Raw genomic sequence first — 221,713 nt, 5'->3', positions numbered from 1 at the left:
ACAGCTTGGCGCCCAGGATCGGGTTCACCGGTTGGCCCACCGCCGGGGAGCAGGACGACGGCTGATCGGCCATGCCTACCGCGGTGCTGCCGACGAACACGTTGGGCGAGCCGGTGACGATGTACTGGCCCGCCACCTCGTGACCGATATGCGAGACCGGAAGGCCGGCTGACTCTGCCATGAGTAAAGAATCCTTGTTCGAACGCGCTGAATAATGAGGCGCGCCATAGTAACGGCTAAGACGTAATCGATTTGTGTAGTGCGTCGAGAAAATGCCATCACTGTGACTTCGTCCGCGATTGTCCGGTAACGGCGAACGCTGTTTTCGCCGATCCGGCGTTTATCCGTCGGCGATGGGCTCGGAGGATAACGGCCTTCCAGGAACCGTTCGCCCCAGGCGAACCAAGGGAGGAAATCCGTAGATGTCTGCTTTCGAACACGAGGCGATCGCCCGCCGGGTATTGGACGAGTTGTTGCCCTATCGCCGTCGCTATCCCGAATCCCGCGCCGAACAGGCCGCCGACGAAGCGCGTCGGGTGGCCGAGGTGCAGTTGCCGCGAATCGCCGCCTTCGTCGCCGCGGGATCGCCCATCGAATTCGTGCTGCCGGCGTTCCCGGCCAAATCGCCGAACCCGGGCAAGGTGCTGCATCAGTTGCCGGACATGGCCGAGCGGTTGTCGCTGTCGTTCCTCAACCACCTCTGCCAGCGCATCCAGTTGTTCTATCCGCCGGGGGCGCATCTGAAGGTCTGTTCGGACGGGCGGGTGTTCGGCGATCTGGTAAGGATCGGCGACGGCGCCATCAGCGCCTATCAGGACGCGCTGGCGCGGCTGATCGACGAACTCGGCGCCACCCACATCGGCGTGTTCAACCTGGAGGACGTCGAGGCCTATGCCGGCCATGGCGACGACCACGACTGGCTGCGCGAGCGCTTGATCCAGGAGCACGCCGAGCCGCTGGAGCGGGTCCGCGAGACCCTGATGGCGAGCGACGAGGGCGTGGCGTTGTACCGGGCGATCACCCGCTTCCTGCTGGAAGACGGCCTGACCCCCGACTACGCCGGGTCGAAGACCGCACTCCAGCGCGATGCCAAGGAGCGCGCGGTGGGGGTGATCCAGCGCAGTTGGGCCTGGGGCGGGCTGCTGGCCGAGCGCTTCCCGCAGGCCATCCGGTTGTCGATCCATCCGCAGCCGGCCGACAGCCTGAAACTGGGCATCCACATGTTGCCGACCCGCGACGACTGGCTGACGCCCTGGCACGGGGTGGCGGTGAACACCGCCAATCGCTTCGTGCTGATGAAGCGCAGCGAGGCTCAGGCGCTGGATGCCGAACTGGTGGAGATCAACGGCCAGCCGAGCCACTACCGCCTGCGTGGCCAGGCTCAGGCGCCGCGCGTTGCCCTCGGGGAGGCGACGCTATGAGCGGGCTGTTCGAGCAGCGCCTGGTCGAGGCGAGCGCATTGCCCGGCGAGGCAGGGCAGGTACCGGAGTTCGGCGTGCTCCTGCGGCCCCGGTCCGCCGGCATGCACGTGGGCGAATTGCCTACGGAGTGGTTGAAGAGCCTGGCGCGCTTGCATCACCTGGTGCTGCTGCGTGGCTTCGAGGGGTTTTCCGACGCGCAGGGGCTGACCGACTACTGCGCCCACTTCGGCGAGATCATGCAGTGGCCGTTCGGCGCGGTGCTGGAGTTGCGCGAGCAGGCCGACGCGGAGGATCACATCTTCGCCAGCAGCTACGTGCCGCTGCACTGGGATGGCATGTACCTGGAGCGGGTGCCGGAATTCCAGGTGTTCCAGTGCGTCGCCGCGCCGGGCGGCGGGCAGGGCGGCCGCACCACCTTTTCCAGCACGCCGCTGGCGTTGCGCCTGGCCGATGCCGACAGCCGCGCGCTGTGGGCCCGTGCCTCCGGGCGCTACCGGCGTTCCGCGGCGCACTACAGCAGTGTGGCGCGGGCGCCCATCCTCGAGCGTCACCCGCAACGGGGATTTCCGCTGCTGCGTTTCTGCGAGCCGCCGATCGAGGGCGATGCCAGCTTCATCAATCCGTCGGAGTATCGCTTCGAGGGCATCACCGAGGAGGAGCGGGCGGCCTTACTCGCCAGCCTGCGCGGCGCGCTCTACGACCCGCGGGTCTTCTACGCCCATCGCTGGCAGACCGGGGACCTGGCGATCACCGATAACTTCAGCCTGCTGCATGGTCGCGAGGCCTTCACCTCGGGTTCCGAACGGCATCTGCGCCGCGTGCACATCCATGCGTCGCCGGCCTGGCTGAATCCCCATCGGCTGGCGCCCGACGCGGATGCCGAGGGAGGGGCGAGCGCATGAGCCTGATGAACGCAGCGGCCTACCTCGACAGCCTGCGCGACGGCCGCCAGGTCTACCTGGACGGCGAGCCGGTGGCCGACGTGACCGAGCACAAGGGGTTCCGCAACGCCGCGCGCAGCATCGCCGCGCTCTACGACGCCCTGCATGGCGAGGCGCGCGATACCTTGACCTGCGACGACGCGTTCGGCCAGCGCACCCACCGGTTCTTCACCCCGGCGCACTCGGCCGCCGACCTGCTGGCGTCGCGCGAGGCGATCCGCCTGTGGTCGCGGATGACCTACGGCTTCATGGGGCGGACGCCGGACTACAAGGCGGCCTTCATGTCCGGGCTGGCCATCGGCGCCGACTACTACGGCGAGTTCGCCGACAACGCGCGGCGTTGGCACCGCGCCTTCACCGGCCAGGGGCTGTTCCTCAACCACGCGATCATCAATCCGCCCCTGGACCGCAGCAAGGCCATCCACGAGATGCGCGACGTGTTCGTCCACGTGGTGCGGGAGACCGACGCCGGCATCCTGGTCAGCGGCAGCAAGATGCTCGCCACCGGCAGCGCCCTGACCAACGCCACCTTCGTCGCGCCGGTCGCCTCGGCCTTGCTGGAGGAAGGCAAGGCCGAGGATTTCGCCCTGGTGTTCTTCGCCCGCATGGACAACCCGGGACTGCGCCTGCTTTGCCGGCCGTCCTACGAGGCGCGGGCCAGCAGCCCCTTCGACTACCCGCTGTCCAGCCGCTTCGACGAGAACGACAGCGTACTGGTGTTCGAGAACGCGCTGATCCCCTGGGAGGACGTGCTGGTCTACCGCGACCGCGAGCGGGCCACCGGCTTCTACGCCGCCTCGGGGTTCGCCAACCTCTACAACTTCCAGTCGGGCATCCGCCTGAGCGTGAAGCTGGAACTGATGATCGGCCTGCTGTCCCTCGGCGTGCGCGCCAACGGCACCCAGGGTTTCCGCGGCATCCAGGCGGCCCTGGGCGAGCTGATCGGCCTGCAGCACCTGTTGCAGGCGCTGACCGCCGCCATGGCCTGCGACCCGGAGCGCACCGCCGCCGGCGCCTGGGTGCCCAAGCTGGAATACGCCTCGGCGCTGCGCATCCAGGTGCCGCAGATCTGGAAGCGGGTGCGCGAGCTGCTGGAAACCGCCCTGGGCGGCTCGCCGCTGGTCACGGTGTCCGCCGCGGCCGATCTGCTCGACCCGCAGGTGCGCGCCCTGGTGGACACCTATTACCGTGGCGCCAAGCTGCCGCCCGAGCAGCGCCTGAAGCTGTTCAAGCTGATCTGGGATGCCACCGGCAGCGAGTTCGGCGCCCGCCACGCGGTGTACGAAAGCCATTACTCGGGCAACGCCGACCAGATCCGCCTGGATGCGTTGAACTGGGCGCGGCGTCGCGGCCACCTGGGCGCGTGCGAGGACCTGGTGCAACGCTGCATGGCCGACTACGACCTCGAAGGCTGGACCGGAGGGCCCTGGCGATGAGGGTGCGCCAAGGCGTGAGGCATGCGCGCGGCACCGGGTTCGCGCTTCTCCTGCTGCTGACAGGCGCCCAGGGCGCGGAAAGCGACGGCCCCGACCCCGCGCGGATCGCCCTCGGCCAGGCGGTGAACCAGCGGGCCTGTGCCCGTTGCCATGCCGACGACGGCAATGGCGGCGCCACACCGGTCAAGGCCTATCCCAAGCTGGCCGGGCTCGACGAGGCCTACCTGTACAAGCAGATCCTCGACCTCAAGGCCCATCGCCGGCCGAACCCGGCCACCGATGGCCGTGGCGAGCGCCTGGAGGAACCGGAGGTGCGGGCGATCGCCGCCTTCTACGCCCGCCAGGCCATGACCCTCGGCGACCCCGACGGCCTCGACGAGGCCGCGCGCGCGCGCGTCGCCGCGCTGTTCCGCCAGGGCGACGCCGCACGCGGCCTGCCGCCCTGCGCCAGTTGCCACGGCGACGCCGGCGAGGGCCGGGTCGCCTTGCTGGCGCCGCGCCTGGCGGGACAGTGGAGCCCGTACCTGGCGACCCAACTGCGGCGCTTCCGCGACGGTTCGCGGCGCACCAGCGCGTTGATGGAGGGCGTCGCGCAGCGCCTGTCGGAGGCGGAGATCGAACCGCTGGCGGCCTATCTCGGCGGTTTGCACTGAATCAGGCGCTGCGCGCCAGGGGCTGGAAGGGTTCGCTGTCCAGGTGCTCGCGCAGCGAGTGGATGAACGCGCGGACCCGCGCCGGCATGTAGCGCGCCGAGGGGTAGAGGGCGTAGATGCCGCCCTGGGGCAGGTCCCAGTCCTCCAGCACCCGCACCAGCCGCCCGCTGGCCAGGTCGCCGGCGACCAGGAAGCTGGGCAGGATGCTCAGCCCGGCGCCGGCCAGCACCAGGCGGTAGACCGACAGGGTGGTGTTGGACAGCAGGCGCCCGCGGGTCTGGATCTCCAGGGCCTCGGCTCCGCGCCGGAAGGTCCAGTTCCAGGGGGTCGCCAGGCGGGTGTGGGCGATCCACTCGCACTCGGCGAGGTCCTGGGGCGAGCGTGGCCGGGGGTGGTCCCGGAAATACTCCGGCGCCGCCACCAGGGTCTGTTCGAAGCTCGCCAGCTTGTTCGCGTGCAGCCCCGAATCCTTCGGCCAGCCGACCCGCACCGCCAGGTCGATGCGCTGGCCGACCAGGTCGATCACCTGGTCGTCGCCGATCATTTCCACCTGGATCTTCGGGAAGCGCTTGATGAAGGCCGCGGCCACCTCGCTGATGTGCCACTTGGCGAAGTCCAGCGGGGCGGTGATGCGCAGGTGCCCGCTGGGCTCGTCGTGGCGGTTGCGCACGTCCACCAGGGCGCCGTCCAGCTCGCCGAGCAGGCGCCGGGCCACGTCGAAGAGCACGGCGCCGCTGTCGGTGAGCGCCATGCGCCGGGTGGTGCGGGTCAGCAATTGCGTGCCCAGGTTGGCCTCCAGACGGGCCAGTTGCTCGCTGAGCAGGGATTTCGACAGGCCCAGCGCCTCGGCGGCGGCGGTGAAGCTCTTGTACTCGACGACGGCGACGAACACGTACAGGTAATTGAGGTTGATGTGGCTGAGCCGTTCCATGGAGGCACTCATAGGGAAATCCTTGAACCGCCGGGGCGGCGGGCAGACGGTTGAAAAGACAGGGACGGCGCGGGCGCTCGCGCGGCCACGGCGAGCGCCCCACGGGCCGCCGGATGGCAAGGCGGCGACGGGCGCGCGCGTACCGCGCGAAGGCTCTGACCGGCACGGGGGCAAAGGTTCCGGCGAGCTGCCCCGGGCCGGCGGGAACTTCCGTGCGCGGCGAGGGTCAGCGTTGCCGCCGGAGCGCATCGCGCTCCGGCGTTGACGGCCCCGGCCGCGCGCTGTCCCGGCGTCCGGGCGGGTGTTATCGCAATGGTGGGAAGACCATGATCGAGATAAAGAACCTGACCAAGCGTTTCGCGCAGCACACCGTCGTGGACGACCTGTCGTTCCGCGTCGGGCAAGGAGAGGTGCTGGGCTTTCTCGGCCCGAACGGCGCCGGCAAGTCCACCACCATGAAGATGCTCACCGGCTTTCTCGCGCCGACGGCCGGTAGCGCCAGCGTCCTCGGTTTCGACGTCCAGCGGCAGACCCTGCAGGCCCAGCGGCGCATCGGCTACCTGCCGGAAGGCGCGCCCTGCTACGGCGACATGCGGGTGCGCGGCTTCCTCGAATTCATCGCCGAGGTGCGCGGGTTCCGCGGCGCGGAAAAACGCAGGCGGGTGGAATGGGCGGTGGCCCAGGTGGAGTTGGAGAGGGTCCTCGGGCAGACCATCGACACCCTGTCCAAGGGCTTCAAGCGGCGGGTCGGCCTGGCCCAGGCGATCCTTCACGAGCCGCCGGTGCTGATCCTCGACGAGCCCACCGACGGCCTCGATCCGAACCAGAAACACCAGGTCCGCGAGCTGATCAAGCGATTGGCGCGGGACAAGATCGTGATCATTTCCACCCATATCCTCGAAGAGGTCAGCGCGGTATGCACCCGCGCGGTGGTGATCGCCGCCGGCCGCCTGCTGGCCGACGGCACGCCGTTCGAGCTGGAGAGCCGTTCGCGCTACCACCAGGCGGTGACCCTGGTCGGCGACGCCGAGCTCGACCGTGCCGCCCTGGCGGCGTTGCCGGGGGTGGTCGGGGTGGAAGAGAACCCCCTCGAGCACAGCCTGACCCTGCTCGCCGCCCCGGGCGCGGTGATCTTCCCGCAGGTCAATCAATTGATCCACGCGCGCGGCTGGCATGTCCGCGAGCTGGACGTCGAGCGCGGCCGCCTCGACGAGGTGTTCCGCAGCCTCACCCGGGGGGAAGCCGCATGAGCCAGCTACCGGTGGTGTTCAAGCGCGAGCTGGCCAGCTACTTCGCCACGCCGCTCGCCTACGTGTTCATCCTGATCTTCCTGGTGCTGTCGGGCGTGTTCACCTTCTACCTGGGCGGCTTCTACGAGAGCAATCAGGCCAGCCTGACGCCCTTCTTCAACTTCCACCCCTGGCTCTACCTGTTCCTAGTGCCGGCGATCGCCATGCGCCTGTGGGCGGAGGAGCGCAAGTCGGGTTCCATCGAGCTGCTGATGACCCTGCCGATCACCCGCTTCGAGGCGGTCACCGGCAAGTTCCTGGCGGCCTGGGTATTCGCCGGGCTGGCGCTGTGCCTGACCTTTCCCATGGTGCTCACGGTGAATTATCTGGGGCAGCCGGACAACGGCGCGATCCTCACCGCCTACCTCGGCAGTTGGCTGCTGGCCGGCGGCTACCTGGCCATCGGTTCCTGCATGTCGGCGTTGGCGAAGAACCAGGTGATCGCCTTCATCCTCACGGTGAGCCTGTGTTTCCTGTTCATCGCCAGCGGCTTCCCGCTGGTGCTCGACGCCTTCAGCGCCTGGGCGCCCCAGGCGCTGCTGGACGCGGTGGCCTCGCTGAGTTTCCTGACCCGCTTCGAGGCGATCAGCAAGGGCGTGATCGACCTGCGCGACCTGCTGTATTTCCTTTCCCTGATCGCCGCCTGGCTGGCCGCCACCGCCGTGGTGGTCGACCTGAAGAAAGCCGACTGAGGACACGCCGATGAAGAAACTGATGCATTCCGGCGCCGGGCTGCTGCTCATCGCCCTGGCGTTCCTGGCATTCAACATGGTCTCCGGCCTGGCCCTCACCGGCGCGCGCCTGGACCTGACCGAGCAGAAGCTCTACACCATTTCCGACGGCACCCGGCAGATCCTCGGCCAGCTCGAGGAGCCGATCAACCTGTACTTCTTCTACTCCGACAAGTCCGCCAAGGACCTGGTGGCCCTGCGCACCTACGCGCGGCGGGTGGAGGAACTGCTCAAGGCCTACGAACGGACCGCCAAGGGCAAGATCAAGCTGCACATCATCGATCCCGAGCCGTTCTCCGAGGAAGAGGACCAGGCCGCGGAGTACGGCTTGCAGGGCGTGCCGCTGCAACAGGGCGGCGATCAGCTGTATTTCGGCCTGGCCGGGACCAACGGCGTCGACGACACCCAGGTGATCCCGTTCTTCCAGCCGGATCAGGAGGCCTTCCTCGAGTACGACCTCAGCCGCCTGGTGCAGACCCTGTCCAAGCCCCAGCGGCCGGTGGTCGGTGTGCTTTCCGGGCTGCCCCTCAACGGCGGCTTCGACATGGCCACCCAGCAGCCCGGCGGGCCCTGGATGGTGATGGAGGAAATCCGCCAGATGTTCCAGATCGAAAGCCTGAAGGCCGACGTCGACCGCATCCCCGACCAGGTGTCGGTGCTGTTGCTGGTGCATCCCAAGCACCTGCCGCAACAGACGCTCTACGCGATCGACCAGTTCGTGCTGCGCGGCGGCAAGCTGCTAGCCTTCGTCGACCCCCTCAGCGAGGCGGACCCTGGCATGGGCATGCCGGGCGCCGAGGCGGCGGACCGCGCGTCGGACCTGGAGCCGCTGTTCAAGGCCTGGGGCCTGCGCATGCAACCGGGCAAGGTGCTGCTCGACGGTTCCTACGCCATGTCCGTGGGCATGGGCCGGGAACAGCGACCGGTGCGGCATGCCGGCTGGTTGAGCCTGCCCAAGCGCGCCCTCGACCAAGACGACGTGAGCACCGCCGGCCTGGAGAACCTGAACGTCGCCAGCGCCGGCATTCTCGAGCCCCTGGAGGGCGCCAAGACTCGCTTCGTCCCGTTGCTGCGCAGCTCGGAATACGCCATGCCGGTGGACGCCCAGCGCCTGGTGCAACTGGACGATCCCGAGGGGCTGATCCGTGACTTGCAGCCCACCGGCGAGCGCTACGCCATCGCCGCGCGAATCGCCGGTCCGGCACAGAGCGCCTTTCCCGACGGCATCGAGGGGCAGAAGGACGGGCTCAAGTCGACGGACACCATCAACGTGATCGCGGTCGCCGACACCGATCTGCTCAGCGATCGCATGTGGGTCCACGTGCAGGATTTCTTCGGCCAGCGGGTGCCGCAGCCCTGGGCGGACAACGCGGGGTTCGCGATCAACGCGCTGGATAACCTGAGCGGCTCCGAGGCGCTGATCAGCGTGCGTTCCCGAGGCCGCTTCAGCCGCCCGTTCGAAGTCGTGGACGCCTTGCAGCGCGATGCCGAGACGCAGTTCCGCGAGAAGGAGGAGGCGCTCAAGGCGCGCCTGGCCGAGACCGAGCAGAAGCTCGCCGCGCTGCAACAGAACCAGGACCCGGCCAAGGCCCTGGAGCTCACCCCGGAGCAGCAGGGCACCCTGCAGCAGTTCCTCCAGGAGAAGGTGCGCATCCGCAAGGAGCTGCGCGAGGTGAGCTACCAGTTGAACGCCAACATCGAAGCCCTGGGACGCGTGCTGAAGTTCGTCAACATCGCCCTGGTGCCGCTGTTGTTGACGGTCGTGGTCCTGGGATGGTGGGCATGGCGCCGCCGGCGCGCCGGCTGAGCCTGGGCAAGGGGCATGCGCCCCGGATTCGCAAGCGACCGCCGCCGGCGGTCGCGGGTTTCCTGTGAAGAGGGTGTTCGATGGGACGCAAGAGTCTTTCAATCCTGGCGCTGCTGGCGATCCTGCTGGTGGCCTGCTACGTGGCGTTGCAGCGGGACGAAAAACCCGCGCGGGTCGAGCGCGAGGCGCTGTTCCCCGGCCTGGCCGGGCAGCTCGCCGGCGTGCGCGCCCTGGAGGTCCGGCGCCCGGGCCAGCCGGAGGTCCGGGTACAGCGCGATGGTTCCGGCTGGGTGATGCCGGCCAAGGCCGATTACCCGGTGCGCGCGCAACCGGTGGCGGAAGTGCTGCGGGCTTTGCACGAGGCGCGCAAGGTGGAGGCCAAGACCGACAACCCGGCGTTGTTCGGTCGTCTCGGCCTGTCCGAAGACGGCGCCGTGGAGATGCAGGCGACCCGCCTGAGCCTGGAACGCGACGACGCGGCGCCCCTGGTGCTGCTGGTGGGCAAGCCGGCCCGCCAGGGCAAGGGGCAACTGGTGCGGGTGCCGGGCGAGACCCAGGTGTGGCTGATCGACCGCGACATCGAGCTGCCGCAGACCGAATTGGCCTGGCTGGACCGGCGGGTGGCGGCGGTTCCCTTCGCCAGCATCCGCCGGCTGGACGTGCGCCAGGCCCAGGCCGGGCGCCTGACCCTGCTGCGGGAGACCAAGGAACAGGCGAACTTCCGCGTCGAACAACTCACCGCGGACAAGAAGCTGCCCTCCGAAAGTGCCGCCAACGCCATTCCGGCGCTGTTCGCCAACCTGGAGTTCGCCGATGCCGCGCCCTTGCAGCAGCTGACCTTCACCAAGCCGGCGGTGCTCAGCTTCAGCCTGGAAACCTTCTCCGGCGGCCAGCTCAGCGGGCGCGTGCATGCCCAGGGCGATCAGTACTGGCTGGTCGAAGACAGCCGCGCGAACCTGGCCGATGGCGAGTGGCCCGGCCATTCCGACTGGGCCTATCGCCTGGAGCCCTATCAGTACCAGACCCTCGCCACCACCTTGCAGGGGCTGCTCGGCAAGTCCTGATGGCGGCTCCGGCGGCGCTCGCCTGACGGGCTCCGGGGCCCGTCGCGGCGCCTTCGGCGGATGCCCCGTTTTGCACCGCAGGCGACCCATAAAAGTGCGTGCAGCCCTAGAGCGGCGGCCCTTCCAGGCCTGGGCAAAAAAAGCTTTTCAGCCCCTGCTTCTGCTTTCATACTCCGGTGGCGGTCGCGTCGGAGACCTCATTCGAAATTCCGCCCAGGCTCACTCCGGCCGAGGTTGGAGCCAATAAGAAGAAGGTTTGCAACCGACCGTCGAGGCCTCTGTCCCCGGGGGAGGGGCAATCAAAAATTGCGAGTTGGAGACTGTGGTAATGGCTGATCGTGAAGTCGGAACCGTCAAGTGGTTCAATGACGCCAAAGGTTATGGATTCATCCAGCGTGAGGGCGGGGCGGACGTGTTCGTGCATTACCGGGCTATCCGGGGTGAAGGTCACCGGTCCCTGGTCGAGGGACAGAAAGTGGAATTCTCGGTGATCCAGGGCCAGAAAGGCCTCCAGGCGGAAGACGTTTCACGCGTCTGACGCCCGGCAAAAGGCCCGTCGCGACGGGCCTTTCCTCACAGCGGCGGCGATCGGTGCCGCGTTGGTCGACCTCGCCGACGGCTCAGTCGGTCCGCCAGATGAATTCCTGTTCGCCCTCGGCATCGATCCTGATCCAGCGATCGGCTTCCTCGGTGCCTTCCTCTTCGCTCCAGCCGCCCGGCGCGCAGCGCACTTCCACGCCCAGCGCGGCGAACGCCGCCCGTGCGCAGGCGCGGTCGTCGGCCCAGGGCGTGGCATCGCTGTCGATGAACAGGCTGTGCCACTTGCCCACTGCCTTGGGCAGCCAGGTCAGGGGAATCTCGCCCCCTTCGGCCTGCGCCGAAGTCTTGTACACCTGGCCTTGCTGGCGCCAGTCCGCGCAGGGCCCGAGGGCCACGCTGAGCCAGTCGGTGACGGCCCGGTGGTCGGCGTCCTTCAGGTAGATTTCGATATCCGGTTGGCGCATGGCGTCCTCGTGGTCGGTGGCGTGGGGCATGATGCCATGAAAGCGCGCCCGGCTCAGGGCAGTCGCTCGATCCAGTCGTAGCGGATCGACACCGTGACTTCCAGCGGCGCGTCGATCACCGCGGCGCGGCGCTCCGCGCTGGCGCGCCAACCGTGGGGCGTCATGGCGAGCAGGTCGGCGCGGGCCTGGGCGTCGCCCAGCGTCAGGCGGAATTCCAGCTCCTCGCCGTGGACCGCCTGCATGCCCTCGGGGATCAGCGCCAGGTGCTTGCGGTCGTCGTAGTCGCGGATCTCGTCGTAGAGACGGCCGCGCAGTTCCAGCAGGTGCCGGCGGGTCGGCCCCATGCGCAACAGGCCGCCGCCGGGCGTCAGCAGGCGCCGGGCTTCCTGCCAGTCGAGCGGGCTGAAGACGCTGGCGAGCAACCCGCAACTGGCGTCGGCCAGCGGTACCCGCGCCATGCTCGCCACCAGCCATTCCACGTCCGGCGCGCGGCGGCAGGCGCGCTTCACCGCTTCCCGGGAGATGTCCAGGGCATAGCCCTCGGCGGCCGGCAGGGCCTGCGCCAGGCGCGTGGTGTAGTAGCCCTCGCCGCAGCCGATATCCAGCCAGCGGTCCGGTTGACGGCGCGCCGCCAGTTCGGCCAGGCGCGCCGCCAGAGGCGCATAGTGGCCGCCATCGAGGAAGCGTCGGCGCGCCTCGACCATGGCCTGGTTGTCGCCGGGGTCGCGGCTGTTCTTGTGCTGCACCGGCAGCAGGTTCAGGTAACCCTGGCGGGCGCGGTCGAAACGGTGCCCGAGCGGGCAGCCGACGCCGTTGTCGGCCGCCTGCAACGGCGCGGAGCAGAGTGGGCAGGTCAGCATCAGGCGAGCAGCCGCACCAGGGTCTGGTAATAGATTTCGGTCAGGACCTCGAGGTCGCTGGCCAGCACGCGCTCGTTGACCTGGTGGATGGTGGCGTTCACCGGCCCCAGTTCCACCACCTGGGTACCCAAGGTGGCGATGAAGCGGCCGTCCGAGGTGCCGCCGCTGGTGGAGGGGGTGGTTTCGCGGCCGGTGACGGCGTGGATGCTGGCGGACACCGCGTCGAGTAGCTCGCCGGGTTCGGTGAGGAAGGGCAGGCCCGACAGCGCCCAGTCCACGCCATAGTCCAGGCCGTGCTTGTCGAGGATGTCGCGAACCCGCCGCTGCAGGTCTTCCACCGTGGACTCGGTGGAGAAGCGGAAGTTGAACAGCGCCTGCAGTTCGCCCGGGATCACGTTGGTGGCGCCGGTGCCGGCGTTGAGGTTGGAAACCTGGAAGCTGGTGGGCGGGAAGAACGCGTTGCCGTCGTCCCAATGCTCGGCGGCCAGTTCGGCCAGGGCCGGCGCCACCAGGTGAATGGGGTTCTTCGCCAGGTGCGGATAGGCCACGTGGCCCTGTACGCCGCGGACCGTCAGGGTTCCGCCCAGGGAGCCGCGGCGGCCGTTCTTGACGATGTCACCGACCCGCGCGGTGCTCGAGGGTTCGCCGACGATGCACCAGTCCAGGCGCTCGCCGCGCGCGGCGAGGCGTTCGACCACGGCCTTGGTGCCATGGTGGGCCGGACCTTCCTCGTCGCTGGTGACCAGCCAGGCGATCACGCCCTTGTGCGCCGGGTATTCGCCGACGAAGCGCTCCACGGCGACGATCATCGCCGCCAGGCTGCCCTTCATGTCCGCCGCGCCGCGACCGCAGAGCATGCCCTGCTCATCGATATGCGCCTGGAACGGCGGCTGCTTCCAGGCGTTCAGCGGGCCGGTGGGCACCACGTCGGTGTGCCCGGCGAAGCACAGCACCGGGCCTTCGCTGCCATGGGTGGCCCAGAAATTGTCGACGTCTTCGAAGCGCATGCGCTCGATGGCGAAGCCCAGCGCCTCCAGGCGCGCGATCATCAGCTCCTGACAGCCTTCGTCGAGCGGCGTGACGGAGGGACGGTCGATCAGCCGGCAGGCCAGCTCCAGGGTCGGCGAAAGGGCGGGGGAAACGGCGGGCATGACGGCTCCAGCGTGCGGTCGGGGGCGGTCATTCTAGCAAGGCTTGGGTGCGCCGACGGAAGCCCGCGAGCGCTTTCGCCGGGCGAAAACGACGACGGCGGCCAAGGGGCCGCCGTCGGTCGATGCGCGGAGGATCAGGCCGCGGCCGGCTCCGGGGTCTCCAGCGGCTTCGGCAGCGACGAGAGCAGCGCCATGATCAGCGCGGCCAGGTAGGGCAGCGACTGCACCAGCAGCATGGCGACCCAGAACTTCACGTCGTTGCTCGGCAGGCCCTGGACGATGGCGATGCCCACCGCCGCGCCCCACAGCAGCAACATGATGAACACCTCTTCGCGGGCTTCCGCCAGGGCCACCAGGATGCCGTGGTTGGAGGCCATCTTCGGCGTGCGGAAGAACGGGATGCTCTTGGTGAAGAACCCGTAGAGCACCGCCTTGGCGATGGTGTGGGACAGCGCCAGGCCGGCCACTGCCGCGCAGAAGGCGTCCTTGAGGTTGACCCCCACCGCGCGCTGGTAGAGGAACACGATCTTGCCGACCTTGAAGAAGAACAGCGCCAGCGGCGGGATCGCGAAGATCAGCAGTGGCGGGTCGACCCGGGTCGGCACGATGATCATCGCCGCCGACCAGAGCAGCGCGCCTAGGGTGAAGAAAATGTTCATGCCGTCGGCGATCCAGGGCAGCCAGCCGGCGATAAAGTGATAGCGCTGGCCCTGCTTGAGCTCCGAGCCCTTGCCCATCAGCAGACTGCGCGCGTGGCCCTTCATGATCTGGATGGCGCCGTAGGCCCAGCGGAAGCGCTGTTTCTTGAAGTCGATGAAGGTGTCCGGCATCAGGCCCTTGCCGTAGCTGTCGTAGGCGTAGGCGGCGGAGTAGCCCTTCTCGAACACGCGCAGGCCGAGCTCGGCGTCCTCGCAGATGGTCCAGTCGGCCCACCTCAGCTCGTCCATCACGGTACGCCGGATCATGGTCATGGTGCCGTGCTGGATGATCGCGTCGCGGTCGTTGCGGGTGACCATGCCGATGTGGAAGAAACCCTTGTACTCCGAGTAGCAGAGCTTCTTGAACAGGCTTTCCTTGTCGTCGCGGTAGTCCTGCGGCGACTGCACCACGGCGATATTCGGGTCGGCGAAGTGCGGGACCATGTGCTTGAGCCAGTTTCGGTCGACGCAGTAGTCCGAGTCGATCACCGCGATGACCTCGGCGTCCGGCGCGGTGTGCGGCAGGATGTAGTTCAGCGCGCCGCCCTTGAAGCCGTGCAGCGGCGCGACGTGGAAGAAGCGGAAGCGCGGCCCGAGCTGTTCGCAGTAGTCGCGCACCGGCTCCCACACCGCCGGGTCCTTGGTGTTGTTGTCGATGATCAGGACTTCGAAGTCCGGGTAATCCAGGTGGGCCAGGGCGTCGAGGGTCTGCTTGACCATCTCCGGCGGCTCGTTGTAGCAGGGCACGTGCACCGAGACCTTGGGCCGATAGGTGCTGTCGCCCACTACCGGCAGGAAGGGGCGGCGTCGCTTGTGTACCCAGACCACCTCGGCCAGCTCATGGGCCTCGGTGAGCAGGACGATGAACACGCCCAGTGCGCCGATGCCCAGGAGGATGCCCACGGTCAGGCTGAACCAGGTGCTGTATTGCTGGCTGTAGTCGTAGCCGATCCACACCAGCACCGAGCCGCCGGCGAAGGCGACGAAGGTGAGGAAGGTCCGCCCGCGCTGGCGCAGGGCGCTGCCGTCGATCAGCAGCAGGGTCAGGGCGAGCAACGCCATGACCACCGAGGCGATGGCCAGCAGGCGCCACTGGGGGATCGCCACGATGGGTCCGCTGAAGGCGAACTTCGGCTGGCGGTCCAGGTTGTATACGCCCCAGTAGGCGCCCACCGAGCCTTCGTCGCCGCTTTTCCACGGCTGGTCGAAGGCTTCGATGACGAAGTAGTTGTAGCCCTGGGCGTTGAGCTTGTTCACCAGAGTACGCAGGTAGATCGCCTGGTCCGCCTGGGAGGCGTCGGCGCCGCCGCGCATGCGGCCGTTGCTCGGCCAGCCCACTTCGGACAGCAGCAACGGTTTCTTCGGGAAGAGCTTCTTCAGGTCGCGGGCGCGGTCGAGGACGAACTGGGTGGAGGCCTGCATCGGCACGAATTCCCAGTAGGGCAGCACGTGCGCGGCGATCAGGTCGACGTGATTGGCCAGCTCCGGGTATTCCTCCCAGATGTGCCACTGTTCCGAGGTGGTGACCGGCACCTTGACCGCGGCGCGTACCCGGTCCAGGTAGCCGATCAGCTGCTTGGTGTTCACTTCGCGGCGGAACAGCGCCTCGTTGCCGACCGCCACGCGCACCACGCTGCGGGAGTCGTTGGCGATCTCGATGGCCTTGGCGATCTCGCGCTCGTTGCGCGCCTCGTCGGTGCTGATCCAGATGCCCAGGGTCACTCGCAGGCCGAACTCCTCGGCGATCCGCGGGATATCGGCCTGGGTCCCGTCCACCGAGTAGATGCGGATGCTGTCGGTGTGCTTGCTGAGGAGCTCCAGGTCCTGGCGGATCTGCTGGTCGTCGGGGTAGATGTTCTGCTGCGGGTTCTGGCCCTGGCGGAACGGCGAATAGGAGAAGCCGGATATCTGTTCCGGCCAGGCAGGCGCGCTGACCGGACGGTTGTAGAGCGCCCAGATGCCGGTGAACAACGCGGCGATCGCCACGAACACCACCAGATTGAGTCCGAATTTATGCGTTGGCATAGACGTGTCAGGTTCCGATGCGTGGAACGGGGATAGGCCCAGCATGGCGCTGGTCGGCGCGCATGCTACTCCGCGGGTCTTGGACTGTATAGGTTCCACGGCCACCCGGATATGGGCGCTGCGGAGCCTTGCAGGATTTGTCCGCGACGCGCCCGGGAAGTTCGTCGGCGGCGGTGGTCGGCGCGGGGTGACCCTCGCGCCGGCATCCTTATAATGCCGGGCGTTTTCATCGGGAGTGCGGCGGATGGCCAGTGTGGACGAACAACGGTTTGGCGGCATCGCCCGGCTCTATGGGCGCGACGGCCTGCGGCGGCTGACGCAGGCGCGGGTGGCGGTGGTGGGGATCGGCGGCGTCGGTTCCTGGGCGGCCGAGGCCCTGGCGCGCTCCGGGGTCGGCGAGCTGGCGCTGTTCGACCTGGACGACGTCTGCGTCAGCAACACCAACCGCCAGGCCCATGCGCTACAGGGCAACGTGGGCCGCGCCAAGGTCGAGGTGATGGCCGAGCGCATCCGGGCGATCAACCCGGCCTGCCAGGTACGCGCGGTGGCGGACTTCGTGACCCGCGAAAGCATGGCGGAGCACATCACCGAGGACTTCGACTGCGTGCTCGACTGCATCGACAGCGTGGCCGCCAAGGCGGCGCTGATCGCCTGGTGCAAGCGGCGCAAGATCCAGATCGTCACCACCGGCGGCGCCGGTGGGCAGATCGATCCGACCCAGGTCCGGGTCGCCGACCTGAACAAGACCTTCAACGACCCGCTGGCGGCGAAAGTGCGCTCGACCCTGCGCCGCGATTACAACTTTTCGCGTACGCCGGGCCGCCACTACAGCGTGCCCTGCGTGTTCTCCACCGAGCAATTGCGCTATCCGACGCCCGAGGGTGGCGTCTGCCAGCAGAAGGCCTTCGTCGGCGAAGGGGTGAAACTGGACTGCGCCGGCGGTTTCGGCGCGGTGATGATGGTCACCGCCACCTTCGGCATGGCCGCCGCCGCCAAGGCGGTGGATAAACTGGTGGCCGGCGCGCGGCGGCCGTCGGAGCGCGCGGCGCAGTGAAGCGAACTCGATCGAGGCAGGCGACCCATGGCGGTCGGCGCCGGGCCGCTGTCGATAGGTCTCGCAGGGGGAGCGGGGCGATCGGCTGAGGTCGGCGGCGTAGTTCGTCCGGGTATGGACGGGCGCGAGCGCACCGTCCCGACGGGCCGGTGCCACCCGTCCTGAGGATGGGCCTTGCAGGTGCCGTGACAGCCTCCGTGGCCCGCGCGGCAGGCTTCCCCGGGGGTTACTGCTTGCTCTTCGGTTTCCTCGGTTTCGAGGGGTTGCGTTTCGGACCGCCGCGCGCGGCGATCAGGCGGTCGGCTTCGGCGGCGCGTTCGGCTAGCGGCGCCGGGGCCTCGGTCAGCCCCAGGCAGGCCGCCAGCTTGCCGGCGTCGAAGGGCGCCTTGACCTTCATGTCGTTATCGAAATAGCAGTAGAGGTCGCGGTGTTTGCGCGACGGCGGCTTGCGCTCGACGATCAGCCGGGCGTCGTCCACCTGGGTGCCCTCGCTCCAGGCCTTCATCCGCCGGGCCCAGTCGGCCAGGGCCGCATCGGTGTAGCCGCTGGCATAGAGCTCTTCTTCGCCGTGCAGGCGCATGTAGACGAAGTCGCTGGTGACGTCCTCCTTCAGGGGCCACTTGCCGGCGGTGTCGGCCACCACCAGGGCGACGTCGTGTTCGCGCAGCAGGTCGACGAAGGCGCGGTCCTCGAAACTGGCGTGCCGGATTTCCACCGCGTGGCGCAGGCGGCGTGGCTGGTCGATGGCCAGGTGGGTGCGCCCCTCCATCCGCGGCTCGTGTCCGCGGGCGATGGCCAGGGCCTTCTCCGTGTCGTGAGGGAGTTGGCGCAGGAAGGCCTCGAAACGTTGAGCATCGAACTGGAAGTTGGGCGGGAATTGCCAGAGGACCGGGCCGAGCTTCTGACGCAGGCGCAGCACACCCGAGGCGAGGAAGTTGGCGAGGGGCTTTTCGATCTCGTTCAGGCGGCGGATGTGGGTGATGTAGCGGGGCGCCTTGATGCTGAAGACGAAGTCGTCGGGCGTATCGTCGAACCAGCGGGCGTAGCTCTCGGGGCGTTGCAAGGAATAGAAGGAACCGTTGATCTCGATGCTGCCGACCGCGCGCGAGGCGTACTGCAGTTCATCGGCTTGGCGCAGCTTGTCCGGGTAGAACACCCCGCGCCAGGGGGCGTAGCGCCAACCGGAAATACCGATGCGGATATCTGCCATGGTGACCTCTGAAGCGGGGTTCTAGAGGTCCGACTGCGCATCCGTCTTCGCGGTTCCTGCGCTCGACCGGGCCGGCGCACGGGCCTGGGCCTCGACGCGCGCTTCAGGTGTCGGCGAGGACCCGCATGCGGGCGATCACCGCGTGCAGCCCATTGCTGCGGGACGGGCTCAGTTGGCGTTGCAGGCCCAGGCGCTCGAACCAGTCGCCGAGGTCCAGGGCCGCCAGCTCCGCCGGGCCTGCGCCTTCCACCCGCGCCAGCAGCACCGCGAGCAGGCCGCGCAGCAGGCGTGCGTCGCTGGCGGCGCGGAAATGCCAGCCCTGGTCGCGGCGCTCGGCCACCAGCCAGACCTGGCTCTCGCAACCCTGAACGCGGTTGCCTTCGCAGCGCTCGGCTTCGTCGAGCGGTTCCAGGCGTTCGCCCCATTGCAGCAGCAGGCGCGCCCGCTGTTCCCAGCCGCCGGCCATGGAGAATGCGGCGAGGGCGGCATCGGCCGCGGCGGGCAGGCTCATCGCAGCAACTCCAGGGCGGCGTCCAGCGCGGCGAAGAAGCGCTCGAGGTCGGCGCCGTCGTTGTAGGGCGCCAGCGAGACACGGAGGGCGCCGTCCCAGCCGACCCTCCGATAGAAGGGCGCGGCGCAGTGATGGCCGCCGCGCACGGCGACTCCCTGTTCGCCAAGCAACTGGGCGAGGTCGGCATGGTGCACGCCCTCGACGCGGAAGCTGGCCAGGGCGACCCGCGGTTCGCCGAGGATGCGCAGCCCCTCGCGTTGGCGCAGCCCGGCCATCAAGTGGGCGTGCAGCGCGTGTTCGTGGGCGACCAGCGCCGCCGGGTCCTGCCCGCCCAGGTAGTCCAAGGCGGCGCCCAGGCCGATCACCCCGGCGATGGGCGGCGTGCCGGCCTCGAAGCCCAGGGGCGCGGGGTGGAAGTCCGCGCTGTGATAGTCCGCCCGGCGCACCATTTCGCCGCCGAACTGCCAGTGTTGCAGGCGCTCCAGGGCTTCGGCGCGGCCGTAAAGCACGCCGACGCCGTCCGGGCCGAACAGCTTGTGGCTGGAGAACCCGTAGAAGTCGCACCCCAGGGCCGAGACGTCGGGTCGGCCGTGGACGATGCCCTGGGCGCCGTCCACCAGGGTCAGGGCGCCCTGGGCGCGAGCCAGGGCGAGCAATTCTTCCAGCGGCTGCCAGCGGCCGATGACGTTGGACAACTGCGCGACCGCCAGCAGGCGGGTGCGCGGGCCGATCAGTTCGCCCGCGGCCTGCAGGTCGATCAAGCCTTCGGCGGTCACCGGCAACACCACCAGGCGCAGGCCGCGGCGCAGCGCCAGGCGTTGCCAAGGGAGCAGGTTGGCGTGGTGTTCCAAGGCGCTGACGGCGATCTCGTCGCCCGCCTGGAACCAGGGCTCCAGGCCATAGGCGAGCAGGTTGAAGGCTTCGGTCGCGCCGCGGGTGAAGACAATCCGCGCCGGGTCGCCGGCGTTCAGCCAGTCCGCGGTACGCGCGCGCACCGCTTCGTAGGCGCGGGTGGCGCGTTCGCCGGGAACATGCTGGGCGCGGTGCACATTAGCGCTGCCGCCCCGGTAATAGCCGTCCAGCGCCTGCAGGACGGCCTCGGGTTTCTGCGCGGTGGCGGCGCTGTCCAGGTAGGTCTGGCCTTCCGCCTCGAGCGCGGCGAGCGCGGGAAAGTCGGCCCGCCAGGGGGCGTGCAGGGACATCGCGATCTCCAGAAGGCGGGCGCCGGGGCGCCCGTCCGGTCGGTCAGTTGTGCGCGTGCAGGGCTTCGTTCAGTTCGATGGCGGTCTTGTTGCTCTTGCACTCGACCGCGCCGTTCTGCGAGTTGCGGCGGAACAACAGGTCCGGCTGACCGGCCAAGTCCCGGGCCTTGAGCACCTTGACCAGCGCGTTCTGCTCGTCGAGCAGCGCGACCTTGGTACCGGCGGTGATGTACAGGCCGGCCTCGACGATGTTGCGGTCGCCCAGGGGAATGCCGATGCCGGCGTTGGCGCCGATCAGGCAGCCCTCACCGACCGAGATCACCAGGTTGCCGCCGCCGGACAGGGTGCCCATGGTGGAGCAGCCGCCGCCCAGGTCCGAGCCCTTGCCGACGAACACGCCCGCCGAGACCCGGCCTTCGATCATGCCCGGGCCTTCGGTGCCGGCGTTGAAGTTGACGAAGCCTTCGTGCATCACCGTGGTGCCTTCGCCGATGTAGGCGCCGAGGCGCACCCGCGCGGTGTCGGCGATGCGCACGCCGGACGGCACCACGTAGTCGGTCATTTTCGGGAACTTGTCCACCGAGAAGACTTCCAGCCATTCGCCCTTCAGGCGCGCCTCCAGCTGGCGCTCGGCCAGCTCGGCCAGGTCGATGGCGCCGTGGCTGGTCCAGGCGACGTTGGGCAGCAGCGGGAAGATCCCGCCGAGGTTGAGCTGGTGCGGCTTGACCAGGCGATGGGACAGCAGGTGCAGCTTGAGGTACGCCTCGGGGGTGGACGTCAGCGCGCCATCGGTCGCCAGCAGGGTCGCCACCAGCGGCTTGTGGCTCTCGGCGAGCCGGGTGAGCAGGGAGGCTTGTGCCGCGTCGATGTCGCGCAGGGCCGTGGCGAGCTCGGCGGCCTGGGTGGTGCTGAAGGGAATCGCCTGATTGCTGCCCTCGTGACCGAGTATCTCGGTGACGGCCGCGCAGAGGGCGGCGCTCGGGGCGACCAGGGGTTGCGCGTAGAACACTTCGAGCCATTGGCCTTGGCGGTTCTGGCTGCCGACACCGAAGGCCAGGCTGAACAGGGGGGTGGACATAGGGAATCCTCGTGCTGAAGTCGGGCAGTCGCGGAGGTCGTGCTTCGGACGACTCGTTACCGCGCGCCGGGTAGGGTCAGGAGTGGGCGATGGCCTCGGCGTAGCGCTCGGGCTTGAAGCCGACCAGAATCCGGTCGCCCAGTTCGAGCACCGGTCGCTTGATCATCGACGGCTGGGCGAGCATCAGGTCGATCGCGCGGTCTTGGTCGAGGTCGCGTTTCTGCGCCTCGTCCAGTTTGCGGAAGGTGGTTCCGGCGCGGTTCAGCAGGGTTTCCCAACCCTGCTCGGCGCACCATTTCTCCAGCCTGGGACGGTCGATACCGGCACTCTTGTAGTCATGGAACACGAATTCGACGCCCTGGGCATCCAGCCAGGTGCGGGCTTTCTTCATGGTGTCGCAGGCCTTGATGCCATAGAGAATGTAAGCCATTGATTTTAAAAGGGTGGCGATACGCCCCCAAAACTCCCTCAATAGTCCCGCGAAACGATTGCAGAATTATGCCACGTCGATTCCCGCGCCGCTGCCGGCCATCGTGACGGGCCGTTGCCCGTTCGGTGCCGTGTCGTCGTCGGCAGGCATGCCCGGCGTGGCGCCGCGGTGAGCCGGCACCGGACCGACGCGTATCCCGCCAGGGCCGGTAGCCGCGCGCGCCTCGGGTAAAGGCCGATCACTATTGCCGGTGGGCCGCGCGGTAGCGGGACAGGCGATCTTCCAGGTCGGCCCTGTCGTAGCCGCCGACCAGGTTCATGTACTTCATTCCGCCAAGGATATGGGCTTCGAAGATGCGCCCCGCGTTCTCCCGGGTGAACTCCACCGCCTCTCCCTGCTCGAGGGCATAGAGGACGGGGAAGATGTCCAGCAGGCGCTCGTGGAAATCCGGCAGGGCGATGCGCCGGAACACGTTCAGGCACCAGTGGTTCATCTCCAGCATGACCAGCGGCCGGCAACGTTCCAGCGTCGCGTGAGCACCGGCGAGGACCTCCAGCTCGAAGCCTTCGACATCGATCTTGACGAAGCCGACGTCGCGCTCGCCGAGGATCTCGTCCAGGGTCATCACCGGGATGGCATAGGCGCCGTCGGTTCCCACGTCGGCGATGAAGGACGTGGCCAGGTTGCGCTGGTCGACGTACATCGAGACCGAGCCGCGTTCACGGCCGGCCGCGACGTTGAGCAACTCCACGTTTTCCCTGGCCAGGTTGTGCTCCAGGCAGGCGTAGGCGGCGGGTACCGGCTCGATGGCGATGAGCGTTCGCAAGGGGGCGAGGCGGGCGATCAGCAGGCTGGTCAGGCCGATGTTGGCGCCCACGTCGACGTTCGGCCGGGCGGGGTCCACCAGCGCCTCGATGAGGCGCACGGTGTCGCTCTCGAAGTCCTCGGGCATGCGGCCGAGGTAGTCCTCATCGCCTTCCAGGAGATACCGGGTGTCGCCTATGGAGATTTCCCGCTTGATCATCGTGCTCGCTCGGTGAATGACGGATGGGCCGCCGGCAAGGGCGTAACCATAACCGGATTGCGGGCGAGGCGGCCATGGGCCGCCCGGAGATCGCCAGCGGGACGCTCGCCGAGCAGCCGTCGCGCCCCTGGCGACGCCTCGCCTGCGCAGCCAAGCGGTTCCGTGGACCGCGCCGGAAAGCCCGGCGCGGCATGGCCCGGGAAGAGCTCGCGCGTGGGGCCCGGTGATGAAAAAGACCGCGAGGGGAGCGCCGCGCCGGAGCATTTTGCCCGGTAGACTGTCAATCGCTCAGCGGTGTGACGCCGCCCTGGCCGTTCCGCTTTCGATGGATACTTCCGCATGCAACTCCTCTACACCATCCTGATCATGCTGCTGGTGGTCGGGGGTACTCGGCTCACCGCACAGTTCATTCCGGCGCCCTTGCCGATCATCCAGATCGTCGTCGGGGCGCTGCTGGCGCTGCCGGCGTTCGGCCTGCACGTGCGCCTGGACCCGGAGCTGTTCCTTCTGCTGTTCATTCCGCCGCTGCTGTTCGTCGACGGCTGGCGCATGCCGAAAGGCCAATTCTGGCGCTTTCGCACGCCGATTCTGACCCTGGCGTTCGGCCTGGTGCTGTTCACCGTGCTCGGCGCCGGCTGGTTCATCCACCTGCTGATCCCGAGCATCCCCTTGCCGGCGGCCTTCGCCCTCGCCGCGGTGCTGTCGCCCACCGACGCGGTGGCGGTCTCGGCCATCGTCCAGGGGCGCCTGCCGCGCAGCCTGATGCACGTGCTGCAAGGCGAGGCGCTGATGAACGATGCGTCGGGCCTGGTCACCTTCAAATTCGCCGTGGCCGCGGCGCTGACCGGGGTGTTCTCCCTCGGCGATGCCAGTTTCACCTTCGTCCTGGTGGCGTTGGGCGGACTGGTGGTCGGTTTGCTGCTGAGCGCGCTGGTCGGCCGTGTGCGGGCCTGGATGATCGGGCGCGGCTGGGACGATCCCGCGACCCACGTGGTGTTCATGCTGCTGCTGCCGTTCGCCGCCTACGTGGCGGCCGAGCACCTGGGCGTATCCGGCATCCTCTCGGCGGTGGCCGCCGGGATGATGCAGAGCCGCGTCGATCTGTTGCCCCGGCAGACCGCCACCCGGCTGCTCAACCACAGCGTCTGGGCCATGCTCGAATACGCCTTCAATGGGCTGATCTTCCTGCTCCTCGGCCTGCAACTGCCGGATATCGTCAAGGCCGCGACCCGCCACAGCGAACAGCTGTGGTCGACCGCGGCGCTGTTGTTCGTCGAGGTGCTGGCGATCTTCCTGGTGCTGATGCTGCTGCGCTTCCTGTGGATGTACGGCTACTGGCGCCTGTCGGCGCGGGTACGCGAGTGGCGCGGCCGGCCCAGCCGTTTTTCCGGGCAATCGTACATGCGCATCACCGTGGTGCTGTCGCTGAGCGGGGTGCGCGGCGCGGTGACCCTGGCCGGCGTGCTGTCGCTGCCGCTGTTGCTGGGCAATGGCGAGGCGTTTCCCGAGCGCGACCTGCTGATCTTCATCGCCGCCGGGGTGATCCTGCTGTCCCTGCTGGTCGCCAGCATCGGCCTGCCGCTGCTGTTGCGCGGCTTGCCGCCGGACGACGAGGAATGGCGCGAGCGTGAGCGGCGGATGATCTGGCGCAAGACCGCAGCCGCGGCGATCCGCGCGCTGGAAGCGCAGAACGAGGACCGCTCCGAGGACGTGGAGGCCGCCGCGCTGGCCGCCGAGGTGAAGGCGAACATCATGGCCGAATACCGCAAGCAACTGGACACCAGCGATTCCGGCGAGGGCCAGGCGAAGTTCCGCACCATCCAGGGGCTGGAGCAGCGCCTGCGGCTACAGGCCCTGCGCGCCCAGCGACTGGAACTCTATCGCCTGCGCCGCGAGCACCTGATCGACGACGACGTGGTGCGCGATATCCTGCGCGAACTGGACATCAGCGAGGCGATGCAGCAGCGCGGTTGAGCGCCGGCATCGCCCGTCGCTCACGCCCGCACGAAGGCCTTGATCCGCTCGGCCGCCTCGACGCACTCGGCCAGGGGCGCCACCAGCGCCATGCGCACGCGGCCGGCCCCGGGATTGACCCCGTCCACTTCACGGGACAGGTAGGAGCCGGGCACCAGGGTGACGTGCTCGCGGGCGAACAGGTCGCGGGCGAACGCGGTGTCGTCCCCGGGCGTCTTCGCCCACAGGTAGAAACCGCCATCCGGGCGCTGGACGTCCAGCACGCCGTCGAGGATGTCCAGCACCGCGGCGAATTTCTCCCGATACAGCGTCCGGTTGGCGCGCACGTGCGCCTCGTCGTTCCAGGCGGCGACGCTCGCCAACTGGGTCTGCACCGGCATCGCGCAGCCATGGTAGGTGCGATAGAGCAGGAAGGCCTTGAGGATCTCGGCGTCGCCGGCGACGAAGCCCGAGCGCAGCCCCGGCAGGTTGGAACGCTTGGACAGGCTGTGGAACACCACGCATCGCTTGAAATCGCGGCGGCCCAGTTGCGCGCAGGCACTGAGCAGGCCCGGTGGCGGCGCATCCTCGTCGAAATACAGCTCGCTGTAGCACTCGTCGGCGGCGATCACGAAATCGTATTCGTCGGCCAGGGCGATCAACGTGCGCAGCACGTCCAGGGGAATCAGCGCGCCGGTGGGGTTGCCCGGCGAGCAGAGGAACAGGATTTGGGTGCGCCGCCAGACGTCCGTCGGCACCGCGTCGAAATCCGGGTTGAAGCCCTTTTCCGCGAGGCACGGCAGGTAGTGCGGGGTGGCGCCGGCCAGCAGGGCGGCACCTTCGTAGATTTGGTAGAAGGGGTTCGGGCTGACCACCAGGCCGTCGGCGTCGCGTTGCACCACCGCCTGGGTGAAGGCGAACAGCGCCTCCCGCGTGCCATTCACCGGCAGCACGTGGCGCGCGGCGTCCAGCCAGCCGCTCGGCACGCCGAAGCGACGCTCGCACCAGGCGACGATGGCCTCGCGCAAGGCGGGCAGGCCGAGGGTGGTCGGGTAGACCGCCATCTGGTCCAGGTTCGCCGCCAGAGCCTCGGCGACGAAATCCGGCGAGGGGTGCTTGGGCTCGCCGATGGACAGGGCGATGGGGCGCTTGTCCGCCGGGGGGCGAACCTCGGCCAGCAACGCGCGGAGCTTCTCGAAGGGGTAGGGCTGCAACTGGTTCAGGATGCGGTTCATCGGGATTCCTCTCGTCCGCGGCTGCGGGCCTGGCGCCGGTGCGGCGCCGGCGTATTCAAATGCCGATCCGCGACAGCTCGACCGTCTGCCCGTTGGCCTGGGACAGATGCTCGATGATGGCGGCCTGCAGGCGGGTGCAGAGCTCGGGGTCGGACAGCGGCTGGTTGTGGGCGTCGGTGACGAAGAAAACGTCTTCCACCCGTTCGCCGAGGGTGGCGATCTTGGCGTTCTGCAGCGACAGGTCGAAGTCGAGGAAAATCCGCCCGATCCGCGCCAGCAGGCCGGGACGATCCGGGGCGATCACCTCGATGAGGGTCACCGGCCGCTGCGCGTCGTTGTAGATGGTCACCTGCGGCGCGAAGGCGAAGTGCTTGAGCTGGCGCGGCACCCGGCGCTGGATGATCGTCGGGTAGTCGTCCGGGTTCTTCAGCGCGTCGATCAGGCCCTGGCGGATTTCCTTGATGCGCGCGGGGTTGTCGCCGATCCGATCGCCGTCGGCGTCCAGCACGATGTAGGTGTCCAGGGTGAACTGGCTGGTGGAGGTGATGATCCGGGCGTCGTGGATGTTCAGGTTCAACTGGTCCATGGCGGCCACGGTCACGGCGAAGAAATCGTGCTGGTCGGGCGCATAGATGAAGATGTGGGTGGCGCCCTCGAATTCCCGCTGCGCGGTTTCTTTGATCAGCACCAGCGGGTCGTTGCCGGCCGGGTGCTGGAGGATCGCCTCGGTGTGCCAGGCGACGTCGTTGGCGGTGTGCCGGAGGAAATAGTCGTCGCCGAGTTGCGACCAGAGCTGCTCGGCGTCGTCCTGGTCGGTGCCGTTGCGCACCAGGATGTCCAGCGCCGAGGTCTGCGTCTGGCGGATCTGCTCCTCGCGATCGAGCGGGTTCTCCAACCCGCGGCGCAGGGCCCGCTTGGTCTCGGTATACAGCTGGCGCAGCAGGCTGGCGCGCCAGGAATTCCACAGGCTGGGGTTGGTGGCGTTGATGTCGGCGACGGTGAGCACGTAGAGGTAGTCCAGGCGCGTTTGGTCGCCTACCAGGCGGGCGAAGTCGAAGATCACCTGGGGGTCGGAGAGGTCCCTGCGCTGGGCGGTGGTGGACATCACCAGATGGTTCTGCACCAGCCAGACGATCAGCCGGCTGTCCCAGGCGGGCAACTGGTGGCGCGCGCAGAAGGCCTCGGCATCCACCGCGCCCAACTCGGAATGGTCGCCGCCACGGCCCTTGCCGATGTCGTGGTAGAGGCCGGCCAGGTAGATCAGCTCCGGCTTCGGCAGGCGATCGATCAGCTTGCTCGCCAGGGGGAATTTCTCCGCCAGTTCCGGCCACTTCAGTTTGCGCAGGTGCTTGATCAGATTCAGGGTGTGGGCGTCGACCGTATAGATGTGGAACAGGTCGTGCTGCATCTGCCCGACGATGTGGCCGAATTCCGGCAGGTAGCGGCCGAGGATGCCGTAGCGGTTCATGCGCCGCAGGTTGCGGTGGATGCCCTGGGTGCACTTGAACAGCTCGATGAACAGGCTGGTGTTGCGGATGTCGCGGCGGAAGTCGTCGTCGATCAGGTGCCGGCTGTCGCGCAGCAGGCGGATGGTGTCGGCGCGCACGCCCTTGACCTCCGGGTGCTGGGCGATCAGCACGAAGATCTCCATGATGGCGAAGGGCGTTCTCTTGAAGACGTTGGCGTGGGTGACTTCGAGGTAGTCGTCGCGGACTTGGAATCGACTGTTGAGCGGCTTCGCCGGGCCGGGCTCGCCGTCGCGCATGATGACTTCGTCGAAATTCTGGTTGATCAGCTCGCTCAGTTCGGAGATGGCCATCACCACCCGGTAGTACTTCTGCATGAAGCGCTCGATGGCCAGCTTGGCGTCGTTGTCCTCGTAGCCGAGCAGGCTGGCGATGCGGCTCTGGTGGTCGAACAAGAGGCGGTCCTCGGACCGCTTGGCGAGCATGTGCAGGGCATAGCGCACCTTCCAGAGGAACTCCTGGCTGGAGGCGAGCATGCTGAACTCGGTTTCCACCAGGAAGCCGCGCTGGACCAGGGCGTGCAGGTTGAGCGTGCCGAACTGCCGGCGGGCGATCCAGAGGATGGTCTGGATGTCCCGCAGTCCGCCGGGGGAACCCTTGACGTTGGGCTCCAGGTTGTACTCGGTGTCGTTGTACTTGGCGTGGCGGGCCTTCTGTTCCCTGCGCTTGGCCAGGAAGAACTCGCGCCCCGGCCACATGTGCTCGACGCCGGTGACCTCCTGCATGCGCAGGCGCAGGCGCTCCGGGCCGGCGATGGTGCGGCTTTCCATCAGGTTGGTGATCACCGTCAGGTCGGCGCGCGCCTCTTCGGCGCACTCGGCCACCGAGCGCACGCTCTGCCCGACCTCCAGGCCGATGTCCCAGAGCAGGGTGAGGAAGCCCTCGATGGCGCTGCGGAAGACTTCGTGGTCGCCGCCGTCCAGCAGGATCAGCAGGTCGATGTCGGAGTAGGGGTGCAGTTCGCCGCGGCCGTAGCCGCCGACCGCCAGCAGGGCGATCTCGGCGTCGGCGCTCCAGTCGAAACGGGCCCAGGCCGCGCGCAGGATCTGGTCGACGAACCAGGCACGGTCCTCCACCAGGCGGCGGATGTCGCGGCCTTCGGCGAAGCGCGCGTCGAGCACGTCGTGGGCCTGGCGGATGGCCTTCTTGAACGCGGCGATGGGGCTGGATTTCAGGGCCAGTTCCGCCTGGAACTGGCCGCGGTCGAACAACTCCGGATCCATCTGCGGCATGCTGCCTTCCTCGCTCGGGTATCGCTGCCGGGCTCGGTCGAGCCCGGGGAATGGCGCCGCCGCGACCTCAGGCCGAGGTGCGCGGCAACGTGTCGTCGCTCCGCAGGGTGAGGATCTCGTAGCCCGTGGCGGTGACCAGAATGGTGTGCTCCCATTGCGCCGACAGCTTGCGGTCCTTGGTGATGGCGGTCCAGCCGTCGCCGAGCAGGCGGGTTTCCGCGCGACCCTGGTTGATCATCGGCTCGATGGTGAAGATCATCCCCTCGCGCAGTTCCATGCCCGTGCCGGCGCGGCCGTAGTGGACCACCTGCGGCTCTTCGTGGAACACCCGGCCGATCCCGTGCCCGCAGTAGTCGCGCACCACGGAAAAGCCGTTCTTCTCGGCGTGCTTCTGGATCACCTCGCCGATATCGCCCAGGCGCGCGCCCGGCCGAACGACTTCGATGCCTTTATACAGGCACTCCTGGGTGACGTGGGACAGCCTTTCCGCCCATTCCGGCACCTTGCCGACCATGAACATCTTGCTGGTGTCGCCGTGGTAGCCGTCCTTGATGACGGTGACGTCGATGTTCATCACATCGCCGTCCTTCAGCGGCTTCTCGTTGGGGATGCCGTGGCACACCACGTGGTTGAGCGAGGTGCAGATGGATTTCGGGAACGGCATGCGCCCCGGCGCGCCACCGTAGTTGAGCGGCGCGGGAATGGCCTGCTGGACCTGGACGATGTGCTCGTGGCAGAGGCGGTCCAGCTCTTCGGTGGTGATCCCCGGCTTGACGTGCTCGCCGATCATTTCCAGCACTTCGGCGGCCAGACGGCCGGCGATGCGCATTTTTTCGATTTCCTCGGGCGTCTTGATGGTGACGGTCATGCGGACTCTCTGGAAGGCGCGCGCGGGCGCAAGGCAAAAAACGGTGAGGGCCGATTCTAGCAGAAGCTGCCGGGCGGCTGCAGGCGCTCCCCCACCGGCGTCGCGCCGACGCGTCGGGCGCCGAGCGACTCGCTCGGCCGCTAGCCTGGCCGGCGAGGTTGTGGTATAAAACGCGCCGCTTTCATGGGCTGTCGCCCGGAAGCCTTAACCCACACATGCATCGACACGATATCCTGGGTGCCCGGAAGGGTTGGATATTGGGATGCGTGGAGGCCTAACCCGACTTATTCGAGGAATTGAAATGTCTCAAGTCAACATGCGCGACATGCTGAAGGCCGGTGTGCACTTCGGCCACCAGACCCGTTACTGGAACCCGAAAATGGACAAGTACATTTTCGGCGCGCGCAACAAGATCCACATCATCAACCTGGAAAAAACCCTGCCGATGTTCAACGAGGCGCTGTCCTTCGTTGAGAAACTCGCCGCAGGCAAGAACAAGGTCCTGTTCGTCGGCACCAAGCGCTCCGCCGGCAAGATCGTCCGCGAAGAAGCGTCCCGTTGCGGCTCGCCGTACGTCGACCATCGCTGGTTGGGCGGCATGCTGACCAACTACAAGACCATTCGTGCTTCGATCAAACGCCTGCGCGACCTGGAGACTCAGTCCCAGGACGGTACCTTCGCCAAGCTGACCAAGAAAGAAGCCCTGATGCGCACCCGCGACCTGGAAAAACTGGATCGCAGCCTGGGCGGCATCAAGGACATGGGCGGTCTGCCGGACGCGCTGTTCGTCGTCGACGTCGACCACGAGCGCATCGCCATCACCGAAGCCAACAAGCTGGGCATCCCGGTCATCGGCATCGTCGATACCAACAGCAGCCCGGAAGGCGTGGACTACATCATCCCGGGTAACGACGACGCCATCCGCGCCGTCCAGCTGTACCTCAGCGCTATGGCCGATGCCGTGCTGCAAGGTCGCCAGAACGCCAACGGCGGCGCCGACGAGTTCGTCGAAGAAGCCGCTGCCGCGCCCGAGGCCGCCGAAGGCTGAGGCCGGGTCGCCACGGGTTAGCCGGTGAGCAAAAAGGGGGCTAAGCCCCCTTTTTGCCACCTTGGATATTGAAGCACCCGGCCCGCCGGGTGGAATGGTCGAGAACACCTTCAAGAGGATTGCGAACATGGCAGAAATCACTGCAGCCCTGGTTAAAGAACTGCGCGAGCGCACCGGTCAGGGCATGATGGATTGCAAGAAAGCCCTGGCGGCCGCCGGTGGCGACATCGAAAAAGCCATCGACGACATGCGTGCAGCCGGTGCGATCAAGGCCGCCAAGAAGGCTGGCAACATCGCCGCCGAAGGCGCCATCGCCGTAAAAGTGGCAGGCGACAACAAGGCTGCCGTCATCATCGAAGTCAACTCCCAGACCGACTTCCTGGCGCTGCAGGACGACTTCAAGTCCTTCGTCGCCGACAGCGTGGAAAAAGCCTTCGCCGACAAGCTGACCGATGCGGCTCCGCTGATCGCGGCGCAAGAGTCCGCCCGCGAAGCCCTGGTGGCCAAGTGCGGCGAGAACGTCAACATTCGCCGGCTGACCCGCGTGGAAGGTGACGTGGTGGGTTCCTACCTGCACGGCCACCGTATCGGCGTGCTGGTCACCCTGAAGGGCGGCAGCGTCGAACTGGCCCGCGACATCGCCATGCACGTGGCGGCGAGCAACCCGCAATTCCTCGACCCGTCGCAGGTTTCCGAGGAAGCGGTCGCCAAGGAAAAGGAAATCTTCCTGTCCCTGAACGCCGACAAGATCGCCGGCAAGCCGGAAAACATCGTCGAGAACATGGTCAAGGGCCGGATCAACAAGTTCCTCGCCGAAGCCAGCCTGGTCGAGCAGCCGTTCGTCAAGGACCCGGAAGTGAAGATCGGCGACCTGGCCAAGAAGGCCGGTGCCGAGATCGTTTCCTTCGTGCGCTACGAAGTGGGCGAAGGCATCGAGAAGGCCGAAGTCGACTTCGCCGCCGAAGTGGCTGCCCAAGTCGCCGCGACCAAGCAGTAAGTCAAGGCAGTCCCGCACTGTCGCCCGGAAGAGGCTGCCCGCTCACGCGCGCGGCCTCTTCGTCAAATTGGGGAGCCGATTCGGGCCGGCTTCCGTGGCGGCCGCCGCATTCGTCGCCATGCGCCCCGTGCGCCAACCGCCGGAGCTTCGGGCTCCGCTAATTTCACGCCGCAGGAGAGACACGCAATGGCTCAGCAGGTGAGTGGTCGCCAACCTCGCTACAAACGCATTCTGCTCAAACTCAGCGGCGAGGCCCTGATGGGGGCGGAAGAGTTCGGCATCGATCCCAAGGTCCTCGACCGCATGGCCCTGGAAATCGGCCAACTGGTCGGTATCGGCGTGCAGGTCGGGCTGGTGATCGGCGGCGGCAACCTGTTCCGCGGCGCCGCCCTGAGCGCCGCCGGCATGGACCGGGTCACCGGCGACCACATGGGCATGCTCGCCACCGTGATGAACGCGCTGGCCATGCGCGATGCGCTCGAACGCTCGAACATCCCGGCGTTGGTAATGTCTGCCATTTCGATGGTCGGCGTGACCGACCACTACGATCGACGCAAGGCGATGCGGCACCTGGGCAGTGGCGAAGTGGTGATCTTCTCCGCCGGCACCGGCAACCCGTTCTTCACGACGGACTCCGCCGCTTGCCTGCGGGCCATCGAAATCGACGCCGATGTGGTATTGAAGGCCACCAAGGTGGATGGTGTGTACACCGCGGACCCGTTCAAGGATCCCAACGCCGAGAAGTTCGAGCACCTGACCTACGACGAGGTACTGGACCGCAAGCTGGGCGTCATGGACCTGACGGCGATCTGCCTGTGCCGCGACCAGAAGATGCCGTTGCGGGTCTTCAACATGAACAAACCGGGCGCCCTGCTGAACATCGTGGTCGGCGGCGCGGAAGGAACTCTGATCGAGGAAGACGGACAATGATCAACGAGATCAAGCAAGACGCTCAGGAACGCATGAAGAAGACCCTCGAGTCGCTGGGTCACGCCTTCGCCAAGATCCGCACCGGCCGTGCCCACCCGGATATCCTCGGCGGCGTACGCGTTCCCGCCTACGGCGACCTGGTCCCGCTGAACCAGGTCGCGAGCGTTTCGGTCGAGGATTCCCGGACGCTCAAGCTCAGCGTGTTCGACAAGAACATGATCGCCGCCGTCGAGAAGGCCATCCTGACCTCCGACCTGGGGCTGAACCCCTCGAACGCCGGCACCGTCATCCGCGTGCCGATGCCCGCGCTGACCGAGGAAACCCGCAAGGGCTACACCAAGCAGGCGCGTGCCGAGGCGGAGCACGCCCGGGTCGCCGTGCGCAATATCCGTCGCGATGCCCTGGCCCAGCTCAAGGATCTGGTGAAGGAAAAGGAGATCAGCGAGGACGAGGAACGTCGCGCGGCCGACGAGGTGCAGAAACTCACCGACAAGTACGTCGCTGAGACCGACAAGGCTCTCGAAGCCAAGGAAGCGGACCTGATGGCCGTCTGACGGCCCGGATGCGTCATGGATAAGAGTCAACGGAAAAGCGCTCCGCCGGTCGTGCCGCGCCATGTGGCGATCATCATGGATGGCAACAACCGGTGGGCGAAGAAACGCCTGCTGCCTGGCGTGGCCGGGCACAAGGCCGGCGTCGACGCGGTGCGCGCGGTCATCGAGGTGTGCGCCGAGTCCGGTGTCGAAGTGCTCACCCTGTTCGCCTTTTCCAGCGAGAACTGGCAGCGCCCGGCGGACGAGGTCAGCGCGTTGATGGAGCTGTTCCTTTCCGCGCTGCGCCGAGAAGTGCGTCGTCTGAACGAGAACGGCATCCGTCTGCGCATCATCGGCGACCGTTCGCGCTTCCACCCGGAGTTGCAGGCCGCCATGGCCGATGCCGAGGCCATGACCGCGGCGCAGAACCGGTTCGTCCTGCAGGTCGCTGCCAATTATGGCGGGCAATGGGACATCACCCAGGCCGCCCAGCGCCTTGCCCGCGAAGTGCAGGAAGGCCGTCTGCAGCCCGAGGACATCAGCGCGGAGCGCTTGCAGCGCTGCCTGGTGACCGCCGAGGCGCCGCTTCCCGACCTGTGCATCCGCACCGGCGGCGAGCACCGCATCAGTAACTTCCTGCTCTGGCAGTTGGCGTATGCCGAGCTGTATTTCTCCGATCTGTTCTGGCCCGATTTCAAGCATGACGCCATGCGCAAGGCGCTTTCCGATTTCTCCATGCGCCAGCGCCGGTTCGGCAAGACCAGCGAACAAATCGATGCAGAGGCCCGCGTCTAATGTTGAAGCAACGTGTCATCACTGCGCTGGTGCTGTTACCCATCGCCCTGGCAGGGTTCTTCTGGCTCGACGGCATCGCCTTCGCCTTGTTCATCGGCCTGGTCGTCACGCTGGGGGCCTGGGAATGGGCGCGCCTCGCGGGCCTGGCGGCACAACCGGCGCGGGTGGCTTACGCGGTGCTGGTGGCGCTGCTGCTGGCGCTGATCCACGCCCAGCCGGCGCTGGCTCCCTGGCTGCTGGTCGCGGGCCTGTGCTGGTGGCTGGTGGCGATCCTGCTGGTGCTCGGCTATCCCGCCAGCAGCCGCTTCTGGGGTGGGCTTCCGGGTAAGGCCTTCATCGGTCTGTTGATCCTGCTGCCGGCCTGGCAGGGCCTGGTTCTGCTCAAGCAGTGGCCTTTGGCGAATGGCCTGATCCTGGCGGTGATGGTGCTGGTGTGGGCGGCCGACATCGGCGCCTACTTTTCCGGCAAGGCGTTCGGGCGGCGCAAGCTGGCCCCGGCGGTCAGCCCCGGCAAGAGCTGGGAAGGCATGATCGGTGGCCTGCTGACCAGTCTGTTGATCACGGCCGCGGTGGGGTTCTACCGCGACTGGAGCGTCGGGCAATTCGTGCTCGGCCTCGGGGGCGCCGCGGTGGTGGTGGCGATCTCCGTGGTCGGCGACCTCACCGAAAGCATGTTCAAGCGCAGTTCCGGGGTGAAGGACAGCAGCAACCTGCTGCCCGGCCACGGTGGGGTGCTCGATCGCATCGACAGCCTGACCGCGGCTATTCCGGTGTTCGCCATGCTGCTCTGGCTCGCGGGCTGGGGCCATCCGTGACCCGATCCCAACGGATTACCGTACTCGGCGCCACTGGCTCCATCGGCCTCAGTACCCTGGATGTGATCGCCCGCCATCCGGAACGCTATCAGGCCTTCGCCTTGACCGGCTTCAGCCGTCTGGACGAGTTGAAGGCGCTGTGCCTGAGCCATCGGCCGCATTTCGCCGTGGTGCCCGAGCCCGAGACCGCGCGTCGCCTGCAGGACGCGCTCGCCGGCGCCGGATTGTCGACCCGGGTGCTCTGGGGCGAATCCGGGTTGTGCGAGGTGGCGGCGCACCCCGAGGTGGACGCGGTGATGGCGGCCATCGTCGGCGCGGCCGGCCTCAAGCCGACCCTCGCGGCCGTGCAGGCCGGCAAGCGCATCCTGCTGGCCAACAAGGAAGCCCTGGTGATGTCCGGCGCGCTGTTCATGCAGGCCGTGCGTACCAGCGGTGCGCTGCTGTTGCCCATCGACAGTGAGCACAATGCGATTTTCCAGTGCCTGCCGGGCGACTACGCCCAAGGCCTGGGGCAGGTCGGCGTGCGCCGCATCCTGCTGACCGCCTCGGGCGGCCCCTTCCGCGAGACGCCGGCAGAGCGACTCGCCGCGGTGACGCCCGAACAGGCGTGCGCCCACCCCAACTGGTCCATGGGACGGAAGATCTCCGTGGACTCCGCCAGCATGATGAACAAGGGATTGGAACTGATCGAAGCCTGCTGGCTGTTCGACGCGCGGCCTTCCCAGGTGGAGGTGGTGATCCATCCGCAGAGCGTCATCCACTCCCTGGTGGATTACGTGGACGGTTCAGTGCTGGCGCAACTGGGCAACCCCGACATGCGCACGCCGATCAGCCACGCTCTGTCCTGGCCGCAGCGGATCGACTCCGGGGTGTCGCCGCTCGACTTGTTCGCCATCGGGCGCCTGGACTTTCAGGCCCCGGACGAACAGCGCTTTCCCTGTCTGCGTCTGGCCCGCCAGGCCGCCGAGTGTGGCGGCAGCGCGCCGGCCCTGCTGAACGCCGCCAACGAAGTGGCGGTCGCGGCTTTCCTGGAGCGGCGCATCCGCTTCACCGAAATCGCGAGTATCATCGACGACGTTCTCGCCCGCGAGCCGGTACAGCCGCTGGATAGCCTCGAGGCGGTGCTGGCCGTCGACGAGTGCGCCCGCGCCGCGGCGCGGACATGGCTGATGCGCCATGCCGGCTGATCGGTCGGGCCTTGGTTCCGGAGGATTACGATGACCACGCTTTACATGATTCTCGGCACCCTGATCGCGCTCGGCGTGCTGGTCACCTTCCATGAGTTCGGGCATTTCTGGGTCGCTCGCCGTTGCGGCGTGAAGGTGCTGCGGTTCTCCGTCGGCTTCGGGCGGCCGCTGTTGCGCTGGCACGACCGCCAGGGCACCGAATTCGTCCTCGCCGCGATTCCCCTGGGCGGCTACGTCAAGATGCTCGACGAGCGCGAGGCCGAAGTGCCTGCCGAATGGCTCGATCAGGCGTTCAATCGGAAAACCGTCGGCCAGCGCATTGCCATCGTCGCCGCCGGGCCCATCGCCAACTTCCTACTGGCGTTGCTCTTCTTCTGGGTCCTCGCGATGCTGGGCAGCCAGCAACTGCGCCCGCTGATCGGTTCGGTCCAGCCCGCCAGCCCCGCGGCGGAAGCCGGGCTCGCCGCCGATCAGGAAATCGTCGCGGTGAATGGCAAGCGGATCAGTGGCTGGTCGGCGGTGAATCTGCAACTGGTGCGTCGTCTCGGCGAAAGCGGCACCCTCGATTTCAGCGTGCTCGAAAAGGGCTCCACCGTGGAAACCCTGCACCGGGTCGAGGTCAAGGATTGGCTGCAGGGTGAAGAGGAGCCGGATCCGATCGGTTCGTTGGGGATACGCCCGTGGCGCCCGGCGATGCCCGCGGTGCTCGCCGAAATCGCCCCCGACAGCCCGGCCGAAGCGGTCGGACTGTCGCCTGGAGATCGCATCCTGACTCTGGACGGCCAGGCCGTTCAGGACTGGCAGCAGTTGGTCGAGTGGCTGCGCGCGCGGCCCGAATCCGCCGTTACGCTGGGCATCGAGCGGGCCGGCCAGCGCCTCGACGTACCGGTGACCCTGAGTGCCCGGGGCGAGGGCAAGGCTCGCAGCGGCTACCTGGGGGCGGGTCCCCAGATGGTCGAGTGGCCGCCGGAAATGATCCGCGAGGTACGCTTCGGCATTCTGGACGGGCTGGGGGAAGCCTTTTCCAGAACCTGGTCCATGAGTGTGCTAACCCTGGATTCCCTAAAGAAAATGCTGCTCGGCGAGCTCTCGGTAAAAAACTTGAGTGGGCCGATAACCATTGCTAAAGTGGCGGGCGCTTCAGCCCAGTCCGGGGTAGGGGAGTTTCTGAATTTCCTCGCCTACCTGAGCATAAGCCTTGGAGTGCTCAATCTTTTGCCGATCCCCGTACTCGATGGGGGGCATTTGCTGTTCTATCTGGTCGAGTGGGCGCGTGGACGTCCGGTGTCGGAGCGAGTGCAGGCCTGGGGTGTGCAGATCGGCATCAGTCTGGTCGTTGGGGTGATGTTGCTCGCCTTGGTCAACGATCTGAGTCGTCTGTAACGTGACGCCGAATTCCGAGTCCGCCGCGCTGTGTCGGCGGATTCCTTATAATCCGTTGGAAAAAAGGACCTCATGAAACGCCTGCTGCTACCTGCGGTGCTTGCCGCACTCATGATCTCTGAGGTTCACGCCGAGTCCTTCACCATCTCCGACATCCGTGTAAACGGCCTGCAGCGGGTTTCCGCCGGCAGCGTGTTCGGTGCCCTGCCACTCAACGTCGGCGAACAGGCTGACGACCGCCGCCTGGTGGACGCTACCCGTTCCCTGTTCAAGACAGGCTTTTTCCAGGACATCCAGCTCGGCCGCGATGGCAATGTCCTGGTCATCAGCGTGGTGGAAAGGCCGTCTATTTCCAGCATCGAAATCGAAGGCAACAAAGCGATTTCCAGCGAGGATCTGCTCAAGGGCCTCAACCAATCGGGCCTGGCCGAAGGCGAGATTTTCCAGCGCGCCACCCTCGAAGGGGTTCGTAACGAGCTGCAGCGCCAATACGTGGCGCAGGGTCGTTATTCCGCCGAGATCGATGCCGAGGTGATTCCTCAGCCCCGCAACCGCGTCGCGCTGAAGATCAACATCAACGAAGGCACGGTGGCGGCGATCCAGCACATCAACGTGGTGGGCAACACGGTCTTCTCCGACGAAGACCTGAATGGCCTGTTCGAGCTGAAGACCACCAACTGGCTGTCGTTCTTCAAGAACGACGACAAGTACGCTCGCGAAAAGCTGTCCGGCGATCTGGAGCGACTGCGCTCCTACTACCTCGACCGCGGCTACATCAATATGGATATTTCCTCGACCCAGGTATCCATCACCCCCGACAAGAAGCACGTCTACATCACCGTGAACATCGCCGAAGGCGAGAAGTACACGGTGCGCGACGTCAAGCTCTCCGGCGATCTCAAGGTCCCGGAAGACGAGGTCAAGGGGTTGTTGCTGGCCAAGCCGGGCCAAGTGTTCTCGCGCAAGGTGATGACCACCACCTCCGAGCTGATCACCCGCCGCCTGGGCAACGAGGGCTACACCTTCGCCAACGTCAACGGCGTACCCGAGCCCCACGACGAAGACAAGACCGTATCCCTGACCTTCGTCGTCGACCCGGGCAAGCGGGCGTACGTGAACCGCATCAACTTCCGCGGCAACACCAAGACCGAAGACGAAGTGCTGCGTCGCGAGATGCGCCAGATGGAGGGCGGCTGGGCCTCCACCTATCTGATCGACCAGTCCAAGACGCGCCTGGAGCGCCTGGGCTTCTTCAAGGAAGTCAACGTCGAGACGCCGCAGGTACCGGGCTCCGACGATCAGGTCGACGTCAACTACAGCGTCGAGGAACAACCGTCCGGTTCCATCACCGCGAGCGTGGGCTTCGCCCAGAGCGCAGGCCTGATCCTCGGCGGTTCGATCAGCCAGAACAACTTCCTCGGTACCGGCAACAAGGTGAGCATCGGCCTCACCCGCAGCGAATACCAGAGCCGCTACAACTTCAGCTTCGTCGATCCCTACTGGACCGTCGATGGCGTCAGCCTTGGCTACAACGCCTTCTACCGCAAAACCGACTATGACGATCTGGATGTCGATATCTCCAGCTACTCGGTCAACAGCCTGGGTGCGGGGGTCAACGTCGGTTATCCGATCAGCGAAACGTCGCGCCTGACCTTCGGCTTGAGTGCCCAGCAGGACAGCATCGACACCGGTCGCTACACCGTCAACGAAATCTACGACTTCATCGACAACGAAGGCGACAGCTACCTGAACTTCAAGGCCTCCGCCGGTTGGTCAGAGTCGACCCTGAACAAGGGCGTGATGGCCACGCGCGGCCATTCCCAGAGCCTGGTGTTCGAAACCACGGTTCCGGGCAGCGACCTGTCGTTCTACAAGCTCGATTATCGCGGTCAGATCTTCGCCCCTCTGACCCAGACCACCTCGCTGCGCTTCCACACTGAGCTCGGCTATGGCGATAGTTTCGGTTCCACTTCCGAGCTGCCGTTCTACGAGCACTACTACGCCGGCGGTTTCAACTCGGTGCGCGGGTTCAAGGACAGCACCCTCGGTCCCCGCAGCACGCCCAGCGTCGCCTATGGTCCGAATGGGAGACTGCCCTCGGGGCAGTGTGACTCCAAGGGGCGTTGCACCGACCCCGACCAGGACCCGTTGTCCTTCGGCGGCAACGTGCTGGTTCAAGGCGGCGTGGAATTGCTCTTCCCGCTGCCGTTCGTCAAAGATCAGCGCCAGTTGCGCACGGTGTTGTTTTGGGACGTCGGTAACGTCTTCGACACCAGTTGCCCGTCCGGTGCCAAGGATTGCAGTAGCTTGAACGCTGGCGATTTGGCCAGTTCCGTAGGCGTCGGCCTGACCTGGATCACCGCACTGGGGCCCTTGAGCTTCAGCCTGGGCATGCCGATCAAGAAACCGGACGACGGGGATACGCAGATATTCCAGTTCTCCCTGGGCCAAACCTTCTGATCCTTCGATCGTCGATACAGGCAACAGTATTTGTTGCAGGAGTGCCATTGTGCGTAAGTTGACCCAACTCGTCCTGTTCAGCGCCGTGTTGCTGGCGAATCCGGCCTTCGCCGAGATGAAGATCGCCGTGCTGAACTACCAGATGGCGCTGCTGGAATCCGATGCGGCGAAGAAATATGCCGTGGATGCGGAGAAGAAATTCGGCCCGCAGCTGAATAAGTTGAAAACCCTCGAAAGCGATGCCAAGCGCATCCAGGACCGCGTATCCAAGGAAGGCGAGAAGATGCAGCAGGCCGAGCGCGAACGCCTCGAGCTCGAGTTCAAGCAGAAGGCGCGTGACTTCCAGTTCCAGTCCAAGGAGCTCAACGAGGCCAAGGCCGCTTCCGATCGCGACATGCTCAAGCAGCTCAAGCCGAAGCTGGACAAGGCCGTCGAGGAAGTGTTGAAGAAAGGTTCCTATGACCTGGTGCTGGAGCGCGGTGCGGTGGTCGACGTGAAGCCGCAGTACGACATCACCCGCCAAGTCATCGAGCGCATGAACCAGCTGCGCTGATCATGAGCGCGATGGTTTTCACCCTCGGCCAACTGGCCGAACGCCTCGGCGGTCGCCTGCAGGGCGATGCCGAGGTGCGCATCGAAGGGCTCGCCACCTTGCAGGAGGCGGGCCCTGGCCATTTGTCTTTCCTGGCCAATCCCCAGTACCGCAAGTTTCTCGCCGATACCCGTGCCGCCGCGGTCCTGCTGACCGCTGCCGATGCCGAAGGCTTTCACGGCAGCGCGCTGGTGGTGGACAATCCTTATCTGGCCTACGCCGAGCTGTCCCATCTGTTCGATGCCAAGCCGCAGGCGCGGCCCGGAATTCATCCGACGGCGCTGATCGCGGCCGACGCCCAGGTGGATGCCAGCGCCAGTGTCGGTGCCTACGCGGTCATCGAGGCCGGTGCCCGCATCGGTGCCGGGGTGACCATCGGCGCCCATTGCGTCGTCGGCGCCCGCAGCCAAATAGGCGAGGGCGGCTGGTTGGCCCCGCGGGTCACCCTCTATCACGATGTGACCATCGGCGCGCGGGTGGTGATCCAGTCCGGCGCGGTGATCGGGGGCGAGGGCTTCGGGTTCGCCAACGAAAAAGGCGTCTGGCAGAAGATCGCCCAGATCGGTGGCGTCCTCATCGGCGACGATGTGGAAATCGGCGCCAATACCACCATCGACCGCGGCGCCCTGGCTGACACCGTCATCGGCAATGGGGTCAAGCTGGACAACCAGATCATGATCGCGCACAACGTGCAGATCGGCGACCACACGGCCATGGCCGCCTGCGTGGGCATCTCCGGCAGTGCCAAGATCGGCCGCCATTGCATGCTGGCTGGCGGGGTCGGGCTGGTGGGGCACATCGAATTGTGCGATCACGTCTTCGTGACCGGCATGACCATGGTCACCCGTTCGATCAGCGAGCCCGGCGCCTATTCCTCGGGAACCGCCATGCAGCCGGCGGCCGAGTGGCGGAAAAGCGCCGCGCGCATCCGCCAGCTGGATGACATGGCGAAGCGTCTGCAGCACTTGGAAAAGCGCTTGGCCGCAGTGACCTCGGAGGCGGATTCCTCATCTGATGCCTGATTCCCCGTATTGTGTCGGCCCCTGCCGGATTGCTCCGGCCGGTCTGTGCCGCCGCCCCGCTTCGTCTTGACGCGCAACGCCTCGTGCTGTCGCGCGTTTCTATCTTTCTATACAGGCTTCCCCGGACATGATGGACATCAACGAGATTCGCGAATACTTGCCGCACCGCTATCCTTTCCTGCTGGTGGATCGGGTGGTGGACCTCGACGTCGAAGGCAAGCGCATTCGCGCCTACAAGAATGTCAGCATCAACGAGCCGTTCTTCAACGGGCACTTTCCCGAGCACCCGATCATGCCGGGCGTGCTGATCATCGAGGCGATGGCCCAGGCGGCGGGTATTCTCGGCTTCAAGATGCTCGACGTGAAACCGGCGGACGGCACCCTGTACTACTTCGTGGGTTCGGACAAGCTGCGCTTTCGCCAGCCGGTCCTGCCCGGCGACCAACTGATCCTCGAGGCGTCCTTCATCAGCGTCAAGCGGAGCATCTGGAAGTTCGAGTGTCAGGCCAGCGTCGACGGCAAAGAGGTGTGCTCGGCGGAAATCATCTGTGCGGAACGCAAACTATGAGTTTGATTGACCCTCGCGCCATCATCGATCCGTCGGCAAAGCTGGCGGATGGCGTTCAGGTCGGCCCCTGGTCGATCATTGGACCCGATGTGGAAATCGGCGAGGGGACCGTGGTCGGCCCGCACGTGATCGTCAAGGGCCCCACTCGTATCGGCAAGCACAACCGCATCTTCCAGTTCTCCTCGGTGGGGGAGGACACCCCGGACCTCAAGTACAAGGGCGAATCCACCCGCCTGGTGATCGGCGACCACAACACCATCCGCGAAGGCGTGACCATTCACCGGGGCACCGTCCAGGACCGCGCCGAGACCACGATCGGCGACCATAACCTGTTCATGGCCTACGTCCACATCGGGCACGACAGCGTCATCGCCAACCACTGCATCCTGGTCAACAACACCGCCTTGGCCGGCCACGTGCACGTGGACGACTGGGCCATCCTGTCGGGCTTCACCCTTGTCCACCAGTTCTGCCGCATCGGCGCCCACAGCTTTTCCGGCATGGGGACGGCGATCGGCAAGGACGTTCCGGCCTACGTCACGGTCTTCGGCAACCCGGCCGAAGCCCGCAGCATGAATTTCGAAGGCATGCGCCGGCGCGGTTTCTCCGCCGAGGCGATCCACGCGTTGCGACGCGCCTACAAGGTGGTCTACCGCCAGGGGCTGATGGTCGAGCAGGCCCTGGCCGAATTGACCGAGGCAGCCCTGCAGTTCCCCGAAGTCGCGGTATTCCGCGACTCCATCCAGACGTCCACCCGCGGCATCACCCGCTGACCCCATGGGCAAGGCATTGCGCATCGCCCTGATCGCTGGCGAAGCTTCCGGCGACATCCTCGGCGCAGGCCTGATGCAGGCCCTGAAAGCCCGCCATCCGGACGTATCCTTCCTCGGCGTCGGCGGCCCGCTGATGCAGGCCGAAGGCCTTTCCTCCTATTTCCCCCTCGAGCGCCTGTCCGTCATGGGCCTGGTGGAGGTGCTCGGGCGTCTTCCGGAACTGCTGGTCAGGCGTCGCCGCCTGATCAACGCGCTGATCGCCGCGCGCCCGGACGCGGTCATCGGCATCGATGCGCCGGACTTCAACCTCGACCTCGAACTGTGCCTGCGCCGCGCCGGGCTTCGCACGCTGCACTATGTCAGTCCCTCGGTATGGGCCTGGCGGCAGAAGCGTGTGCTGAAGATCCGCGACGCCTGCGACATGATGCTGACCCTGTTCCCGTTCGAGGCGCGCTTCTACGACGAGCACCTGGTGCCGGTGCGCTTCGTCGGGCATCCCCTCGCCGACACCATCCCGCTGCAGGCCGATCGCCACGCGGCCCGCGAGCGCCTGGCGCTGCGCCTGGATTGCCCGGTGGTCGCCCTGTTGCCCGGCAGTCGCGGTGGCGAGGTGGCGAGGCTGGGGGCGTTGTTCCTGGACAGCGCCGAGCGGCTGTTGCGGGCGCGTCCGGACATGCGCTTCGTGCTGCCCTGCGCGAATGCCGCGCGGCGCGCCCAGATCGAGCAGATGCTCGTCGGTCGCGACCTGCCGCTGACCCTGCTCGACGGCCGTTCCCATGACGCGCTGGCGGCGTGCGACGCGGTCCTCATCGCCTCCGGCACCGCGACTCTCGAAGCCTTGCTGTACAAGCGGCCGATGGTGGTGGCCTACCGCGTCGCGCCGATGACCTACCGGATTCTCAAGCGTCTGGTGAAAAGCCCGTACGTCTCGCTGCCCAACCTGCTCGCCGGCCGGTTGCTGGTGCCCGAGCTGATCCAGGATGCCGCGACGCCGGAAGCCCTGGCACAAACCCTGTTACCCTTGCTCGACGAGCCTTCGCGGCAGACCGAGTCCTTCGACGCCATCCATCGCACCTTGCGCCGGGATGCGTCCGGACAGGCCGCGGAAGCGGTGTTGAGCCTGGTAGGAGAACGCTGATGCAGATGGGCCTGGATTTCGCCCTGGTGGAAGAACTGGTGGCAGGTGTCGACGAGGTCGGTCGCGGCCCCCTGTGCGGCCCCGTGGTCACGGCCGCGGTGATCCTCGATCCGGCGCGCCCGATCCGCGGGCTCAACGATTCGAAGATGCTCAGCGAGGCCCGGCGCGAAGCCCTGTTCGAGGAAATCCGCGAAAAGGCCCTGGCCTGGTTCGTGGGCCGTGCCGAGGTGCACGAAATCGATCGCCTGAACATCCTCCACGCCACCATGCTGGCGATGCAGCGGGCGGTCGAGGGGCTCAGCGTCCTGCCGCGTCTCGCGTTGATCGACGGCAACCGTTGCCCGAAGCTGGCGGTGCCCAGCGCGCCGGTGATCAAGGGCGACAGCCAGGTTCCGGCGATCGCCGCCGCCTCGATCCTGGCCAAGGTCAGCCGCGACCGGGAAATGGGCGAGATGCACCTGCTCTACCCGGACTACGGCATGGCCGCCCACAAGGGCTATCCCACGCCCCAGCACCTGGACGCCCTCAAGCGCCTGGGGCCGACCCCGATCCACCGGCATTCCTTCGCACCGGTGCGCGAGGCCTACCTGTCGTTCAACGGCATGGCGGTCACGCTGCCCTGAGGCCGGGCGGCTCGCCCTGAATCCTCTGTGCCCTTCCTCGCGACGGCCCCCGTTGCGACCGCCAGCCTGTAGCTTTCGAACCCGTCCCGGTACAATCGCGCCTCGCCGTTTCCGCTGCGCAAGGGTTCCGCATGACCGCTTCCTTCGTTCACCTCCGCCTGCATACCGAATATTCCCTGGTCGATGGACTGGTGCGGGTCAAGCCGCTGGTCAAGGCGGTGGCGGGAGCGAAGATGCCGGCAGTGGCGGTGACCGACCAGGGCAACATGTGTTCGCTGGTGAAGTTCTACAAGAACGCCATGGGCGCCGGGGTGAAGCCGATCTGCGGCGCCGACCTGTGGCTGGCGAGCCGTAACGAGGACGGCCCGCTGACCCGCATGACCCTGCTGGTGATGAACGCGGAGGGTTACCGCAACCTGACCGAGCTGATCTCCCGCGGCTTCATCGAAGGGCAGCGCAACGGCGAAGTGATCATCGAGCGCGACTGGGTGAAGTCCGCCGCAACGGGGCTGATCGCCTTGTCCGGGTCGAAGGAGGGGGAGATCGGGCACGCCTTGCTGGATGGCGAGATGGAACTGGCCGAAGCCTTGCTCGCCGAGTGGCAGGCCGTGTTTCCCGAGCGGTTCTACCTGGAAGTCCAGCGTACGGCACGGGTCAACGACGAAGAACACCTGCACGCTGCCGTGGCCTTGGCCGATCGCACCGGCGTGCCGCTGGTGGCCACCAACGATGTACGGTTCATCATGCAGGAGGATTTCGAGGCCCACGAGACCCGCGTATGCATCGGCGAGGGCCGCGCCCTCGACGACCCGCGTCGGCCGCGCACCTACTCCGACCAGCAATACCTGAAGAGCCCCGAGGAAATGCAGGCGCTGTTCAGCGACCTGCCCGAGGCGCTGGAAAACACCCTGGAGATCGCCAAGCGCTGCAACATCGACGTGCGCCTGGGCAAGCACTTCCTGCCGGATTTCCCGGTTCCGGCGGGCATGACCATGGACGAGTACTTCCGCAAGGTGTCCTTCGACGGCCTGGAGGAACGCCTGGCGGTGCTGTTGCCCAGGGACACCTCGGACTACGAGGCGAAGAAGCAGGTCTACATCGACCGGCTGAATTTCGAGCTGGATATCATCATCCAGATGGGGTTTCCCGGTTACTTCCTGATCGTGATGGACTTCATCCAGTGGGCGAAGAACAACGGCGTGCCGGTAGGCCCCGGCCGGGGATCGGGCGCCGGCTCGCTGGTGGCCTACGTGCAGAAGATCACCGACCTCGATCCGCTGGCCTATGACCTGCTGTTCGAGCGCTTCCTCAACCCCGAGCGGGTGTCCATGCCCGACTTCGACGTCGACTTCTGCATGGACGGCCGCGACCGGGTGATCGACTATGTGGCGGAGAAGTACGGGCGCAACGCGGTCAGCCAGATCATCACCTTCGGCACCATGGCGGCCAAGGCGGTGGTGCGCGACGTGGCGCGGGTGCAGGGCAAGTCCTATGGCCTCGCCGATCGCCTGTCGAAGATGATTCCCTTCGAAGTCGGCATGACCCTGGAGAAAGCCTACGCCCAGGAAGAAATGCTCCGGGATTTCCTGGCCGTCGACGAGGACGCCAAGGAAATCTGGGAGATGGCCCTCAAGCTGGAAGGCATCACCCGCGGCACCGGCAAGCACGCCGGCGGCGTGGTGATCGCGCCGACCAAGCTCACCGACTTCTCGCCGATCGCCTGCGACGACGAGGGCGGCGGGCTGGTGACCCAGTTCGACAAGGACGATGTGGAAGCCGCGGGCCTGGTGAAGTTCGACTTCCTCGGCCTGCGCACCCTGACCATCATCAAATGGGCCATGGAGACGATCAACCGCGAACAGGCGAAGAAAGGCCTGGAACCGCTGAACATCGACTTCATCCCGCTGGACGACAAGAAAACCTACGACCTGCTGCAGAAGGCCGAAACCACCGCGGTGTTCCAGCTGGAATCCCGCGGCATGAAGGAGCTGATCAAGAAGCTCAAGCCGGACTGCCTGGAAGACCTCATCGCCCTGGTGGCGCTGTTCCGCCCGGGCCCGCTGCAATCGGGCATGGTGGACGACTTTATCAACCGCAAGCACGGCCGCGCGCCGCTCGCCTACCCGCACCCGGACTACCAGTACGACGGCCTGAAGCCGGTGCTCGCGCCCACCTACGGCATCATCCTGTATCAGGAACAGGTGATGCAGATCGCCCAGGTGATGGCCGGCTACACCCTCGGCGGTGCGGACATGCTGCGGCGCGCGATGGGCAAGAAGAAGCCCGAGGAAATGGCCAAGCAGCGCGGCGGCTTCATCGAGGGCTGCGCGAACAACGGCATCGACGCGGACCTGGCGGGCAACATCTTCGACCTGGTGGAGAAGTTCGCCGGTTACGGCTTCAACAAGTCCCACTCCGCCGCCTATGGCCTGGTCTCCTACCAGACCGCCTGGTTGAAGGCCCACCATGCGTCGCCGTTCATGGCGGCGGTGCTTTCCGCGGATATGCACAACACCGACAAGGTGGTGATCCTCATCGAGGAATGCCGCAGCATGAAGCTGCGCATCGATGCCCCGGACGTGAACATTTCCGAGTTCAAGTTCACCGTCAACGACGGCGGCCGCATCGTCTACGGCCTGGGCGCGATCAAGGGCGTGGGCGAGGGGCCGGTTGAGGCGATCGCCGAGTGCCGCGAGCAGGGCGGGCCCTTCAAGGACCTGTTCGACTTCTGCAGCCGGGTTGATCTCAAACGCATCAACAAGCGCACCCTCGAGGCGCTGATCCGCTCGGGCGCCCTGGATCGCCTCGGCCCGCACTACCATGACGAGCCGAAGGCCTACCAGGCCAGCGTGGACCTCAACCGCGCGGTCCTGCTGGCGGCCATGGAAGAAGCCATCGCCGCTGCCGAGCAGACCGCGCGCAGCCACGACAGCGGCCACATGGACCTGTTCGGCGGCCTGTTCGCCGAGCCCGAGGCGGACGTCTACGCGAACCATCGCAAGGTCCGCGAGCTGACCCTCAAGGAGCGCCTCAAGGGCGAGAAGGACACCCTGGGCCTGTACCTCACCGGGCATCCCATCGACGAATACGAGGGGGAGGTGCGCCGCTTCGCCCGCCAGCGCATCGTCGAGCTGAAGCCGGCCCGCGACACCCAGACCGTCGCCGGGCTGATCGTCAACCTGCGGGTGATGAAGAACAAGAAGGGCGACAAGATGGGCTTCGTCACCCTCGACGACCGTTCCGGTCGCATCGAGGCCTCGCTGTTCTCGGAGGCCTTCCATGCCGCCCAGGCTCTGCTGCAGACCGATACCCTGGTGGTGGTCGAAGGCGAGGTCAGCCTGGACGATTTCTCCGGTGGCCTGCGCCTGCGCGCCAAGCGGGTGATGAGCCTGGAGGAGGCGCGCACCGGCCTCGCCGACAGCCTGCGGATGAAGCTGGACAACCGCGCGCTGCAAGGCGACCGCCTGCGCTGGATGGGCGAATTGCTCAGTCGCCACCGCGGCGCCTGCCCGATCACCCTGGAATACCGTGGCAGCGACGCCAGCGCCTTGCTGCAATTCGGCGAGCAATGGCGGGTCGAGCCGGCCGACAGCCTGATCCAGGCATTGCGTGACCAGTTCGGGCGCGACAACGTCTTCCTCCACTACCGCTGAAAGGGGCCGGCGCTCGCCTGCGAGTGCCCGGTCGCCGCGTAGCGAGAAAATCGCCGGCGCGCCGAATCGACGCGGCGCTCGCCGGTCGAAGACCCTGAGTCAGCTCGACCCTGGTCGCCCGATCCCGTAAGGTAGGGCGTCCAATGGAACCAGCCGCCTGGCCCCACGTGCACGACGGAAGCCTATGAACCCGAATTTCCTCGATTTCGAACAGCCGATCGCCGACCTGCAAGCCAAGATCGAAGAGTTGCGCCTGGTCGGCAACGACAATGCCCTGAACATCGGCGACGAGATCGCCCGCCTGCAGGACAAGAGCAAATCCCTCACCGAAAGCATCTTCGGCAGCCTCAGCAGCTGGCAGATCGCCCAGCTCGCGCGTCACCCCAAGCGCCCCTACACCCTCGACTACATCTCGCACCTCTTCACCGAGTTCGACGAGCTGCACGGCGACCGGCACTTCTCCGACGACGCCGCCATCGTCGGCGGCGTGGCGCGCCTGGATGATCAGCCGGTGATGGTGATCGGCCACCAGAAGGGCCGCGAAGTCCGCGAGAAGGTCCGGCGCAACTTCGGCATGCCGCGGCCGGAAGGCTACCGCAAGGCCTGCCGCCTGATGGAGATGGCCGAACGCTTCAAGCTGCCGATCCTGACCTTCATCGATACACCCGGCGCCTATCCCGGCATCGACGCCGAAGAACGCAACCAGAGCGAGGCCATCGCCTGGAACCTGCGGGTGATGGCGCGCCTGAAGACGCCGATCATCGCCACGGTGATCGGCGAGGGCGGTTCCGGCGGCGCCCTGGCGATCGGCGTATGCGACAGCCTGAACATGCTGCAGTACTCCACTTATTCGGTGATTTCCCCGGAAGGCTGCGCCTCGATCCTGTGGAAAACCGCGGAGAAGGCCGCCGACGCGGCGGAGGCCATGGGCATCACCGCCGAGCGCCTGAAAGGCCTGGGCATCGTCGACAAGGTGATCGGCGAACCCCTGGGTGGCGCGCACCGCGACCCGGCGGCGATGGCCGAATCCCTGCGCGAGGAACTCGGTGCGCAACTCGCCCACCTGCGCGAGCTGGACATCGACTCGCTGTTGGTTCGCCGCTACGACCGCCTGATGAGCTACGGCGCGCCTTGATCCGGTCTCGACGCCGGCCTCTCTCGATGCCGGCGTCGATTCGCCTCCGCCGGCCTTCGATGCATTCCTGCCCCTGCCGTTCTCCACGTCCATGAGTCTCGCGGCGCATCTGCTGGAGAAACTTGCGCCCTGGCGCGCGGCGCCTGCGTGGAAGGTCGCCTTCAGTGGGGGGCTGGACTCCACCGTGCTCCTGCACCTGTTGGCCAATCAATCCGGACGGGACTCTTACCCACCGCTGTCCGCCCTGCACGTCCAGCACGGCCTGCAAGCCGCCGCCGAGGCGTGGCCGGCGCATTGCGAGCGGGTGTGCGCGGCCCTGGGCGTACCCCTGGGGGTGATGCGCGTCGACGTAACCCCGGGCGCCAGCCTCGAACAGGCGGCGCGTGTCGCCCGCTATGGCGCGTTCGAGGCCGCGCTGGCACCCGGTGAGCTTCTGCTCACCGCCCAGCACCGCGACGATCAGGCGGAAACTCTGCTGTTCCGCTTGCTGCGCGGGGCCGGGGTGCGTGGACTGGCGGCGATGCCGACGTCACGGCCCCTGGGGCGGGGAGTCCTGATGCGGCCCCTGCTCGACGTCGACCGAGGCGAGCTGGAGCGCTATGCCCGTGCCCATCGGTTGGACTGGGTGGAGGATCCTTCCAACCAGGACGCGCAGCCGTCGCGGAATTACCTGCGCCTCCAGGTGTTGCCGCTGTTGCAGGCGCGCTGGCCGCGGGTCTCCGCCAGCCTGGCGCGCAGCGCGGCCCATTTGCGCGAAGCCGAAGCGCTGCTGGGCGAGCTGGCGCGACTGGATCTCGAGGCTGCCCGGCAGCCTTCCCGCTGGCCTTGGCTGGAGCTGCCGTCGTTGCCGCTCGCGCCCTTGGCGACGCTGACGCCGGCACGCCAGCGCAACGCGCTGCGCCATTGGCTGGCGGCCTTCACCCCTTTGCCCGACAGCGATCACTGGGCCGGTTGGGACGATTTGCGCGATGCCGCAGCGGATGCCGCGCCGGTTTGGCGTCTGGCTCGGGGCGCGCTGCACAGGTCCGACGGACGGTTATGGTGGTTGGCAGGCCCCTGGTCGAACGACCCGCCCGCGCCCCAGGCGTGGCCGGGCGAACAGGCGCGCCTGAGCCTGCCCGGCAACGGCGCGCTGAGCTGGCAGGGGGACGCGCCAGCCGGTCCCTGGGAGGTCCGCTATCGGCTCGGCGGCGAGCGCCTCGACTTGCCCGGACGGGGTCGCCGCGACCTCAAACGCCTGCTCAACGAAGCGGGGCTGCCGGCCTTCGTCCGTGGTCGTTTGCCGCTGCTCTACCGCGACGGCCGCCTGCTCGCGGTGGCCAATCTGCCTGGGCTGGACCGCGTGCCTGGCGAGGCAGCGCGCCTTCGCTGGACGCCTCCGCGCGGCGATGAAGTTTGAGCTGAGGGGGCATTGCGGGTAGACTACGCTCCCGTCTTACTACGCTTCTGCAGAATCCCACGGATTCGGCAGTGGCGTGCATTGCCGGCGACGTCCCAGGGCGTTGTCCGTAATCGAGGGCTCCGGCCCGACTTCAGTTTCCTGGCGGCGCTGACCGCCTAAACGCAGACTTCTAGGGTTTTTCATGACGCGCTACATCTTCGTCACGGGCGGTGTTGTTTCTTCATTGGGGAAAGGCATCGCCTCGGCTTCATTGGCGGCCATCCTGGAGGCGCGGGGCCTGAAGGTCACCATGCTCAAGCTGGACCCTTACATCAACGTCGATCCGGGCACCATGAGCCCGTTCCAGCACGGCGAGGTGTTCGTCACCCATGACGGCGCCGAGACCGACCTCGACCTGGGCCATTACGAGCGGTTCATCCGCACGACCATGACCCAGAACAACAACTTCACCACCGGCCGCGTCTACGAAGACGTGCTGCGCCGCGAGCGCCGGGGCGATTACCTGGGCGCCACCATCCAGGTGATCCCGCACATCACCGACGAGATCAAGCGGCGCATCATCAAGGGCGCCGGCGACGCCGACGTGGCCATGGTCGAGATCGGCGGCACGGTCGGCGACATCGAGTCGCAGCCGTTCCTCGAAGCCATCCGCCAATTGCGCGTGGAAGTCGGCGCCAAGCGCGCCATGCTGATGCACCTGACCCTGGTGCCCTACATCGCCACCGCTGGCGAGACCAAGACCAAGCCGACCCAGCACTCGGTGAAGGAGCTGCGCTCCATCGGCCTGCAGCCGGACGTGCTGATCTGCCGCTCCGACCACGAAATCGACCTGTCCTCGCGACGCAAGATCGCCCTGTTCACCAACGTCGAAGAGCGCGCGGTCATCGCCCTGGAAGACGTCGACACCATCTACAAGATCCCTTCCGTGCTGCACGCCCAAGGCCTCGACGATTTCGTCGTCGAGCGTTTCGGCCTGCAATGCGGCGGTGCCGACCTCTCCGAATGGGAACGCGTGGTGGATGCCAAGCTGAACCCGGAGAAGGAAGTCACCATCGCCATGGTCGGCAAGTACATGGAGCTGCTGGACGCCTACAAGTCGCTGATCGAGGCGATGAGCCACGCCGGCATCCAGAACCGCACCAAGGTCAACCTGCGCTACATCGACTCCGAGGACATCGAGAACCGCGGAACCGGCCTGCTGGAGGGCGTCGATGCCATCCTGGTACCCGGCGGCTTCGGCCTGCGCGGCGTGGAAGGCAAGATTTCCACCGTGCAGTACGCTCGCGAGAGCAAGATTCCCTACCTGGGCATCTGCCTGGGCATGCAGGTCGCGGTGATCGAGTTCGCCCGCAACGTGCTGGGCTGGAAGGACGCCAACTCCACCGAGTTCGACAAGGCCAGCGGCCATCCGGTGGTCGGCCTGATCGCCGAATGGCAGGACGCGGCCGGCACCACGGAGATTCGCAGCGAAGCCTCCGACCTGGGCGGCACCATGCGCCTGGGGGCCCAGGACTGCCAGCTCGAAAGCGGTTCGCGGGTGCATGACTGCTACGCCAAGGAAGTGATCGTCGAACGTCACCGCCACCGCTACGAAGTGAACAACAACCTGCTGCCGCAACTGATCGAGGCCGGCCTGAAGATCACCGGCCGTTCCGGCGATGGCGCCCTGGTGGAAGTGGTCGAGGCGCCCGAGCATCCCTGGTTCGTCGCCTGCCAGTTCCACCCGGAATTCACCTCCACGCCGCGCGATGGCCATCCATTGTTCAGCGGGTTCGTCAACGCCGCCCTGGCGCAAAAAGCGAAGAAGGCGTAACCCATGGCCCAGAAGATCATCCGCGTCGGCAGCCTCGAGATCGCCAACGATAAGCCTTTCGTACTGTTCGGCGGGATCAACGTCCTCGAGTCCCGCGACCTGGCGTTACGCGCCTGCGAAGAATACGTGCGGGTCACCGACAAGCTCGGCATCCCCTATGTGTTCAAGGCCAGCTTCGACAAGGCCAACCGTTCCTCGGTGACCTCCTTCCGTGGCCCTGGCCTGGAAGAGGGCATGAAGATCTTCGAAGAGGTGAAGAAGAGTTTCGGCGTGCCGGTGATCACCGACGTCCACGAGCCTCACCAGGCGCAGCCGGTGGCCGACGTGTGCGACATCATCCAACTGCCGGCCTTCCTTTCGCGGCAGACCGACCTGGTGGTGGCGATGGCCAAGACCGGCGCGGTGATCAACATCAAGAAAGCCCAGTTCCTCGCGCCCCAGGAAATGCAGCACATCCTGCGCAAGTGCGAGGAAGCGGGCAACGACCAACTGATTCTCTGCGAGCGCGGTTCGTCCTTCGGCTACAACAACCTGGTCGTGGACATGCTCGGCTTCGGCATCATGAAGCAGTTCGAATACCCGGTGTTCTTCGACGTCACCCATGCCCTGCAGATGCCGGGTGGGCGCGCCGATTCCGCCGGCGGGCGCCGTGCCCAGGTCACCGACCTGGCCAAGGCCGGCATGAGCCAGGGTCTGGCGGGACTGTTCCTCGAGGCCCATCCGGATCCGGAGCGGGCCAAGTGCGACGGCCCCTGCGCCCTGCGCCTGGACAAGCTGGAGCCCTTCCTCGAACAGCTCAAGCGCCTGGACGATCTGGTCAAGAGCTTTCCGCCGATCGAGACTGCCTGAACCGGGCTTTCTCCGGTACAGTGCCCCACGCATCCGACCCGGCCCTCGCGCCGGGCGGCCGTCGGTCCCGGTCTGCCGGTTCTTTCCTACCCGGCGCCGACGGTTTCCCATTCCGGACCGCAGCATTTTTCGTCAACCTTTGGAGTGCTAACAAGAATGGCAAAGATCGTCGACATCAAGGGGCGCGAGGTTCTCGACTCCCGCGGCAACCCTACCGTGGAAGCCGATGTGATCCTCGACAACGGTATCGTCGGCAGCGCCTGCGCGCCCTCCGGCGCCTCCACCGGTTCCCGTGAAGCGCTGGAACTGCGCGATGGCGACAAGAGCCGTTACCTGGGCAAGGGCGTGTTGAAGGCCGTGGCCAACATCAACGGCCCGATCCGCGACCTGCTGCTGGGCAAGGACCCGGTGGAACAGGCCGAACTGGATCGCGCGATGATCCAGCTGGATGGCACCGAGAACAAAGGCAAGTTGGGCGCCAACGCGATCCTCGCCGTATCCCTGGCCGCCGCCAAGGCCGCCGCCCAGGACCAGGACCTGCCGCTCTACGCGCATATCGCCAACCTCAACGGCACACCGGGCGTCTACTCCATGCCGGTGCCGATGATGAACATCATCAACGGCGGCGAGCACGCAGATAACAACGTCGACATCCAGGAATTCATGGTCCAGCCGGTAGGGGCCAAGACCTTCGCCGACGGGCTGCGCATGGGCGCGGAAATCTTCCATCACCTCAAGGCCGTGCTGAAGGCCCGAGGCCTGAGCACCGCGGTGGGCGACGAAGGCGGCTTCGCGCCGGACCTGAGTTCCAACGAGGATGCCCTGTCGGCGATCGCCGAAGCGGTGGCCAATGCCGGCTACAGCCTGGGCACCGACGTGACCCTGGCGCTGGATTGCGCGGCCAGCGAGTTCTACAAGGACGGCATCTACGACCTGGCCGGTGAAGGCCACAGCTTCGATGCCGCCGGTTTCGCCGACTACCTGGCGGGCCTGAGCAGCCGTTATCCGATCATCTCGATCGAAGACGGCCTGGACGAGTCCGACTGGGCCGGCTGGAAGGTGCTCACCGAGAAGCTGGGCGACAAGGTGCAACTGGTGGGCGACGACCTGTTCGTGACCAACACCAAGATCCTCAAGGAAGGCATCGACAAGAAGATCGCCAACTCGATCCTGATCAAGTTCAACCAGATCGGCTCCCTGACCGAAACCCTCGAGGCCATCCAGATGGCCAAGGCCGCCGGCTACACCGCGGTGATCTCCCACCGCTCCGGCGAAACCGAGGATTCGACCATCGCTGACCTGGCCGTCGGTACCGCTGCCGGGCAGATCAAGACCGGCTCGCTGTGCCGCTCCGATCGTGTGTCCAAGTACAACCAATTGCTGCGCATCGAAGAGCAATTGGGCGGAAAAGCGACTTACCGTGGCCGCGCCGAGTTCCGTGGCTGACAGGCACGTGCTAAAAGAGGGGCGGCGCGAGTCGCCCCTTTTCGTCGGTGCCGCCGGCCGAGGGCCGATGGCGCATCCGACGCGCGGCGTCCTTCCGTTCCACCCTTTCGTCGTGACCTTGCCTTGAACCATGCGTAGCCCTTACTGGTTGTTCGTCGTGCTGATCCTGCTCCTGGCGGGGTTGCAGTATCGCCTGTGGGTGGGCGCCGGCAGCCTTGCGCAGGTGTCCGACCTGAAGCAGCAGATTTCCGACCAGAAAGGCGAGAACGAGCGGCTGCTGGAACGCAACCGGATCCTCGAAGCCGAAGTGCTGGAATTGAAGAAGGGCATGGAGACCGTGGAAGAGCGCGCCCGTCACGAGCTGGGCATGGTGAAGGAGGGCGAGACCCTCTATCAGTTGGCCGAATGAACGCCAGCGACCGTTCCGGCCCCGCCTTCTGGGTGGTGATCCCCGCTGCCGGCATCGGTTCGCGGATGCACGCCGACCGCCCCAAGCAATACCTCGAACTGGCAGGACGGACCCTGCTCGAACACACCCTCGAATGTTTCCTCGGCCACCCCGGGTTGCGGGGCCTGGTGCTCTGCCTGGCGCCGGACGATCCCTATTGGCCGGGCCTCGCCTGCGCTCGCGACCCGCGCATCCAACGGGCAACCGGCGGTGCCGCGCGAGCGGATTCGGTGCTCGCCGGCCTGCTACGGCTGGCCGAACTGGGCGCCGGCGACGAGGACTGGGTGTTGGTGCACGATGCGGCGCGGCCGAACCTGTCGCGCTTCGACCTCGACCTGCTGCTCGGTGAACTGGCCGACGACCCGGTCGGGGGCCTGCTGGCGGTGCCGGCCCGGGACACCTTGAAACGCGCGGGCAAGGACGGCCGGGTCGAGGAAACCGTGGACCGCGCGGTGATCTGGCAGGCGTTCACCCCGCAGATGTTCCGCCACGGCGCCCTGCATCGCGCCCTGGCCGATGCCCTGGTGGCCGACGTGGCGATCACCGACGAAGCCTCGGCCCTCGAATGGGCCGGGCAGGCCCCCAGGCTGGTGGAGGGGCGCGCGGACAACCTCAAAGTCACGCGCCCGGAAGACCTCGACTGGCTGCGCCAGCGCTGGGCCGGCAAGCACTGAAGCCCGGTCACGGCCGGTATTCGGGACGTTCCGCCAACCCTGCCTTCAAGCTATCCACCAATTGCCGGACCTTCGGCGACAGGTGCCGCTGCTGCGGGTACAGCGCCCACACCGCGGTATGCGGCGGTCGGTGCTGTTCCAGCAGGGAGACCAGCGCGCCGCTGCGGAGGTGCTCCAGCACGTAATAGTCCGGCAACTGGCACAGGCCGAAGCCGCGCAAGGCGGCGTCCAGCACCGCCTGGCCGCTGTTGCAGCGCCAGTTGCCCTGGACGCGCAGGGCGATCTCCCGTTCGCCCTGGCGGAAGGCCCAGCTGTCGCTGCTGCCTACCAGGCAATTGTGCCGGGCCAGTTCCGACAGGCTGTGGGGCCGGCCATAGCCTTCCAGGTAGGCCGGCGAGGCGCACAGGTACATCTCCCGCGGCGCCAGCCGCGTGGCCACCAGCCGGGAGTCCGGCAGACGGCCGAGGCGGATCGCCAGGTCCAGCCCTTCGTGGAGCAGGTCCAGCGGTCGATTGCTCAATTCGATATCCACGCGCAGTTGCGGGTGCCGCGCCATGAAGGCGTTCACCAGCGGTACCACGAAGCGTTCGCCATAGGCCACCGCGCAGGTCATGCGCAACAGGCCCTTGGGTTCGGCGGCGAGGTCGCCGATGGCGCGCAGCGCTTCCTCGCGGGCGTCCTGCAGACGTTGGCAATGCTGCAGGAAGGTCTGGCCGGCCTCGGTGAGGGCGACGCGCCGCGTGCTGCGATAGAACAACCGGGTTTGCAGGCGTTCTTCCAGGCGGGCGATCTGTCGACTGACGTGGGATGAGGACAGCCCCAGGCGCTCGGCGGCGGTGCCGAAGCCTCCGCTTTCGGCGACCGCGACGAACTCGTCCAGACCTTCCCATCGGCTCATGTGGCGTTCTCCTCGTCAGCCAGTCAGTGGATTGTCCCTGAATGACATCAATGTTTTGCCTCGTGGCGGATTATTCGTCATTTGGCAATGAACTACACTTCGGCATCTTTCGAAAATGCCCCGGAGAACTCCATGATCAAGTCGCGCGCCGCCGTCGCCTTCGAAGCCAACCAGCCTTTGCAGATCGTCGAAATCGACGTGGAGCCGCCGAAGAAAGGCGAGGTGCTGGTGCGTATGGTCGCCACCGGGGTCTGCCACACCGACGCCTACACGCTGTCCGGGGCCGACTCCGAGGGCGTGTTTCCGGCGGTCCTCGGCCATGAGGGTGGGGGCATCGTCGAGGCGGTGGGCGAGGGCGTGACCTCCGTCGCCGTCGGCGACCACGTGATTCCGCTGTACACCGCCGAATGTCGCCAGTGCAAATTCTGCAAATCCGGCAAGACCAACCTGTGCAGTGCCGTGCGCGCCACCCAGGGCAAGGGCCTGATGCCGGACGGCACCACGCGGTTCTCCTATCGAGGCCAGCCGATCTATCACTACATGGGCTGCTCGACCTTCTCCGAATACACCGTGCTGCCGGAAGTATCGCTGGCGGTGATTCCCAAGGAGGCGCCACTGGAAAAGGTCTGCCTGCTCGGTTGCGGCGTGACCACCGGCATCGGTGCCGTGCTCAACACCGCCAAGGTGGAGGCGGGCGCCAGCGTGGCGATCTTCGGCCTGGGCGGCATCGGCCTAGCGGCGATCATCGGCGCGACGATGGCCAAGGCCTCGCGGATCATCGCCGTCGACATCAATCCGGCCAAGTTCGAAGTGGCGAAAGCGCTGGGCGCCACCGATTTCGTCAACCCGAAGGACTACGACAAGCCGATCCAGGAGGTCATCGTCGAACTCACCGACGGCGGGGTGGATTACTCGTTCGAGTGCGTCGGTAACGTGCAACTGATGCGCGCGGCGTTGGAGTGCGCGCACAAGGGCTGGGGCGAGAGCGTGATCATCGGCGTCGCCGGGGCCGGCCAGGAGATCAGCACCCGCCCGTTCCAGCTGGTCACCGGGCGCGTCTGGCGCGGGTCGGCCTTCGGCGGCGTGAAGGGCCGCACCGAACTGCCGAGCTACGTCGAGAAGGCCCAGCGCGGCGAAATCCCGCTGGACACCTTCATCACCCACACCATGGGCCTGGAGCGGATCAACGAAGCCTTCGACCTGATGCACGAAGGCAAGAGCATCCGCACCGTCATTCACTACTGATCCGTAGGGTGGACAACGCGGCCGACCGGCCGCTTGTCCACCTTGATTGGTGGAAAACGCTTCGCGGTTTTCCACCCTACGTAGGAGGCGTTTCACGTGACCCTGGAAATCGTTTCAAGCACCAAGAGCCACGGCGGCTGGCACAAGCGCTATCGCCATCGCTCCACCGCGCTCGATTGCGACATGGTGTTCGCCGTCTACCTGCCGCCCCAGGCCGAGCAGGACGCTACCTTGCCGGTGCTCTATTGGCTGTCGGGGCTGACCTGCACCGACGAGAACTTCATGCAGAAGGCCGGCGCGCACCGCCTGGCGGCCGAACTCGGTCTGATCATCGTGGCGCCGGACACCAGCCCGCGGGGCGAGGGCGTGGCGGACGATCCCGAGGGCGCCTACGACCTCGGCTTCGGTGCCGGCTTCTACCTCAACGCCACCCGGCAGCCTTGGGCCCGGCACTACCGGATGTACGACTACGTGGTCGACGAACTGCCGGCGTTGATCGAGGCCAACTTCCCCGTCTCCGACAGGCGCGGCATCAGCGGCCACTCCATGGGTGGACACGGCGCCTTGATCTGCGCGCTGAAGAATCCCGGTCGTTATCATTCGGTATCGGCGTTCGCGCCAATCGCCAATCCGATGAACTGCCCCTGGGGCGAGAAGGCCTTCGCTGCCTACTTGGGCGAAGACCGCTCGCGCTGGCGCGAGTGGGATGCCAGCGTGCTGATCGCCGATGCTGCGGAAAAGCTGCCGATCCTCATCGACCAGGGCGACCGCGACGATTTCCGGGTCGCTCAACTCAAGCCGGAAACCCTCCAGGCCGCCGCCTCCGCGGCGTCGCACCCGCTGCAACTGCGCCTGCAAGCGGGTTACGACCACAGCTATTACTTCATCGCCAGTTTCATCGACGACCACCTGCGCCACCACGCCAAGGCACTCAACGGCTGAGAGATTTTTTCCCAGCCCCTCAACTGCCACCCCCACCACTGCGGGGCGCATGTAGGGTGGATCACGCTCCACCGATCCACCGGTCGGGGCTCCAATCTGGCCGACGCTCCATCGGCCGGCACCCGACCTCACCGCCGAGGCGTGACGGTGGATGAGAAAGGCGTCATCCACCCTACGACGGTACGTTGTAGGTGCATGTAGGGTGGATCACGCTCCACCGATCCATCGGTCGGGGCTCCAATCTGGCCGACGTTCCATCGACCAGCACCCGACCTCACCGCCGAGGCGCGACGGTGGATGAGGAAGGCGTCATCCACCCTACGGTGAAACGCCTGGATCGAGTGGTTGCGCCGCCGCTCGCTGAATGGAAACACCCCTTGATCCCGCGACAGTGGCACCGCGCTTCCGTAGGGTGGATCGCGCCTCATCGATCCACCGGACGGGTTCCACCTTGCCGACACTCCATCGGCCGCCACCCGACCTTACCGCCGAGGCTGGCGATGGATGAGAACAGCGTCATCCACCCTACGGTGACTCACTTGGGGCGAGTGGCTGTGCCATCGCTCTCGAGGGCGGTCGGGAAGGGTCGGAATGCAAAGGTGGAAAACGCTTCGCAGCTTTTCCCCCTGCATGCTTCGGCGTCAGAAGTTCCAGTGAGTGCTCAGCATGACGTTGCGTGGGTCGCCCGAGTAGGCGGAGTTATAGAAGCCGATGTTGGTGTAGTACTTCTTGTCGAACAGGTTGTAGACGTTGAGCGTGGCCGACAGATATTCACTGATCTGGTAACGGGCCATTACATCCACCAGCCAGTACGGATCCTGGGAGAATTTCTCCCGGATACCCTTGCCTCGGTTGTTCAATACCTGCCAGCCCTCGCTTTGCCAGCGCGTGCCTCCCCCGACCGTGAAACGATCCAGCGGCCCTCTAAGTTTGTAGCGGGTATAGAGGGCGCAGCCAGCTCTGCAGCCAGCGGTGGTGCTGTCGATAGACGCCGTCGAGGTGCTCCCTGAGGCCGTTCAGTTCCGTCATGGCACGCTCGATGACCGACTAATGATAAGGATTACATTTTAGAGGGGGCCGACGACCGCTTTCGTAAGGCTGCCGCACTGGCATGCGCGCTTTCCTTTAGAATCGCGGGCTGACTTTTCCAGGGAGGTTCTCCATGCGTATTGGCCACGGCTACGATGTGCACCGATTTGGCGAGGGTGATTTCATCACCCTCGGCGGCGTGCGGATTCCCCATAAATTCGGGCTGATCGCCCATTCCGATGGCGACGTGCTGCTGCACGCGCTGAGCGACGCCCTGCTCGGGGCGGCTGCGCTGGGTGATATCGGCCGGCATTTCCCCGACACCGATCCGCGCTTCAAGGGCGCCGACAGCCGCGCACTGCTGCGTCAGGTGCTGCAACGAGTGGTCGACAAGGGCTGGAAAGTCGGCAACGTCGACGCCACCATCGTCGCCCAGGCGCCGAAGATGGCGCCGCATATCGGCGCGATGCGCTCGGCGATCGCCGCCGACCTGCAGGTCGAACTCGACCAGGTCAACGTCAAGGCGACCACCACCGAAACGCTCGGCTTCACCGGGCGCGAGGAAGGCATCGCGGTGCATGCCGTCGCCTTGCTGCTGCCGCAATGAACGAACTCGAATTGCTCGGCCCTTGCGCCCACGGCGGCCCGGTCGGGCGGGCGCGGTTGAAAGCCAGCGCCGAGGACTTCCAGGTCGACGAGGTGCTCGACATTCCCCTCTCCGGCAGCGGCGAACACCTCTGGCTGTGGGTGGAAAAGCGTGGCCTCAATACCGAGGAGGCGGCCCGCCGCCTGGCCCGCGCTGCCGGGGTGCCCTTGCGCGGCATCAGCTATGCCGGCCTGAAGGATCGCCAGGCGCTGACCCGACAGTGGTTCAGCCTGCACCTGCCGGGCAAGGCCGATCCCGATCTGGCCGCGGCGGAAAACGACAGCCTGCGTATCCTCCAGCGCACCCGGCATAGCCGCAAGTTGCAACGCGGCGCCCATGCCGCCAACGGATTCACCCTGCGCCTCACCGCGCTGAGCGGCGAGCGCGAAGCGCTGGACGCGCGCCTGCGAGGCCTTGCCAGCCAAGGTGTGCCGAATTACTACGGCTTGCAGCGGTTCGGCTTCGGCGGCGGCAACCTAATCGACGCCCTGGCCTTCGCCCAACGCGGCGAGTTGCCGGAATCGCGCAACCTGCGGTCCCGGCTGCTCTCCGCGGCGCGCAGCTACCTGTTCAACCGCGTCCTGGCGAAGCGCGTCGAGGCGGGCAACTGGAACCGCGCCGAACTCGGCGACCTGCTGGCCTTCACCGATAGCCGCAGCTTCTTCATGGCCGGCGAGGCGGAATGCCAGGACCCGCGCCTGGCGGTGCTCGACCTGCACCCGACCGGCCCGCTGTGGGGCGCCGGGCCGAGTCCTGCGGGCAGTTCCATCCAGGCCCTGGAACAGGCGCTCGCCGAGGAACAGGCCGGCCTCGCCGCCTGGCTGGCCAGCGCAGACATGAGCCAGGAACGACGCATTCTGCGCCTCCCCATCGGCAAGCTGACGTGGCATTATCCCGAGCTCGATGTTCTGCAACTGGAATTCGTCCTGCCGGCCGGTTGCTTCGCCACCGTGGTGGTGCGTGAGCTCGTGGACCTGCTGCCGGCGGAACCGATGGAAAACCCATGCGTATTCTGATCGCCAACGACGACGGGGTGAACGCCCCGGGCCTCGCCGCGCTTTACAACGCGCTGGCGGCCGATGACGAGTGCGTCGTGATCGCCCCGGATCAGGACCGGAGCGGCGCGAGCAGCGCGTTGACGCTCGATCGTCCGTTGTATCCGCACTACCTGGCCAACGGCTTCATCGCCCTCGATGGCACGCCGACCGATTGCGTGCATTTGGGTATCAACGGCCTGCTGGAAACGCCGCCCGACATTGTGGTGGCGGGGATCAACATGGGCGCCAACCTGGGCGACGACGTGCTCTATTCGGGCACCGTCGCCGCCGCGGTGGAAGGGCGCTTCCTCAGCCGCACGGCGTTCGCGTTCTCGCTGCTGTCGCGGCAGCCGGACAACCTGGCGACCGCCGCCCATTTCGCCCGCAAGCTGGTGGCGGCCCACGACCGGCTGGATCTGCCGCCGCGCACCGTGCTCAACGTCAACATTCCCAACCTACCCCTGGAGCGCATCCGGGGCGTTCAACTGACCCGTCTCGGGCACCGGGCGCGGGCCGCGCGCCCCGTCACCCTGGTCAACCCGCGTGGCAAGCTGGGCTATTGGATCGCCGCCGCCGGCGATGGCGACGACGCCGGTCCCGGCACGGATTTCCATGCGGTCCTGCAGGGCTATGTATCCATTACCCCGCTGAAACTCGATCGAACGTTCAACGAGGCTTTTTCGAGCCTCGATGGCTGGCTGGAGGGCCTGCTTTGATGGCGCGTGAAAAGGACCATTTGCTGCGTGGCGGGATCGGCATGACCTCGCAACGCACCCGCGAACGCTTGATCGAGCGCCTGTACGACGAAGGCTTGTCGAACGCCCGGGTGCTCGAAGTCATCCGGCGCACGCCGCGCCACCTGTTCGTCGACGAGGCGCTGGCCCATCGGGCCTATGAAGACACGGCACTGCCCATAGGTCATAACCAGACCATTTCCCAACCTTATATGGTCGGGCGCATGACCGAGTTGCTGCTGGCGGCCGGTCCGCTGGACAAGGTCCTGGAAATCGGTACCGGCTCCGGTTACCAGACCGCGGTGCTGGCACAGCTGGTGGAGCGGGTGTTCTCCGTCGAGCGCATCCAGAAACTGCAGGACCGCGCCAAGGAACGGCTGGTGGAGCTCAAGCTGCGGAATGTCGTGTTCCGTTGGGGCGACGGCTGGGAAGGCTGGCCCGCCCTGGCGCCGTACAACGGCATCATCGTCACCGCCGCCGCCGCGGACGTACCCCAGGCCCTGCTGGAGCAACTGGCGCCGGGCGGACGCATGGTGATACCGGTGGGCGCGGGCGACGTGCAGCAGTTGATGCTGATCGTTCGCGAAGCCGCAGGGTTTTCCCGGCACGTGCTGGACGCCGTACGTTTCGTCCCCCTGCTCAACGGCCCGGTGGCGTGACGATCATTTGCCCGCTTTGCGGTCTAGATCGCTACCGCCGCTGGCGACGCGCCAGTTTTCCGGCACAATAGGCCGCACTTTGATTAGAGAAAAGGGGAGTGGAGTGAGCCTGACGGCCCTTAGGCAGCGCTTTCACGTCGGTACACCCGGGCATTGCCTGCTGTTGGCCATCGCATTGAGCGGTCTGCTCGCCGGTTGCAGCAGCACGCCGCGCGAAGGCGTCCAGGTCGTCGACCGCAACGGCAACCCGGTGCAGAAGCGCGTCCCCATTACGAGCGGCCAGCACGTCGTGCAGCGCGGAGAGACCCTCTACTCGATCGCCTTCCGCTACGGCTGGGACTGGAAAGCATTGGCCTCGCGCAACCGCATCGCCCCTCCCTATGTCATCCGTCCAGGGCAGCGCATCCGGTTCGACGGCGGCACCGCGCAAGACGGCGCGCCGGTCACGGCGGGCGCACCCGTTTCGACCCCGGTGGTCATCAGTTCCTCGCCCAGCGGTTCCTCGACCCGAACCACGACCGTGGTTCCGCTGCCGCCCAAATCTTCACCCGGCCAGAACCCGGCTCCGGTGGTGACTCCGCCAACCCCGACGGCGGTTCCGGCAACGCCTGGCGTTCGCTCCTCGAGCGGCTGGGCATGGCCGTCGAGCGGCCTTTTGATCGGCCGATTTTCCTCAAACGGAAGTTTGAATAAAGGCATTGATATCGCCGGGGAATTAGGACAGCCTGTTTTAGCTGCGTCTGATGGGACAGTGGTGTACGCCGGCAGTGGATTGCGGGGCTACGGCGAGCTGATCATCATCAAGCACAGCGATACCTACGTGAGCGCCTACGGACACAACCGTAGATTGCTGGTGAGGGAGGGACAGCAGGTCAAGGCCGGGCAAAACATTGCCGAGATGGGATCGACGGGCACAGACCGGGTGAAACTTCACTTCGAGATTCGCCGTCAGGGTAAACCCGTAGACCCTCTGCAATATCTGCCGCGACGTTGACTGCGGCCCAGCCGTCACCCGGCGTGGGAGGAACTGGCTCAGGGGTACCAAGGAATGGGTCCCACCAGGGCTTGTTGTCGAACTCAGCACGGGACAATAACAATGGCACTCGACAAAGTAGCGCCGGAGTTTGACGTCGACGATGAGATGCTCCTCATGGAGCCCGATATCGTCATGGACGAGGTATTGAATGAGGAAGTCTTTCCTCCGGCAACCAAATCCAAGAGCGCCAACTCACTCAAGCAGCACAAGTACATCGATTACACGCGAGCGCTCGACGCCACGCAGCTTTACCTCAACGAAATCGGCTTTTCCCCCCTCCTGACCCCCCAAGAAGAAGTGCACTTCGCGCGGCTCGCGCAGAAGGGCGACCCTGCGGGTCGCAAACGCATGATCGAAAGCAACCTGCGCCTGGTGGTGAAGATCGCCCGACGCTACGTCAATCGCGGTCTGTCGCTGCTCGATCTGATCGAGGAAGGTAATCTGGGGCTGATCCGCGCAGTGGAGAAATTCGATCCGGAGCGCGGCTTCCGCTTCTCCACCTACGCCACTTGGTGGATCCGCCAGACCATCGAACGCGCGATCATGAATCAGACCCGGACCATCCGGTTGCCGATCCATGTGGTCAAGGAGCTCAACGTCTACCTTCGCGCAGCCCGCGAGTTGACCCAGAAACTCGACCACGAACCCTCCGCGGAAGAAATCGCCCATCTGCTGGAGAAACCAGTGGAGGAGGTCAAGCGCATGCTGGGCCTCAACGAGCGGGTGACTTCCGTGGATGTGTCCCTCGGGCCGGACTCCGACAAGACGCTGCTGGATACCCTGACCGACGACCGGCCGACCGATCCCTGCGAACTTTTGCAGGACGATGACCTGAGCCAGAGCATCGACCAGTGGCTGTCCGAGTTGACCGACAAGCAGCGTGAAGTGGTGGTGCGCCGTTTCGGTTTGCGCGGCCATGAAAGCTGCACTTTGGAAGAGGTTGGCCAGGAGATCGGACTGACCCGGGAGCGGGTACGGCAGATCCAGGTGGAAGCGCTCAAGCGCTTGCGGGAGATCTTGGAGAAAAACGGTCTTTCCAGCGACGCGCTGTTTCAATAGCGCGCACTGGATAGAAAAAGCCCGGCTTGATGCCGGGCTTTTTCGTTATCGGTCCACAGGTAATCAGAAAGTGCGGGTGTTTCGCTTGCCGCGCATGTTCCAATCCGGCCCATTGCTGTAGTCCTGCGTAAGTCATTGCTTACAGGTGCTGTAAGAGAAGCGGTCGATAAGGCTGGGAAAACAGGCATTTCGAGTGACGCTTTCGCTCAAGTAGTTGTTTCTTATATAAAAAAATGAAGGGCACTTTTCCTGGGGGCGCCCATCCCGTCCTTTGGACCCCGTTGCCGGGGTCTGGGGAATCGTTAATATCACTCCTGCGTACAGGGAATGACGCAACCGGAAAGGACTCTGGTAAGGAACGTCGCAGGATGCGACTCATCAGGACGATGATAGGGAAAATAAGGGAGTAGGGACAAAAGAGTGGGCGGGTAACACCGCCCCTTTTTTTTGCCCAAAGAAAAGCCCGCGTCAGCGGGCTTTCGACTTTCCGGAGCGGTTAACGCTCCAGATGTTTCAGTTTGTCCTTCACGCCATCCCACTCTTCCGCATCCGGCAGGGATTCTTTCTTTTCCGTGATGTTCGGCCAGATTTCCGCGAGATCGCGGTTCAGTTCGATGAACTCCTGCTGGTTATCCGGCACCTCGTCTTCCGAGAAGATCGCCTGGGCCGGGCATTCCGGCTCGCAAAGGGCGCAGTCGATGCACTCGTCGGGATGGATGACCAGGAAATTGGGGCCTTCGTAGAAGCAGTCCACCGGGCAGACTTCCACGCAATCGGTGTATTTGCACTTGATGCAGTTGTCGGTGACGACGAAGGTCATTTCTAATTTTCTCCTCAGGGCGGCTTGGAAAGGCTCGGTTCAAAGCCCTTTCCATGGCTCGGTGACCACATTCCGATGTCCGGTCGATGTCAGGCCTACCAAAGCGCGCGCGATTCTAGCAGCTTGCGGACGGCGTCGTTAGATTCGCAGCTTCCATGCATATAACAGCTCCAGTGCCTTTCGCGGTGTCAAGTCGTCGGGATTGATCCGGATCAACTCTTCCAGAACCGGGTGCGGCAGGCTCGCGAACAAATCGCTCTGCATCGGCAGCCTGGGCTGGCCCGGCTCGCTGCGCGGCGGTTCGTGGGGCAGGCTGGTGGTCTCGAGGCGCGCCAGATGTTCCCGGGCGCGGGCGATCACCGGATTGGGCACCCCGGCCAACTGGGCCACCGCCAGGCCATAGCTCTGGCTGGCCGGTCCCGGCAGCACATGGTGCAGGAAGACGATCCGTTCCTTGTGCTCGGTGGCGTTGAGGTGCACGTTGGCCACCCGCGGTTCGCTCTCCGGCAATACGGTCAGCTCGAAGTAATGGGTGGCGAACAGGGTGTAGGCCCGCAGCCGGGCCAATTGCTCCGCCGCCGCCCAGGCCAGGGAAAGCCCGTCGAAGGTACTGGTGCCACGACCCACTTCATCCATCAGCACCAGGCTGTGTTCGCTGGCGTTGTGCAGGATGTTGGCGGTCTCGCTCATCTCCACCATGAAGGTGGAGCGACCGCCGGCCAGGTCGTCGCTGGAGCCGATCCGGGTGAAGATCCGGTCGACCAGGGAGAGCTCGCAGGCTTTCGCCGGCACGAAGCTGCCGATGTGGGCCAGCAGGACGATCAGCGCGGTCTGGCGCATGAATGTCGACTTACCGCCCATGTTCGGGCCGGTGATGATCAACATCCGCGTGTCGTCGTCCAGGGACAGGTCGTTGGCCACGAAAGGCGTGTCCAGCACCTGCTCCACCACCGGGTGACGGCCTTGGTGAATGCGCATGCAGGGTTCGTCGACGAAGCGGGGTCGATTGAAGTCCAGGTTCAGCGCGCGCTCGGCCAGGTTGCTCAGCACATCCAGTTCCGCCAGCGCCGCCGCCGTGTCCTGCAGCGGTGCGAGGTGCCCGATGAGCCGTTCCAGCAGCGCTTCGTACAGCATCTTTTCCCGCGCCAGCGCCCGGCTCTTGGCCGACAGGGCCTTGTCTTCGAAGGCCTTGAGCTCCGGCGTGATGAAGCGCTCGGCACCCTTCAGGGTCTGGCGGCGGATATAGTCGGCCGGTGCCTGTTCGGCCTGTACCCGTGGCAGCTCGATGAAGTAGCCATGGATGCGGTTGTAGCCGACCTTGAGGTTGGGCAGGCCGGTGCGGGCTTTCTCGCGGGCCTCCAGGTCCATCAGGAACTGGCCGGCGTTCTCGCTCAGGGAAAGCAGTTCGTCCAGTTCGGCATCGTAGCCGGCTTTCAGCACGCCACCGTCGCGGATGACCGCGGGAGGGGTGTCGATGATCGCGCGCTGCAACAGATCCGCCAGTTCGGGATAGGTACGGATGCTCTCGGCGAGGCCCACCAAGTGCGGGGTCTCGAGGGGGCGCAGGGCTTCCTGCAAGTGCGGCAGCGCGACCAGGGCATCGCGCAGGCGCGCCAGGTCGCGTGGGCGCGCATTGCGCAAGCCGATCCGGGCGAGGATCCGCTCGACGTCGCCGATCTCCTTCAACTGCGGTTGCAGGGTTTCGAAGCGATAGCCTTCCAACAGGCAGGCGATGGAGTCCTGGCGGCTTTCCAGTATCGCGCGGTCGCGCAGCGGCCGGTTCAGCCAGCGTCCCAGCAGCCGGCTGCCCATGGCGGTTTGGCAGCGATCGACGACCGATTGCAGCGTGTTGTCGCGACCACCGGCGAGGTTGACGTCCAGCTCGAGATTGCGGCGGCTCGCGCCGTCGAGGATCACCGTGTCGTCGAGGCGTTCATGACGCAGGCTGCGCAAGTGTGGCAGCGCCGTGCGTTGGGTTTCCTTGGCGTAGCCGAGCAGGCAACCGGCGGCGCCGATCGCCAGGGTCAACTCGTGGCAACCGAACCCCTTGAGGTCCTGGGTGGCGAACTGCTGGCAGAGGCTCTTGTGCGCACTGTCCCGATCGAAATCCCAGGGTGCGCGCCGGCGCACGCCACGGCGTTTCTCCGCCGGCAGGCCCTGGGGCCAATCATCGGGGATCAGCAGTTCGGCGGGGTTCAGGCGTTCCAGCTCGGCCAGGAGGTTTTCCCAGCCCTTGATCTCCTGCACGCTGAATCGACCGCTGGTGATGTCCAGGACCGCCAGGCCGAATAGCCGTTCGTCGCCGAGTACCGCCGCCAGCAGGTTGTCGCGGCGCTCATCCAGCAGGGCCTCGTCGCTGATGGTGCCGGGCGTGATGATGCGCACTACCTGGCGATCCACTGGACCCTTGCTGGTCGCCGGGTCGCCGATCTGCTCGCAGATCACCACCGATTCGCCCAGCTTCACCAACTTCGCCAGGTAGCCTTCGGCGGAATGATGGGGGATGCCGCACATGGGAATCGACTTGCCAGCCGATTGGCCCCGCGCGGTCAGGGTGATGTCGAGCAGTTTGGCGGCCTTCTTCGCATCCTCGTAGAAGATTTCGTAGAAATCGCCCATGCGGTAGAACATCAACTGGTCCGGATGCTGGTTCTTCAGCTTCCAGTATTGCTGCATCATCGGGGTGTGATCAGAAAGGCTTTCCATTCAATAACTTAGCTTTATCGACTGAAGGGGAGGCTGGAAAGCGACCAATATTACCTCGCTTGCGCAGAGGACCCGCGAGGTTTTTGTCACTCAGTTCTGGCTGAATGGCGCTGCCTCGCCAGCCCGCGTCGGGCATCCGCGCGGTGTCACGGCCGGCGAGAGAAAATCGCGGGGATAAAAAAAGCTGCCGGAGTGCGGCAGCCAAAGGACTTCTTCAAGGGAGTACGTCGATTGTGAGCCTGGCGACGAAATAAAAGTTCGTGTGGAACGGAGGCCTCGCGACCGGCGGCTTCGCTCACTCGGCCGGGATGATCGAGACCTTCCCGTTGCGTTCCAGGATGGCGAATTTGATTTGTTGCACGCGCTCCAGGCCCTGGCTTTCCCGGGCGATTTCCATGATGTCTTCGAGGCGCAGGCGCGATTCGCGCATCCTGCCTTCCAGCACCCGCCCGTTCTCGATGAGCACCGTGGGCGAGCCTTCCAGCAAAGTGGCGAAGCGATAGGACCGGGTCTTGATCAGCGAGAAGCCCACGTCGATGGTGATGAGGGTACCGATCACCAGGACCGCGTTGATCACCGAGAAATCGTCCCCCAGCAGAGCCTGCTGGGTCGCTTCACCGATGATCATCAGCAACACCAGGTCGAAGGTGGTCAGGTCCGACAGCGAGCGACGCCCCGCCACCTTGAACAGAATCATCAGGGCCAGATAGATCGCTGCGGCGCGTAATACGGAGTCCATGGGGCGTTCCTAGGGGTAGATGAAAACCCAGAAAGGCGCGGTCTGGCCATTCGCGCCCAGGCGTGCTTTCAGGAGGCCGACGCCGTCGGGGCGCAGGCTCAGGTTGGCGCGCGTATGACCGTTGGCATCGGCCTTGAAGGTCAGCTCGAGGCCGTCGACCTCACTGCGCATGGATTCGGGCTGAGGCTGGATGCTATCCAACGCGAGTACGTCGAGCGCTTCGCCCGTCAGCGTCACCACGTTGTGGCTGGCGCCGAGTTGACGGACGTCCAGGGTAAAGGTGGTGTTCGCGCCGTTGCGCATGAATCTGTCGTACTCGAGGCGTGCGGCGCCACCCTTCACCTCCACCGCGGCCCAGCTCAGCGGCCCCCGGGAAAACAGGCCAGCCAGGGTCAGCAGCACCATCAGGCACAGGCCGTACCAGCCGATTCGTTCGAATGCCCAGATCTTCCGCTGGAACGGCATGTCTTCGTTTACCGGGTAATCCCGGCTTCTCAGCTCGTCGTGTTCATCCATAACCGTGTTCCATGTCCAGCGAGGGCTTGCAGGGCGATGCGAGCATTGGAGCCCGGGCCGAAGGGGCGGTTCCTGCGATAAAAACCGCTCGTTCGGGGCTGAATGAGTTCGTTGCCTACTATTTGATCAGCGTGGAAGAGCCCGAACGGCATGACATTGCAAACTGCATGGTCAAAATCCCCCCGTCCTGCAATCTGCATGTGTAAGGGAAATTTTTCGAAAGCGGAAAGCCGCGTATTTGCTGGGTTTGGCGATAAACACACGCTTGGCATGAACCCTGCTCTATGGGTAGCAGACGCTAAAAAAACGGAGCTCACCCAATGACTGTCGATATCCAAGAAATCCAAGCCGCCTTCCCTCAGCACACTGTCAGCGCCTCCAAGCGCCCGGATGGCTCGCAGCTCCTCACCCTGATGTGCGAAGGCGAAATGATCCAACGGGTTATTCCTTCTCCCAATTCCGGCTTGCAGATGCGTACCGAGTGGATCATCAGCGCGATTCGCCGCGACCTTCATCAGGAAGCCGGCGAAGTCCCGATGATCGATGGCCTGCAAAGCCAAGTCCGTACCCATCTGCCGACCTACGTACCGACCAACGCTGGCGCCTACGGCCATCGCCGTATCGACCGCCTGCAAACCCGCTTTCCTTCCTTGCATCAGCGTGCCTCGATGCAGTCGCGGAATCTGGCCCAAGACGCACGCTGATCGGGGCGACCCGTCAGACCCAAAACCCGGCGTATGCCGGGTTTTTTATGAAATGCACAGGGCAGTGCGAGGCCCATGACCGGTAATGTCATTCCGCCTATATAGAAACCTACTGGGTATTAATCCCCTATATGCACGTCCGTGAATGCGTTCTTATATCGCCGATTCGCATAATTAACTGGCATTGCGCTATCAGCCGTTCGTCGAGGCCCGAGAACTATCCCATTTTTTCTCTTTCATAACTTCCGTGAGGCAATCAAGCCTTGCATTCAGTCTAGGAGAGGAAACATGGCTAACAGCAACAGCAATAACCCAGGTAACTTCGCCAACGACCGTCAAAAAGCTTCCGAAGCTGGCCGCAAGGGTGGAAATGCCAGTGGCAGCCAAGGTAGCAACTTCGCCAATGATCGTGACAAGGCTTCCGAAGCCGGTCGCAAAGGCGGAAAACACTAAGGGTTGAACCCTCCCGAGGCAGGCATCGCCCACGCGATGCCGCCCCGCTGATTGAATTTCTCGCATATATCCCTCTTTATTCCCGACGAACTCTAAGCGAACGTCCCGGTTCATTATTGGCGTTCTTTTTTCGAACGCTAATACGCGTGCGCTTATTTCACTTCGCTGTGATTCTTGATCAGCCCTCTTATATTGGATACCGCCAGGCAAACTTGCAGAATGAGCAAGGCATAAGCCTGATCATGCCAACCCCAGGTTATCCAAAGTGCGTTGCTGAATAGAAAACACCAGAATCCGGTCGTGCGGCGCTGCTTGGACAGAGACCCTATGAGCCAGGCGGCCACGATGGTGACCAGCATGGCGGGCCATTGAAGCAGATCGATGAATTCCATGTGAGCTCGCCGTTCATGTGTATGAGCCTTCGAAATCGGGCGTCGGTATGCGTTCCCTCCGTCGATTACCCTGAACCCCCGTTTGATAAGGCCGTTCTATTGCTCAGGCATTCCTGTCGGAGTCTGTCATGGCCAAAGCACTGGACGAGTACAATCGCAAACGCGATTTTTCCGCGACGCCCGAACCTGGCGGCGCGACGACGCGTCGCGGCAAGGCCGGGACCGAACCCCATGCACTGCAGTTCTGCATCCAGAAACACGATGCCAGCCATCTGCATTACGATTTTCGCCTGGAGCTCGAAGGCACTCTAAAGAGCTGGGCGATTCCTAAAGGCCCGTGTCTGGATCCCCGCGTGCGGCGACTGGCAGTGCACGTCGAGGATCACCCCTTGGATTACGCCTCCTTCGAGGGCCATATCCCCGAGGGCCACTACGGCGCCGGCGACGTCATCGTCTGGGATCGCGGCATCTGGATCCCCCAGGAAGAGCCGGGCGCGGCCTATGCCAAGGGTCGTCTGAAGTTCGAGCTCAAGGGGGAAAAGCTTTCCGGCCTGTGGAACCTGGTGCGCACCCACTTGGCCGGCAAGAAGGAACAGTGGTTCCTGATCAAATCCAAGGACGACCAGGCGCGGCCGGAGAGCGAATACGACGTGCTGGTCGAGCGGCCGGACAGTGTGGTCAGCGATCGCACCCTGGTGCCGCGGCCGCGCGGCGGCAAGACCGCGGCGAAGTCCGCGCCGGCGTCCGCCAAGCGCAAGCCGAAGCAAGCCGATTCACAGCGGCTCGAAGGCGCCAGGGCGGCCGACTTGCCCGCGAGTCTTTCGCCGCAACTGGCGACCCTGGTGGAGTCGGTGCCGGAAGGCGAGTGGGTGTATGAAATCAAGTTCGATGGCTATCGGATCTTGGCGCGTATCGAGGAAGGCGAGGTTCGCCTGTTCACCCGCAACGGGCATGACTGGACGGCGAAGATGCCGCGCCAGGCCAAGGCCATCGCCGCATTGGGCCTGCGGTCGGGTTGGCTGGATGGCGAGGTGGTGGTGACGGACGAGGAGGGCGTGCCGGATTTCCAGGCCTTGCAGAATGCCTTCGAGGTGAATCACAGCGAGCGGATCGTCTATTACCTGTTCGACATGCCGTATCTGAACGGCATGGACCTCCGGGCACTGCCGGTGGAGCAGCGGCGCGCGGCGCTCGCTACGGTCCTCGAGCCGGTCGACAGCCCGTTTCTGCGTTACTCCGCCGACTTCACCGAGGACCCCGAGAGCGTGCTCACCAGCGCTTGCCAGATGAAGCTGGAGGGCCTGATCGGAAAACGCTTGGGCAGTCCCTACACGCCCAAACGCAATGCCGATTGGATCAAACTCAAGTGCAAGCAGCGCCAGGAGTTCGTCATCGTCGGCTACAGCGAGCCCAAGGGCAGCCGGACGTCGTTCGGTGCCCTGCTGCTTGGCCTGCACGACCGGGACAGCGGTGAATTGCGCTTCGCCGGCAAGGTCGGCACGGGCTTCAGCGCCACCTCCTTGCGCAGCCTGCACCAGAAACTCGAACCCCTGGAGACGGGAAAACCCGCGGTGGTCAATCCACCGACCGGTTTCGAGGCCAAGGGCGTGCATTGGCTGGAGCCCACCCTGATCTGCGAGGTGGCCTACGCGGAGATGACGCGCGAGGGCATCGTGCGCCAGGCGGTCTTCCATGGCCTGCGCACCGACAAGCCGGCGGATGCCATCACCCCTGAACGCGCTATCCAGCCGCCCCCCGCCGAGCCGGCGTCGAAGGCGCGCGAAGGCGCCAAGAAAAAGGCCAAACCCGTGGAAACGCCCGTCGCTCACAGCACGATCAAGATCACCCACCCCGAACGCATCATCGACCCGAGCTCGGGCATCACCAAACTGGAGCTCGCCGAATATTACGGGCGCATCGCACCCTGGGCCCTACCCTGGCTGGAGGATCGTCCGGTCGCGCTGGTGCGCGGGCCCGAAGGCGTCACCGGGGAGCTGTTCTTCCAGAAGCATGCGGCCAAGCTGAGCATTCCCTTCATCACCCAGCTCGATCCCGCCCTGGATCCCGAACATCCGCCGCTGATGGTCATCGAGTCCGCCGAGTCCCTGGTGGGGGCCGCGCAGATGGGCACCTTGGAGTTGCACACCTGGAATGCCACGGCGCCGAACCTGGAGAAGCCCGACCGCTTCGTCCTGGATCTCGACCCCGACTCGGCCCTGCCGTGGAAGCATATGGTGGAGGCCACGCAACTGACGCTGACGTTGCTGGGCGAGATCGGCCTCAAGGCTTTCATCAAGACCAGCGGGGGCAAGGGCATCCATATCGTCGTGCCCCTGACCCGGCGGGCGGGCTGGGAGCCGGTCAAGGCGTTCAGCCAGGCCATCGCCCAGTACATGGCCAAGCTGATGCCGGACCGTTTCACCGCGATCCTCGGGCCGAAGAACAGGGTCGGCAAGATATTCATCGATTACCTGCGCAACAGCCGGGGCGCCAGCACCGTGTCGCCTTATTCGGCCCGCGCCAGGGAGGGGCTGCCGGTCTCCGTGCCGCTCTATCTCGAGGAACTGGCGGAACTCAAGGGCGCCAACCTGTGGACGATCCGCAACCTGATGGAGCGGCTGGACGAACTGGGCGACGACGATCCCTGGGCGGACTTCAAGACCACTCGCCAGAGCATCACCGCCGATATGCGCAAGCGTTTGGGCATGAAATGAACGACCGACGAGGAAAAACGATGAACCCTAAAGGCGCGGTTTCTTTATTGATGGGGGTCCTGCTGGCATCGCCCGCGTTCGCCGGTGGCTCGGCGACCGGCCCGGCCTCCGGGCAGGGGGCAGGCACCAATACCGGCAGCGGCAATGTCACCAATGGCGCGGGAACCGGTACCAATCCCAGCTCGGGCGTCGAGTCCGGGGCTGCCTCCAGCGCTCAGGGCAGCACGGCGGTACCTGACTCGACCCGCAACAACGGCGGGCACGATGCCGACGCGGCCAAACCAGGCAAGACGAAGGATAAGGCCGGCGACGACGCGTCTGTCGCTCCCTCCCCGTAAGTCACGGAGCGGGCGAGAGGGTGCGACGGATTAGCTTTCGCCCGAATGTGCGCAAAATGCTAAAGTCGGCAGTCGAACCAGGGAGGGTGCATGGACTGCCTCGAACAGATGTACCGCGCGACCGCGGTCATTCGCTGTATCAACGTATGCGGTTTTCCACAGCTCGTCGGCGGGCCGAAGCGGAGTTCGGCGTCGTGAACGAGCCAGACGTCTTCGCGGAGCGCTATACCGCGTCCGAGCGCCTGCGGTTATTGCTGCTCTATGGTGGCCTGATCGCCGCCTTCGTCGTGGGCATCAAGGTCTGGGTAGCGCCCTGGCTGCATTTCTACTTCGATCACACCGATTGCCTGACGCCCGAGAGCTCCAGTGCCGCGATCTTCTGGGCGGGGTTTTTCGTGGGCATCCCGATTTTCGGCAGTCTGGTCGTTGCGGTGGTCACCGTGCGGCAGGGCCTGGCGGTGCTGGCTGAAGGACGTTATCCGCCGTCGGGTCGAAAGGCGCTCTGGCGAACCCGGGTCCTCTATGGCCCCGCTGCCTCCATCCGCGGCACCCTGCTGGTGCTGGCGCCCTATCTCTTCTTGCTGATCGCGGTGGCCGGGGCCCTGCAGTTTTCCCAGGAGGCCATATCGCCGCGCAGTTCCCAGGAAGCAGCCTGCCAGCAGGACCGCCAGGCCTTCTTCCTCATGCGCTGATGGGGACCAACCAAAGCTGAAGAGTTGCCTTATTTGATCGGCGGCGACTGTCTATTTGTTCAGCAGGCGCTCGGTTTCCCGTGCCTTCTGCCGCAACGCTTCGTTCTGCGCCTCCTGCTTGCGCAAGGATTCGGGGGTGATCACCTTGTCCACGGTTTCGGTGGCGGGATTGGGCCGGACTACGCTTTCGGTCACGGAAACGGCATCTTCCGAAGCTGAAGGATTCACGCGGCGTTCTTCGTGATTCATGGGTTCACTCCTGATAGGGACGTAACCGATAGAATCGCGGTCGGCGGGCAAAGTTCAGCCCGATGCCGTGCCCATCGGGCCGCCAGCCGGTCCATCCATTAATTTCAGGAGCAGCGATGCCGATCGATGAAATTACTTCTCTCGCAGGCAGGCTGGGCGAGGGCCTCGCGGGCCTGAGCGCCCAGGTGAGCACGGCCGAATCCTGCACCGGGGGCGGCATCGCCGAGGCGATCACCCGGATCGCGGGCAGCTCCGCCTGGTTCGAGGCCGGCTTCGTGACCTATTCCAACGGACAGAAGACCCGACAGTTGGGCGTGCCCGGCGAACTCTTCGAGACGGTCGGCGCGGTCAGTCGCGAGGTGGTCGAGGCCATGGTCCGTGGCGCACAGCGCGCGAGCGGCGCACGCTTCGCGGTAGCGGTCAGCGGTATCGCCGGACCCGCGGGCGGCTCCGCACAGAAGCCGGTTGGGACCGTATGGCTGGCCTGGGGCGACGGTGAGCGCGTTCACAGCCTGTGCCGACGCTTCCTGGGGGACCGCGACGAGGTACGGCACCAAACGGTGATCGCCGCGCTCATAGGGTTGGTCCGATTGACGGCGGGAGAAAATCCTTCGCAGGGGTAGGCGCGCGAGGGAGCCTGTGGAATAATACTGGCTACTTATACAGTTGTTGATGGCCGCCAGGCCCAATTGAACACGAGAGGACTTATATGGACGACAACAAGAAGCGCGCCTTGGCTGCGGCCTTGGGTCAGATCGAGCGTCAATTCGGCAAGGGCGCCGTCATGCGCATGGGCGATCACGATCGCCAGGCGATCCCTGCCATTTCCACCGGTTCCCTGGGGCTGGACATCGCCCTGGGCATCGGCGGTTTGCCGAAGGGCCGGATCGTCGAGATCTACGGTCCGGAATCCTCCGGCAAGACGACCCTAACCCTGTCGGTCATCGCCGAGGCCCAGAAGCAGGGGGCCACCTGCGCCTTCGTCGACGCCGAGCACGCGCTCGACCCGGATTATGCCGGCAAGCTCGGAGTCAACGTCGACGACCTGCTGGTCTCGCAGCCGGACACCGGCGAGCAGGCCCTGGAAATCACCGACATGCTGGTGCGCTCCAACGCGGTCGACGTGATCATCGTCGACTCGGTGGCGGCCCTGGTGCCCAAGGCGGAGATCGAGGGTGAGATGGGCGACATGCACGTCGGTCTCCAGGCCCGCTTGATGTCCCAGGCTCTGCGCAAGATCACCGGCAACATCAAGAACGCCAACTGCCTGGTCATCTTCATCAACCAGATCCGCATGAAGATCGGCGTGATGTTCGGCAGCCCGGAAACCACCACCGGTGGTAACGCATTGAAGTTCTACGCCTCGGTACGCCTCGACATCCGCCGGACCGGCGCGGTGAAGGAAGGCGAGGAAGTAGTGGGCAGCGAAACCCGCGTGAAGGTGGTGAAGAACAAGGTGGCGCCGCCGTTCCGCCAGGCCGAGTTCCAGATCCTCTATGGCAAGGGTATCTACCGCAACGGCGAGATCATCGACCTGGGCGTGCAACTGGGCCTGCTCGAGAAATCCGGCGCCTGGTACAGCTACCAGGGCAGCAAGATCGGCCAGGGCAAGGCCAACTCCGCCAAATACCTCGAGGACAACCCCGAAGTGGCCAACACCCTCGAGGCGAGCATCCGCGAAAAGTTGCTGGTGGTTTCCGGCGGTGCCAAGGCTTCGGCCGCGGCGCCCACGGCCGACGACCTGGCTGACGCCGATCTCTGAGCGGATCTTTCGTGCCCGTCGTGCTCGACAGCCCGGCCGCGGTGCGCCGGGCTGCCATGGATCTACTGGCCCGTCGCGAGCACGGTCGCGTCGAGCTCGCCCGCAAGCTGCGTAAGCGCGGTGCGCCGGCCGAGTTCATCGAGGCCGCGCTCGACCGGCTGGCGGAAGAAGGGCTGCTCAGCGAGGCTCGCTATCTGGAGAGTTTCGTCGGCAGCCGCGCCCGCAATGGATACGGCCCGATGCGTATCCGCGAGGAGTTGAGCCAGCGCGGCTTGGCTCGCGAGGCCGTGGAGCAGGCTCTGCGTGAGGTGAAGGTCGATTGGAGCGCGCAGTTGCGCGAGCTCTGGGAGCGGAGATTCGGCGGCCGCTTGCCGACCGATCCGAAGGCGCGCGCTCAGCAGGGGCGCTTTCTCGCGTACCGGGGTTACCCGATGGACATGATCGGGCGTCTCTTGCGCGGTGTTACCGACGATTGAGCTGAGAAACGGCTCGCGCTGACGCCATGCGCGTGGCGCATGGCGAAAGTCGCTCGGTGGAGAGTGCCGGTTTCAGGCGGGCTTCGCCCAATTCTCCGGCAGATTGATGAAGTCCATCAGCTCGCGCAGTCGACCGTGGTCCCGGCCATTGAAAGCGAAGATCAGCCGCGTCAGCTCGGCGAATTCCAGTTCGTCTTTATCCGCTTCGTTGTAGGCCTGTTGGGTGAAACCGGTGCTCATGCACAGATCCGCGAAATGTTCGTCCAGCTGGGCGATCGCGGCTTCGCTCAAGGCGTGATGCATCCGGACCACGAAGTTGTTCTTCAACCAGCGGCTGGAATGGAAGTTCCGATAGAACTGGCTGATTTCCTCCGCGGCCTCTTCCGCACTGTTCACCAGGCGCATGAGCTTCAGGTCGCTCGGCAGGATGTAGCGGTTGTCTTCGAGCTGGCGGCGCATGAAGCCCAGGGCGTCCTGCCAATAGCTGCCGTTGGGTTCGTCCAGCAGCACCACTGGCACCAGCGGGCTTTTCCCGGTCTGGATCAGGGTCAGCACCTCGAGGGCTTCGTCGAGGGTCCCGAAACCGCCGGGGCACAGCACGAGGGCGTCGGCTTCCTTGACGAAAAACAGCTTGCGCACGAAGAAGAAGTGAAACGAGAGCAGGTTCTCGGTGCCTTCGACCGTGGCATTCGCATGCTGCTCGAAGGGCAGGGTGATGTTCAGCCCGAGGCTGTTGTCGAGACCGGCGCCCTCATGGGCCGCCGCCATGATGCCGCCACCGGCACCGGTGATCACCATCAGCTCGCGTTTCGCCAGTTCGCTGCCCAGTTGGCAGGCGAGGGCATACAGCGGATGTTCGACGGGGGTTCGCGCCGAGCCGAACACCGTGACCTTGCGGCGGCGCTTGAATTGTTCCAGCGCGCTGAAGGCGCGTTCCATTTCCCGGAGGGTCTGCAACATGATCTTGGCGTCCCAGCGGTTACGGTCCGCCTGGGCCATCCGCACGATGGTAACCAGCATGTCGCGATAGAGGGTGTTGTTCAGGCTGCCGCCGGGGACTGTCAGCTTGAGCAGTTCGTCGACTTTCTGCGCGAGATCGATGCCGCTGCTTTTGAAGTGCCTTTCCAGATAATCGTCTGGCTGATGGGGCATGGTGTTCTCCTTTCTCGAATCACGCCCAGAGCGTACCCGATATGGCTCGATCCGGCATCGCGCCGGGTGAATCAAGCCCATCGCCTAAGCGCTGCGCGAAAAGTCACCGGGCGTGGGCAGTTTTCGGACAGCGCCTTGGGCGGACGCGGTGCCCAGCCTTCCGTGACGTGGGGAAGGCGAACCCTGGGGGAGAAAAAGGGCGCCGCGAAGGAGACGGCCGAGCCGGCGATCCACCCCGCTGTCGAGGGTGGGTCGGCGATTCCCTGGTGACTCAGGTTTTGTACGAAAAGCGTTGCGCGAAGCGCAGGCCAGGCAAAAAACGCTCAGAGGACGAGGTTTGCGAACGGCAAACAAGCCTTTCGAACCGGTTTGGCGAGCATCGCCGATACGCAGGCACGCCCTCGTACGGAACCCCGCGCGGATCATTTGAGTCCGCAGTCCGCCTTGGCAAAGCGTTCGCTGGTGACCGAGCGGTTGGTCTTGTATTCGGTGAAGTCATAGCGCAGGGTCGCGCCGCGGGCGAGCAATTGCCGATAGCCGTTGTTGTGGCAAACGCTGGCGGTAAGCTGCTTGCGTACGGCGTCCGGGTTGCTGCGCATCTGAGTGGCGTGGGCCTCGCGGACGCTGAGGTGATTGATCAGCTCGTTGCCGGAGACGGTGTAGCCCTGGTCGAGGATGTCCTCGTTGATCGCCCGCGGTGTGCCGACGCTGCTTTCCCGGGCCACTTTCTCCAGCATCTGGGTCAGTTCGTAATCCTTGAGCGAAGCGGCGTGGAGACTGAGTGGCAGGGCGGAACAGAGGAACAGGGCGATGAGGCGTGACATGGGCTTCTCCAGCGAGATGAGTCCGCTTTGACCGGCGAGGGCGTTTCGGGTTCGCCGGCCCGCGAAAAGCGCCATTCTCCCCGAAGCGTCATCGCCACGGCTACCCGTGGCCTGCCAAGGATGCGGTCTGGCGCTCTGATAGACTGCCGAATCAATTCGTTGCGAGTCCGCTTTATCGTGATCTCCGCTGTTTTCGCGTTTCTTCCCCGACACCGCCCGGCGTTCGCCCCATTCCCTTCAAGGGCCGCCCAGGTTTCCGCGCGCGTCAGGCGCTTCCCATGAGCCACGCCGTCGCACGCTTGCGGGCCACGCGCCTGGCCCGCAGCACCCGCCCGTTCGTCGCCCGTGGTTCCCGGGCGCCGCGCTGCCCGCAATGTCGTTTGCAGGCGGGTTACTGCTTGTGTGCCTGGCGGCCGAAAGTGGTCGCCGAGTCGGCCATGTGCCTGTTGATGTATGACGCCGAGCCGATGAAGCCGAGCAATACGGGATGGCTGATCGCGGACGTGGTAGCGGACACGGCGGCGTTCGGCTGGGCACGCACCGAGGTCGATCCCGCGCTGCTCGCGCTACTGGAGGATCCGCAGTGGCAGCCCTATGTGGTGTTCCCCGGGGAATACGTGGCGGCCGGGCGCGTGGTGAACCAGGTGGCGCCGATGCCCGCCGGCAAGCGACCGCTGTTCGTGTTGCTGGATGCCACCTGGAGCGAAGCCCGCAAGATGTTCCGCAAGAGTCCCTACCTGGAGCGTTTTCCGGTGCTCAGCCTGCTACCCGAGCAGGTGTCGCGCTATCGCTTGCGGCGTTCCACCCGCGATGATCACTTGTGCACCGCGGAAGTGGCGGCGCTGTGCCTGGAGCTGGCGGGGGACCGGGATGCGGCCGCGGCGCTCGGGCATTACCTGGATGCGTTCACCGAGCATTACCTGGGCGCCAAGCACGCCCTGCCATTGGACGAGGACAGTCCGTCGCACCGCGCCTTGCGCGACTTCCTCTGAGTTCAGGCCGGGAGCGGCAGCGCCTTCTTCGGCCAGAGCTGAGCCAGCAGCATGCCGCCGAACATCAGCGCGCAGCCGACATAGCCGCGCAGATGCAGCGATTCGCCCAGCACGAGCGCGCCGGCGATGGCCGCGAACACCGCCTCCAGCGACAGGATGATCGCCGCATGGGAGGCGATGGCGTGTTTCTGCGCGATGACCTGCAGGGTGAAACCGACCGCCACGCCGAGCAGCCCGCCATAGAGGATCGCCGGGGTCGCGGCCCGGATGGCGCTGGCCTGGATATCCTCGAAGCACACCGCCAGGAGCAGGCTGACCACCGCGCAGGTGGCGAATTGCAGCAGGGCCAGGCGCAGCGGATCGTGGCGTCGGGCGAAGAACCCCACCAGCAGCACGTGCACGCCCCAGACGAAAGCGCCGGCCAGTTGTATCCAGTCGCCCGACGCCACCTGGAAGTGTTCGCCCACGCTGAGCAGGAACATGCCGACCACCGCCAGGCTCGCCCCCAGCCAAGTACCCAGGCCGGTGCGCTGACCGATGAGCAGGCCCAGCAGAGGAACGACGATCACGTAGAGCCCGGTGATGAACCCGGAGTTGGTCACGCTGGTGAACAGCAGGCCGACCTGTTGCAGGTTGATCCCCAGGGACAGCGCCAGCCCCATCGCCAGCCCGCCCAGGAGGATGCCGCGGTGCAGCGGGGGCTTGGGGGCGTCGGCCGGACGCCGCAGCACGAAGGGCAACAGGACCAGGGTCGCCAGGGCGAAGCGCAGGCCGGTATAGAGGAAGGGGCCTATGGCATCCATGCCCTGTCGCTGGGCGACGAAGGCGCTTCCCCAGATCAGAGCGGTGACCAGCATCAGCAGATCGGCGCGCAGGGCTTGGCTTCCCATGGTGTCCTCGACGGCAAAAAGCCGAGACTTTGCCGTAAAGCGGCGAACTTGACCACCCCGCTCGCGCTCGGCATGCTGGGCGCCGTCTAGGCCTGCGCGAAGCGGCCGCGCCCGGCGACACGCCCGGGCCCGCTGCCGTCTCGCACAGCCTAAGGGCCCAGAAGAACAAGGATATGCTCATGGCCGCCTATGAAATTCTCATCGCCGACGATCACCCGTTGTTCCGCAGTGCGCTCCACCAGGCGCTCACCCTCGGGCTGGGCCAGGATGTGCGTCTGGTGGAAGCGGCGAGCATCGCCGAGCTGGAGCAGCGCCTCGGCGAGAACCCGGCCTGGGACCTGGTGCTGCTCGACCTGAACATGCCCGGTGCCTACGGGTTCTCCGGGCTGGTGCTGCTGCGCGGGCAGTATCCGCAGATCCCGGTGGTGATGGTCTCGGCCCAGGAGGACGTGGCGGTTTTCGCCCGTGCCCGGGAGTTCGGCGCCAGCGGCTTCATTCCCAAATCCAGCGCCCTGGAGGTCATCCAGGCGGCGGTGCGCGCGGTGCTCGACGGCGATACCTGGTGGCCGCCGCAGTTGCAGGCCAACGCCGAGGTGTCCGCCGAGGCGAAGGCCGCCAGCGCCGGCCTGTCGAGCCTGACGCCACAGCAGTTCCGCGTGCTGACCATGGTCTGCGACGGTTTGCTGAACAAGCAGATCGCCTACGAACTCGGGGTCTCCGAAGCCACCATCAAGGCCCACGTCACGGCGATCTTCCGCAAGCTCGGCGTACGCACCCGCACCCAGGCGGCACTGCTGCTCCAGCAACTGGAATCGATTCCCTCGTTGTCGGCCTGAGTTTTCACGGTCCTTTCAGCTTCGGCCGGGTAAGCTGGCCGCCATTTTTCTCAGCACAGTCCTCTTCCATGTCGCCATTCAAGGGCCAGACCGGCCTCAAACGCGTTCTCAACGCCACGGGTTATTCCTTCGACGGTCTCCAGGCCGCCTTCACCGGCGAGGCCGCTTTCCGCCAACTGGTCCTGCTCAACGTGGTCCTGATCCCCCTGGCGTTTTGCTTCGAGGTCAGCCGGGGCGAGCGGGCGCTGATGATCGCCGCCTGCCTGCTGGCGTTGATCGTCGAGCTGTTCAATTCCGCGGTGGAGGCGACCATCGATCGCATTTCCCTGGAGCGCCATCCACTGTCGAAGAATGCCAAGGACATGGGCAGCGCGGCGCAACTGGTGGCGTTGACCCTGATCGCCGCGGTCTGGGCGACCATCCTGCTGGGCTGATCAGGCGATGGGCGGCAGGACGATCTCGTCGCTGCGCCTGACGCCCACCGTCAGTTCCCGGCATTGCTCGAGGAATTCGCGCATCGCCGCGGTCTGGTATTTCTGCCGGTGCCAGATGAAGTAGAACTGCCGGCGCAGGTCCAGCCCCGGCGTTTCCAGGGGCACCAGGCTGCCGCGACGGAACGCGTCGCGCAGCGCCAGGCGCGAGATGCAACTGATCCCCAGGCCGGACTCCACCGCCCGCTTGATGGCTTCGGTGTGCTCCAGCTCCAGGCGGACGTTCAGCGCGTGGGGGTGGTGACGCATCGCCTGGTCGAAAGTCAGCCGCGTGCCCGAGCCCTTCTCGCGGAGGATCCAGGCCTCGCCCATCAACTCGTCGAGGGTCGCTTCGCCGCGGGCCGCCAGTGGATGCCGGGGGGCGCAGAAGACCACCAGTTCGTCCTCCACCCAGCGTTCCATTTCGATTTCCGGGTGCTGGCAATCGCCTTCGATCAGACCCAGATCAAGTTCGTAGTGGGCGACCTGCTGGACAATGTTGGCGGTGTTCTGCACGTGCAGGCTCACCTGGCTCTCCGGGTGCCGCTGCATGAAGGCGCCGATCAGCAGGGTCGCCAGGTAGTTGCCGATGGTCAGGGTCGCCCCCACCGCCAGGGAGCCGAAGCCGCTCTTGCCGCTGAGCAGGTCCTCGATCTCGCGGGCCTGGTCGAGCAGGGCCACGGCCTGGGGCAACACCTGCTGGCCCAGGGCGTTCAGGCTGAGCCGCTTGCCGGCGCGATCGAACAACTGGCAATTGGATTGCCGCTCCAGCTCGGTCAGCGAGGTGCTCGCTGCCGACTGAGAGAGAGAAAGCGATACCGCGGCGCGGGAAACGCTCTCTTGCTGGGCGACGGCGACGAACACCTGGAGTTGGCGAAGGGTGAAACGCATATCGATATAACCTATTACCTATATCTTGATAATTCACTTAACAGATATTTTCAGGGCCACTAAAATGCCGCGCACTTCTGCCGACGGCACAGACGATTCTTTTCAGGAGCATCCGCAACCATGAGCAAACTGGCGACCGAGCGCGTTCTCAGCGTCCATCACTGGAACGATACCCTGTTCAGTTTCAGGGTCACTCGCGATCCGGGGCTGCGCTTCGAGAACGGTCAGTTTGTCATGATCGGCCTGGAGGTGGAGGGGCGTCCGCTGTTGCGCGCCTATTCCATCGCCAGCCCGAACTATGAAGAGCACCTGGAGTTCTTCAGCATCAAGGTGCCGGACGGCCCGCTCACCTCGCGTCTGCAACACTTGCAGGTGGGCGACCCGCTGATCGTCAGCCGCAAGCCCACCGGCACCTTGGTCCTCGACGACCTGCTGCCGGGCAAGCATCTTTACCTGCTCAGCACCGGCACCGGTCTGGCGCCGTTCATGAGCGTGATCCAGGACCCGGAGACCTACGAGCGTTTCGAGAAGGTCATCCTGGTGCACGGCGTGCGCTACGTGAACGAAGTGGCGTACGAGCGCTTCATCACCGAGGCGCTGCCGCAGAACGAATTCTTCGGCGATGCGGTACGCGAGAAGCTGATCTATTACCCCACCGTCACCCGCGAGCCCTATCGCAACCAGGGTCGTCTCACCGACCTGATGCGCAATGGCAAGCTGTTCACCGACATCGGCCTGCCGCCGATCAACCCGCAGGACGACCGCGCGATGATCTGCGGCAGCCCGAGCATGCTCGACGAAACCAGCGAAGTGCTGGACAGCTTCGGGCTGAAAATCTCCCCGCGCATGGGCGAGCCGGGCGACTACCTGATCGAGCGTGCCTTCGTCGAGAAGTGACCGGCGGCAAGCCCGGCATGCCCGCGAAAACCCGCCCTCCAGGCGGGTTTCGTTTTCTGGGCTGGCGCTCGGGGCCTCAGGCGGGGCGCGTCACCTCCAGTACGCGGATCAGGTCGGGGCGAGGGTAGTGCCAGCGGACGTCCACGTCCCACAGGCGCGTGCCGTAGCGGCGCTCGGGCGAGGGCACCTGGTACGCCGGCCGCGGGTCCTGGGCCAGGCATTGCTCGATCAGTTCCACCAGCGGCTCGGCCAGGCGCTCGGCGTGGGCCCGAGCCTCGACCAGCGCCGGCCCGTGCCAGTCCACCGCGATCGGGCTCGGCGCCTGCTCGGCGATGCCGTTGCGGGCATCCGCCAGGCGATCCGCGTAGGGCACGTAGGGCTTGATGTCCAGCACCGGCGTTCCGTCGAGCAGGTCCAGCCCGGCCAGCCAGAGCTTGCCTGGCTCGATCCGTTCCAGACGCACCACCGACTGGCCGATGCCGTTCGGCCGGTGGGTCGAGCGGGTGGCGAACACCCCCAGGCTGCGGTTGCCGCCCAGGCGCGGCGGCCGCACCTTCAACCGCGGCTTGTCCTCCAGCGCCCGATGGAACAGGAACAGCAGCCAGATATGGCTGACCTGCTCCAGGCCGTCCAGCGCGTCCGCCTGGTCGAAGGGCGGCAGCAGTTCCAGCACGCCCCGTGCGGCCGGGGCCAGGTGCGGCTGGCGCGGGATGGCGAATTTTTCCTTGAAGCAGGAACGGACGAATCCGATGGGGGAAACCGTATGGGTCATGGCGGCGCGGTCGGGGGAGGGCGCCGCCATGTTACCCGATCAGAGGTGGAAACCGCCGTCCAGGGGAATGACGGCGCCGGTCATGTAGGCGCCCGCGGTACTGGCCAGGGCGACGGCGAGGGCGGACATCTCCGCCTCGCGGCCCCAGCGCTTCATCGGGATCAGCGCGGTGTCCTCGGCGAGGGCGGTTGGGTCGTCGGCGATGAAGCGGGTCATCTTGCTGGGGAAGCGGCCGGGGGCGATGACATTGACGTTGATGTGCTCGCCCACCAGTTCCCGCGCCAGCATCCGCGACAACTGGTGCAGGGCCGCCTTGCTCGGGCCGTAGGCGTAGGCCTGCTCGCCCATGGCGGTGATCCCGGCCACCGAACCGATGTTGATGACCCGCGCCGGATTCTCCGCGCCGCCGGCCTTGCGCAGCAGGGGAAGCAATTGCTGGATGCAACTGAACACCGAGGTCACGTTGAGCTGCATGACCTTCTCCCAGCCTTTCGCCGGATACTCCTCCAGCGGCGCGCCCCAGGTGGTGCCGGCGTTGTTGACCAGAATGTCGAGGCGCTCCAGGCGTTCTTGCAGGTCGCGGGCCAGGGCCTGCGCGCCCGCTTCGCTGGACAGGTCGGCGGCGATGCCGGTGCACTCGCCATGGGCCGACAGCTCCTGGGCCGCCTGTTCGCAGGCCTCGGCATGCCGGGCGCAGATGAAGACCCGGGCGCCGGCTTCCAGCAGCCCCTGGGCGATCATCCGTCCGACGCCACGGGTGCCGCCGGTGACCAGGGCGGTGCGGCCCTGCAAGCTGAAGTAAGGGTGCATGGTGACTCCTCGAAATGAGCGGAAGCTCAACCCTAGCCGCTCCCGCGCGGCGGGCAAATCGCTGCAGCGGCTTATCCAGGCCGGGAATGCCGGGTCATGCGGACCCGTTCCGGATTCCCGCTGGCGTTGGACGGTCGGCCGCGCGCGGGTTCGGCGACGAGCGATCCGACCCGGGCGAAAGCGTCCCGTAGCCTGCCACGCGTGCATGGATCGGCCGCCGCTCTGCGGTATGCGGAGGGCAAGACCGCAGGGGCGGCGGACTTTGCGGCACCGCGCCGCGTTCCCTCTGGAGGGGCTGGCGCCTGGCCGTCGCCGGACGGCCGCGCCGGTCGTTCTGCGGGCGCTTTCGCGCTAGACTTGCCGCCTCTTTCGTTCTGCCGGTGAGTCCAATGGCGCTGCAAGCCACCCCCTACAAAATCGAGTTGAACCTCACCGATCTCGACCGCGGGGTCTATGAAAACCTGCGTTTCACCGTCGCCAAGCATCCGTCGGAGACCGAGGAGCGCCTGGTCGTGCGCCTGCTGGCCTATGTCCTCTGGTACCACGAGCAACTGGCCTTCGGCCGCGGCCTGTCGGACGTCGACGAGCCGGCCTTGTGGGAAAAGAGCCTGGACGGCCGCGTGCTGCACTGGATCGAAGTGGGCCAGCCGGATGCCGAGCGCATCACCTGGTGCTCGCGCCGCGCCGAGCGGGTCAGCGTGGTCAGCTATGGCAACCTGCGGGTCTGGACCGGCAAGGTGGTCGACGCGGTGAAGACCCTGAAGAACGTCAACATCGCCGGGATGCCCTCCGAGGCGTTGCAGGAACTGGCCCGCGACCTGCCGCGCAGCCTGAACTGGAGCGTCATGGTCAGCGAAGGCACGCTGTTCGTCACCGACGAGCGCGGCCAGCACGAAGTCCCCGTGGAGTGGTTGCTCGGCGAACGCTGAGTCGCCTTCCCCCGCCTGCGCCGATCCGCGGAGGCACGCCGTACCCGAGTAGAGAGTCAATGCGAATCGAAAGCCGCCCCTTGCCCGCCACCTTGCCCGACCTGGGCGACCTGCCACCGCTGCTGACCCGCCTGTACGCCGCCCGCGGCGTGCGGTCCGCCGCCGAGCTGGACAAGGGGCTGGCGCGCTTGATCCCCTACGGGCAGTTGAAGGGCATCGACGCGGCGGTCGAGCTGCTGGTCGCCGCTTTGGAGCGCCGCGAGCGCATCCTCGTCGTCGGCGATTTCGACGCCGACGGCGCCACCGCGAGCAGCGTGGCGATGCTCGGGCTGCGCCAGTTGGGCGCGGCGGCGGTGGATTACCTGGTGCCGAACCGCTTCGAGTACGGCTACGGGCTGACCCCGGAGATCGTCGCGGTCGCCCTGCAGCGCGAGCCGCAGTTGCTGGTGACCGTGGACAACGGCATTTCCAGCCTCGACGGGGTAGCGGCCGCCAAGGCCGCCGGGCTGCGCGTACTGGTCACCGATCACCACCTGCCCGGGGCGGAGTTGCCGGCGGCGGACGCCATCGTCAACCCGAACCAACCGGGTTGCGGCTTTCCCAGCAAGGCGATGGCCGGTGTCGGGGTGATCTTCTACGTCTTGCTGGCCCTGCGCGCGCGCCTGCGCGACCTCGGCTGGTTCGCCCGCGCCGGCCTGGCGGAGCCCAATCTCGCCGAGCTGCTCGACCTGGTGGCGCTGGGCAGTGTCGCCGACGTGGTGCCGCTGGACGCCAACAACCGCATCCTGGTGCACCAGGGCCTCGCGCGAATCCGTGCCGGACGCGCCAGGCCCGGTCTGCGCGCATTGCTGGACGTCGCCGGGCGGGATTTCCGCAAGATCACCTCGACCGACCTGGGCTTCATCCTCGGCCCCCGGCTGAATGCGGCGGGGCGCTTGGACGACATGTCCCTGGGCATCGAATGCCTGCTGTGCGAGGACGAGGCCCTGGCCCGCGACATGGCGGTGCAACTGGACCAGCTCAACCAGGATCGCAAGGTGATCGAGCAGGGCATGCAGCGCGAAGCCCTCGCGCAACTCAAGGACCTGCCGCTGGAGAGCCTGCCCTTCGGCCTGTGCCTGTTCGAGGCGGACTGGCACCAGGGGGTGATCGGCATTCTCGCGTCGCGCCTGAAGGAGCGTTACCACCGGCCGACCATCGCCTTCGCCGATGCCGGCGACGGCATGCTCAAGGGCTCCGCGCGCTCGGTGGCGGGCTTCCATGTGCGCGATGCCCTGGACGCGGTCGCCGCGCGCCATCCCGGGTTGATCAGTAAGTTTGGTGGCCACGCGATGGCGGCGGGCCTGTCGCTACCGGTGGAGCATTTCGGCGCCTTCGCCGCGGCCTTCGATGCCGAAGCGCGGCGCCACTTGGCCGAGGAAGACCTGAGCGGCCGGCTGTTGTCCGATGGCCGCCTGAGCATTCAGGAGTTCCATCTGGAGCTGGCGCGCGCGCTGCGCCACGCGGGACCCTGGGGCCAGCACTTTCCGGAACCGATGTTCCACGGGGTTTTCCAACTGGTGCAGCAACGCCTGGTGGGTGAACGTCACCTGAAGCTGGTATTGAAGAGCGAGTGCGGCAGCCTGACCCTGGACGGGATCGCGTTCAACATAGACCGCGAGGTCTGGCCCAACCCCACCGTGCGCTGGGCCGAACTGGCGTTCAAGCTGGACGTCAACGAGTACCGGGGCCAGGAGAGCGTTCAACTGCTGGTGTCCCATCTGGCCGCGCGATAGTGCGACCATCTTCTGCGAAACGCCGCGATCAGCGGCATTCTCCGTTTTCGAACCCAGCTGCTGGCAGAATGCAGAGCAGTCCAAAGTGCCATCCCTAACTTTAGGTTGGTTTTGTTTCAGAGATGTGTCGAAGCCACCGATTTGCTTTGCGTGTCGAAAATCGTCTGTCTATACATTCCTCCCCATGAGGCCAGGGCTGCGCAAGGTAGCGAGCAAACAGTCCGGGCTAAGGAATTCCCGCCAGATGCTCAAAAGGCGGCGGGATGGAAGCCGAAGATATCCTCCGGCTCCGATAATCAGGAGAAGCATGTCGATGAAGAGGAATTTCGCCACAAAGGCCGTTTTTCTGGCCTCTCTCACCCTTCCGGCCGTCTCTTTCGCGGCCGATCTGATCGATGTCTCCCAGCTCAAGAGCAAGCGCACCGTCGTCGGTAAATCCGACCTGCGTGCCGAGCTCGGCGCGGGCGAAAGCGATCTGAAACCTCTGCGTACCGGCGCGGTGCCCGGGGGCAAGGTGGTCACCCGTTACCAGCAGTACTACAAGGGTGTACGCATCTGGGGTGAAAGCATCACCGAAGTCAGCGGTAGCGGTAACCAGAAATCCATCAGCGAACCGGTCCGCAGCGGCCGTTTCGTCGCCAACATCGGTGCCGACCTGGTGGCCAGCACCAAGCCGACCCTCACCGCCGAACAGGCGCTGAGCCAAGCCAAGAGCCTGAAAGCCCAGGGCCGTACCACCCTGAACGACAAGACCGAGCTGGTGGTTCGCCTGAACGACCAGAAGGTCGCGCAATTGGCCTACGTCGTTTCCTACTTCGTGCCCGGCGACGAGCCGACCCGTCCCTTCTTCATCATCAACGCCAACGACGGCACGGTGCTGGAGCAGTGGGAAGGCTTGAACCATGCCCAGGCCAGCGGTCCCGGCGGCAACGAGAAGACCGGTCGCTACGTCTATGGCACCGACTACGGCTCGCTGACCGTCACCAGCGATTGCAAGATGAACAGCGGCGATGTGATCACCGTCAACCTGAACGGCAGCGAGAACACCTCGCTGAACACCCCGTTCAAGTTCGCCTGCCCCTACAACGACTACAAACAGATCAATGGTGCCTACTCGCCGTTGAACGACGCCCACTATTTCGGCGGCGTGGTCTTCAACCTGTACAAGAACTGGTTCGGCGGGCTGCGCCCGATCAGCCAGAAGTTGTATATGCACGTGCACTACGGCAGCAACTACGAGAACGCGTTCTGGGACGGCAGCTCGATGAACTTCGGCGACGGCGGCTCGCGCTTCTATCCGCTGGTGGCACTGGACGTGACCGCGCACGAGATCAGCCACGGCTTCACCGAGCAGAACTCCGGCCTGGTCTACAGCGGGCAGTCGGGCGGCATGAACGAAGCCTTCTCCGACATGGCGGGCGAGGCGGCCGAGTACTACATGCGCAACGGTCGTAACGACTGGCTGGTAGGCGCGGACATCTTCAAGGGCCAAGGCGCCCTGCGTTACATGGATTCGCCGTCCCGCGACGGTCGCTCCATCGAGCACGCGTCCAAGTACCGCAGCGGCCTCGACGTGCACCTGTCCAGCGGCGTTTACAACAAAGCCTTCTACCTGCTGGCGAAGAAAACCGGTTGGAACACCCGCAAGGCGTTCGAAGTGTTCGTGGATGCCAACCGCTTCTACTGGACCGAGAACTCCACCTTCAACCAAGGCGCGTGTGGCGTGATCCAGTCCGCGCAGAACCGCAGCTACGGTTCCGCCGATGTGGTCAGCGCGTTCCAGCAAGTCGGCGTCACCTGCCCGAACTCTTCGCTGTAAGGGCGTGATCCATCGTTCCACCCGAGGAAACGGGCCCGCAGGGGCCCGTTTTTTTGCCTCGGAAAAAGCATCCGCGTTCGCCCATGGTTCGGAAACCCGGTCCGGCCAGGGCGAAAACGCGAGGCGTATTTCAGTGCTTGAACATGACGTGGCGCACCGCGGTGTAGTCCTCCAGGCCGTACATGGACATGTCCTTGCCATAGCCCGATTGCTTCACGCCGCCGTGGGGCATCTCGCTGACCAGCATGAAGTGGGTGTTGACCCAGGTGCAGCCGTATTGCAGGCGCGCGGCAAGGCGGTGGGCGCGGCCCAGGTCGTGAGTCCAGACGGACGAGGCCAGGCCATAGTCGGACGCGTTGGCCCAGGCCAGTACCTGGGCTTCGTCGTCGAAGCAGGTCACCGATACCACCGGGCCGAACACTTCGCGGCGCACGATCTCGTCGTCCTGGCGCGCGCCGGCCAGCACCGTGGGTTGGAAGAAGAACCCCGGACCGTCGACCGGCTTGCCGCCGGTGACCACGCGGATGTGCGGCAGCGCGCTGGCGCGCGCGACGAAGCCGGCGACGCGCTCGCGATGCTGTTCGGTGATCAGGGGGCCGAGTTCGGTGGCCGGGTCGTCCTGCAGGCCGATCTTCAGGCTGGCGACTGCGGCGCCCAGTTTGTCGACGAAGCGCTCGTAGATGCCTTTCTGCGCATAGATGCGGCAGGCCGCGGTGCAGTCCTGGCCGGCGTTGTAGAAGCCGAAGGTGCGGATGCCCTCGACGGCCGCGTCCAGGTCGGCGTCGTCGAAGACGATCACCGGCGCCTTGCCGCCCAGTTCCATGTGCAGGCGTTTCACGCTGTCGGCGGTGCTGGAAATGATGTGGGAGCCGGTGGCGATGGAGCCGGTGAGGGACACCATGCGCACCTGCGGATGGTTCACCAGCGGATTGCCGACGGTGGCGCCGCGGCCGAAGACCACGTTCAGCACGCCGGCGGGCAGTTGCGGGGCGGCCAGCTCGGCCAGTTTCAGCGCGGTCAGCGGGGTCTGCTCCGACGGTTTCAGTACCACCGTGTTGCCCGCCGCCAGCGCCGGCGCGAGTTTCCACGCGGCCATCATCAGCGGGTAGTTCCAGGGGGCGATGGAGGCGACCACGCCGATCGCGTCGCGACGGATCATCGAGGTGTGCCCCGGCAGGTACTCGCCGGCGGCGGAACCGCTCAGGCAGCGGCTGGCGCCGGCGAAGAAGCGGAACACGTCGGCGACCGCCGGGATCTCGTCGTTGAGCACGTTGGCGTAGGGCTTGCCGCAGTTGTCCGCTTCCAGACGGGCGAGGGTGTCGGCGTTCGCCTCGATCAGGTCGGCGAGCCCCAGCAGGCGTTGCGCGCGATCCTTCGGCGGGGTTTGCGACCAGCCGTCGAAGGCGGTTTCGGCGGCCTGCACCGCGGCATCCACCTGGGCGCCGCTGGCTTCGGCGATGTCCACCAGGGTCGTGCCCAGGGACGGGTTGAGGATGGCTTGGCGTGCGCCTTCGCCGGCGACCAGGCGGCCGTCGATCAGGAGTTTGGTTTGCATGGGGGCCTCGTCTGGGCGATGGGTGAAGGTCCGCCGGAGGCGGAGAGAATGCGGCGACCGCGATGCCGCCTCGCGCCCGCCGCGTCGGCGGGCGTGAGGCGGACGGCCTCAGGCCGCCACTTCCGGGGTCGGGCGTTGGAACAGGCGGGTCATGCAGCACAGGTAGACCAGGCCCGCCAGCAACCACAGGCTGCCGAGGATCAGGGCGTCCTTGTCCAGGCTGATCAGCATCCAGCCCGAGGTGATGGCACCCGCCAGCGGGCAGACGATGCCGCGCAGCACGCCCGGGCGGTCGCCAACGCTGCGGTCGAAGGTCAGTTTCAGCGCGCAGAGGTTCACCGAGGTGAAGGCCAGGAAGGCGCCGAAGTTGACCAGCGAGGTGGCGGTGGCGATGGTCAGGCCGAAGCCGACCAGGCCGAAGGCACCGGCCAGCATGATGTTGAACACCGGCGTCTTGTAGCGCGGGTGCAGGTAGCCGAAGACCCGTTGCGGCAGCAGGTGGTCGCGGCCGAGGGCGAACATCAGACGCCCGACGCTGGCCTGGAACGACAGCCCGGCGGCGAAGTGGGCGAGGATGATGCCGGCCAGCACCACGCTGAAGAACAGGTCGCCGCCGATCATCTTGGCGATCTCGAAGGCCGCGCCGTCGATGTTCTCGAATACCGCCTGCGGGTGGGCCAGGTGCATGAAGTAGGCCGAGGTCACGTAGAGGCCGCCGCCGATCAGCGCCACCAGCAGGATGGCTTTCGGGATGGTCTTCTTCGGCTCCAGGGTTTCCTCGCTGAGGGTCGACAATGCATCGAAGCCGAGGAACGAATAGGCGGCGATGGCGGCACCGGCCATGGTCGCCGCGAACGGCACCTCGGCGTTGAAGAACGGCTTGGCCGAGAGCAGGCCGCCCGGCCCGTTGGCCGCCGAGACGTAGTGCCAGCAGAGGGCGATGAAGACCGCGATGATCGACAGCTGCACCACCATCAGGATGATGTTGAAGCGGTTGGCGATCTGGATGCCGAGGATGTTGAGCACCGTCGTCGAGACGATGAACCCGGTGATCCAGCACCACTGCGGCACCTCGGGGAAGGCCACGTTGAGGTAGCTGGCGCCCAGCAGCCAGATCAGCATCGGGATGAAGAAGTAATCCAGCAGCGCCGCCCAGCCGACCATGAAGCCGAAGTTGGCATTGAGCATCTTGCGCGTATAGGTGTAGGCCGAACCGGCGGCGGGGAATACCCGGACCATCCGCCCATAGCTCAGGGCGGTGAAGATGATGCCCACCGAGGCCACCACGTAGGACAGCGCGACGGTGTTCTGGCTGGCCTGGGCGATGACCCCGTAGGTCCCGAAGACGATCAGCGGGGCGATGAACGCCAGGCCGAACAGGACCACGGAAACCGGCCCGAGGGTCCTCTTGAGGTGCTGTGTATCGACATGAATTGTCATTGTTGTCGTCTCTACGCGGTGTAGTGGTAGGCCTCGCGGATGATCGCGAGGTAGCTCTCGTGGGTCATCGGCTTGGCGTTGCTGGCATCGGAAATGTTGCTCTTGGATTTCTCCGCGATCAGCGCGAAGTCCTGCTCGCGCACCCCCGGTACCTGGCCGAAGCGTGGGATGCCCAGTTCGCGGCTCATCTCGAACAGCCGCTCGACGGCCTTCTCCGCGGCGGTCGCGGCGTCCAGGGTCGGGTCCACGCCGAGGGCGTAGGCCACGTCGGCATGGCGTTGCAGGTCGGCATCGCGGTTGTGGCTGAAGACGAACGGCAGGAAGATCGCGTTGCCGACACCGTGGGGCGTGTCGTAGAGGCCGCCGATGGCCTCGGAAATGCAATGCACGCTGGCGATGTCGGCGTTGCCGAAGGCCATGCCGGCAATCAGGCTGGCGATGAGCATCTGTTCGCGGGCCTCGCGGTTGTCGGCGTCCCTCACCGCCGGCAGCAGGTAGCGGCTGATCAGGCGGATCGCGTGCAGCGCCAGGCCGTCGCTGATCGGGTTGGCCGGCTTGCCGGTGTAGGCCTCGATGGCATGGGTGAGGGCGTCCATCCCGGTGCTGGCGGCGATGGGCGCCGGCAGGGTCGCGGTGATGTCGGAGTCGAGCAGGGCCATCACCGGTCCGATGCGATAGTCCAGCAGGCTCATCTTGAAGTGCCGCACGGTGTCGGTGATCACCGAGAAGAAGGTCACTTCGCTGCCGGTGCCGGCGGTGGTCGGCAGCGCGACGATCGGCAGCACATCGCGTTGCAGGGTGAACGCACCTTCGTAGTCCTCGACGCGGCCTTCGTGGGTCAGCAGCACGCTGATCGCCTTGGCGGCATCCATGGCGCTGCCGCCGCCGACGGCCAGCAGGCCCTCGATGCCTTTGCCGCGATAGAGGTCGGCCGCCAGGTTGCAGTCTTCGCTGCGCGGGTTCGGCTTGACGTCGCTGACCTCGGCGTAGGCGATGCCCGCCTGTTCCAGGCTGCGGTAGATGGCATCCAGCAGGCCGGCGCGCTTGACGCCGGGATCGGTGACGATCAGCACCTTCTTCAGGCCCAGCTGCTGCAGGTGTTCACCGGTGCGGGCGCGTAGCCCCGGCTGCATGATGATCCGGGTGGGGAGCAGGAATTGGAAATTCATCAGGACCTCCTCGGGTCGTCCAGGCAGGGAATGGGGGCGAGTCGCGTCGGTAACCGCGGGCAATCGGGCATGGTGTCGGCCGCTCCTTTGAAGTTGTTGTGGCGGGCAGTGAAGGGTTGGCGTGCTGCTTTTTCTTGTCGTGTCCGCGGGTTGCGCCCGCGGATGTCTCAGGGCAGGGAGCCGTGGCGCGCCATGATGTGGCGCACCACGCTGTAGTCCTGCAGCGAATCGCTGGACAGGTCCTTGCCGTAGCCGGAGCGCTTGAGGCCGCCATGGGGCATCTCGCTGGCCAGCATGAAATGGGTGTTGATCCAGGTGCAGCCGTATTGCAGGCGCGCGGCGACCTGCAGCGCCTTGTCCAGGTTCTGCGTCCACACCGAGGACGCCAGGCCGTATTCGGAATCGTTGGCCCATTCCACGGCCTGCTCCAGTTCGTCGAAGCGGGTGACGGTGACCACCGGGCCGAACACCTCGCGCTGGACGATCTCGTCGCTCTGCCGGCATCCGGCGAGCAGGGTCGGCTGGTAATAGAAGCCGGGGCCGGAGTGCACCGCGGCGCCGGTGATCCGCTCGATGTGCGGCTGGCTCAACGCCCGCTCGACGAAGCTGGCCACCCGGTCGCGCTGGCGCGCACTGATCAGCGGGCCGATTTCGTTGTCCTGGTCGCGTCGTTGCGCGAAGCGCAGGCTGGCCACCGCCTCGCCGAGGCGGCCGAGCAGGCGGTCGTGGATACCGGCCTGCACGTACAGGCGACAGGCCGCCGTGCAGTCCTGGCCGGCGTTGTAGTAACCGTGGGTGCGCACGCCTTCGATCACCGCGTCGAGGTCGGCGTCGTCGCAGACGATCACCGGCGCCTTGCCGCCCAGCTCCAGATGGGTGCGCTTCAGCGTGCGCGCAGCGCTTTGCAGGATCTTCTGGCCAGTGACGATATCGCCGGTGAGCGACACCAGGCGCACCTTGGGGTGGCCGACCAACTGGCTGCCGACGCCATCGCCGCCGCCGCAGAGGATGTTGATCACCCCGGGAGGAAGGATCTCCGCCAGCACCGGCGCCAGCGCCAGGATCGACAGCGGCGTATGTTCCGAGGGCTTGAACACCAGGGTATTGCCGGCCGCCAGCGCCGGCGCGATCTTCCAGGCGGCCATCATCAGCGGATAGTTCCAGGGGGCGATGGACGCCACCACGCCCACCGGGTCGCGGCGCACCATGCTGGTGTGGCCGGGCACGTATTCGCCAGCGAGCTGGCCCTGCTGGCAGCGCACCGCGCCGGCGAAGAAGCGGAACACGTCCGAGGCGGCGGGGAGGTCGTCCTGCAACGCCAAGTGGAAAGGCTTGCCGCAATTCAGGGCTTCCAGGCGGGCGAGGTCGTCGGCGCGGGCGTCGATGGCATCGGCGATGGCCAGCAGGGCGGTGGCCCGTTGCGCCGGGGTGGTCCGCGACCAACCGGCGAAGGCGCGCTGGGCGCCGAGCACGGCGGTTTCCACCTGGTCCAGGGAGGCCTCGGCCAAAGCGCTGAGCAACTCGCCGGTGGCGGGGTTGACGATGGCCTCGGTCGGGCCTTCGCCTAGCACCAGCCGGCCGCCTATCAACAGGTCGCGGGGCAGGGCGGGTATGGAGGCAGGGGCGGGCATCGTCGGGCGTCTCTCTGCGGGAATGTCATCGGGGCGGGTCATGGCGTCTCCTGGCGTTGAGCCGGACCGCTCCTCTTGAAGAGGCAGCCTAAGGTCCGGTGGGTGAGGGCGACAAATTCTAAATACCGAAAGCAGCCTTCGATTAAATCGAAAGCTTGCGGGCGTGGGGTTGTTCGCGTGCCACGGTGAGGAAGGGATCGACCAGCGCCGGTCGCGCGGTGCCGCGCCGCCAGGCCAGGCCGACGTCCAGGGTGTCGCCGAGGTCGACCAGGGTGCGCGCCTCGATGATGTCGCCTTCCAGGGACCAGGGCCGATAAGCCATGTCCGCCTGGATCGACAGGCCGAGCCCCGCCGCCACCAGGCTGCGCACCGCTTCCACCGACGCGGTACGCAGGGTGACGTGGGGCGCCAGGCCGGCGCGGCTCCACACGCGCTGGCTGTGCAGGCCCATTTCGTCGGCGTTCAGTTGGATCAGGGGCTCGCCGGCGACGTCGGCCAGGCCGATGCTGTCGCGCTCCAGCAAGGGGTGCTGCGCCGGTAGCCAGAGGCGCTGGGGCGAATGGGTGAGGACCTCGGTCTGCAGCGCATGGCGGTCCTCCAGGTTGGAGAGGATCAGCACGCCCACGTCGATTTCGCCGCTGACCAGCAGGTGCTCGATGTACGGGCGCTCGTCCTCCACCACACGCATCTCCACGTTGGGGTAGGCGCGCTGGAAGCGGGTGATCAGGTCGGCCAGGTAGTAGCCCGCCACCAGGCTGGTCACGCCGACGGTGAGGTGGCCGGCCACCTGGTCGGTGCTCTGCTGCAGGCTGCGCTTGGCGTTATCCACCGTGGCCAGGATCAGGTGCGCCTGGCGCAGGAACTGGTGGCCCTGGTGGGTCAGCGACATGCCCTTGGCGTGGCGGTTGAACAGGCTGACGCCGATCTCCTCCTCCAATTGCTGGATCGCCAGGGTCAGGGTCGATTGGGAAATGAAGACCGCCTGGGCGGCGGCGGAAATCGAGCCGGTTTCTGCGACGGCGATGAAGTGGCGGATTTGGCGCAGGGTCATCATAGGGGAGCGCGTCCGGGAGGCTGAATACCCGCCGATGATCCGCCAGCGGCGGCGCTTTGTCGAAAATGGCCGCATGCCTTCTATTTATTAGAGGGCAATGGGGTGGTGCGGGCGACGTGCGCAGCAATATGTCGAAGCACTCTCGGTGACCCGTGCGGGAAACGCCGGGCTACAGTCGGTCGACCTTTATTGCGACCCGTCAGGAGGTGCGCTGATGAATACCCGAGGATTGCTCGAACACCTGTTGAAGTCCGGTCAGGACATGATGCAACGCAAAGCGTCGGGGCAGGCCGGCGGCGGCCTGGGCGACGCCCTCGGCGATTTGCTCGGCGGCAAGCCGGGCGCCGCGGACGCGGGCGGCCTGTTGAAGGGCGCCGGCGGCAGCGCCCTCGCCGCCGGGGCGCTCGGCCTGTTGCTGGGCAACAAGCGGGTGCGTGCCCTGGGTGGCCAGGCGATCGCCTACGGCGGCCTGGCCGCGCTCGGCGTGCTGGCCTACAAGGCCTACGGCACCTGGCAGGCCCAGCAGGCGGACGCGCCGCAAGGCGCTCCGCAAACCCTCGACCGCGTTCCGCCGGCCGAGGCCGAGCGCCACAGTCAGGCGATCCTCAAGGCGCTGGTGGCGGCCGCCAAGGCGGACGGGCACGTGGACGCGCAGGAGCGCCGGTTGATCGAGGAGGAGCTCGGCAAACTGACCGCCGATCCCGAGCTGCGCGGCTGGCTGGAGCGGGAGCTGGACAAGCCCCTGGATCCCGCCGACGTCGCCCGCGCCGCGACCACCCCGGAAATGGCGGCGGAGGTCTACCTGGCCAGCCTGATGATGGTGGACGAGGAGCACTTCATGGAGCGCGCCTACCTGGACGAGCTGGCCCGCCAGTTGAAGCTCGATCCGTCGCTCAAGCAGCAACTGGAAACCCAGATGCGGGCCCAGCCCGAGGTGCGCTGAAGACGCTCTCCCGCACGGGCTCCGTCGGCGCCGGGCGCCGCCTGGGCGGGGTGCCCGCCGGCCTTCGCCGCGGGCTGCCAGGCGGCGGTGACTGGGGTATACTCGCCGGCTTTTCCGAACGTTTGCCCGCGAGTACCGCCCGCCATGGAAATCAACCCGATCCTCAACAGCATCAAGGACCTTTCCGAACGTACCCAGACCATTCGGGGGTATCTTTGACTACGATCAGAAGCGTGATCGCCTGACCGAAGTCAACCGCGAACTGGAAGACCCCAACGTCTGGAACGACCCCGAGTACGCCCAGAACCTGGGCCGCGAGCGCGCCCAACTGGCGCTGATCGTGGAGACCCTGGACGACCTGCACGGCGGCCTCGCCGACTCCCGCGACCTGCTGGACATGGCGGTCGAGGAGAACGACGAAGGCGCGGTGAACGACGTCGCCAGCGAAGTCGACCGCCTGCGCGGCATCCTCGAGAAACTCGAATTCCGCCGCATGTTCAGCGGCGAGATGGATGCCAACAACGCCTACCTGGACATCCAGGCCGGCTCCGGCGGCACCGAGGCCCAGGACTGGGCCAACATGCTCCTGCGCATGTACCTGCGCTGGGCCGACAAGCGCGGCTTCGACGCCCAGATCATGGAGCTGTCCGCCGGCGAGGTCGCCGGGATCAAAGGCGCCACCCTGCACATCAAGGGCGAGTACGCCTTCGGCTGGCTGCGCACCGAGATCGGCGTGCACCGGCTGGTGCGCAAGAGCCCGTTCGACTCCGGCAACCGCCGCCACACCTCGTTCACCGCGGTGTTCGTGTCGCCGGAAATCGACGACAACATCGAGATCGAGATCAACCCGGCCGACCTGCGCATCGACACCTATCGCTCGTCCGGCGCCGGCGGCCAGCACGTCAACACCACCGACTCCGCGGTGCGTATCACCCACGTGCCCACCAACACCGTGGTGAGCTGCCAGAACGAGCGCTCCCAGCACGCCAACAAGGACACCGCGATGAAGATGTTGCGGGCCAAGTTGTACGAGCAGGAGATCCAGAAGCGCAACGCCGCCTCCCAGGCCCTGGAGGACTCCAAGTCGGATATCGGCTGGGGCCACCAGATCCGCTCCTATGTGCTCGACCAGTCGCGGATCAAGGATCTGCGCACCGGGATCGAGAACAGCAACTGCGACGCCGTGCTCGATGGCGACCTCGACGAGTTCCTCGAGGCCAGCCTGAAACAAGGGCTCTGATACCCGCGCCCTCCGTCGCGCCTGGCGGCGGGGAGGGCGGTTCCACCGCTTGAAGACCGGTGCGCCCGAGCGCACCCATGACGGAAAACACACGACCATGAGCGAACAACCGCTGAACCCGCAAGCCCTGCACGAGGAAGAGAACAAGCTGATCGCCCAGCGCAAGGAGAAGCTGGCCGGCCTGCGCGAGGCCCAGGGCATCGTCTTCCCCAACGACTTCCGCCGCGACAGCTACTGCGAAGACTTGCAGAAGCGCTGCGAAGGCAAGACCAAGGAAGCGCTGGAGGAGGCGGGGATCAAGGTCAAGGTGGCCGGGCGCATCATGCTCAACCGCGGCGCGTTCATGGTCATCCAGGACATGAGCGGGCGCATCCAGGTCTACGTCGACCGCAAGAAACTGCCGGCCGAGACCCTCGAGGCCATCAAGCACTGGGACCTGGGCGACATCATCGCCACCGAGGGCACCCTGGCGCGCTCGGGCAAGGGCGACCTCTACGTGCACATGGAGTCGGTCCGCCTGCTGACCAAGTCGCTGCGGCCGCTGCCGGACAAGCACCACGGCCTGACCGACACCGAAACCCGCTATCGCCAGCGCTACGTCGACCTGATGGTCAACGACGAGGTGCGCCAGACCTTCCGCGTGCGGTCCCAGGTGATCGCGCACATCCGCCGCTTCCTCGCCGAGCGCGATTTCCTCGAAGTGGAAACGCCGATGCTGCAGACGATTCCCGGCGGCGCCGCGGCGAAACCCTTCGAGACCCACCACAACGCGCTGGACATGCCGATGTTCCTGCGCATCGCCCCGGAGCTGTACCTCAAGCGCCTGGTGGTCGGCGGGTTCGAGCGGGTGTTCGAGATCAACCGTAACTTCCGCAACGAAGGCGTCTCGACCCGGCACAACCCCGAATTCACCATGCTGGAGTTCTACCAGGCCTACGCCGACTACGAGGACAACATGGACCTCACCGAGGAGCTGTTCCGCGAACTGGCCCTCGCGGTGCTGGGCAGCACCGACGTGCCCTACCAGGGCAAGGTGTTCCACTTCGGCGAGCCCTTCGCGCGGCTGTCGGTATTCGATTCGATCCTCAAGTACAACCCGGAACTGACCGCGGCCGACCTCACCGACCTCGACAAGGCCCGCGAGATCGCCAAGAAGGCCGGCGCCAAGGTGCTGGGCTTCGAGGGCCTGGGCAAGCTGCAGGTGATGATTTTCGAGGAGCTGGTGGAGCACAAGCTGGAGCAGCCGCACTTCATCACCCAGTACCCCTTCGAGGTCTCGCCGTTGGCTCGGCGTAACGACCGCAACCCCAGCGTCACCGACCGCTTCGAGCTGTTCATCGGCGGCCGCGAGATCGCCAACGCCTATTCCGAGTTGAACGACGCGGAAGACCAGGCCGAGCGCTTCATGGCCCAGGTGGCGGACAAGGATGCCGGCGACGACGAAGCCATGCATTTCGACGCCGACTTCGTCCGCGCCCTGGAGTACGGCATGCCGCCCACCGCCGGCGAAGGCATCGGCATCGATCGCCTGGTGATGCTGTTGACCGACTCGCCATCGATCCGCGACGTCATCCTGTTCCCGCACATGCGTCCCGCCTAGCCCGGGCGCTGTTCGCGTCATCCCTGGAACCGCCCGCGTGGCGGTTCTTTTTTGCCCGGCGAAAGGCCACGGCACCGGCGCTCGCGGCCCTGCCGCGAATGCGCCAGGGGTTTCTAGGACTAAAGTTCAAGCACCAATGGTGGCCCTTTGGTGATTTAATGCTCGGGCAGCGTCCAGGCGGAGAGGCGCCTTCGTTGGCCTCCGTGCCCGAGGGTTCGCGAGGCAGGAAATCACCCTCCCGATTGGCGGTTTTTCCTTTCGCGTTCGCGCGGTGAACGGACGGTTGCGCTTCGTCGTAACGCAGGAGTGCGCGTTTTGAATGAAAAGCCCTATCACGAAAGCGCAGCCCGGGTGGCCGGGGCGGTTGCCGAGAGTGTGAAGTATCAGGGCCGCAAGGCCAGCCGGCTCGGCAGCGAGCAGCGCCGCCAGGCGATCCTCGACAGCACCATGCGCATCATCGTGCGCGATGGCGTGCGGGCCGTGCGGCACCGGGCGGTGGCCGCCGAGGCCAACGTACCGCTTTCGGCGACCACCTATTACTTCAAGGACATCAACGACCTGATCACCGACACCTTCGCCCAGTTCGTCGAGCGCAGCGCGGAGAACATGAGTGTCTTCTGGACGCACATCGAAGGTGACCTGCAGGTGTTCGCCCAGGCCCGCGGCACCGATCGGGCGACCCGCCAGTCGCTCACCGATCGGATCGTCGAAATGGCCATCGGCTACGTGCGCGGCCAGGTGGCGGAGAACCGGGCGATGCTGCTGGCCGAGCAGGCGTTTCGCCAGGAAGTGCTGATCAACCCGAACCTGCGGGAACTGGCCGACGCCTATCGCCGGATCCTCTATCGCGGCATCGAGCATTTCTTCCGGATTCTCGGCACCGACGAGCCCACGGCCGATGCCAAGGTCTTGACCGCCATCGTCTTGCAGATGGAATATCAGGCCCTGCTCGACGGCGAGGACAACCTGGACGCCGACGAAATGCGGGTTGTCCTGAGGCGCTATCTGTACTTGATGATGGGTCTCTGAACGCGGGCAGGTCATCCGGCGCACCATGCGTCCCGAGGAGCGCCTATGAATGTCCGGTTCCTGTGCATCGCTCTGCTATCCCTGGTACTGGGCGGCTGCCTGGTCACCTTCGACGAAACCCTTCCCCCCGTCACCGCCGCGCCCGCCGCCCTGCTCGGCGACTGGACGCTCGTCGATGACTGGGGCGACACCCGCCTGCTGCGCATCGAGCGGATCGGCGACAACCGCTACCGTGCGCACTTCACCCGCCAGGGGCCTGCCGCTTCCAAGGCGCCGGCCACCGACAACGGGCGCTTCGACTTCACTGTCGCCCGGCATGGCGAGCGCTGGTATTTTTCCGCGCGCTTACCGCAAGGCGACGCCGGCCGCTATCTGCTCGGCGGCTTCGAACTGAGCGCGGCCGGCGAATTGCTGATCTACAGTCTCGATGTGGCGCGCCTGCGCCAGGCCCTCTCGGAGGGGCGCCTGGGCGCCGTTCCCGGCGCCGACGCCCCGGGCGAGGGCCTGTGGTTCCGGGGGCCGCTGCAGCCGCTGTTCGCCTACCTCGACGACCCGGCCAATTCCGATGCATTCACCCTGGCCGCGCATTACTGGCGCGCCACCCCATGAGGCGCCGATGACGCGACGCACTGTCAGCAACGATTACCACCAGATCATTCGCGCCCTGTCCGACCGCATCGTCCTGGCGCAGACCCCGATCCGCATCCTGGACGCCGTGAAGTGGGACGACGGCGTCCGCAACGCCTTCCTCCAGGCCCAGGGTGCCCGCCTGCCGGCGGTGGACCGCGCCTATTACGAAAGCCGGCCGCTGGCCTTCGATTCCTCGGCGAAAAAGCTGGAATTCCAGAACATCGAGCGGGACATCACCCGGCAGCTCGGCCAGTTCAATCCGGTCGGGCAGATCATGCGCCGCATGTGCAAGGAATACCGCATGGTGATCCGCATGCTCGAAGCGCGCGGGACCGCCGATTTCGGGCTGATTTCCCAGGAGCTCTACGGCGCCGCCTCGGATGCCTTCCACGCCGGCGACCCGACCCTGGCGGACCTCGGCCTGATGCTCTCCGACTACCTGAACAACATCGACGGGCGCGGCGACCTCAAGGACGAACCCAAGACGCTGACCGCCAAGGACGCCGTGGCCATGCTGCAAAGCCGGCTGAGCCAGGTGTTCGGCGAGGGCGAGGGGACCATCCGGGTCTTCGAGTCCGACGGTATCGTCGCCGACGCGGCGGCCGGCGCCGACTACATCAAGGTGCGCGCCGATGCCTTGTTCAACGAGCGCGACGTGCGCGCCCTGGAGGTTCACGAGGGGCTGGTGCACGTCGGCACCACCCTGAACGGGCTGGCCCAGCCGATCTGCACCTTCCTCGCCAAGGGGCCGCCGTCCTCCACCGTGACCCAGGAGGGGCTGGCGATCCTGATGGAGGTCATCGCCTTCGCCTCCTACCCGACGCGCCTGCGCAAGCTGACCAACCGCACCCGCGCGATCCACATGGCAGAGGAGGGCGCCGATTTCCTCGAGGTTCACCGCTTCTTCCTCGACCAGGGCTACGGCCTGGAGGACGCCTACGGCAACGCCAGCCGGGTGTTCCGCGGCGCCGCGCCCGACGGCCTGCCGTTCACCAAGGACCTGTCGTACCTCAAGGGTTTCATCATGATCTACAACTACATCCAGCTCGCGGTGCGCAAGGGCAAGCTGGAGCAGATCCCGTTGCTGTTCTGCGGCAAGACCACCCTGGAGGACATGCGTACCTTGCGCCAGTTGGTGGACGAAGGCCTGGTGGTGCCGCCGAAGTACCTGCCGGCGCAATTCCGCGACCTCAACGCCCTGTCCGCCTGGATGTGTTTCTCCAACTTCCTCAATCACCTCAGCCTGGACCGCATCGAGGCGGACTACGCCAACATCCTCTAGCGGTGCACCGGCGGGCGGTGGACACTGTGCCGCCCCGTGTCCAGGGGCGTTTCCACACCGTACAGCGAGCCATGCATGGAACACTCGGTATTCGAACGACGAGCACGGCCGACGGAGCGCCTTCGCGATCCCCAGGCCCCCGATGATCGGCTTGGCGCTGCCGCCCATTGCCGGTCGACGGAAGGCCGGGCGAGCCTGCCGGCGGTGCCTGGGAGCGGCGCGCTGCCTGCGCATCCCGGGAACGGAGGAGGCGGCATGACTCGCCTGTTCCGCGCCATCCTGCCATTGATGCTCGGGCTCGCGCTGAGCGCATGCAGTTCGCTGCTGTTCTATCCCCAGCCCGGCCAGCCCTTCACCCCGCAACGGGCCGGGCTGCAATACCGCGACCTCTACCTGGTCGCCGCCGACGGTACCCGCTTGCACGCCTGGTGGCTGCCGGCCAAGGCCGGCGTCGCGGTGAAAGGCACCGTGCTGCACCTGCACGGCAACGGCGGCAACTTGGCCATGCACCTCGGCGGCAGCTGGTGGCTGCCGGAGCAGGGTTACCAGGTCCTGATGCTGGATTACCGTGGCTATGGGTTGTCCGCGGGGGAGCCGGGCCTGCCCGGTGTCTATCAGGATATCGATGCGGCCTTCGCCTGGCTGGACCAGGCGCCGGAGACCCGGAACAGGCCGAGGGTGGTGCTCGGCCAGAGCCTCGGCGGCGCGCTGGCGCTGCATTACCTGGCGGAGCATCCGCAGCGTCGCCAGGAGCTGAAGGCGTTGGTCCTCGACGGGGTGCCCGCCGGCTACCGTGACGTGGCGCAATACACCCTCGGCGGCAGCTGGCTAACCTGGCCGCTGCAAGTGCCGCTGTCCTGGCTGGTACCCGATGGCGACAGCGCCCTCGACGCCATTCCGCGGGTCGCCGGGCTGCCGATGCTGATCTACCACAGCCTCGACGACGCCGTGGTGCCCCTTTCCAACGGCGTGCGCTTGTATCAAGCTGCGCCGCCGCCACGGGTGTTCCAGCCGACCCGCGGCGGGCATGTGCAGACCTTCGCCGACCCGGTCTGGCGCGAAGTGATGCTGCGCTACCTCGAAGACCCACGCGGTTTCGTCGGCCTGCGCCGGCTGGCTGAAGTCCCGAACCCAGAGAATCCCCAATGAGCGAACGCAATCCCCTTCCGCTGATCGTCACCGGTATCTGCAGTATCCTCGGCACCGTGCTGGTGCTCTGGTACTACGGCTACCTGCATTTCGCCAAGGAGGAAGACGCCCTCCTGCTGGCGGAATTCACCATGCTGAAGACCCTGCCGGGGGAGGACTACAAGATCTCCCTGCAACCCGCCGCGCAGATGGCGCAGTGCATGGATGGCGTGCTGGTGCTGTTCGATACCCAGCAGAAAGGCCTGTCCGGCGTACTGGTGGACAACCGCAAGCAGGCGGTCCGTTGCGTCGGCCAGGACACCCCGCAAGTCGAACAATGAGGGCGTGATATGCAGGTCGAGGTCTGGCAGGGCGACATCACCCGGTTGCAGGTGGACGCGATCGTCAACGCGGCCAACGCCTCGCTGCTGGGCGGGGGAGGCGTGGATGGCGCGATCCACCGTGCTGCCGGCAAGGAGCTGTTGAACCACTGCCGGACCCTGGGCGGCTGCCCCACCGGCCAGGCGAAGCTCACCCCGGGGTTCGCGCTGCCGGCGGCCCATGTGATCCACACCGTAGGCCCGGTCTGGCAGGGCGGTACCCAGGGCGAGCCGGCCCTGCTCGCCGCCTGCTACGCGAACAGCCTGGCGCTGGCGGAATCCGCTGGTGTACGCAGCATCGCCTTTCCGGCCATCAGTTGCGGCGTCTACGGCTATCCGCTCGAACAGGCCGCGACCATCGCCGTGGCGGCGCTGACCCGCCGGCGGCCGGCGGGCAGCTCGCTGCAACGCGCCGTGCTGGTGGCCTTTTCCGCCGAGATGGCGACCCTCTACCGCCGCCTGCTGGACGCCCACTAGCCGAACGCCAGGCATGAAAAAGCCCGCACCAGGCGGGCTTTTTCATGAGGCGAGCAGCGTTATTGAAGAACGCGCGGGCCACGCGGGGCGACCGGGTCCGGACCGTTGGAGACGGTCACTTCCACGCGACGGTTGAGCGCCCGGTTGCTGGCGGTGTTGTTGTCCGCCACCGGGTAGTCCTTGCCGAAGCCTTGGGTGGTGATGCGTTGCGGCGAAACCCCCATCGAGACCAGCGCGCGACGCACGGAGTCGGCCCGGGCCTGGGACAGGCGCAGGTTGTGCTCGACGGTGCCGGTGCTGTCGGTGAAGCCTTCCACCACGACCATCCGCTCCGGATGCTGGCTGAGGAAGGTGGCGAGTTGCTGGACGTTGGCCAGGCCGCTGCGTTTCAGCTCGGCACGGTCGACTTCGAACAGCATGTCGCCCAGGGTGATCACCGCGCCACGATCGGTCTGCTGCGGCTTGAGGTTTTGCAGCTCGTTCTTCAGCACGTTCATTTGCTGGGTACGGGCATCCAGTTGCGCCTGGGTACGCTGGCTGGCGGCGTTCTTCAGGTCGTTCTCGGCGGTGCGCAGCTTGATGGTCTGCTGGGCGACCTGTACGCGCTGGTTGGTCAGGTAGGCCAACTGGTCGACCTGGGCTTCTTTCTGCTTGTCGCGGTAGGCCTGCTCGGCACGGGACAGCATGTCGCCGGCTTCCTTGGTCTCCAGAGCGGCCAGGCTGTTGGCCTGCGGCTGGCTCTGCAGGGCGGAATAGTTGCTGCGCGCCTGCTCCAGGTTGGGGTTGGGCTTGGAGGCACAAGCCACCAGGGCCAGGCTGAGAGCGGATAGAACGGGAATGGCGATGTATTTATGCATGACGAATCGTCCTTATTCTTTCGAAAAATGTCGTGACGGCGGTCGAACTCAATTGTTGATGATGATCGGCGCCCGCGAACCTTCCTCGCGCAGCTGCTGGACACCTTGCTGGGCGTCTTGCAGGGTCTTCTCGGCCTTGACCGCCTGCGCCTTGCGCTCCGCTACGCGGGCATCCCACTCGGCCTGTTCGGCGAGGCGACGCGCTTCGTCGTAGTGTTTGTCGTGGAGCTGCATTTCGGCTTGGTTGAACTTGTCCTGGGCCGTCTTCATTTCAACCGGGGCATATTCGGTGGCGCCGGCACTGACGGCGCTCTTCACCACGGTGTTGGTGACGGCGAATTGCTCGGTGGGGGGATTGCCGGCGCAACCTGCCAGAACCAGGCTGCTTCCCAGCGCGAGACCAGCCAGTTTGAAGCCACGAAGCGAGTGGGCGGGGGTAGAGAGGGATGTCTTCATGGGTATCGGCTCCATTAGGGATTTTTCCTGAAAAACATTGCTGCCCGAATCACGCAATATGCCGCGAGATCAAGGAAAATCAGCGGTAATAGGCACCTGATTCAAGTACATGGTTGGTGCCTCGACGTATTGGGTGTGACCGGTCGTCGTTTGCAAATGTTCAATACTTTTCCCCATGGATGGCGATTGGCCGCTGTGCCCCGGATGGCGTCGGGCTTTGTCTGGCCCCCGGGATGCCCCGCTGCACCCCTGTTTAAGGCCCACGAGAAAGGCGCGCGTGGGAGGGTTCGAGCCGCCTGGGCAGTGCCCCATCTGCTCGTCCGCTTTAATAGAGGGTGCGGCTGTCGGTCGCAGCCGCGACCCAAGGCGTCTCCCCGGTGACGCGCCTGTAACTTCCGGCCGCGACGACACTCTGAAAAGCACAGCCCGAACGGAGAGTCAGCCATGATGGAAATCGACGCGCGCCTGCGCGAGGACGTGCACTTGCTGGGCGAACTGCTCGGCGAAACCATCCGCAGCCAATACGGCGACGCCTTCCTCGACACCATCGAGCGCATACGCAAGGGCGCCAAGACCGCCCGCCAGGGGTCCGCGCAAGGCCAGCGCCAGCTCACCGAAAGCCTCGACGGACTCGGCGAGGACGAACTGTTGCCGGTGACCCGTGCGTTCAACCAGTTCCTCAACCTCGCGAACATCGCCGAGCAATACCACCACATCCGTCGGCGCCGGCCCGACGAGCCCGAACCCTTCGAGAACCGTGTGTTGAGCGAGTTGCTGGAGCGGCTGAAACAGGCCGGCCATGCCCCGCCCGAGCTGGCCGAGCAGGTCACCGGGCTGGATATTGAGCTGGTGCTCACGGCCCATCCGACCGAAGTCGCACGGCGCACGTTGATCCAGAAATACGATGCCATCGCCGCCGAACTGGGCAATCAGGACCACCTCGACCTGACCGAGGGCGAGCGGCTGGCGGTGCGCCAGCGCTTGCAACGGTTGATCGCCGAGGCCTGGCATACCGAAGAAATCCGTCGGCACCGGCCCACTGCGGTGGAAGAGGCCAAGTGGGGCTTCGCGGTCATCGAGCATTCGCTCTGGCACGCGCTGCCCAACGTCCTGCGGCATACCGACCAGGTGCTCCAGGCCGCCACCGGGCAGCGCTTGCCTCTGCAGGCGGCGCCAATCCGGATCGCCTCCTGGATGGGCGGCGACCGCGACGGCAATCCCAATGTCACCGCCGCCGCCACCCGCGAGGTCTTGCTGCTGGCGCGCTGGATGGCGGCCGACCTGTACCTGCGCGACATCGACCGGTTGGCGGGCGAGCTGTCGATGCACCAGGCCAGCGACGAGTTGCGTCTGTCCGTCGGCGTGCACCCGGAGCCCTACCGGACGCTGTTGAAACAACTGCGCATGCGCCTGCACGCCACCCGCGCCTGGGCCGAGGCGGCGTTGCGCGAAGAGAGCCTGCCCGACACCGCGGTGTTGCAGGACAACCGCGAACTGATCGAGCCGCTGGAGCTTTGCCACCGCTCGCTGCACGCCTGCGGCATGGGCGTGATCGCCGACGGCGAACTGCTCGACTGCCTGCGCCGCGCCACCACCTTCGGGCTGTTCCTGGCGCGCCTGGACGTTCGCCAGGATGCTGGGCGGCATGCCGCCGCCCTCAGCGAAATCACCGAATACCTGGGCCTCGGCCGCTACGCCGATTGGGACGAGGCGGCGCGGACGCGCTTCCTCCTGGCCGAACTGGATAGCCGGCGGCCGCTGCTGCCGACGCATTTCGAACCCGCGGCGGACACCGCCGAGGTCCTCGCCACCTGCCGGGTGATCGCCGAAGCGCCGGCGGCATCATTGGGCTCCTATGTGATCTCCATGGCCGCCGCGCCTTCGGATGTGCTCGCGGTGTTGCTGTTGTTGAAGGAGACCGGGTTGCAGCGGCCGATGCGCGTGGTGCCGCTGTTCGAGACCTTGGCCGACCTGGATAACGCCGGTCCGGCCATCGATGCCTTGCTCGGCCTGCCGGGCTACCGCTCCCGCCTGTACGGGCCGCAGGAAGTGATGATCGGCTACTCCGATTCGGCCAAGGACGCCGGCACCACCGCCGCGGCCTGGGCGCAGTACCGCGCCCAGGAAACCCTGGTGGAGGTGTGCGCGCGGCATGGCGTCGAGCTGCTGCTGTTCCATGGCCGTGGCGGCACGGTCGGCCGTGGTGGCGGCCCCGCCCACGCGGCGATCCTTTCGCAGCCGCCGGGGTCGGTGCGGGGACGTTTCCGCACCACCGAGCAGGGCGAGATGATCCGCTTCAAATTCGGCTTGCCGGCGATCGCCGAGCAGAACCTCGAGCTCTACCTGGCCGCCGTGCTGGAGGCCACCCTGCTGCCACCGCCGGCGCCCGAAGCGGCCTGGCGGGAGCAAATGGACCGCCTGGCCGCCGATGGCCTGGCCGGTTACCGGGACATCGTGCGCGAGCATCCGCGCTTCGTCGCTTATTTCCGCCAGGCCACCCCGGAGCAGGAGCTTGGGCGCTTGCCCCTGGGCAGCCGTCCGGCCAAGCGCCGCAGCGGCGGCGTGGAAAGCCTGCGGGCGATCCCGTGGATCTTCGCCTGGACCCAGACCCGCCTGATGCTGCCGGCCTGGCTCGGCTGGGAGCGTGCCCTGGCGCAGGCCGAGGCCCGCGACGAAGGCGAACTGCTGCGCCGCATGCGCGAGGGCTGGCCGTTCTTCCGCACGCGGATCGACATGTTGGAGATGGTCCTGGCCAAGGCCGACGGCAATATCGCCGCCCTCTACGACGCGCGCCTGGTGGAGCCCGAGCTGCTGCTCCTGGGCGAACAGTTACGCGACCTATTGTCGCAGGTGACTACCGCCATGCTGAGGCTGACCGATCAGTCGGAGCTGCTCGCCCACAATCCCGAGACCCGCGAGTCCATCGAAGTGCGCAACACCTACCTGGACCCGCTGCACCTGCTCCAGGCGGAGCTCCTGGCCCGTTCCAGACGGGTCGAGCAGGGGGCCGACAGCCCTCTGGAACAGGCGTTGCTGGTGAGCGTTGCGGGGATCGCGGCGGGCTTGCGCAACACCGGCTGAGGGCCGGTTCCCTCCAACTTTCGGCGGCTTGTGCGGGGTGGGTGCGCTGTGTATCTTGGTCAACCTTTTGGCCGTTCGACGCCGCCAGGACCCATAGCGAGATTGGCCCCACGAGGCGAATCCGACGGTTTCCAACCATTTTGAGGAGCACATCGATGCGCGTGATTCTGCTGGGGGCGCCCGGTGCCGGCAAAGGTACTCAGGCTCGCTTCATCACCGAGAAATTCGCGATTCCGCAAATCTCCACGGGCGACATGCTCCGCGCCGCCATCAAGGCCGGCAGCCCGCTGGGGCTCAAGGTCAAGGGCGTGATGGACAGCGGCGGCCTGGTGTCCGACGACATCATCATCGACCTGGTCAAGGAACGTATCCAGCAGGCGGATTGCGCCAACGGTTTCCTCTTCGACGGTTTCCCGCGCACCATTCCCCAGGCCGAAGCGCTGAAGAATGCCGGCGTTGACATCGATCACGTGGTGGAAATCGCCGTCGACGACGAGGAGATCGTCTCGCGCATCGCCGGTCGCCGCGTGCACCCGGCCTCCGGCCGCATCTATCACACCGAGCACAACCCGCCGAAGGTCGCCGGCAAGGACGACCTGACCGGCGAGGACCTGGTGCAGCGCGAAGACGACCTGGAAGCCACCGTGCGCCATCGGCTGTCGATCTACCACTCGCAGACCAAGCCGCTGGTGGATTTCTACCAGAAGCTCGCCGCCACCCAGGGCACGCCGAAGTACAGCGCCGTCGCCGGTGTCGGCTCCGTGGAACAGATCACCGCCAAGGTCTTCGCCGCGCTCGACTGAGCCGGCCGTCCGCCCAGCCAGCATCCAAGGCTGGGCGCCGCCGCCGCGCCTGTCGCGCGCGACGCCGGCCACCCGCCGAAATCCTTTTTCCCCGCTCCGACCTGCTACAATCGCCGGCCTTTTTTCGCCGCCGGACACGCCTCATGACCACCTTGCTGGCCCTGGATACCGCCACCGAAGCCTGCTCGGTCGCCCTGCTGCACGATGGCCGGGTGCTCAGCCATTACGAGGTGATCCCGCGCCTGCACGCCCAGCGACTGTTGCCGATGATCCAGACACTGTTGGCCGAGGCCGGCATAGGGCTGGCGGCGCTGGATGCCATCGCCTTCGGCCGCGGGCCCGGTGCCTTCACCGGCGTGCGCATCGCGGTCGGGGTGGTCCAGGGCCTGGCCTTCGCCTTGGAGCGGCCGGTGTTGCCGGTTTCCAACCTGGCGGCGCTGGCGCAGCGCGCTTGGCGCGAGCGGGGTGCCCGGCAGGTCGCGACGGCTATCGATGCGCGGATGGACGAGGTGTACTGGGGGTGCTATCGGCTGGAGGCCGAAGAGATGCGCCTGGCCGGTGAGGAAGCGGTCCTGCCGCCGGAACGGGCCCACTTGCCGGCGGACGCGACGGGCGACTGGTTCGGCGCCGGCACCGGCTGGGGCACCTTCGGCGAGCGCTTGCCGAGCACGGTGGCGGGCCGCGATGGCACGCTGTTGCCCCACGCTGAGGACCTGCTGAGTCTGGCCCGGCATGCCTGGACGCGAGGCGAGGCATTGCCCGCCGAGGAGGCCCAGCCGGTGTACCTGCGCGACAGCGTCGCGACCCCGAAAAAGGCGCCGTGACACCTTCTGTCAGTCCAGAGGGCGCTTCCGCCGTCGCGCAATTGCCAAGCGCCCCCTGCGCCGCTAAATTTGCCAACATTCCTGCCGAGCTCTGATCAATGCGTATCGACGGTCTGACCTCTTCCTATCCGCTGGACCGCGCTTCCCGACCGGGAACCGCGGTCACGCCCTATCGCGAAGTCCAGCGCGAGGAAGAAGCACGCCGCGAGCAGCCCGCTACCCCCTCCACCACCCAGGGCCTCGAAACCACTCCGCAATTGCGTCGCGTCCAGGCCAACAACGCCAGCAGCGACAGCCTGCCGGTGCGCGCCCAGGACTACGCCGGCAATTCCCGCTCCCTGAGCAATCGCGCCGCCCAGGCGCTGGCCAGCTACGGCTCCACCTCGCGCCTGCTCGACGAGGAAATGGATGCCCCACAGCTGATGGGGCTCGATCTCTACGCCTGATGCCGCCGTTGCCTTATTACCTCGGGTGTCCGTCGTGGAACGAGCCGGCCTGGCGCGGCAGTTTCTATCCGGGCGACCTGCGTCCCGCCGAGACCCTCGGCCATTACGTCCGCGCGTTCAACGCCGTCGAGGGTAATACCACCTTCTATGCCCGGCCTGCGCCCGCCACTCTGCAACGCTGGGCGGACGTCATGCCGGAGACGTTCCGCTTCTGCGCCAAGCTGCCCCGGGACATCAGTCACGAGGGCGACCTGCGCGAGCAATTCGACGCCACCCGCGCCTTCCTCGACCTGCTCGCCCCGCTGGGGCCCCGGGTCGCGCCGCTGTGGCTGCAGTTGCCGGCGTTCTTCGGCCCCGAGCGCCTGGCGGAGCTGGCGGCCTGGCTGGATGCGTTCTCCAGCCGGCGCATCGCGGTGGAAGTGCGGCATGCGGCGTTCTTCGCCAAGGGCGAGGAAGAGAGGCTGCTCAACCGTCTGTTGCGCGAGCGCGGCGTCGAGCGCATCTGCCTCGATTCCCGGGCATTGTTCGCCTGCACCGACGACACGCCGGCGGTGCGCCATGCCCAGTCCCGCAAGCCGCGTATCCCGGTACGTCCGGCCGCTCTCAGCGACAGCCCGCAGATCCGCTTCATCGGCGGTCCCGATCTGGAGGCCAACGCCGTCTACCTCGACCCCTGGCTGGACAAGGTGGCGGCCTGGATCGAGCGGGGGCTCACGCCCTATGTGTTCCTGCACACCCCGGACAACCACCTGGCGGCGGCCCAGGCGCAGCGTTTTCACGCGGCGCTCGGCCAGCGCTTGCCGGGCTTGCCACCCCTGGCGTATGCCAGCCTTCGTCACGACGCCGAGTCCGCGCCGGCGGAGCAACTCGACCTGCTCTGAGGTGCATGACTACCGCGGTCCGGTGATCTGGGCTAGTGTGCGCGGATCTATCACGGAGGTAAGCCATGGTTTCTCTGCAGGCGCGCGGCGCCGCTTTTCAAGCCCTGCACCAGCGTGAGGGTCTGTTCGTGTTGCCCAACCCCTGGGACGCCGGCTCGGCGAAGATGCTCGCCCATCTGGGCTTCGAGGGCCTTGCCACCACCAGTGCCGGGCTGGCCTTCTCCCTGGGCCGACGCGATGCGGAAGGCGCGGTCAGCCGCGAGGAAACCCTGGCCAACGCCCGTGCCATCGTCGAGGCCACTCCGCTGCCGGTCGCGGCCGACCTGGAGAACGGCTTCGGCGACGATCCCGAGGCCTGTGCGCAAACCCTGCGCCTGGCCGCTGAAGCCGGCCTGGTGGGCGGCTCCATCGAGGATGCCAGCGGCCGCGCCGATGCGCCTATCTATCCCCTGGAACTCGCGGTGGAACGCATCCGCGCGGCCGTCGCCGTGGTGCGCGAGCTGCCCTTTCCCTTCACCCTGGCGGCGCGCGCGGAAAACTACCTGCACGACCGCCCGGACCTGGACGATACCATCCGCCGCCTGGTGGCCTTCGCCGAGGCCGGCGCGGACGTGCTCTATGCGCCTGGGTTGACCCAGCGCGCCGAGATCGAGGCGGTGGTGCGCGCGGTGGCGCCGCGGCCGGTGAACGTACTGGTCGGCTCGCCGGCGCTGCGCTTGAGCCTCGACGAACTGGCCGAGCTGGGCGTGAAGCGCGTCAGCCTCGGCTCCAACCTGGCCCGGGTCGCCTACGGCGCGTTCTTCGAGGCGGCGCAGGGCCTCGCCCAGACCCGCCGGCTGGACGCGACCGCATCGGCCATGCCGTTCGACCGCATCAACGATCTGTTCGACTGAGCCCGATGGGCGTGCGCCTGGGCCGGAGTATGTTCGCCGGCACGCTGGGGCTGCTGCTCGGCGTGCCTCTGGCGGTGTACCAGGGCTGGCTGACGGTACCTGACCGCTGGAATCCCTGGGCCACCTTGGATATCCGCGAAACGCCCGGGCTGTTCACCGGTTTCAAGCTGTGGCGTCTGCAAGGCGATCCGCAGCGCTGCGCGCAGGCGCTGCGCACCTCGCCGCTGAGCTTCAGCCTGGTCGCCGACAGCGTTCCCAGCCCCGGTTGCCCGGTGCACGACGGCGTGCGGGTGAAAGGCTCGCAGGCGGCGTTCAGCAGCAGCTTTCTCGCCACCTGCCCGCTGGCCGCGGCCTATGCGCTGTTCGAGGTCCATGGTCTGCAACCGGCAGCCCAGGCGATCTATGGCCAGCCGGTGGTGCGCGTCGAGCATCTCGGCAGCTTCGCCTGCCGCAACATCGCCAACAGCCGCTGGCGCAGCCAGCACGCTTCGGCCAACGCCCTGGATATCGCCGCCTTCCGCCTGCGCGATGGCCGGCGCATCAGTGTGGCCCGCGACTGGAAGGGTTCCGGCGACGCGGCGCGGTTCCTGCGCCGGGTGCACGACGCGGCCTGCGGCCCGTTCAATCTCACCTTGGGCCCGGACTACAACGCCGCCCACCGCGACCATTTCCACGTCGACATGGGTACGCTGCGCATGTGTCGCTGAGCGCGATGCGGCGCCCGGCCCACGGCTCTGGCAGAATGCCGCGGATGAACCTGGCCGGCGCGCCGGTCGATCCCGAAAGAACGAGTGTCCTCCACCGATGAGCGATAGCCAGCAGCCCGCCCGCGTGCGTGCCGAACCCCTCGATCCCCTCTATGCCCGCGACCTCGCCGCCTGGGCCGAACGTCTCGGCCTGGCGCGCGCGCGGGAGGCGGATTTCGCCCTGCAACTGGGCGATGGCGGCTTGCAACTGACTGAGTTGGGGCCGGGCGCGCCGGGGCCGGTGCGGGTCGATTTCGTCGAAGGGGCCACCGCGCACCGGCGGCTCTATGGCGGCGGCAGCGGACAAATGATCGCCAAGGCGGTGGGCTTGCAGGCGGGCGTACGCCCGCGGGTACTGGATGCCACTGCGGGGCTGGGCAAGGATGCGTTCGTCCTCGCCAGCCTGGGCTGCGAGCTGACCCTGATCGAGCGCCAGCCATTGATCGCCGCGTTGCTGGAGGATGGTTTGGCCCGGGCCGCGCGCAACGCCGAGGTAGCGCCCATCGTCGCGCGCATGCGCCTGCGGGTGGGCGATGCCATCGCCCTGATGGGCGCCTGGCAAGACCTGCCGCCCCAGGTGATCTACCTCGATCCGATGTTTCCCCACCGCGACAAGAGTGCCTTGGTGAAGAAGGAAATGCGCCTGTTCCGTCCCTTGGTGGGCGACGACCAAGACGCGCCGGCGCTGCTCGAGGCGGCCCTGGCATTGGCCAGCCATCGCGTGGTGGTGAAGCGCCCGCGCAAGGCGCCCACGGTGGCCGGACGTCAGCCCGGCTATGCCCTGGAGGGCAAGTCCAGCCGTTACGACATCTACCCGAAGAAGGCCCTCGACAAGCCCTGAGCCGGCGCCTGGCTCATACGCGGTAGGCGCGCACGAACAGCTCGACGACTTCGTCCACATGGCGCTCCGCGTCGCCCTCCCGCATGGCTTGCGAGCACCCCACCAGCAGGCGGAAATTGTGCGCACCCTTGATCAGGCAGAGGAAGTGCTCCGCGGCCCGCGCCGGCTCGGCGATCCGTAGCACGCCCGCCTGGTCGGCCTTGCGCAGCAGGCCCTCCATCTCGTCGTGAACCGACTGCGGTCCGGCTTCGAAGAACAGTTGGGAGAGCTTGGGGTTCTGGCTGGCCAGGGTCATCATCAGCCGATACAGCTCGATCGACTCGGGGGTGTTGATCAGCGTATTGAAGCGCAGACCGATGTTGCGCAGCACCCGTTCCACCGAGGCATCCGGTGGCAATTCGAACAGCAGTTCGGGCAGTTGCGCCTGGCATTTGGCCGTAACGGCGGCAGAGAACAGGGTCTCCTTGTCGGTGAAATGGCTATACACGGTGAGCTTCGACACACCCGCCTCGGCGGCGATGGCGTCCATGCTGCTGCCATCGTAACCGTGGCGCAAAAACAGGCATTGCGCCGCATCGAGAATCGCGGCGCGCTTGGCCAGGTCCTTGGGACGGCCGGGGCCGTTATGGGGTGATTTTTTTTCTGTCATGTTCAGGCTGGATACGGGGCGGTTGATTGTTGTTTTTGGAAGGCCCGGCGGTACCGGAATCCTGATTCTACCCTGCGGAGCCCTTCGCCACGCCGCGGACCTCAGCCCTCGCTGCCGCCGAGCTCGGCCAGCGCGTCCGGCTGATTCTTGAAGGCGCGGGCGAAGATGTCGCGGTTCTTCGCCATGAAGATGCCCAGTTCTTCCACCTGCTGTTCGTTGAGGGACGGCACCGCCGTGTGCAGCACACCGGCCAGGCTTTCGGCCAACTCCAGCATCTTGTCGTAGCGATCGGCTTCGTTCTTATCCATGAACAAGCGCTCCGGATCGCGGCTGCTGCGGTACACCACTTCGACGGCCATTCATCACCTCATACCTTTGAAACGTTGGGTTACTGTATCCATGTACAGTATAGAGACGATGTTTCCGGTTTGGCTACCCCGCCGGCCCAGGGTCGCTGACCGACGGGGCGAGGGCCTTGGGGTCAAGGCTCCAGCGGCGCGTATTCCGCCGGTACCCAGGCGTAGCCGCTGCCTTCGCTGCGCACGTGGCCGATACCGGGGAAGGGCAGATGCGCACCGGCGACCCAAAGGCGTTCCTTGGCGGCCTCGCTCAGGATGCGTTTCCGGCTCTCGATGGCTTGGGCGCCGTCCGAATCGAACTCGATGGAAATTTCGGGGTGGGCGAACTGGGTGGCGTGGCTGTGCACCACGTCGCCCCACAGCAACAGTTTTTCCGGGCCCGAACCGATGAGATAGCCGGTGTGCCCCGGCGTATGGCCGGGCAAGGGCTTCACGCCGATGCCCGCCAGCACCTCGCCGGCCGCATCGAAGCGCTTGAGGCGCCCGGCTTTTTCATAGGGCGCCACCGCGTCCGCGACCATGCGGAACAGTTTTTGTTTTTCCGGCGCCGCCTGCGTACGGCTTTCCGGAGACAACCAGTAGGTGGCTTCTTCGGCGGACACGTACACCTCGGCGTTGGGAAAGGCCGCTGCGCCGGACGCATCCAGCAGACCGCAGGCGTGATCGGGGTGGAGATGGGTGAGCAGCACCCCGTCCACCTGCTCGGCAGCGTAGCCGGCGGCCTTCAAATTGGCCTGGATGTGCCCCAGGCTGGGGCCGAGGCACCGCGCCGCGCCGGTGTCCACCAGCAGCAGACGGCTGCCGGTGTTGATCAGGAACGCGTTGACCGCGGTCTGCACGCCGTTCTGGCTGTCGACGAACAGCTTCGCCAGCAGGCGCTGGATGTCTTCGCCGCTGGCACCCTTCAACAGTTGGGCGTTGAGGCGGGTATAGCCGTCATAGAGCGCGGTGACCTGCGATTCGCCCAGGGCCAGCCGGTAGTAGCCGGGCACCTGGGTCTTCTGCTGGGCGACCGGTGCGGCTTCGGCGCCGGGGCCGAACGCCAGGCTCACGCCGCTGGCGAGCGCCAGGGCGCTGACGAGGAAACGGCGGCGCACGCGGATGGCGGCGATCGGGGAACTGAGGGTGGTGGTCATGTCGGTTTCTCCGGAAAAGGGCGGGGCTCCGTCGCACGACAGCAGGCTTCCTTGCTTCGGCGGAGCGTTGCCGATTAAGACGGAAGCATGCGCTCCCTGTCCAGCCTTTCGACCCGCCGGGTTCGCCACCTGGACTGCAATCTGCATGACGCAGGGTATGATCGCGCCCACTGCGTGGCGCGCGCTGCGGAGTTTCACGCGAGGCGGTGGAACGGATGTGCCTTACCGACGTATCCGGGAGCAAGTATCGGCGCCGTCTTAGCGCCGGGTGCTGTATCGACGGGTGCCGGGTCTTGGCGCGCTGGAAGCGATTCGACGGGTGAAAGCGCCTGCTTGTGTTCGGCTATTTTCGTAAGGTAGTACGCGATGACGGAATTGAAATGGGCTGAGAAGCTGCGCAAGAACTTGCATGCGAATGCGGATGCCCTGGGCAATCTCGCGGTGGAGGCTTTCCACTACCTGGCACTGTTCGGTATCGGCGCGATAACCGCTTATGCAGCGGTGCTGACCTTCATCGGCATGCTTCAGAAAGGAAACGTAAGCGTCGACGACGTTTTGCTGCTTTTCATCTACCTGGAACTGGGGGCGATGGTCGGGATTTATTTCAAGACCAACCATATGCCGATCAGGTTCTTGCTGTATGTCGCCATCACGGCATTGACGAGGCTATTGATCGGCGATGTTTCCCACCATAACGCGCCGGACCTGGGCATCATCTACCTGTGTGGAGGAATACTCTTGCTGGCCTTCGCGATCCTGGTCGTTCGTTTCGCTTCGTCGAAATACCCTTCGGTGAAAGACAAATCGGAAGGATGACGCGAACATCGTCGCGGCGCACGTTCCATTGCTTTCGCAGTTGGAGAACAGGGGTATCCGGTTCTGCTGAAACAGCGGCCAGGTACTTTCCAGCCAATATGTCGTTGGCAACTGCGCATCGTCAGCGCGATATGAATCGAGTGCGGGAGTACGCCATGGCGTCCGCATTAATCCACGCGTGAGTAAGGGTTTGGCGGTGTGCCCATGGGGCAGGATGCGTCGAAGGCCCGATATGAACCGGGTCGTATCTAAAACGACGGCGTCAAACGCAGAGCACGAGCCCGCCGTGAGCAGCGGCGGGCGAAGTTTCAGGATCAGATACCGACGGACAGCGCCGCGACGCCACGGCCGCTGACGCGACCCGGTTGCCGGGCGCCGTGGGACGAGACCTGGCCGCCGCTGCTGATCGCCAGCAGGGTGCGGGTAGAGGGCGTGCGACCCTGGGCGATGCCATCGCGCAGGCTGTCGATGACCCGCCGCAGGCGCTGCGGGTTGTTGCGCTGTTCCGCGCTGATCAGGCGGCGGGCGACGACGCCCTGGTCGTCGGCGAGGGTGAGCATGATGTCGCCGGCCATGCTTTCCAGGCTGAAATTGACCCGGTAATCCGCCTGGAACGCTTCGCTGAGTAACTGGAAAGGGTTGTACATGACTGCGTCCTGCGAAATAAGGCTATGGGGGATGGACCGGCAGGCTTCGCGCAAGTTCGTCCGTCCAGGACGAACGGCTGCTGGCCACTGGCCGTTCTGTCAGCGTGTCGCTTCCTTGCTCGCCGGCGATCTTGCCACGGGCACTTTCGCGGATGGAAATGCCGTTTCGGAATGTCGATTGCCGGAATACCGCTAAGCGCCGGCCTGTTCGCCCTCGCGCAGGTTCGCACGCGCTTCCGGCGGGCGCGATGCATGACCGGTGTCGGTGCGTGCGACGCACCATCCTTGCCCGCCGGCGTCGCGCCACGACACGGGCCGTCCCAATGACGACATGGAGACGGGTGTGCGCAGAACCTGGCGTGGGCCTTGCTGGTCATCTGCAGCAGACAGCCCCATCCACCAGGTGCGATATGGACAATCCCTTCAAATTCGTCAGCGACTCGTTCAAGGATGAGCTGCAGGTGCGTTTCAGCATCGAGCGGCTGGACGGCAGTCTCACGCTCACCCTCTACGACGAGCACGGTGCGGTCGCCCGGCGTGCCCTCAGCGGCGAACAACTGAGCGACGAGCAGCAGTTGCAGCGCGTGGTGCAGAGCATTCGCTTCGGCCTGGCCATCGACCGCGGCCAGGGCATTTCCTGCCTCGACGAAATCAGCAAGCCGGCGGCCAACGAGCCCAACTGAGGGCGCTCCGGTCGCGGCCGTGCGGTCGAGGATCGGACGCCCCGAATCGCCGAGCGCAGGGCGCGCGCATGCCTCGCCCTGGCCCTGGCCGGATATCGCCTGCTCGCTGTCATCGACACTCCCTCCAAGTGACGCCAGGCTATGGCGAGTCACGGTTTCCGCTCACCGCTTTCCGTCGTCTTCTGAGTCTTTCCGAGCGATTCGATCCCACGCGTCAGCGGCCGGTACCGGCGAGCCCTCGGCAACGGACGGGCGGCCGGTGCGGCTGACCACCCGAGGTGCTGCATGTCCGATATCAAAGTCGTTCGACGTCGTGAGTTCACCGCGGAGCGGGCCTGGGACGCGCTGGACATTGCCCACCTGGAAAATGCCAGCGTGCGCCTGCACTGGACGGATCGGCCCTACGTCTGGCACGTCAACGACGGATGCGAGGTATTCGTCGTGCTGGATGGTGAGGTGGAGATGTTCTACCGCGAGCAGGGTCGGGAGCATCGGGTGCTGCTGCGCGGCGGCGACCTGTTCTATGCCGGTGCGGGCTGCGAGCACGTCGCCCATCCCCTGGGCGAGGCGCGCATCCTGGTCGTGGAAAAGGCCGGCAGCCCCTGAGCCGCCGTCGGCGCGCTGTTCAGTCCGGCCAGTGCCAGGGCGGCTCGTCCAGCAGGCCCTGGCCGCCCACGGCGGTCTGGCCGAGGGTCTTTTCCAGGTGGATGGCGTTGCAGCCGGGATGCCGCTCCAGGGTGGCGATCAGCCGGCTGGCGTGGGAGACCACCCAGACCTGGGTGTGCGCCGAGGCGGCGACGATCAGGCGGCCCAGCGCCGGCAACAGATCCGGATGCAAGGAGGTTTCCGGCTCGTTGAGCACCATCAGCGCCGGCGGCCGCGGGGTGAGCAGCGCCGCCACCAGCAGCAGGTAACGCAGCGTGCCGTCCGACAGTTCGGCGGCGGACAGCGGGCGCAGGAGGCCTTCCTGGTGCAACTCCACGGCGAAGCGCCCGCCGGCCTGCGCATCGATCCGCAGCCGCGCGCCGGGGAAGGCATCGGCAATGGCCTCGTCGAGGGCTTCGCCGTCGCCGATCTCGCGGATGGTCTGCAAGGCCGCGGCGAGGTCGCGTCCATCGTGGTGCAGCACCGGGGTGCGAGTGCCCAGTTGCGGTTGGCGCGCCGGTGCCTCGGCATCGCTGCGGAAGTGATCGTAGAAGCGCCAGCCGCGCAGGGTCTCGCGCAGGTGGAACACCTCGGGACAGCCCGGGTCCTTGCCGATCGGGTCGAACAGGCTGTCGAAGCTCGGCAGGTGCTGCGTCGCGACCTTCCAGCCACGGCCTTCGCGCCGGCGCACCAGGGCGCCGGCGCGATCCACCAGCAGCGACGCCGGGCGATAGCTCGGGCCGGCCCAGATGCTTTCACGCTTGATTTGCGGGTCCAGGGCGAAGGCCGAGCGGGACGGCTCGGGCAGGCCCAGGGAAATGGCGTAGCCGAAGTCCTCGCCGGCGAAGCCCAGGCGCAGGCGCATCGGCGCCTGGCGGGGACCGCCCTGCACCGGGACGTCGCCATTGCGCATGCGCCGCGACAGGCGCTCCGGGCCGGCCCAGAAGGTCGACTCCAGGCCACCCTCGCGGGCCAATGCGTTGACCACCCCGCCCTGGGCGGTTTCCGCCAACAGGCGCAGGGCGCGATACAGGTTCGACTTGCCGCTGCCGTTGGGGCCGGTGATCAGGTTGAGCCGTTCCAGCGGCAGCACCAGGCGGTTGATCGAGCGGTAATTGCCGACGGCGAGCGTCTTGAGCATCGGGATTATGTTCCGGTGGGAGAACGGGCCGGGGGACCGAAAGCCGCCAGGATACCGGGTTGACACAGGCGGCCACACCGGCGTGACGCCGGAGCGGGCTGCGCTCGCTCGCCCGGAACGCCTCGAGGGAATGACGACGCCGTCAGCGGCCGGCCTGGCTGAAGAACCGTTCGGCGAGGAACAGGTACGCCAGCAGCGGGTAGCAGAGGTAGTGCAGGAGGAACAGCAGGGTGCCCATGGGGCCTGGCGCTTCCTGCATAAACATCATGCCGAGCAGGATCAGGTACAGCACGCCGAGCAGCGCGCCGTACAGCAGGACGATGCGCCAGCGCTCGCCGGGCCGTGGCGGGCGTTTCGTGCGCAGGCGGAAGCACAGGGCCAGGCCGGCGGCCACCAGCGCGGCGATGCAGAAGGTCGCCAGCACCCCGCCGAGACGCACGAAGGCGCGTAGCAGCAGGTTCAACAGCACCACGGCGCCGACGGCGGCGAACGCGTAGCGGGCGAGGGCGGGGGAGGTCGGATCGGACATGGCGGCGGGCCTGGACACGTGATGCGGGCAGGATAGGGGCTTTGCGCCGACGACGCACGTTGCTTTCCGAGCCGGAGGCCACGCGCCGAGACGGTGGGGGCCTGCGCCAGGGTTCGCGCCGCGCCAGCAGCCTGGTTCGGGCGGCCGGCTCCGCGCCGGGATCAGTCGGCGAAGCGCGCCTGGACGTGTTCGACGCGGAACTCCAGGGAGCTGGCGCGATAACCCGGCCGCAACGGCGGCAGCGGCAGGCAGTCCTGCCAGGCGGCGCCGGGGCGCATTTCGCCGGGGCCGAGGTAGCGGGGCGCGTCGTAGGGCGTCTCCGCCAGGTTGAGCGTGTCGCCGGGGCGGTAGGCCCGCACCTGCCAGGCGAGTTCGAACAGGGTGGCGCCGCTGTCGTTGCGGATCGCCATGGCCAGCGGCCGGTCGGCGGGGCAGCGTTCGGGGGCGTAATCCAGGCGAAGGTCCAGGCGCGCCATTTGAACGGCCTCGCGATGCTCCTGCCAGAGCACCCAGGCGGCGATCAGGCCGATGCCCAGCACCGCGGCGAGGGAAACCGGCAGCGCCTTGGCCGGGTAGCGCAGCAGCAGGATCAGCCAGGTGATGGCGAGCACGCCGCCGATCAGCATGGGCCGGTACCGGTGAAAGGGGAGGCGAAAACCATGGAACACCCTCGTGGACAGAGGGCGTCATCCTACACAAAGTCGCGCGTGTCGGGATCGCGTCGAAGCCGCCAGGCCGCGCGCGATCCCGATGGAACGCAACCCCCGGTCGCCGCTGGTACGACGGCCAGGCAGCCCCTCGATGGGGGGAAGAAGGGCGATGGCCCGGCGCCACGCGGGTGCGTGGCCGCCGGGATCGGGGGCGTCGTCCGGATGCCCCCGCGTGGGCCTAGCGGGTGGCCGCGGGCGTGGGCACGCGGGTCGGCTGCGGCGTGTCGCGGCCGTAGACGTCTTCCAGGCGCTCGATATCGTCTTCGCCCAGGTAACTGCCGGACTGTACCTCGATGATCTCCAGCGGGATCTTGCCGGGGTTGCTCAGGCGGTGGACCGCGGTCATGGGGATGTAGGTGGATTGGTTCTCGGTGAGCAGGAAGGTGCGGTCGTCGCAGGTCACCTGCGCGGTCCCGGAGACGACGATCCAGTGCTCGGCGCGATGGTGGTGCATCTGCAGGGACAACTGCGCGCCCGGCTTCACGGTGATGTGCTTGACCTGGAAGCGGCCGCCCATGTCTACCGAGTCGTAGGAGCCCCAGGGGCGGTAAACCGCGCAATGGTTCTGGGTTTCCGGGCGATCCAGGGCATCCAGCTCGTTGACCAGCTTCTTGACGTCCTGCACGCGGTCCTTGTGGGCCACCATCATGGCGTCCTTGGTTTCCACCACGACGATGTCGTCGAGGCCGATCACCGAGACCAGCTTGCCGTTGCCGTGGACCAGGCAGTTGCGGCTGTCGTGGACGATGACGTCGCCCTGGGTGACGTTGCCATGCTCGTCCTTGTCGTGCACTTCCCAGATCGACGACCAGCTGCCGACGTCGTTCCAGCCGGCGCTGAGCGGCACCACGCAGGCGCGCTGGGTCTTTTCCATCACCGCGTAATCGATGGAGTTGTCCGGGCAGCAGGCGAAGGTGGCCGGGTCGATGTCGATCTGGGTGCCGTCGTGGCTGCTGCGCTCCAGCGCCAGCAGGCAGTTGTCGTAGATGTCGGCGTCGTGGCGCTTGAGTTCGTCGAGGAAGCGGCTAGCGCGGAACATGAACATGCCGCTGTTCCAAAAGTAATCGCCGGAGGCGACGTATTCGGCGGCGCGCTCGGCATCGGGTTTCTCGACGAAGCGGGCGACGCGGCTGACCCCCTGGGGCAGGTCGGCGTCTTCTTCCTGGCTGGCGCGGATGTAGCCGTAGCCGGTTTCCGGCTTGCTCGCGGGCACGCCGAACAGCACCAGCTCGCCTTTCTCGGCGGCGGTGGCGGCCACGGCCAGGGCCTCTTCGAAGGCGCGCTGGTCGGCCAGGACGTGGTCGGCGGGCAATACCAGCATCAGCTCGTCGCGACCTTCGGCGAGCAGTTGCATGGCGGCCATGGCCACCGCCGGCGCGGTGTTGCGGCCGAAGGGCTCGAGCAGCAGCATCTGGGCCTTCAGGTCCAACTGATCGAGTTGCTCCTGGACGATGAAGCGGTGTTCCTTGTTGGCCACCAGGACCGCCGGCTGCATGCCTTCGAAGTCCAGGCGTTGCAGGGTCTGCTGGAACAGGGTCTGGTCGCCGGTGAGGGCGAGGAACTGCTTGGGAAACTGTTTGCGCGAAAGGGGCCAGAGGCGCGAACCGCTACCGCCGGAAAGGATGACTGGAATCATGCTGGTTTCTCCCTGGAGACCGCCCGTCGAGCGAGCGGTGCTGGCGAATCAATGGATCGCCCGGCTGTCCCGATGGGGACGACCGGGCCTGTCGGCGCCGGATCAGCCTTCGGCGGCCGGACGTTTCACCCACACGGGCGAGAGCTTGCCGGCGCTACCGGTGATGTACAGGCAGACCACCTCGCCGCGTTGCAGGGTGACCGGCTTGAGGTCGCTGACCTTGCGGTCGCCGTCGAACAGGGCGAGACCGACCTTGACCGGGTTGATCTCGCGCTCGCCGCGGCCCTGGGGCGCCACGGCCTCGACCACCGGCGTCTTGCCGTCGGCGGTCTTCAGGGTCAGCTTGCTGTCGGTGAGGTTCTGCACCCGCACCAGGGCTTTCTGCTTGTTCTTGAACGGCGGGTCTTCCACCAGCTTGGGCGCGACGCCCGGCTGGTCGACCAGGGTGTAGTAGTGGTCGGCGTCCAGTTTGACCGGCAGGGTCTGGTTGCCGACCTTGGCGCTGTAGCTGCCCGCCGGGAGGAATTTGAAATCGCTGGAGCCGAGCGGTGCGACGTCGTTCAGCGCGGTGTTGCCGACGTTGACGCTCAGTTCGCCGTTGCCCGCGTTATAGGCGCGCACGAAGGCCGAGCCCTTGGGTGCCGTCGGACCGTAGAGGCCACCTTCGCCCGCCTGGGCATGCAGCGACATCAGGCCGATCAGCAATGCGCCGGCTGGGGCGATCCAGCGGGGAGTGGTGGTTCGAGTCTTCTGTGTCATCTGTGTATCTCCATGTTGTGGGCTTCAGCCCTTTGTCAGGGCATCACCGGGTGGGTGTGCCTGCAGCGTCGGTCGCACGGCTGACCAGACGTTGTTCGGTGGGGGAGGCTTTCAGCTGGGCGATCCAGGCCGGATCGAATTCGCTGAGGTCGTTGGCCATTGGCAGGTAGCGCTCGGGGAACTCCCAGATCACCAACTGCGGCGCGGCGTTCTTCAGTTCGTCGCTTTGCAGGTACTTGAGCATCGGCAGGATCGGCCCGTGTCCGTCCTCGGCGTGGTTGCTCAGGTCGCGTTGCAGGGCCTGGCGCAGGGCGCCGGCGAAATTCCACTTGGGGTTGGCGCTGTAGCTGGTGCCGACCAGGGTGACCGGCATGTCGGACTCGGCGAACAGCGCATCGCCGCCGTCCGAATCCTCCAGGGCGCGGGTCTCGCGCTGTTGCAACTGGTCCTGGGCGGGCATCAGCTCGGCGAACAGCGGGTCCAGGGGCAGGAAGCTGGTGAGGTCGCCCTTGTGCTGCTGGGTGGAGACCGCCTCGGTGACGAAGCGCTGCGGCGTGCCGCGCAGCGGTACCTTGCGCTGCACCGTCTCGCTCAGCTCGCGCGCCACCACCTCGGCGCCCAGCGGCGTCCAGTGGGTGTCGGTGCGCAGGAACACTTCGCCCTGCTTCTTGGCTTCCTCCAGCGGGCCGAGCAGGTCCGGCGCGAGGATGCCGGCCTGGCGCACGTTGTCGCGGAACTGCTGGTACAGGGTGAGGTAGGACGCGGTCGGGCGGTTGTCGCCGGCGTATTCCGGGTACAGCCGCGACTTCGCGGGGACGATGGCCAGCAGCAGACGCACGTCGTGCTTCGCCAGTTCGTCGCGGACGCCCTGGATCAGCGCCAGGTTGTCGCGCTGGTGCTGGGCGCCGTCGGCCACCGGCTTGAACTCCTCGTCGGAATACAGCCAGCCCTTCTCGCCGATCAGCACGCCGGGGCGGCCCTCGCCGAACAGGCCGTAGTCCACCGCGGCCCAGACGTTGGTGCCGAACTGCTTGATCGGGAATTCCGCGTCGTAGTGTTTCTCCAGGCTATGGGCCAGCTTGCCGTCGAGCAGCGTGGTCTCGGCGGCGGCGGAGAAACTGTAGAGGCCCTTCAGCGACCACAGGCTCAGCGCGAGGAGCATGCAGGCGAATGCGAGGACGTAAATCAGGTGCTGGGTTCTGCTCATCGTCGGCACCTCAGAACTGGAAGTAGAGGAAGGGGGAGAAGCTCTGCGCGGAGAGCTTCAGCACCGAGGCGGCGAACAGCGCCAGCAGGGCGACGCGGGTCGCGAGCATCGGCAACTGGGAGATCCAGGCCTGCTGGTAGACCAGCGTGCCGTTCGGCGAATAGGCGATCGCCGCCGGATCGGCCTGGACTTCCCGTGGCGTGCGCGGTTGCGCGCTGGCCGGGCCGTTGGCCTGGACTTCGTCGCTGGCCTTGGCCTTGGGCGCGCCGGTGAGCGGACGGGAATAGAACTGCAGTACGCCGCAGACCGCCATCACCACGTAGGCCAGGGCGAGGGTGGCGACTTGCAGGCTGGTCAACTGGCCGCGGTTCAGCTCGGACAACTGCCAGTCGCCGAAGCTGAACATGGCGGCGTACATGCGCCAGGCCACGTGCAGGTTTTCCGCGCGGAAGATCACCCAGCCGATCACCACCAGCAGGAAGGTGAAGGCCCAACGCAGCGGGCGCAGGGTCTTCGGCGCGGCGTTGACGCCCAGGGCGCGCTCGATCGCCAGCCAGACGCCGTGCCAGGCGCCCCAGATGATGTAGGTGAAGTTGGCGCCGTGCCACAGCCCGCCGAGGAGCATGGTGAGGAACAGGTTGCGATAGGTCTGGAAGGTGCTGCCGCGGTTGCCGCCGAGGCTGATGTAGAGGTAGTCGCGCAGCCAGGTGGACAAGCTGATGTGCCAGCGCCGCCAGAACTCGGTGATGGACTGGCTGATGTAGGGCTGGTTGAAGTTCTCCATGAAGCGGAAGCCCATCATCAGGCCCAGGCCGATGGCCATGTCGCTGTAGCCGGAGAAGTCGAAGTACAGCTGCGCGGTGTACGCCAGGGCGCCCAGCCAGGCATCGCCGGTGGTGGGGTCGGCGAGGGCGAAGCAGTGGTCGGCCACCGGCGCCAGGCTGTCGGCGATGAACACCTTCTTGATGAAGCCCTGCATGAAGCGGGTGCAGCCTTCGGAGAATTTGTCCAGGGTGTGGGTGCGATGGTTGAACTGGTCCACCAGGTCGCGGAAGCGCAGCACCGGGCCGGCGATCAGGTGCGGGAAGATCGCCACGAAGGCAGCGAAGTCGATCAGATTGCGCGTGGCCGGGGTGTCGCCGCGGTAGACGTCGATGATGTAGCTGATCGACTCGAAGATGTAGAAGGAGATGCCGATGGGCAGCAGGATGTGGGTGACGATGAAGGGTTCCAGCCCGAACGAGGTGATGATCGCGTTGAGGCTGTCCACGCCGAAGTTGGCGTACTTGAAGTAGCCGAGCACGCAGAGGTCGACCGTCACCCCGGCGATCAGCCAGCGTTGGCCGCTCTTGCTGCGCACGCCGGCGGCGCCGATGCGCAAGCCGATCCAGTAGTTGTACAGGGTGACCGCCGCGAACAGCGCGAGGAAGTCGATGCGCCACCAGGCGTAAAACACGTAGCTGGCGATCAGCAGCAGCAAGTTGCGATAGCGGGTTCCGCTCAAGTAGTACAGGCCGAGAAAGACCGGCAGGAACAAGAACAGGAACACGTTGGATGAAAAGACCATCCGCGTTTCTCCAATAAACGCTAAGTTTCAGGGCCTCTCGAGGCCCACCCTTTTCCCCTCCCGGGGCGTACTGCAAACCGGCTGTGGCGGTCGAGCGTCCGGTGCGCCGCTGGGCGACCGGCAGCGGTCAGCCGCCTTTCTTCTGTTCCTGCGGCGCGAAGACCTGGGTGACGGCGCCGCCGAGACGGAAGGAATTGAACGGTTCCATCGAACGCTTGCGCTCGCGGAAATCCTCGTTGCAGGCGTAGAGCGCGCAATAGGGCTCCAGCCAGGCGTATTTGTTCTTGATCTTCAGGTCTTCCATGTCCTGGTCCTTGCCGGCCTTCTTGTCGAAATCGTCCTGGTCCTCGACCCCTTCGATGACGCGCTCGGCCAGGCGCTTGAGGGCCTGGTGGTTCTCCTCGCGCAGGTCGACGCCGTTGGATTGGGCGAACGCGGCGATCATCACCAGGGGCGGCAGGGCGTAGTTGTGGTAGGCGAGGGCGCGCTGGCGGCGCTTGAGCTCGTTGGGCAGGTAGCCCTCCGCGTCCACTTGGGCGGCGGCGGTGCGGAACTGCTGCACCGACCAGTCGAACAGATCGCGGCGATCCAGGGCGATCGAGGTGGCCATCACCGACCAGGCCGCCCAGTAGCTGTGGTTGTTGACCTTCTTCAACGGCAGGTCGCCCCAGTCCTGCACCACCTGGTCGGCCAGCTTGCCGAACCAGACTTCGACCGCCTCGGCCTGCTGCCGATGGGCTTCCAGCGGACGGGATTCGGAGAACTTCAGCCGCAGGTAGGACGAGGACAGCGTGCCCAGGGCCCATTTGCGCATGGACATGCCGGTATGGTTGAACTCGGTGCTGAGCAGGGCGTTGGCCGCAGCCCAGTCGTTCATCCACTGCAGGGCGCAGTCGAGTTGCTGCGGATCGCCCTGGCGCATGTACTGGGTGACCATCTTGCTCACCCCGCGCTCCAGTTGGGTGATGTCCTGGGTCGCGTCGCGGAAGGCTTTTTCCGAAACCGGGTTGAGGGTCGCGCGCGCCTTGTCCGAACCTTCGTACTTGCTGCGGAACTCCAGCTTGGCGGTATAGGGCTTGGGCGCGGTGGGGCAGGTCTGGACGCCTTCCAACTGGGCGGAGGCCGCCTTGGCCTTGCCGCCCTCGGCCTTGGTTTCCACCTTGGCGTAATAGCCGGCCGGCGGCGCCAGGCCGGCCAGGGCCGGCGCGCTGCAAAGGGCGCCGAGCAGGCAGGGCAGTAACAGACGGGTGGCGTTATGCATCATCTTTTCCTCACTCGGCTCGTGCGGTCAGTGCCGCGCCGGCGGGAACCGGGCGCTTGCACAGGGTGGCCTGGACACTGAGGTTGGCGGGCATGTCCTCCGGCCCCTCGATTTCCAGGGCGAGCATGTTCAGGTCGGCCCAGTCCTCGTCGTTGCGCAGTTCGAAGACGTAGCGGCCGCCGGTGTCGACGCGGTCGCTCTGCTCGATCTTGAAGTTTTCCCGGCGGCCGTTGAGGTACCAGATGGTCGCCTTGGATTCGTGCACGGTGGGGTCGCTGAAGGTCAGGTCGACTTGGTAGTCGCCGCCGCGCAAAGTGCGCAGCTTGTCCTTGCCGTTGACCAGCACCTCGTTGGCGCCCTTGTGCAGGGTGACCTTGTTCTTCATCACCGCCTCGCGGCCGACGCAGCCGTTGTCCACCAGCGGCACCGCCTGCCGGTAGAAGCTTTTCTGCGCCATGTCGTAGTGGGTGGCGAACTCCCAGATGAGGATCTTCGGCGGGTGCTCGTGGAATTCCTTGCTGCTCATGTACTGCAGGATGGCGCTGTCGAAGCCGCCGCCGCTGACCGCCATGTTCAGCACCTGGGCGCCGGTGTGCTGTTCGAGGAAGCCGCCGAAGTTGTAGGCCGGGCCGCTGTTACTGGTGCCGACCAGGGTGATCAGCGGGTCGGCGTCATCGCCGAACAGGCTGTCGCCGCCGGCTTCGCCCACCGGCTCGGTCTCGTAGCGGTCGACGTACTGCACCGGGTAGCTGGTGCCGCAGAGCTGGGCGGCGGTCTTGTGCAGGGTGCCCGGCTTGGCCAGCAGCCCGACGCGTTTGCTGGCGAATTCCTTCTTCGGGATTTCGTCGTAGCCGGGAATCTGCTTGAGCGTTTCCGCCACCAGCTTGGCTGTGCGGTCGGCGCCCATGGGTGTCCAGTGGTGGTCGGCCTTGAAGTAGTAGTCGGTATCGACACCCTTCTCGTCGAACAGCGGCGAGAGGTCGGTGACCCAGATGCCGGTCTTGCGGAAGTCCTCAACGGTCTTCAGGTAGTTCTTGCGCGCCAGTTCGTAGTCGTATTTCTCGCGTTCGCCGGCGGGGAGCTTTTCCCGGTTGACCAGGCCGCGGGTGGGTTGATAGACCACCATCAGCTCGACGCCCTTGCGCTTGAGCGCATCGCGCAGGCGCTTGAATTCGCTGAAGCCGTAGGGCGTGGTGCCGAAGTCGGTGCGCAGGTCGTAGCGGCTACGGAACAGCCAGTCGCCCTGTGCCTGCACCAGACTGGCGAAGAAGCTCAGGTACTTGGTGTCGTAGGACTTCGGGTCCTGCGCGGCGGCGCACAACGGGCCGGTGCGCTGCACGTCGTACAGTGGCGCGGCCTGCACGCCGGCGCTCGCCGCCAGCAGCCCGGCGCCGAGGGTGGCGCCCAGTGCCGCGCCGGTCAGCGAAGCGGCGAGGCGTTTGATCGAAAATACGTGCATAGGGGAATCCTGCTCCTCAGTCCTGGAGTTGAACCTGGCTTTCCACCGGGTCGATGAGCACGGCCTGCTTGCGGCGCACCATCAAGTCGAGGATCTGTTCTTGTTTCTCGCCGAGTACGCCGGCGAAGCTGATGCCGGAGCTCTTGGTCGGCGCCAGCATTTCCACGCGGTACAGCTCCACGCTGAGGGGCGAGTCGATGGCCAGCGGCGACGAGCCGTTGGCGGCCAGCTTGCCGCCCACCACGATCATCGAGACTTCGGTGTCGAAGGGGTCGAGTTCGATGTCCCGGTCGGTGTCCGAGAGATCCTTGATGTGCCCGTAGATGCCTGTCAGGCCGTTGGCCGCGGCGATATTCTCGTACAGGCGGATGTTCACGCTGTTGCGCACGCGGATGCCATGGCGGCGGTTGTTGAAGATCTGGTTGCCCCAGAGCAGGTTGTTCGGGCTCTCGTAGAGGGTGATGCCGTCCGAGTGGTTGCGCGAAACCTCGTTGTAGGCGACCAGGTTGTTCACGCTGTTACGGTCGATGACGATGCCGGAGAGCTTGTTGTCGTAGGTGCGGTTGTTGATGATCCAACTGTCGTCCACCTCGCGGGACAGGATGATGCCGTGCTTCTTCTTGGTCCCGTAGACGGTGTTGTCGGCGATGATCAGGCGGCGCGAGCGGTCGTGGGGGTCGATGCCGTAGACGATGTTGTCGCGGTAGGTGTTGCCCTTGATCACCACGTCTTCGGCCTCGTAGCAGTAGAAGCCGTACCAGGTGTCGACGAACTCGGAGTTGAGCAGCCAGCCGGTGGGTGCCTTGCGCTTCAGGCGCTCGTGCATGCCGGGCGTGTACTGGGTGATGCTGATGCCGTAGGACTTGCTGTTGCTGTAGCCGAGGCTGGCGACCACGCTGTCGACGATGTACAGCTCGCTGCCGCCCCAGGACACCAGGAACGGACGGAACTCGTCGGGCTTCTGGAAGGTGGAGGGCGTGTTCTTGCTCTCGCTCCAGCCGGTCAGGCGGGTGCCGGTGATGAACAGCATGCCGTCGTTGACCAGGAACGTCCCGCGGTCCTGGGACAGGCGCAGTTCCTTGACGTTCTTGTTCACGTCCAGGGTCGCGCCCTGGGCCACCACGATGGGCAGGCGCGCCAGGTAGACGCCCGGCGCGGTCTCGCGGAACTGCTCCTTGGGCACCTGGCGGGCGAGGTCGGCGAGGGTCATGTAGCCGCCCTCGATGAAGATCGCCTGGGGCATGCCGCGCTGGCGGGTCACCCATTCGCGCAGGCGTTCGTCGCCGCCGATGAAGTCCTTCAGCGCGTCCTGCTGCAGCATGCGCCGCAGGCTGGCGTGGCCGGCCTGGCGGCGGTCGACCTTGGCGGCCACCGCCTCGCGGGTATAGCCGCTGAGGTCGGGCAGGGTGGGCGCGGGCAACTCCAGTTGGTCGGTCGGCGCGCTGGTCACCGTGTAGTTCTTGACCGGCTTGAGTTCCTTGGCCGGCTCGGCGGCCTGGCTGAGGGGCGCCACCAATTGCAGTGCGCCGAACAGCATGCCGCCGTACAACAGGCCGGTACCGATGCGAGGTTTCATCGCGAGTTCTCCTTGGGCGATGGACGCATCAGAAGCGCCAGATGAAGTCGACGAACGCGCGATGCATCAGCGAGTCCGCCTGTTTCCCGTAGGCGTCGCCGGGCTTGAACAGGCCGCCGCGGAAACGTACCAGCGCCGAGCGCTCGTCGAGGTGTTCGCTCATCGACGCCGGCAGCAGGCCCTGCTTGAAGTACTTGGTCACCACCAGGTCGACTTCCTGGCCGAGGTCTTTCTCGCCGTCCTCCAGGGTCGCGGTGATACCGCCGTCGCCAACGCCCTGGTCGGTGTCCAGGCGCCAGAAACGGTGGTAGACCAGGCTGGCGTCGTAGTCTTCGCGCAGGTTCCAGGAAGTGAAGGCGGTGGCCACCTGCAGGTTGCTCAACTCGCCGCGAAAGGCCTCGCCGAAGCGGTGCAGGCGGGACTCGACGCCGGTGAAGTTGGAGCGGTTGCTTTCCAGGCCGGTCTGCACGAATTGCTTCGAGTTGTCCTCGTCGCCGCCGCCGCTGCCGCGGGCATAGGCGCCGCCGACCTTCCACTGCTCGTCGAGGTTCCAGCGCAGGCCGAGGTCCAGGGCCCAGGCGTTGACGTCGCTGTCGTGGCGATCGGTGGCGACCCGCCGGTCGTCGATCACGCCCTGGCTGATGGCGTCGGTCTGGCCGGTCAGCCAGGTGAGGTTCGCCCAGTAGTTGAGCGGCTGCGGCGAACGCGGGTTGAAGGCGTCGCTGCTGGCTTCGAGGCCGAGCCAGGTGAGGTCGCCGGTGTAGGTCTTGCTGAGGTCGTCGATGCGCTCGCCGACCTTTGGCAGATGGCCGTCGTCGTGGCTGTAGTGACCTTTCAGGCCCACCCAGTGGCCGGGGGTCCATTGCGTGGAGACCGCGCCGAACAGGTGTTGGCGGTCCTTGTCCTGGGGCGCCAGCTCGTCGAGGTCGGTGCGGTATTCGCTGAAGCGCTGGGCGGCGCCGAGGTCGGCGCGCAGCAGGGTGGTGTCGAAGCTCCAGTGCAGCGCCTCGATGTTGGTGTCCCACCAGGTGCCGTCGTCGTTACGCACACGCTGCCGGCCGAAGCGCAGGTGCTCGCCCGGGTAGGGCGTGAGGCCGGCGTAGTCCACCCAGAACTCGCGCAGGGCGAGGTAGTTCTTTTCCGGCTGGCGGCCGCCGTTGTCCGAATCGGCGTCCAGGTCGTTGGATTCCAGGGTGTCGGTTTCGACGATGTCGGTGGAGGCCACCGCCTGGCCGAGGGCGAAGGCGCTCCACTGGCCGCGCTGGCCGTAGACCCAGGGCCGCAGGTCGATACCGAAGCCGTTGACGTCGCCGCCTTCGCGGGTGCCCAGGTCGCGGTCGTCCTCGGATTGCCCGGTGAGCTTGAGGTCGATGCCGAAGTTCTTCTCAGGGGCATCCGCCGCCAGCGGCGAAGTGCCCGCCATCAGCGAGAAACCGAGGCCGAGGCCGGTGCCGATCCACTGTTTCAGTTTCATCGTGCTTCCTATTGAGTCTGCATGGCTTGCAGCGGGGACTCGAGCTGCCAGGCGCTGCCGCGCGCCTGACGTTCCTCACGCAGCAGGCGCTCGGCCTGGGCGCGGTCCGCCGGTTGCAGTTGTTGATCGATGCCCTGCGCCAGCTCGGTGGCCTGGGGCGTGTTCTTCGGCAGGGCGAGCTGGCTGAAGACGTAGGCGTAGACCGGGTTGGGCACGAAGCCCTTGCCCTGGGAATACAGCTGCGCGAGGGCGTAGTCGGCGTTGATCTGGCCGCCGCGGGCGGCGATCAGCAGGTGCTCCAGGGCTTTCGGCGGGTCGATGTCGCCGAGGTAGCCGCGCATGTAGATGAGGCCGAGGAAGTAGTGCGCGCTGGGTTCGGTGGGCGCGGCCTTGAGCAGGTGCTCGACGGACTTCTGCGGGTCCAGCGGCAGCAGCTTGCCCTCGTAGTAGAGCTTGCCGAGCAAGAGGTCGGCGCGTGGCTGGTCGGCGGCGCGGCCGTGCTCCAGGTACTCCATCATCTTGTCGATGTCGCCCAGTTCCGGGTACTCGTAGAGCAGCCGCGCCAGGCTGATCCAGGAGGCCGGGTAGGCCGGGGCGATTTCCTCGAGGATTTTCTGCGCCGCGTTCTCGTCCGGCTTGCCCAGGCTCGCATCGGCCAGGACCATCGCCACCGAATCGACCCGTTGCGCCGGGACGCTGCCGCTGCGGTAGCCGGCCGTCATGCGTTCCAGCAGGGCGTTGCGTTTTTCCTCGACCTGGGGCGTATCGGCCGCGCGCTTCTGATACACCGTGGTCAATTCCACGTAGCAGACGTCGGCCTGGGCCAGGGCCCGCTCGCAGAGGCTTTCGATCTCGTCCAGGTGCTGGTCGTAGGTGCCCTGGGTGCGGTAGAAGAGCACCTGGGCCAGGTCGGCCTGGGGGTAGCCCGCGGCGCGCCAGGCGGCGATGCGCGCCTGCACGTCGACGCCGGGGAAGCTCTGCGGGTTCTGCATGTACAGCACCACCAGCGCCATCAGGCTGCTCTGCTCGCCGCTGCCGAAGGCGCCTTCCAGCAGTTGCGCGGCCTCGCGGCGCTCGGCATCGGTGGCATCCGGTTTGGCCGCCAGCAGCCGGCCGAGGCGGGCCTTGGCGCGCGGCGACTGGTCGGCCGCCTGGCGATAGGTGCGCTCGGCCTCGCGCAGTTGCTCGGGGTCGCCACTGGCCACCTGCAGGTCGGCGAGACCCACCTGGGCGTTGACGTACCCCAGCTCGGCGAGCTGGCGGTAGTTGCGCTCCGCGGTGGCGGTATCGCCGCGCTTGAGCGCTTCGTTGGCCAGGCGCTGGTCGGGCAGGCCGCTGCAGCCGGCCAGGCCGATGGCCAGGGCGAGCAGCAGCAGGGGGGGTCGGTTAGTCACGGCATTCCCCTCAGCGAGCCGCAGCCACAGCCTTGTCGAACAGGTGCCCCAAGGAAGGGCCGTGGTCGATCCGCACTTCCACCGGCTGCCCGGCGAGGCTGCCGTTCAGCGCGGTTTCCGGCTGAATGACCACGCGGATGTCGGAGGACAGGCCACCGTTCTGCAGGCTGCTGCTGAGGATCTTGCCGAAGCGCGGCTCGGCTTCGCCGGCGATCTGGAAGCTGACCCGGGTGCCCGGCGTGGTCTGGGAGAAGTCGCTGTAGGGGAAGCGCGCGTCGATGGTGGCCTGGACGTCCTGGGGCACCAGTTCGAAGATGGCCGCGCCCTTGCTGGCGAACTGTCCGTCGGCGACCAGTTGCTGGGTCACCTTGCAGGTGCAGGGGCTGGTCAGGGTGCCCTTCATCTGCCGGCCGAACAGTTGCTCGATGTTGTCCGGATCGAGCTGTTCCTCGGTCAGGTGGCCCTTGAGCATTTCCAGCATGGTCGCCGAGAAGGACGCGATGGGCGCGCCTTTCTCGACGATGCCGCCGAGCGGCACCAGGCTCTGCACAGTGCCCTCGCGGGGCATGGTGACCTGCAGGCCAGGCACACTGATCTGCGCCGATTCGGCGTGGGTCACGAAGTACAGGCCGTAGATGGACTTGAAGATGTAGCCGAAGGCGGCCACCCCGACCAGGAAGATGCCCAGGCTGAAACCTACCGCCTTGATCCGCCCGAAGGTATCCATGCCGCTGCCGCTGGAGTTCTTGCGCGGCTTGGTGAAGTTTTCCCGTTGCAGGGTGTTGAGCAGGTCGCCGACGCTGATCATCTCGCCGCTCAGGTGCGCGCTGATCAGATAGCGCAGGGTGGCGATCTCCCGCGGCCGCAGGTTGTGGAACTGGCACCCGGCGCGACCGTTGTCGAGGTCGACCGCGCGCACCTGGAATTCCACGTCGATGCCCAGGTCCATGCCATCCAGCTGGAATTGCAGGCGGCCCTGGTGGAAGTCGCCGACCTGGGCCTTGTTCTTGTCCAGGTCGAAGCTGAAGCCACCGGCGGACAGGTCGCGGATCGAGCGTTCGATCGGCTGTCGGTCGGGGCCGGGGTAGACCACCTTGGCCGGGATGCGTACCCGGGCGTGCTGGCGCTGGGCTTCGGCTTCGTGCACCACGTTGACGTTGACGGCTGTATTCATGGTTTCAATTTCCTGTTCGGGTTGTCGCTCACACCAACGCCATCAGCGTGGCGACGAATACGCTGGATGCGGAGAAAGTCATTGCACGGGAAGACCAGGTGTTGAACAGCTGGGTGAAGCTGGCCAGACCGCGGTCGAGCTTGGTGTTCTGGCGCGTCCAGGACTGCTGGTCGAGGCGGAAGAACACGTAGATCTTCACCATGGCGCCGACGATCTGGTTGTAATAAAGGATCACGGGATAGGCCGGGCCGATGCGGTGGCCGGTGACACTGAGCAGCAGCGTGAGGATCAGCCGGGTGAGGCCGATCCACAGCAGGTAGACCAGCAGGTAGGCGATGCTGTACTTGAAGCTGGCGATGACCGCCACGGCCAGGCCGAGCAGGCTGGTCCACATGGATACGCGCTGGTCGAACAGCACCACCGAAGTGAACAGGCCGAGGCGGCGCATACCGAGTCGCAGGGCGCGCGAGTTCTGCCGCAGGTTGTTGCCGTACCAGCGGAACATCAGCTTGCGGCTGGCCTTGATGAAGCTCTTCTCCGGCGGGTGCTCGACCGTGTTGATCGCCGCGTCCGGCACGTAGAAGGTGTCGTAGCCCAGGCGCATCAGGCTGTACCAGCTGGACTTGTCGTCGCCGGTGAGGAACTGGAAGCGCCCCAGGCGCCAGTGTTCCAGGTGGTCGCTCTCGACGTCGGCGATGAACTCGGGGTCGGTGACCACCGCGGCGCGGAACACCGACATGCGCCCGGTCATGGTCAGTACGCGCTTGGACAGGGCCATCGAGCACATGTTGAGGTGGCGCTGGGCGAACCGCAGCTTGTGCCACTCGCTCATGATGTAGCTGCCGCGCACTTCGCAGAACTCGTTGGTGGTCAGGCCACCCACGTTGGGGAACAGCTTGAACCAGGGCACGGTCTTGCGCACCACGCCTTCCGCCAGCACGGTGTCGCCGTCGACCACGGCCACCACCGCATCGGGGTTCGGCAACTGCCGGGAAATGGCGCGGAAGCCATAGGCCAGGCCGTCGCGTTTGCCGGTGCCGGGGATGCGCACGAAGTCCAGCTTCACCCGCTCCGGCGGATTCAGCTTGGCCCACTGGTTCTTGATCAGCAGCTCGTCCGACAGCTCGACGATGGAGCAGACCACCGTGGTGTCGTAGCCGCACTCGATGGCTTCCTGGATCACCGAGCGGTAGACCATCGCGGTGGTCAGGGCGTCGATGCGGAAGCTGGTCACCAGCAGGAAGACCTGCGACGGGTCGGTCGCCTTGCCCAGCTTGCGCAGCTTGCGGCGGTAGTAGGGGTAGACGACGTAGAGGAACAGGGTGCCGCGCAGGAAGTGCAGCGCGCCCATGGAATACCGCCAGATGCCGACGATGCCGATCAGGAAGATGAAGTTCTTCGAGTCGGGATCGAAGATCGTCCTCGGCAGCGCGAGCGCCAGGAGCATCAGCAATGTGAGGTAGAACAGCCACCCTGCAGCCTCGTTGAGGCCGGACTTTAGCGTGTGCATGACCATATCCATCTAATTTCCGGCCACACCCGGGTCGACGTGCTCGCATCGCGAGCGCGCACCCGGGGGACCTAACGGCTAAAGGCAGGAGCTAGGAATTACCAGCAAATACCTTCCGCGCCGGCTACGGCGGCGTGAGGCATGAAACCGACCAGATCGACGATTCGCTTGCCGTCCGGTGTCTTTTGGGCGAGCGAGGCGAATTGCTCGTCGCTGTTGCCCAGCACGATGATGTCGGCGTTGTCGATGACGTGCTTCAGGTCGCTGTTGAGCAGCGAGGACACATGGGGAATCTTCGACTCGATGTAGTCCTTGTTGGCGCCGTAGACCCGCGCATATTCGACGTTGCGGTCGTAGATGCTGAGGTCGAAGCCCTTGCCGATGAGCATTTCCGCCAGTTCCACCAGCGGGCTTTCGCGCAGGTCGTCGGTGCCGGCCTTGAAGCTCAGGCCGAGCAGGGCGACCTTGCGCTTGTCGTGGCTGGAGATGATGTCGAAGGCTTTCTGCACCTGCGCCGAGTTGCTGCGCATCAGCGAGCCGAGCAGGGGCGATTCCACGTCCAGTTGGCCGGCCCGGTAATTGAGGGCGCGGACGTCCTTGGGCAGGCACGAGCCGCCGAAGGCGAAGCCCGGACGCATGTAGTACTTGGACAGGTTGAGTTTGTGGTCCTGGCAGATCACGTCCATCACTTCGCGGCCGTCGACGCCGACCGCCTTGGCGATGTTGCCGATCTCGTTGGCGAAGGTGACCTTGGTGGCGTGCCAGACGTTGCAGGTGTACTTGATCATCTCGGCGACTTCGATCGGCTTGCGGATGATCGGCGCGTCGAGTTCGCTGTAGATCGCTGCCAGCACGTCGCCGGCCGCGGTGTCGGATTCGCCGATGACGGTCATCGGCGGGAAGTCGTAGTCGCTGATCGCGGTGCTCTCGCGGAGGAACTCCGGGTTCACCGCCACGCCGAAGTCGATGCCGGCGCGCTTACCGGAGCAGTCTTCGAGGATCGGGATGACCACGTTCCTGGCCGTGCCCGGCAGTACGGTGCTGCGCACCACTACGGTGTGGCGCTCCTGCTTGTCGCGCAGGACGAAGCCGATTTCACGGCAGACGGATTCGATGTATTCGAGGTCGAGATCGCCGTTCTTCTTGCTCGGCGTGCCCACGCAGATGAAGGAAACATCGGTCTCGCGAACGGCAGCGGCAACGTCGGTGGTACCGCGCAGACGACCGGTGCGCAAACCCTCTTGCAGCAGTTCTTCCAAGCCGGGTTCGACGATCGGCGATTTGCCCTGATTGATCAGGTCGATCTTGTTCGCGGAGATATCTACGCCCACGACATTGTGACCGCGTGCCGACAGGCAGCCGGCGCAGACTGCACCGACATAGCCCAAACCAAAGATGCTTATACGCATCGTGTTCACCTCTTCCATTGGTACTCTTAATTAAGTGGCGTTTTACGGCCACATCCGTTTAGCCAGCGAACTTATTTATACAAATAAGTTTGCAGGGCGCAGGCATAAGAAATAAGGGGCACTCAAATAAGTGTGCCTGAATGGGCTTTTAATTAACGCATGCCCTTGGGTTAAGGAGTTGAGCGCCGATGGCTCTAGCTCCTGGATTTGGATCGGTAGGTCAGGTTTTTTAAAACGTTCTCCCGAATGCCCGGTTACTGTCATGAAGTTGCAATCGCCCCTCGAACGTATTCGATGATAGAGGCAGTTTGGTATCACGCGGAATGCAGGCGCGAAGAAGTATTGTTTCCGGGCTGTAGGAGTGCCCTGAAAAATGATAGTTCAAACCGTTCGTCCTGTTTTTGCACGGGTCGACACTTTAAAACTTTAGTTAGGTAGTCGCAGTTTGATGGCACGGCGGGGCGAAACCCTGGATAAATCGGAAGTTGGGGGAGAGTAACTTCGCGAGTTAAGCGAGGGGGCGTTGGAATTGTCCGACAATAATAAAGCGGATTTTCGTGACGCGTTTCGCATCCTGGTCGGAGGCGAAACGCGTGCGGGCGCTGGGGCTCAGGCGGCCTGATCGCGGAGGAAAACCAGCTTGTCCGGTTTCGAATCCGCGGCCGAATAGCGATAGCCCTGGAGATCGAAGGTCTTCAGCTGGGCGGGGTCGGTGACGCGCTCCTTGATCACGAACCGCGCCATCAGCCCGCGGGCCTTCTTGGCATAGAAGCTGATGATCTTGTACTGGCCGTTCTTCAAATCCCTGAACTCGGTATCGATCACCCGGGCGGACAGCACCGGGCGACGAATCGCGGAGAAGTATTCGTTGGACGCCAGGTTGAGCAGGACGTCGTCACCTTGCTCGGCCAGCGCCTCATTCAGCCAGAGGCCGATGCGGTCGCCCCAGAAGGCGTAAAGGTCCTTGCCGTGGGGGTTGGCCAGCTTGGTGCCCATCTCCAGGCGATAGGGCTGCATCAGGTCCAGGGGGCGCAGGATGCCGTAGAGGCCGGAGAGCATGCGCAGGTGGCGCTGCGCGAAGGCGAAGTCCGCTTCGTCGAAATCCTCCGCCTGCATGCCGGTGTAGACGTCGCCCTTGAAGGCCAGCAGCGCCTGCTTGGCGTTCTGCGGGGTGAAGTCCGGGGTCCAACTGCCGTAGCGCGCCGCGTTGAGCCCGGCCAGCTTGTCGGACAGGTGCATCAGTTCGCCGATCTCCCGCGGGCTGAGCTGGCGAAGTTGCTCGATCAACTGGCTCGCCTGGTCGAGGTGTTGCGGCTGGGTGTAGCGGGAAATGCGCGGTGGGGTTTCGTAATCGAGGGTTTTGGCGGGGGAAATCACCATCAGCATGGCGGTCGGCTCCTGGAGGCGTTGGCGGCGATTGTAGGCGGTGGCGACGGAGGCCCTCCAGGGAAAATGCCGAGCGCTTGGCAGCTCGGCGAGTCCGCTGTTGCGCTTTAATGGCCTTTCGCTATAGTCGCCGCGCGTTTTTTGCGCACCCCATCGATTCCTCCCCCACTCGCATCCCCATTCAGGAAGGTTGCAATGCAAGCGCCTGTTTCCCGCTGGCTCGCCACACTGCTGTTCACCTCCACCGCGCTCTGCGCCCACGCCGATCCGCTGCCCCTCGAAGTGCTCAGCGCGGTGGTCAAGGATGAGAAGATCGCCGGCGCCGAAGTGCTGTTGCAGCGCAACGGCGCGCAGAGCCTGGTCGGCAAGACCGACGCCCAGGGCGCGGTCACTCTCGACGCGAACTTCGCCGACGACGCCTCGAACCTGCTCATCATCAAGAAGGACGGTTATTCCAACCTGGTGGTGAAATGCCCGTGCAAGGGCATGACCTATGCGCTCAGCCCGGTGATGCGCAACCTCGACGGGATGCGCATCGTGCTCACCTGGGGCGCGACGCCCAACGACCTGGACTCGCACGTCGCCTACCCGGGCAACCATGTGTACTTCGATCACAAGGAAGGGGCGGACGCCGACCTGGACGTGGACGACATCGACAGCTACGGCCCGGAGACCATCACCCTGCGCAAGAAACGCTTCGGCGAGTCCTACGTCTATGCGGTGCACGACTTCACCAACATGAACAACCCGGGCTCCCACGACCTGGCCAACAGCCAGGCGAAGGTGTTCGTCTACATCGGCCAGTCCCTGGTGCGCACCTACTACGTGCCCCGCGGCCGTGCCGGCAACCTGTGGACCGTGTTCCGGGTCACCGCCTCCGGCGACTTCCAGGACATCAACGGCTTCGAGGGCAGCGAGGTGAGCGACCCCAACGCGGTGCTCGGCGAGATCACCCCGATGCTCGACGACAGCCGTGCGGTCGCCGCCCAAGTGGTCGGCGCCGGTGCGCAGAGCGATGCCCGCACGCTCAACCAGAAAGGCGAGGCCGCCTACCACGCCGGCCAGCTCGACGAGGCCATCGCGCTGTACCTGCAGGCCATCGAATTGAACGATGGCTACGGGCAGTCCTACAGCAACCTCGGCCTGGCGTACCAGAAGGCCGGGCGCACCGCCGAGTCGATCTGGGCCAACCGCAAGGCCATCGCCCTGGCCAGCGGCGCCAGCGCCAACAGCGTACGCGCCAGCTCTTACTACAACATCGCGCGGATCTATGAAGCGGCCGGCCAATACGCGGATGCCTTGCAGCACTACCGCCTGGCCAAACAGGAAAAGGCCAATCCGGTCTACGACAAGGCCATCGAGCGGGTGCAGAACCGCTGATGCACGTGGCCGGCGCGGTTGGCCGGCCAGCTTCCTCGACGCGCCCACCTGGGCGCGTTTTTCGTTCTTTCAGGAGTGTCTTTTTCATGTCGATTCGTTCGTGCCTCGGCGCCTGGCCGCGAGCTTCCTGGTTCGCTGGTCTCGCGCTGGCGGCCGTCACGCTGGTGCCTGCGTCGCTCCAGGCGGCGGGCCCGATGGTCTTCGCCACCATCGATCGCAGCGGTTGGCCGGAGCGGCTGGATACGCCCGCCGGTTTCGATATGGCATCCCGTGCGGAAATCCTCATGTTCGGCAAGGCGTTGCTGGCCAGCGAAGCCCTGGACGACGCCGCGCTGAAACAGCGCCTCGGCGTGAAGCAGGTCGAGCGCTCCTCGGTGGAGGCGGTGAGCCAGCGGTTCTGGCGGCGCCTGCTGGAGAACTACCGGCTGGCGGCCCACGACTGCGCCGGCGCGGCCTTCTGCCCGGCAGTGGCGGACCTTGGCGCGCTGCGCCAGCAGGCGGCCGGTTTCACCGTCGCCGCCGATTCGCCCTATGCCCGCTGGGCCGAGGCGAGCCGCAGCTTCCATGAGACCTATCTCGACGAGCAGCTCCGGCTGGCGGCGCTGTTCCCTCGGATCAGCAGCGAGATCGAGCGCTTCCAGGCCGACGAGCACAATGGCGACGAACTGCCGGACCGGCGCTTCCTGCTGACCTTCGACGACGGTCCCACCGCCGTGGGCGGCCAGACCGATGCGGTAGCCGCCCTGATGCGCCGCGAGGGCCTCCACGGGATGTTCTTCGTGCTCGGCGGCAATCTGCAGGCCCGTGCGACCAAGACCTCGGCCCAGGCCCTCGGCCAGGTGTACGAAGGGCAGTGCGTGGCTTCCCACGGCTGGGAGCACAAGTCCCACGCCCAGTGGACCGATTGGCAGGGCTCGGTGACCCGTACCGCGGCGCTGATCCGCCAGACCCTGGGGGACGACGCCTACCGGCCGCTGTTCCGCCCGCCCTATGGCCAGCGCCGTGCCGATGCCGCGCCGTTCTTCGCCGCCCAGGGTATCCGCGTGTCCCTGTGGAACATCGACTCCCAGGATTGGAGCCGCGCCATGGGCGCGGAGGCCGCGGCGCAACGGGTGCAGACGCTGATGCTGCTCTGGCGGCGCGGCATCGTGCTGTTCCACGATATCCACGCCAAGGCGGCGGAGGCGGTGCCGCGCCTGCTGGCGGCCAACCGGGGCAACGGCGTGGAGTGGCTGGATTGTCACGCCTACCGGTAACGGCGGGCCGAGCAGGGAGATGAGGGCTCGGGGGCAGGACTCCTAACACTAGCCGTCGGCCGGGTCGCCGCCAAGGTGATTCGTCGTGCCGAGAAAAAAACCGGGACGATGACGAAAAGTACTTTTTTCCGTCATCTTTTTTACGGTATTTACCAAGCTAGACCGCCGAAACCTGCGGACAGGTGGCGGCCCCGGCCCGCTTCCCGTTTGCGCTGGTTCGAGTGTCGGTGTCGATGCGTCCCCTTGGAGCTCGCGCCGGCCCATGGTCCGTCAGGCGTTCCCCGCGCCTGCCGGTCCGGTGGTTCACCCCGTGGCGGAGCGCCGTACCGGCATTCCGTCGCCAGGCTCCGATAAGAAGGTGACCCTGTATGGATGATCAAGGACGCGCCAGGCCTACCCAGCCCACCCTCTACGTTCTCGACACCAACGTTCTGATCCACGATCCCAACGCCTTGCTGAATTTCCAGGAACACCACGTCGCCATCCCGATGACCGTGCTGGAGGAACTCGACAACCTGAAGTCCGGAAAACATAGCGTCGCCGCCGAGTGCCGCCAGGCGATCCGTCTGATCGATCACGTACTGGGCGCCGCGGAACCCGAGGAGGTGGAGCAGGGCGTCCCGATCCAGCGGGGCAAGAGCGGACCTTGCGGCAACCTGTCGATCCTCATGAGCAAGCGTGCCGAGCCGGTCACCTGGCTGCCGGAGCACCTGAACGACAACAGGATCATCAACCAGTTGGTCGAGCTGCGTAGCCGCTTCCCCGGCGAGCGCGTGGTGCTGGTGACCAAGGACATCAACATGCGCCTCAAGGCGCGCGCCTGCGGCATCGCCGCCGAGGATTACCACACCGATCAGCTGGTGGACGACATCAGCTTGCTGTCCCGTGGCTACCACGCCCTGAACGGCTCCTTCTGGGAGCGCGTGAGCAAGGTGGACACCCGCCAGGACCACGGGCGCACCTGGCACCGGGTGCAGCTCACCGACAACCTGCCGGCGGTCCACGTCAACGAGTTCATCCTCGACGAGCAGGGGTTCGTCGGCTGGGTCAAGGGCATCGAGCAGAGTGAGCTGATCATCCTCGACCTGCACCAGGAACCCCTGCTGCACCAGGAAGCCTGGGGCCTGCGCCCCCGCGACATCTACCAGGCCCTGGCGCTGTTCGCGCTGCTCGATCCGGACATTCACCTGGTCAACCTGACCGGTGCGGCCGGCTCCGGCAAGACCATCCTGGCGCTGGCGGCGGCGATCGAGCAGACCATGGTCAGCAAGCGCTACCGGCGGATCATCGCCACCCGCAGCGTGCAGGGGCTCGACCAGGACATCGGCTTCCTGCCGGGCACCGAGGCGGAGAAGATGGAGCCCTGGCTGGGGGCGATCACCGACAACCTCGAAGCCCTGCACATGGACGACGAGAACACCCACGGCAGCGTGGACTACATCCTGCAGAAGGTGCCGTTGCAGTTCAAATCGCTGAACTACATCCGCGGGCGCAGCTTCCAGCAGAGCCTGATCCTCATCGACGAATGCCAGAACCTCACCCCCCACCAGATGAAGACCATCATCACCCGCGCCGGCAGCGGCTCGAAGGTGATCTGCCTGGGCAACCTGGCGCAGATCGACACGCCCTACCTGTCCGCGACCAGCTCGGGCCTGACCTACCTGACCGAGCGCTTCAAGGACTTTCCCCACGGCGTGCACATCGCCCTGCAAGGCGTGCCGCGCTCGGTGCTGGCGGAATACGCCGAGGCGCACATGTAGGCCGCGCCGGACGCCCGTCGTCCGGCGGGCGTCGCGGCGGCTGGGCGGGGGCGCCGGACGCTGTATACAATCCGCTGGCGGGCGGCGATCGCCCGCCGTCGGAGGAGCTACGTTGTGCTGACCCATCTCGATTCCCAAGGCCGTGCCAACATGGTCGATGTCACCGATAAAGCGGTGACCTTCCGCGAGGCGGCGGCCGAGGCGCGGGTGCGCATGCGCCCGGAAACCCTGCGCATGATCCAGCAGGGCGGCCATCCCAAGGGCGACGTGTTCGCTGTCGCGCGCATCGCCGGCATCCAGGCGGCGAAGAAGACCCACGAACTGATCCCGCTGTGCCATCCGCTGCTGCTCACCAGCATCAAGCTGGAACTCCACGCCGAGGGCGAGGACAGCGTGCGCATCCTCGCCCGCTGCAAGCTGTCGGGGCAGACCGGCGTGGAGATGGAGGCCCTCACCGCTGCCAGCGTCGCGGCCCTGACCCTCTACGACATGTGCAAGGCAGTGGATCGCGGGATGATCATCGAGGGGGTGCGGGTGCTGGAGAAGCGGGGCGGCAAGAGCGGCGATTACCAGGCGGACGCGGAGGCGCCGCGATGATCCGGGTGCAGTATTTCGCCCGTTATCGGGAAGCGCTGGGGCTGGACGGCGAGCAGTTCGCCTGGGACGCCGGGCTGCAGCGCCTGGACGACGTGCGCCAGCGCTTGCTGGCGCGGGGTGGCATATGGGCGCTGCTCGGCGAGGCGGGGCTGATGTGCGCGCGCAACCAGGAACTCTGCGCCCTGGACGAGCCCTTGGAGGATGGCGACGAGATCGCGTTCTTCCCCACCGTGACCGGCGGCTGAGATGAGCATCCAGGTCCAGGAAGCGCCGTTCGATCCCGGCGTCGAGCTGAATGCCCTGCACGCCGCCCAGCTCGGGATTGGCGCGGTGGTGAGCTTCGTCGGCTACGTCCGCGATTTCAACCAGGGGCGCGAGGTGGCGGGCCTGTTCCTCGAACATTATCCAGGGATGACCGAAAAGGCCCTCGCGGCGATCGTCGAAGAGGCGGAAAGCCGCTGGCCTTTATTGGGTCTGCGGGTGTTGCACCGGGTCGGTCACTTGGCCCCGGGCGAGCCCATCGTGTTCGTCGGGGTGTCCAGCGCCCATCGCCAGGCGGCCTTCGAGGCCTGTGCGTTCGTCATGGATTATCTGAAAACCCGCGCACCCTTCTGGAAAAAGGAAGAGACCCCGGAGGGTTCCTGCTGGGTGGAGGGGCGTGGTAGCGACCAGCAGGCGGCGAAGCGCTGGGAGCGCTAAAGCCCGGACCCGAGAAACGGGAAGAGGGTGAGCGACCGGGCGAAGAGGCGCGGCGGCTTGGGTGCCTTCGCGTTGCGCTGAAAGGATCCCGGAAAGCAATCGGCCCCGACTGCCTGGGGCGGTCGGGGCCGATGACTACAACGTTGGTTGCGGGAGCCGGATTTGAACCGACGACCTTCGGGTTATGAGCCCGACGAGCTACCAGACTGCTCCATCCCGCGTCTGTGGGTCGGCATTCTAGCGAAAAACCAACCCCTGTCAACACTTTCCTGAGAAAAAGTGTTTTCTCTTCAACTATTTACAGCGCCGGCGAAGCGGCCGAATCGGCTCCAGCCCATAGCCGGCGGGGCATTCGGGCGCTTTTGCACGTGCAATTTCAATTGTCCGGGTCGTCGGTGATCACGTTGGAACGGTCGTCCTTGGCACCGGCGCCGATCAATTGCTGGGCGTCCTGTTCATTGAGAAAAACCCGGGTTTCCGGCAAATCGATCACCGACATGCGTTTTTCCGGATCGGTGGTGATCACCAGCGAGGAAATCGCTCGCGGATAGCGGTTGCCTTCTACGACGAAGGTGCAGGAGTCGTTGGGTGCGTCAATTTCCACGTTCATGGCGTTTCTCCCGAGCTGCTGCTCGTTGTTGTTGGACGCGTAGCGTCTTCTCTAGGTGAGAAACGGGAGATTCGAGGGAAGTTCCGAGTAGTTCATGGACCGCGGCCGCCTTGCGACGGACCCGGAGGTTTCACATGTTCCGGCGATGATCCGCTGGGCGGCCTGGCCCCGGCGCGGACGGCATGGCCGGGCGATGGGCCCGTGGAAGAGGGCGCCGCGGCGCCCGCGCCGGAGGATCCGGTTCAGCGGCGCAGCATGGTGCGGACTTTTTCTTCCAAGGCATCGATGCTGAAGGGCTTGAAGATGATCTCGGTGCCGTTGCCGAATTGCCGGTTGACGATATCGCCGTCGTGGGCGTGGCCGGTGATGAACAGCACCGGCAGCCCGGGGCGCAGTTGCCGGGCCGTTTCGGCGAGCACCATGCCGTTCATGCCGCGCATGCCGATGTCCGTCATCATCAGGTGGATCGGCTCCTCGCCCTCCAGTGCCTGCAAGGCCTCGAAGGCATTGGCGGTCTCGACGATCCGGTAGCCCAGGTCGGCCAGCATCTCCACCAGGAGCAGGCGGATGCTGTTGTCGTCCTCGACGATCAACAGCGTCTGCTCCGGTGCGTCGTAGGGCGAAAGGGCGTCCTGGGAACGAAGGTCGTCTGTGTTCAAAGCTGATGTCCTGAGTGGTGAAGGATGTGGCGCGGGGCTGGCGGGTTTCCGGGGTCAACGAGGTATTCCGGGGTAAAGCGACCACCCTGCGTGAGCGTTCGTTCACGGTCGAATGGAAGGCCGGATTGTCGGACAGAACCTAGGAGCGCGGGCGGCGATATTAGTTTCGCGGAGGAAGGGTTTTCATCGGGTTGCGGCGTTCAGTGGCGCTTCTTGTCCACTTCGCGAACCACGTCGTCGATCAAGGTCATGAGCAAGTCGTCGTTGGAGAGATGGCGGTCGTTGAGGGCGCGCCGGACGATGCTGTCGGCGAGACAGTCACGCACGGTGATCTCGGTGCGTGAGCCTTGCCTGAGAACCGTCAACTGACAGTGGCGCGGGAGGCCATGGGACAGGTGTCGTTCGAGTTCCAGCATGGCGCCGTCCTTTAGAAAACCGGATCGTTGATCGGGGGTTCGGTGATCTTGCTCAGGCTGGGTTGATAGTCGTCGTCGATATCTGGAGCCTGGCTCATCTTCAGAATGGCCTTGCGCAGTTCCACCGCATCGTTGAGCTTCATCTGCGGAACCAGGAAGCGGGTGGCCCTGCCTTTCTGGTACAGCACCATTTCCACCATGGTCCCGCCGGTGTGCTCGATACGGACATGAATATGCTCGGCCAGCGACAATCCGTTCGTCACGAAGCGAAAGGCGGCGAAGCGTTGATCATTCAGGTTCGGAAAGCTCATGCCTGTTTGACAGGAGGTCGCGGGTCAGTTTCATGTACCTGCGTGCCGCCTGTCGGAGGGTCTGGCGCCGGTAGACGAAAGGATGATAAGCACGCCCGCTATTCATCCATTCCGACGCAGCCGGGCGAGATGCAGGGCACCCGGGATCGCCCGGGGCGGCAGGCGCTCGCATACCGGTGGTATCCCTCGGAGGCTCCATGCCCTTGAGCGAAAAACAGCGCGGCGTCCTCGACGGTATGCTGCTGGGGTTGGCCATCAGCGTGATCGCGCTTGCCTCGGCCATCCTGGCGATGCCGGCCGGGGCGCCCTCGTCCCCGGACATCCCCGCTCGGCTGGCTGCCGCACTGCGCTGGGATTTCCTGGTGATCGCCTGCCTGGCGGGCGGTATCGCGCTGATCGCTCGCCATCGTTTCGTCACACCCGAGGATATCGAGGGCAGTGGGATGAGCGCGGGTTCGGATCGCGTCCGACATTACCAGGCCTGCCTGCAGAACACCCTCGAACAGGTCGTCCTGGCGGTGTGTACCCATGGCCTCTGGGCCGTGGCGATGCCGCCCCGCTGGCAGGGCGCGGTCGCCGTGGCGGCGGTGCTGTTCCTGCTCGGGCGGATTCTGTTCTGGCGCGGTTACGCCCGCGGCGCGCCGGCGCGCGCCCTGGGGTTCGCGCTCACCTTCTATCCCAGCCTGCTGATGCTGCTGGCGATCGGCCTGGGCCTGGCCCTGGGGTTGGGCCGGTAGGCGGCCGTCCCACGCCGCTCCGACCGTTCGGCGGCCGACCCGGAGCTCCCGCCTGCGACGGCGTTTCGCGAAGGGGCAAAAGACGGCGCAGCGGATATCATGGCCGAGGCTGCGCCGCGCCGGAGGCAAATGCACGCAGCACAGGCCGATTTCCATGCTCGGGGCGCCATGACGCAAAGAAAGATCATTCATATCGACTGCGACTGTTTCTACGCGGCCATCGAGATGCGCGACGACCCGCGCCTGGCGAATCGGCCGCTGGCGGTGGGCGGCTCGGCCGATCGGCGCGGGGTGATCGCGACCTGCAACTACGAGGCGCGCGCCTATGGCGTGCGCTCGGCGATGCCGTCCGGACATGCCTTGAAGCTCTGCCCCGACCTGCTGATCGTGCGGCCACGCATGGAGGTGTACAAGGCGGTTTCGCGGCAGGTCCAGGCGATCTTCCGCGACTACACCGAAGTCATCGAGCCCCTGTCGCTGGACGAGGCCTTCCTCGACGTGACCGCCACGCCGCATTTCGCCGGCAGCGCCACGCGCATCGCCCAGGACATTCGCCGGCGGGTCTGGCAGGACCTGAGCATTACGGTGTCGGCCGGGGTGGCGCCGAACAAGTTCCTGGCCAAGATCGCCAGCGACTGGCGCAAGCCCAACGGGCTGTTCGTGATCAAGCCGGACGAGATCGAGGCGTTCGTCGCCGCCTTGCCGGTGAGCAAGCTGCACGGGGTCGGCAAGGTCACCGCCGACAAGCTGGCGCGCCAGGGCATCCGCAGCTGCGCGGACCTGAGGGAGTGGGACAAGCTGGCGCTGTTGCGCGAGTTCGGCAGTTTCGGCGAGCGCCTGTGGAACCTGGCACGCGGGCTCGACGAGCGGCCGGTGCAGGTGGACAGCCGCCGCCAGTCGGTGAGCGTGGAGAACACCTACGACCAGGACCTGCCGGACCTGCCCGCCTGCCTGGCGCAACTGCCCGAGTTGTACGAGGCGCTGAGCACCCGGCGAGCGCGGCTGGACGACGGTTATCGGGCGGACAAGCCCTTCGTCAAACTCAAGTTCCACGACTTCACCCAGACCACCCTGGAGCAGGCCGGCGCGGGCCTCGACCTGGACAGCTACCGCTTGTTGCTCGGCGCCGCGTTCGCCCGCGGCAACAAGCCGGTCCGGCTGGTCGGCATCGGCATGCGCCTGCTCGACCTGCGCGGGCACTACCAGCAGTTGGAACTGTTCGACTGAGCGGGCGAGGGATCAGCCCTGTTCCGGCAGCAGCCGGATCGGCTTGCCGTGGGCCGGCCACAGGCGCAATTGGCCCAACGGCGAGACGTCCCAGCGCTGGATCTGGCCCAGGGCGTCGAGGAAACGCTGTTCCTGTTCCATGACCGCGGGCGAGCAGAGTTTCCGCGTGCTGCCGGTCTGGCCGAAGCGCAGGCTGTCGTTTTCCAGGGTATAGGGCGCGAACCAGTGGTTGCAGCCGGCGTTGCCATAGGCGCGTCCGTCTTCGCCCAGGTTCAGGGTCAGGTGGCTGCGTTCCACCAGCGGGCGCTCGCCGATCCATTCCACCTGGTAGGCGGTCTCGCGCTCCAGGACGTTTTCGGGCTCGCTGGCGCAGCCGCCGAGGGCGAGCAGCGAGGCGGTCAGGGGGAGCCAAGGTTTCATGCGGCGTGCTCCTGGCGGCAGCGTGGGCAGACGTGCCGTCCTTCGGCGGTGCGCCAGCCCAGTTCGGCGAGGCGTGCCTCGGCGGCCGGTGCCCGTGCGCGCTCGCCCAGGCTGGCGTCGACGGCGAATTCCAGCTCGAGCGTGCGGGCGCAGCCGTCGCACTCGACCTGCCAGCGATGGATCGCCAGCTCGCGGAAGACCGGCCCCTTGGCCACCGCCAGCCACTGGCCGGGCGGGTTGATCAGGTGGCGTACCTTCTCCACCTGCAAGCGCATGTGCAGGTCGCGGCTGCCCTTGAGGCTCACCAGCAGGGTGTCGCCGGCCTGGATCGAGCCGCCGGCGCCGGTCACCTGGTAGCGGCCCGGCGCCAGGGCGCGGCATTCGTTGAGGGTATGCGCGGGGTTGAGCAGGTTGTAGCGGAAATCGTGTTCGACCATGACGCTTCCTGGCCGCCTCGGAACGCGGCGTGTGGTACGGGGGCCGCGTCGAGGACGCGCGCGGCACCGGCGGATCGGAACGGCCGCCGCCGGAGCGGTCGGCCGGAAAAGAGCGGGCATGCTAACACGGCCTAGGCGACGACCTGGTTGCAGGGTTGCCCGGCGCTCCAGGCCGCCACGTTGTTCAGTGTGGTGGCCGCGATGGCCTCCAGCGCTTCCTGGGTCAGGAAGGCCTGGTGGGCGGTCACCACCACGTTGGGGAAGGTCAGCAGGCGGGCCAGCACATCGTCCTGCAAGGGCAGGTCGGAGCGGTCCTGGAAGAACAACTGGGCCTCTTCCTCGTAGACGTCGAGGCCCAGGTAGCCCAGGTGCCCGCTCTTCAGCGCCTCGATCAGCGCCGGCGCGTCCACCAGCGCGCCACGGCTGGTATTGATCAGCATGGCGCCGCGCTTCATCAGTTGCAGCCGTGCGGCGTCGATCAGGTGGCGGGTGGCCGGCAGCAAGGGGCAGTGCAGGCTGAGGATATCGGAGGCGGCGAGCATCTCGTCCAGCTCGACGTATTCGGCGCCGAGGGCGAGCAGGGCCGAGTTCGGCTGCGGGTCGAAGGCCAGCACGCGACACCCGAACCCGGCCATGATCTGCGCGAAGACCGTGCCGATCTGGCCGGTGCCGATGACGCCGACGGTCTTGCCGCGGAGGTCGAAGCCGATCAGCCCGTGCAGGCTGAAGTCGCCGTCGCGGGTGCGGTTGTAGGCCCGGTGCAGGCGCCGCGACAGCGCCAGGATCAGCGCCACGGCGTGTTCCGCCACCGCGTAGGGCGAATAGGCCGGCACCCGCACCACGTCCATATCCAGGCGGCGGGCGGCGATCAGGTCGATGTGGTTGTAGCCGGCCGAGCGCAGGGCGATCAGCCGGGTGCCGCCCACGGCCAGGCGCTCCAGCACCGGCGCGCTGAGATCATCGTTGATGAAGGCGCAGACCACCGGATAGCCCTCGGCGAGGGCGGCGGTGTCGAAGTCCAGGCGGGCGTTCTGGAAATTCAGCTCGAAGGCGTGGCCGACGTTGCCGGCAAGAAAACTCTCCTGGTCGTAGCGTTGGCTACTGAACAACATGATGCGCATGGCCGATCTCCTTTCGCTTGTCGGTAGCGACACAGCCTAGCCGAAGCGGCCGAGCGAAATCCGGTTCAGCCGACCGGTGCCTGCGCCTCGCTCGCCAGGCGCAGCATGGCGGCATCCAGTTCGTCCAGCGCCGGGGCGGCCGCCGGGTCTTCCTGCTTGAGCAGGGTTTCGCTGCGCTGGCAGGCGGCGCGCAGTTGCGGGACGCCGCAATACCGCGTGGCGCCGTGCAGCCGGTGAACCCGCTCGATCAACGCGACCCGGTCGCCGCTGTCGCGGGCGTCGCGGATCGCCTCGCGATCGGCCTCCAGCGAGGCGAGCAGCATGCTCAGCATGTCGGCCGCCAGATCGGCCTTGCCGGCGGCCAGGCGCAGGCCCTCGTCGGCGTCCAGCACGCTCAGGCCGGGGTTGATCGCCGGTTCACCGGCACGCTCCTGGCCGTGCTGGTGCAACGACAGCCCCGTCCACTTGAGCACCACCTGGGCCAATTGGCGTTCGCTGATGGGCTTGGTCAGGTAATCGTCCATCCCGCTTTGCAGCAGGGCGCGCTTCTCGTTGGCCAGGGCGTGGGCGGTCAGCGCGACGATCGGCACCGGGCCGCTCTCGTGGCTTTCCTCCCAGCGGCGGATCGCCTCAGTGGTCTGCCGGCCGTCCATGCCGGGCATCTGCACGTCCATCAGCACCAGGTCGAAATCCTCCCGTTCCACCGCTTCCAGGGCCGCCGCGCCGCTGTCCACCGCGCGCACCTGGGCGCCCATGTCGCTGAGCAGGGTCTGCACCAGCAGCAGGTTCGCCGGGTTGTCGTCGACGCAGAGCAGGCGGGGCGCGCGGCTGTTCTGCGGCATCGGGCTGGGCTCGAACTTCGGCTGGCGCGGGCTGATCAGTTCGGCGAGGGCGCGTTGCAGCTTGCGGGTACAGGCGGGTTTGGACTGCAGTTGGCTGTGGCCGTCCGGCAGGACGCCATGGAACAGCGACTGCTCGGTGGTGGGGCAGAGCACCAGGCATTTGCAGCCGAGCCGGTCGAGGTCCCAGATGCGCTCGCTGAGGCGCTCCGGCGGTTGCTCGTGGGCGGTCACGCCGAGCACCGCGAGGTCGATCGGACGGCCACTGTGGCGTGCGCCGGCCACCGCGTCGAGCAGGCTTTCCAGGTTCGCCGCCGGCAGCACTTCGAGTCCGCAGTCCTCCAATTGATGCTGCAGGGACTGGCGTGCCAGTTCGTGCTTTTCCAGCAAGGCGACGCGGCGCCCGGCCAGGGGCGCGCGGGGCAGGTCGTCGGCATCGTCGCGGGCACGTGGCAGGTTTACGCTGATCCAGAACTCCGAGCCCTCGCCCGGGGTGCTGGCCACGCCGATCTCGCCGCCCATCTGTTCGATCAGGCGCTTGGAGATGACCAGCCCGAGCCCGGTGCCGCCAGCCTGGCGCGACAGCGAATTGTCCGCCTGGCTGAAGGCCTGGAACAGCGCACGCAGGTCTTCGTCGCTCAGGCCGATGCCGCTGTCCTGCACGCTGATGCGCAACTGCGCGCGATCCTCGTCGCTGTCGCTTTCCAGCATGGCGCGTACGGCGATGGTGCCCTCGCGGGTGAACTTGATCGCGTTGCTCAGCAGGTTGGTCAGCACCTGGCGCAGGCGCAGCGGGTCGCCGACCAGTTGCAGCGGCGTGTCGCGGTACACCAGGCTGACCAGCTCCAGCTGTTTGTCGTGGGCCGCCGGGGCGAGGATGGTGAGGGTTTCCTGGATCAGGTCGCGCAGGTTGAACGGGATGCTTTCCAGCACCAGCTTGCCGGCCTCGATCTTCGAGAAGTCGAGGATTTCGTTGATGATCCCCAGCAGGCTGTCGGCGGACTTCTCGATGGTGGACAGGTAGTCCAGCTGGCGCGGGGTCAGCTCGCTCTTCTGCAACAGGTTGGTGAAGCCGAGTATGCCGTTCAGCGGCGTGCGGATCTCGTGGCTCATGTTGGCCAGGAACTCTGATTTCACCCGGCTGGCTTCCAGCGCTTCCTTGCGCGCGAAGTCCAGTTCGATGTTCTGGATCTCGATGGTTTCCAGGTTCTGCCGGACGTCCTCGGTGGCTTGGTCGATGTTGTGCTGGAGTTCTTCCTGGGCGCTTTGCAGGGCCTCGGCCATGCGATTGATGCCGCTGGCCAGCTCATCCAGCTCGTGGCTGCCCAGGGCCGGCAGCCGCGTTTCCAGGCGGCCTTCCTTGAGCTGGGCGACGCCGAGCTTGATCTGCCGCAGCGGTTCGTTGATCGCGCGGCCCATGCGCACCGCCAGCAGCGCGGTCACCGCGAGCCCGGTGGCGATCAGCAACAGGCTGGCGAACAGGCTGCGGTAGCCGCGCAGCAGGGTGCCGTGATGGGACAGTTCCAGCTCGACCCAGCCGAGCAACTGGTCGGCGTCCGCGTCGTCGTCGATGGACAGCGAGCGATGGCGGCCGAACACCGGCAGCAGGAAGCGCGTGGCGTCCGCGCCACTGATCAGCGCCACGTGGTTGCCGTCGCCGCTGGGCACCTGGTTGAGCATGCTCGGCCCGGCGTAGGAGAGGCGCTGGCGCTCGGGGTTGAGGAAGCTCACCGCGCGCACGTCCGGCTGGTCCAGGGCGCGGTCGGCGATACGTTCCAGCAGGCGCCGGTCCTGATGGGCCAGCGCCGGCGCGGCCAGGGGCGCCAGTTGCTCGGCGATCATCTCGCCACGCTGCAACAACTGCGTTTGCATGTCGTTCAATTGCATCCAGGTGAAATAGCCACCCAGCACCAGCGCCAACAGGCTGGTGGGCAAGAGGGTGAGCAGCAACACGCGGCCCTTGATGCCGAGATCCTGGAACACGGCGTTCCTCCGGAGGAAATGATCCCGGCAGTGTAGCGACTCGCCGGGGAGGCGTCCGCTGGCGTCGACGGCCTCGGCCGTAGTGGGCGAGCAGGGCGTCCTGGCTCGGATGGGCCCGGGAATCCGGACATGCGGCCGACGCGCCGGCCGTTCCGCCGGCGCGTTCCGGGCCGCGGAGGCCGCCGAACCCGCGGCCTATATAGCGCAATGAAATAAGCTGTTATCCCGACGCGATATGGGCTTTTCGGGTTTGCCGGTATCATGGGCGCCTTTTTCAATCGTCCGGATTGCGAATCTCGCCATGACCCAGCAGTACCCGACCATCGCCGACTGCATCGGCAACACGCCGCTGGTGCGCCTCCAGCGCCTGCCCGGTGCGACGTCCAACACCCTGCTGGTGAAGCTCGAGGGCAACAACCCGGCCGGGTCGGTGAAGGACCGTCCGGCGCTGTCGATGATCACCCGCGCGGAGCTGCGCGGCGAAATCCGTCCCGGCGACACCCTGATCGAGGCGACCTCCGGCAACACCGGGATCGCGCTGGCGATGGCCGCGGCGATCAAGGGATACAAGATGGTCCTGATCATGCCGGACAACATGAGCGCCGAGCGCAAGGCGGCGATGACCGCCTACGGTGCCGAACTCATCATCGTCAGCAAGGACGAGGGCATGGAGGGCGCGCGCGACCTGGCCCTGGCGATGCAGGCGCAAGGGCAGGGCAAGGTGCTCGACCAGTTCGCCAACGGCGACAACCCCCAGGCCCACTACACCGGGACCGGTCCGGAGATCTGGCGCCAGAGCCATGGCGGCATCACCCATTTCATCAGCTCCATGGGCACCACCGGCACCATCATGGGCGTGTCGCGCTACCTGAAGGAGCAGAATCCGCGCATCCAGATCGTCGGGCTGCAACCCCAGGAAGGCTCGGCGATCCCCGGTATCCGCCGTTGGCCCGAGGAGTACCTGCCGAAAATCTACGAGGCCGAGCGCGTCGACCGGGTGATCGACATGGCCCAGGGCGAGGCCGAGGCCACCATGCGTCGCCTGGCCCGTGAAGAAGGCATCTTCTGCGGCGTTTCGTCCGGCGGTTCGGTGGCGGGCATGCTGCGCCTGTCGCGGGAAGTGGAGAACGCCGTGATGGTGGCGATCATCTGCGACCGCGGCGACCGCTACCTGTCCACCGGGGTCTACGACGATCCCGCGGGCTGACCGCCGCGTTCGTGGGTTGTACGCGAGCGCGCCGCGCCGCCGATCCCTCGCGAGAGGGCCGCTTCACCAAGAGTTTCGCAACGATGGCCAAACGTAACGCCGGGCTGCGCTTCCAGCCCAGTGGCGGTGCCCGTTCCGCTCCGCTGCCAGTGGGCAAGAAACAGGTGTTGTCGATCGAACGCCTGGCCCACGACGGTCGCGGGATCGCCCATCTCGACGGGCGCACCTGGTTCGTCGCCGGCGCCCTGCCCGGCGAGCGGGTGGAGACCCGGGTGCTCGCCGCGCGCAGCCAAGTGGTGGAAGCACGGGTCGAGCGGGTGCTCGAGGGCAGCCCGTTGCGGCGCCCCGAACCTTGCCGGCATGCCCGGGTATGCGGTGGCTGCAGCCTCCAGCACCTTCCCCGCGCCGAACAACTGGCCCTGAAACAACGCAGCCTGGCCGAGCAACTGGCCCATGTCGGCCATCTGCAACCCGATGCCTGGGCCGCCCCGCTGACCGGCGACGAGTTCGCCTATCGGCGCCGCGCCCGCCTGGCGGTGCGCTGGGATGCCAAGGCGCAGCGGCTGGAGGTGGGGTTTCGCGCCGCCTCCAGCCAGGCGATCGTCGCCATCGAGGAATGCCCGGTGCTGGTGCCCGGCTTGCAGGCCATCGTCGAGGCCTTGCCAGCCTGCCTGCGCGGCCTGGACGGGCCGCAGGCGGTGGGACACGTCGAATTCTTCGAAGGCGACGCCGTGGCCCTGCTGGTGCGCCACACGGCGCCCCTCGGCGAGGCCGACCTGGCGCGTCTGCGCGGGTTCTGCGCGACGCACCGGGCGCAGCTCTGGTTGCACGGCGTCGGCGAGCCGCGGGCGGACCAGCCCGGCACGCGCCTCGGCTACCGGCTGGAACCCTGGGGATTGACCTTGCAGTACCGTCCGGGGGATTTCGTCCAGGTGAACGCCCAGGTCAACCAAGCGATGATCGAACAGGCACTAGACTGGTTGGCAGGGCAGGCTTCCGAGCGGGTGCTGGATCTGTTCTGCGGCCTCGGCAACTTCGCCTTGCCGCTGGCCCGGCAGGTGCGCGAAGTGGTGGCGGTGGAAGGCGTCGAGGCCATGGTCGAGCGGGCCCGGCGCAATGCCGAGGACAATGCCCTGGGCAACCTGCACTTTCATTGCGCCGACCTGTCGAAGCCGCTTGCCGAAATGCCCTGGGCGTCGCCGGGCTTCGACGCGGTGCTGCTGGACCCGCCCCGCGACGGCGCGTTCGAGGTGGTACGACAGATCGGCCGGCTGGGCGCGGGGCGCGTGGTTTACGTTTCCTGCAACCCGGCGACCTTGGCGCGCGATGCGGGCGAACTGGTCCGCCAGGGCTACCGGCTCACGCGCGCCGGAATTCTCGACATGTTCCCGCAGACGGCGCATGTCGAAGCGATGGCTTTGTTTGAGCGGCGGATGCCTTGAACGCGTCCTCCGGGTGACACAATCCTGTGTCACAAGGGTGCCCGGGATGGCGCCCTTCGATGTCAATCGGACCGGCTCGAAGAAGGCCGGCGATCGTTCGACGTGTCAGGCGCATGTCGTAGGGAAGGTACTCAGATGGTACAGGTGAGAGCGAACCAGCCGGTCAATACCGACGGCAGCATCAACCTAGACGCGTGGCTCGACCACGTGTGCAGCCTCGACCCGGTCCTCGACCGGGCGGCCCTCAAGGACGCGTGCGATTTCGCCCGCGATGCCGAACAGCCGGAAAACCCGGCCCAGAACCTGTGGGTGGAAGGCGCGAGCAGCTTCCGCACCGGTTTGGAAATCGCCGAAATCCTCGCTGACCTCAAGCTCGACCAGGACTCCCTGGTGGCCGCGGTGGTCTATCGCGGCGTGCGCGAAGGCAAGATTCCGCTGGCGGTGGTGCAGCAGCGCTTCGGCGCGGTGGTAGCCAAGCTGGTCGAGGGCGTGCTGCGCATGGCCGCCATCAGCGCCAGCCTGATCCCGCGCCAATCGCTGGTGCTGGGCACCCAGGCACAGGTGGAAAACCTGCGCAAGATGCTGGTGGCGATGGTCGACGACGTGCGCGTCGCCCTGATCAAGCTGGCGGAGCGCACCTGCGCCATCCGCGCGGTGAAGAACGCCGACGACGAAAAACGCCACCGCGTGGCCCGCGAGGTCTTCGACATCTACGCGCCGCTGGCCCACCGGCTGGGTATCGGTCACATCAAGTGGGAGCTGGAGGACCTGTCGTTCCGCTACCTGGAGCCCGAGCAGTACAAGCAGATCGCCACGCTGCTGCACGAGCGCCGCCTGGATCGCGAGCAGTACATCGCCACGGTGATGCAGCAGTTGCGCGACGAACTCACCGCCACCGGCGTCAAGGCGGACATCAGCGGCCGCGCCAAGCACATCTATTCCATCTGGCGGAAGATGCAGCGCAAGGGGTTGGAGTTCAGCCAAATCTACGACGTCCGCGCGGTCCGCGTGCTGGTGCCGGAAGTGCGCGACTGCTACACCGCCCTGGGCATCGTGCATACGCTGTGGCGGCACATTCCCAAGGAGTTCGACGACTACATCGCCAACCCCAAGGAAAACGGCTACCGCTCCCTGCACACCGCGGTGATCGGCCCCGACGGCAAGGTACTGGAAGTGCAGATCCGCACCCACGCCATGCACGAGGAAGCCGAGCTGGGGGTCTGCGCCCACTGGCGCTACAAGGGCACTGACGTCAAGGCCAGCTCGAACCACTACGAGGAAAAGATCTCCTGGCTGCGCCAGGTGCTCGAGTGGCACGAGGAACTGGGCGACATCGGCGGCCTCGCCGACCAGTTGCGCGTGGACATCGAGCCGGACCGGGTTTACATCTTCACCCCCGACGGCCATGCCATCGACCTGCCCAAGGGCGCCACGCCGCTGGACTTCGCTTATCGCGTGCACACCGAGATCGGCCACAACTGCCGCGGGGCGAAGATCAACGGGCGCATCGTCCCGCTGAACTACAGCCTGCAGACCGGCGAGCAGGTGGAGATCATCACCGGCAAGCATGGCGCGCCGAGCCGCGACTGGCTCAACCCCAACCTCGGCTATATCACCACCTCGCGGGCGCGGGCGAAGATCGTCCATTGGTTCAAGCTGCAGGCCCGCGACCAGAACGTCGCCGCCGGCAAGGCCATGCTCGAGCGCGAGCTGGTGCGCCTGGCGCTGCCGCCGGTGGACTTCGAGCGCCTGGCGGAAAAATGCAACCTGCGCACCGCCGAGGACATGCACGCCGCCCTGGGCGCCGGCGACCTGCGCCTGGCTCAGGTGGTCAACGCCGCCCAGCAACTGGTGGAGCCGGAGCGCGGCAACGAACAACTGGAGCTGATCCCGCGCAAGGCCACCGGCTACAAGCCTGGCAAGCGGGGCGACATCCAGATCCAGGGCGTCGGCAACCTGATGACCCAGATGGCCGGCTGCTGCCAGCCGTTGCCGGGCGACGCGATCGTCGGCTACATCACCCAGGGCCGCGGCGTGAGCATCCACCGCCAGGACTGCGGTTCGGTGTTGCAACTGGCGGCCCGCGAGCCGGAGCGGATCATCCAGGTGAACTGGGGACCGGTGCCGGTGCAGACCTACCCGGTGGATATCGTGATCCGCGCCTTCGACCGTTCCGGCCTGCTGCGCGACGTCTCCCAGGTGCTGCTCAACGAGCGGATCAACGTGCTGGCGGTGAACACCCGCTCGAACAAGGACGACAACACCGCGTCGATGCTGCTGACCATCGAGATCCCCGGGCTGGACGCCCTGGGTCGCCTGCTGGCGCGCATCGCCCAGTTGCCGAACATCATCGAGGCGCGTCGCAACCGGGCCTCCTGACCCGCGCCCGGCGCCGCGCGCTCCGGCCCCCGGAGGCGCGGCGTTTTCCGTCCCGCCCGCCTGGAGCCTGCCATGACCCCACGCCATTCCCTCGACGACCTGCTCCACCTAATGGCCCGGCTGCGCGACCCGCGGCACGGCTGCCCCTGGGACCTCAAGCAGGATTACGCCAGCATCGTCCCGCATACCCTGGAGGAGGCCTATGAAGTGGCCGACGCCATCGAGCGCGGCGACTTCGCCCACCTGCCGGGCGAGCTGGGCGACCTGCTGTTCCAGGTGGTGTACTACAGCCAGCTGGCCCGCGAGGAGCGGCGTTTCGACTTCGCCGACGTGGTGGACGGCATCACCCGCAAGCTGATCCGCCGTCATCCCCATGTGTTCCCCGATGGCGACCTGTATGGCCGTCCCGACCTGCCTCGCCTCGACGAAGTCGCGGTCAAGCGGCGCTGGGAAGAGATCAAGGCGGAGGAACGGGCGGAAAAGGCCACGGCACCGGAGCAGTTGTCGCTGCTGGACGACGTGCCCGCCGCGCTGCCTGCATTGAACCGCGCGGCAAAGTTGCAAAAGCGTGCGGCCCTGGCCGGCTTCGACTGGCCCGAGGCGGCGCCGGTATTCGAGGTGGTGCGCGGCGAACTGGAGGAAGTCCGCGAGGCCGTGCAGCAGAAAGATCAGGCGGCGATCGCCGACGAGGTCGGCGACCTGCTGTTTGCGGCGGTCAACCTGGCGCGGCACCTGGCGGTCGATCCAGAAACCGCCCTGCGTGCCGCCAACGGCAAGTTCGAGCGGCGTTTCCGTTTCATCGAGGCGCGCCTGCGCGAGGCGGGACGCGCCGTCGAAGGCACCGGGCTGGATGAGCTGGAAGCGCTGTGGAACGCCGCCAAGCGGCAGGAACGTGGCGAGCCGGAGCGCTGATCCGCGTCAGTTGACGATCCACAGGCCCAGCAAGGTCAGGACGGCGACCGCCAGGATCGGCTTGAGCACTTTGTAGCCACGGGGAAAGCGCCGCTTGAAGCGTTTCACCTGGGCACCGATGGCGTTGCCGAAGCGCTTGAAGGCGCCGTAGGCGCGATTGATCGCACCGACTCGCTCGCCTTCGACGTTCTGCGGCGCGGTGGCGCGACCGAGGATGCCGCTCATCCAGCGGTTGAAGGTGCGCATCGGCTCCGGCAACGGCCGTTCGATGTCGCAGAACAGGATCACCCGGGTGACCTCGGTTTCGTTCTTCACCCAATGCACGTAGGTTTCGTCGAACATCACGTCCTCGCCGTCGCGCCAGGCGTAGGGCTGGCCGTCGACGTAAATGCGGCAGGCATCCGAGTTCGGCGTCGACAACCCGAGGTGATAGCGCAGCGAACCGGCGAAGGGGTCGCGGTGCGGGTTGAGATGCCCGGGCCCCGGCAGCAGGGTGAACATCGCGCCCTTGATGCAGGGAATCTGGCTGACCAGCGCGACGCTTTTCGGGCAGAGCTGCTGGGCGGAGGGCAACGGGCCGTCGTACCAGGTCAGGTAGAAGCGTTTCCAGCCCTTCTTGAAGAAGGAGCCGAAGCCGGCCTCGTTGTCGTGCAGCGCGGCGCGGATGTAGCCCTCGTCGAACAACTGCAGGGCTTCGTCGCGGATGGTCTGCCAGTTGTCCCGCAGCAGGTCCAGCTCGGGGAAGTCGCGACGCTCCAGGTAAGGCTTGGAAGGCGTGGCGGACAGCAGGTACATCAGCGAGTTGTAGGGGGCGAACAGCGCCGAGTAGTTCACCAGCTGGCGCAGGAACGGCAGGCGCGCGCGTCCGCGCAGATGGACGAACAGCACGCTGGCGACGAATAGCCCGATGATGGAAAGCTTGGCGACGAACGAAACGGTCATATGGCCTACCGTGGCGGTTGGGATATGGGAAGGCGTGGAAGGGGCGAAGTTTCGCCGCGCGGTACCCGGTATGTCCACCGGGTCTTGCACATCGGCGGCGCAAACCGGAGGATGGGCATCCTCGCGGCGAACCCCGCTTCGACGAACCCCCACCCTGGATGTCGGATTCGTAACGATGAGTATGTCATTGCGTGACCAGTTGCTGAAAGCCGGCCTGGTCAATGAAAAGCAGGCCAAGCAGGCCGTCAAGCAGAAACAGAAACAGCATCGCCTGGAGAAGAAGAACCAAGTCGAGAAAGACGATTCGCAGCGGCAGGCCGCGCTCCAGGCGCAGGCGGAGAAAGCCGCGCGGGATCAGGAGCTGAATCGCCAGCAGCAGGAAAAGGCCGAGCAGAAGGCGCGCGTCGCGCAGGTCAAGCAATTGATCGAGACCTCGCGCCTGCCCAAGCTGACCACCGAGGATTACTACAACTTCGTCGACGACAAGAAGGTCAAGCGCCTCTCGGTGAACGACCTGATGCGCGACAAGCTCAGCCGTGGCTCGCTGGCCATCGTCCGCCACGGCGGCGGCTACGAGGTAATCCCGAGGGATGCCGCGCTGAAGATCCAGGAGCGCGATCCGCGCCGGATCGTGCTGCTCAACACCTCGACCGAGGCGCCGGACGATGACGACCCCTATGCCGCCTACAAGGTGCCCGACGACCTGATGTGGTGAGGCCCTTGGCGCCGAGGCGCCGCGCCCTTGGCGCGACCTGGATCGCAGACATGAAAAAGCCGGGCACTGGGCCCGGCTTTTTCATGTCCCGCCGAAGGGTTTACTGAGCCGCACCGACGACCTTCTTGCCGTCGACCGTGCCGTCCTTGAGCATGATCTGGTACTCCTTGCCGTCCTTCTCTATCTGGTGTAGGCGCACCAGCAGATAGTCCCAGTCCTTGGCGAACCAGAGCACGGTCTTGCGCGCGCTCTGCGTCGGGTCGCGGACCCGTTCCACCTTGATCGCGTCCACTTGGCCGGCCTGGGTGGCCACGCGCTCTTCGCCGAGCACGCGGAAGTCATAGGTCTCGATGTCCTCGCCGTCGACCACTTGGTAGCTCATGCTTTTCTTGCCGGTCGCCACGTCGTGCTGCAGCGCCAGTTGGTAGGTGGACTTGTCCAGCAGGCCACGATTGAGCAACAGCCGCACCGGTTCGCCGCGGTCGTTACCGATCACCTGTTTCTGGCTCCAATCGAAATCCAGTTCGACCTGTTTGCCTTTGCCCAGCCCGTTGCGGTTGAAGCGGTAGCTCTGTGGCAGGAAGGTGTCCTTCTCGACCCGGAAGGTGCTTACCTCGCTGAGGCTGGCCACCAGCATGGCCGCCTCGAAATCCAGTTGCCAGCGTCCGTCGTCGAGCTTCTTCAGGCTGCGCCCGGCGGTGCCACTGAACGGCAACTGTTTCCAGTCCGCGGTGTAGCTCGCAACGAAAGGCTTCGGCTCGGCGGCCGCGAGCGGCAGGGCGACGAAGGCGAGGAGCAGTAGCAAAGCGCGACGCATTGGCGAATCTCCTAATGACGAATCGACTGACCGCTGGCGGGCAAGGGTTGGCCGTCCAATTCGGCGCCGAGGGCACCGAGGCGCAAGCGGCCTTCGGCGAACCAGCGTACGGCCAGCGGGTAGATGAAGTGTTCCTGCACGTGAACGCGTTGGGCGAGGCTTTCCGGCGTGTCGTCCGGGTGCACCGGGATCACCGCCTGTACGACCGAGGGGCCCCCATCGAGTTCCTCGGTCACGAAGTGCACGCTGCATCCGTGCTCGCGGTCGCCGGCGTCCAGGGCGCGTTGGTGCGTGTGCAGGCCCTTGTGCTTGGGCAGCAGCGAGGGATGGATGTTCAGTAGACGGCCGCTGAAGTGGCGGACGAAGGCCGGCGTGAGGATGCGCATGAAGCCGGCCAGCACCACCAAATCGGCTTCCCGCTCGTCGATGGCGCGGATCAGCGCCGCATCGAAGGCCTCGCGCCCGTCGAAGGCCTTGTGGTCCAGCACCAGGGTGTCGATGCCCGCCTGCTGCGCGCGCTTCAGGCCGTAGGCTTCGGCGCGGTTGGAAATCACCGCGCCGATTCGCGCGGGAATCGCGTCGTCGGCGATGCGGTCGATCAACGCCTGCAGGTTGCTGCCGGAACCGGAAATCAGCACCACGACATTGCAGGGTGTCGCCATCAGTGGGCTTTCAGGTTGTTCAATACCACGCGCGGAGCGTCCGCGGCGGCATCGGCGATCCGCCCGATCACCCAGGGCTGCTCACCGGTTTCGCGCAGCACTTGCAGCACGGCGTCCACGTCCTGCTGGGCGACGCAGACGACCATGCCCACGCCGCAGTTGAGCACACGGTGCATTTCGACTTCGTCGACGTTGCCCTGCCGTTGCAGCCAGTCGAACACCGCCGGGCGGGTCCAGCTGGCCACGTCGAGCACTGCCTGGGCGCCGGCCGGCAGCACGCGCGGAATGTTCTCGATCAGGCCGCCACCGGTGATGTGGGCCATGGCTTTCACCGCGCCGGTCTCGGCGATCAGCTTGAGCAGGGGTTTCACGTAGATCCGGGTCGGCGCCATCAGCAGTTCGGTCAGCGGCTTGCCGTCGAGCTGGATGCTTTCGATGTCGGCACCGGCGACTTCGATGATCTTGCGGATCAGCGAATAGCCGTTGGAATGCGGGCCGGAGGAGGGCAGGGCGATCAGCGCGTCGCCGCTGGCGACCTTGCTGCCGTCGATGATCTCGGCCTTCTCCACCACGCCGACGCAGAAACCGGCGAGGTCGTAGTCCTCGCCTTCGTACATGCCGGGCATTTCCGCGGTTTCGCCGCCGACCAGGGCGCAACCGGCCAGCTCGCAGCCGGCGCCGATGCCGGTGACCACGGTGGCCGCGACCTCGACGTTGAGCTTGCCGGTGGCGTAGTAGTCGAGGAAGAACAACGGCTCGGCGCCGCACACCACCAGGTCGTTGACGCACATGGCGACCAGGTCCTGGCCGATGCTGTCGTGCTTGTTCAGGTTCAGCGCCAGGCGCAGCTTGGTGCCGACCCCGTCGGTGCCGGACACCAGCACCGGTTGCTTGTAGCCGGCGGGAATCTCGCAGAGGGCGCCGAAGCCACCCAGCCCGCCCATCACCTCAGGGCGCGCGGTGCGCTTGGCCACGCCTTTGATGCGTTCGACCAGCGCTTCACCGGCGTCGATGTCTACACCGGCGTCCTTGTAGCTCAGGGAGGGTTGCTTGCTCATGATCCAGGCCTTTGAAGGGGGTATCGGGATTCGGCACGCCGCGGCTGCCGGTCTGCGAAGGCGCGCGATTTTATCAGGCTTGCCGGATAGCGGCCATCGGCGCCTGCCGGGCGCGCGGCGAAATCGGGAAATCCCGCCGGTCCCGCGTCGGAGACGCGCGGGTGGCTGCGGCGGTTGCCGGGTATCGGGCGGCTGTTTAAGGTATAAGCCCTTTTCGCCCGAGCCTTGCGAGAGTCCCATGCGCGCCATTGCCCGCCTGCTAGTCCTGTGTCTGTCGCTGCCTTGCCTGCCGGCTTTCGCGGAAAACCTCGCCACCCTCTACCAGGTCCGCGAGGCCGTCGCCAGCCAGCAGCCCGAGGCGCGCGATCAGGGTATCCAGCGTGCCCTGGATACCCTGCTGATGCGCCTCACCGGTAACCGCAACGCCGCGCAGAACCCCGCCCTCGCCGCGTTGCGCAAGGACCCGCAGCAGGTCATCGGCCAGTACGGCTACGAAGGCGACGTGCTGGTGGTGGACTTCGACCCGGTGAGCACCGATCGCAGCCTGCGCCAGGCCGGGCTTCCTTTGTGGGGGACGAACCGCCCGAGCGTGCTGGTCTGGTGGCTCAACGAAACTGCCGAGGGTGCCAATCTGCTGGGTGACGGCCAGGACGCCGCCAAGCCCGTCCGCGACGCCGGCGAGCACCGCGGCTTGCCGCTGCGCCTGCCGCTGGCCGACCTCAGCGAGCAACTGGTGGCCACGCCGGCTGCCCTGGAAGCGGCGCAGCCCGACGCGCTGCGACCGGTTTCGGAGCGCTACGCCGCCGATGCGCTGCTGGCCGTGCATGCCCGCGAGGAAAACGGTGCCTGGCGTGCACAGTGGCGCCTGTGGCTGGGCGAGCAGCCCGAACAGGGCATCGCCGAAGCGGCCAACGGCGTGGCCCTGGCCGACGCGGTGATGCTGGCGGTGAGCGAGCGCCTGGCGCCGCGTTTCGTCGTCGCGCCCGGCGCCGCCAGCAGCCTGACCCTGGAGGTGCAGGGTGCCGACCTGGGCCGCTATGCCGAACTGGACCGAGTGCTCGAACCCTTCGGCGCGCGGCTGACCCGGGTCGAGGGGGATCGGCTGACCTACCAGGTCAACGCCAGTGCCGAGCAACTGCGCGCGCAACTGGCGCTGGTGCACCTGCAGGAAGTCGGCGCCGACAGCCCGCCCGCCGAAGGCGCACCGCAGCCTGCCGCGCAACCCGCGCCGACCGGGGTTTTGCGCTTTCGCTGGTAATGTTCCCGGGCGGCTACCGGGCCGCCCGCCTTCCCATTCATTTCTCACACGAGCTCGCTATGAACGATTCACGTCGCTGGTTCTGGCTGGTCGGCTTGCTGCTCGTCGGCTGGTTGATCTACCTGATTTCGCCGATTCTTTCGCCGTTCCTGGTGGCGATGCTGTTGGCCTACATGGGCGATCCCCTGGTGGATCGCCTGGAACGGGCCGGGCTGTCGCGGACGTGGGGGGTGATCACGGTGTTCGCGCTGTTCACCCTGATCTGGCTGGTCTTGCTGGTGGTCCTGGTGCCGATGCTGGGCAAGCAGTTGCTGAAGCTCTATGAGATGGTGCCGCAGATGCTCGACTGGCTGCAGCACGTCGCCTTGCCCTGGTTGCAGGCGAAGTTCGGCCTGGCGGAGGGCTTCTGGCGTTTCGACCGGGTGAAGGCCGCGCTGTCCGGCCACCTGGACACCACCACCGACGTCGTCGGCGTGGTGCTCAGCCAGGCCACCGCGTCCGGCCTGGCCCTGCTGGCCTGGCTCGGCAACCTGCTGCTGATCCCGGTGGTGTGCTTCTATCTGTTGCGCGACTGGGACGTGATGGTGGCCAAGCTGCGCGGCCTGCTGCCGCGCAGCCGCGAAGGGGTGGTGGTGCAACTGGTGGGCGAATGCCACGAGGTACTGGGCGCTTTCATCCGCGGGCAACTGCTGGTGATGCTCGCCCTCGGCGCCATTTATGCCGTCGGCCTGATGGTCGTCGGCCTCGACCTGGGCCTGTTGATCGGCCTGCTCGCCGGCCTCGCCAGCATCGTGCCCTACATGGGCTTCGTGGTGGGCATCGGCGCCGCGGTGACGGCAGCGTTGTTCCAGCACGGCGGGTTCGAGCTGTATCCGCTGCTGGGCGTGGCGGCGGTGTTCGGCATCGGGCAGATGCTCGAAGGCATGGTGCTGACGCCCTTGCTGGTGGGCGATCGCATCGGCCTGCATCCGGTGGCGGTGATCTTCGCCATCCTCGCCGGGGGCCAGTTGTTCGGCTTCACCGGGATACTGCTGGCGCTGCCGGCCGCGGCGGTGATCATGGTACTGCTGCGCCATGCCCATGCGCTGTACAAGCGCTCGGACGCCTACGTCGGCGCCGATCCCGCGCCCTGAGCAGGGGCGCGGTCCGCGCGCGGCTCAGGCCGCGTCCCACCAGGCGACGCTGGCGTCCAGCATCCGGTTGGAAAAGCCCCATTCGTTGTCGTACCAGGCCATCACCTTCACCAGCCGACCGCTGACCTTGGTGTGGTTGGCGTCGAAGATCGACGACCGCGGGTCATGGTTGAAGTCGTGGGAGACCAGCGGCTCCTCGTTGTAGCCGAAGGTGGAGGAGCCCTGGGTCGCCGCCTTGAACAGGCCATTCACCTCGTCGACGCGGGTGTCGCGCTGCACCAGCACCGTCAGGTCCACCAGCGACACGTTGATCAGCGGCACCCGCACCGCCAGCCCGGTCAACTTGCCGGCCAGTTCCGGCAGCACCAGCCCCACCGCCTCGGCGGCGCCGGTCTTGGTCGGGATCATCGACTGGGTGGCGGAGCGGGCGCGGTAGATGTCCTTGTGGTAGACGTCGGAAAGGTTCTGGTCGTTGGTGTAGGCGTGGATGGTGGTCATCAGCCCGCTCTCGATGCCCAGCTCCCGTTGCAGCACCTGGACCACCGGCGCCAGGCAGTTGGTGGTGCAGGAGGCACAGGAGACGATCTGCTGCGACCGGCGCAGGACCTCCTCGTTGACGCCGCACACCACCGTGGCGTCCGCGCCCTTGCCGGGCGCCGAGATCAGCACTTTGTGCGCGCCGGCCTGGAGGTGGGCGGCGGCCTTGTCGCGCTGGGTGAAGCGGCCGGTGCATTCGAGCACGATATCCACGTCTAGACTTTTCCAGGGCAATTGCGTCGGGTCGGCGATGGCACTGACCGCGATGCGTTTGTCGTCGACCCAGAGCGATTGTTCGTCGTGACGAACGTCACCGGCGAAAATCCCGTGAACGCTGTCGTACTTCAGAAGGTGGGCATTGATCCGCGCGTCGCCGAGGTCGTTGATGGCGACGATTTCCAGGCGGTCGCGTTGGGGATGATCGCGCAGGGCGCGCAGTACGTTGCGACCGATCCGGCCGAAGCCGTTGATGGCGAGTCGTATAGTCATGAGGCCTTCCTTTATTGATTACTCATAAATATTTGACGTTAATGATGGGCCAGGTCCGGGAAGTCCGCCTGATTTTTTTGTTATAAAAACTACATTCACTTCATTCCGTGAGAAGAGCCATGAACCCGCGAGTCCTCGAAGTCACCCGACGCCTCCAGCTCCGCAGCGAGGCGACCCGCCAGCGCTACCTGGAGATGACCCGCGCCGCCGCCAGCAAGGGCCCGCACCGTGGCGCGCTGCCCTGTGGCAATTTCGCCCATGGCGTGGCGGGTTGCGGCGAATCCGACAAGCAGCGCCTGCGCCTGATGAACCAGGCCAACCTGGCGATCGTTTCGGCCTACAACGACATGTTGTCGGCCCACCAGCCCTTCGAGCGGTTCCCCGGCCTGATCAAGGAAGCGGTGCGCGAAATCGGCTCCATCGCCCAGTTCGCCGGCGGCGTCCCGGCCATGTGCGACGGCGTGACCCAGGGCGAGCCGGGCATGGAGCTGTCCCTGGCCAGCCGCGACGTGATCGCCATGGGCACGGCCATCGCGCTGTCCCACAACATGTTCGATGCCGCCCTGTGCCTCGGCATCTGCGACAAGATCGTGCCGGGGCTGTTGATCGGCGCGCTGCGCTTCGGCCATCTGCCGGTGGTCTTCGTCCCGGCGGGCCCGATGCCCTCGGGCCTGCCGAACAAGGAAAAGGCCGCGGTGCGCCAGCGCTACGCCGAAGGCAAGGTCAGCCGGGAAGAGCTGCTGCAAGCGGAGATGCAGTCCTACCACAGCCCGGGCACCTGCACCTTCTACGGAACGGCGAACACCAACCAGTTGCTGGTGGAGGTGATGGGCCTGCATCTGCCGGGCGCTTCCTTCGTCAACCCGAACACTCCCCTGCGCGACGAGCTGACCCGCGAGGCGGCGCGCCAGGCCTGTCGCCTGACCCCGGAGAATGGCAGCTACCTGCCGATGGCCGAGATCGTCGACGAGCGGGCGCTGGTCAATGCGGTGGTGGCGCTGCTGGCCACCGGCGGCTCCACCAATCACACCCTGCACCTGGTGGCGGTGGCCCAGGCTGCCGGCATCCAACTGACCTGGCAGGACATGGCCGACCTGTCCCACGTGGTGCCGACCCTGGCGCGCATCTACCCCAACGGCCAGGCCGACATCAATCATTTCCAGGCGGCCGGCGGCATGGCCTTCCTGATCCGCCAGTTGCTCGACGGCGGCCTGCTCCACGAGGACGTGAATACCGTGATGGGCCCTGGCCTGCGCCGCTATACCGAGGAGCCCTTCCTCGACGACGGCCGCCTGGTCTGGCGCGCAGGTCCGGCGGCCAGCCTCGACGACGCCATCCTGCGCCCCCTGGAACGGCCGTTTTCCGCCGAGGGCGGCCTGCGCCTGATGCAGGGCAACCTGGGCCGCGGCGTGATGAAGGTGTCGGCGGTGGCGGCCGAGCACCAAGTGGTGGAGGCGCCGGCCCGGGTGTTCCACGACCAAGCGGCACTGGCCACGGCTTTCAAGGCCGGCGAGCTGGAGCACGACTTCGTCGCCGTGGTGCGTTTCCAGGGCCCGGCGGCCAACGGCATGCCGGAGCTGCACAAGTTGACGCCGTACCTCGGGGTGCTGCAGGACCGTGGCTTCAAGGTGGCGCTGGTCACCGACGGGCGCATGTCCGGCGCGTCCGGCAAGGTGCCCTCGGCCATCCACGTCAGCCCGGAGGCCCTGAATGGCGGTTTCCTGGCCAAGGTCCGCGACGGCGACCTGATCCGCGTCGATGGGGTCAAGGGCGAGCTCCAAGCCCTGGTGGACCCGCTGGAGTGGGAGGCCCGCACACTGGCGCAGGCGCCGGAAGGCGGCGGGGTTGGATGTGGCCGCGAGTTGTTCGCCTTCATGCGCCAGTCCATGAGCAGCGCCGAGGAAGGCGCTTGCAGCTTCAGTGCGGCGCTGAGCGCGCTGCGCTGAATACCGTCCTTTCCGAGGCATCGCGGCGTGGCCGCGCTGCGAAGGTGACCTGCCATGCCCGATCACACGCGGATTCCCTTGCCCCAGGCCATGCCGGACGGCTTCACCCTGGTGGGCGACATCGGTGGCACCAACGCCCGTTTCGCGCTGTGGCGGAGTGGGCACCTGAACGCCGTGCAGGTGCTTGCCTGCGCCGATTACCCTCGGCCGGAGCTGGCGGTGCGCGACTACCTGGAGCGTCAGGGTATCCCCCTGGCGGCCGTGGATTCGGTCTGCCTGGCCTGTGCCGGGCCGGTGAGCGCGGCCGATTTCCGCTTCACCAACAACCACTGGACGATCAATCGCGCGGCTTTCTGCGCCGAGCTGGGGCTGCGCCACCTGCTGCTGGTCAACGACTTCTCCACCATGGCCTGGGCGGCTTCCCGGCTCGGCCCGGAGCACTTGGTGCTGGTGCGCGAGGGCGTCGCCCAGGCGGATCGCGCACGGCTGATCATCGGCCCCGGCACCGGGCTGGGCGTCGGCGGCCTGCTGCCCTTGGGAGACGGGCGTTGGACGGTGCTGCCCTGCGAGGGCGGCCACGTGGACCTGCCGGTGACGTCCGAGCGGGATTTCCAGCTCTGGCTGCGCCTGCGCGAGCGCTACGGCCATGTCTCGGCCGAACGGGTGCTTTGCGGCAATGGTCTGCAGGCCCTGTATGAATTGAGCTGCGGCCTGGAGGGCGTGGAGCCGCGGGCGCGCAACGCGGCGGAAGTCGGCGCCCTGGCTTTGGCGGGGGATGCCCAGGCGGACGCCGCCCTGGAGCACTTCTTCCTGTGGTTGGCGCGGGTGGCCGGCAACGCGGCGCTGACCCTGGGCGCGCTGGGCGGGGTCTACGTCACCGGCGGCATCGTGCCGCGCTTTCTCGAGCGCTTCCGCGCCAGCGGGTTCGCCGATGCCTTCGCCGCCCGCGGCAAGACCAGCGGCGCCTACCTGGCCGAGGTGCCGGTGTGGGTGATGACGGCCGAGCATCCGGGTTTGTTCGGTGCCGGCGTGGCGTTGCAGCAGGCCCTAGCGCCGGCCGCCTGAGCGGGGCCGGTACCCGTCGCTGGGCCCGGTCGACGCAGCGATTCTGCGTCCGGAACGGGCCGGGCGTTGCGCGCCAGCCTCGCCGTGGTGGCTTGTACACGGGCTTTCGGTGAAAATCGCCGGTTATCGGTAACCGGGCGCCTTCGCGCGCACCGCCAGGGAACAAGCAGGGCCTATGATCGACGACTCGTCCGGGCGGACACGGGGACGACCAAGCGTTGGCCGGACCAGCGTGCTGGAGCATCCGCTGCAACGGTTTTTCCATTCCATGCGCGCCAAGCGTCCTTTCGATTGGGTGCGTTTCCAGCGCCGCGACCTGCTGCTGATCGATCACCCGCTGTGCCAGGCGGTGTTCAGCCGCCAGGGCGCCCAACTGCTGCATTTCCAGCCCCAGGGCGAGCGCCCGCTGCTGTGGTGTTCGGCGCAGTGGCCGAGCCTCGCGCCGATCCGCGGCGGGGTGGTGATCTGCTGGCCCTGGTTCGACGCCCATCCCCAGGATGCGCAGGCGCCGCGGCATGGCTGGGCGCGGTTGCGCGAGTGGCAGTTGCTCGACGCCTACGCCGACGAAACCAAGGTGGTGTTGAGTTGGCGGTTGGACCTGGAGGATTGGCACCTGCGCCTCGACGTCCGTCTCGGTCGCACCTTGGAGCTCGAGCTGTGCAGTCATCATGAGGACGAGGGCGACTGTCTGTTCAGCTTCGCGCTGCAACCCTATTGGCGGGTGGGCGCCCTCAGCCGCATAGCCCTGCAGGGCATCGGCCTGCCGGATGGCGCGCCCCTCGGTGGCGGTCATCCGTTGGCCACGCCCTGGCGGCCCGGCGGCGCCAGCAAGCAGGTGATCCACCAGCCGGGCTCGCTGTTGCTGGAGGACAGCGGGTGGCAGCGGCGCCTGCGGATCGACAAGAGCCTGAGTGCCAGCACGCTGATCTGGCATCCCGGCAGCCGCGCCTTGGATCAATTGGAGCCCGGCGACGCCGAGCGGTTTCTCTGCGTCGGCGCCGCCAACTACCGCCCCGGCGGCCTCTGCGTGGCACCCGGCGAGCGGGTTCGCCTGAGCCTGCGCGCGGCGCTGCTGTAGCCCTGACCGCGAAGTCGCGTCGGACTAGGCATCGTCCGTCAGGTAGCGGGTCGGCAGCAGGCTTTCCTTGATCTTGCGCAGGTGCGGCTGGTAGTCGACGCCGCGGCGCAGGGTGACCCCGGTGGCGAGCACGTCGAGCAGGGCGAGCTGGACGATCCGCGAACTCATCGGCATGTAGACGTCGGTGTCCTCCCGCAGCGGCAGGTCCAGGCACAGGGTGCTGGCCTCGGCCAGGGGCGAGCCGGCCGCGCACATCGATAGCACCGAGGCACCGCTGTCCCGCGCCAGGCGCGCGATCTCCACCAGTTCCCGGGTGCGTCCGGTGTAGGAAATCATCACGAACAGGTCGCCGGTATGGGCCGCCGCGGCGAGCATGCGCTGCATCAGCACGTCGCTCTGCGCGCTCACCGCCAGGTTGAAGCGGAAGAACTTGTGCTGCGCGTCCAGGGCCACCGCCGCCGACGCGCCGAGACCGAAGAAATGGATCTGACGCGCCTGGATCAGCAGGTCCACCGCGCGCTCGATGAGTGCCGGCGACACCAATCGCCGCGCGGCGTCGAGGGCGGCGATGGTGTTGCTGAGGATCTTCCGCGTGTAGGCCTCGGCGCCGTCGTCGGCTTCCACCGCCTGGCTGACGAAGGCGGCGCCGCTGGCCAGGCTCTGCGCCAACTGGATTTTCAATTCCGGGTAGCCGCTCATGCCGAAGGCGCGGCAGAACCGGTTGACCGTCGGCTCGCTGACCTTGGCCGCCTGGGCCAGCGCGGCGATGCTCAGGCGGGTGGCCTGCTGGGGGTGTCCGAGGATCACCTCGGCGACCTTGCGCTCGGCCTTGTTCATTCCTTCCAGGCGGCCCTGGATCTGCTCCAGCAGGTTTTTCATCGATTTCCTCGGCAGGTGCGACGGCTCGCCCTGGACGCGTGTGACGAGCGGCTATTCTCTGTGGGTGGCCCCGATCCGCACCATGGCTCTCGCGCTCAGGGAATGAATGTTGTTTTTTTACTACATTTTTGCCTTAATCGAGGCGGTCGAGAGCGGAATTTCTCCTTAGATTTGTTGGTAACTATATGCTGAATCTTTCCATAGCGCCCTGCACCTTGGCCATCTTCGGCGCCTCCGGCGACCTGGCCCTGCGCAAGCTGATGCCCGCGCTGTACCGCCTGGAGCTCGACAGCCTGCTACACGCCGATACCCGCATCCTGGCCCTGGCGCGGGAGGACGTCGGCAGCGCGTCGGTGCACCTGGCGCTGATCGAGGAACGCTTGCGCCAGCAGGTCTCGGCCCAGGAATGGAAGCCCGACGTATGGGAGGGATTCTGCCGGCGGCTGGAGTTCCTCAGCTTCGATTTCACCCGGGCCGAGGGCTATCGCACCCTCGCCGAGCGGGCGGCCGGCGACCACCCCCTGGTGGCCTACTTCGCCACGCCCGCCTCGGTGTACGGCGCCATCTGCCAGCACCTGGTGGACGCCGGTGTCGGCGAACGGACCCGCGTGGTGCTGGAGAAGCCCATCGGCCGCGACCTGGAGTCTTCGCGGGCGATCAACGACGAGGTGGCGCGCCACTTCCCGGAGAACCGCATCTACCGGATCGATCACTACCTGGGCAAGGAAACCGTGCAGAACCTGATCGCCCTGCGGTTCGCCAACAGCCTGTTCGAGACCCAGTGGAACCAGAACCACATTAGCCACGTGGAAATCACCGTGGCGGAGAAGGTCGGCATCGAAGGCCGCTGGGGCTATTTCGACCAGGCCGGGCAACTGCGCGACATGGTGCAGAACCACCTGCTGCAACTGCTCTGCCTGATCGCCATGGACCCGCCCAGCGACCTGGTGGCGGACAGCATCCGCGACGAGAAGGTGAAGGTGCTCAAGGCCCTCGAACCCATCGCCATGGAGCACCTGGCCACGCGGGTGGTCCGCGGCCAGTACGGCGCCGGCTACAGCGAGGGCAAGGCGGTGCCCGGGTACCTGGAAGAGCTCAATGCCAACGAAGGCAGCGGTACCGAGACCTTCGTCGCCCTGCGTGTGGACATCCGCAACTGGCGCTGGGCCGGCGTGCCCTTCTACCTGCGCACCGGCAAGCGCATGCCGCAGAAGCTCTCGCAGATCATCATCCACTTCAAGGAACCGCCCCATTACATCTTCGCCCCTGAGCAGCGGCCCTTCCTGAGCAACCGGCTGATCATCCGCCTGCAACCGGACGAAGGCATCTCCTTGCAGGTGATGACCAAGGACCAGGGGCTGGGCAAGGGCATGCAATTGCGCACGGTGCCGCTGAAGCTGAATTTCTCCGAGACCTTCCACACCGAGCGCGTGCCGGATGCCTACGAGCGGCTGCTGCTGGAGGTGATGCAGGGCAACCAGAACCTGTTCGTGCGCCGCGACGAGGTGGAGCACGCCTGGAAGTGGTGTGACCAACTGAGCGCCGGTTGGGAGCGCTTCGGCGAGCGCCCGCGGCCCTACGCGGCGGGAAGCTGGGGACCGGGCGCAGCCGTCGCCTTGATCGCCCGTGACGGAAGGAGCTGGTATGACGACCTCTGAACTGAACCTGCCCGAGGGCGTGGCCTGGGAGGAAAGCGTCGATGCCGGCGCGCAGGCGACCTTGCTCGCCGGGCAGGTGGCCGATGTCCTGCGCGACGCGCTCGCCGTCCGTGGCCAAGCGTCGCTGCTGGTTTCCGGCGGGCGCAGCCCGGCGCTTTTCCTGGAGGCCCTGTCGGAGCAGCCGCTGGAATGGTCGCGGGTGCACGTCGGTCTGGTGGACGAACGTTGGGTCGCGGAAGGCCACGCCGACAGCAATGCCACCCTGGTGCGCCGCCATCTGCTGCGGGGCGCCGCGTCCGCGGCCCGCTTCCATCCGCTCCATCATGACGCGGAGAGCCTGGAACAGGCCGCCGAACGGGCCGACCGGGCCCTTGGCGACTGGCCGCAACCCACGGACGTGGTGGTGCTCGGCATGGGCAACGATGGCCATACCGCCTCGCTGTTCCCGCAGAGCCCCGGCCTGGAGGAAGCCCTGGACCCCGAGGGACGCCGCCGCTGCCTGCCGATGTGGGCACCCCAGGTGCCCCACCAGCGCCTGACCCTGACCCTGTCGTTCCTGGCGCCTGCCCGGCGGGTCTTCCTGCTGTTGGAGGGCGAGGCCAAGCGCGCCACCCTGGCACGCGCGCTGTCGACGGATGCCACGTCGATGCCGATCCGGGCCTTCCTGCACGCGCCCCTTTCGATCCATTGGTGCCCATCGGCACAGGAGTCCCGAGCATGAATCCGGAACAGACGATCGCCCGGCTCGACGTCATTTGCCGGCGGGCGCGCATCCTGCCGGTGATCACCATCCCCCGCGCCGAGGACATCCTGCCATTGGCCGACGCCCTGGCCGCCGGCGGCCTGGATACCCTGGAAATCACCCTGCGCAGCGAACACGGTCTGACCGCCATCCGCCGGTTGCGTGAACAGCGCCCGCAGTTGTGCATCGGCGTCGGCACGGTGTTGGACCCGCAGACCTGGGCCCGTGCGGTGGAGGCGGGCGCGCAGTTCATCGTCACCCCCGGGTGCACCGAGGAGTTGTTGCGCACCGGGCTCGACAGCCCGGTGCCGCTCTTGCCCGGAGTCGCCAGCGCGTCGGACATCATGCTCGCGTATCGGCTGGGCTATCGACGCTTCAAGCTGTTCCCGGCGATGGTGTGCGGCGGCGTGGAGGCCCTGAAAGCCTTCGCCGGACCTTTCGGCGAGGCGCGCTTCTGCCCCACCGGCGGGGTCGGCCCGGCCAACCTCAGTGAGTACGCGGCGTTGCGGAACGTGATGTGCGTGGGCGGGAGCTGGATGCTGCCCGCCGACGCCCTGCACAGCGGTGACTGGGCGCGCGTGGAGCAACTGAGTCGCGAGGCGCTGCGCCTCTTGGATGCCGGCGCCGGTGACACCCCGCGCCCGGCCTCAGGCCAGTAGCGCCACGGCCTTCACCTGGGCCCAGAGCCGTTGTCCCTCGCGCAGATCCAGACGGTCCCGCGAGTAGCGGGTGATCCGGGCCAGCAGGGGCGTTCCGGCGGCGTCCAGGCGCACCAGCACGTGGGCGGGTTGATCGGCGGGCATCTGCTCGACCACCCGTACCGGCAGCAGGTTGAGGATGCTGGTGTCCTGCTGGCGTTCCAGGCTGAGGCTGACGTCGCGGGCGCGGATCCGGCAGCGCATGCTGTGCCCGGCCTGTGCCGGTGCATGGGCCACCAGCAGGTGCAACGCCCCCGGCAATTCCAGGCGCAGCAGCGAATAGCTCACGTCGTAAGCCCCGACGCGACCTTCGATCACCACCCCGGCATCCTCTTCCAGCGCCAGGGGCAGGTCGAGCCGCGCGAGGGTTTCGCCCAGCGGCCCGCTGGCGCGCACCCGGCCCTGTTCCAGCAACACCAGGTGATCGGCCAGGCGCGCCACCTCGTCGGGCGCGTGGCTGACATAGAGGATCGGGATATCCAGCTCGGCGTGCAGGCGTTCCAGGTACGGCAGGATTTCCTGCTTGCGCCTCAGGTCGAGCGCCGCCAGCGGTTCGTCCATCAGCAGCAGGCGCGGTCCGGCGAGCAGGGCGCGGGCCATGCCCACCCGTTGCCGCTCGCCCCCGGACAGGTGCGCCGGCCGCCGCGCCCACAAGTGGTCGAGGCCGAGCAGTTCGCTGGCCTGCTCCAGCGCCACGCGGCGCTGCGAGGCCGGCACCCGCTTGAGCCCATAGCGCAGGTTGTCGCGGACATCCAGGTGCTCGAACAGCCGGGCATCCTGGAATACATAGCCGAGGGGGCGGCGATGGGTGGGCAGAAAGAGCCCGCGCGCGCTGTCCTGCCAGGTTTCCCCGCCGACCTTCAGTTGGCCGCGACTGCGTTCCAGTCCGGCGACGCAGCGCAGGCAGGTGGTCTTGCCCGAGCCGGAATGGCCGAACAGCGCGGTGATGCCGCGCCCCGGAAGGCACAGGTCGACATCCAGGGAAAAGCCTGGGTAGTCCACCCGCAGGCGCGCTTCGATCTCGCCGGTCATGGTCAATTCCAACCTGGCCGGCTGCGCCGGCTGGAGTAAAGCGCCAGCAGGATCAGGAAGGAGAACACCAGCATGCCCCCGGCCAGCCAGTGGGCCTGGGCGTATTCCATGGCTTCCACGTGATCGAAGATCTGCACCGACACCACCCGGGTCTTGCCGGGGATGTTGCCGCCGATCATCAGCACCACGCCGAACTCGCCGACGGTGTGGGCGAAGCCGAGGATCGCCGCGGTGATGATGCCCGGCCGGGCCAGCGGCAGTACGACGCTGAAGAAACAGTCCAGGGGGCTGGCGCGCAGGGTAGCCGCCGCTTCCAGGGGCGCATCGCCGATGGCCTCGAAGGCGTTCTGCAACGGCTGGACCACGAAAGGCAGCGAGTACAGCAACGATCCCACCACCAGGCCGGCGAAGGTGAAGGGCAGGTGGCCGAGCCCCAGGCCCTCGGTGAGATGGCCGACGAAGCCCGCCGGCCCCATGCTCACCAGCAGGTAGAAACCGATCACCGTCGGCGGCAGCACCAGGGGCAAGGCCACCAGTGCGCCTATCACACCCTTGAGGCGCGAGCGGGTGCGCGCCAGCCACCAGGCGAGCGGCATGCCCAGTATCAGCAACAGCAGCGTGGTCAGCGCGGCCAGCCGCAGGGTCAGCCAGATGGCGGTGAAGTCGGCGCCGGTCAACGGCATGCGCAGTGGCCTCCGTCAGCCGAGGCGGTTAGCGGGCGTAGCCGTAGCGCTCGATCAGCGCACCGGCCTTGTCGCTCTTCAGGTAGTCGACGAAGGCCTTGGCCGCCGGGTTGTCCTTGCCCTTGGCGAGGATCACCGCGTTCTGGCGGATCGGTTCGTGGAGGTTGGCCGGCACGATCCAGGCGGAGCCGCCGGTAACCTTGCCGTCCTTGTAGATCTGCGAAAGGGCGACGAAGCCCAGCTCGGCGTTGCCGGTGGAGACGAACTGATAGGCCTGGGTGATGTTCTGGCCTTCCACCAGCTTGCCGGCCAGCTTCTCGGTCAGCCCCAGCTTGGCCATGACCTGGGTGGCCGCGAGGCCGTAGGGTGCGGTCTTCGGGTTGGCGATGGACAGGTGCTGGAAGCCCTCGCCCTTGAGCACCGCGCCCTGGCCGTCGACGAAGCCGTCCTTCGCCGACCATAGGGCGAGGGTGCCGATGGAGTAGGTGAAGCGCGAGCCGGCGAGGGTCTTGCCTTCCTGCTCCAGCTTGGCCGGGGTGCTGTCGTCCGCCGAGAGGAACACTTCGAAAGGCGCGCCGTTCTGGATTTGCGCATAGAACTGTCCGGTGGCGCCATAAGCCGCCACCACGCTGTGGCCGGTGGCCTTCTCGAAATCGGCGGCGATGGCCTGCATGGGGGCGGTGAAGTTGGCGGCGACCGCCACCTGGACCTCATCGGCGTAGGCGGCCTGGACGCCGGCGATGGCGCAGAGCAGAAGGAACAGGCGGGACGTTCGACGATTCATGGGTGGCTCCTGGCAGGGCGAGTGTGTCGGTGGGATTCCGGACGCGTGATGCGCCGGACGGGCGGGCGTTATGTCGGGGACTATATAGCGGGGGCGAGGAGACCGCCAAGGGTGGTGGCCGCGGAAGGCGCTGCCGAGGTAGGCGGGGCGCGGTGGCGTGGCGCCTGGGCACCTTGCCGGGTAGCGTCGTCAGGGGTCCGTTCGGTGGCTTCGTTCGTGGCAACTCGTTGATTTTTATCGGGTAGCCCTCGGTTTTACGGGCCGTGCCGGGAGGTATAGACTGGCGCTCTTCAGTCCGAGCCCGCGAGGGCTCCACCGGCCTTGACCATGAAACCGATCCAACTCCCCCTCGGTGTGCGCCTGCGCGACGACGCCACCTTCGCCAATTACTACCCAGGCGCCAATGCGGCCGCGCTCGGCTACGTCGAGCGGCTGTGCGAGGACGAGGCGGGCTGGGCGGAGAGCCTGATCTACCTCTGGGGCGGTGAGGGTGTCGGGCGCAGCCATCTGCTGCAGGCGGCCTGTCTGCGCTTCGAACAACGTGGCGAACAGGCGGTTTACCTGCCCCTGGCCGAGGTCGTCGAGCACGGCCCGGCACTGCTGGACGATCTGGAACAGTGCGAACTGGTCTGCCTCGACGATCTGGACGCCGTCGCCGGGCGCGCCGAATGGGAGGAGGCGCTGTTCCACCTGTTCAACCGCTTGCGCGATGCCGGAAGGCGCCTGTTGCTCGCGGCGTCGAGCGCGCCACGAGAACTGGCGGTGGCTCTGCCCGACTTGCAGTCGCGGCTGACCCTGGCGCTGGTGTTCCAGCTGCAGGAGCTGGCCGACGAGGACAAGTTGCGCGCCCTGCAACTGCGCGCTTCCCGCCGCGGCCTGCACCTCACCGACGAAGTCGGCCGCTTCATCCTCACCCGTGGCGCGCGCAGCATGAGCGCGCTGTTCGATCTCCTGGAACGGCTCGACCAGGCATCGTTGCAGGCCCAGCGCAAGCTGACCATTCCCTTCCTCAAGGAAACCCTGGGCTGGTGACCGCCGGGAACCCGCCTGCGCGCGTCCCCCTGCGCTAGCGATCAGTTTTCGCCGGCCCGCCTGCGGTCGTACTGGAAGCGCCAACGGGTATACAGCAGCGCGGCGGCGAACAGCAGCAGGCTGAGCCCGGCCTCCAGCCAGCCGAACAGCGCGCGGGCCGGGTCTATCGCCGCGAGCACGCCCTGGATGAAATAGATGTTGATCACGAAGCAGGCCCAGGCGTGGGCACGGGCGTTGCCCAGGAGCAGACCCGGCGCCAGCAGCGCCAGCGGCAGCAACTGGATGACCAGCACCACCCAGGGACGCGCGCCGTGCAGGTCGGCGTAGGCCAGGTTCCAGATCAGCAGCAGCGCGACCAGGGCGAAGAACGCCAGCAGGCTGAGGGCGCGGCTCACCTTCAGGCGCGGTGCCAGCCATTCCAGGCTCGGCAGGGGTTTCGGCGTTCTAGCCATGGTGGCCGCTCTCCAGACGCTGGGCGGTGCGCGCCAGGCGCAGGCCGAGCGCGCGGCACAAGGCGATTTCATGGGCATCCAGGGCCCGCTTGCCATCGGCGCCGGCATGGTGGCTGGGGCCATAAGGGGTGCCGCCACCCTGGGTTTCCAGGAGCGCCGATTCGCTGTAGGGCAGGCCGGTGACCAGCATGCCGTGGTGCAGCAGCGGCAGCAGCATCGACAGCAGGGTGGTTTCCTGGCCGCCATGGAGGCTGGCGGTAGAGGTGAAGACGCCGGCCGGTTTGCCCACCAACTCGCCGGTCAGCCAGAGGCTGCTGGTGCCATCGAGGAAATACTTGAGCGGCGCCGCCATGTTGCCGAAGCGCGTCGGGCTGCCGAGGGCGAGCCCGGCGCAGCGCTTGAGATCGTCCAGGCTGGCATAGGTCGCGCCTTCCTCGGGTATGGCGGGCGCCACTGCCTCGCATTCGGCAGAGATGGCGGGCACCGTGCGCAGGCGCGCTTCGAGGCCGGCCTGCTCAATGCCGCGGGCGATATGGCGGGCCATTTCCGCCGTGGCGCCATGGCGGCTGTAGTACAGCACCAGGATATAGGCGGCACTCACGGCAGGATCTCCAGCACTTTTTCCGGCGGCCGGCCGATCACCGCGCGTGGGCCCGCCACCAGGATCGGCCGTTCGATCAGCTTCGGATGGGCGGCCATGGCGGCGATCAGCGCTTCCTCGTCCAGCCCGGAATCGTCCAGGCCGAGGGCCTTGTATTCGTCCTCGCCGGTGCGCAGCAGGTCCCGCGCCTTCAGGCCCAGCCTGGCCAGCAGATCGCGCAGGTGCGCCGCGTCCGGCGGTGTCTCCAGGTAGCGCAGGATTCGCGGAGCGAGGCCGCGTGCCTCGAGCAATTCGAGGGCGGCCCTGGATTTGGAACAGCGCGGGTTGTGGTAAAGGGTCAGTTCGGTCATGTCGGGGTCGCACCGGCGGAGGGGAGGCGGCTATTCTAACCGCGTCCGGGTGGCGGCCTGAACCGTAACGGTGGACCGGACCGGCGGATATTCCATGCGCCGCCCCAGCGATCAAGGACCCGGCATGCTCCGACGCTTCAGTGACATCCTCGAATTCTGGCGCTTTCTGCTGCAGCGCTTCATCGCCGACCGGGGCACCCATAGCGCCGCGGCCTTGACCTACACCACCCTGTTCGCGGTGGTGCCGACCATGACCGTGACCTTCGCCATGCTTTCGGCGGTGCCGGCCTTCCAGGGTGTGGGCCTGGAAATCCAGCATTTCATCTTCCGCAATTTCGTCCCTTCCACCGGCGAGACGGTGCAGGAGTACCTGTCCGCGTTCATCGTCCAGGCGCGTCAACTGACCTGGGTGGGCGTGGTGCTGCTGGCGGCCACCGCCTTCATGATGCTGGTGACCATCGAAAAGGCCTTCAATACGATCTGGCGGGTGCGCCAGCTCAGGCGCGGGGTGTCCAGCTTCCTGCTCTACTGGGCGATCCTCAGCCTGGGTCCCCTGCTGCTGGGGGCGGGGTTCGTCGCCAGCACCTACATCACCTCGCTGTCGCTGCTCTCCGGGCCGAACGCGCTGATCGGCGCGCAGACCCTGCTGGGCATCACCCCGTTGTTGTCCAGCGTGGCCGCCTTCACCCTGATCTACGCCTCGGTACCGAACGCCCGGGTGCCGCTCAAGCATGCCTTTCTGGGTGGCCTGTTCACCGCCGTGCTGTTCGAGGCGGCCAAGGCCGCGTTCGGCTTCTACGTCAGGCTGTTTCCCGGTTACCAACTGATCTACGGCGCTTTCGCCACGGTGCCGCTGTTCCTCCTGTGGATCTACCTGTCCTGGCTCATCGTGTTGTTCGGCGCGGAGTTGGTCTGCAACCTCGGCACCTCGCACCATTGGCGGCGCCAGGCGATGCCCCGGCTGGTCGTGGCGCTGGGCATCCTGCGGCTGTTCCACGGCCGCCAGCAGAAAGGCTTGCCGGTGCGTCACCTGGATGTGCAGCGGGCCGGCTGGTTGCTGCCGGAAGACGAATGGCGCGAAGTGGTGGATTTTCTCGAGACGCAGCGACTGGTCTGCCGTACCGGCAGCGATGCCTGGGTGCTGTGCCGCGACCTGAATCACTACAGCCTGCACCAATTGTTCAACCACAGCCCCTGGCCCTTGCCGAAGCCGCAGCAACTGCCGCAGGACCTCTTTCCTCTCAACGACGAGCAATGGTACGGGGCATTGCGCAGCGCACTGGAATTGCTGCAGGCCGAGCAGGCCAGTCTCTTCGGCGGCAGCCTGGCGCAGTGGCTGCGGGCGGGAGAGGAGTGACGAAAAACGGCATTTTGCGCGAACTGCCGTCGCTCCGTTGCGACACCCTGCCGGGCCCTCGATCCACGCGGGCGGCGCTCCTCGGCTGGCACGCTTCTGGCAAAGGCCGGAATGGGCTTGCTGTCACACTGCTATCAGGCAGGGTTTGGCTGAAGGGGTTGAATGCCATGAGTAGCGTCACGCAGAAGGTGATCCACCTGTATCAACGCGATCCGCAGGAGGCACTCGCTCGTCTCAATCGGATCACCGGGCTGGCGTTCGCCCATTGGCCGGAGTCGCTGGTGCCGGACGAGGCCATCGAGGCGCCCGTGGCGGACTTGCCGTGCACCGGCACCGAGCCGGGCGCCACGCGCTGAGACTGCGTCCGCTTCTGGTAAAGCCCGCCGAGCGCGGGCTTCTTCGTAGAGGACGGGGTTCAGGCCAGGGCGTGACGGCTGTCGCCACGGGCCGGTTCCACGGCCTGCACGAACAACTCCTCGACGATCAGGCCGTGCACGGGCACCGCGCATTTCAGCCGCACCTGCATCTCTTCGATTTTCACTCTGACCGGCAGGCGGGCGACGCCGGTCAGCAGGATCTTGCCCTGGGCGTTGAGTTTCCCGTGGTCCACCGTCGACACGCGGCGTTGCTCGCCATCGCGATAGGTGACCACCAGGGACACCGGCAGGGTGGCCAGTCCCGGCAGTTGCAGCCAGGCGGCGACATTGAATTCCGCGATCTTTCCTTCATGGGGTGTCAGCGTCAGGCTGGCCGTGTTGACGATGCGCGAGGGAACGGGGCCGACCAGTTTGTCTTGCTCGTTGGCCATAGGAGGCCCTCCAGGCGTGAACGGGACGAGGGAAGAGCGCGGATTATAAACACGCAGGCCTTGCCCGGCCTGTGTTCTGGGCCCGGGCGGGTGTGACTCGTCTCGCAAATCCGGGGATCAGGCCAGGCGCAGGGGATGCCGTGTCACCAGCGGCGTATCGAGATTGGCGCCGGGCAGCAGGAACCGTCCCTGGTTGTTGACGCTGGCGAGCTGAAGCCAGAGATTCTCGTCTTCGGCGAACTGCCCCCGCGGCAGCCATAGGCCATGGTGCCAGCCGACGCCGGGGGCGGGCGTGCTCTGCAGGATCGCCGGATGGGGTTGGGTGGTCGGCGTGCGGCGCAGCCAGGCCGGCCGCGGCAGGCCTTTCAGGTAACGCAGCCCGAGGTGCAGGCCTTCGCCGTTCAGGTGGCGCCAACGCACCAGGGCCAGGGTCGGCGTACCGCTGCTGGAAAGCAGCAGGACCAGTTGCCCCACCGGCACCTCGGCCCCGGGCCCGGCATCGCAGAGCAGGCGCGCGCCGCCGGAGCTGGCGTCGAGCATGCGGGCGTTCCCGCCGAGCGGCAGCGGCCCGAGCAGGTGGGTATGGATGGCGGCCAGCCCGACGATCAGGTGGCAGCGTGCACCATGGTCGGCGCGCGGGTGGCGTCGTTGCGGGCGGCCGCTCCAGTGGGGGCGCACGCGCTCCAGCAGATCGTGTTCGGCTTCGCTTTGCAGCGGCGCCGGCTCGTCCAGGGCGATCGACAACGCGCCGAGCTCCAGGCGCCGCAGGGTTGGATGAGGCGACGCGACGAGGGGCTGCTGCGGTGGCCAGTAGGGGCGGCCTTCGCCGAGGTCGACCAGGGCTCCCTCGCTGTCATCCTCCTCGTCCCAGGGAAGCAATCGTGCGAGCCCGGCCAGCGGCGCCAGGGCGCCGAACAGCCGCGGGCCTTCGTCCTCGGTGAGGTGAAAGGGGTTGCTCAGGGCGAACAGCAGGATCTGCTGGTGAAGGCCCCGCAGGCTGTCGGCCGGGGTCGGCTGGAAGGCGGCGGCGATGGGTTCGTCCAGGCAGTCCCGTTGCTCGCCGAGCCAGTACAGCAGGTGCGCGTCGCGCCAGAGGCCCGGCGGCGGTTCCTGATAGCGTTGGTAATGGCGCAGCAGGGCCTGCGTCAGGAAATGCGCGGCCATGTACAGGCACCAGGTCAGGTGCGGAGGGGAGGGGTGGCGGCTCTGCAGGAGCTGCAGCAAGAGGCGCTTGAAGCCCAGGGCGAGCTCTTCGCAAAGCTGCAGGAAGGCGGCCGGGGGAGCGCCGGTGCCGGGGTAGCCGTTGCTGTAGAAGCGGTACTCTTCGCTGAAGCTTTGCAGCGCCCGCTGCCTTTCAAGTAAGGTCAGGGCGCTGCGATTGAGGCGACAGAGCAGGCCCAGGGTACGTTGCAACGCGGTTTCCCAGGGCAGATGCCGGGCCTCGGCGAGCACTTCCGCGAGCCGGAGCAGACCGCTCTTGTCCTCGTCGAGGATCGCCGGCACCTCCAGGTGCAGCGCATCCAGCATCACATCCACTCCGCGTGCACGAGGAACGAAGGCATGGGAATGCGGCTCCAGTCTGTCTTGGCGGCTTTCATGGCGATGGGAACGGTAGTGCTCCTGGGGGGCTGCGCGGACGATGCCGGCGTCGATCAGCATGGGCGAAAGGTACCGGCTGCACGCCTCGAAGGCCAGTGGCTGGTCATCAATTACTGGGCGGAGTGGTGTGCGCCCTGTCGCACCGAAATCCCCGAGCTGAACGCCTTCGCCGAACGGCAGGCGGGCCAGAGCGTGGAGGTCTTCGGGGTCAATTTCGACGGGTTGCAGGCGCAGGAACTGGCGCGCGCGAGCGAGCAACTGGGTATCCGCTTCACCGTGTTGGCCCAGGACCCGGCCTCGCGCTTTGGCCTGCCGCGCAGCGAAGCGCTGCCGGTGACTTACGTGATCGACGACAAGGGGAAGCTGCGCGAGCGGCTGATGGGCGAGCAGAACGCCGAGGGCCTGACGGCCAAGCTGGCCGAACTGCGCAAGGAGTGAAGCGATGACCCGGATATGCCTTCAGGGGTTCGTGAGCGGCAAGGTGCAAGGCGTGGGATTCCGCCAGGGGACCCAGGTGGAGGCCGAGCGCCTCGGGCTGGACGGCTGGGTGCGTAACCTCGACGACGGCCGGGTCGAGGTGCGCGTGGAGGGAGATCAATCGTCGGTGAAGCGCCTGGTGGCCTGGCTCGAGCGGGGACCGCCGCACGCCCGCGTGGACGATCTGCAACTGGTCGAACGGACCCCTGACGGGGCCCGTGGCTTCTTCATCGCCTATTGAGTCGGCGCTACCGCCGGCGTGGGTGTCAGTCGCCCTGGCCGGGGTCCACGGCCAGGCGCCCCGCATCCTTGCGCAGGGACTGGAGAAACTGCTGTTGCAGCTCCGGGTCGTTGCGCGTCAGTTCGATCAGGCTCTGCTCCAGCTCGCTGGCTTCTTCTTCCAGGCCGAGTTCGGACAGGCGCTTGACCCGATGCACCCACTGCGCCACCTCGTCGTCTTCGAGGTCGTCGAAGATCAAGGCGTGGGCTTCGAGCAGCTTGCCGCGCAATGAATGGCTGACCGCCAGGGAGGCCTCGGCATGGGTGCCGTCCTGGGTGTCTTCCACGCTCAGCATGAGAGTGCCGATGCGGCTGACGTCCTGTTCGGCGAAGGGGCCGTCGAGCAGGTTCAGGCGCAGTATCCCCTGGCGATCGGTGAGCAACTCATGGGTTTGCGCGCCCGCCTTGACCATCACCGGGCGCTCCGCCCACGGCAGGCTGGAGTATTCCATGCGCTTGTCCAGCTGCTTTTCCTGGAGCTCGGCGAGGTTCTGCTGCGAGCGTCCGTTGGACTCGACGTTCATGAAGGGATTGAGCCCGGCGAAACCGTAGTTGATCCAGTCCTTGGTCACGCTGTCCGGCAGGCTGCCGAGCAGTACCACGTTGAGCACGTTGGCACCGACGCCGGCGACCACCGCCACGGCGCCGAGCGGCACCTCGTAGAGCTCGCGCCAGGGCTGGTACGGGGTGTAGCGGTCATAGCGGCGGGTGACTTCGAAGTCGGTGACTTCGAAGGTCTTCTGCTCGTTGATCCGCACCCGCCGCTGCGGCAGCTCGAGCGTGCGCGGCTCGCCCACGTCGATCTGCACGCTGTGGTCGAGCAGCTTGCGCTCGGTACGTTCTTCATGTTCGCTGCGCTGCGGCAAGTGGTTGGCACAGCCACAGAGCAGCAGGGCGCCGCCGAGGGCGGCCCCGGCGAGGCGGAGGGAGCGTCGCGTGTACATGTCCGTTCGATCAGCGACCTGTGCGTGCCGCGAGGTAGGCGAGAATCTCGGCTACCGGCACGGCCTGGGTTTCGGTTTCGCGGCGGTGCTTGTATTCGAGTTGGCCCTCGGCCAATCCGCGATCGCTCACCACGATGCGATGGGGGATGCCGATCAGTTCCATGTCGGCGAACTTGATCCCGGGGCTGGTCTTCTTGTCGCGGTCGTCGAGCAGAACGTCGTAGCCGGCGGCGTTGAGTTCGGCGTACAGCTTGTCGGTCGCCTCGCGGACCGCTTCGGTTTCGTAGCGCAACGGCACCAGCGCCACCTGGAAGGGCGCCAGGGCGTCCGGCCAAATGATGCCGCGCTCGTCGTGATTCTGCTCGATGGCCGCGGCCACCACGCGCGATACGCCGATGCCGTAGCACCCCATGGTCAAGGTGACCGGCTTGCCCTGCTCGCCGAGCACGTTGAGGTCCATCGCGTCGCTGTACTTGGTGCCGAGCTGGAAGATGTGCCCGACTTCGATGCCGCGCTTGACTTCCAGGGTCCCCTGGCCGTCGGGGCTGGGATCGCCCGCGACCACGTTGCGCAGGTCGGCGATCTCGGGCAGCGGCAGATCGCGCTCCCAGTTCACGCCGAAGTAATGCTTGTCGTCGACGTTCGCGCCGACCACGAAATCGCTCATCAGCGCGACCGAACGATCGATCACGCAGGGCAGCGGCATGTTCAGCGGGCCCAGGGAGCCGGCGCCGGCGCCGATGACCGCGCGCAATTCGGCTTCCGAGGCGAATGCCAGCGGACTGGCGACCGAGGGCAGGTTGGCGGCCTTGATCTCGTTCAGTTCGTGATCGCCGCGCACCACCAGGGCCACCAACTGGCCTTCCTCGGCACCCTGAACGATCAGGGTCTTCACGGTCCTTTCGATCGGCACGCCGAAGCCTTCCACCAGGGCGGCGATGGTCTTGGTGTCCGGTGTATCGACCAGGCGCAATTCTTCGCTCGGCGCGCCCCGCTCGGTTTCGCGGGGCACCGCTTCGGCTTTCTCGATATTGGCGGCGTAGCCCGAACCGTTGCTGAAGACAATATCGTCCTCGCCGGAGTTGGCCAGCACATGGAACTCATGGGAACCATTGCCGCCGATGGAGCCGTTGTCGGCCTGCACCGGGCGGAACTCCAGGCCGAGGCGGCTGAACACCTTGCTGTAGGCGCCGTACATGTCGTCGTAGGTCTTCTGCAGCGACTCCTGGCTCAGGTGGAAGGAGTAGGCATCCTTCATGATGAATTCGCGGCCGCGCATCAAGCCGAAGCGCGGGCGGATCTCATCGCGGAACTTGGTCTGGACCTGATACAGGGTGAGCGGGAGCTGCTTGTAGCTGCTCAGCTCGTTGCGCGCCAGGTCGGTGATCACTTCCTCGTGGGTCGGGCCCACGCAGAAGTCGCGGCCGTGGCGATCCTTGAGGCGCAGCAATTCGGGTCCGTACTGCTCCCAGCGCCCCGATTCCTGCCAGAGTTCGGCGGGCTGGATAGCGGGCATCAGCACCTCCAGGGCACCGATAGCGTTCATCTCCTCGCGCACGATCGCTTCCACCTTGCGCAGCGAGCGCAGTCCCATCGGCAGCCAGGTATACAGGCCGGAGGCGAGCTTGCGGATCATCCCGGCGCGCAGCAGCAACTGATGACTGATGACCACGGCGTCGGAGGGCGTTTCTTTGAGGGTGGAAAGCAGGTATTGGCTGGTGCGCATGGTGGGCCGTTATGTCGATTGCGAGGAGGGGAGTGGCCCGGCATTGTACGGCGCCCATACAGTTGCGTACAGGATGGCGGCGGACGGAAGCCAGGATGACTCGGGACGGGTTCGTGGGGCGGGAGCCGGGGCAGCGGTTGCTTGGTGGCTGGATGTCGCGGCCTTCATCCGCAGATGGCGGCTGGACGGCCTGTGTAGAAAGAAGCTTGCCGATGCGCACCTGATGCGCTGAATGATCGGGTGACGCGATGCGCGTGTAGCTGTTCGCGTTGGAACATGCCGGGCGGTCCCATCGTCAAGCGCTATGCCGCGTCCTGCGAGGCATTTCAGCGCAGGCTGGCGTTGTCGGGCGTGTCGGAAGCGCTCCAGGAACGGGTAGGCCATGCCCTTGGCTTCGATCCGGCGCGGAAAAGAAAAAGCCCAGCTTTCGCTGGGCTTTTTTCATGCGCTTGGAGCAGTCGTTATCGCTGGAATTACAGGATTTCCAGCGGGTATTCGACGATCACGCGCAGGTCGTTCACATCGCCGCCGTAGGAGCTGTCGGCGCGATAGATCGAGTTACGTACGCGGAATGACAGGTCTTTGGCCGGGCCATCCTGCAGCACGTATTTCGCTTCGATGTTCAGTTCGTGCTCTTTGGCATCCGAGCTCGAACCGGTGTCGATGTTGTCGCCGGTCACGTAACGGGTCATGAAGCTCAGTCCCGGTACGCCGTAGGACGCCATGTTGATGTCGTAGCGAGCCTGCCAGGAGCGCTCGTCCTTGCCGTTGAAGTCGGAGTATTGAACCGAGTTCGCCAGGTAAACGGTGCCGCCGCCATCCACGCCGTAGAGGTAGCCGCTGTCACCGGTGGAGCGCTGGTGAGCCAGGGTGAACTTGTGCGCGCCCAGGGTATAGGCAGCTGCCAGGCTCCAGATGCGGTTGTCGACTTCGCCGGCGAGTTTCTTGCCGTCGTCGTCGCTGTTGTACATGTTGAAGTCGAAGTTCAGCGCCTGTTCGTCGGACAGCGGCTGGTTGTAGTTCAGGTTGACGTATTGCTTCTTCCAATAGTCCTCGACGTCGGACGCATGGACGGCCGCGCTGAGATTCTCGCTGAAGGCATAGGTCGCGCCGACGATGTTGGCGGACTTGATGCGGAAATCGTCATGGGCGGTCTGCACTTGGCTGCTCATGCCGGTGAAGTGACCCGCGATGATTTCCAGCCCTTCGATCTCGTTGCTGGTGATCAGGGTGCCGGTGGCGACTTCAGGCAGGATACGGCTGTCGTCGGTCGCGAAGACCGGGGACGCGACGAATTGGTTGCCGTATTTCAGCACGGTGTTGGAGAAGCGGAGCTTGACCGCGCCGCCCAGCTCGCTCTGGGTGTCCTGGCCGGAACCGTCGCTGTCCTGGGCGAACAGGCCGTTGCCGTAGCGGCCTTTGCCGCTGTCCAGCTTGACGCTGGTCAGGCTGTGGGCGTCGAGGCCGAAACCGACGATGCCCTGGGTGAAGCCGGACGAGTAGAGCGCACGGATGCCCAGACCGGTTTCTTCGCGATAACCATTGGTCTTGCCGGTAACGGCGTTGGTGTTGCTGCCGCCATTCCGGAAATCACGATTCATGTACAGGATGCGGTTCAGAACGGTGAAGCTGCTGTCTTCGACAAAGCCTTTGGAATCGGCTTGACCTGCGGCGACTGCCATTTGAGTGGTGCCCGCAGCAACAGCGAGGGCAATAACGCTCCACTTCATCACTTGCATTGTGATTGCTCCTTTGGTTTTTTGAAGATTCGCGCCGTCATTTTTATGAGTGAGACGGCTCTTTCTTTTTGTGTCGGCGCTAACTTATAGCACGCGCACAAAGTAGGCGATAGTTAAAAGCTATTCCATACGAATTCTTCACAGAGGTGTCGCGAAGGTAGAAGACACATGTCGCATATTCGAAGGTTCGTTTTGCATCCCTTCAGTTATGGATTCCAGGCGTGGGACAGTATTCTCCAGCCGTTTGACGCAGCGCATTAAACGTATTCCCCGGCTCTTGTCAATACATCGAAAAAGCCGTTCATACGCCGAAAACACTGGCCGATGGCAGTTCCTCCCAGCATGAGTTACCTAAAGCAACAACCGTGCACAAATTCATCAAGAAGAACAAAAAAGAGCCGGATGGATGGCTTTAGAGATTTAGACGACGAATGTCCTGTGCCTAAGGCTCCTTATAGGGGCGTTGCGGAGGCGTGAGTAAATGTTAGGTGCCTAATTATAAAAGTTGGTATCAATACGCCCCGGTCATGTTGTTACGGTTCAAGTTGCAAGGCGGCTCCCGGGTAGCGGTTTTGTAACCTTATTGTGCCCGGCGGTAACGAGTGAGCTAAGTTGGTGCGCGATCGGGTAAAAGCCTTCTTCTATATGTCGCCACGGGTTCTTGAGTGTGATTCTCATTTTCCGTACGGTGTTTTCGCGGGTCGAGAAGTGCCTTGGCCATCCTTCAGGGCGCGCTGCCGCGTTATCCTTCGTTCCTGCCCTGCTGCTCTGGCATCAGGACCGCTTAATCAGTGTTGTTGGAGAAGCGAAATGTTCGTGCTCGATCCCCGTCTGCAGCAGGACACCCTGCCCATGGGCGATTTCCCCCTGTCCCGTCTTTTGCTCATGAACGATGCACGCTTTCCCTGGTTCATCCTGGTTCCGCGTCGAGAGAATGCCAGCGAGGTGTTCGAACTGAGTCAGGACGATCGACGGGCGCTGTGGCTGGAAACCACCTTGCTGAGCGAACGACTCAGCACCGTATTCGAGGCGGACAAGATGAACGTCGCGACCCTGGGTAACGTAGTCGCGCAATTGCACATGCACGTCATCGTTCGGCGCCAGGGCGACGCGGCCTGGCCCGCGCCGGTATGGGGGCGTCCGGGGGCACAGCCTTACGAGCAGCAAGCGGTCGGGGTGGTTCGCGAAAAACTGCGGAGCGTACTGACCTCCGAATTCACCTTTGTCGAGGGCTGACGACATGGAATTGGAAGAGCGGATCGCCGATCTGGAGAGCCGCCTGGCTTTCCAGGACGATACCCTTCAGGCGTTGAACGACGTGCTGGTGGCGCAGCAGCGGCTGGTCGATCGTTTGCAGTTGCAGTTGGCGGCCCTGGCCAAGCGCCAAGAGGACTTGTCGGGGCAGATCGGGCAACCGGACGACGAGGCGCCGCCGCCTCATTATTGAGCGCCCATGAAAAAGCCCGCCATTCGGCGGGCTTTTTTCGAGGTCGGTTCAGCGGCGGCTGGGGGGGGCGGCGATGACGTCTTCCGCTTGCAGGCCCTTGTCGCGCTGCATCACGGAAAACTCCACGCGCTGGCCTTCCACCAGAACGCGATGACCTTCTCCGCGGATGGCGCGGAAATGCACGAAGATGTCATCACCACTGTCGCGGGAGATGAAGCCGAAGCCCTTGGACGTATTGAACCACTTGACCGTGCCGGTCTCGCGGTTGGTCATGTCCTGCGGCATCGGGTGCGCCATGGTGACCTTGCGCAGGTTGAGCAGCAGATGCAGCGCCACCGCCAGGAAGACCACGACCAGGCTCGGCACGACGCCCAGGTTCGGCAGCGGCGCGAGCAGGATCAGGGTCTGCAGGATGACGGCGAGCACCAGCAGGGCGGATACCACGGTTTGCAATTGACGATGGGTGCCTCTGGCCCAGACCGGAACGATCGGCGCCAGCAGCAGGTTGAGCATCCCGCAGAAGGCCAGGTACAGCGCGTCGGGCTGCTGCAGGTAAGGCACCGCTTCGGTACGCAGGCTGGGTATAAAGGACAGCAGCAGGGCGGCGGCGCCCGTCAAGAGATGGACGATCTTTAACATGTTCAATGGACTCACCTTGAGAAGAATCGCAACGGTAAGCCGGTGATTCCGGCCTATGCGCAGGCCGAGGGAAAGAAGCGGCCGAATGCACGGGGCGTATTTAACAGCAAAGCATGGGTGTACTCAAATCAAGCGCTTAGCGAAACCTCCGACGCTTCGGTAACGCGCGCGTTCGGCGCGCGAGGGAATGCCGCCGGTGATGCGAGGGGAGTGAAAAAGGCCCGTCGCCGGGCCTTTCGAGATCAGGATGCCAGCAGGCTGCGCAGCATCCAGGCGGTTTTCTCGTGGACCTGCATGCGTTGGGTCAGCAGGTCGGCGGTCGGCTCGTCGCTGACCTTGTCCAGCAGCGGGAAGATCCCGCGGGCGGTGCGGACCACCGCTTCCTGGCCCTGCACCAGTTTGGTGATCATGTCCTGGGCATCCGGCACGCCTTCCTCCTCCTTGATCGAGGACAGGCGCGCGTAGGCCGCATAGGTGCCCGGAGCCGGGAAGCCGAGGGCGCGAATGCGCTCGGCGATGTCGTCGACCGCCACCGCGAGCTCGGTGTACTGGCCTTCGAACATCAGGTGCAGGGTGTTGAACATCGGCCCGGTCACGTTCCAATGGAAGTTGTGGGTCTTCAGGTAGAGGGTGTAGGTGTCGGCGAGCAGGCGCGACAGCCCTTCGGCGATGGCCGCGCGGTCCTGTTCGGCGATTCCAATGTTGATTTCCATACCGTATCTCCTCTGAGGGTTCTAAGTGGTCGCTTCGGGAAATGGTTGAAAAGCCTAGCATAGGGCGGGTGTCCCTCGAGCCGCGCCATGTCAATGAATGCGATACCCGAAAACGATTGGACGTTCGCGTGCCCTTGGAGGCGAATGCCTATCCGGACGGCAGGCGCAGGGTTTGGCCGGCCGGCGGGCGGGGCGTCGGCTGATTCTTGGCGAGTAACCATATATAATCCCGCGCTTTGTCGCGTGAGACGGACAGGGCGCCGCGAGCAGTGACGAGCGATCGAAACCGATCCCGTCCGCGCTGGCAGGCGCCGGTCGACGTCGGTGGGCGATGGATCCATGCACGGCTGTCCGGCACCGGGCTCCGCCGCTTCGTCGTCCAGCGGGACGAGCGGAACGAATTCAAGACTTGAGAGAAGTGAAGACCATCATGATGCGCAGCCATTATTGCGGCCAGTTGAACGAGAGCCTGGAAGGCCAGGAAGTCACCCTGTGCGGTTGGGTGCACCGCCGTCGCGACCATGGCGGGGTGATTTTCCTCGATATCCGTGACCGCGAAGGTCTGGCCCAGGTCGTCTTCGATCCGGACCGCGCGGACACCTTCGTCGCCGCCGATCGGGTGCGCAGCGAGTACGTGGTCAAGGTCACCGGCAAAGTCCGTCCGCGTCCGGCGGGCGCGGTGAACGCCAACATGGCGTCCGGCGCCATCGAAGTGCTCGGCTACGAGCTGGAAGTCCTGAACCAGGCGGAGACCCCGCCGTTCCCGCTGGACGAGTACTCAGACGTCGGCGAGGAAACCCGCCTGCGCTACCGCTTCATCGACCTGCGTCGTCCGGAGATGGCCGCCAAGCTGCGCCTGCGCTCGAGCATCACTTCCAGCGTGCGTCGTTACCTGGACGAGAACGGCTTCCTCGACGTCGAGACGCCGATCCTCACCCGTGCCACGCCGGAAGGCGCGCGGGACTACCTGGTGCCCAGCCGTACCCATGCCGGCAGTTTCTTCGCCCTGCCGCAGTCCCCGCAGTTGTTCAAGCAGTTGCTGATGGTCGCCGGCTTCGATCGCTACTACCAGATCGCCAAATGCTTCCGCGACGAGGATCTGCGCGCCGACCGCCAGCCGGAATTCACCCAGATCGACATCGAGACCAGCTTTCTCGACGAGCAGGACATCATGGCCATCACCGAGAAGATGGTGCGCAACCTGTTCAAGGAAGTCCTCGACCTGGAGTTCGGCGAATTCCCCCACATGACGTTCGAAGAAGCCATGCGCCGCTACGGCTCGGACAAGCCTGACCTGCGCATCCCGCTGGAACTGGTGGACGTCGCCGATCAGCTCAAGGACGTCGAGTTCAAGGTGTTCAGCGGCCCGGCCAACGATCCCAAGGCCCGCGTCGCCGCTCTGCGGGTGCCGGGCGGGGCGAGCATGCCGCGCAGCCGCATCGACGAGTACACCAAGTTCGTCGGCATCTACGGCGCCAAGGGCCTCGCCTACATCAAGGTCAACGAGCGCGCCAAGGGCGTCGAGGGCTTGCAGTCGCCGATCGTCAAGAACATTCCCGAAGCCAACCTCACCACCATCCTGGACCGGGTCGGCGCGATGGATGGCGACATCGTTTTCTTCGGCGCGGACAAGGCCAAGGTCGTCAGCGAGGCCCTGGGCGCGCTGCGCATCAAGCTGGGCCACGACCTGAACCTGCTCACTTGCGAGTGGGCACCGATGTGGGTGGTCGACTTCCCGATGTTCGAGGAAAACGACGACGGCAGCTTCACCGCGCTGCACCACCCCTTCACCGCGCCCAAGTGCTCGGCCGAGGATCTCGAGGCCAACCCCGGCGTCGCGCTTTCCCGCGCCTACGACATGGTGCTCAACGGCACCGAGCTGGGTGGCGGTTCGATCCGTATCCATCGCAAGGACATGCAGCAGACGGTATTCCGCGTGCTGGGTATCGACGAGCACGAGCAGCAGGAGAAATTCGGCTTCCTGCTCGATGCGCTGAAATACGGCGCTCCGCCCCATGGCGGCCTGGCGTTCGGCCTGGACCGTCTGGTGATGCTGATGACCGGCGCACAGTCGATCCGCGAAGTCATCGCGTTCCCGAAAACCCAGAGCGCCGCCTGCGTGATGACCCAGGCGCCGGGCGAAGTGGATGCCAAGGCCCTGCGCGAGCTGCACATTCGCCTGCGCGAGCAGCCGAAGGCCGAGTGATCAAACCAGGCGGTGCCCGGGCGGCGCCGCCGATTCAAAGCGAATACGGAGTGAGTTATGGCTGGTCATTCCAAGTGGGCCAATATCAAGCACCGCAAAGAACGTCAGGACGCCAAGAAAGGCAAGATCTTCACCAAGTTGATCCGCGAGCTGACCATCGCCGCGCGGCAGGGCGGGGGCGTACCCGCGGATAACCCGCGGCTCCGGCTGGCCGTGGACAAGGCGCTGGGCGCCAACATGACCCGGGATACCATCGACCGGGCGATCGCCCGGGGCGCCGGCGCCAGCGACGGCGACAACGTCGAGGAATTGACTTACGAAGGCTACGCGCCGAGCGGCGTGGCGATCATCGTCGAGGCGATGACCGACAACCGTAACCGGACCGCCGCCGAAGTGCGGCATGCCTTCAGCAAGTGCGGCGGCAACCTCGGGACCGACGGCTCGGTGGCCTACCTGTTCGAGCGCAAGGGGCAGATCAGCTTCGCGCCGGGCGTGAACGAGGATGCCTTGATGGAGGCCGCGCTCGAGGCCGGCGCCGACGACGTTGTGACCAACGACGACGGTTCCATCGATGTGTTCACCAGCTTCGTCGACTTCATCGCCGTGAACGAGGCGCTGGTCGCCGCCGGCTTCAAGGGCGACGAAGCGGAAATCACCATGATCCCCTCCACCCTGGCGACCCTGGATCTGGAGACCGCGCAGAAGGTGCTCAAGCTGATCGACATGCTCGAGGACCTGGATGATGTGCAGAACGTATATTCCAACGCGGAAATCCCCGACGAGGTGATGGCGCAGTTGGGCTGACGAACGCCGGAGCTTGCTCCGGCGTTTTCTTTCGGCGGCAGCGAACGAGTGGCGGGCGACGTGAAAGTATCGATGAGCGTAACGGACCCGCAGCCAATGGCCTTCGGCCGGGAGACAGGCGCATGACCCTGGTGCTGGGTATCGACCCCGGTTCGCGCATCACCGGCTACGGCGTGGTGCGTGATACCGGGCGTGGCTGCGAGTACGTGGCGTCCGGCTGCATCCGCACCGGTACCGGTGCCTTGCATGAGCGGCTGCAGATCGTCTACCGCAGCGTGCGCGAGGTGATCCAGTCCTACGGGCCGGTGACCATGGGGATCGAGCAGGTGTTTATGGCGCGTAACGCCGATTCCGCGCTCAAGCTCGGGCAGGCACGCGGCGCCGCGCTTCTGGCGGGTGCCGAAGAAGGCCTGGAAATAGCCGAATACACCGCGACCCAGGTCAAGCAGGCGATCGCCGGAACCGGCGGCGCCGACAAGCAGCAGGTGCTGATGATGGTCATGCACTTGCTCAAACTGACCCAGAAGCCCCAGATCGACGCGTCCGATGCGTTGGCCATCGCGATGTGCCACGCGCACCATCGGCAGAGTCTCATCCCCCATGGCCTCGCGGCCGCCAAGCGGCGCGGCGGTCGCCTGCGCCTTTAACCTGATGGAGAAACCGTGATCGGACGCTTGCGTGGCACTCTGGCGGAAAAGCAACCGCCGCATCTGATCCTCGACGTCAATGGTGTCGGCTACGAGCTCGAAGTGCCCATGACCACCCTGTACCGGTTGCCCTCTCTGGGCGAGCCGGTGACGCTGCACACCCACCTGGTGGTGCGCGAGGATGCCCATCTGCTCTATGGCTTTTTCGAGAAGCGCGAGCGCGAGCTGTTCCGTGAACTGATCCGTCTCAATGGCGTCGGGCCCAAGCTGGCATTGGCTCTGATGTCCGGTCTGGAAGTGGACGAACTGGTGCGTTGCGTGCAGGCCCAGGACACGTCGGTGCTGGTGAGAATCCCCGGGGTCGGCAAGAAAACCGCGGAGCGATTGCTGGTCGAGTTGAAGGATCGCTTCAAGGCCTGGGAAACCATGCCCTCCATCTCCACGCTGGTGGTTGAACCCCGCGCGGGCGCGGCAGTCTCAACCGCGGAGCAAGATGCGGTAAGCGCATTGATTTCCCTGGGCTTCAAGCCCCAGGAAGCCAGCCGGGCCGTGTCGGCCGTGCTGGATGACGACCTGGGTAGCGAAGAGCTGATTCGTCGCGCGCTTAAAGGCATGGTGTGAATTGCCCACTGAAGGTATCTGGATGGACGCTGACTTGATGGACGGGATCCCATGATCGAAGCCGATCGCTTGATCACCGCCGTCACCCGTGACCGCGACGAACAGTTGGACCGTGCCATTCGTCCACTGAGCCTGGCCGACTACATCGGCCAGCCGAGCGTGCGGGAGCAGATGGACCTGTTCATCCAGGCGGCCAAGCGTCGCAAGGAAGCCCTCGACCATACGTTGATCTTCGGTCCGCCCGGCCTCGGCAAGACCACCCTGGCCAACATCATCGCCCAGGAAATGGGCGTGTCGATCAAGAGCACCTCCGGGCCCGTCCTCGAGCGTCCAGGCGATCTCGCCGCGTTGCTCACCAACCTGGAAGCCGGCGATGTGCTGTTCGTCGACGAAATCCACCGCCTTTCGCCCATCGTCGAGGAAGTGCTGTACCCGGCGATGGAAGATTTCCAACTGGACATCATGATCGGCGAGGGCCCCGCGGCCCGCTCGATCAAATTGGACCTGCCGCCCTTCACCCTGGTGGGGGCGACCACCCGCGCCGGCATGCTGACCAATCCCTTGCGCGATCGTTTCGGAATCGTCCAGCGCCTGGAGTTCTACAACGTCGCCGACCTGGCGACCATCGTCAGCCGCTCCGCGGGGATACTCGGGCTGCCGATCGAGCCGGAGGGCGCATTCGAGATCGCCCGCCGGGCCCGTGGCACGCCGCGTATCGCCAACCGCCTGCTGCGCCGCGTGCGCGACTTCGCCGAGATCCGCGCCGAGGGCCACATCACCCGTCCGATCGCCGATCTGGCGCTCAACCTGCTGGATGTCGACGAGCGCGGCTTCGATCACCAGGACCGTCGCCTGCTGCTGACCCTGATCGAGAAGTTCGATGGCGGGCCGGTCGGCGTCGACAGCCTGGCGGCGGCGATCAGCGAAGAACGCCATACCATCGAAGATGTGTTGGAACCTTATCTGATTCAGCAGGGCTATATCATGCGCACCCCGCGAGGGCGCGTGGTGACGCGCCATGCCTATCTGCACTTCGGCTTGAACATACCCAAGCGCATGGGCGAAGCCCCGGTCGCCGACCTGTTTTCCGAAGGTGACGAATAGTGGAAAAGCGTTGCATGGCGATTGGCAAGTATGGGAGTAGGCACTAGAGTATGCGCGCGCAAAACGAGGCTCCGCCGTTCGCCCACAGGTGCCGTGTTTACTACGAAGACACCGATGCCGGCGGCATCGTCTACTACGTCAATTACCTCAAGTTCATGGAGCGGGCTCGTACCGAGCGACTGCGTGAATTGGGCTTCGCCCAGTCGCAGTTGGCGGGAGAGAACCTGCTGTTCGTCGTGCATTCGAGCGAGGCCCGCTATCACGCGCCGGCTCGCCTGGACGACGAATTGAAGGTCTCCGCCGACGTAATCGAATTGAACCGTGCCAGCCTGCGTTTCCGTCAGCGGATACGCCGGGTGGCGGATGATGCGCTGCTCTGCGAAGGGCAGTTCCTGGTGGCCTGTGTGCGCGCCGACAGTTTGAAACCCCGGGCCATCCCCGAAGCGCTGCGTTCAGCCTTCGCCGGTTCGGGTCTATCCCCTGCAGGAGATTAAGCGTGGAAGCCAACGTCGTCGACCATACCTCCATGTGGAGCCTGATCAGTAACGCCAGTGTCGTGGTGCAACTGGTCATGCTCGCTCTGGTGGCCGCCTCGGTCACCTCGTGGATCATGATTTTCCAACGCAGCAATATGCTGCGCGCCGCGAAAAAAGCGCTCGATAACTTCGAGGAGCGTTTCTGGTCGGGCATCGACCTGTCCAAACTCTATCGGCAGGCGGGTAGCAGCCCGGATCCCGATTCGGGCGTCGAGCAGATCTTTCGCGCCGGATTCAAGGAGTTTTCCCGCCTGCGCCAACAGGCCGGGGTAGACCCGGATGCGGTCATGGACGGGGTCGCCCGCGCCATGCGCGTCGCGATTTCCCGCGAGGAAGAAAAGCTCGAGCAGGGTTTGCCCTATCTCGCCACCGTGGGCTCGACCAGCCCTTATGTCGGCCTGTTCGGCACCGTATGGGGGATCATGAACTCCTTCCGGGGCCTGGCGCAGGCGCAGCAAGCGACCCTCGCCACCGTGGCGCCCGGTATCGCCGAAGCCCTGATCGCTACCGCGATCGGCCTGTTCGCGGCGATCCCGGCGGTCATTGCTTACAACCGTTTCGCCGCCCGTAGCGAGACCCTGATCAGCCGCTATTACACCTTCGCCGACGAATTCCAGGCGATCCTGCATCGCAAGGTTCACACCAGCGAAGAGTGAAGGCTTCGACAGGCGTACGAGCCGCGGTTGCGGGAAGCAGAACTCTTTCGATAGGTTTTAAGTGATGGCCAGAATTCGCCAAAAACGCAAGCCGGTCGCCGAAATGAACGTGGTGCCCTACATCGACGTGATGTTGGTACTGCTGGTGATTTTCATGGTGACCGCGCCGATGCTCAACCAGGGTGTGAAGGTCGATCTGCCGAAAGTGAGCAGCGAAGCCTTGCCCCAGGACAACGACAAGCAAGTGCTGACCATTTCCATCAAGGCCGACAAGACCTACTACTGGAATCTCGGCAGCGAAGTGGATACCGAGAAGCAGACCGACAAAGCGCTGACGTTGCCGGAAATGACCAAGGCGATCACCGCCATCATGAACGAGAGCCGTCGCCAGGGTAAGCAGACCCAGGTCTTCATCCGCGGCGACAAGGCAGTCGACTATGGCGCCGTGATGGCGGCCATGGGCGGGTTGCAGCAGGCCGGCGTGGGTAACGTCGGACTGATCACCGAGGCGCCCTGATGCTACAGCGCGAGCGCTCCCCTTCGGAAGGCTATTTCTGGCCATCGCTCCTGGCGGTGGCGTTGCATGCGCTGTTGTTCGGCCTGTTGTTCGCCAGCTTCGCCATGACGCCCGAACTGCCGCCCGCCCGTCCCATCGTGCAGGCCACTCTGTATCAGTTGAAATCCCAGAGTCAGGCAACGACCGCCACCAACAAGAAAATCGCCGGCGAAGCGAAAAAGACCTCGGCTCCCCAGTACGAGACCGATCAGGTCGAGCAGAAGAAAGCCGAAGAGCTGAAAATCGCTGCAGCCAAAGCGGCGGAACAAAAGAAAGCCGAGGAAGCTCGAAAGTCCGAGGAAGCCGCCCAGGCCGCCGAGGCCAAGAAAGCCGAGGAGGCCGCTAAGGCTGCCACCGAGGCGAAAAAGGCTGAAGAGCAGAAGGCCAACGAACAGAAGAAGGCCGAGGAACAGAAGCAGCAGGCCGATATCGCCAAGAAGCGCGCAGAAGAGGAAGCCAAGAAAAAGGCCGCCGACGACGCGCAGAAAGCCGAAGAGGCCAAGAAGGCGGAAGCCAAAAAAGCCGAGGATGCCAAGAAGGCTGCGGAAGAGGCCAAGAAGAAAGCGGCAGCCGAGGCGGCCAAGAAAAAGGCGGTTGAGGACGCACGGAAGAAAACAGCGGCCGAACTTGCCAAGAAGAAAGCGGCCGAAGACTCCAAGCGCAAGGCCACCGAGGACAAGAAAGCCGCGGCTTTGGCGGAGCTGCTGTCCAACGACGTGCAGAACGAGCAGACGGTGGCTGACGAAGTCGGCGACAAGGTCGCCGGCAGCCTCGACGATTTGATCGTCAGTCTGGTCAGTCAGGAATGGCGGCGTCCGCCGTCGGCCCGAAACGGAATGAGCGTAGAGGTCATGATTCAGATGCTGCCGGACGGCACCATCACCAATGCCAGCGTCACCCGCTCGAGCGGCGATGCGCCGTTCGACAGTTCCGCCGTAGCAGCGGTACGCAACGTGGGACGTGTTCCTGAGATGCAACAATTGACTCGTGCGCAGTTCGACTCCCTTTACCGGCAGCGACGCATGGTCTTCAAACCGGAGGATTTAGGTCTGTGAATACCCTGATTCGTATCATTCTGCTGGGCATGGTCATGCTGGCGGGGGCCGTTCAAGCGGCCGACCCCCTGGTCATCACCAAGGGTACCGACCGCGCCACACCCATCGCCGTAGTGCCTTTCGCCTGGCAAGGCGGAACCGTGTTGCCGGACGACATGGCTGACATCATCGGCAAGGACCTGCGCAATTCAGGCGTCTTCGAGCCGATTCCACGGCAGAACATGATCAGCCAGCCCTCCCAGGCCAGCGAAGTGATCTACCGCGACTGGAAAGCCCTGGGCGCGCAATACGTGCTCGTCGGGAGCGTGGTGCCGGCCGGCGGCCGCCTGCAGGTCCAGTTCGCGCTGTTCAACGTGGCCACCGAGCAACAGGTCATGGCGGGTTCGGTCAGCGGCGGGACGGACCAGTTGCGCGACATGGCGCACCATATCTCCGACCAGTCCTTCGAAAAACTCACCGGCATCAAGGGCGCTTTCTCCACCAAGCTGCTGTACGTCACCGCCGAGCGTTTTGGCGTGAACAACACCCGCTATACCCTACAGCGCTCCGATTACGATGGCGCGCGCGCGGTGACCTTGCTGCAATCCCGCGAGCCCATCCTGTCGCCTCGCTACGCTCCGGATGGCCGTCGCATCGCCTACGTATCTTTCGAACAGAAACGCCCACGCATTTTCGTACAGCACATCGATACCGGTCGCCGCGAGCAGATCACCAACTTCGAAGGCCTCAACGGCGCGCCGGCCTGGTCGCCGGATGGCAATCGCCTGGCGTTCGTGCTGTCCAAGGATGGCAATCCGGAAATCTACGTGATGGACATGGGTTCGCGTCAGTTGCAACGGGTGACCAACCATTACGCCATCGACACCGAGCCGTTCTGGGGTAAAGACGGCCAAACCATCTATTTCACCTCCGATCGGGCCGGCAAGCCGCAGATCTACAAGATGAACATCGCCAGCGGTTCGGTAGAGCGCGTGACCTTCAAGGGTAACTACAACGCCAACCCGAAATTGTCCGCTGACGAAAAGACCCTCGTGATGATTCACCGTCAGGATGGGTTCACCAACTTCAAGGTGGCTGCGCAGGATTTGCAACGCGGCGACTTGAAGATCCTGTCCGACACCAGTCTGGACGAGTCGCCCACTGTTGCGCCCAACGGCACCATGCTAATCTACGCCACCCGCCAGCAGGGCATGGGGGTCCTGATGCTAGCGTCCACCAACGGACGCGTGAGACTTCCTCTGCCCGCCGCCCAAGGTGAGGTCCGTGAGCCTTCATGGTCGCCTTACTTGAACTGATGCGGTCGCCAACTTTCAATACTTAAACACACACCTGGGGTTCATTAGGAGTTACATCATGGAAATGCTGAAATTCGGCAAGTTTGCTGCACTGGCTCTGGCGATGGCTGTCGCTGTAGGTTGCTCCTCCAAAGGCGGCGATGACAGCGGCGCTGGCGCTGGCATGGATCCGAACGCGGGTTCCTCTTCGGGCATGAACAGCGGTTCCGTAGACGGTAGCCTGAGCGAAGAGGCTTCCCTCCGCGCCATCACCACCTTCTACTTCGAATACGACAGCTCCGACCTGAAGCCGGAAGCCATGCGCGCGCTCGACGTACACGCCAAGGACCTGAAAGGCAACGGCGCTCGCGTCGTGCTGGAAGGCCACACCGACGAGCGTGGTACCCGCGAGTACAACATGGCTTTGGGCGAGCGTCGTGCTAACGCCGTTCAACGTTACCTGGTTCTGCAGGGTGTGTCCCCGGCTCAACTGGAACTAGTTTCCTATGGCGAAGAGCGTCCGGTTGCCACTGGCAACGACGAGCAGTCCTGGGCCCAGAACCGTCGCGTCGAACTGCGTAAGTAATTCGTCATGCGCAAGTGCCGTCGTGCTTTGACTGTTTTGGCTCTCGGCCTGCCGCTCGCGGCGATGGCCGAGGTTCCGGTCGTGGATGGCAACACCGGTAACGGTAGCTATCCGCCTTCGGGTTATGGCACGACTGGCGCCTATGCAGGGGGCGGGGCTTCGGCCCCGGCCTCGGCACAGGGTGAGCTGTTCATGCAGTTGCAGCAAATTCAGCAAGAGGTCGCGCGACTGCGCGGCATGGTCGAAGAACAGCAATACGAAGTTCAACGCCTCAAGCAAGAGGGGTTGGAGCGCTACCAAGACCTCGACAAGCGGTTGGCCAGTGGTGCCGCGGCACCGGATGCCAATGCTTCAGCGGGCGCGCCGATCGATGCCAACGGGACCCTCACTCCACCTGCCGGCCAGCAACCTGCCAGCAGCGCCGAGCCCGGGGATCCGGCAAAGGAAAAACTGTATTACGAGGCCGCCTTCGATCTGATCAAGGCCAAGGATTTCGAGAAGGCCAGCCAGGCTTTCAATGCTTTTCTACGCAAGTATCCCAATAGTCAGTACGCCGGCAATGCGCAGTATTGGTTGGGCGAAGTGAACCTGACCAAGGGTGATCTGCAGGGCGCCGCACAGGCGTTCGCCAAGGTGGGCCAGGCCTATCCCAAGCATCCCAAGGTTCCGGACTCGCTGTATAAGCTTGCCGACGTGGAGCAGCGTCTCGGTGATACCAACAAGGCGAAGGGGATTTTGCGGCAAGTCATCGCCCAATATCCGGGCAGTTCCGCCGCCCAGTTGGCGCAGCGCGATATACAGCGCCTGCCCTGACCCTCGTCGAAGAGGTCGATCAAAGCCCGCCCAGTGCGGGCTTTTTCATTTAGAATCCCGCTGCTTTTCAAACCCTGTCTTCCCGCAACGGAGGCGGATGGCCTGTTTCGCCGTCACGCCCGTGGCCCCTATGTATCAAACCCTGCGAATCACCGAGATCTTTTTCTCGTTGCAGGGGGAAACACGAACGGCCGGCTTGCCGACCGTTTTCGTGCGCCTAACCGGCTGCCCCCTGCGTTGTCAGTACTGCGACACCGCTTACGCTTTTAGTGGCGGCACCTCCATGCCGCTGGAGGTCATTCTCCAACAGGTCGCCGGCTACCGGCCGCGCCATGTGTGCGTCACCGGCGGTGAGCCGCTGGCGCAACCCAACTGCATCCCGCTCCTGCGGGCGCTATGCGATTCGGGCTATCAGGTATCGCTGGAAACCAGCGGTGCGCTCGATGTGTCCGCCGTGGATTCTCGGGTCAGCAAGGTCGTCGATCTGAAAACACCCGGCTCGCAAGAAGTCGCGCGCAATCGCTACGAAAATATCGCTCATCTCGGCCCCCACGATCAGGTGAAGTTCGTCATCTGCTCCCGGGAGGACTACGACTGGGCCGTTTCCAAGCTGATTCAGTACCGGCTCGACGAGCGCGTGGGCGAGGTGTTGTTCTCGCCCAGCCACGCCCAAGTAGAGGCCCGGGCACTGGCGGACTGGGTCCTGACGGACAACTTGCCAGTACGCATGCAACTGCAGTTGCACAAGATTCTATGGAACGATGAACCCGGACATTGAAGGCGTGAACATGAACCAGAAGAAAGCGGTAATCCTCCTGTCCGGTGGCCTCGATTCAGCGACCGTGGTAGCCCTGGCTCGCGCCGAGGGGTATGCCTGCTACACCATGAGCTTCGACTACGGGCAACGCCATCGCGCCGAGCTGATGGCCGCCGAGCACGTGGCCCGGTATTTCGAGGTGGTGGAGCATAAGGTGATCGGCCTGAGCCTCGACGGCATCGGCGGCTCGGCACTGACCGATGCGTCCCTGGCCGTGCCGGAAAGCCCTACCGAGGGCATCCCGATCACCTATGTGCCGGCGCGCAACACGGTATTCCTTTCCCTGGCCCTGGGTTGGGCGGAAGTGCTGGGTGCCCAGGACATTTTCATTGGGGTGAACGCGGTGGATTACTCGGGCTATCCGGATTGCCGCCCGGCGTTCATCGAGGCGTTCGAGCGGCTGGCCAACCTGGCGACGAGAACGGGTGTGGAAGGGGAGGGTTTCCGCATCCGTGCACCCTTGCAGGATATGAGCAAGGCCGAGATCGTTGCCGCCGGTTTGCGTCATGGGGTCGACTACGCGCTGACGGTGTCCTGCTATCAGGCTGATGAACGGGGCCGCGCCTGCGCCAAATGCGACAGTTGCCGGCTGCGTGCCGAGGGCTTCGCGGCGGCCGGTGTCGAGGACCCGACGCGTTATCGATAATTTTTTTCCGCGACGTGTTGATTTTATGAAATAAATCAGTATCATGCGCCGCGTTGGGTCGTTAGCTCAGTTGGTAGAGCAGTTGGCTTTTAACCAATTGGTCGTAGGTTCGAATCCTACACGACCCACCACTCCTTCCCCGCACTACCCCTCTCGCTTCTCTTCGCCACCCTCCGACCTCGGGTTTCCAGGGTGTTACACTCGGCTCTCGCGCATGCAGGTCCAGCGAATATGACGCAGATTTCCGAACGCCTCCTCGTCCAGGCCCATCTCGCCGCCAAACAGCCGATGCCGCTGTCTGCCGACGAAGAGTTGTCCTATCGCCGCGAGATCGCCGCCGAACTCAAGGCGCGCAACGCCGTTCTGGTCGCGCATTACTACTGCGATCCGGTCATCCAGGCGTTGGCCGAGGACACCGGTGGATGCGTATCCGATTCGCTGGAGATGGCCCGCTTCGGCAACCAGCATCCGGCTACCACCGTTGTGGTGGCGGGGGTGCGCTTCATGGGCGAGACCGCGAAGATCCTCAATCCGGAAAAACGCGTGCTGATGCCGACGCTGGAAGCCACCTGTTCGCTCGACCTGGGTTGCCCGGTGGAGGCGTTCTCGGCCTTCTGCGACCAGCACCCGGAGCGCACGGTGGTGGTCTATGCGAACACCTCGGCAGCGGTGAAGGCGCGGGCGGACTGGGTGGTGACCTCCAGCTGCGCGTTGGAGATCGTCGAGAGCCTGATGGATAACGGCGAGACCATCCTCTGGGGGCCGGACCAGCACCTGGGGCGCTACATCCAGCGCGAGACCGGGGCGGATATGCTCCTATGGGATGGTGCCTGCATCGTCCATGAAGAGTTCAAGGCGAAGCAGCTGGAAGACATGAAGGCGCTGTACCCCGACGCGGCGGTGCTGGTGCACCCGGAGTCTCCGGAAGCGGTGATCGACCTGGCCGACGCCGTGGGTTCCACCAGTCAGCTGATCAAGGCGGCACAGACGCTGCCGAACAAGACCTTCATCGTCGCCACCGATCGCGGCATCTTCTACAAGATGCAGCAGTTGTGTCCGGACAAGTCGTTCGTCGAGGCACCCACCGCCGGAAATGGCGCGGCCTGCCGCAGTTGCGCGCACTGCCCGTGGATGGCGATGAACACCCTGGCGCGCACGCTTCGATGCTTGCGCGAAGGCCGCGACGAAATCTTCGTCGATCCGGCGCTCATCCCCCGCGCCGTGCGGCCGCTGAAGCGCATGCTCGACTTCACCCAGGCCGCGCGCCTCAAGCTCGCCGGCAACGCCTGACCGCCACGCCGGCTATCGGCGGGCGACGAATTCCCCTCTCAACGCAGCATGCCCTTGATCGCCCGTTGTTCGTCGAGCAATTCCTTTTGCCGGGCGTCGATGCGTGATGCCAGGGGGAAATTGTTGTTGGCGCGGCGCTTGGCGAAGTCCAGCTGTTCGATGGCTTGGTCGTAGTCTCCCACCAGCGCGAAATATTCCGCACGGGCCTGGTGCAGGCCGATGGTATTGCCGGCCAGTCCGCGCACCTCGGCGACCTGGTACCAGACATCGGGGTCGTGGGGGCGACTCTGCAGGAGCTCGTTCAGGTTCTTCTCCGCCTGCTGCGGCTGGCCCTGCTTGATCAACAGATCGGTGCGCATCTGTTTCAGCGGGTAGTTGTTGGGGTACATCGCCAGCAGGCGGTCGCTGCGCTTCTGGGCATCCGGCAGGCGATTGGCCGTGATGTCCAGATCCACCTGGGCGAGGTTGTAGGCGATCTCGTCGGGGGCCTTTTCCAATAACGCCTGCAGGGCTTCACGGGCTTCGTTGAGCTGTCCCGCTTTGATCTTCGCCAGCGCCAGCCCGTAACGGGCCGCGTCCAGCTTAGGGTTTTCGTCGAGCATGGCGCGGAAGCGCTTGGCGGCAATGCCCGGGGTCTCCTCGTAGAAGAGTTGTACGCGCGCGCGCATCAGTTGGTAGCGCAGGCTGTCTTCCTTGCCGCCGGGTTTCTGCTGCTCCGCGCGGTTACGGGTATCGGCGATGCGCGACTCGGTGACCGGGTGAGTGAGGAGGAACTCCGGGGGCTTGGCGTCGTAGCGGTACTGGCGCATCAGGCGCTCGAACATGCTCGGCATGGCGCGCGGATCGTAGCCGGCCTTCTCCAGGTTGAGCAGGCCGATGCGATCGGCTTCCTGCTCGTTCTGCCGGGAAAATCGCCGTTGCTCCTGGATCGCCGCGGCCTGGCTGGAGGCGATGGCGGCGATCCCGGCATCCCCGGCGCCCGCGGCGGCGGCGACGATACCCGCGAGCATCGCGGCCATCAGCGGAATCTGCATGCGTTGCTGAGCCTCGACGCCCCGGGCGAAGTGACGTTGCGACACGTGCGCCAGTTCGTGGGCGAGTACCGCCGCATATTCGGCTTCGGTCTGGGCATAGAGGAACAGGCCGCCATTCACCCCGACGATGCCGCCGGGCGCGGCGAAGGCGTTGATCTGCGAGCTGTTGAGCAGGATGAATTCGAGGCGGCGGTCCTGCAATTGACTGGTTTCCGCCAAGGCATAGACGCTGCTTTCGACGTAGTCCTTCAACTGGGGGTCGGAGAGCTGGTCGACTTCGCCGCGCAGGATGCTCAGCCAGGCCCGCCCGAGTTGGTGCTCCTGCTCCGGGGATACGATCGACGAGCTGGCATCGCCGAGCGAGGGCAGGTCATCGGCCATGGAGGGGGAAGCGAGGAGGCAGGCGAGCGTCAGCAGCGTGGGGCGCAGGAGGTTCATGCAGAAAGCTCTTGGCGGCAAAGGCGATACTGTAGCCGGCCCGCCGTATAACTGGCCAGGGCCGCGCCGGCTTGGGTATCCTAGCCGGCTTCACTGGAGGTTTGACCATGACTGACGCGGCCCTTGTCCCTGACGCCGAATTGGATGCCAGCGGCTTGAATTGCCCGATGCCGCTGCTCAAGGCGAAACTCGAACTGAATCGCTTGCCCAGCGGCGCGCTGCTCAAGGTGACCGCCACCGACGCCGCCTCGCGGCGCGACTTCCAGGCCTTCGCCCGCCTGGCCGGGCACGTCCTGGAACGTGAGGAGGCCGAAGACGGCGTCTACCGCTATTGGTTGCGCAAGGGGTAAGAACGGTCGCCGACGGCGGCCCGCTCCGTCGCTCCCGACGGTTTTCGCAGATGAACCGCCAGGCCTCCGGCCGGCCGCTCTAAGGAATATCGATGTTCAAGGTGCTTAGAGATTGGGTACAGCGCTATTTCTCGGACGAGGAAGCGGTGGTGCTGGCGGTCATCCTGATCCTCGGTTTCGCGGCGATCCTCACCCTGGGCGGCATGCTCGCACCGGTGCTGGCCGGGCTGGTGCTGGCGTTCCTGATGCAGGGGCTGGTGAACCTCCTGGAGCGCCTGCGCCTGCCCGAGGCCGCTGCGGTCTGGCTGGTCTATGCGCTGTTCATCGGCCTGCTGGCCATGATCCTGCTGGTGTTGGTGCCGCTGCTCTGGCAGCAGGTGATCACGCTGTTCAACGAGCTGCCGAGGATGCTGGGCGAATGGCAGTCGCTGCTGTTGGTACTGCCGGAGCGCTATCCGCACCTGGTGACCGACGAGCAGGTCCTGCAGGCCATCGAGGCGGCGCGCGGCGAGATCGGCAAATTCGGCCAATGGGCGCTGACTTTCTCGCTGTCCAGCCTGCCATTGTTGCTCAGCGTCATGATCTATCTGGTGCTGGTGCCGATCCTGGTGTTCTTCTTCCTCAAGGATCGACGCCTGATCGGCGGCTGGTTGAGCGGCTACCTGCCGCGCAGGCGCGTCCTGATGACCCAGGTATGGGACGAGATGAACCAGCAGATCGCCAACTACATCCGTGGCAAGGTGATCGAGATCGTCATCTGCGGCGGAGTGACCTACGTGGCCTTCGTGTCCCTCGGGCTCAACTACGCGGCGCTGCTGGCCTTGCTGGTCGGCCTGTCGGTGGTGGTGCCCTACATAGGCGCGGTGGTGGTGACGGTGCCGGTGGCTCTGATCGCGCTGTTCCAGTGGGGCTGGAGCGACCAGTTCGTCTACCTGATGGTGGTGTATGGCGTGATCCAGGCACTGGATGGCAACGTGCTGGTGCCGCTGCTGTTTTCCGAGGCGGTCAGCCTGCATCCGGTGGCGATCATCTGCGCCGTGCTGCTGTTCGGCGGGCTCTGGGGATTCTGGGGCGTGTTCTTCGCCATTCCGCTGGCGACGCTGTGCAAGGCGTTGCTGGATGCCTGGCCGCGGCCCACGCCGCCTTCGGTGTCGCCGTTCTACTGATCGGCGGCGGGCTCAGGCGCGATTCAGCGCCTGGGCGGCGGCCAGCACCGTCTCCACGTGCCCCGGGACTTTCACCCCGCGCCATTCCTGGCGCAACACCCCGTCCTTGTCGATGAGAAAGGTGCTGCGGTCGATCCCCAGGTATTCCTTGCCGTAGAGCTTCTTCAGCTTGATCACCTCGAACTGCCGGCAGAGCGCTTCCTCCTTATCGGAGAGCAGCTCGAACGGGAAGCCCTGCTTGCCCTTGAAGTTCTCGTGGGACTTCAAGCCATCCCGCGAGACCCCGAACACCAGGGTGTTGGCTGCCAGGAAATCCCCGTGGGCGTCGCGAAAGCCCTGGCCCTGGGTGGTGCAACCGGGCGTGCTGTCCTTCGGGTAGAAATACAGCACGACCTGCTGGCCCTTCAGGGCGGAGAGGCTGACCGAAGTGCCGCCGGTGGCTGACAGGGTGAAGTCGGCGACCGGTTGGTCGAGAGTCACGGGCATGTCGGGCTCCTGTGGGTTCGGCTCATTGGTGCTGCGGGCGCCAGGGCTCGATCAGGGCATCCAGGTTGAGGGCGTCGGCGAAATCCAGGAACTGGTCGCGCAGCCAACTGATCTGGGTCCCGGCCGGCAGCACCACGGTGATGGTGGCGTTGAGCATGGTGCTGCCGGTCTGCGGGGCCTGGTAAGTGTCATAGGTCAGGTTTTCCAGCTCGACGTGATGGTCGACGAAGAACTGGCACAGTTCGTTGAGGATGTCCGGGCGATAGGCCGCGCTGATGTAGGCCACGTAGGGCAGGGACTGGGGGCGTGGCTCGAGTGCAGCGCTGCGGGTCACGTTGACCGTGAAGTTCTGCCGCTTGGCCAGGCTCGGCAAGCCGGCTTCCAGGCGGGCCAGGCCGTCCCAGCTGCCGCTGACCTGCAGGGTCAGCGCGCTGAACTCGCCATGGCGGGTCAGGCGACTGCTGACCAGGGCGCAACGGTTTTCCTGGCTGGCGCGGCAGAGCGTACTGGTCAACTCCATGGGATCGGTGCCGAGCGCGCTGATGACGAGGAATTGTTCACGAACGGGAGGGGTGGACATGCAGCATTCCTAAAGCGAAGGGGTCGACCGGGTGACTGTCGAGAGAAGCGGAAGGTTAGCGAAAAGCGCCGCCCAGGGGAATGCTTGAAGGCCAGCGCTCAGCTTGTGCTGGACAGGTGGCGCCAGTACCATTACCGCTCTTTTTCCCGGCGGGAGCGGTTGCATGATTGCGGGCAGTATGGTGGCACTGGTAACGCCCCTGGATGCACAGGGTAGTCTCGACTGGGACAGCCTGGGCAAGCTGGTGGACTTCCATCTGCAAGAGGGCACCAACGCTATCGTCGCGGTCGGCACCACCGGTGAGTCCGCCACGCTGGAAGTCTCCGAGCACATCGAGGTGATTCGCCGGGTCGTGGCCCAGGTGGCCGGCCGTATCCCGGTGATCGCCGGTACCGGCGGCAACTCCACCCGCGAGTCGGTGGAACTGACCGCCGAGGCGAAGCGCGTTGGCGCCGACGCCTGTCTGCTGGTGACACCCTACTACAACAAGCCGACCCAGGAAGGCCTGTACCAGCATTTCCGCCATATCGCCGAGGCCGTGGCGATACCGCAGATTCTCTATAACGTGCCGGGCCGTACCGCCTGCGACATGTTGCCGGAAACCGTCGAGCGCCTGGCGAAAGTGGCCAATATCGTCGGGATCAAGGAAGCCACCGGCGACCTGCAGCGTGGCCAGGAAGTCCTCGATCGAGTGGGCCGGGATTTCCTGGTGTACTCCGGCGACGACGCCACCGCGGTCGAGCTGATGCTGATGGGTGGCAAGGGCAATATTTCCGTCACCGCCAACGTCGCGCCCCGCGCCATGAGCGAGTTGTGCGCCGCCGCCATGCGTGGAGACGCGGCCACCGCCCGGGCGATCAACGAACGCCTGCTGCCCTTGCACAAATCACTGTTCATCGAATCCAACCCGATCCCGGTGAAATGGGCCCTTCACGAGATGGGCCTGATCCCGGACGGTATCCGCCTTCCCCTGACCTGGCTCAGCCCGCGCTGTCATGAACCGCTGCGGCAGGCCATGCGCCAGTCCGGCATCCTGGCTTAATCGAGGAAACACACTGCATGAAGCGACTGGCCGGACTCTCCGCGCTTGCCCTGACCCTTTCCAGCACCGGCGGCTGCGCCTGGTTGTGGGGCGACGAAGGCTATTTCCGTGATCGCAGCAACGATTACCTGGAGTCGCGGCAGACCGCGCCGATGCAGGTTCCGGCCGATGTCGATGCGAAGCGCCTCGATCAGCTGCTGCCGATCCCGGTGAACGTCGCGTCGGCTCCGGCCGACCGTGATTACGACGTGCCGCGCCCGCAGGCGCTGCCGGTTGGCGGCGAAGCCAGCGATTTCAGCCTGCAGAAGAGCGGCGATTCGCGCTGGGTAGTGGCCCAGCGCATTCCGGCCGAGGTCTGGCCGGGCACCCGCCAGTTCTTCGAGGACGGCGGATTCCGTATCGTCGACGAGCGCCCGCAGACCGGTGAATTCAGCACCGACTGGCAACGTATCGATCGTCTGTCGGCCCCCCTGGCGCGCCGCCTCGGCGGACGGGTATCGGGCCTGGCGGAAGATGCCGAGGTTCGGGTGCATGTCCGCATCGAGCCTGGCGTACAGCGCAACACCAGCGAAATCTACCTGCTCACCGCCGATCGTCCGGCCGATAGCACGGCCGAGGGGTCCTGGCCGAGCCGTTCCACCAGCCCCAGCCTCGAGGCCGCGCTGCTCGACGAAATGATCGCCACCATGGCCCGCGGCGCGGAGCAGGGCGGGTCGGTCTCGTTGCTGGCCGCCCGCGACTTCGACGCCCCGAGCCGGGTCTCGCTGTCCGAGGACGGCAACGGCAACCCGGTGCTCAACCTGGGCGCGGATTTCGACCGGGCCTGGTCGAGCGTGGCGCGAGCCCTGGAGCAAGGTGACGTGCGTGTCGACGACCTTAACCGCAGCCTTGGCGTCTACTACATCAACCTTGCCGAGCGCGCCGAGAAAAAAGCCGACGAACCGGGTTTCTTCGGGCGTCTCTGGGGCAGCAAGCCCAGCCAGGAAGAGCTGGACGCACGCGCCGAGCGTTACCAGGTCCGCCTGACGAAGGTGGGCGACAGCGTTCAGGTCAGCGTCGAGAAAGACATCAACACCGTCGCGCCGGACGACGTCGCACGGCGCGTGCTCAGCCTCATCCAGGAAAACATCGGTTAAGTGCGCTTCGCCGTTCTGGGCAGTGGCAGCCGTGGCAATGGCACCTTGGTCGAGAAGGGTTCGACCCGGGTGTTGGTGGATTGCGGTTTCACCCTGCGCGAGACCGAGCGCCGGCTGGCGCGGCTGAACCGCAGCCCGTGCCAGCTTACCGCTATCCTGGTGACCCACGAGCATTCCGACCACTGCAACGGCGTCGAGCTGCTGGCGCGTCGCTACAGCATCCCCGTCTACATGAGCGACGGAACGGCCCGCGGACTGCGCAAACCCTTCGCCCCGGCCGGACTGGCCAGCCCGGAACGCCCGCTGGAGATCCGCGACTTGCAGATCCGTGTAGTGTCGGTGGCCCACGATGCCCGCGAGCCGACCCAGTTCGTGTTCTCCGACGGACGCCGGCGCCTCGGCCTGCTGACCGATCTGGGCTCCAGCACGCCTTCGGTGGTCGAGCACTACAGCGATCTGGATGCGTTGGTCATGGAGGCGAACCATGACAGCGACATGCTCGCCCGTGGCCCCTATCCTTATTTCCTCAAGAACAGGGTGGGCGGTGCCTGGGGCCATATGAACAACCACCAGGCCGCGGCACTAGTACAAGAAGTGGGCTGGAAGCAGTTGCAGCACCTGGTGCTGGCTCACCTCAGCGAGAAGAACAACCTGCCGCACCTGGCCCGGCAAACGTTCGCCGACACCCTCGGCTGCGATCCGGGCTGGTTGCAAGTGGCCGATCAAGATTCGGGGCTGGACTGGCGCGAAATCGCCTGAGCCCCACCTTTCAGCAAGCGGAGACCCTCATGGAAAAACGTGCAGAACTCTACCGTGGCAAAGCCAAGTCGGTGTATGCCACCGACGATGCCGACCGTCTGGTCCTCCTGTTCCGCAATGACACCTCCGCGTTCGACGGCAAGAAGGTCGAACAGCTGGAGCGCAAGGGGATGGTGAACAACAAGTTCAACGCCTTCATTATGGAAAAGCTCGAAGCGGCCGGTATCCCGACCCAGTTCGACGCGCTGCTGTCCGACACCGAATGCCTGGTCAAGAAACTCGACATGATCCCCGTGGAATGTGTCGTGCGTAACTACGCCGCCGGCAGCCTGGTACGGCGCCTGGGCATCGAGGAGGGCCGCGAGCTGACCCCTTCCACCTTCGAGCTGTTCCTGAAGAACGACGCCCTTGGCGACCCCTTCATCAACGAATCCCATGTCGTGTCCTTCGGTTGGGGCACCCCCGAGCAACTGGCGCGGATGAAGGAACTGTCCCTGAAGGTCAACGAGATCCTGACGGCCCTCTTCAGCGACGCCGGCCTGTTGCTGGTGGATTTCAAGCTGGAGTTCGGCCTGTTCCATGGCGAGATCGTGCTCGGCGACGAATTCAGCCCCGACGGTTGCCGCCTATGGGACAAGGAAACCCGCAAGAAGATGGACAAGGACCGTTTCCGCCAAGGCCTGGGGGACGTCATCGAAGCCTACGAAGAAGTCGCCTTGCGTCTGGGCGTACCGCTGTAACCGCAGCGTTCCCGCAAGCGCCTGATAGCACGCGAAAAATCCTTCGCGATGGGTTTCACCCGGAGGCTTTCAGCTGTTATCATGCGCGCCGCCGGGGAGATGCCGGAGTGGCCGAACGGGACGGATTCGAAATCCGTTGTACCCTCGCGGGTACCTAGGGTTCAAATCCCTATCTCCCCGCCATATCTCAAGCCTAAGCCCCTGAAATTCCTAGAGTTTCGGGGGCTTTTGCTTTTCAGGGTCTACCGACTGTCGAAAAACACTCTGGCTTGCTGCTCAACCTTGGAGCGGAGGCCACATTCTGGCGACATGTACCAAGGCAAGAATCCAGACCGCATCATTTTCGGTCTGATAGACGAGCCGGTAGTTTTCGTGGGGAATCAGTTCACGGGTGCCTACGACTAGTCCTAATTTCCCCTTGTCGGGAAAGTCTTTTAGGGATGCTGCAGCAGCACTGAATAGCTCATCCATGCGTACGGCTGCTGGAAGGTTATCTGCCGCGATGTAATCCCATATATCCAAACGGTCCTGCTCAGCTTCGGGCGTCCAGATGACCCTCATTCTTGTCCCAGTGCCTTAGCACGGCGTGCAGCGAAGGTGGCTTCTACATCTTCATTGGATCGGCCACGGCCAGCCTCGACAGAAGCTCTAGCAACAGTCACTTTGCGTTGAACGAATTCATCATGCGCTTTGGCTTGCTGCTGCTGGCGAATGTAATCACGCATAAGGTCACGCATTACCTGGGAGGCCGGGAGGTGAGCAGCTTGGGCCGCGGCCATGAATCCGTCACGCAGTTCAGGCTCCAGTTTCAGGTTGAATACCGCTTCTTTAGCCATGAGAGATACCCTTTTTCGTGTGTGCGACGTATATACGTTTCTAGGCATGTTAAGCCAAGATTCAGAGGCTGTCAGTAAAGAGAGGATCTGGTGTAATCAGATCAATGAAATGGCGGTAGTCATCAACAGGCCAGAGTTTAACGGCGTCCTGCAGGTGATCCGGTGCAAGCCAGTGCCAGAGCATGGCGCTGTTGACCATGCGGCGTTTGCCGAGCTTCACGGTAGGCAGCACACCACGCATGGCCCAGGAGCGAGCCGTGTCGTAGGTGATGCCGTTGCGATCCGCCCAGGTTTCAATGGTTTCAACGTCCTGTTGCGGGCCTATCAGCTTGTTGGTGTCCAGCTGTTCCAGCCCCATGTCGTTCCGTGCCTATTCGTGTCAATATTCGAGGCAGTGAATTTGCCTCATGGATATAGTCCATATGGGTATTATCCATAGAGGTGCATTATGGCAATATTCCATAATTGGTACTTGTTAATGGCACAACGCATGGCCGATAGAGCGCATCAATTGCTAAACGCAACCAGCCTCAAAGAGCTGGCAGAGGTGAACAGCAAGGACTATGTGCGTTGGCAGAGCATCAAGCGGGGTAGGGCTCGCATTGGTGCCGAAGAAGTGGAGCATCTGGGGAGGATGTATCCGCAGTACCGCTGGTGGCTCATGACTGGGGAGGTCATGCCGGACAAAGGACAAGTCAGCCCCGAATACGAAGAGGCCGACCGAAATTTGCCCAATCAAAACGCGGGATAGCGATTACAACGGAAGTAGCTAGGCGCTGGTACGCCCCAAAAGGATAAAGGCATTATGGACAGGGCAATTGATCCATGTGTTTCCACGGCGGCTATATGCAAGAAACTATAAAAATCCTAATAGCTGCAGTTATTACGTTCTTCATAACTTTTGCCCTTAATAAATTCTTTTCATTGTTTAGATATAGGCAGTTATATGCCACGATCTATGATGATATAGAGGATGTATATAGTGGTGGTCGGCGCGCGAAAAGCTCCACGATCGTTATAGGTAATAAGGGGAAGGATAAAGAGTGTGACATAGAACTTTTTTTCAAAAACACCTGCTACATAGAAATAATAAGCTGTGACTCTTTAGGGGCCGTGGTCGACGGCAATTGCTTAAAGATAGATAGAATTTTGTCTGGAGAAAGAGTCAGGGTCAGTGTAATTATTGAGGGTGATGAAGAGAGTAATTCAAGAAAGAACGTAAGGCTACGTTCAGCTGACGCCAAAGGTTCGTTGTTTTTTAAGTATGGTCGAGAGCCGGTGGGTCTAGGGCCGATAATTTTAGTTCTCTCTTTCTTAGCAGTGTTTGTTGGGTGGATGGGGTACGGAATTGTTACAGGCGTTGCGCCGGATCATTTTTATAATAAAGCTCGGTACTGGAGCTTGTATGAGAAAGGTTTTGAGCTTGACGGAATGACTGCTGGGCGCCTCATGACGGGAATATCCCCGACAGCCCAAAAGCATCCAATAGAGTTTATAGAAGCAAGAAAGGAAAATAGCTATATCATACTAGTTTTCGAGGTTGAAAATACAACGCTGGTTGCAATGAAGGCCTCGGCCGAGGTTGATATACAAGGCGATGAATATGAAGGGAGGCGGTCTGCAGCTCACAGGGTTCTTGATAATAAAAAACGCGATGATGCAATAGGTGAGTTGTGGGCAGATTATGGAGAGCCGATTTTCAGATATGAGGGTAGTGAAGCTGTCGTGGAACCTGGCTCTAAGTCCAAGATTGTAGCTATAAGAAAGCATGGAAAAATATCCAGCGGGATCGATTTTGTAGTCAGGATTAACGTGGAATTTGAAGATGGTGGCTCTTACGGCGATATGGATAGATATCTATTTATACCAAAGCTTGCGGGCATTAATGAAGACAATATTAAGCCGCTATCTGAATAATTTTCACTAGAAGCAGACAGATTTATTTATGAGCACAAGGAGTAGTGATGAAAGCTGACAAGGACGATGTTCCTGATTACTTAAAGCCACGCAAGAAACAAGGCCCATGGCGAACGCTGGCGATTCTGGGTGTTGGCTCAGCCATTTTTTGCGGACTGGTAGCAGTATTCGCAAAACCCATCGTGATCGACGTGGTGCAGCTCAAGCAGGCCATCCGCTTTGGCGGTGAGCCCATATTCAGCCAGCAGCCTGCACAGCCTCAGCAGCCACCAGCCGAAGCACTACAAGGCAATGATCAAGACTGGATCAGATCTAGCCAAGCCCAACAGACCATCCAAGCCAACCGCGAACTTGAAGAATGGTCACGCCAACGCGCCCAGGAAACCCACGAACGGCAAACGGTGTTCAACGATAACAACTATACGCCAAAGCAGCCTGTAAACACCTACAAGCCGGCACCCGCACCTGTTCAACAGATTGCATCGGTTGAGCAACCAAGACAGCAACAACGCTCCGTGCAGCGTGAGCGTACTTCCAGATGGATCAAAAGCTGGAATGGCGGCACCAACTATCTGGCCGAATGGATATCGATTAACAACCACATTGACGGCACAACAGTCTGTGCAAACCACAAGCGGGGATCAATCGACTACCGCGAATGCCGAAAAGCTGCCAAACAGCATTATCATGAGGAATGCCGCACTTGGCGCGCTCGCTATGATAGTGATCGGAAGGAAAGTAGCGATAGATTGAGAGATCGTTACTGTGTTGCGGCTAGCAGCTTCAGCCCAATGGGATGACTTATGACAGCGGTTGAAGCTTTCAAACTTGGGTATGCGAAGCTAAATGAATACAAACTCCTTTGGTTATGCTTAAGGGGTGTGTTCATATTTCTAGCTTTTGTCATTACCCACTATGCAGGATTTGTAACCGGCTTTCCCATATGGGTGATTTCTGCTGCTGCCGTTGATATGTTTCCTACCTTCAGCGCTTTGTTTATATTTTACGTGACGTTTTGCTATTCAGTCGCAAGGGTCATGGGGTTTGTGATATCTCAGTTCATTGTTTCTATGTCCATATTCTTCACCGGTGCTGATAGGAGGGGACATAAATTTAAATGGCTCAGAAAATATGTAGTTAATTACAAAGGGCGATCTGATGAAGAGAGTGCCTACTACTGGGGGATGACTGTTTTTGCTGGCGTAGGATTGTTATTTTTAACCTACGTTACTCCCTCTGGTTTCACTCTTAGCGCAATTCCGGTGTTGGCAGTGGCGGTACTCACTTTTGCAGCAATACTGAAAACAGATATTTTAGTAGCTAAGCCCAGTAAATTGGTCCGTAAACTAAAGAAACGACCTAAATATAGAGGGAATTTGATATCTGGAATGGGCTTTGTTTTCTTCGGTGTTGTGCTTTCTCTTTCATACTATGCGGGCGTGCTTAGATTTGAGAGGTTGATAAAAGAGAAGCCGATTGACTACGCATCTAGCAGTTTGAAAGCAAACCTTGTTGTTCTGATTAGCAATAAAGATTCTGTTCTAGGTATCGAAGAGACGGAAAGCGCAATTTCTTGGATTTACTCTTCAGGCGATGTGGTGATGCGCACCTATGAGAGGAAGTCAGAGTCAAAGCAGAGTGATGACATTGAGACCGAGCAAGGAGCAAAAGCGGGATAGAGCCTAATAGTGTCGAAAAAGTGTCGAAAACACTGTGCCGCATAGCCACGAATCGACACGCTGAGCCCCAGCAAAATCACACACTGGCACGCATTGTGACGCACTGAAACCGCTCAAAAACGGGTTCAAATCCCTATCTCCCCACCATATACAAAAGCTCCAGAGGGTCACGCTTCTGGAGCTTTTTCTTTTCTGGAGATTTCTTGGCTTTCTATTGATCCAGTCTCGCTGTCGTCCCTCCAATCCCTTATTGAGGCACGCACTCAGGAGAGGTGAACCAGGGCTTAGCTTTCCACGACGATTCGATCAAGAAGAGAATTCGCTGGTGCCTAAGCGATTTCTTTGAGGACTGAACCCATGGGCGTGAAGCGTTGCTTTTGGCTGATGGCCGGGGCAGGAGAGAGCACCGGTTCTAGTGAGAGGTGTGTGGGAAAGGGGTCGCGTCCTTGCGACTTACGAGTCAAATGCAACGGAGGCTGCATTTGGCTCGATCGATGCTGTCGGGCGAAGGCGTCGAGTCTCGCCTGACAGGTTGGCTGAGGATCACTTGACCCAGTGGTCGCCCCAGTGGGTGATGTCGTAAGCGGCAGGTGCCAGCTTGGCATTGGTTTTCGATGCGGCGATTTCGTCGTCGATCACCTTGGTGGACAGGGACAGCCAGCTGGTCACGAACGCGATGGCATCGCCGTTGATTTCCAGGGCTTCGTTGTTGATGTTGGTCATGTTGTCGCAGGCTTGGTGATAGCATTCGTCGAATGCCTTGTTCGCTTCACCACCGTACTTGGCTGCCTGCTCCTCGGTTTTCACTACCTCGGCGCCGCTGAACAGGCCGCCGAACGAAATGCCTTTGTTGAAGAACTCGGCATAGTCGGATCGGAAGGTAATGGCGTCGCCTTCGGATTCCAAGCCGCGCAGCCGGTAGTACTTCTCGAACAGCTTCTCGACCGCGGCGGAACCCGGCGGGCCCTTCAGGTCATAGACCGAGCCGTCGCCGTCATAGATGAAGTAGGCGAAGTTGGGCGAGCCGATCATGTCGAAGTTCAGGTAAGTCTTGATCTTCGCGCGCTCGCTATCCGATAGCTGATCGACGTAGTAAGTGGAACCCACCAGACCGGACTCCTCGGCCCCCCACCAGGCGAAACGCACCTTGTTCAGGGGATAGGCTTTGCGCATTTGCAACGCCAGTTCGAGGATGGCTGCGCTGCCCGAGCCGTTGTCGTTGATACCCGGACCTTCCGGCACCGAGTCCAGGTGGCCGCCGACCATCACGATGTTGTTCGGGTTGCCGGTACGGGTCTCGGCGATGACGTTGTAGGTCTGGGTTTTCTTCCGGACCACGTCGACCACCAAGTTGAGCTTCAAGCCGGCGGTTTCCGCCCAGGCCGCGCCCTTGTCGTAGGTGGCGAACACCACCGGGATGCCGCCTTTGTAGCTGTCGCCCAGGGTCGCGTTGAGCAACCCTTTACGGTCATCGGCGTCGCCCTGGTTGAAAACCACGACACCCACCGCACCGGCGGCGGCCGCGTTCTCGGCTTTTTGTTGGTAGGTGCAGGTGCCCCGCTGGATCAGCGCGATGGAGCCCGCCGGGAAGCCGGCGAAATCTTCCGCCTCGCAGCCGCTGGTGGACTTGTTGCCGGCGCCGAGGGTGACATCCACGGGTACCACGGTGGCGGTCACGTTACCTGGCTCGGTCTGGGACAGGTAGTTGAAGTCCTCCTCCCATACATAGGAGACCGGCGTGGGTGCCGTGGCGGAGAGCGAGCCGGGGCCCTGGGGATAAAAGGCGGTGAAGGGGAAAGGCTGCACGGTGACGGCATAGCCGGCGCGCTTCAGGGTGTCCTTCACATAGTCGACCGAGGATTGGTAGCCGGGCAGTCCGGCGGCGCGGTTGCCGGAGTGGGCTTTCGCGATGTCCTGAAGGTTTTGCAGGTGCTGGCTGATGCGGCTGGCTTGCATGCAACGCGGCAGTCCCATGGGCGTGCTGTTGAGGATACCCAGACTGCATTCGAACGGATTGGGCCTGGAAGGGCTCCAGAATTCGTTCAACAGGTCGTTTTCCTTGATGGGCGCGGCGAGTGCCGCGGTGCTGAGAGCCAAGGCCAGGGAGCCGACGGCGGCACGCACGTGTTTTACGTTCTTGGGCATTTGTCTCCAATCCTTATATGGAGTGTCTT

218 protein-coding genes, 3 tRNA genes and 3 pseudogenes are annotated in these 221,713 nt (G+C 65.5%); 132 read left to right on the top strand and 92 right to left on the bottom strand.

The annotated features are described in order from the left end of the window. Nucleotides 1-181: hypothetical protein (locus OGL92_RS05735; protein WP_263141514.1), on the bottom strand; the 181-nt coding region annotated here is incomplete at its 3' end. 241 nt (nt 182-422) lie between these two features. Here OGL92_RS05735 and OGL92_RS05730 point away from each other — a divergent pair. Genes OGL92_RS05730 through OGL92_RS05715 form a run of 4 tightly spaced genes read left to right on the top strand, consistent with a single transcriptional unit; the run spans nt 423 to nt 4,451 of the window. Next, on the top strand, nt 423-1,421 hold the full coding sequence (locus tag OGL92_RS05730; protein ID WP_263141513.1) for an L-tyrosine/L-tryptophan isonitrile synthase family protein: 999 nt from the start codon (nt 423-425) through the stop codon (nt 1,419-1,421). After that, nucleotides 1,418-2,323 carry a TauD/TfdA family dioxygenase gene (locus OGL92_RS05725; RefSeq protein WP_276583767.1) on the top strand — a complete coding sequence of 302 codons (906 nt, stop codon included), beginning with the start codon at nt 1,418-1,420 and terminating at the stop codon, nt 2,321-2,323. The genes OGL92_RS05730 and OGL92_RS05725 overlap by 4 nt, the downstream gene beginning before the upstream one ends. Beyond that, nucleotides 2,320-3,798 (top strand): 4-hydroxyphenylacetate 3-hydroxylase family protein, encoded by a 1,479-nt coding sequence (locus OGL92_RS05720; RefSeq protein ID WP_263141512.1) that lies wholly within the window; start codon nt 2,320-2,322, stop codon nt 3,796-3,798. The genes OGL92_RS05725 and OGL92_RS05720 overlap by 4 nt, the downstream gene beginning before the upstream one ends. Continuing rightward, nucleotides 3,795-4,451 (top strand): cytochrome c4, encoded by a 657-nt coding sequence (locus OGL92_RS05715; protein ID WP_263141511.1) that lies wholly within the window; start codon nt 3,795-3,797, stop codon nt 4,449-4,451. The genes OGL92_RS05720 and OGL92_RS05715 overlap by 4 nt, the downstream gene beginning before the upstream one ends. A gap of 1 nt (nt 4,452) precedes the next feature. On the opposite strand, the gene OGL92_RS05710 is transcribed toward OGL92_RS05715, so the two are convergent. Then, the gene (locus tag OGL92_RS05710; RefSeq protein WP_263141509.1) at nt 4,453-5,394 is read right to left on the bottom strand and encodes a LysR family transcriptional regulator; all 942 of its coding nucleotides are present in this window, start codon (nt 5,392-5,394) and stop codon (nt 4,453-4,455) included. A gap of 314 nt (nt 5,395-5,708) precedes the next feature. On the opposite strand from OGL92_RS05710, the gene OGL92_RS05705 reads away from it, so the two are divergent. The 5 genes from OGL92_RS05705 to OGL92_RS05685 all read left to right on the top strand — a co-directional run bounded on the left by OGL92_RS05705 (nt 5,709) and on the right by OGL92_RS05685 (nt 10,811). Next, the gene (locus tag OGL92_RS05705; RefSeq protein ID WP_263141507.1) at nt 5,709-6,632 is read left to right on the top strand and encodes an ABC transporter ATP-binding protein; all 924 of its coding nucleotides are present in this window, start codon (nt 5,709-5,711) and stop codon (nt 6,630-6,632) included. After that, nucleotides 6,629-7,363 (top strand): ABC transporter permease subunit, encoded by a 735-nt coding sequence (locus tag OGL92_RS05700; RefSeq protein ID WP_263141505.1) that lies wholly within the window; start codon nt 6,629-6,631, stop codon nt 7,361-7,363. The genes OGL92_RS05705 and OGL92_RS05700 overlap by 4 nt, the downstream gene beginning before the upstream one ends. 10 nt (nt 7,364-7,373) lie before the next feature. Continuing rightward, nucleotides 7,374-9,209: a Gldg family protein gene (locus OGL92_RS05695; protein WP_263141504.1), complete on the top strand. Its 1,836-nt coding sequence runs from the start codon at nt 7,374-7,376 to the stop codon at nt 9,207-9,209. 80 nt (nt 9,210-9,289) lie between these two features. Continuing rightward, nucleotides 9,290-10,273: a DUF4340 domain-containing protein gene (locus OGL92_RS05690; RefSeq protein ID WP_263141502.1), complete on the top strand. Its 984-nt coding sequence runs from the start codon at nt 9,290-9,292 to the stop codon at nt 10,271-10,273. A 328-nt stretch (nt 10,274-10,601) separates the two neighbouring features. Continuing rightward, nucleotides 10,602-10,811, top strand: a complete 210-nt coding sequence (locus OGL92_RS05685; RefSeq protein ID WP_263141499.1) for a cold-shock protein — start codon at nt 10,602-10,604, stop codon at nt 10,809-10,811. A gap of 82 nt (nt 10,812-10,893) precedes the next feature. Here the strand turns inward: OGL92_RS05685 and OGL92_RS05680 are convergent, their stop codons facing one another. The 4 genes from OGL92_RS05680 to OGL92_RS05665 all read right to left on the bottom strand — a co-directional run bounded on the left by OGL92_RS05680 (nt 10,894) and on the right by OGL92_RS05665 (nt 16,011). Next, entirely contained in the window at nt 10,894-11,277 is a 384-nt protein-coding gene (locus OGL92_RS05680) for a hypothetical protein (RefSeq protein WP_263141497.1), read from the bottom strand. A gap of 53 nt (nt 11,278-11,330) precedes the next feature. After that, complete coding sequence (locus OGL92_RS05675) at nt 11,331-12,137, bottom strand: putative RNA methyltransferase (protein ID WP_263141495.1); 807 nt, start codon at nt 12,135-12,137, stop codon at nt 11,331-11,333. Beyond that, nucleotides 12,137-13,288 (bottom strand): succinyl-diaminopimelate desuccinylase, encoded by a 1,152-nt coding sequence (gene dapE / locus OGL92_RS05670; RefSeq protein ID WP_263141491.1) that lies wholly within the window; start codon nt 13,286-13,288, stop codon nt 12,137-12,139. The genes OGL92_RS05675 and dapE overlap by 1 nt, the downstream gene beginning before the upstream one ends. 134 nt (nt 13,289-13,422) lie before the next feature. Further along, nucleotides 13,423-16,011 (bottom strand): glycosyltransferase, encoded by a 2,589-nt coding sequence (locus tag OGL92_RS05665; RefSeq protein WP_263141489.1) that lies wholly within the window; start codon nt 16,009-16,011, stop codon nt 13,423-13,425. 244 nt (nt 16,012-16,255) lie between these two features. On the opposite strand from OGL92_RS05665, the gene tcdA reads away from it, so the two are divergent. Continuing rightward, a complete protein-coding gene (tcdA, locus tag OGL92_RS05660; RefSeq protein WP_263141485.1) occupies nt 16,256-17,065 on the top strand; it encodes a tRNA cyclic N6-threonylcarbamoyladenosine(37) synthase TcdA in 810 nt (269 codons plus the stop codon). A 226-nt stretch (nt 17,066-17,291) separates the two neighbouring features. Here the strand turns inward: tcdA and OGL92_RS05655 are convergent, their stop codons facing one another. The 6 genes from OGL92_RS05655 to OGL92_RS05630 all read right to left on the bottom strand — a co-directional run bounded on the left by OGL92_RS05655 (nt 17,292) and on the right by OGL92_RS05630 (nt 22,520). Beyond that, nucleotides 17,292-18,275, bottom strand: coding sequence for a DUF72 domain-containing protein (locus tag OGL92_RS05655; protein WP_263141483.1), 984 nt, complete (start codon nt 18,273-18,275; stop codon nt 17,292-17,294). A 103-nt stretch (nt 18,276-18,378) separates the two neighbouring features. Beyond that, entirely contained in the window at nt 18,379-18,786 is a 408-nt protein-coding gene (locus OGL92_RS05650) for a SufE family protein (protein WP_263141482.1), read from the bottom strand. Continuing rightward, nucleotides 18,783-19,988, bottom strand: a complete 1,206-nt coding sequence (locus OGL92_RS05645; protein ID WP_263141480.1) for a cysteine desulfurase — start codon at nt 19,986-19,988, stop codon at nt 18,783-18,785. The genes OGL92_RS05650 and OGL92_RS05645 overlap by 4 nt, the downstream gene beginning before the upstream one ends. A gap of 43 nt (nt 19,989-20,031) precedes the next feature. After that, the gene (dapD, locus tag OGL92_RS05640) at nt 20,032-21,066 is read right to left on the bottom strand and encodes a 2,3,4,5-tetrahydropyridine-2,6-dicarboxylate N-succinyltransferase (RefSeq protein WP_263141479.1); all 1,035 of its coding nucleotides are present in this window, start codon (nt 21,064-21,066) and stop codon (nt 20,032-20,034) included. Nucleotides 21,067-21,142: 76 nt separating this feature from the next. Next, complete coding sequence (locus tag OGL92_RS05635) at nt 21,143-21,496, bottom strand: ArsC family reductase (protein ID WP_263141478.1); 354 nt, start codon at nt 21,494-21,496, stop codon at nt 21,143-21,145. A gap of 241 nt (nt 21,497-21,737) precedes the next feature. Then, nucleotides 21,738-22,520: an FkbM family methyltransferase gene (locus OGL92_RS05630; RefSeq protein ID WP_263141475.1), complete on the bottom strand. Its 783-nt coding sequence runs from the start codon at nt 22,518-22,520 to the stop codon at nt 21,738-21,740. 339 nt (nt 22,521-22,859) lie between these two features. On the opposite strand from OGL92_RS05630, the gene OGL92_RS05625 reads away from it, so the two are divergent. Next, nucleotides 22,860-24,494: a Na+/H+ antiporter gene (locus OGL92_RS05625; protein ID WP_263141473.1), complete on the top strand. Its 1,635-nt coding sequence runs from the start codon at nt 22,860-22,862 to the stop codon at nt 24,492-24,494. Between the two features lie 20 nt (nt 24,495-24,514). On the opposite strand, the gene dapC is transcribed toward OGL92_RS05625, so the two are convergent. From dapC to map, 3 genes are all read right to left on the bottom strand, one after another. Then, nucleotides 24,515-25,708 (bottom strand): succinyldiaminopimelate transaminase, encoded by a 1,194-nt coding sequence (gene dapC, locus OGL92_RS05620; protein ID WP_263141471.1) that lies wholly within the window; start codon nt 25,706-25,708, stop codon nt 24,515-24,517. A gap of 55 nt (nt 25,709-25,763) precedes the next feature. Further along, entirely contained in the window at nt 25,764-28,466 is a 2,703-nt protein-coding gene (locus OGL92_RS05615) for a [protein-PII] uridylyltransferase (protein ID WP_263141469.1), read from the bottom strand. Between the two features lie 67 nt (nt 28,467-28,533). Beyond that, nucleotides 28,534-29,334 (bottom strand): type I methionyl aminopeptidase, encoded by an 801-nt coding sequence (map, locus tag OGL92_RS05610; protein ID WP_263141466.1) that lies wholly within the window; start codon nt 29,332-29,334, stop codon nt 28,534-28,536. A 301-nt stretch (nt 29,335-29,635) separates the two neighbouring features. Between map and rpsB the strand changes: the two genes are divergently transcribed. From rpsB to ispD, 23 genes are all read left to right on the top strand, one after another. Next, nucleotides 29,636-30,382 (top strand): 30S ribosomal protein S2, encoded by a 747-nt coding sequence (gene rpsB / locus OGL92_RS05605; protein WP_263141464.1) that lies wholly within the window; start codon nt 29,636-29,638, stop codon nt 30,380-30,382. A gap of 127 nt (nt 30,383-30,509) precedes the next feature. Next, complete coding sequence (gene tsf / locus OGL92_RS05600) at nt 30,510-31,379, top strand: translation elongation factor Ts (RefSeq protein ID WP_263141461.1); 870 nt, start codon at nt 30,510-30,512, stop codon at nt 31,377-31,379. A gap of 186 nt (nt 31,380-31,565) precedes the next feature. After that, nucleotides 31,566-32,309, top strand: a complete 744-nt coding sequence (pyrH, locus tag OGL92_RS05595; RefSeq protein ID WP_263141459.1) for a UMP kinase — start codon at nt 31,566-31,568, stop codon at nt 32,307-32,309. Next, nucleotides 32,306-32,863, top strand: coding sequence for a ribosome recycling factor (gene frr, locus OGL92_RS05590; protein ID WP_263141457.1), 558 nt, complete (start codon nt 32,306-32,308; stop codon nt 32,861-32,863). The genes pyrH and frr overlap by 4 nt, the downstream gene beginning before the upstream one ends. A gap of 15 nt (nt 32,864-32,878) precedes the next feature. Continuing rightward, a complete protein-coding gene (gene uppS, locus OGL92_RS05585) occupies nt 32,879-33,637 on the top strand; it encodes a polyprenyl diphosphate synthase (protein WP_263141455.1) in 759 nt (252 codons plus the stop codon). Beyond that, nucleotides 33,637-34,452: a phosphatidate cytidylyltransferase gene (locus OGL92_RS05580; RefSeq protein ID WP_263141453.1), complete on the top strand. Its 816-nt coding sequence runs from the start codon at nt 33,637-33,639 to the stop codon at nt 34,450-34,452. The genes uppS and OGL92_RS05580 overlap by 1 nt, the downstream gene beginning before the upstream one ends. Further along, the gene (gene ispC / locus OGL92_RS05575; protein WP_263141452.1) at nt 34,449-35,639 is read left to right on the top strand and encodes a 1-deoxy-D-xylulose-5-phosphate reductoisomerase; all 1,191 of its coding nucleotides are present in this window, start codon (nt 34,449-34,451) and stop codon (nt 35,637-35,639) included. Before OGL92_RS05580 ends, ispC begins: the two co-directional genes overlap by 4 nt. Nucleotides 35,640-35,669: 30 nt before the next feature. Then, a complete protein-coding gene (rseP, locus tag OGL92_RS05570; RefSeq protein ID WP_263141450.1) occupies nt 35,670-37,022 on the top strand; it encodes an RIP metalloprotease RseP in 1,353 nt (450 codons plus the stop codon). A 72-nt stretch (nt 37,023-37,094) separates the two neighbouring features. Beyond that, nucleotides 37,095-39,482, top strand: a complete 2,388-nt coding sequence (gene bamA, locus OGL92_RS05565) for an outer membrane protein assembly factor BamA (protein WP_263141448.1) — start codon at nt 37,095-37,097, stop codon at nt 39,480-39,482. Nucleotides 39,483-39,531: 49 nt separating this feature from the next. After that, a complete protein-coding gene (locus OGL92_RS05560; protein ID WP_263141445.1) occupies nt 39,532-40,035 on the top strand; it encodes an OmpH family outer membrane protein in 504 nt (167 codons plus the stop codon). Further along, complete coding sequence (gene lpxD / locus OGL92_RS05555; protein ID WP_263141544.1) at nt 40,035-41,096, top strand: UDP-3-O-(3-hydroxymyristoyl)glucosamine N-acyltransferase; 1,062 nt, start codon at nt 40,035-40,037, stop codon at nt 41,094-41,096. Before OGL92_RS05560 ends, lpxD begins: the two co-directional genes overlap by 1 nt. Before the next feature lie 127 nt (nt 41,097-41,223). Continuing rightward, nucleotides 41,224-41,664 carry a 3-hydroxyacyl-ACP dehydratase FabZ gene (fabZ, locus tag OGL92_RS05550; RefSeq protein ID WP_263141442.1) on the top strand — a complete coding sequence of 147 codons (441 nt, stop codon included), beginning with the start codon at nt 41,224-41,226 and terminating at the stop codon, nt 41,662-41,664. Then, the gene (gene lpxA / locus OGL92_RS05545; RefSeq protein ID WP_263141441.1) at nt 41,661-42,437 is read left to right on the top strand and encodes an acyl-ACP--UDP-N-acetylglucosamine O-acyltransferase; all 777 of its coding nucleotides are present in this window, start codon (nt 41,661-41,663) and stop codon (nt 42,435-42,437) included. The genes fabZ and lpxA overlap by 4 nt, the downstream gene beginning before the upstream one ends. Before the next feature lie 4 nt (nt 42,438-42,441). Continuing rightward, nucleotides 42,442-43,575, top strand: coding sequence for a lipid-A-disaccharide synthase (lpxB, locus tag OGL92_RS05540; RefSeq protein WP_263141440.1), 1,134 nt, complete (start codon nt 42,442-42,444; stop codon nt 43,573-43,575). Next, complete coding sequence (gene rnhB, locus OGL92_RS05535; RefSeq protein ID WP_263141438.1) at nt 43,575-44,198, top strand: ribonuclease HII; 624 nt, start codon at nt 43,575-43,577, stop codon at nt 44,196-44,198. The genes lpxB and rnhB overlap by 1 nt, the downstream gene beginning before the upstream one ends. A 131-nt stretch (nt 44,199-44,329) precedes the next feature. Beyond that, nucleotides 44,330-47,851, top strand: coding sequence for a DNA polymerase III subunit alpha (gene dnaE, locus OGL92_RS05530; RefSeq protein WP_263141437.1), 3,522 nt, complete (start codon nt 44,330-44,332; stop codon nt 47,849-47,851). Nucleotides 47,852-48,035: 184 nt separating this feature from the next. Then, entirely contained in the window at nt 48,036-48,986 is a 951-nt protein-coding gene (locus OGL92_RS05525) for an acetyl-CoA carboxylase carboxyltransferase subunit alpha (RefSeq protein WP_263141435.1), read from the top strand. Between the two features lie 91 nt (nt 48,987-49,077). After that, complete coding sequence (tilS, locus tag OGL92_RS05520; protein WP_263141433.1) at nt 49,078-50,385, top strand: tRNA lysidine(34) synthetase TilS; 1,308 nt, start codon at nt 49,078-49,080, stop codon at nt 50,383-50,385. Nucleotides 50,386-50,569: 184 nt separating this feature from the next. Next, entirely contained in the window at nt 50,570-52,201 is a 1,632-nt protein-coding gene (locus tag OGL92_RS05515; RefSeq protein ID WP_263141430.1) for a CTP synthase, read from the top strand. A 3-nt stretch (nt 52,202-52,204) separates the two neighbouring features. Further along, on the top strand, nt 52,205-53,050 hold the full coding sequence (gene kdsA / locus OGL92_RS05510; protein WP_263141429.1) for a 3-deoxy-8-phosphooctulonate synthase: 846 nt from the start codon (nt 52,205-52,207) through the stop codon (nt 53,048-53,050). Between the two features lie 156 nt (nt 53,051-53,206). Further along, complete coding sequence (eno, locus tag OGL92_RS05505; RefSeq protein ID WP_263141426.1) at nt 53,207-54,496, top strand: phosphopyruvate hydratase; 1,290 nt, start codon at nt 53,207-53,209, stop codon at nt 54,494-54,496. 130 nt (nt 54,497-54,626) lie between these two features. After that, nucleotides 54,627-54,905, top strand: coding sequence for a cell division protein FtsB (gene ftsB, locus OGL92_RS05500; RefSeq protein ID WP_263141425.1), 279 nt, complete (start codon nt 54,627-54,629; stop codon nt 54,903-54,905). After that, nucleotides 54,902-55,618, top strand: coding sequence for a 2-C-methyl-D-erythritol 4-phosphate cytidylyltransferase (gene ispD, locus OGL92_RS05495; RefSeq protein ID WP_263141422.1), 717 nt, complete (start codon nt 54,902-54,904; stop codon nt 55,616-55,618). Before ftsB ends, ispD begins: the two co-directional genes overlap by 4 nt. Nucleotides 55,619-55,625: 7 nt before the next feature. Here ispD and OGL92_RS05490 read toward each other — a convergent pair whose 3' ends face one another. After that, the gene (locus OGL92_RS05490; RefSeq protein ID WP_263141421.1) at nt 55,626-56,516 is read right to left on the bottom strand and encodes a LysR substrate-binding domain-containing protein; all 891 of its coding nucleotides are present in this window, start codon (nt 56,514-56,516) and stop codon (nt 55,626-55,628) included. Between the two features lie 132 nt (nt 56,517-56,648). Here OGL92_RS05490 and OGL92_RS05485 point away from each other — a divergent pair, with 132 nt between their 5' ends. Further along, nucleotides 56,649-57,761: an S-(hydroxymethyl)glutathione dehydrogenase/class III alcohol dehydrogenase gene (locus tag OGL92_RS05485; protein ID WP_263141418.1), complete on the top strand. Its 1,113-nt coding sequence runs from the start codon at nt 56,649-56,651 to the stop codon at nt 57,759-57,761. Between the two features lie 96 nt (nt 57,762-57,857). Next, nucleotides 57,858-58,703 (top strand): S-formylglutathione hydrolase, encoded by an 846-nt coding sequence (fghA, locus tag OGL92_RS05480; protein ID WP_263141415.1) that lies wholly within the window; start codon nt 57,858-57,860, stop codon nt 58,701-58,703. A 641-nt stretch (nt 58,704-59,344) separates the two neighbouring features. Here the strand turns inward: fghA and OGL92_RS05475 are convergent. Then, nucleotides 59,345-59,650, bottom strand: a pseudogene (locus tag OGL92_RS05475) (TonB-dependent receptor); the annotation flags it as partial. A gap of 215 nt (nt 59,651-59,865) precedes the next feature. On the opposite strand from OGL92_RS05475, the gene ispF reads away from it, so the two are divergent. The 6 genes from ispF (at nt 59,866) to rpoS (ending at nt 64,903) form a co-directional block, all read left to right on the top strand. Further along, complete coding sequence (gene ispF / locus OGL92_RS05470) at nt 59,866-60,339, top strand: 2-C-methyl-D-erythritol 2,4-cyclodiphosphate synthase (RefSeq protein WP_263141414.1); 474 nt, start codon at nt 59,866-59,868, stop codon at nt 60,337-60,339. After that, the gene (gene truD / locus OGL92_RS05465) at nt 60,336-61,394 is read left to right on the top strand and encodes a tRNA pseudouridine(13) synthase TruD (RefSeq protein WP_263141411.1); all 1,059 of its coding nucleotides are present in this window, start codon (nt 60,336-60,338) and stop codon (nt 61,392-61,394) included. Before ispF ends, truD begins: the two co-directional genes overlap by 4 nt. After that, on the top strand, nt 61,382-62,131 hold the full coding sequence (gene surE, locus OGL92_RS05460) for a 5'/3'-nucleotidase SurE (RefSeq protein WP_263141409.1): 750 nt from the start codon (nt 61,382-61,384) through the stop codon (nt 62,129-62,131). Before truD ends, surE begins: the two co-directional genes overlap by 13 nt. Before the next feature lie 41 nt (nt 62,132-62,172). After that, nucleotides 62,173-62,808, top strand: a complete 636-nt coding sequence (locus OGL92_RS05455) for a protein-L-isoaspartate(D-aspartate) O-methyltransferase (RefSeq protein ID WP_263141542.1) — start codon at nt 62,173-62,175, stop codon at nt 62,806-62,808. A gap of 109 nt (nt 62,809-62,917) precedes the next feature. Then, on the top strand, nt 62,918-63,802 hold the full coding sequence (locus tag OGL92_RS05450; RefSeq protein ID WP_263141540.1) for a peptidoglycan DD-metalloendopeptidase family protein: 885 nt from the start codon (nt 62,918-62,920) through the stop codon (nt 63,800-63,802). 102 nt (nt 63,803-63,904) lie between these two features. Beyond that, nucleotides 63,905-64,903 carry an RNA polymerase sigma factor RpoS gene (gene rpoS / locus OGL92_RS05445; protein WP_263141408.1) on the top strand — a complete coding sequence of 333 codons (999 nt, stop codon included), beginning with the start codon at nt 63,905-63,907 and terminating at the stop codon, nt 64,901-64,903. Nucleotides 64,904-65,399: 496 nt separating this feature from the next. Here rpoS and fdxA read toward each other — a convergent pair whose 3' ends face one another. The 4 genes from fdxA to OGL92_RS05425 form a co-directional block, all read right to left on the bottom strand. Continuing rightward, on the bottom strand, nt 65,400-65,723 hold the full coding sequence (fdxA, locus tag OGL92_RS05440) for a ferredoxin FdxA (RefSeq protein ID WP_263141406.1): 324 nt from the start codon (nt 65,721-65,723) through the stop codon (nt 65,400-65,402). Between the two features lie 138 nt (nt 65,724-65,861). Further along, on the bottom strand, nt 65,862-68,429 hold the full coding sequence (gene mutS, locus OGL92_RS05435) for a DNA mismatch repair protein MutS (protein ID WP_263141404.1): 2,568 nt from the start codon (nt 68,427-68,429) through the stop codon (nt 65,862-65,864). 295 nt (nt 68,430-68,724) lie between these two features. Then, nucleotides 68,725-69,168 (bottom strand): YetF domain-containing protein, encoded by a 444-nt coding sequence (locus OGL92_RS05430; protein WP_263141397.1) that lies wholly within the window; start codon nt 69,166-69,168, stop codon nt 68,725-68,727. Nucleotides 69,169-69,177: 9 nt separating this feature from the next. Continuing rightward, nucleotides 69,178-69,684, bottom strand: a complete 507-nt coding sequence (locus tag OGL92_RS05425; protein ID WP_263141394.1) for a hypothetical protein — start codon at nt 69,682-69,684, stop codon at nt 69,178-69,180. Nucleotides 69,685-70,004: 320 nt separating this feature from the next. On the opposite strand from OGL92_RS05425, the gene OGL92_RS05420 reads away from it, so the two are divergent. Together OGL92_RS05420 and OGL92_RS05415 are read left to right on the top strand one after the other, a co-directional pair. Further along, nucleotides 70,005-70,388, top strand: a complete 384-nt coding sequence (locus tag OGL92_RS05420; RefSeq protein ID WP_263141392.1) for a DUF3509 domain-containing protein — start codon at nt 70,005-70,007, stop codon at nt 70,386-70,388. 288 nt (nt 70,389-70,676) lie between these two features. After that, nucleotides 70,677-70,841 carry a general stress protein gene (locus tag OGL92_RS05415; RefSeq protein ID WP_263141389.1) on the top strand — a complete coding sequence of 55 codons (165 nt, stop codon included), beginning with the start codon at nt 70,677-70,679 and terminating at the stop codon, nt 70,839-70,841. Nucleotides 70,842-70,993: 152 nt separating this feature from the next. Here OGL92_RS05415 and OGL92_RS05410 read toward each other — a convergent pair whose 3' ends face one another. Then, nucleotides 70,994-71,233, bottom strand: coding sequence for a hypothetical protein (locus OGL92_RS05410; RefSeq protein ID WP_263141388.1), 240 nt, complete (start codon nt 71,231-71,233; stop codon nt 70,994-70,996). Between the two features lie 128 nt (nt 71,234-71,361). Between OGL92_RS05410 and ligD the strand changes: the two genes are divergently transcribed. From ligD to OGL92_RS05395, 3 genes are all read left to right on the top strand, one after another. Continuing rightward, nucleotides 71,362-73,947: a DNA ligase D gene (gene ligD, locus OGL92_RS05405; protein WP_263141387.1), complete on the top strand. Its 2,586-nt coding sequence runs from the start codon at nt 71,362-71,364 to the stop codon at nt 73,945-73,947. A 20-nt stretch (nt 73,948-73,967) separates the two neighbouring features. Next, nucleotides 73,968-74,285: a hypothetical protein gene (locus tag OGL92_RS05400; RefSeq protein ID WP_263141386.1), complete on the top strand. Its 318-nt coding sequence runs from the start codon at nt 73,968-73,970 to the stop codon at nt 74,283-74,285. Between the two features lie 194 nt (nt 74,286-74,479). Then, the gene (locus tag OGL92_RS05395) at nt 74,480-74,977 is read left to right on the top strand and encodes a hypothetical protein (RefSeq protein WP_263141383.1); all 498 of its coding nucleotides are present in this window, start codon (nt 74,480-74,482) and stop codon (nt 74,975-74,977) included. Between the two features lie 51 nt (nt 74,978-75,028). On the opposite strand, the gene OGL92_RS05390 is transcribed toward OGL92_RS05395, so the two are convergent. Then, entirely contained in the window at nt 75,029-75,226 is a 198-nt protein-coding gene (locus OGL92_RS05390; RefSeq protein ID WP_263141380.1) for a hypothetical protein, read from the bottom strand. A 116-nt stretch (nt 75,227-75,342) separates the two neighbouring features. Here OGL92_RS05390 and OGL92_RS05385 point away from each other — a divergent pair, with 116 nt between their 5' ends. The 3 genes from OGL92_RS05385 to recX all read left to right on the top strand — a co-directional run bounded on the left by OGL92_RS05385 (nt 75,343) and on the right by recX (nt 77,464). Beyond that, nucleotides 75,343-75,849, top strand: coding sequence for a CinA family protein (locus OGL92_RS05385; RefSeq protein WP_263141377.1), 507 nt, complete (start codon nt 75,343-75,345; stop codon nt 75,847-75,849). Nucleotides 75,850-75,935: 86 nt separating this feature from the next. Continuing rightward, nucleotides 75,936-76,988: a recombinase RecA gene (gene recA / locus OGL92_RS05380; protein ID WP_263141374.1), complete on the top strand. Its 1,053-nt coding sequence runs from the start codon at nt 75,936-75,938 to the stop codon at nt 76,986-76,988. Between the two features lie 11 nt (nt 76,989-76,999). After that, nucleotides 77,000-77,464 (top strand): recombination regulator RecX, encoded by a 465-nt coding sequence (recX, locus tag OGL92_RS05375; protein ID WP_263141371.1) that lies wholly within the window; start codon nt 77,000-77,002, stop codon nt 77,462-77,464. Nucleotides 77,465-77,536: 72 nt separating this feature from the next. Here the strand turns inward: recX and OGL92_RS05370 are convergent, their stop codons facing one another. Both OGL92_RS05370 and OGL92_RS05365 read right to left on the bottom strand, forming a co-directional pair. After that, the gene (locus tag OGL92_RS05370) at nt 77,537-78,616 is read right to left on the bottom strand and encodes an LOG family protein (protein ID WP_263141369.1); all 1,080 of its coding nucleotides are present in this window, start codon (nt 78,614-78,616) and stop codon (nt 77,537-77,539) included. 422 nt (nt 78,617-79,038) lie between these two features. After that, a complete protein-coding gene (locus OGL92_RS05365) occupies nt 79,039-79,440 on the bottom strand; it encodes a quorum-sensing-regulated virulence factor family protein (RefSeq protein WP_263141368.1) in 402 nt (133 codons plus the stop codon). Nucleotides 79,441-79,718: 278 nt separating this feature from the next. Between OGL92_RS05365 and OGL92_RS05360 the strand changes: the two genes are divergently transcribed. Further along, on the top strand, nt 79,719-80,432 hold the full coding sequence (locus OGL92_RS05360; RefSeq protein ID WP_263141367.1) for a tRNA-uridine aminocarboxypropyltransferase: 714 nt from the start codon (nt 79,719-79,721) through the stop codon (nt 80,430-80,432). A gap of 2 nt (nt 80,433-80,434) precedes the next feature. On the opposite strand, the gene OGL92_RS05355 is transcribed toward OGL92_RS05360, so the two are convergent. Beyond that, nucleotides 80,435-81,322 (bottom strand): DMT family transporter, encoded by an 888-nt coding sequence (locus OGL92_RS05355; RefSeq protein WP_263141365.1) that lies wholly within the window; start codon nt 81,320-81,322, stop codon nt 80,435-80,437. 179 nt (nt 81,323-81,501) lie between these two features. Between OGL92_RS05355 and erdR the strand changes: the two genes are divergently transcribed. Continuing rightward, nucleotides 81,502-82,158 (top strand): response regulator transcription factor ErdR, encoded by a 657-nt coding sequence (erdR, locus tag OGL92_RS05350; RefSeq protein WP_263141363.1) that lies wholly within the window; start codon nt 81,502-81,504, stop codon nt 82,156-82,158. A gap of 68 nt (nt 82,159-82,226) precedes the next feature. Further along, nucleotides 82,227-82,592, top strand: a complete 366-nt coding sequence (locus tag OGL92_RS05345; RefSeq protein ID WP_263141360.1) for a diacylglycerol kinase — start codon at nt 82,227-82,229, stop codon at nt 82,590-82,592. Here OGL92_RS05345 and OGL92_RS05340 read toward each other — a convergent pair whose 3' ends face one another. Further along, nucleotides 82,593-83,519 (bottom strand): LysR family transcriptional regulator, encoded by a 927-nt coding sequence (locus tag OGL92_RS05340; protein WP_263141357.1) that lies wholly within the window; start codon nt 83,517-83,519, stop codon nt 82,593-82,595. 120 nt (nt 83,520-83,639) lie between these two features. Between OGL92_RS05340 and fpr the strand changes: the two genes are divergently transcribed. After that, complete coding sequence (fpr, locus tag OGL92_RS05335; protein WP_263141355.1) at nt 83,640-84,416, top strand: ferredoxin-NADP reductase; 777 nt, start codon at nt 83,640-83,642, stop codon at nt 84,414-84,416. Between the two features lie 76 nt (nt 84,417-84,492). Here fpr and tsaA read toward each other — a convergent pair whose 3' ends face one another. Further along, complete coding sequence (tsaA, locus tag OGL92_RS05330) at nt 84,493-85,188, bottom strand: tRNA (N6-threonylcarbamoyladenosine(37)-N6)-methyltransferase TrmO (protein WP_263141539.1); 696 nt, start codon at nt 85,186-85,188, stop codon at nt 84,493-84,495. Between the two features lie 39 nt (nt 85,189-85,227). Further along, a complete protein-coding gene (locus OGL92_RS05325; protein WP_263141336.1) occupies nt 85,228-85,998 on the bottom strand; it encodes an SDR family oxidoreductase in 771 nt (256 codons plus the stop codon). 389 nt (nt 85,999-86,387) lie between these two features. Here OGL92_RS05325 and OGL92_RS05320 point away from each other — a divergent pair, with 389 nt between their 5' ends. The 3 genes from OGL92_RS05320 (at nt 86,388) to OGL92_RS05310 (ending at nt 90,521) form a co-directional block, all read left to right on the top strand. Beyond that, nucleotides 86,388-86,927, top strand: a complete 540-nt coding sequence (locus tag OGL92_RS05320) for a YaeQ family protein (RefSeq protein ID WP_263141335.1) — start codon at nt 86,388-86,390, stop codon at nt 86,925-86,927. A gap of 59 nt (nt 86,928-86,986) precedes the next feature. After that, nucleotides 86,987-88,702, top strand: coding sequence for a single-stranded-DNA-specific exonuclease RecJ (recJ, locus tag OGL92_RS05315; protein ID WP_263141333.1), 1,716 nt, complete (start codon nt 86,987-86,989; stop codon nt 88,700-88,702). A 307-nt stretch (nt 88,703-89,009) separates the two neighbouring features. Beyond that, a complete protein-coding gene (locus tag OGL92_RS05310) occupies nt 89,010-90,521 on the top strand; it encodes a M4 family metallopeptidase (protein ID WP_276583762.1) in 1,512 nt (503 codons plus the stop codon). A gap of 130 nt (nt 90,522-90,651) precedes the next feature. Here OGL92_RS05310 and OGL92_RS05305 read toward each other — a convergent pair whose 3' ends face one another. The 5 genes from OGL92_RS05305 to OGL92_RS05285 all read right to left on the bottom strand — a co-directional run bounded on the left by OGL92_RS05305 (nt 90,652) and on the right by OGL92_RS05285 (nt 97,370). Further along, on the bottom strand, nt 90,652-92,076 hold the full coding sequence (locus OGL92_RS05305) for a gamma-aminobutyraldehyde dehydrogenase (protein ID WP_263141332.1): 1,425 nt from the start codon (nt 92,074-92,076) through the stop codon (nt 90,652-90,654). Between the two features lie 108 nt (nt 92,077-92,184). Continuing rightward, nucleotides 92,185-93,516, bottom strand: a complete 1,332-nt coding sequence (locus tag OGL92_RS05300; RefSeq protein WP_263141331.1) for an APC family permease — start codon at nt 93,514-93,516, stop codon at nt 92,185-92,187. Nucleotides 93,517-93,527: 11 nt separating this feature from the next. After that, nucleotides 93,528-94,685: an iron-containing alcohol dehydrogenase gene (locus OGL92_RS05295; RefSeq protein ID WP_263141329.1), complete on the bottom strand. Its 1,158-nt coding sequence runs from the start codon at nt 94,683-94,685 to the stop codon at nt 93,528-93,530. 167 nt (nt 94,686-94,852) lie between these two features. Next, a complete protein-coding gene (locus OGL92_RS05290; RefSeq protein WP_263141535.1) occupies nt 94,853-96,316 on the bottom strand; it encodes a gamma-aminobutyraldehyde dehydrogenase in 1,464 nt (487 codons plus the stop codon). 142 nt (nt 96,317-96,458) lie between these two features. Then, a complete protein-coding gene (locus tag OGL92_RS05285) occupies nt 96,459-97,370 on the bottom strand; it encodes a LysR family transcriptional regulator (protein ID WP_263141327.1) in 912 nt (303 codons plus the stop codon). A gap of 214 nt (nt 97,371-97,584) precedes the next feature. On the opposite strand from OGL92_RS05285, the gene OGL92_RS05280 reads away from it, so the two are divergent. The 9 genes from OGL92_RS05280 (at nt 97,585) to OGL92_RS05240 (ending at nt 106,079) form a co-directional block, all read left to right on the top strand. Beyond that, entirely contained in the window at nt 97,585-98,313 is a 729-nt protein-coding gene (locus OGL92_RS05280) for a tellurite resistance TerB family protein (protein ID WP_263141324.1), read from the top strand. Nucleotides 98,314-98,457: 144 nt separating this feature from the next. Continuing rightward, a protein-coding gene (prfB, locus tag OGL92_RS05275; protein ID WP_263141322.1) for a peptide chain release factor 2 occupies nt 98,458-99,553 on the top strand; the annotation gives its coding sequence in 2 pieces (ribosomal slippage) (nt 98,458-98,529 and nt 98,531-99,553; 1,095 coding nt in all). A 97-nt stretch (nt 99,554-99,650) separates the two neighbouring features. Next, nucleotides 99,651-101,153, top strand: coding sequence for a lysine--tRNA ligase (lysS, locus tag OGL92_RS05270; RefSeq protein ID WP_263141320.1), 1,503 nt, complete (start codon nt 99,651-99,653; stop codon nt 101,151-101,153). 315 nt (nt 101,154-101,468) lie between these two features. Continuing rightward, on the top strand, nt 101,469-102,182 hold the full coding sequence (locus OGL92_RS05265) for a TetR family transcriptional regulator (protein WP_263141319.1): 714 nt from the start codon (nt 101,469-101,471) through the stop codon (nt 102,180-102,182). Between the two features lie 45 nt (nt 102,183-102,227). After that, a complete protein-coding gene (locus OGL92_RS05260; RefSeq protein ID WP_263141316.1) occupies nt 102,228-102,791 on the top strand; it encodes a hypothetical protein in 564 nt (187 codons plus the stop codon). A gap of 7 nt (nt 102,792-102,798) precedes the next feature. Then, nucleotides 102,799-104,094, top strand: coding sequence for a flavohemoglobin expression-modulating QEGLA motif protein (locus tag OGL92_RS05255; protein WP_263141315.1), 1,296 nt, complete (start codon nt 102,799-102,801; stop codon nt 104,092-104,094). Nucleotides 104,095-104,349: 255 nt separating this feature from the next. Then, complete coding sequence (locus tag OGL92_RS05250; protein ID WP_263141312.1) at nt 104,350-105,243, top strand: alpha/beta fold hydrolase; 894 nt, start codon at nt 104,350-104,352, stop codon at nt 105,241-105,243. Further along, nucleotides 105,240-105,563, top strand: coding sequence for a hypothetical protein (locus tag OGL92_RS05245; protein ID WP_263141310.1), 324 nt, complete (start codon nt 105,240-105,242; stop codon nt 105,561-105,563). Before OGL92_RS05250 ends, OGL92_RS05245 begins: the two co-directional genes overlap by 4 nt. 9 nt (nt 105,564-105,572) lie before the next feature. Then, on the top strand, nt 105,573-106,079 hold the full coding sequence (locus tag OGL92_RS05240) for an O-acetyl-ADP-ribose deacetylase (RefSeq protein ID WP_263141307.1): 507 nt from the start codon (nt 105,573-105,575) through the stop codon (nt 106,077-106,079). Between the two features lie 59 nt (nt 106,080-106,138). On the opposite strand, the gene OGL92_RS05235 is transcribed toward OGL92_RS05240, so the two are convergent. Together OGL92_RS05235 and OGL92_RS05230 are read right to left on the bottom strand one after the other, a co-directional pair. After that, nucleotides 106,139-106,936: an OmpA family protein gene (locus tag OGL92_RS05235; RefSeq protein ID WP_263141305.1), complete on the bottom strand. Its 798-nt coding sequence runs from the start codon at nt 106,934-106,936 to the stop codon at nt 106,139-106,141. A gap of 48 nt (nt 106,937-106,984) precedes the next feature. Further along, nucleotides 106,985-107,407, bottom strand: a complete 423-nt coding sequence (locus OGL92_RS05230; protein ID WP_263141303.1) for a DUF4398 domain-containing protein — start codon at nt 107,405-107,407, stop codon at nt 106,985-106,987. Nucleotides 107,408-107,836: 429 nt separating this feature from the next. Here OGL92_RS05230 and ppc point away from each other — a divergent pair, with 429 nt between their 5' ends. The 8 genes from ppc (at nt 107,837) to OGL92_RS05190 (ending at nt 115,907) form a co-directional block, all read left to right on the top strand. Then, a complete protein-coding gene (gene ppc, locus OGL92_RS05225) occupies nt 107,837-110,473 on the top strand; it encodes a phosphoenolpyruvate carboxylase (RefSeq protein WP_263141300.1) in 2,637 nt (878 codons plus the stop codon). A gap of 155 nt (nt 110,474-110,628) precedes the next feature. Further along, nucleotides 110,629-111,276 (top strand): adenylate kinase, encoded by a 648-nt coding sequence (gene adk / locus OGL92_RS05220; RefSeq protein ID WP_263141297.1) that lies wholly within the window; start codon nt 110,629-110,631, stop codon nt 111,274-111,276. Nucleotides 111,277-111,419: 143 nt separating this feature from the next. Continuing rightward, nucleotides 111,420-112,100, top strand: a complete 681-nt coding sequence (tsaB, locus tag OGL92_RS05215) for a tRNA (adenosine(37)-N6)-threonylcarbamoyltransferase complex dimerization subunit type 1 TsaB (RefSeq protein WP_263141295.1) — start codon at nt 111,420-111,422, stop codon at nt 112,098-112,100. Between the two features lie 98 nt (nt 112,101-112,198). Beyond that, entirely contained in the window at nt 112,199-112,546 is a 348-nt protein-coding gene (locus OGL92_RS05210; RefSeq protein WP_263141293.1) for a hypothetical protein, read from the top strand. Beyond that, nucleotides 112,546-113,427 carry a DUF72 domain-containing protein gene (locus OGL92_RS05205; RefSeq protein WP_263141290.1) on the top strand — a complete coding sequence of 294 codons (882 nt, stop codon included), beginning with the start codon at nt 112,546-112,548 and terminating at the stop codon, nt 113,425-113,427. The genes OGL92_RS05210 and OGL92_RS05205 overlap by 1 nt, the downstream gene beginning before the upstream one ends. 65 nt (nt 113,428-113,492) lie before the next feature. Further along, nucleotides 113,493-114,320 (top strand): isocitrate lyase/phosphoenolpyruvate mutase family protein, encoded by an 828-nt coding sequence (locus tag OGL92_RS05200; protein WP_263141288.1) that lies wholly within the window; start codon nt 113,493-113,495, stop codon nt 114,318-114,320. A gap of 29 nt (nt 114,321-114,349) precedes the next feature. Then, nucleotides 114,350-115,027, top strand: a complete 678-nt coding sequence (locus tag OGL92_RS05195; RefSeq protein WP_263141287.1) for an extensin family protein — start codon at nt 114,350-114,352, stop codon at nt 115,025-115,027. 97 nt (nt 115,028-115,124) lie between these two features. Then, the gene (locus tag OGL92_RS05190; RefSeq protein WP_263141285.1) at nt 115,125-115,907 is read left to right on the top strand and encodes a class I SAM-dependent methyltransferase; all 783 of its coding nucleotides are present in this window, start codon (nt 115,125-115,127) and stop codon (nt 115,905-115,907) included. A 13-nt stretch (nt 115,908-115,920) separates the two neighbouring features. On the opposite strand, the gene OGL92_RS05185 is transcribed toward OGL92_RS05190, so the two are convergent. From OGL92_RS05185 to OGL92_RS05175, 3 genes are all read right to left on the bottom strand, one after another. Continuing rightward, on the bottom strand, nt 115,921-116,556 hold the full coding sequence (locus OGL92_RS05185; RefSeq protein WP_263141282.1) for a TetR/AcrR family transcriptional regulator: 636 nt from the start codon (nt 116,554-116,556) through the stop codon (nt 115,921-115,923). Between the two features lie 101 nt (nt 116,557-116,657). Continuing rightward, nucleotides 116,658-116,915 carry a YebG family protein gene (locus OGL92_RS05180; protein WP_263141280.1) on the bottom strand — a complete coding sequence of 86 codons (258 nt, stop codon included), beginning with the start codon at nt 116,913-116,915 and terminating at the stop codon, nt 116,658-116,660. 122 nt (nt 116,916-117,037) lie between these two features. Next, the gene (locus tag OGL92_RS05175; protein WP_263141278.1) at nt 117,038-118,051 is read right to left on the bottom strand and encodes an MBL fold metallo-hydrolase; all 1,014 of its coding nucleotides are present in this window, start codon (nt 118,049-118,051) and stop codon (nt 117,038-117,040) included. Between the two features lie 366 nt (nt 118,052-118,417). Here OGL92_RS05175 and OGL92_RS05170 point away from each other — a divergent pair, with 366 nt between their 5' ends. After that, nucleotides 118,418-118,867, top strand: coding sequence for a phosphate-starvation-inducible PsiE family protein (locus tag OGL92_RS05170; protein WP_263141276.1), 450 nt, complete (start codon nt 118,418-118,420; stop codon nt 118,865-118,867). Between the two features lie 314 nt (nt 118,868-119,181). Here OGL92_RS05170 and OGL92_RS05165 read toward each other — a convergent pair whose 3' ends face one another. Continuing rightward, nucleotides 119,182-119,514: a DUF3509 domain-containing protein gene (locus OGL92_RS05165; protein ID WP_263141275.1), complete on the bottom strand. Its 333-nt coding sequence runs from the start codon at nt 119,512-119,514 to the stop codon at nt 119,182-119,184. Nucleotides 119,515-119,924: 410 nt separating this feature from the next. Here OGL92_RS05165 and OGL92_RS05160 point away from each other — a divergent pair, with 410 nt between their 5' ends. After that, entirely contained in the window at nt 119,925-120,197 is a 273-nt protein-coding gene (locus tag OGL92_RS05160; protein ID WP_263141274.1) for a DUF3509 domain-containing protein, read from the top strand. A 294-nt stretch (nt 120,198-120,491) separates the two neighbouring features. Further along, nucleotides 120,492-120,803, top strand: coding sequence for a cupin (locus OGL92_RS05155; RefSeq protein WP_263141534.1), 312 nt, complete (start codon nt 120,492-120,494; stop codon nt 120,801-120,803). Nucleotides 120,804-120,822: 19 nt separating this feature from the next. Here OGL92_RS05155 and OGL92_RS05150 read toward each other — a convergent pair whose 3' ends face one another. The 16 genes from OGL92_RS05150 to yaaA all read right to left on the bottom strand — a co-directional run bounded on the left by OGL92_RS05150 (nt 120,823) and on the right by yaaA (nt 141,034). Then, nucleotides 120,823-121,983 carry an AAA family ATPase gene (locus OGL92_RS05150; RefSeq protein WP_263141273.1) on the bottom strand — a complete coding sequence of 387 codons (1,161 nt, stop codon included), beginning with the start codon at nt 121,981-121,983 and terminating at the stop codon, nt 120,823-120,825. Nucleotides 121,984-122,125: 142 nt separating this feature from the next. Beyond that, the gene (locus OGL92_RS05145) at nt 122,126-122,512 is read right to left on the bottom strand and encodes a hypothetical protein (RefSeq protein WP_263141272.1); all 387 of its coding nucleotides are present in this window, start codon (nt 122,510-122,512) and stop codon (nt 122,126-122,128) included. Between the two features lie 161 nt (nt 122,513-122,673). Then, nucleotides 122,674-123,138 carry a multidrug transporter gene (locus OGL92_RS05140; RefSeq protein ID WP_263141271.1) on the bottom strand — a complete coding sequence of 155 codons (465 nt, stop codon included), beginning with the start codon at nt 123,136-123,138 and terminating at the stop codon, nt 122,674-122,676. 262 nt (nt 123,139-123,400) lie between these two features. Next, entirely contained in the window at nt 123,401-124,858 is a 1,458-nt protein-coding gene (locus OGL92_RS05135; protein WP_263141268.1) for a mannose-1-phosphate guanylyltransferase/mannose-6-phosphate isomerase, read from the bottom strand. 102 nt (nt 124,859-124,960) lie between these two features. Continuing rightward, nucleotides 124,961-125,617, bottom strand: a complete 657-nt coding sequence (locus OGL92_RS05130; protein ID WP_263141267.1) for an alginate O-acetyltransferase AlgF — start codon at nt 125,615-125,617, stop codon at nt 124,961-124,963. A 43-nt stretch (nt 125,618-125,660) separates the two neighbouring features. Then, complete coding sequence (locus OGL92_RS05125; protein WP_263141266.1) at nt 125,661-126,824, bottom strand: alginate O-acetyltransferase; 1,164 nt, start codon at nt 126,822-126,824, stop codon at nt 125,661-125,663. 10 nt (nt 126,825-126,834) lie between these two features. Then, nucleotides 126,835-128,391 carry an MBOAT family protein gene (locus OGL92_RS05120; protein ID WP_263141265.1) on the bottom strand — a complete coding sequence of 519 codons (1,557 nt, stop codon included), beginning with the start codon at nt 128,389-128,391 and terminating at the stop codon, nt 126,835-126,837. A 127-nt stretch (nt 128,392-128,518) separates the two neighbouring features. Beyond that, entirely contained in the window at nt 128,519-129,652 is a 1,134-nt protein-coding gene (locus tag OGL92_RS05115; protein ID WP_263141263.1) for a mannuronate-specific alginate lyase, read from the bottom strand. A gap of 10 nt (nt 129,653-129,662) precedes the next feature. Beyond that, nucleotides 129,663-131,111 carry an alginate O-acetyltransferase gene (locus tag OGL92_RS05110; protein WP_263141261.1) on the bottom strand — a complete coding sequence of 483 codons (1,449 nt, stop codon included), beginning with the start codon at nt 131,109-131,111 and terminating at the stop codon, nt 129,663-129,665. 16 nt (nt 131,112-131,127) lie between these two features. After that, on the bottom strand, nt 131,128-132,687 hold the full coding sequence (gene algG / locus OGL92_RS05105; RefSeq protein WP_263141259.1) for a mannuronan 5-epimerase AlgG: 1,560 nt from the start codon (nt 132,685-132,687) through the stop codon (nt 131,128-131,130). Nucleotides 132,688-132,715: 28 nt separating this feature from the next. Further along, nucleotides 132,716-134,161, bottom strand: coding sequence for an alginate export family protein (locus tag OGL92_RS05100; protein ID WP_276583753.1), 1,446 nt, complete (start codon nt 134,159-134,161; stop codon nt 132,716-132,718). Between the two features lie 8 nt (nt 134,162-134,169). Continuing rightward, entirely contained in the window at nt 134,170-135,555 is a 1,386-nt protein-coding gene (gene algK / locus OGL92_RS05095) for an alginate biosynthesis TPR repeat lipoprotein AlgK (protein WP_263141257.1), read from the bottom strand. Between the two features lie 10 nt (nt 135,556-135,565). Further along, a complete protein-coding gene (locus OGL92_RS05090) occupies nt 135,566-136,729 on the bottom strand; it encodes a PilZ domain-containing protein (protein WP_263141256.1) in 1,164 nt (387 codons plus the stop codon). Nucleotides 136,730-136,757: 28 nt separating this feature from the next. Next, complete coding sequence (alg8, locus tag OGL92_RS05085) at nt 136,758-138,245, bottom strand: mannuronan synthase (RefSeq protein WP_263141531.1); 1,488 nt, start codon at nt 138,243-138,245, stop codon at nt 136,758-136,760. Nucleotides 138,246-138,337: 92 nt separating this feature from the next. Continuing rightward, complete coding sequence (algD, locus tag OGL92_RS05080; protein WP_263141254.1) at nt 138,338-139,648, bottom strand: GDP-mannose 6-dehydrogenase; 1,311 nt, start codon at nt 139,646-139,648, stop codon at nt 138,338-138,340. Between the two features lie 609 nt (nt 139,649-140,257). Further along, entirely contained in the window at nt 140,258-141,034 is a 777-nt protein-coding gene (yaaA, locus tag OGL92_RS05075; protein ID WP_263141252.1) for a peroxide stress protein YaaA, read from the bottom strand. 195 nt (nt 141,035-141,229) lie between these two features. Between yaaA and OGL92_RS05070 the strand changes: the two genes are divergently transcribed. The 6 genes from OGL92_RS05070 to moaE all read left to right on the top strand — a co-directional run bounded on the left by OGL92_RS05070 (nt 141,230) and on the right by moaE (nt 146,726). Then, entirely contained in the window at nt 141,230-142,414 is a 1,185-nt protein-coding gene (locus OGL92_RS05070) for a tetratricopeptide repeat protein (protein ID WP_263141250.1), read from the top strand. A gap of 194 nt (nt 142,415-142,608) precedes the next feature. Continuing rightward, the gene (locus OGL92_RS05065; protein ID WP_263141529.1) at nt 142,609-143,670 is read left to right on the top strand and encodes a polysaccharide deacetylase family protein; all 1,062 of its coding nucleotides are present in this window, start codon (nt 142,609-142,611) and stop codon (nt 143,668-143,670) included. A 368-nt stretch (nt 143,671-144,038) separates the two neighbouring features. Beyond that, nucleotides 144,039-145,430 carry a PhoH family protein gene (locus OGL92_RS05060; protein ID WP_263141247.1) on the top strand — a complete coding sequence of 464 codons (1,392 nt, stop codon included), beginning with the start codon at nt 144,039-144,041 and terminating at the stop codon, nt 145,428-145,430. Nucleotides 145,431-145,544: 114 nt separating this feature from the next. Continuing rightward, nucleotides 145,545-146,027, top strand: coding sequence for a cyclic pyranopterin monophosphate synthase MoaC (gene moaC, locus OGL92_RS05055; RefSeq protein WP_263141245.1), 483 nt, complete (start codon nt 145,545-145,547; stop codon nt 146,025-146,027). Then, nucleotides 146,024-146,272: a MoaD/ThiS family protein gene (locus OGL92_RS05050; protein ID WP_263141243.1), complete on the top strand. Its 249-nt coding sequence runs from the start codon at nt 146,024-146,026 to the stop codon at nt 146,270-146,272. Before moaC ends, OGL92_RS05050 begins: the two co-directional genes overlap by 4 nt. 1 nt (nt 146,273) lies before the next feature. Beyond that, nucleotides 146,274-146,726 carry a molybdopterin synthase catalytic subunit MoaE gene (moaE, locus tag OGL92_RS05045; protein WP_263141241.1) on the top strand — a complete coding sequence of 151 codons (453 nt, stop codon included), beginning with the start codon at nt 146,274-146,276 and terminating at the stop codon, nt 146,724-146,726. Between the two features lie 144 nt (nt 146,727-146,870). On the opposite strand, the gene OGL92_RS05040 is transcribed toward moaE, so the two are convergent. The 5 genes from OGL92_RS05040 to OGL92_RS05020 form a co-directional block, all read right to left on the bottom strand. After that, nucleotides 146,871-146,947 (bottom strand) — tRNA-Met (locus OGL92_RS05040). Nucleotides 146,948-147,102: 155 nt separating this feature from the next. Then, complete coding sequence (locus OGL92_RS05035) at nt 147,103-147,336, bottom strand: DUF3203 family protein (RefSeq protein ID WP_263141239.1); 234 nt, start codon at nt 147,334-147,336, stop codon at nt 147,103-147,105. A 242-nt stretch (nt 147,337-147,578) separates the two neighbouring features. After that, a complete protein-coding gene (locus OGL92_RS05030; protein ID WP_263141236.1) occupies nt 147,579-147,995 on the bottom strand; it encodes a response regulator in 417 nt (138 codons plus the stop codon). Nucleotides 147,996-148,195: 200 nt separating this feature from the next. Beyond that, entirely contained in the window at nt 148,196-148,321 is a 126-nt protein-coding gene (locus OGL92_RS05025; protein WP_263141234.1) for a hypothetical protein, read from the bottom strand. A 101-nt stretch (nt 148,322-148,422) separates the two neighbouring features. Further along, the gene (locus OGL92_RS05020) at nt 148,423-148,722 is read right to left on the bottom strand and encodes a hypothetical protein (RefSeq protein ID WP_263141232.1); all 300 of its coding nucleotides are present in this window, start codon (nt 148,720-148,722) and stop codon (nt 148,423-148,425) included. A 197-nt stretch (nt 148,723-148,919) separates the two neighbouring features. Here OGL92_RS05020 and OGL92_RS05015 point away from each other — a divergent pair, with 197 nt between their 5' ends. Further along, nucleotides 148,920-149,459 carry an MAPEG family protein gene (locus tag OGL92_RS05015; protein WP_263141231.1) on the top strand — a complete coding sequence of 180 codons (540 nt, stop codon included), beginning with the start codon at nt 148,920-148,922 and terminating at the stop codon, nt 149,457-149,459. Between the two features lie 168 nt (nt 149,460-149,627). Next, the gene (gene dinB, locus OGL92_RS05010) at nt 149,628-150,686 is read left to right on the top strand and encodes a DNA polymerase IV (RefSeq protein ID WP_263141528.1); all 1,059 of its coding nucleotides are present in this window, start codon (nt 149,628-149,630) and stop codon (nt 150,684-150,686) included. 12 nt (nt 150,687-150,698) lie between these two features. On the opposite strand, the gene OGL92_RS05005 is transcribed toward dinB, so the two are convergent. The 4 genes from OGL92_RS05005 to OGL92_RS04990 form a co-directional block, all read right to left on the bottom strand. Next, on the bottom strand, nt 150,699-151,106 hold the full coding sequence (locus OGL92_RS05005; RefSeq protein ID WP_263141228.1) for an META domain-containing protein: 408 nt from the start codon (nt 151,104-151,106) through the stop codon (nt 150,699-150,701). After that, the gene (locus tag OGL92_RS05000; protein WP_263141227.1) at nt 151,103-151,543 is read right to left on the bottom strand and encodes a hypothetical protein; all 441 of its coding nucleotides are present in this window, start codon (nt 151,541-151,543) and stop codon (nt 151,103-151,105) included. The genes OGL92_RS05005 and OGL92_RS05000 overlap by 4 nt, the downstream gene beginning before the upstream one ends. 131 nt (nt 151,544-151,674) lie before the next feature. After that, on the bottom strand, nt 151,675-152,664 hold the full coding sequence (locus tag OGL92_RS04995) for a 2-hydroxyacid dehydrogenase (RefSeq protein WP_263141225.1): 990 nt from the start codon (nt 152,662-152,664) through the stop codon (nt 151,675-151,677). 65 nt (nt 152,665-152,729) lie between these two features. Continuing rightward, the gene (locus OGL92_RS04990) at nt 152,730-155,486 is read right to left on the bottom strand and encodes a response regulator (protein WP_263141223.1); all 2,757 of its coding nucleotides are present in this window, start codon (nt 155,484-155,486) and stop codon (nt 152,730-152,732) included. 301 nt (nt 155,487-155,787) lie between these two features. Here OGL92_RS04990 and cysM point away from each other — a divergent pair, with 301 nt between their 5' ends. The 4 genes from cysM to mazG all read left to right on the top strand — a co-directional run bounded on the left by cysM (nt 155,788) and on the right by mazG (nt 161,426). Then, the gene (cysM, locus tag OGL92_RS04985; RefSeq protein ID WP_263141221.1) at nt 155,788-156,693 is read left to right on the top strand and encodes a cysteine synthase CysM; all 906 of its coding nucleotides are present in this window, start codon (nt 155,788-155,790) and stop codon (nt 156,691-156,693) included. Between the two features lie 83 nt (nt 156,694-156,776). Then, a complete protein-coding gene (rlmD, locus tag OGL92_RS04980) occupies nt 156,777-158,135 on the top strand; it encodes a 23S rRNA (uracil(1939)-C(5))-methyltransferase RlmD (protein WP_263141218.1) in 1,359 nt (452 codons plus the stop codon). A 135-nt stretch (nt 158,136-158,270) separates the two neighbouring features. Next, nucleotides 158,271-160,514, top strand: a complete 2,244-nt coding sequence (relA, locus tag OGL92_RS04975) for a GTP diphosphokinase (protein ID WP_263141215.1) — start codon at nt 158,271-158,273, stop codon at nt 160,512-160,514. A 72-nt stretch (nt 160,515-160,586) separates the two neighbouring features. Continuing rightward, nucleotides 160,587-161,426, top strand: a complete 840-nt coding sequence (gene mazG / locus OGL92_RS04970; protein WP_263141213.1) for a nucleoside triphosphate pyrophosphohydrolase — start codon at nt 160,587-160,589, stop codon at nt 161,424-161,426. A gap of 6 nt (nt 161,427-161,432) precedes the next feature. On the opposite strand, the gene OGL92_RS04965 is transcribed toward mazG, so the two are convergent. After that, entirely contained in the window at nt 161,433-162,368 is a 936-nt protein-coding gene (locus OGL92_RS04965; protein ID WP_263141212.1) for an aspartyl/asparaginyl beta-hydroxylase domain-containing protein, read from the bottom strand. 175 nt (nt 162,369-162,543) lie between these two features. Between OGL92_RS04965 and OGL92_RS04960 the strand changes: the two genes are divergently transcribed. Then, nucleotides 162,544-163,083, top strand: coding sequence for a DUF2058 domain-containing protein (locus tag OGL92_RS04960; RefSeq protein WP_263141211.1), 540 nt, complete (start codon nt 162,544-162,546; stop codon nt 163,081-163,083). A gap of 100 nt (nt 163,084-163,183) precedes the next feature. Here the strand turns inward: OGL92_RS04960 and OGL92_RS04955 are convergent, their stop codons facing one another. From OGL92_RS04955 to purM, 3 genes are read right to left on the bottom strand one after another with little or no spacing between them, the layout of a single operon-like run. Next, complete coding sequence (locus tag OGL92_RS04955; RefSeq protein ID WP_263141209.1) at nt 163,184-163,900, bottom strand: DUF3108 domain-containing protein; 717 nt, start codon at nt 163,898-163,900, stop codon at nt 163,184-163,186. An 11-nt stretch (nt 163,901-163,911) separates the two neighbouring features. Next, nucleotides 163,912-164,562 (bottom strand): phosphoribosylglycinamide formyltransferase, encoded by a 651-nt coding sequence (purN, locus tag OGL92_RS04950; RefSeq protein WP_263141207.1) that lies wholly within the window; start codon nt 164,560-164,562, stop codon nt 163,912-163,914. Further along, the gene (gene purM / locus OGL92_RS04945) at nt 164,562-165,623 is read right to left on the bottom strand and encodes a phosphoribosylformylglycinamidine cyclo-ligase (protein WP_263141526.1); all 1,062 of its coding nucleotides are present in this window, start codon (nt 165,621-165,623) and stop codon (nt 164,562-164,564) included. The genes purN and purM overlap by 1 nt, the downstream gene beginning before the upstream one ends. A gap of 235 nt (nt 165,624-165,858) precedes the next feature. On the opposite strand from purM, the gene OGL92_RS04940 reads away from it, so the two are divergent. Together OGL92_RS04940 and OGL92_RS04935 are read left to right on the top strand one after the other, a co-directional pair. Beyond that, entirely contained in the window at nt 165,859-166,878 is a 1,020-nt protein-coding gene (locus OGL92_RS04940) for a DUF2066 domain-containing protein (protein WP_263141205.1), read from the top strand. A 59-nt stretch (nt 166,879-166,937) separates the two neighbouring features. Then, on the top strand, nt 166,938-168,011 hold the full coding sequence (locus tag OGL92_RS04935) for an AI-2E family transporter (protein WP_263141203.1): 1,074 nt from the start codon (nt 166,938-166,940) through the stop codon (nt 168,009-168,011). 24 nt (nt 168,012-168,035) lie between these two features. On the opposite strand, the gene gap is transcribed toward OGL92_RS04935, so the two are convergent. Continuing rightward, nucleotides 168,036-169,037 carry a type I glyceraldehyde-3-phosphate dehydrogenase gene (gap, locus tag OGL92_RS04930; RefSeq protein ID WP_263141201.1) on the bottom strand — a complete coding sequence of 334 codons (1,002 nt, stop codon included), beginning with the start codon at nt 169,035-169,037 and terminating at the stop codon, nt 168,036-168,038. A 119-nt stretch (nt 169,038-169,156) separates the two neighbouring features. Here gap and edd point away from each other — a divergent pair, with 119 nt between their 5' ends. The 3 genes from edd to OGL92_RS04915 all read left to right on the top strand — a co-directional run bounded on the left by edd (nt 169,157) and on the right by OGL92_RS04915 (nt 173,126). Next, nucleotides 169,157-170,983 (top strand): phosphogluconate dehydratase, encoded by a 1,827-nt coding sequence (gene edd, locus OGL92_RS04925; protein ID WP_263141199.1) that lies wholly within the window; start codon nt 169,157-169,159, stop codon nt 170,981-170,983. A gap of 90 nt (nt 170,984-171,073) precedes the next feature. Then, complete coding sequence (locus OGL92_RS04920; protein WP_263141524.1) at nt 171,074-172,048, top strand: glucokinase; 975 nt, start codon at nt 171,074-171,076, stop codon at nt 172,046-172,048. 232 nt (nt 172,049-172,280) lie between these two features. After that, nucleotides 172,281-173,126, top strand: a complete 846-nt coding sequence (locus OGL92_RS04915; RefSeq protein ID WP_263141522.1) for a D-hexose-6-phosphate mutarotase — start codon at nt 172,281-172,283, stop codon at nt 173,124-173,126. Nucleotides 173,127-173,150: 24 nt separating this feature from the next. Here OGL92_RS04915 and hexR read toward each other — a convergent pair whose 3' ends face one another. Then, nucleotides 173,151-174,005: a transcriptional regulator HexR gene (gene hexR / locus OGL92_RS04910; protein ID WP_263141197.1), complete on the bottom strand. Its 855-nt coding sequence runs from the start codon at nt 174,003-174,005 to the stop codon at nt 173,151-173,153. Between the two features lie 185 nt (nt 174,006-174,190). Between hexR and zwf the strand changes: the two genes are divergently transcribed. From zwf to OGL92_RS04895, 3 genes are read left to right on the top strand one after another with little or no spacing between them, the layout of a single operon-like run. After that, nucleotides 174,191-175,663, top strand: a complete 1,473-nt coding sequence (gene zwf / locus OGL92_RS04905) for a glucose-6-phosphate dehydrogenase (RefSeq protein ID WP_263141194.1) — start codon at nt 174,191-174,193, stop codon at nt 175,661-175,663. After that, a complete protein-coding gene (gene pgl / locus OGL92_RS04900) occupies nt 175,650-176,384 on the top strand; it encodes a 6-phosphogluconolactonase (protein WP_263141192.1) in 735 nt (244 codons plus the stop codon). Before zwf ends, pgl begins: the two co-directional genes overlap by 14 nt. Continuing rightward, on the top strand, nt 176,381-177,064 hold the full coding sequence (locus OGL92_RS04895) for a bifunctional 4-hydroxy-2-oxoglutarate aldolase/2-dehydro-3-deoxy-phosphogluconate aldolase (protein WP_263141190.1): 684 nt from the start codon (nt 176,381-176,383) through the stop codon (nt 177,062-177,064). The genes pgl and OGL92_RS04895 overlap by 4 nt, the downstream gene beginning before the upstream one ends. Here OGL92_RS04895 and modC read toward each other — a convergent pair. Genes modC through modA form a run of 3 tightly spaced genes read right to left on the bottom strand, consistent with a single transcriptional unit; the run spans nt 177,053 to nt 179,602 of the window. Further along, the gene (modC, locus tag OGL92_RS04890) at nt 177,053-178,135 is read right to left on the bottom strand and encodes a molybdenum ABC transporter ATP-binding protein (protein ID WP_263141188.1); all 1,083 of its coding nucleotides are present in this window, start codon (nt 178,133-178,135) and stop codon (nt 177,053-177,055) included. The genes OGL92_RS04895 and modC overlap by 12 nt on opposite strands. 2 nt (nt 178,136-178,137) lie before the next feature. After that, complete coding sequence (gene modB, locus OGL92_RS04885) at nt 178,138-178,818, bottom strand: molybdate ABC transporter permease subunit (RefSeq protein ID WP_263141186.1); 681 nt, start codon at nt 178,816-178,818, stop codon at nt 178,138-178,140. A gap of 28 nt (nt 178,819-178,846) precedes the next feature. Continuing rightward, a complete protein-coding gene (gene modA / locus OGL92_RS04880) occupies nt 178,847-179,602 on the bottom strand; it encodes a molybdate ABC transporter substrate-binding protein (protein WP_263141184.1) in 756 nt (251 codons plus the stop codon). Between the two features lie 327 nt (nt 179,603-179,929). Between modA and hda the strand changes: the two genes are divergently transcribed. Then, on the top strand, nt 179,930-180,634 hold the full coding sequence (hda, locus tag OGL92_RS04875; RefSeq protein ID WP_263141182.1) for a DnaA regulatory inactivator Hda: 705 nt from the start codon (nt 179,930-179,932) through the stop codon (nt 180,632-180,634). A 41-nt stretch (nt 180,635-180,675) separates the two neighbouring features. Here the strand turns inward: hda and OGL92_RS04870 are convergent, their stop codons facing one another. From OGL92_RS04870 to arsC, 3 genes are read right to left on the bottom strand one after another with little or no spacing between them, the layout of a single operon-like run. Next, entirely contained in the window at nt 180,676-181,086 is a 411-nt protein-coding gene (locus OGL92_RS04870; RefSeq protein WP_263141180.1) for a DUF2069 domain-containing protein, read from the bottom strand. Then, the gene (gene wrbA, locus OGL92_RS04865) at nt 181,079-181,687 is read right to left on the bottom strand and encodes an NAD(P)H:quinone oxidoreductase (protein WP_263141178.1); all 609 of its coding nucleotides are present in this window, start codon (nt 181,685-181,687) and stop codon (nt 181,079-181,081) included. Before wrbA ends, OGL92_RS04870 begins: the two co-directional genes overlap by 8 nt. Further along, entirely contained in the window at nt 181,684-182,037 is a 354-nt protein-coding gene (gene arsC, locus OGL92_RS04860; RefSeq protein ID WP_263141176.1) for an arsenate reductase (glutaredoxin), read from the bottom strand. Before arsC ends, wrbA begins: the two co-directional genes overlap by 4 nt. 124 nt (nt 182,038-182,161) lie before the next feature. Between arsC and OGL92_RS04855 the strand changes: the two genes are divergently transcribed. Both OGL92_RS04855 and OGL92_RS04850 read left to right on the top strand, forming a co-directional pair. After that, the gene (locus OGL92_RS04855) at nt 182,162-183,394 is read left to right on the top strand and encodes a YihY family inner membrane protein (RefSeq protein ID WP_263141174.1); all 1,233 of its coding nucleotides are present in this window, start codon (nt 182,162-182,164) and stop codon (nt 183,392-183,394) included. Nucleotides 183,395-183,561: 167 nt separating this feature from the next. Next, a complete protein-coding gene (locus tag OGL92_RS04850) occupies nt 183,562-183,750 on the top strand; it encodes a hypothetical protein (protein ID WP_263141171.1) in 189 nt (62 codons plus the stop codon). A gap of 59 nt (nt 183,751-183,809) precedes the next feature. Here the strand turns inward: OGL92_RS04850 and OGL92_RS04845 are convergent, their stop codons facing one another. Both OGL92_RS04845 and OGL92_RS04840 read right to left on the bottom strand, forming a co-directional pair. Beyond that, nucleotides 183,810-184,202: a hypothetical protein gene (locus OGL92_RS04845; protein WP_263141170.1), complete on the bottom strand. Its 393-nt coding sequence runs from the start codon at nt 184,200-184,202 to the stop codon at nt 183,810-183,812. A 117-nt stretch (nt 184,203-184,319) separates the two neighbouring features. Continuing rightward, nucleotides 184,320-185,732 (bottom strand): PilZ domain-containing protein, encoded by a 1,413-nt coding sequence (locus OGL92_RS04840; RefSeq protein ID WP_263141167.1) that lies wholly within the window; start codon nt 185,730-185,732, stop codon nt 184,320-184,322. A gap of 30 nt (nt 185,733-185,762) precedes the next feature. Here OGL92_RS04840 and OGL92_RS04835 point away from each other — a divergent pair, with 30 nt between their 5' ends. Together OGL92_RS04835 and OGL92_RS04830 are read left to right on the top strand one after the other, a co-directional pair. Further along, nucleotides 185,763-186,239 carry a TlpA disulfide reductase family protein gene (locus OGL92_RS04835; RefSeq protein WP_263141165.1) on the top strand — a complete coding sequence of 159 codons (477 nt, stop codon included), beginning with the start codon at nt 185,763-185,765 and terminating at the stop codon, nt 186,237-186,239. 4 nt (nt 186,240-186,243) lie between these two features. After that, entirely contained in the window at nt 186,244-186,519 is a 276-nt protein-coding gene (locus OGL92_RS04830) for an acylphosphatase (protein WP_263141163.1), read from the top strand. Nucleotides 186,520-186,544: 25 nt separating this feature from the next. On the opposite strand, the gene OGL92_RS04825 is transcribed toward OGL92_RS04830, so the two are convergent. The 3 genes from OGL92_RS04825 to OGL92_RS04815 all read right to left on the bottom strand — a co-directional run bounded on the left by OGL92_RS04825 (nt 186,545) and on the right by OGL92_RS04815 (nt 190,966). Next, nucleotides 186,545-187,501, bottom strand: a complete 957-nt coding sequence (locus OGL92_RS04825; protein ID WP_263141160.1) for a hypothetical protein — start codon at nt 187,499-187,501, stop codon at nt 186,545-186,547. Between the two features lie 10 nt (nt 187,502-187,511). Beyond that, on the bottom strand, nt 187,512-189,227 hold the full coding sequence (locus OGL92_RS04820; protein ID WP_263141158.1) for a proline--tRNA ligase: 1,716 nt from the start codon (nt 189,225-189,227) through the stop codon (nt 187,512-187,514). A gap of 473 nt (nt 189,228-189,700) precedes the next feature. After that, nucleotides 189,701-190,966 carry an OprD family porin gene (locus OGL92_RS04815; protein ID WP_263141156.1) on the bottom strand — a complete coding sequence of 422 codons (1,266 nt, stop codon included), beginning with the start codon at nt 190,964-190,966 and terminating at the stop codon, nt 189,701-189,703. Nucleotides 190,967-191,776: 810 nt separating this feature from the next. On the opposite strand from OGL92_RS04815, the gene OGL92_RS04810 reads away from it, so the two are divergent. Continuing rightward, nucleotides 191,777-192,202 (top strand): HIT domain-containing protein, encoded by a 426-nt coding sequence (locus OGL92_RS04810; RefSeq protein ID WP_263141155.1) that lies wholly within the window; start codon nt 191,777-191,779, stop codon nt 192,200-192,202. A 4-nt stretch (nt 192,203-192,206) separates the two neighbouring features. Then, nucleotides 192,207-192,413 carry a SlyX family protein gene (locus OGL92_RS04805; RefSeq protein ID WP_263141153.1) on the top strand — a complete coding sequence of 69 codons (207 nt, stop codon included), beginning with the start codon at nt 192,207-192,209 and terminating at the stop codon, nt 192,411-192,413. A 48-nt stretch (nt 192,414-192,461) separates the two neighbouring features. Here the strand turns inward: OGL92_RS04805 and OGL92_RS04800 are convergent, their stop codons facing one another. The 3 genes and pseudogenes from OGL92_RS04800 to OGL92_RS04795 form a co-directional block, all read right to left on the bottom strand. Continuing rightward, the gene (locus OGL92_RS04800; protein WP_263141520.1) at nt 192,462-192,686 is read right to left on the bottom strand and encodes a cold-shock protein; all 225 of its coding nucleotides are present in this window, start codon (nt 192,684-192,686) and stop codon (nt 192,462-192,464) included. A 57-nt stretch (nt 192,687-192,743) separates the two neighbouring features. Then, nucleotides 192,744-193,052: pseudogene (locus tag OGL92_RS22200) on the bottom strand (cold shock domain-containing protein membrane protein); the annotation flags it as partial. A gap of 242 nt (nt 193,053-193,294) precedes the next feature. Further along, nucleotides 193,295-193,765, bottom strand: a complete 471-nt coding sequence (locus OGL92_RS04795; protein WP_263141152.1) for a Dps family protein — start codon at nt 193,763-193,765, stop codon at nt 193,295-193,297. Between the two features lie 430 nt (nt 193,766-194,195). Between OGL92_RS04795 and aspS the strand changes: the two genes are divergently transcribed. The 16 genes from aspS (at nt 194,196) to nadA (ending at nt 207,376) form a co-directional block, all read left to right on the top strand. Next, a complete protein-coding gene (aspS, locus tag OGL92_RS04790; protein ID WP_263141519.1) occupies nt 194,196-195,971 on the top strand; it encodes an aspartate--tRNA ligase in 1,776 nt (591 codons plus the stop codon). Between the two features lie 57 nt (nt 195,972-196,028). Continuing rightward, nucleotides 196,029-196,775 carry a YebC/PmpR family DNA-binding transcriptional regulator gene (locus OGL92_RS04785; RefSeq protein WP_263141151.1) on the top strand — a complete coding sequence of 249 codons (747 nt, stop codon included), beginning with the start codon at nt 196,029-196,031 and terminating at the stop codon, nt 196,773-196,775. Nucleotides 196,776-196,897: 122 nt separating this feature from the next. Beyond that, entirely contained in the window at nt 196,898-197,422 is a 525-nt protein-coding gene (ruvC, locus tag OGL92_RS04780) for a crossover junction endodeoxyribonuclease RuvC (protein ID WP_263141149.1), read from the top strand. A 15-nt stretch (nt 197,423-197,437) separates the two neighbouring features. Beyond that, a complete protein-coding gene (gene ruvA, locus OGL92_RS04775) occupies nt 197,438-198,043 on the top strand; it encodes a Holliday junction branch migration protein RuvA (protein ID WP_263141147.1) in 606 nt (201 codons plus the stop codon). Between the two features lie 51 nt (nt 198,044-198,094). Beyond that, nucleotides 198,095-199,147, top strand: a complete 1,053-nt coding sequence (ruvB, locus tag OGL92_RS04770; RefSeq protein WP_263141145.1) for a Holliday junction branch migration DNA helicase RuvB — start codon at nt 198,095-198,097, stop codon at nt 199,145-199,147. A 50-nt stretch (nt 199,148-199,197) separates the two neighbouring features. Continuing rightward, complete coding sequence (gene ybgC / locus OGL92_RS04765) at nt 199,198-199,641, top strand: tol-pal system-associated acyl-CoA thioesterase (protein WP_263141144.1); 444 nt, start codon at nt 199,198-199,200, stop codon at nt 199,639-199,641. A gap of 2 nt (nt 199,642-199,643) precedes the next feature. Then, complete coding sequence (tolQ, locus tag OGL92_RS04760; protein WP_263141141.1) at nt 199,644-200,339, top strand: protein TolQ; 696 nt, start codon at nt 199,644-199,646, stop codon at nt 200,337-200,339. A gap of 64 nt (nt 200,340-200,403) precedes the next feature. Beyond that, entirely contained in the window at nt 200,404-200,856 is a 453-nt protein-coding gene (gene tolR / locus OGL92_RS04755) for a protein TolR (RefSeq protein ID WP_263141138.1), read from the top strand. Next, nucleotides 200,853-201,950, top strand: coding sequence for a cell envelope integrity protein TolA (tolA, locus tag OGL92_RS04750; protein WP_263141518.1), 1,098 nt, complete (start codon nt 200,853-200,855; stop codon nt 201,948-201,950). The genes tolR and tolA overlap by 4 nt, the downstream gene beginning before the upstream one ends. Then, a complete protein-coding gene (tolB, locus tag OGL92_RS04745; protein ID WP_263141136.1) occupies nt 201,947-203,245 on the top strand; it encodes a Tol-Pal system beta propeller repeat protein TolB in 1,299 nt (432 codons plus the stop codon). Before tolA ends, tolB begins: the two co-directional genes overlap by 4 nt. Before the next feature lie 58 nt (nt 203,246-203,303). After that, the gene (gene pal, locus OGL92_RS04740; protein WP_263141133.1) at nt 203,304-203,810 is read left to right on the top strand and encodes a peptidoglycan-associated lipoprotein Pal; all 507 of its coding nucleotides are present in this window, start codon (nt 203,304-203,306) and stop codon (nt 203,808-203,810) included. Nucleotides 203,811-203,816: 6 nt separating this feature from the next. Then, nucleotides 203,817-204,623, top strand: coding sequence for a tol-pal system protein YbgF (ybgF, locus tag OGL92_RS04735; protein WP_263141131.1), 807 nt, complete (start codon nt 203,817-203,819; stop codon nt 204,621-204,623). A gap of 130 nt (nt 204,624-204,753) precedes the next feature. Next, the gene (gene queE / locus OGL92_RS04730; protein WP_263141517.1) at nt 204,754-205,401 is read left to right on the top strand and encodes a 7-carboxy-7-deazaguanine synthase QueE; all 648 of its coding nucleotides are present in this window, start codon (nt 204,754-204,756) and stop codon (nt 205,399-205,401) included. A 10-nt stretch (nt 205,402-205,411) separates the two neighbouring features. Next, nucleotides 205,412-206,086 (top strand): 7-cyano-7-deazaguanine synthase QueC, encoded by a 675-nt coding sequence (gene queC / locus OGL92_RS04725; RefSeq protein ID WP_263141129.1) that lies wholly within the window; start codon nt 205,412-205,414, stop codon nt 206,084-206,086. 55 nt (nt 206,087-206,141) lie between these two features. Beyond that, nucleotides 206,142-206,217, top strand: a tRNA-Lys gene (locus OGL92_RS04720). A 100-nt stretch (nt 206,218-206,317) separates the two neighbouring features. Next, on the top strand, nt 206,318-207,376 hold the full coding sequence (gene nadA / locus OGL92_RS04715) for a quinolinate synthase NadA (protein ID WP_263141128.1): 1,059 nt from the start codon (nt 206,318-206,320) through the stop codon (nt 207,374-207,376). Nucleotides 207,377-207,414: 38 nt separating this feature from the next. On the opposite strand, the gene OGL92_RS04710 is transcribed toward nadA, so the two are convergent. Then, on the bottom strand, nt 207,415-208,848 hold the full coding sequence (locus OGL92_RS04710) for a M48 family metalloprotease (protein WP_263141127.1): 1,434 nt from the start codon (nt 208,846-208,848) through the stop codon (nt 207,415-207,417). 107 nt (nt 208,849-208,955) lie between these two features. Between OGL92_RS04710 and OGL92_RS04705 the strand changes: the two genes are divergently transcribed. Both OGL92_RS04705 and OGL92_RS04700 read left to right on the top strand, forming a co-directional pair. Beyond that, nucleotides 208,956-209,198 carry a sulfurtransferase TusA family protein gene (locus tag OGL92_RS04705; protein ID WP_263141126.1) on the top strand — a complete coding sequence of 81 codons (243 nt, stop codon included), beginning with the start codon at nt 208,956-208,958 and terminating at the stop codon, nt 209,196-209,198. A gap of 92 nt (nt 209,199-209,290) precedes the next feature. Next, complete coding sequence (locus OGL92_RS04700) at nt 209,291-210,364, top strand: AI-2E family transporter (RefSeq protein WP_263141125.1); 1,074 nt, start codon at nt 209,291-209,293, stop codon at nt 210,362-210,364. 12 nt (nt 210,365-210,376) lie between these two features. On the opposite strand, the gene OGL92_RS04695 is transcribed toward OGL92_RS04700, so the two are convergent. Together OGL92_RS04695 and OGL92_RS04690 are read right to left on the bottom strand one after the other, a co-directional pair. After that, nucleotides 210,377-210,850, bottom strand: a complete 474-nt coding sequence (locus tag OGL92_RS04695) for a peroxiredoxin (RefSeq protein WP_263141123.1) — start codon at nt 210,848-210,850, stop codon at nt 210,377-210,379. 22 nt (nt 210,851-210,872) lie between these two features. After that, on the bottom strand, nt 210,873-211,430 hold the full coding sequence (locus OGL92_RS04690; RefSeq protein ID WP_263141121.1) for a glycine cleavage system protein R: 558 nt from the start codon (nt 211,428-211,430) through the stop codon (nt 210,873-210,875). Nucleotides 211,431-211,593: 163 nt separating this feature from the next. On the opposite strand from OGL92_RS04690, the gene dapA reads away from it, so the two are divergent. The 5 genes from dapA to OGL92_RS04665 all read left to right on the top strand — a co-directional run bounded on the left by dapA (nt 211,594) and on the right by OGL92_RS04665 (nt 215,290). Further along, nucleotides 211,594-212,472 (top strand): 4-hydroxy-tetrahydrodipicolinate synthase, encoded by an 879-nt coding sequence (gene dapA / locus OGL92_RS04685; RefSeq protein WP_263141118.1) that lies wholly within the window; start codon nt 211,594-211,596, stop codon nt 212,470-212,472. A gap of 17 nt (nt 212,473-212,489) precedes the next feature. Further along, nucleotides 212,490-213,608 carry an outer membrane protein assembly factor BamC gene (gene bamC / locus OGL92_RS04680; protein WP_263141116.1) on the top strand — a complete coding sequence of 373 codons (1,119 nt, stop codon included), beginning with the start codon at nt 212,490-212,492 and terminating at the stop codon, nt 213,606-213,608. Next, nucleotides 213,609-214,367: an MBL fold metallo-hydrolase gene (locus OGL92_RS04675; RefSeq protein ID WP_263141114.1), complete on the top strand. Its 759-nt coding sequence runs from the start codon at nt 213,609-213,611 to the stop codon at nt 214,365-214,367. A gap of 29 nt (nt 214,368-214,396) precedes the next feature. Then, entirely contained in the window at nt 214,397-215,107 is a 711-nt protein-coding gene (gene purC, locus OGL92_RS04670) for a phosphoribosylaminoimidazolesuccinocarboxamide synthase (RefSeq protein ID WP_263141111.1), read from the top strand. Between the two features lie 93 nt (nt 215,108-215,200). Continuing rightward, nucleotides 215,201-215,290: transfer RNA gene (locus OGL92_RS04665), tRNA-Ser, on the top strand. Nucleotides 215,291-215,383: 93 nt separating this feature from the next. On the opposite strand, the gene OGL92_RS04660 is transcribed toward OGL92_RS04665, so the two are convergent. From OGL92_RS04660 to OGL92_RS04650, 3 genes and pseudogenes are all read right to left on the bottom strand, one after another. Continuing rightward, on the bottom strand, nt 215,384-215,668 hold the full coding sequence (locus OGL92_RS04660) for a type II toxin-antitoxin system RelE/ParE family toxin (RefSeq protein ID WP_263141109.1): 285 nt from the start codon (nt 215,666-215,668) through the stop codon (nt 215,384-215,386). After that, nucleotides 215,665-215,943: an antitoxin of toxin-antitoxin stability system gene (locus OGL92_RS04655; RefSeq protein ID WP_263141107.1), complete on the bottom strand. Its 279-nt coding sequence runs from the start codon at nt 215,941-215,943 to the stop codon at nt 215,665-215,667. Before OGL92_RS04655 ends, OGL92_RS04660 begins: the two co-directional genes overlap by 4 nt. A gap of 166 nt (nt 215,944-216,109) precedes the next feature. Then, a pseudogene (locus OGL92_RS04650) lies at nt 216,110-216,301 on the bottom strand (DNA-binding protein); the annotation flags it as partial. Nucleotides 216,302-216,421: 120 nt separating this feature from the next. On the opposite strand from OGL92_RS04650, the gene OGL92_RS04645 reads away from it, so the two are divergent. The 4 genes from OGL92_RS04645 to OGL92_RS04630 all read left to right on the top strand — a co-directional run bounded on the left by OGL92_RS04645 (nt 216,422) and on the right by OGL92_RS04630 (nt 219,539). Beyond that, complete coding sequence (locus OGL92_RS04645) at nt 216,422-216,694, top strand: DNA-binding protein (protein WP_263141106.1); 273 nt, start codon at nt 216,422-216,424, stop codon at nt 216,692-216,694. Between the two features lie 95 nt (nt 216,695-216,789). Then, nucleotides 216,790-217,860, top strand: a complete 1,071-nt coding sequence (locus tag OGL92_RS04640; RefSeq protein WP_263141104.1) for a hypothetical protein — start codon at nt 216,790-216,792, stop codon at nt 217,858-217,860. Between the two features lie 47 nt (nt 217,861-217,907). Continuing rightward, the gene (locus tag OGL92_RS04635; RefSeq protein WP_263141102.1) at nt 217,908-218,660 is read left to right on the top strand and encodes a hypothetical protein; all 753 of its coding nucleotides are present in this window, start codon (nt 217,908-217,910) and stop codon (nt 218,658-218,660) included. A gap of 3 nt (nt 218,661-218,663) precedes the next feature. Then, nucleotides 218,664-219,539, top strand: coding sequence for a hypothetical protein (locus tag OGL92_RS04630; protein ID WP_263141100.1), 876 nt, complete (start codon nt 218,664-218,666; stop codon nt 219,537-219,539). Between the two features lie 543 nt (nt 219,540-220,082). Here the strand turns inward: OGL92_RS04630 and OGL92_RS04625 are convergent. Further along, nucleotides 220,083-221,684, bottom strand: coding sequence for a M28 family metallopeptidase (locus OGL92_RS04625; RefSeq protein ID WP_263141098.1), 1,602 nt, complete (start codon nt 221,682-221,684; stop codon nt 220,083-220,085). Between the last annotated feature and the right edge of the window lie 29 nt (nt 221,685-221,713).

This window comes from Pseudomonas sp. RIT-PI-AD, assembly GCF_025642785.1.
Lineage (GTDB): Bacteria > Pseudomonadota > Gammaproteobacteria > Pseudomonadales > Pseudomonadaceae > Pseudomonas_T.
This window is presented reverse-complemented; position numbering and strand designations above follow the sequence as displayed.

What these genes read in the sequence shown, in the direction of transcription:
- lpxB (WP_263141440.1), top strand. Translation starts at nt 42,442, where the DNA reads ATGGGCAAGGCATTGCGCATCGCCCTGATCGCTGGCGAAGCTTCCGGC.
- OGL92_RS05675 (WP_263141495.1), bottom strand. Translation starts at nt 12,137, where the DNA reads ATGCTGACCTGCCCACTCTGCTCCGCGCCGTTGCAGGCGGCCGACAAC.
- dapA (WP_263141118.1), top strand. Translation starts at nt 211,594, where the DNA reads ATGATTGCGGGCAGTATGGTGGCACTGGTAACGCCCCTGGATGCACAG.
- queC (WP_263141129.1), top strand. Translation starts at nt 205,412, where the DNA reads ATGAACCAGAAGAAAGCGGTAATCCTCCTGTCCGGTGGCCTCGATTCA.
- lpxA (WP_263141441.1), top strand. Translation starts at nt 41,661, where the DNA reads ATGAGTTTGATTGACCCTCGCGCCATCATCGATCCGTCGGCAAAGCTG.
- modA (WP_263141184.1), bottom strand. Translation starts at nt 179,602, where the DNA reads ATGAATCGTCGAACGTCCCGCCTGTTCCTTCTGCTCTGCGCCATCGCC.
- OGL92_RS05130 (WP_263141267.1), bottom strand. Translation starts at nt 125,617, where the DNA reads ATGACACAGAAGACTCGAACCACCACTCCCCGCTGGATCGCCCCAGCC.
- recA (WP_263141374.1), top strand. Translation starts at nt 75,936, where the DNA reads ATGGACGACAACAAGAAGCGCGCCTTGGCTGCGGCCTTGGGTCAGATC.
- OGL92_RS05065 (WP_263141529.1), top strand. Translation starts at nt 142,609, where the DNA reads ATGGTCTTCGCCACCATCGATCGCAGCGGTTGGCCGGAGCGGCTGGAT.
- rpsB (WP_263141464.1), top strand. Translation starts at nt 29,636, where the DNA reads ATGTCTCAAGTCAACATGCGCGACATGCTGAAGGCCGGTGTGCACTTC.
- OGL92_RS05135 (WP_263141268.1), bottom strand. Translation starts at nt 124,858, where the DNA reads ATGATTCCAGTCATCCTTTCCGGCGGTAGCGGTTCGCGCCTCTGGCCC.
- OGL92_RS05355 (WP_263141365.1), bottom strand. Translation starts at nt 81,322, where the DNA reads ATGGGAAGCCAAGCCCTGCGCGCCGATCTGCTGATGCTGGTCACCGCT.
- zwf (WP_263141194.1), top strand. Translation starts at nt 174,191, where the DNA reads ATGCTGAATCTTTCCATAGCGCCCTGCACCTTGGCCATCTTCGGCGCC.
- OGL92_RS05725 (WP_276583767.1), top strand. Translation starts at nt 1,418, where the DNA reads ATGAGCGGGCTGTTCGAGCAGCGCCTGGTCGAGGCGAGCGCATTGCCC.
- fabZ (WP_263141442.1), top strand. Translation starts at nt 41,224, where the DNA reads ATGATGGACATCAACGAGATTCGCGAATACTTGCCGCACCGCTATCCT.
- OGL92_RS05175 (WP_263141278.1), bottom strand. Translation starts at nt 118,051, where the DNA reads ATGACCACCACCCTCAGTTCCCCGATCGCCGCCATCCGCGTGCGCCGC.
- OGL92_RS05370 (WP_263141369.1), bottom strand. Translation starts at nt 78,616, where the DNA reads ATGCCCCATCAGCCAGACGATTATCTGGAAAGGCACTTCAAAAGCAGC.
- OGL92_RS04825 (WP_263141160.1), bottom strand. Translation starts at nt 187,501, where the DNA reads ATGTACACGCGACGCTCCCTCCGCCTCGCCGGGGCCGCCCTCGGCGGC.
- OGL92_RS05635 (WP_263141478.1), bottom strand. Translation starts at nt 21,496, where the DNA reads ATGGCTTACATTCTCTATGGCATCAAGGCCTGCGACACCATGAAGAAA.
- pyrH (WP_263141459.1), top strand. Translation starts at nt 31,566, where the DNA reads ATGGCTCAGCAGGTGAGTGGTCGCCAACCTCGCTACAAACGCATTCTG.
- OGL92_RS05490 (WP_263141421.1), bottom strand. Translation starts at nt 56,516, where the DNA reads ATGAGCCGATGGGAAGGTCTGGACGAGTTCGTCGCGGTCGCCGAAAGC.
- rnhB (WP_263141438.1), top strand. Translation starts at nt 43,575, where the DNA reads ATGCAGATGGGCCTGGATTTCGCCCTGGTGGAAGAACTGGTGGCAGGT.
- dinB (WP_263141528.1), top strand. Translation starts at nt 149,628, where the DNA reads ATGACGCAAAGAAAGATCATTCATATCGACTGCGACTGTTTCTACGCG.
- OGL92_RS05150 (WP_263141273.1), bottom strand. Translation starts at nt 121,983, where the DNA reads ATGCTCAAGACGCTCGCCGTCGGCAATTACCGCTCGATCAACCGCCTG.
- recJ (WP_263141333.1), top strand. Translation starts at nt 86,987, where the DNA reads ATGCGAATCGAAAGCCGCCCCTTGCCCGCCACCTTGCCCGACCTGGGC.
- OGL92_RS05730 (WP_263141513.1), top strand. Translation starts at nt 423, where the DNA reads ATGTCTGCTTTCGAACACGAGGCGATCGCCCGCCGGGTATTGGACGAG.
- hexR (WP_263141197.1), bottom strand. Translation starts at nt 174,005, where the DNA reads ATGAAAAACCTGCTGGAGCAGATCCAGGGCCGCCTGGAAGGAATGAAC.
- surE (WP_263141409.1), top strand. Translation starts at nt 61,382, where the DNA reads ATGCGTATTCTGATCGCCAACGACGACGGGGTGAACGCCCCGGGCCTC.
- OGL92_RS05710 (WP_263141509.1), bottom strand. Translation starts at nt 5,394, where the DNA reads ATGAGTGCCTCCATGGAACGGCTCAGCCACATCAACCTCAATTACCTG.
- hda (WP_263141182.1), top strand. Translation starts at nt 179,930, where the DNA reads ATGAAACCGATCCAACTCCCCCTCGGTGTGCGCCTGCGCGACGACGCC.
- queE (WP_263141517.1), top strand. Translation starts at nt 204,754, where the DNA reads ATGTATCAAACCCTGCGAATCACCGAGATCTTTTTCTCGTTGCAGGGG.
- pgl (WP_263141192.1), top strand. Translation starts at nt 175,650, where the DNA reads ATGACGACCTCTGAACTGAACCTGCCCGAGGGCGTGGCCTGGGAGGAA.
- OGL92_RS04660 (WP_263141109.1), bottom strand. Translation starts at nt 215,668, where the DNA reads ATGAGGGTCATCTGGACGCCCGAAGCTGAGCAGGACCGTTTGGATATA.
- truD (WP_263141411.1), top strand. Translation starts at nt 60,336, where the DNA reads ATGAACGAACTCGAATTGCTCGGCCCTTGCGCCCACGGCGGCCCGGTC.
- OGL92_RS05180 (WP_263141280.1), bottom strand. Translation starts at nt 116,915, where the DNA reads ATGGCCGTCGAAGTGGTGTACCGCAGCAGCCGCGATCCGGAGCGCTTG.
- OGL92_RS05430 (WP_263141397.1), bottom strand. Translation starts at nt 69,168, where the DNA reads ATGGACTCCGTATTACGCGCCGCAGCGATCTATCTGGCCCTGATGATT.
- OGL92_RS05680 (WP_263141497.1), bottom strand. Translation starts at nt 11,277, where the DNA reads ATGCGCCAACCGGATATCGAAATCTACCTGAAGGACGCCGACCACCGG.
- OGL92_RS04625 (WP_263141098.1), bottom strand. Translation starts at nt 221,684, where the DNA reads ATGCCCAAGAACGTAAAACACGTGCGTGCCGCCGTCGGCTCCCTGGCC.
- nadA (WP_263141128.1), top strand. Translation starts at nt 206,318, where the DNA reads ATGACGCAGATTTCCGAACGCCTCCTCGTCCAGGCCCATCTCGCCGCC.
- yaaA (WP_263141252.1), bottom strand. Translation starts at nt 141,034, where the DNA reads ATGCTGATGGTGATTTCCCCCGCCAAAACCCTCGATTACGAAACCCCA.
- rlmD (WP_263141218.1), top strand. Translation starts at nt 156,777, where the DNA reads ATGGCCAAACGTAACGCCGGGCTGCGCTTCCAGCCCAGTGGCGGTGCC.
- OGL92_RS05310 (WP_276583762.1), top strand. Translation starts at nt 89,010, where the DNA reads ATGTCGATGAAGAGGAATTTCGCCACAAAGGCCGTTTTTCTGGCCTCT.
- OGL92_RS05665 (WP_263141489.1), bottom strand. Translation starts at nt 16,011, where the DNA reads ATGCCAACGCATAAATTCGGACTCAATCTGGTGGTGTTCGTGGCGATC.
- OGL92_RS04645 (WP_263141106.1), top strand. Translation starts at nt 216,422, where the DNA reads ATGGCACAACGCATGGCCGATAGAGCGCATCAATTGCTAAACGCAACC.
- OGL92_RS05700 (WP_263141505.1), top strand. Translation starts at nt 6,629, where the DNA reads ATGAGCCAGCTACCGGTGGTGTTCAAGCGCGAGCTGGCCAGCTACTTC.
- ybgC (WP_263141144.1), top strand. Translation starts at nt 199,198, where the DNA reads ATGCGCGCGCAAAACGAGGCTCCGCCGTTCGCCCACAGGTGCCGTGTT.
- OGL92_RS05650 (WP_263141482.1), bottom strand. Translation starts at nt 18,786, where the DNA reads ATGAGCCTGCCCGCCGCGGCCGATGCCGCCCTCGCCGCATTCTCCATG.
- OGL92_RS04855 (WP_263141174.1), top strand. Translation starts at nt 182,162, where the DNA reads ATGCTCCGACGCTTCAGTGACATCCTCGAATTCTGGCGCTTTCTGCTG.
- OGL92_RS05630 (WP_263141475.1), bottom strand. Translation starts at nt 22,520, where the DNA reads ATGATCAAGCGGGAAATCTCCATAGGCGACACCCGGTATCTCCTGGAA.
- OGL92_RS05285 (WP_263141327.1), bottom strand. Translation starts at nt 97,370, where the DNA reads ATGATGACCCTGCGCCAAATCCGCCACTTCATCGCCGTCGCAGAAACC.
- OGL92_RS05340 (WP_263141357.1), bottom strand. Translation starts at nt 83,519, where the DNA reads ATGCGTTTCACCCTTCGCCAACTCCAGGTGTTCGTCGCCGTCGCCCAG.
- OGL92_RS05100 (WP_276583753.1), bottom strand. Translation starts at nt 134,161, where the DNA reads ATGAAACTGAAACAGTGGATCGGCACCGGCCTCGGCCTCGGTTTCTCG.
- OGL92_RS04800 (WP_263141520.1), bottom strand. Translation starts at nt 192,686, where the DNA reads ATGACCAACCGCGAGACCGGCACGGTCAAGTGGTTCAATACGTCCAAG.
- OGL92_RS05240 (WP_263141307.1), top strand. Translation starts at nt 105,573, where the DNA reads ATGCAGGTCGAGGTCTGGCAGGGCGACATCACCCGGTTGCAGGTGGAC.
- dapC (WP_263141471.1), bottom strand. Translation starts at nt 25,708, where the DNA reads ATGAACCGCATCCTGAACCAGTTGCAGCCCTACCCCTTCGAGAAGCTC.
- rseP (WP_263141450.1), top strand. Translation starts at nt 35,670, where the DNA reads ATGACCACGCTTTACATGATTCTCGGCACCCTGATCGCGCTCGGCGTG.
- OGL92_RS04705 (WP_263141126.1), top strand. Translation starts at nt 208,956, where the DNA reads ATGACTGACGCGGCCCTTGTCCCTGACGCCGAATTGGATGCCAGCGGC.
- OGL92_RS04710 (WP_263141127.1), bottom strand. Translation starts at nt 208,848, where the DNA reads ATGAACCTCCTGCGCCCCACGCTGCTGACGCTCGCCTGCCTCCTCGCT.
- tolR (WP_263141138.1), top strand. Translation starts at nt 200,404, where the DNA reads ATGGCCAGAATTCGCCAAAAACGCAAGCCGGTCGCCGAAATGAACGTG.
- frr (WP_263141457.1), top strand. Translation starts at nt 32,306, where the DNA reads ATGATCAACGAGATCAAGCAAGACGCTCAGGAACGCATGAAGAAGACC.
- modC (WP_263141188.1), bottom strand. Translation starts at nt 178,135, where the DNA reads ATGACCGGCGAGATCGAAGCGCGCCTGCGGGTGGACTACCCAGGCTTT.
- OGL92_RS04805 (WP_263141153.1), top strand. Translation starts at nt 192,207, where the DNA reads ATGGAATTGGAAGAGCGGATCGCCGATCTGGAGAGCCGCCTGGCTTTC.
- OGL92_RS05320 (WP_263141335.1), top strand. Translation starts at nt 86,388, where the DNA reads ATGGCGCTGCAAGCCACCCCCTACAAAATCGAGTTGAACCTCACCGAT.
- relA (WP_263141215.1), top strand. Translation starts at nt 158,271, where the DNA reads ATGGTACAGGTGAGAGCGAACCAGCCGGTCAATACCGACGGCAGCATC.
- OGL92_RS05625 (WP_263141473.1), top strand. Translation starts at nt 22,860, where the DNA reads ATGCAACTCCTCTACACCATCCTGATCATGCTGCTGGTGGTCGGGGGT.
- OGL92_RS05485 (WP_263141418.1), top strand. Translation starts at nt 56,649, where the DNA reads ATGATCAAGTCGCGCGCCGCCGTCGCCTTCGAAGCCAACCAGCCTTTG.
- OGL92_RS05425 (WP_263141394.1), bottom strand. Translation starts at nt 69,684, where the DNA reads ATGGATGAACACGACGAGCTGAGAAGCCGGGATTACCCGGTAAACGAA.
- OGL92_RS05110 (WP_263141261.1), bottom strand. Translation starts at nt 131,111, where the DNA reads ATGCACGTATTTTCGATCAAACGCCTCGCCGCTTCGCTGACCGGCGCG.
- OGL92_RS05385 (WP_263141377.1), top strand. Translation starts at nt 75,343, where the DNA reads ATGCCGATCGATGAAATTACTTCTCTCGCAGGCAGGCTGGGCGAGGGC.
- OGL92_RS05020 (WP_263141232.1), bottom strand. Translation starts at nt 148,722, where the DNA reads ATGAGCTTTCCGAACCTGAATGATCAACGCTTCGCCGCCTTTCGCTTC.
- OGL92_RS05290 (WP_263141535.1), bottom strand. Translation starts at nt 96,316, where the DNA reads ATGCCCGCCCCTGCCTCCATACCCGCCCTGCCCCGCGACCTGTTGATA.
- OGL92_RS04850 (WP_263141171.1), top strand. Translation starts at nt 183,562, where the DNA reads ATGAGTAGCGTCACGCAGAAGGTGATCCACCTGTATCAACGCGATCCG.
- OGL92_RS05415 (WP_263141389.1), top strand. Translation starts at nt 70,677, where the DNA reads ATGGCTAACAGCAACAGCAATAACCCAGGTAACTTCGCCAACGACCGT.
- OGL92_RS05455 (WP_263141542.1), top strand. Translation starts at nt 62,173, where the DNA reads ATGACCTCGCAACGCACCCGCGAACGCTTGATCGAGCGCCTGTACGAC.
- purC (WP_263141111.1), top strand. Translation starts at nt 214,397, where the DNA reads ATGGAAAAACGTGCAGAACTCTACCGTGGCAAAGCCAAGTCGGTGTAT.
- OGL92_RS05250 (WP_263141312.1), top strand. Translation starts at nt 104,350, where the DNA reads ATGACTCGCCTGTTCCGCGCCATCCTGCCATTGATGCTCGGGCTCGCG.
- OGL92_RS04965 (WP_263141212.1), bottom strand. Translation starts at nt 162,368, where the DNA reads ATGACCGTTTCGTTCGTCGCCAAGCTTTCCATCATCGGGCTATTCGTC.
- OGL92_RS04845 (WP_263141170.1), bottom strand. Translation starts at nt 184,202, where the DNA reads ATGGCCAACGAGCAAGACAAACTGGTCGGCCCCGTTCCCTCGCGCATC.
- OGL92_RS05115 (WP_263141263.1), bottom strand. Translation starts at nt 129,652, where the DNA reads ATGCATAACGCCACCCGTCTGTTACTGCCCTGCCTGCTCGGCGCCCTT.
- OGL92_RS05580 (WP_263141453.1), top strand. Translation starts at nt 33,637, where the DNA reads ATGTTGAAGCAACGTGTCATCACTGCGCTGGTGCTGTTACCCATCGCC.
- OGL92_RS05005 (WP_263141228.1), bottom strand. Translation starts at nt 151,106, where the DNA reads ATGAAACCTTGGCTCCCCCTGACCGCCTCGCTGCTCGCCCTCGGCGGC.
- tcdA (WP_263141485.1), top strand. Translation starts at nt 16,256, where the DNA reads ATGGCCAGTGTGGACGAACAACGGTTTGGCGGCATCGCCCGGCTCTAT.
- OGL92_RS05205 (WP_263141290.1), top strand. Translation starts at nt 112,546, where the DNA reads ATGCCGCCGTTGCCTTATTACCTCGGGTGTCCGTCGTGGAACGAGCCG.
- mutS (WP_263141404.1), bottom strand. Translation starts at nt 68,429, where the DNA reads ATGGAAAGCCTTTCTGATCACACCCCGATGATGCAGCAATACTGGAAG.
- OGL92_RS05120 (WP_263141265.1), bottom strand. Translation starts at nt 128,391, where the DNA reads ATGGTCTTTTCATCCAACGTGTTCCTGTTCTTGTTCCTGCCGGTCTTT.
- eno (WP_263141426.1), top strand. Translation starts at nt 53,207, where the DNA reads ATGGCAAAGATCGTCGACATCAAGGGGCGCGAGGTTCTCGACTCCCGC.
- dapE (WP_263141491.1), bottom strand. Translation starts at nt 13,288, where the DNA reads ATGCCCGCCGTTTCCCCCGCCCTTTCGCCGACCCTGGAGCTGGCCTGC.
- OGL92_RS04935 (WP_263141203.1), top strand. Translation starts at nt 166,938, where the DNA reads ATGAACGATTCACGTCGCTGGTTCTGGCTGGTCGGCTTGCTGCTCGTC.
- OGL92_RS04785 (WP_263141151.1), top strand. Translation starts at nt 196,029, where the DNA reads ATGGCTGGTCATTCCAAGTGGGCCAATATCAAGCACCGCAAAGAACGT.
- OGL92_RS05255 (WP_263141315.1), top strand. Translation starts at nt 102,799, where the DNA reads ATGACGCGACGCACTGTCAGCAACGATTACCACCAGATCATTCGCGCC.
- OGL92_RS05645 (WP_263141480.1), bottom strand. Translation starts at nt 19,988, where the DNA reads ATGTCCCTGCACGCCCCCTGGCGGGCCGACTTTCCCGCGCTCGCCGCG.
- OGL92_RS04695 (WP_263141123.1), bottom strand. Translation starts at nt 210,850, where the DNA reads ATGCCCGTGACTCTCGACCAACCGGTCGCCGACTTCACCCTGTCAGCC.
- OGL92_RS04960 (WP_263141211.1), top strand. Translation starts at nt 162,544, where the DNA reads ATGAGTATGTCATTGCGTGACCAGTTGCTGAAAGCCGGCCTGGTCAAT.
- OGL92_RS05015 (WP_263141231.1), top strand. Translation starts at nt 148,920, where the DNA reads ATGCCCTTGAGCGAAAAACAGCGCGGCGTCCTCGACGGTATGCTGCTG.
- dnaE (WP_263141437.1), top strand. Translation starts at nt 44,330, where the DNA reads ATGACCGCTTCCTTCGTTCACCTCCGCCTGCATACCGAATATTCCCTG.
- edd (WP_263141199.1), top strand. Translation starts at nt 169,157, where the DNA reads ATGAACCCGCGAGTCCTCGAAGTCACCCGACGCCTCCAGCTCCGCAGC.
- OGL92_RS04870 (WP_263141180.1), bottom strand. Translation starts at nt 181,086, where the DNA reads ATGGCTAGAACGCCGAAACCCCTGCCGAGCCTGGAATGGCTGGCACCG.
- aspS (WP_263141519.1), top strand. Translation starts at nt 194,196, where the DNA reads ATGATGCGCAGCCATTATTGCGGCCAGTTGAACGAGAGCCTGGAAGGC.
- OGL92_RS05050 (WP_263141243.1), top strand. Translation starts at nt 146,024, where the DNA reads ATGATCCGGGTGCAGTATTTCGCCCGTTATCGGGAAGCGCTGGGGCTG.
- rpoS (WP_263141408.1), top strand. Translation starts at nt 63,905, where the DNA reads ATGGCACTCGACAAAGTAGCGCCGGAGTTTGACGTCGACGATGAGATG.
- OGL92_RS04655 (WP_263141107.1), bottom strand. Translation starts at nt 215,943, where the DNA reads ATGGCTAAAGAAGCGGTATTCAACCTGAAACTGGAGCCTGAACTGCGT.
- OGL92_RS04820 (WP_263141158.1), bottom strand. Translation starts at nt 189,227, where the DNA reads ATGCGCACCAGCCAATACCTGCTTTCCACCCTCAAAGAAACGCCCTCC.
- tilS (WP_263141433.1), top strand. Translation starts at nt 49,078, where the DNA reads ATGAGTCTCGCGGCGCATCTGCTGGAGAAACTTGCGCCCTGGCGCGCG.
- OGL92_RS05170 (WP_263141276.1), top strand. Translation starts at nt 118,418, where the DNA reads ATGACGGAATTGAAATGGGCTGAGAAGCTGCGCAAGAACTTGCATGCG.
- adk (WP_263141297.1), top strand. Translation starts at nt 110,629, where the DNA reads ATGCGCGTGATTCTGCTGGGGGCGCCCGGTGCCGGCAAAGGTACTCAG.
- OGL92_RS05280 (WP_263141324.1), top strand. Translation starts at nt 97,585, where the DNA reads ATGAATACCCGAGGATTGCTCGAACACCTGTTGAAGTCCGGTCAGGAC.
- OGL92_RS04700 (WP_263141125.1), top strand. Translation starts at nt 209,291, where the DNA reads ATGTTCAAGGTGCTTAGAGATTGGGTACAGCGCTATTTCTCGGACGAG.
- tsf (WP_263141461.1), top strand. Translation starts at nt 30,510, where the DNA reads ATGGCAGAAATCACTGCAGCCCTGGTTAAAGAACTGCGCGAGCGCACC.
- moaE (WP_263141241.1), top strand. Translation starts at nt 146,274, where the DNA reads ATGAGCATCCAGGTCCAGGAAGCGCCGTTCGATCCCGGCGTCGAGCTG.
- OGL92_RS05615 (WP_263141469.1), bottom strand. Translation starts at nt 28,466, where the DNA reads ATGCCGCAGATGGATCCGGAGTTGTTCGACCGCGGCCAGTTCCAGGCG.
- OGL92_RS04815 (WP_263141156.1), bottom strand. Translation starts at nt 190,966, where the DNA reads ATGCAAGTGATGAAGTGGAGCGTTATTGCCCTCGCTGTTGCTGCGGGC.
- tsaB (WP_263141295.1), top strand. Translation starts at nt 111,420, where the DNA reads ATGACCACCTTGCTGGCCCTGGATACCGCCACCGAAGCCTGCTCGGTC.
- OGL92_RS04895 (WP_263141190.1), top strand. Translation starts at nt 176,381, where the DNA reads ATGAATCCGGAACAGACGATCGCCCGGCTCGACGTCATTTGCCGGCGG.
- OGL92_RS05070 (WP_263141250.1), top strand. Translation starts at nt 141,230, where the DNA reads ATGCAAGCGCCTGTTTCCCGCTGGCTCGCCACACTGCTGTTCACCTCC.
- OGL92_RS05325 (WP_263141336.1), bottom strand. Translation starts at nt 85,998, where the DNA reads ATGCACCCTTACTTCAGCTTGCAGGGCCGCACCGCCCTGGTCACCGGC.
- OGL92_RS05695 (WP_263141504.1), top strand. Translation starts at nt 7,374, where the DNA reads ATGAAGAAACTGATGCATTCCGGCGCCGGGCTGCTGCTCATCGCCCTG.
- OGL92_RS05360 (WP_263141367.1), top strand. Translation starts at nt 79,719, where the DNA reads ATGAGCCACGCCGTCGCACGCTTGCGGGCCACGCGCCTGGCCCGCAGC.
- OGL92_RS05195 (WP_263141287.1), top strand. Translation starts at nt 114,350, where the DNA reads ATGTTCGCCGGCACGCTGGGGCTGCTGCTCGGCGTGCCTCTGGCGGTG.
- OGL92_RS05200 (WP_263141288.1), top strand. Translation starts at nt 113,493, where the DNA reads ATGGTTTCTCTGCAGGCGCGCGGCGCCGCTTTTCAAGCCCTGCACCAG.
- erdR (WP_263141363.1), top strand. Translation starts at nt 81,502, where the DNA reads ATGGCCGCCTATGAAATTCTCATCGCCGACGATCACCCGTTGTTCCGC.
- OGL92_RS04810 (WP_263141155.1), top strand. Translation starts at nt 191,777, where the DNA reads ATGTTCGTGCTCGATCCCCGTCTGCAGCAGGACACCCTGCCCATGGGC.
- OGL92_RS05420 (WP_263141392.1), top strand. Translation starts at nt 70,005, where the DNA reads ATGACTGTCGATATCCAAGAAATCCAAGCCGCCTTCCCTCAGCACACT.
- OGL92_RS05705 (WP_263141507.1), top strand. Translation starts at nt 5,709, where the DNA reads ATGATCGAGATAAAGAACCTGACCAAGCGTTTCGCGCAGCACACCGTC.
- OGL92_RS05300 (WP_263141331.1), bottom strand. Translation starts at nt 93,516, where the DNA reads ATGACAATTCATGTCGATACACAGCACCTCAAGAGGACCCTCGGGCCG.
- OGL92_RS05245 (WP_263141310.1), top strand. Translation starts at nt 105,240, where the DNA reads ATGAGCGAACGCAATCCCCTTCCGCTGATCGTCACCGGTATCTGCAGT.
- arsC (WP_263141176.1), bottom strand. Translation starts at nt 182,037, where the DNA reads ATGACCGAACTGACCCTTTACCACAACCCGCGCTGTTCCAAATCCAGG.
- OGL92_RS05715 (WP_263141511.1), top strand. Translation starts at nt 3,795, where the DNA reads ATGAGGGTGCGCCAAGGCGTGAGGCATGCGCGCGGCACCGGGTTCGCG.
- dapD (WP_263141479.1), bottom strand. Translation starts at nt 21,066, where the DNA reads ATGTCCACCCCCCTGTTCAGCCTGGCCTTCGGTGTCGGCAGCCAGAAC.
- pal (WP_263141133.1), top strand. Translation starts at nt 203,304, where the DNA reads ATGGAAATGCTGAAATTCGGCAAGTTTGCTGCACTGGCTCTGGCGATG.
- OGL92_RS05140 (WP_263141271.1), bottom strand. Translation starts at nt 123,138, where the DNA reads ATGCTGATCGGCGGCGTGCTCGCCATCACCTGGCTGATCCTGCTGCTG.
- OGL92_RS05690 (WP_263141502.1), top strand. Translation starts at nt 9,290, where the DNA reads ATGGGACGCAAGAGTCTTTCAATCCTGGCGCTGCTGGCGATCCTGCTG.
- OGL92_RS05190 (WP_263141285.1), top strand. Translation starts at nt 115,125, where the DNA reads ATGAGCGATAGCCAGCAGCCCGCCCGCGTGCGTGCCGAACCCCTCGAT.
- OGL92_RS05400 (WP_263141386.1), top strand. Translation starts at nt 73,968, where the DNA reads ATGAACCCTAAAGGCGCGGTTTCTTTATTGATGGGGGTCCTGCTGGCA.
- purN (WP_263141207.1), bottom strand. Translation starts at nt 164,562, where the DNA reads ATGGCGACACCCTGCAATGTCGTGGTGCTGATTTCCGGTTCCGGCAGC.
- OGL92_RS05235 (WP_263141305.1), bottom strand. Translation starts at nt 106,936, where the DNA reads ATGCATAAATACATCGCCATTCCCGTTCTATCCGCTCTCAGCCTGGCC.
- OGL92_RS04995 (WP_263141225.1), bottom strand. Translation starts at nt 152,664, where the DNA reads ATGCGCATCATGTTGTTCAGTAGCCAACGCTACGACCAGGAGAGTTTT.
- OGL92_RS05410 (WP_263141388.1), bottom strand. Translation starts at nt 71,233, where the DNA reads ATGGAATTCATCGATCTGCTTCAATGGCCCGCCATGCTGGTCACCATC.
- OGL92_RS04690 (WP_263141121.1), bottom strand. Translation starts at nt 211,430, where the DNA reads ATGTCCACCCCTCCCGTTCGTGAACAATTCCTCGTCATCAGCGCGCTC.
- OGL92_RS05655 (WP_263141483.1), bottom strand. Translation starts at nt 18,275, where the DNA reads ATGGCAGATATCCGCATCGGTATTTCCGGTTGGCGCTACGCCCCCTGG.
- ppc (WP_263141300.1), top strand. Translation starts at nt 107,837, where the DNA reads ATGATGGAAATCGACGCGCGCCTGCGCGAGGACGTGCACTTGCTGGGC.
- OGL92_RS04635 (WP_263141102.1), top strand. Translation starts at nt 217,908, where the DNA reads ATGAAAGCTGACAAGGACGATGTTCCTGATTACTTAAAGCCACGCAAG.
- OGL92_RS05210 (WP_263141293.1), top strand. Translation starts at nt 112,199, where the DNA reads ATGCGTATCGACGGTCTGACCTCTTCCTATCCGCTGGACCGCGCTTCC.
- OGL92_RS04940 (WP_263141205.1), top strand. Translation starts at nt 165,859, where the DNA reads ATGCGCGCCATTGCCCGCCTGCTAGTCCTGTGTCTGTCGCTGCCTTGC.
- OGL92_RS05685 (WP_263141499.1), top strand. Translation starts at nt 10,602, where the DNA reads ATGGCTGATCGTGAAGTCGGAACCGTCAAGTGGTTCAATGACGCCAAA.
- ligD (WP_263141387.1), top strand. Translation starts at nt 71,362, where the DNA reads ATGGCCAAAGCACTGGACGAGTACAATCGCAAACGCGATTTTTCCGCG.
- OGL92_RS05165 (WP_263141275.1), bottom strand. Translation starts at nt 119,514, where the DNA reads ATGTACAACCCTTTCCAGTTACTCAGCGAAGCGTTCCAGGCGGATTAC.
- OGL92_RS04630 (WP_263141100.1), top strand. Translation starts at nt 218,664, where the DNA reads ATGACAGCGGTTGAAGCTTTCAAACTTGGGTATGCGAAGCTAAATGAA.
- OGL92_RS05720 (WP_263141512.1), top strand. Translation starts at nt 2,320, where the DNA reads ATGAGCCTGATGAACGCAGCGGCCTACCTCGACAGCCTGCGCGACGGC.
- cysM (WP_263141221.1), top strand. Translation starts at nt 155,788, where the DNA reads ATGACCCAGCAGTACCCGACCATCGCCGACTGCATCGGCAACACGCCG.
- ruvB (WP_263141145.1), top strand. Translation starts at nt 198,095, where the DNA reads ATGATCGAAGCCGATCGCTTGATCACCGCCGTCACCCGTGACCGCGAC.
- OGL92_RS04830 (WP_263141163.1), top strand. Translation starts at nt 186,244, where the DNA reads ATGACCCGGATATGCCTTCAGGGGTTCGTGAGCGGCAAGGTGCAAGGC.
- bamA (WP_263141448.1), top strand. Translation starts at nt 37,095, where the DNA reads ATGAAACGCCTGCTGCTACCTGCGGTGCTTGCCGCACTCATGATCTCT.
- ispF (WP_263141414.1), top strand. Translation starts at nt 59,866, where the DNA reads ATGCGTATTGGCCACGGCTACGATGTGCACCGATTTGGCGAGGGTGAT.
- OGL92_RS05230 (WP_263141303.1), bottom strand. Translation starts at nt 107,407, where the DNA reads ATGGAGCCGATACCCATGAAGACATCCCTCTCTACCCCCGCCCACTCG.
- OGL92_RS05515 (WP_263141430.1), top strand. Translation starts at nt 50,570, where the DNA reads ATGACGCGCTACATCTTCGTCACGGGCGGTGTTGTTTCTTCATTGGGG.
- OGL92_RS05145 (WP_263141272.1), bottom strand. Translation starts at nt 122,512, where the DNA reads ATGTCCGATCCGACCTCCCCCGCCCTCGCCCGCTACGCGTTCGCCGCC.
- OGL92_RS05185 (WP_263141282.1), bottom strand. Translation starts at nt 116,556, where the DNA reads ATGACAGAAAAAAAATCACCCCATAACGGCCCCGGCCGTCCCAAGGAC.
- OGL92_RS04795 (WP_263141152.1), bottom strand. Translation starts at nt 193,765, where the DNA reads ATGGAAATCAACATTGGAATCGCCGAACAGGACCGCGCGGCCATCGCC.
- algD (WP_263141254.1), bottom strand. Translation starts at nt 139,648, where the DNA reads ATGCGTATAAGCATCTTTGGTTTGGGCTATGTCGGTGCAGTCTGCGCC.
- OGL92_RS05365 (WP_263141368.1), bottom strand. Translation starts at nt 79,440, where the DNA reads ATGTCACGCCTCATCGCCCTGTTCCTCTGTTCCGCCCTGCCACTCAGT.
- kdsA (WP_263141429.1), top strand. Translation starts at nt 52,205, where the DNA reads ATGGCCCAGAAGATCATCCGCGTCGGCAGCCTCGAGATCGCCAACGAT.
- OGL92_RS04640 (WP_263141104.1), top strand. Translation starts at nt 216,790, where the DNA reads ATGCAAGAAACTATAAAAATCCTAATAGCTGCAGTTATTACGTTCTTC.
- OGL92_RS04920 (WP_263141524.1), top strand. Translation starts at nt 171,074, where the DNA reads ATGCCGGACGGCTTCACCCTGGTGGGCGACATCGGTGGCACCAACGCC.
- fdxA (WP_263141406.1), bottom strand. Translation starts at nt 65,723, where the DNA reads ATGACCTTCGTCGTCACCGACAACTGCATCAAGTGCAAATACACCGAT.
- bamC (WP_263141116.1), top strand. Translation starts at nt 212,490, where the DNA reads ATGAAGCGACTGGCCGGACTCTCCGCGCTTGCCCTGACCCTTTCCAGC.
- OGL92_RS05160 (WP_263141274.1), top strand. Translation starts at nt 119,925, where the DNA reads ATGGACAATCCCTTCAAATTCGTCAGCGACTCGTTCAAGGATGAGCTG.
- ftsB (WP_263141425.1), top strand. Translation starts at nt 54,627, where the DNA reads ATGCGTAGCCCTTACTGGTTGTTCGTCGTGCTGATCCTGCTCCTGGCG.
- OGL92_RS05345 (WP_263141360.1), top strand. Translation starts at nt 82,227, where the DNA reads ATGTCGCCATTCAAGGGCCAGACCGGCCTCAAACGCGTTCTCAACGCC.
- uppS (WP_263141455.1), top strand. Translation starts at nt 32,879, where the DNA reads ATGGATAAGAGTCAACGGAAAAGCGCTCCGCCGGTCGTGCCGCGCCAT.
- mazG (WP_263141213.1), top strand. Translation starts at nt 160,587, where the DNA reads ATGACCCCACGCCATTCCCTCGACGACCTGCTCCACCTAATGGCCCGG.
- OGL92_RS05000 (WP_263141227.1), bottom strand. Translation starts at nt 151,543, where the DNA reads ATGGTCGAACACGATTTCCGCTACAACCTGCTCAACCCCGCGCATACC.
- OGL92_RS05090 (WP_263141256.1), bottom strand. Translation starts at nt 136,729, where the DNA reads ATGAATACAGCCGTCAACGTCAACGTGGTGCACGAAGCCGAAGCCCAG.
- ispD (WP_263141422.1), top strand. Translation starts at nt 54,902, where the DNA reads ATGAACGCCAGCGACCGTTCCGGCCCCGCCTTCTGGGTGGTGATCCCC.
- ybgF (WP_263141131.1), top strand. Translation starts at nt 203,817, where the DNA reads ATGCGCAAGTGCCGTCGTGCTTTGACTGTTTTGGCTCTCGGCCTGCCG.
- alg8 (WP_263141531.1), bottom strand. Translation starts at nt 138,245, where the DNA reads ATGGTCATGCACACGCTAAAGTCCGGCCTCAACGAGGCTGCAGGGTGG.
- fpr (WP_263141355.1), top strand. Translation starts at nt 83,640, where the DNA reads ATGAGCAAACTGGCGACCGAGCGCGTTCTCAGCGTCCATCACTGGAAC.
- OGL92_RS04835 (WP_263141165.1), top strand. Translation starts at nt 185,763, where the DNA reads ATGGGAATGCGGCTCCAGTCTGTCTTGGCGGCTTTCATGGCGATGGGA.
- map (WP_263141466.1), bottom strand. Translation starts at nt 29,334, where the DNA reads ATGACCGTCACCATCAAGACGCCCGAGGAAATCGAAAAAATGCGCATC.
- OGL92_RS05390 (WP_263141380.1), bottom strand. Translation starts at nt 75,226, where the DNA reads ATGAATCACGAAGAACGCCGCGTGAATCCTTCAGCTTCGGAAGATGCC.
- OGL92_RS05035 (WP_263141239.1), bottom strand. Translation starts at nt 147,336, where the DNA reads ATGAACGTGGAAATTGACGCACCCAACGACTCCTGCACCTTCGTCGTA.
- tsaA (WP_263141539.1), bottom strand. Translation starts at nt 85,188, where the DNA reads ATGACCCATACGGTTTCCCCCATCGGATTCGTCCGTTCCTGCTTCAAG.
- gap (WP_263141201.1), bottom strand. Translation starts at nt 169,037, where the DNA reads ATGACTATACGACTCGCCATCAACGGCTTCGGCCGGATCGGTCGCAAC.
- OGL92_RS05260 (WP_263141316.1), top strand. Translation starts at nt 102,228, where the DNA reads ATGAATGTCCGGTTCCTGTGCATCGCTCTGCTATCCCTGGTACTGGGC.
- OGL92_RS05305 (WP_263141332.1), bottom strand. Translation starts at nt 92,076, where the DNA reads ATGCAAACCAAACTCCTGATCGACGGCCGCCTGGTCGCCGGCGAAGGC.
- OGL92_RS05525 (WP_263141435.1), top strand. Translation starts at nt 48,036, where the DNA reads ATGAACCCGAATTTCCTCGATTTCGAACAGCCGATCGCCGACCTGCAA.
- OGL92_RS05060 (WP_263141247.1), top strand. Translation starts at nt 144,039, where the DNA reads ATGGATGATCAAGGACGCGCCAGGCCTACCCAGCCCACCCTCTACGTT.
- ruvC (WP_263141149.1), top strand. Translation starts at nt 196,898, where the DNA reads ATGACCCTGGTGCTGGGTATCGACCCCGGTTCGCGCATCACCGGCTAC.
- modB (WP_263141186.1), bottom strand. Translation starts at nt 178,818, where the DNA reads ATGCCGTTGACCGGCGCCGACTTCACCGCCATCTGGCTGACCCTGCGG.
- lysS (WP_263141320.1), top strand. Translation starts at nt 99,651, where the DNA reads ATGAGCGAACAACCGCTGAACCCGCAAGCCCTGCACGAGGAAGAGAAC.
- OGL92_RS05125 (WP_263141266.1), bottom strand. Translation starts at nt 126,824, where the DNA reads ATGAGCAGAACCCAGCACCTGATTTACGTCCTCGCATTCGCCTGCATG.
- OGL92_RS04955 (WP_263141209.1), bottom strand. Translation starts at nt 163,900, where the DNA reads ATGCGTCGCGCTTTGCTACTGCTCCTCGCCTTCGTCGCCCTGCCGCTC.
- algG (WP_263141259.1), bottom strand. Translation starts at nt 132,687, where the DNA reads ATGAAACCTCGCATCGGTACCGGCCTGTTGTACGGCGGCATGCTGTTC.
- OGL92_RS05295 (WP_263141329.1), bottom strand. Translation starts at nt 94,685, where the DNA reads ATGAATTTCCAATTCCTGCTCCCCACCCGGATCATCATGCAGCCGGGG.